General features: G+C 41.4%; 201 protein-coding genes, 1 tRNA gene, 3 pseudogenes, 3 riboswitches and 1 other annotated feature (2 of these 209 cut by a window edge). Of the genes and pseudogenes, 44 read left to right on the top strand and 161 right to left on the bottom strand.

Translation table 11 applies throughout. From position 1 onward, the window contains the following. The 22 genes from FZD51_RS04275 to FZD51_RS04170 form a co-directional block, all read right to left on the bottom strand. A protein-coding gene (locus tag FZD51_RS04275; protein ID WP_148973629.1) for an amino acid ABC transporter ATP-binding protein crosses the window boundary here: on the bottom strand, positions 1–732 show its 5' portion. It extends 6 nt beyond the left edge of the window; only the first 732 of its 738 coding nucleotides appear in the window; the start codon lies at positions 730–732; its stop codon lies off the left edge, out of view. Between the two features lie 18 nt (positions 733–750). Then, positions 751–1,398 (bottom strand): amino acid ABC transporter permease, encoded by a 648-nt coding sequence (locus FZD51_RS04270; protein ID WP_129612141.1) that lies wholly within the window; start codon positions 1,396–1,398, stop codon positions 751–753. An 86-nt stretch (positions 1,399–1,484) separates the two neighbouring features. Next, positions 1,485–2,267 carry a transporter substrate-binding domain-containing protein gene (locus FZD51_RS04265; RefSeq protein WP_148973628.1) on the bottom strand — a complete coding sequence of 261 codons (783 nt, stop codon included), beginning with the start codon at positions 2,265–2,267 and terminating at the stop codon, positions 1,485–1,487. A 266-nt stretch (positions 2,268–2,533) separates the two neighbouring features. Further along, complete coding sequence (gene yihA, locus FZD51_RS04260) at positions 2,534–3,121, bottom strand: ribosome biogenesis GTP-binding protein YihA/YsxC (RefSeq protein WP_148973627.1); 588 nt, start codon at positions 3,119–3,121, stop codon at positions 2,534–2,536. Then, positions 3,108–5,444 (bottom strand): endopeptidase La, encoded by a 2,337-nt coding sequence (gene lon / locus FZD51_RS04255; RefSeq protein WP_148973626.1) that lies wholly within the window; start codon positions 5,442–5,444, stop codon positions 3,108–3,110. Before lon ends, yihA begins: the two co-directional genes overlap by 14 nt. A 948-nt stretch (positions 5,445–6,392) precedes the next feature. After that, complete coding sequence (lonB, locus tag FZD51_RS04250) at positions 6,393–8,060, bottom strand: ATP-dependent protease LonB (RefSeq protein WP_148973625.1); 1,668 nt, start codon at positions 8,058–8,060, stop codon at positions 6,393–6,395. Between the two features lie 186 nt (positions 8,061–8,246). Next, positions 8,247–9,512 carry an ATP-dependent protease ATP-binding subunit ClpX gene (clpX, locus tag FZD51_RS04245; protein ID WP_022544244.1) on the bottom strand — a complete coding sequence of 422 codons (1,266 nt, stop codon included), beginning with the start codon at positions 9,510–9,512 and terminating at the stop codon, positions 8,247–8,249. A gap of 522 nt (positions 9,513–10,034) precedes the next feature. Then, positions 10,035–11,318, bottom strand: coding sequence for a trigger factor (gene tig / locus FZD51_RS04240; protein ID WP_148973624.1), 1,284 nt, complete (start codon positions 11,316–11,318; stop codon positions 10,035–10,037). A gap of 168 nt (positions 11,319–11,486) precedes the next feature. Beyond that, positions 11,487–12,512 (bottom strand): tetratricopeptide repeat protein, encoded by a 1,026-nt coding sequence (locus FZD51_RS04235; RefSeq protein WP_148973623.1) that lies wholly within the window; start codon positions 12,510–12,512, stop codon positions 11,487–11,489. A gap of 140 nt (positions 12,513–12,652) precedes the next feature. After that, complete coding sequence (leuD, locus tag FZD51_RS04230) at positions 12,653–13,231, bottom strand: 3-isopropylmalate dehydratase small subunit (RefSeq protein ID WP_148973622.1); 579 nt, start codon at positions 13,229–13,231, stop codon at positions 12,653–12,655. A gap of 11 nt (positions 13,232–13,242) precedes the next feature. Further along, positions 13,243–14,661 (bottom strand): 3-isopropylmalate dehydratase large subunit, encoded by a 1,419-nt coding sequence (leuC, locus tag FZD51_RS04225; RefSeq protein WP_148973621.1) that lies wholly within the window; start codon positions 14,659–14,661, stop codon positions 13,243–13,245. A gap of 95 nt (positions 14,662–14,756) precedes the next feature. Beyond that, positions 14,757–15,866 carry a 3-isopropylmalate dehydrogenase gene (gene leuB, locus FZD51_RS04220; RefSeq protein WP_148973620.1) on the bottom strand — a complete coding sequence of 370 codons (1,110 nt, stop codon included), beginning with the start codon at positions 15,864–15,866 and terminating at the stop codon, positions 14,757–14,759. A 23-nt stretch (positions 15,867–15,889) separates the two neighbouring features. Continuing rightward, positions 15,890–17,422, bottom strand: coding sequence for a 2-isopropylmalate synthase (locus FZD51_RS04215; protein ID WP_148973619.1), 1,533 nt, complete (start codon positions 17,420–17,422; stop codon positions 15,890–15,892). Then, positions 17,409–18,431, bottom strand: coding sequence for a ketol-acid reductoisomerase (ilvC, locus tag FZD51_RS04210; protein WP_148973618.1), 1,023 nt, complete (start codon positions 18,429–18,431; stop codon positions 17,409–17,411). The genes FZD51_RS04215 and ilvC overlap by 14 nt, the downstream gene beginning before the upstream one ends. Before the next feature lie 43 nt (positions 18,432–18,474). Then, a complete protein-coding gene (ilvN, locus tag FZD51_RS04205; protein WP_022544246.1) occupies positions 18,475–18,993 on the bottom strand; it encodes an acetolactate synthase small subunit in 519 nt (172 codons plus the stop codon). Beyond that, positions 18,990–20,705, bottom strand: coding sequence for an acetolactate synthase large subunit (ilvB, locus tag FZD51_RS04200; RefSeq protein WP_148973617.1), 1,716 nt, complete (start codon positions 20,703–20,705; stop codon positions 18,990–18,992). Before ilvB ends, ilvN begins: the two co-directional genes overlap by 4 nt. A gap of 80 nt (positions 20,706–20,785) precedes the next feature. Continuing rightward, positions 20,786–21,040, bottom strand: a binding site (T-box leader). A 17-nt stretch (positions 21,041–21,057) separates the two neighbouring features. Further along, complete coding sequence (gene ilvE, locus FZD51_RS04195; RefSeq protein ID WP_148973616.1) at positions 21,058–21,963, bottom strand: branched-chain-amino-acid transaminase; 906 nt, start codon at positions 21,961–21,963, stop codon at positions 21,058–21,060. Between the two features lie 890 nt (positions 21,964–22,853). Then, positions 22,854–22,930 (bottom strand) — tRNA-Arg (locus FZD51_RS04190). 188 nt (positions 22,931–23,118) lie between these two features. Next, a complete protein-coding gene (locus tag FZD51_RS04185) occupies positions 23,119–23,346 on the bottom strand; it encodes a hypothetical protein (protein WP_148973615.1) in 228 nt (75 codons plus the stop codon). Positions 23,347–23,577: 231 nt separating this feature from the next. Beyond that, positions 23,578–24,099, bottom strand: coding sequence for a helix-turn-helix domain-containing protein (locus FZD51_RS04180; RefSeq protein ID WP_148973614.1), 522 nt, complete (start codon positions 24,097–24,099; stop codon positions 23,578–23,580). Between the two features lie 1,069 nt (positions 24,100–25,168). Then, positions 25,169–26,242, bottom strand: a complete 1,074-nt coding sequence (locus tag FZD51_RS04175; protein WP_148973613.1) for a toll/interleukin-1 receptor domain-containing protein — start codon at positions 26,240–26,242, stop codon at positions 25,169–25,171. A 231-nt stretch (positions 26,243–26,473) separates the two neighbouring features. Then, positions 26,474–27,415 carry a DUF4231 domain-containing protein gene (locus tag FZD51_RS04170; RefSeq protein ID WP_148973612.1) on the bottom strand — a complete coding sequence of 314 codons (942 nt, stop codon included), beginning with the start codon at positions 27,413–27,415 and terminating at the stop codon, positions 26,474–26,476. 84 nt (positions 27,416–27,499) lie between these two features. On the opposite strand from FZD51_RS04170, the gene FZD51_RS04165 reads away from it, so the two are divergent. From FZD51_RS04165 to istB, 6 genes are all read left to right on the top strand, one after another. Next, positions 27,500–27,895, top strand: a complete 396-nt coding sequence (locus FZD51_RS04165; protein ID WP_222928607.1) for a TIR domain-containing protein — start codon at positions 27,500–27,502, stop codon at positions 27,893–27,895. Positions 27,896–27,909: 14 nt separating this feature from the next. Continuing rightward, a complete protein-coding gene (locus FZD51_RS04160; RefSeq protein WP_148973610.1) occupies positions 27,910–28,491 on the top strand; it encodes a toll/interleukin-1 receptor domain-containing protein in 582 nt (193 codons plus the stop codon). A gap of 414 nt (positions 28,492–28,905) precedes the next feature. Next, positions 28,906–29,766, top strand: a complete 861-nt coding sequence (locus FZD51_RS04150; protein ID WP_148973609.1) for an IS3 family transposase — start codon at positions 28,906–28,908, stop codon at positions 29,764–29,766. Between the two features lie 561 nt (positions 29,767–30,327). Further along, positions 30,328–30,612 carry a hypothetical protein gene (locus tag FZD51_RS26510; protein WP_262380689.1) on the top strand — a complete coding sequence of 95 codons (285 nt, stop codon included), beginning with the start codon at positions 30,328–30,330 and terminating at the stop codon, positions 30,610–30,612. 43 nt (positions 30,613–30,655) lie between these two features. Beyond that, on the top strand, positions 30,656–31,363 hold the full coding sequence (locus FZD51_RS26505; protein ID WP_262380688.1) for a hypothetical protein: 708 nt from the start codon (positions 30,656–30,658) through the stop codon (positions 31,361–31,363). Next, positions 31,341–32,066, top strand: coding sequence for an IS21-like element helper ATPase IstB (gene istB / locus FZD51_RS04140; protein WP_148973608.1), 726 nt, complete (start codon positions 31,341–31,343; stop codon positions 32,064–32,066). The genes FZD51_RS26505 and istB overlap by 23 nt, the downstream gene beginning before the upstream one ends. Positions 32,067–32,069: 3 nt before the next feature. On the opposite strand, the gene FZD51_RS04135 is transcribed toward istB, so the two are convergent. The 32 genes from FZD51_RS04135 to FZD51_RS03980 form a co-directional block, all read right to left on the bottom strand. Beyond that, positions 32,070–32,543 carry a P-loop nucleotide/nucleoside kinase family protein gene (locus FZD51_RS04135; RefSeq protein WP_148973607.1) on the bottom strand — a complete coding sequence of 158 codons (474 nt, stop codon included), beginning with the start codon at positions 32,541–32,543 and terminating at the stop codon, positions 32,070–32,072. A gap of 139 nt (positions 32,544–32,682) precedes the next feature. Continuing rightward, entirely contained in the window at positions 32,683–33,726 is a 1,044-nt protein-coding gene (locus FZD51_RS04130; protein ID WP_262380687.1) for a serine hydrolase domain-containing protein, read from the bottom strand. A 249-nt stretch (positions 33,727–33,975) separates the two neighbouring features. Then, the gene (locus FZD51_RS04125; protein ID WP_148973606.1) at positions 33,976–34,434 is read right to left on the bottom strand and encodes an NUDIX hydrolase; all 459 of its coding nucleotides are present in this window, start codon (positions 34,432–34,434) and stop codon (positions 33,976–33,978) included. Positions 34,435–34,617: 183 nt separating this feature from the next. Continuing rightward, positions 34,618–35,193 carry a histidine phosphatase family protein gene (locus FZD51_RS04120; RefSeq protein WP_148973605.1) on the bottom strand — a complete coding sequence of 192 codons (576 nt, stop codon included), beginning with the start codon at positions 35,191–35,193 and terminating at the stop codon, positions 34,618–34,620. 44 nt (positions 35,194–35,237) lie between these two features. Continuing rightward, on the bottom strand, positions 35,238–35,642 hold the full coding sequence (locus FZD51_RS04115) for an NUDIX hydrolase (protein ID WP_148973604.1): 405 nt from the start codon (positions 35,640–35,642) through the stop codon (positions 35,238–35,240). 262 nt (positions 35,643–35,904) lie between these two features. Continuing rightward, positions 35,905–36,870 (bottom strand): ornithine cyclodeaminase family protein, encoded by a 966-nt coding sequence (locus FZD51_RS04110; RefSeq protein WP_148973603.1) that lies wholly within the window; start codon positions 36,868–36,870, stop codon positions 35,905–35,907. A 461-nt stretch (positions 36,871–37,331) separates the two neighbouring features. Beyond that, a complete protein-coding gene (locus FZD51_RS04100; protein WP_148973602.1) occupies positions 37,332–37,706 on the bottom strand; it encodes a VOC family protein in 375 nt (124 codons plus the stop codon). Further along, positions 37,699–38,346, bottom strand: a complete 648-nt coding sequence (locus tag FZD51_RS04095; RefSeq protein ID WP_148973601.1) for a GyrI-like domain-containing protein — start codon at positions 38,344–38,346, stop codon at positions 37,699–37,701. The genes FZD51_RS04100 and FZD51_RS04095 overlap by 8 nt, the downstream gene beginning before the upstream one ends. Continuing rightward, on the bottom strand, positions 38,339–39,700 hold the full coding sequence (locus tag FZD51_RS04090) for a helix-turn-helix domain-containing protein (RefSeq protein WP_148973600.1): 1,362 nt from the start codon (positions 39,698–39,700) through the stop codon (positions 38,339–38,341). Before FZD51_RS04090 ends, FZD51_RS04095 begins: the two co-directional genes overlap by 8 nt. A gap of 496 nt (positions 39,701–40,196) precedes the next feature. Then, positions 40,197–40,376, bottom strand: coding sequence for a hypothetical protein (locus FZD51_RS04085; protein WP_148973599.1), 180 nt, complete (start codon positions 40,374–40,376; stop codon positions 40,197–40,199). Between the two features lie 212 nt (positions 40,377–40,588). After that, positions 40,589–41,200: a hypothetical protein gene (locus FZD51_RS04080; RefSeq protein ID WP_148973598.1), complete on the bottom strand. Its 612-nt coding sequence runs from the start codon at positions 41,198–41,200 to the stop codon at positions 40,589–40,591. 402 nt (positions 41,201–41,602) lie between these two features. Next, the gene (locus FZD51_RS04075) at positions 41,603–42,103 is read right to left on the bottom strand and encodes an NUDIX hydrolase (protein WP_148973597.1); all 501 of its coding nucleotides are present in this window, start codon (positions 42,101–42,103) and stop codon (positions 41,603–41,605) included. A 143-nt stretch (positions 42,104–42,246) separates the two neighbouring features. Beyond that, positions 42,247–42,720: a hypothetical protein gene (locus tag FZD51_RS04070; protein WP_148973596.1), complete on the bottom strand. Its 474-nt coding sequence runs from the start codon at positions 42,718–42,720 to the stop codon at positions 42,247–42,249. Between the two features lie 205 nt (positions 42,721–42,925). Next, complete coding sequence (locus FZD51_RS04065; protein WP_148973595.1) at positions 42,926–43,246, bottom strand: hypothetical protein; 321 nt, start codon at positions 43,244–43,246, stop codon at positions 42,926–42,928. A gap of 167 nt (positions 43,247–43,413) precedes the next feature. Then, positions 43,414–43,800, bottom strand: a complete 387-nt coding sequence (locus FZD51_RS04060; RefSeq protein ID WP_148973594.1) for a hypothetical protein — start codon at positions 43,798–43,800, stop codon at positions 43,414–43,416. Between the two features lie 110 nt (positions 43,801–43,910). Then, the gene (locus FZD51_RS04055; protein ID WP_148973593.1) at positions 43,911–44,303 is read right to left on the bottom strand and encodes a DUF2178 domain-containing protein; all 393 of its coding nucleotides are present in this window, start codon (positions 44,301–44,303) and stop codon (positions 43,911–43,913) included. Further along, complete coding sequence (locus FZD51_RS04050; RefSeq protein ID WP_148973702.1) at positions 44,296–44,508, bottom strand: helix-turn-helix transcriptional regulator; 213 nt, start codon at positions 44,506–44,508, stop codon at positions 44,296–44,298. Before FZD51_RS04050 ends, FZD51_RS04055 begins: the two co-directional genes overlap by 8 nt. A 162-nt stretch (positions 44,509–44,670) precedes the next feature. After that, a complete protein-coding gene (locus FZD51_RS04045; protein WP_148973592.1) occupies positions 44,671–44,949 on the bottom strand; it encodes a toxin-antitoxin system YwqK family antitoxin in 279 nt (92 codons plus the stop codon). A 246-nt stretch (positions 44,950–45,195) separates the two neighbouring features. Then, a complete protein-coding gene (locus FZD51_RS04040; protein ID WP_148973591.1) occupies positions 45,196–45,516 on the bottom strand; it encodes a hypothetical protein in 321 nt (106 codons plus the stop codon). Positions 45,517–45,573: 57 nt separating this feature from the next. Further along, positions 45,574–45,972 (bottom strand): GyrI-like domain-containing protein, encoded by a 399-nt coding sequence (locus FZD51_RS04035; RefSeq protein ID WP_148973590.1) that lies wholly within the window; start codon positions 45,970–45,972, stop codon positions 45,574–45,576. Between the two features lie 383 nt (positions 45,973–46,355). Further along, positions 46,356–47,369: a DUF3231 family protein gene (locus FZD51_RS04030; RefSeq protein ID WP_148973589.1), complete on the bottom strand. Its 1,014-nt coding sequence runs from the start codon at positions 47,367–47,369 to the stop codon at positions 46,356–46,358. A gap of 156 nt (positions 47,370–47,525) precedes the next feature. Further along, entirely contained in the window at positions 47,526–48,419 is an 894-nt protein-coding gene (locus tag FZD51_RS04025; protein ID WP_148973588.1) for a sensor histidine kinase, read from the bottom strand. A 21-nt stretch (positions 48,420–48,440) separates the two neighbouring features. Then, positions 48,441–49,190 (bottom strand): ABC transporter permease, encoded by a 750-nt coding sequence (locus FZD51_RS04020; RefSeq protein WP_148973587.1) that lies wholly within the window; start codon positions 49,188–49,190, stop codon positions 48,441–48,443. Next, a complete protein-coding gene (locus FZD51_RS04015; RefSeq protein WP_148973586.1) occupies positions 49,183–50,106 on the bottom strand; it encodes an ABC transporter ATP-binding protein in 924 nt (307 codons plus the stop codon). The genes FZD51_RS04020 and FZD51_RS04015 overlap by 8 nt, the downstream gene beginning before the upstream one ends. A 97-nt stretch (positions 50,107–50,203) precedes the next feature. Then, positions 50,204–50,896 carry a response regulator transcription factor gene (locus FZD51_RS04010; RefSeq protein ID WP_148973585.1) on the bottom strand — a complete coding sequence of 231 codons (693 nt, stop codon included), beginning with the start codon at positions 50,894–50,896 and terminating at the stop codon, positions 50,204–50,206. A 204-nt stretch (positions 50,897–51,100) separates the two neighbouring features. Then, positions 51,101–52,003 (bottom strand): LysR family transcriptional regulator, encoded by a 903-nt coding sequence (locus FZD51_RS04005; protein ID WP_262380686.1) that lies wholly within the window; start codon positions 52,001–52,003, stop codon positions 51,101–51,103. Between the two features lie 18 nt (positions 52,004–52,021). Then, positions 52,022–52,981 (bottom strand): formylglycine-generating enzyme family protein, encoded by a 960-nt coding sequence (locus FZD51_RS04000; protein ID WP_420886211.1) that lies wholly within the window; start codon positions 52,979–52,981, stop codon positions 52,022–52,024. Between the two features lie 78 nt (positions 52,982–53,059). Further along, positions 53,060–53,197 carry a hypothetical protein gene (locus tag FZD51_RS26035; protein ID WP_187445621.1) on the bottom strand — a complete coding sequence of 46 codons (138 nt, stop codon included), beginning with the start codon at positions 53,195–53,197 and terminating at the stop codon, positions 53,060–53,062. 56 nt (positions 53,198–53,253) lie between these two features. Beyond that, complete coding sequence (locus tag FZD51_RS03995) at positions 53,254–53,724, bottom strand: PTS sugar transporter subunit IIA (RefSeq protein WP_148973584.1); 471 nt, start codon at positions 53,722–53,724, stop codon at positions 53,254–53,256. Between the two features lie 3 nt (positions 53,725–53,727). Then, positions 53,728–55,107, bottom strand: coding sequence for a sulfatase family protein (locus FZD51_RS03990; RefSeq protein WP_148973583.1), 1,380 nt, complete (start codon positions 55,105–55,107; stop codon positions 53,728–53,730). An 83-nt stretch (positions 55,108–55,190) separates the two neighbouring features. Further along, positions 55,191–56,768 (bottom strand): PTS transporter subunit EIIC, encoded by a 1,578-nt coding sequence (locus FZD51_RS03985; RefSeq protein ID WP_148973582.1) that lies wholly within the window; start codon positions 56,766–56,768, stop codon positions 55,191–55,193. A 317-nt stretch (positions 56,769–57,085) separates the two neighbouring features. Then, entirely contained in the window at positions 57,086–57,808 is a 723-nt protein-coding gene (locus FZD51_RS03980; protein WP_187445620.1) for a GntR family transcriptional regulator, read from the bottom strand. Positions 57,809–58,002: 194 nt separating this feature from the next. Between FZD51_RS03980 and FZD51_RS03975 the strand changes: the two genes are divergently transcribed. Next, entirely contained in the window at positions 58,003–58,815 is an 813-nt protein-coding gene (locus FZD51_RS03975; RefSeq protein ID WP_148973580.1) for a sulfite exporter TauE/SafE family protein, read from the top strand. Positions 58,816–59,356: 541 nt separating this feature from the next. Here FZD51_RS03975 and FZD51_RS03970 read toward each other — a convergent pair. From FZD51_RS03970 to FZD51_RS03960, 3 genes are all read right to left on the bottom strand, one after another. Then, positions 59,357–59,629: a hypothetical protein gene (locus FZD51_RS03970; RefSeq protein ID WP_148973579.1), complete on the bottom strand. Its 273-nt coding sequence runs from the start codon at positions 59,627–59,629 to the stop codon at positions 59,357–59,359. 192 nt (positions 59,630–59,821) lie between these two features. After that, positions 59,822–60,658: an STAS domain-containing protein gene (locus FZD51_RS03965; RefSeq protein WP_148973578.1), complete on the bottom strand. Its 837-nt coding sequence runs from the start codon at positions 60,656–60,658 to the stop codon at positions 59,822–59,824. 144 nt (positions 60,659–60,802) lie between these two features. After that, positions 60,803–61,261, bottom strand: coding sequence for a GNAT family N-acetyltransferase (locus FZD51_RS03960; RefSeq protein WP_148973577.1), 459 nt, complete (start codon positions 61,259–61,261; stop codon positions 60,803–60,805). A 298-nt stretch (positions 61,262–61,559) separates the two neighbouring features. Between FZD51_RS03960 and FZD51_RS03955 the strand changes: the two genes are divergently transcribed. Then, on the top strand, positions 61,560–62,681 hold the full coding sequence (locus tag FZD51_RS03955) for a hypothetical protein (protein ID WP_262380685.1): 1,122 nt from the start codon (positions 61,560–61,562) through the stop codon (positions 62,679–62,681). A gap of 821 nt (positions 62,682–63,502) precedes the next feature. On the opposite strand, the gene FZD51_RS03950 is transcribed toward FZD51_RS03955, so the two are convergent. From FZD51_RS03950 to FZD51_RS03935, 4 genes are all read right to left on the bottom strand, one after another. After that, on the bottom strand, positions 63,503–64,345 hold the full coding sequence (locus FZD51_RS03950; RefSeq protein ID WP_148973576.1) for a replicative DNA helicase: 843 nt from the start codon (positions 64,343–64,345) through the stop codon (positions 63,503–63,505). Between the two features lie 84 nt (positions 64,346–64,429). Then, entirely contained in the window at positions 64,430–64,819 is a 390-nt protein-coding gene (locus tag FZD51_RS03945; protein ID WP_148973575.1) for a DnaB-like helicase N-terminal domain-containing protein, read from the bottom strand. Continuing rightward, positions 64,770–65,078, bottom strand: a complete 309-nt coding sequence (locus FZD51_RS03940; RefSeq protein WP_148973574.1) for a hypothetical protein — start codon at positions 65,076–65,078, stop codon at positions 64,770–64,772. Before FZD51_RS03940 ends, FZD51_RS03945 begins: the two co-directional genes overlap by 50 nt. Beyond that, positions 65,075–65,968 (bottom strand): hypothetical protein, encoded by an 894-nt coding sequence (locus tag FZD51_RS03935; RefSeq protein ID WP_148973573.1) that lies wholly within the window; start codon positions 65,966–65,968, stop codon positions 65,075–65,077. Before FZD51_RS03935 ends, FZD51_RS03940 begins: the two co-directional genes overlap by 4 nt. A 201-nt stretch (positions 65,969–66,169) precedes the next feature. Between FZD51_RS03935 and FZD51_RS03930 the strand changes: the two genes are divergently transcribed. After that, positions 66,170–66,469, top strand: coding sequence for a hypothetical protein (locus tag FZD51_RS03930; protein ID WP_262380684.1), 300 nt, complete (start codon positions 66,170–66,172; stop codon positions 66,467–66,469). Positions 66,470–66,549: 80 nt separating this feature from the next. Here the strand turns inward: FZD51_RS03930 and FZD51_RS03925 are convergent, their stop codons facing one another. The 3 genes from FZD51_RS03925 to FZD51_RS03915 all read right to left on the bottom strand — a co-directional run bounded on the left by FZD51_RS03925 (position 66,550) and on the right by FZD51_RS03915 (position 68,821). Beyond that, positions 66,550–67,215 carry a hypothetical protein gene (locus tag FZD51_RS03925; protein ID WP_148973572.1) on the bottom strand — a complete coding sequence of 222 codons (666 nt, stop codon included), beginning with the start codon at positions 67,213–67,215 and terminating at the stop codon, positions 66,550–66,552. A gap of 85 nt (positions 67,216–67,300) precedes the next feature. Further along, positions 67,301–68,284: a restriction endonuclease gene (locus tag FZD51_RS03920; protein WP_148973571.1), complete on the bottom strand. Its 984-nt coding sequence runs from the start codon at positions 68,282–68,284 to the stop codon at positions 67,301–67,303. Between the two features lie 24 nt (positions 68,285–68,308). Continuing rightward, on the bottom strand, positions 68,309–68,821 hold the full coding sequence (locus FZD51_RS03915) for a hypothetical protein (protein WP_148973570.1): 513 nt from the start codon (positions 68,819–68,821) through the stop codon (positions 68,309–68,311). Positions 68,822–68,996: 175 nt separating this feature from the next. Here FZD51_RS03915 and FZD51_RS03910 point away from each other — a divergent pair, with 175 nt between their 5' ends. Continuing rightward, entirely contained in the window at positions 68,997–70,115 is a 1,119-nt protein-coding gene (locus FZD51_RS03910) for a DUF3800 domain-containing protein (RefSeq protein ID WP_148973569.1), read from the top strand. A 132-nt stretch (positions 70,116–70,247) separates the two neighbouring features. On the opposite strand, the pseudogene FZD51_RS03905 reads toward FZD51_RS03910, so the two are convergent. The 8 genes and pseudogenes from FZD51_RS03905 to FZD51_RS03870 form a co-directional block, all read right to left on the bottom strand. Next, positions 70,248–72,718: pseudogene (locus FZD51_RS03905) on the bottom strand (DUF2357 domain-containing protein). Beyond that, positions 72,690–75,080: an AAA family ATPase gene (locus FZD51_RS03900; protein WP_420886210.1), complete on the bottom strand. Its 2,391-nt coding sequence runs from the start codon at positions 75,078–75,080 to the stop codon at positions 72,690–72,692. Before FZD51_RS03900 ends, FZD51_RS03905 begins: the two are co-directional and overlap by 29 nt. A 107-nt stretch (positions 75,081–75,187) precedes the next feature. Further along, positions 75,188–75,538 carry a hypothetical protein gene (locus tag FZD51_RS03895; protein ID WP_148973568.1) on the bottom strand — a complete coding sequence of 117 codons (351 nt, stop codon included), beginning with the start codon at positions 75,536–75,538 and terminating at the stop codon, positions 75,188–75,190. Positions 75,539–75,719: 181 nt separating this feature from the next. After that, complete coding sequence (gene drmB / locus FZD51_RS03890; RefSeq protein ID WP_148973567.1) at positions 75,720–77,630, bottom strand: DUF1998 domain-containing protein; 1,911 nt, start codon at positions 77,628–77,630, stop codon at positions 75,720–75,722. After that, positions 77,627–81,151: a helicase-related protein gene (locus FZD51_RS03885; RefSeq protein WP_148973566.1), complete on the bottom strand. Its 3,525-nt coding sequence runs from the start codon at positions 81,149–81,151 to the stop codon at positions 77,627–77,629. Before FZD51_RS03885 ends, drmB begins: the two co-directional genes overlap by 4 nt. Before the next feature lie 19 nt (positions 81,152–81,170). Then, positions 81,171–82,697 carry a hypothetical protein gene (locus FZD51_RS03880; protein WP_148973565.1) on the bottom strand — a complete coding sequence of 509 codons (1,527 nt, stop codon included), beginning with the start codon at positions 82,695–82,697 and terminating at the stop codon, positions 81,171–81,173. 7 nt (positions 82,698–82,704) lie between these two features. Further along, complete coding sequence (locus FZD51_RS03875; protein ID WP_148973564.1) at positions 82,705–83,685, bottom strand: hypothetical protein; 981 nt, start codon at positions 83,683–83,685, stop codon at positions 82,705–82,707. Positions 83,686–84,575: 890 nt separating this feature from the next. After that, positions 84,576–86,309: a DNA cytosine methyltransferase gene (locus FZD51_RS03870; protein WP_148973563.1), complete on the bottom strand. Its 1,734-nt coding sequence runs from the start codon at positions 86,307–86,309 to the stop codon at positions 84,576–84,578. A gap of 191 nt (positions 86,310–86,500) precedes the next feature. Between FZD51_RS03870 and FZD51_RS03865 the strand changes: the two genes are divergently transcribed. Continuing rightward, entirely contained in the window at positions 86,501–86,941 is a 441-nt protein-coding gene (locus FZD51_RS03865) for a very short patch repair endonuclease (RefSeq protein WP_148973562.1), read from the top strand. A gap of 18 nt (positions 86,942–86,959) precedes the next feature. On the opposite strand, the gene FZD51_RS03860 is transcribed toward FZD51_RS03865, so the two are convergent. From FZD51_RS03860 to FZD51_RS03845, 4 genes are read right to left on the bottom strand one after another with little or no spacing between them, the layout of a single operon-like run. Continuing rightward, positions 86,960–88,771, bottom strand: a complete 1,812-nt coding sequence (locus FZD51_RS03860) for an AIPR family protein (RefSeq protein ID WP_148973561.1) — start codon at positions 88,769–88,771, stop codon at positions 86,960–86,962. A gap of 3 nt (positions 88,772–88,774) precedes the next feature. Then, the gene (locus FZD51_RS03855; protein ID WP_148973560.1) at positions 88,775–89,797 is read right to left on the bottom strand and encodes a PD-(D/E)XK motif protein; all 1,023 of its coding nucleotides are present in this window, start codon (positions 89,795–89,797) and stop codon (positions 88,775–88,777) included. 25 nt (positions 89,798–89,822) lie between these two features. Then, positions 89,823–92,468, bottom strand: coding sequence for a Z1 domain-containing protein (locus tag FZD51_RS03850; RefSeq protein ID WP_148973559.1), 2,646 nt, complete (start codon positions 92,466–92,468; stop codon positions 89,823–89,825). Then, complete coding sequence (locus tag FZD51_RS03845; protein WP_148973558.1) at positions 92,455–93,933, bottom strand: ATP-binding protein; 1,479 nt, start codon at positions 93,931–93,933, stop codon at positions 92,455–92,457. Before FZD51_RS03845 ends, FZD51_RS03850 begins: the two co-directional genes overlap by 14 nt. A 454-nt stretch (positions 93,934–94,387) precedes the next feature. Here FZD51_RS03845 and FZD51_RS03840 point away from each other — a divergent pair, with 454 nt between their 5' ends. The 3 genes from FZD51_RS03840 to FZD51_RS03830 all read left to right on the top strand — a co-directional run bounded on the left by FZD51_RS03840 (position 94,388) and on the right by FZD51_RS03830 (position 96,240). Continuing rightward, positions 94,388–95,308 (top strand): DNA/RNA non-specific endonuclease, encoded by a 921-nt coding sequence (locus FZD51_RS03840; RefSeq protein WP_148973557.1) that lies wholly within the window; start codon positions 94,388–94,390, stop codon positions 95,306–95,308. Between the two features lie 350 nt (positions 95,309–95,658). Beyond that, the gene (locus FZD51_RS03835; RefSeq protein ID WP_187445619.1) at positions 95,659–95,904 is read left to right on the top strand and encodes a helix-turn-helix domain-containing protein; all 246 of its coding nucleotides are present in this window, start codon (positions 95,659–95,661) and stop codon (positions 95,902–95,904) included. Positions 95,905–95,940: 36 nt separating this feature from the next. Then, positions 95,941–96,240 (top strand): hypothetical protein, encoded by a 300-nt coding sequence (locus tag FZD51_RS03830; protein WP_148973555.1) that lies wholly within the window; start codon positions 95,941–95,943, stop codon positions 96,238–96,240. Positions 96,241–96,318: 78 nt separating this feature from the next. Here FZD51_RS03830 and FZD51_RS03825 read toward each other — a convergent pair whose 3' ends face one another. Genes FZD51_RS03825 through FZD51_RS03815 form a run of 3 tightly spaced genes read right to left on the bottom strand, consistent with a single transcriptional unit; the run spans position 96,319 to position 98,348 of the window. Beyond that, a complete protein-coding gene (locus tag FZD51_RS03825) occupies positions 96,319–97,185 on the bottom strand; it encodes a hypothetical protein (RefSeq protein ID WP_148973554.1) in 867 nt (288 codons plus the stop codon). Next, the gene (locus tag FZD51_RS03820; protein WP_148973553.1) at positions 97,172–97,954 is read right to left on the bottom strand and encodes a hypothetical protein; all 783 of its coding nucleotides are present in this window, start codon (positions 97,952–97,954) and stop codon (positions 97,172–97,174) included. Before FZD51_RS03820 ends, FZD51_RS03825 begins: the two co-directional genes overlap by 14 nt. A 25-nt stretch (positions 97,955–97,979) precedes the next feature. Then, positions 97,980–98,348, bottom strand: a complete 369-nt coding sequence (locus FZD51_RS03815; RefSeq protein ID WP_148973552.1) for a helix-turn-helix domain-containing protein — start codon at positions 98,346–98,348, stop codon at positions 97,980–97,982. A gap of 289 nt (positions 98,349–98,637) precedes the next feature. Between FZD51_RS03815 and FZD51_RS03810 the strand changes: the two genes are divergently transcribed. Together FZD51_RS03810 and FZD51_RS03805 are read left to right on the top strand one after the other, a co-directional pair. Beyond that, the gene (locus FZD51_RS03810; RefSeq protein ID WP_148973551.1) at positions 98,638–98,982 is read left to right on the top strand and encodes a PadR family transcriptional regulator; all 345 of its coding nucleotides are present in this window, start codon (positions 98,638–98,640) and stop codon (positions 98,980–98,982) included. Continuing rightward, positions 98,973–100,244, top strand: coding sequence for an FtsW/RodA/SpoVE family cell cycle protein (locus FZD51_RS03805; protein ID WP_148973550.1), 1,272 nt, complete (start codon positions 98,973–98,975; stop codon positions 100,242–100,244). Before FZD51_RS03810 ends, FZD51_RS03805 begins: the two co-directional genes overlap by 10 nt. 120 nt (positions 100,245–100,364) lie before the next feature. Here FZD51_RS03805 and FZD51_RS03800 read toward each other — a convergent pair whose 3' ends face one another. Continuing rightward, positions 100,365–100,661 carry a nucleotide pyrophosphohydrolase gene (locus tag FZD51_RS03800; protein WP_148973549.1) on the bottom strand — a complete coding sequence of 99 codons (297 nt, stop codon included), beginning with the start codon at positions 100,659–100,661 and terminating at the stop codon, positions 100,365–100,367. Between the two features lie 374 nt (positions 100,662–101,035). Between FZD51_RS03800 and FZD51_RS03795 the strand changes: the two genes are divergently transcribed. Continuing rightward, the gene (locus tag FZD51_RS03795; protein WP_148973548.1) at positions 101,036–101,887 is read left to right on the top strand and encodes an abortive infection system antitoxin AbiGi family protein; all 852 of its coding nucleotides are present in this window, start codon (positions 101,036–101,038) and stop codon (positions 101,885–101,887) included. 3 nt (positions 101,888–101,890) lie between these two features. Then, a complete protein-coding gene (locus tag FZD51_RS03790) occupies positions 101,891–103,102 on the top strand; it encodes an abortive infection system toxin AbiGii family protein (protein WP_148973547.1) in 1,212 nt (403 codons plus the stop codon). Positions 103,103–103,747: 645 nt separating this feature from the next. Here FZD51_RS03790 and FZD51_RS03785 read toward each other — a convergent pair. Genes FZD51_RS03785 through FZD51_RS03775 form a run of 3 tightly spaced genes read right to left on the bottom strand, consistent with a single transcriptional unit; the run spans position 103,748 to position 106,246 of the window. Continuing rightward, on the bottom strand, positions 103,748–104,533 hold the full coding sequence (locus FZD51_RS03785) for an ABC transporter permease (RefSeq protein ID WP_148973546.1): 786 nt from the start codon (positions 104,531–104,533) through the stop codon (positions 103,748–103,750). Then, positions 104,533–105,297, bottom strand: a complete 765-nt coding sequence (locus FZD51_RS03780) for an ABC transporter permease (RefSeq protein ID WP_187445618.1) — start codon at positions 105,295–105,297, stop codon at positions 104,533–104,535. Before FZD51_RS03780 ends, FZD51_RS03785 begins: the two co-directional genes overlap by 1 nt. A gap of 4 nt (positions 105,298–105,301) precedes the next feature. Beyond that, entirely contained in the window at positions 105,302–106,246 is a 945-nt protein-coding gene (locus FZD51_RS03775; protein WP_148973544.1) for an ABC transporter ATP-binding protein, read from the bottom strand. 267 nt (positions 106,247–106,513) lie between these two features. Between FZD51_RS03775 and FZD51_RS03770 the strand changes: the two genes are divergently transcribed. Beyond that, positions 106,514–108,067, top strand: coding sequence for an ABC-F family ATP-binding cassette domain-containing protein (locus tag FZD51_RS03770; protein WP_148973543.1), 1,554 nt, complete (start codon positions 106,514–106,516; stop codon positions 108,065–108,067). Positions 108,068–108,985: 918 nt separating this feature from the next. Here the strand turns inward: FZD51_RS03770 and FZD51_RS03765 are convergent. Further along, a complete protein-coding gene (locus FZD51_RS03765; protein WP_148973542.1) occupies positions 108,986–110,797 on the bottom strand; it encodes a hypothetical protein in 1,812 nt (603 codons plus the stop codon). Positions 110,798–111,007: 210 nt separating this feature from the next. On the opposite strand from FZD51_RS03765, the gene FZD51_RS03760 reads away from it, so the two are divergent. Next, positions 111,008–111,661 carry a hypothetical protein gene (locus FZD51_RS03760; RefSeq protein WP_262380683.1) on the top strand — a complete coding sequence of 218 codons (654 nt, stop codon included), beginning with the start codon at positions 111,008–111,010 and terminating at the stop codon, positions 111,659–111,661. Between the two features lie 174 nt (positions 111,662–111,835). On the opposite strand, the gene FZD51_RS03755 is transcribed toward FZD51_RS03760, so the two are convergent. The 16 genes and pseudogenes from FZD51_RS03755 to FZD51_RS03680 all read right to left on the bottom strand — a co-directional run bounded on the left by FZD51_RS03755 (position 111,836) and on the right by FZD51_RS03680 (position 126,782). Beyond that, positions 111,836–112,132: a hypothetical protein gene (locus FZD51_RS03755; protein WP_420886209.1), complete on the bottom strand. Its 297-nt coding sequence runs from the start codon at positions 112,130–112,132 to the stop codon at positions 111,836–111,838. A gap of 118 nt (positions 112,133–112,250) precedes the next feature. Further along, positions 112,251–113,063: a sugar phosphate isomerase/epimerase family protein gene (locus FZD51_RS03750; protein ID WP_148973541.1), complete on the bottom strand. Its 813-nt coding sequence runs from the start codon at positions 113,061–113,063 to the stop codon at positions 112,251–112,253. Further along, positions 113,050–114,240, bottom strand: a complete 1,191-nt coding sequence (locus FZD51_RS03745; RefSeq protein WP_148973540.1) for a dihydrodipicolinate synthase family protein — start codon at positions 114,238–114,240, stop codon at positions 113,050–113,052. The genes FZD51_RS03750 and FZD51_RS03745 overlap by 14 nt, the downstream gene beginning before the upstream one ends. Next, positions 114,212–115,402, bottom strand: coding sequence for a Gfo/Idh/MocA family protein (locus FZD51_RS03740; RefSeq protein WP_148973539.1), 1,191 nt, complete (start codon positions 115,400–115,402; stop codon positions 114,212–114,214). The genes FZD51_RS03745 and FZD51_RS03740 overlap by 29 nt, the downstream gene beginning before the upstream one ends. A 187-nt stretch (positions 115,403–115,589) precedes the next feature. Next, on the bottom strand, positions 115,590–116,858 hold the full coding sequence (locus FZD51_RS03735) for a TRAP transporter large permease (protein ID WP_148973538.1): 1,269 nt from the start codon (positions 116,856–116,858) through the stop codon (positions 115,590–115,592). Next, a complete protein-coding gene (locus tag FZD51_RS03730; protein WP_148973537.1) occupies positions 116,855–117,376 on the bottom strand; it encodes a TRAP transporter small permease in 522 nt (173 codons plus the stop codon). The genes FZD51_RS03735 and FZD51_RS03730 overlap by 4 nt, the downstream gene beginning before the upstream one ends. A gap of 63 nt (positions 117,377–117,439) precedes the next feature. Continuing rightward, entirely contained in the window at positions 117,440–118,468 is a 1,029-nt protein-coding gene (locus FZD51_RS03725) for a TRAP transporter substrate-binding protein (protein WP_148973536.1), read from the bottom strand. A gap of 111 nt (positions 118,469–118,579) precedes the next feature. Further along, positions 118,580–119,428 (bottom strand): helix-turn-helix domain-containing protein, encoded by an 849-nt coding sequence (locus tag FZD51_RS03720; RefSeq protein WP_148973535.1) that lies wholly within the window; start codon positions 119,426–119,428, stop codon positions 118,580–118,582. 178 nt (positions 119,429–119,606) lie between these two features. Further along, positions 119,607–119,804: a hypothetical protein gene (locus FZD51_RS03715; protein WP_148973534.1), complete on the bottom strand. Its 198-nt coding sequence runs from the start codon at positions 119,802–119,804 to the stop codon at positions 119,607–119,609. Positions 119,805–119,812: 8 nt separating this feature from the next. Then, entirely contained in the window at positions 119,813–120,832 is a 1,020-nt protein-coding gene (locus FZD51_RS03710; RefSeq protein WP_148973533.1) for an ABC transporter permease, read from the bottom strand. Further along, positions 120,801–122,339: a sugar ABC transporter ATP-binding protein gene (locus tag FZD51_RS03705; protein ID WP_148973532.1), complete on the bottom strand. Its 1,539-nt coding sequence runs from the start codon at positions 122,337–122,339 to the stop codon at positions 120,801–120,803. The genes FZD51_RS03710 and FZD51_RS03705 overlap by 32 nt, the downstream gene beginning before the upstream one ends. Positions 122,340–122,404: 65 nt before the next feature. Beyond that, complete coding sequence (locus tag FZD51_RS03700) at positions 122,405–123,487, bottom strand: sugar ABC transporter substrate-binding protein (protein WP_148973531.1); 1,083 nt, start codon at positions 123,485–123,487, stop codon at positions 122,405–122,407. A 140-nt stretch (positions 123,488–123,627) separates the two neighbouring features. After that, a riboswitch (SAM riboswitch) is annotated at positions 123,628–123,793 on the bottom strand. 102 nt (positions 123,794–123,895) lie between these two features. Continuing rightward, a pseudogene (locus FZD51_RS26825) lies at positions 123,896–123,985 on the bottom strand (hypothetical protein); the annotation flags it as partial. Between the two features lie 394 nt (positions 123,986–124,379). Then, complete coding sequence (locus tag FZD51_RS03690) at positions 124,380–124,658, bottom strand: hypothetical protein (RefSeq protein WP_148973530.1); 279 nt, start codon at positions 124,656–124,658, stop codon at positions 124,380–124,382. Between the two features lie 753 nt (positions 124,659–125,411). Next, complete coding sequence (locus tag FZD51_RS03685) at positions 125,412–126,380, bottom strand: caspase family protein (RefSeq protein ID WP_148973529.1); 969 nt, start codon at positions 126,378–126,380, stop codon at positions 125,412–125,414. A gap of 18 nt (positions 126,381–126,398) precedes the next feature. Beyond that, the gene (locus tag FZD51_RS03680) at positions 126,399–126,782 is read right to left on the bottom strand and encodes a TIR domain-containing protein (RefSeq protein WP_148973528.1); all 384 of its coding nucleotides are present in this window, start codon (positions 126,780–126,782) and stop codon (positions 126,399–126,401) included. A 137-nt stretch (positions 126,783–126,919) separates the two neighbouring features. Between FZD51_RS03680 and FZD51_RS03675 the strand changes: the two genes are divergently transcribed. Next, on the top strand, positions 126,920–127,567 hold the full coding sequence (locus tag FZD51_RS03675; protein WP_148973527.1) for a DUF6338 family protein: 648 nt from the start codon (positions 126,920–126,922) through the stop codon (positions 127,565–127,567). Between the two features lie 351 nt (positions 127,568–127,918). Here the strand turns inward: FZD51_RS03675 and FZD51_RS03670 are convergent. The 8 genes and pseudogenes from FZD51_RS03670 to FZD51_RS03635 form a co-directional block, all read right to left on the bottom strand. After that, positions 127,919–128,362 (bottom strand): annotated as a pseudogene (locus tag FZD51_RS03670) (hypothetical protein); the annotation flags it as partial. A gap of 160 nt (positions 128,363–128,522) precedes the next feature. After that, on the bottom strand, positions 128,523–129,056 hold the full coding sequence (locus FZD51_RS03665; protein WP_148973526.1) for an HNH endonuclease: 534 nt from the start codon (positions 129,054–129,056) through the stop codon (positions 128,523–128,525). Positions 129,057–129,058: 2 nt separating this feature from the next. Then, positions 129,059–130,201 carry a DGQHR domain-containing protein gene (locus FZD51_RS03660; protein ID WP_148973525.1) on the bottom strand — a complete coding sequence of 381 codons (1,143 nt, stop codon included), beginning with the start codon at positions 130,199–130,201 and terminating at the stop codon, positions 129,059–129,061. Between the two features lie 367 nt (positions 130,202–130,568). Next, positions 130,569–131,963: a 23S rRNA (uracil(1939)-C(5))-methyltransferase RlmD gene (gene rlmD / locus FZD51_RS03655; RefSeq protein ID WP_148973524.1), complete on the bottom strand. Its 1,395-nt coding sequence runs from the start codon at positions 131,961–131,963 to the stop codon at positions 130,569–130,571. 18 nt (positions 131,964–131,981) lie between these two features. Continuing rightward, entirely contained in the window at positions 131,982–132,827 is an 846-nt protein-coding gene (locus FZD51_RS03650) for a DNA-3-methyladenine glycosylase family protein (protein ID WP_187445628.1), read from the bottom strand. Positions 132,828–132,940: 113 nt separating this feature from the next. Further along, positions 132,941–133,738 carry a delta-lactam-biosynthetic de-N-acetylase gene (pdaA, locus tag FZD51_RS03645; RefSeq protein WP_148973522.1) on the bottom strand — a complete coding sequence of 266 codons (798 nt, stop codon included), beginning with the start codon at positions 133,736–133,738 and terminating at the stop codon, positions 132,941–132,943. Between the two features lie 112 nt (positions 133,739–133,850). After that, on the bottom strand, positions 133,851–135,374 hold the full coding sequence (locus FZD51_RS03640; protein ID WP_148950668.1) for a fumarate hydratase: 1,524 nt from the start codon (positions 135,372–135,374) through the stop codon (positions 133,851–133,853). Between the two features lie 373 nt (positions 135,375–135,747). Next, positions 135,748–135,933, bottom strand: a complete 186-nt coding sequence (locus FZD51_RS03635; protein ID WP_009792096.1) for an SE1561 family protein — start codon at positions 135,931–135,933, stop codon at positions 135,748–135,750. Between the two features lie 179 nt (positions 135,934–136,112). On the opposite strand from FZD51_RS03635, the gene FZD51_RS03630 reads away from it, so the two are divergent. Next, positions 136,113–136,622, top strand: a complete 510-nt coding sequence (locus tag FZD51_RS03630) for a DUF421 domain-containing protein (protein WP_420886212.1) — start codon at positions 136,113–136,115, stop codon at positions 136,620–136,622. Between the two features lie 39 nt (positions 136,623–136,661). Here the strand turns inward: FZD51_RS03630 and ggt are convergent, their stop codons facing one another. Continuing rightward, positions 136,662–138,350, bottom strand: a complete 1,689-nt coding sequence (ggt, locus tag FZD51_RS03625) for a gamma-glutamyltransferase (RefSeq protein ID WP_148973520.1) — start codon at positions 138,348–138,350, stop codon at positions 136,662–136,664. A gap of 169 nt (positions 138,351–138,519) precedes the next feature. Further along, positions 138,520–139,383, bottom strand: coding sequence for a hypothetical protein (locus FZD51_RS03620; protein ID WP_009792099.1), 864 nt, complete (start codon positions 139,381–139,383; stop codon positions 138,520–138,522). Between the two features lie 156 nt (positions 139,384–139,539). Between FZD51_RS03620 and yfkAB the strand changes: the two genes are divergently transcribed. Then, on the top strand, positions 139,540–140,655 hold the full coding sequence (gene yfkAB / locus FZD51_RS03615; RefSeq protein ID WP_148973519.1) for a radical SAM/CxCxxxxC motif protein YfkAB: 1,116 nt from the start codon (positions 139,540–139,542) through the stop codon (positions 140,653–140,655). Positions 140,656–140,715: 60 nt separating this feature from the next. Next, positions 140,716–141,030, top strand: a complete 315-nt coding sequence (locus FZD51_RS03610; RefSeq protein ID WP_187445617.1) for a hypothetical protein — start codon at positions 140,716–140,718, stop codon at positions 141,028–141,030. 44 nt (positions 141,031–141,074) lie between these two features. Here the strand turns inward: FZD51_RS03610 and FZD51_RS03605 are convergent, their stop codons facing one another. Further along, positions 141,075–141,434, bottom strand: coding sequence for a hypothetical protein (locus FZD51_RS03605; protein ID WP_148973518.1), 360 nt, complete (start codon positions 141,432–141,434; stop codon positions 141,075–141,077). A gap of 303 nt (positions 141,435–141,737) precedes the next feature. Between FZD51_RS03605 and FZD51_RS26030 the strand changes: the two genes are divergently transcribed. Beyond that, positions 141,738–141,902: a hypothetical protein gene (locus tag FZD51_RS26030; RefSeq protein ID WP_187445616.1), complete on the top strand. Its 165-nt coding sequence runs from the start codon at positions 141,738–141,740 to the stop codon at positions 141,900–141,902. Between the two features lie 110 nt (positions 141,903–142,012). Here FZD51_RS26030 and FZD51_RS03600 read toward each other — a convergent pair whose 3' ends face one another. The 3 genes from FZD51_RS03600 to FZD51_RS03590 all read right to left on the bottom strand — a co-directional run bounded on the left by FZD51_RS03600 (position 142,013) and on the right by FZD51_RS03590 (position 147,302). Further along, the gene (locus tag FZD51_RS03600) at positions 142,013–143,173 is read right to left on the bottom strand and encodes a hypothetical protein (protein ID WP_148973517.1); all 1,161 of its coding nucleotides are present in this window, start codon (positions 143,171–143,173) and stop codon (positions 142,013–142,015) included. 76 nt (positions 143,174–143,249) lie between these two features. Continuing rightward, positions 143,250–144,008, bottom strand: a complete 759-nt coding sequence (locus FZD51_RS03595) for a hypothetical protein (protein ID WP_148973516.1) — start codon at positions 144,006–144,008, stop codon at positions 143,250–143,252. A 252-nt stretch (positions 144,009–144,260) separates the two neighbouring features. Then, positions 144,261–147,302, bottom strand: a complete 3,042-nt coding sequence (locus FZD51_RS03590; RefSeq protein ID WP_148973515.1) for an efflux RND transporter permease subunit — start codon at positions 147,300–147,302, stop codon at positions 144,261–144,263. A gap of 129 nt (positions 147,303–147,431) precedes the next feature. Between FZD51_RS03590 and FZD51_RS03585 the strand changes: the two genes are divergently transcribed. Together FZD51_RS03585 and FZD51_RS03580 are read left to right on the top strand one after the other, a co-directional pair. After that, the gene (locus FZD51_RS03585; protein ID WP_148973514.1) at positions 147,432–147,776 is read left to right on the top strand and encodes a PadR family transcriptional regulator; all 345 of its coding nucleotides are present in this window, start codon (positions 147,432–147,434) and stop codon (positions 147,774–147,776) included. Between the two features lie 4 nt (positions 147,777–147,780). Next, the gene (locus FZD51_RS03580; RefSeq protein WP_148973513.1) at positions 147,781–148,284 is read left to right on the top strand and encodes a hypothetical protein; all 504 of its coding nucleotides are present in this window, start codon (positions 147,781–147,783) and stop codon (positions 148,282–148,284) included. A gap of 42 nt (positions 148,285–148,326) precedes the next feature. Here the strand turns inward: FZD51_RS03580 and FZD51_RS03575 are convergent, their stop codons facing one another. The 9 genes from FZD51_RS03575 to FZD51_RS03535 all read right to left on the bottom strand — a co-directional run bounded on the left by FZD51_RS03575 (position 148,327) and on the right by FZD51_RS03535 (position 175,221). After that, complete coding sequence (locus FZD51_RS03575; RefSeq protein ID WP_148973696.1) at positions 148,327–149,820, bottom strand: aldehyde dehydrogenase family protein; 1,494 nt, start codon at positions 149,818–149,820, stop codon at positions 148,327–148,329. Positions 149,821–149,825: 5 nt separating this feature from the next. Beyond that, positions 149,826–151,193, bottom strand: coding sequence for a 4-aminobutyrate--2-oxoglutarate transaminase (gene gabT, locus FZD51_RS03570; protein ID WP_148973512.1), 1,368 nt, complete (start codon positions 151,191–151,193; stop codon positions 149,826–149,828). Positions 151,194–151,329: 136 nt separating this feature from the next. Then, positions 151,330–151,533: an MbtH family protein gene (locus FZD51_RS03565; RefSeq protein ID WP_148973511.1), complete on the bottom strand. Its 204-nt coding sequence runs from the start codon at positions 151,531–151,533 to the stop codon at positions 151,330–151,332. A gap of 24 nt (positions 151,534–151,557) precedes the next feature. Further along, entirely contained in the window at positions 151,558–153,207 is a 1,650-nt protein-coding gene (locus tag FZD51_RS03560) for a cyclic peptide export ABC transporter (protein ID WP_148973510.1), read from the bottom strand. Between the two features lie 10 nt (positions 153,208–153,217). Beyond that, positions 153,218–160,501: a non-ribosomal peptide synthetase gene (locus FZD51_RS03555; protein WP_148973509.1), complete on the bottom strand. Its 7,284-nt coding sequence runs from the start codon at positions 160,499–160,501 to the stop codon at positions 153,218–153,220. Positions 160,502–160,516: 15 nt separating this feature from the next. Further along, positions 160,517–163,636 (bottom strand): amino acid adenylation domain-containing protein, encoded by a 3,120-nt coding sequence (locus tag FZD51_RS03550; RefSeq protein WP_148973508.1) that lies wholly within the window; start codon positions 163,634–163,636, stop codon positions 160,517–160,519. Then, on the bottom strand, positions 163,633–164,670 hold the full coding sequence (locus FZD51_RS03545) for a TauD/TfdA family dioxygenase (protein WP_148973507.1): 1,038 nt from the start codon (positions 164,668–164,670) through the stop codon (positions 163,633–163,635). Before FZD51_RS03545 ends, FZD51_RS03550 begins: the two co-directional genes overlap by 4 nt. Before the next feature lie 22 nt (positions 164,671–164,692). Further along, entirely contained in the window at positions 164,693–170,668 is a 5,976-nt protein-coding gene (locus FZD51_RS03540) for a non-ribosomal peptide synthetase (protein ID WP_148973506.1), read from the bottom strand. A gap of 14 nt (positions 170,669–170,682) precedes the next feature. Beyond that, positions 170,683–175,221 (bottom strand): non-ribosomal peptide synthetase, encoded by a 4,539-nt coding sequence (locus FZD51_RS03535; protein WP_187445615.1) that lies wholly within the window; start codon positions 175,219–175,221, stop codon positions 170,683–170,685. A 447-nt stretch (positions 175,222–175,668) separates the two neighbouring features. Between FZD51_RS03535 and FZD51_RS03530 the strand changes: the two genes are divergently transcribed. Together FZD51_RS03530 and FZD51_RS26500 are read left to right on the top strand one after the other, a co-directional pair. Further along, complete coding sequence (locus tag FZD51_RS03530; RefSeq protein ID WP_148973504.1) at positions 175,669–176,943, top strand: helix-turn-helix domain-containing protein; 1,275 nt, start codon at positions 175,669–175,671, stop codon at positions 176,941–176,943. 14 nt (positions 176,944–176,957) lie between these two features. Next, positions 176,958–177,092, top strand: a complete 135-nt coding sequence (locus FZD51_RS26500; protein WP_262380682.1) for a hypothetical protein — start codon at positions 176,958–176,960, stop codon at positions 177,090–177,092. A gap of 38 nt (positions 177,093–177,130) precedes the next feature. Here FZD51_RS26500 and FZD51_RS03525 read toward each other — a convergent pair whose 3' ends face one another. Beyond that, entirely contained in the window at positions 177,131–177,859 is a 729-nt protein-coding gene (locus tag FZD51_RS03525; protein WP_187445614.1) for a thioesterase II family protein, read from the bottom strand. Next, positions 177,847–178,611 carry a 4'-phosphopantetheinyl transferase family protein gene (locus FZD51_RS03520; protein ID WP_148973502.1) on the bottom strand — a complete coding sequence of 255 codons (765 nt, stop codon included), beginning with the start codon at positions 178,609–178,611 and terminating at the stop codon, positions 177,847–177,849. Before FZD51_RS03520 ends, FZD51_RS03525 begins: the two co-directional genes overlap by 13 nt. Before the next feature lie 239 nt (positions 178,612–178,850). Between FZD51_RS03520 and FZD51_RS03515 the strand changes: the two genes are divergently transcribed. Beyond that, a complete protein-coding gene (locus FZD51_RS03515) occupies positions 178,851–179,780 on the top strand; it encodes an arginine deiminase family protein (RefSeq protein ID WP_148973501.1) in 930 nt (309 codons plus the stop codon). Positions 179,781–180,397: 617 nt separating this feature from the next. Further along, positions 180,398–180,688: a hypothetical protein gene (locus FZD51_RS03510; protein ID WP_262380681.1), complete on the top strand. Its 291-nt coding sequence runs from the start codon at positions 180,398–180,400 to the stop codon at positions 180,686–180,688. A gap of 11 nt (positions 180,689–180,699) precedes the next feature. Here the strand turns inward: FZD51_RS03510 and FZD51_RS26495 are convergent, their stop codons facing one another. Together FZD51_RS26495 and FZD51_RS03500 are read right to left on the bottom strand one after the other, a co-directional pair. Further along, a complete protein-coding gene (locus tag FZD51_RS26495) occupies positions 180,700–180,834 on the bottom strand; it encodes a hypothetical protein (RefSeq protein WP_262380680.1) in 135 nt (44 codons plus the stop codon). A 46-nt stretch (positions 180,835–180,880) separates the two neighbouring features. Next, positions 180,881–181,891 (bottom strand): NAD(P)-dependent alcohol dehydrogenase, encoded by a 1,011-nt coding sequence (locus FZD51_RS03500; RefSeq protein WP_148973499.1) that lies wholly within the window; start codon positions 181,889–181,891, stop codon positions 180,881–180,883. 176 nt (positions 181,892–182,067) lie between these two features. Here FZD51_RS03500 and FZD51_RS03495 point away from each other — a divergent pair, with 176 nt between their 5' ends. Then, on the top strand, positions 182,068–182,523 hold the full coding sequence (locus tag FZD51_RS03495; RefSeq protein WP_148973498.1) for an AraC family transcriptional regulator: 456 nt from the start codon (positions 182,068–182,070) through the stop codon (positions 182,521–182,523). Between the two features lie 43 nt (positions 182,524–182,566). Here FZD51_RS03495 and FZD51_RS03490 read toward each other — a convergent pair whose 3' ends face one another. The 6 genes from FZD51_RS03490 to cax form a co-directional block, all read right to left on the bottom strand. Then, entirely contained in the window at positions 182,567–183,109 is a 543-nt protein-coding gene (locus tag FZD51_RS03490; RefSeq protein ID WP_148973497.1) for an HAD-IIIA family hydrolase, read from the bottom strand. Next, entirely contained in the window at positions 183,106–183,591 is a 486-nt protein-coding gene (locus FZD51_RS03485) for a GNAT family N-acetyltransferase (RefSeq protein ID WP_148973496.1), read from the bottom strand. The genes FZD51_RS03490 and FZD51_RS03485 overlap by 4 nt, the downstream gene beginning before the upstream one ends. 485 nt (positions 183,592–184,076) lie before the next feature. Further along, positions 184,077–185,054: a ring-cleaving dioxygenase gene (locus FZD51_RS03480; protein WP_148973695.1), complete on the bottom strand. Its 978-nt coding sequence runs from the start codon at positions 185,052–185,054 to the stop codon at positions 184,077–184,079. 158 nt (positions 185,055–185,212) lie between these two features. Further along, positions 185,213–186,034 carry a YfkD famly protein gene (locus FZD51_RS03475; RefSeq protein WP_129613724.1) on the bottom strand — a complete coding sequence of 274 codons (822 nt, stop codon included), beginning with the start codon at positions 186,032–186,034 and terminating at the stop codon, positions 185,213–185,215. A gap of 65 nt (positions 186,035–186,099) precedes the next feature. Further along, entirely contained in the window at positions 186,100–186,711 is a 612-nt protein-coding gene (locus FZD51_RS03470; RefSeq protein WP_148973495.1) for a YczE/YyaS/YitT family protein, read from the bottom strand. A 335-nt stretch (positions 186,712–187,046) separates the two neighbouring features. After that, positions 187,047–188,117 (bottom strand): calcium/proton exchanger, encoded by a 1,071-nt coding sequence (cax, locus tag FZD51_RS03465; protein WP_022543387.1) that lies wholly within the window; start codon positions 188,115–188,117, stop codon positions 187,047–187,049. 213 nt (positions 188,118–188,330) lie between these two features. On the opposite strand from cax, the gene FZD51_RS03460 reads away from it, so the two are divergent. After that, entirely contained in the window at positions 188,331–188,747 is a 417-nt protein-coding gene (locus FZD51_RS03460) for a pyridoxamine 5'-phosphate oxidase family protein (protein WP_338120371.1), read from the top strand. A 47-nt stretch (positions 188,748–188,794) separates the two neighbouring features. On the opposite strand, the gene FZD51_RS03455 is transcribed toward FZD51_RS03460, so the two are convergent. Further along, a complete protein-coding gene (locus tag FZD51_RS03455) occupies positions 188,795–189,181 on the bottom strand; it encodes an OsmC family protein (protein WP_148973494.1) in 387 nt (128 codons plus the stop codon). A gap of 151 nt (positions 189,182–189,332) precedes the next feature. Here FZD51_RS03455 and FZD51_RS03450 point away from each other — a divergent pair, with 151 nt between their 5' ends. Continuing rightward, positions 189,333–190,517: an MFS transporter gene (locus tag FZD51_RS03450; RefSeq protein WP_148973493.1), complete on the top strand. Its 1,185-nt coding sequence runs from the start codon at positions 189,333–189,335 to the stop codon at positions 190,515–190,517. A gap of 243 nt (positions 190,518–190,760) precedes the next feature. Next, positions 190,761–192,680, top strand: coding sequence for a heavy metal translocating P-type ATPase (locus FZD51_RS03445; RefSeq protein WP_148973492.1), 1,920 nt, complete (start codon positions 190,761–190,763; stop codon positions 192,678–192,680). Between the two features lie 35 nt (positions 192,681–192,715). Here FZD51_RS03445 and FZD51_RS03440 read toward each other — a convergent pair whose 3' ends face one another. From FZD51_RS03440 to FZD51_RS03425, 4 genes are all read right to left on the bottom strand, one after another. Continuing rightward, the gene (locus FZD51_RS03440; RefSeq protein WP_148973491.1) at positions 192,716–193,708 is read right to left on the bottom strand and encodes a DUF3231 family protein; all 993 of its coding nucleotides are present in this window, start codon (positions 193,706–193,708) and stop codon (positions 192,716–192,718) included. 632 nt (positions 193,709–194,340) lie between these two features. Next, complete coding sequence (locus FZD51_RS03435; protein WP_262380679.1) at positions 194,341–195,153, bottom strand: YihY/virulence factor BrkB family protein; 813 nt, start codon at positions 195,151–195,153, stop codon at positions 194,341–194,343. 17 nt (positions 195,154–195,170) lie between these two features. Then, positions 195,171–195,557 (bottom strand): YtxH domain-containing protein, encoded by a 387-nt coding sequence (locus FZD51_RS03430; protein ID WP_262380678.1) that lies wholly within the window; start codon positions 195,555–195,557, stop codon positions 195,171–195,173. Positions 195,558–195,582: 25 nt separating this feature from the next. Next, on the bottom strand, positions 195,583–196,050 hold the full coding sequence (locus tag FZD51_RS03425; RefSeq protein ID WP_148973488.1) for a low molecular weight protein-tyrosine-phosphatase: 468 nt from the start codon (positions 196,048–196,050) through the stop codon (positions 195,583–195,585). 168 nt (positions 196,051–196,218) lie between these two features. Between FZD51_RS03425 and FZD51_RS03420 the strand changes: the two genes are divergently transcribed. From FZD51_RS03420 to FZD51_RS03410, 3 genes are all read left to right on the top strand, one after another. Beyond that, positions 196,219–196,443: a DUF1128 domain-containing protein gene (locus FZD51_RS03420; protein ID WP_009792127.1), complete on the top strand. Its 225-nt coding sequence runs from the start codon at positions 196,219–196,221 to the stop codon at positions 196,441–196,443. Between the two features lie 75 nt (positions 196,444–196,518). Next, positions 196,519–197,340 carry an MBL fold metallo-hydrolase gene (locus FZD51_RS03415; protein WP_148973487.1) on the top strand — a complete coding sequence of 274 codons (822 nt, stop codon included), beginning with the start codon at positions 196,519–196,521 and terminating at the stop codon, positions 197,338–197,340. Between the two features lie 212 nt (positions 197,341–197,552). Further along, on the top strand, positions 197,553–198,275 hold the full coding sequence (locus FZD51_RS03410) for a class I SAM-dependent methyltransferase (protein ID WP_262380677.1): 723 nt from the start codon (positions 197,553–197,555) through the stop codon (positions 198,273–198,275). A 58-nt stretch (positions 198,276–198,333) separates the two neighbouring features. Here the strand turns inward: FZD51_RS03410 and map are convergent, their stop codons facing one another. From map to treR, 4 genes are all read right to left on the bottom strand, one after another. Next, complete coding sequence (map, locus tag FZD51_RS03405; RefSeq protein WP_148973486.1) at positions 198,334–199,083, bottom strand: type I methionyl aminopeptidase; 750 nt, start codon at positions 199,081–199,083, stop codon at positions 198,334–198,336. Positions 199,084–199,674: 591 nt separating this feature from the next. Further along, complete coding sequence (locus tag FZD51_RS03400) at positions 199,675–200,199, bottom strand: type 1 glutamine amidotransferase domain-containing protein (RefSeq protein WP_148973485.1); 525 nt, start codon at positions 200,197–200,199, stop codon at positions 199,675–199,677. Between the two features lie 61 nt (positions 200,200–200,260). Then, on the bottom strand, positions 200,261–201,580 hold the full coding sequence (locus FZD51_RS03395) for a lysine N(6)-hydroxylase/L-ornithine N(5)-oxygenase family protein (RefSeq protein ID WP_148973484.1): 1,320 nt from the start codon (positions 201,578–201,580) through the stop codon (positions 200,261–200,263). Between the two features lie 107 nt (positions 201,581–201,687). After that, positions 201,688–202,413 (bottom strand): trehalose operon repressor, encoded by a 726-nt coding sequence (gene treR, locus FZD51_RS03390; RefSeq protein ID WP_148973483.1) that lies wholly within the window; start codon positions 202,411–202,413, stop codon positions 201,688–201,690. Between the two features lie 116 nt (positions 202,414–202,529). Further along, positions 202,530–202,612, top strand: a riboswitch (cyclic di-GMP riboswitch). A gap of 51 nt (positions 202,613–202,663) precedes the next feature. On the opposite strand from treR, the gene FZD51_RS03385 reads away from it, so the two are divergent. Continuing rightward, positions 202,664–205,972 (top strand): EAL domain-containing protein, encoded by a 3,309-nt coding sequence (locus FZD51_RS03385; protein ID WP_187445613.1) that lies wholly within the window; start codon positions 202,664–202,666, stop codon positions 205,970–205,972. 162 nt (positions 205,973–206,134) lie between these two features. Here the strand turns inward: FZD51_RS03385 and FZD51_RS03380 are convergent, their stop codons facing one another. The 8 genes from FZD51_RS03380 to FZD51_RS03340 form a co-directional block, all read right to left on the bottom strand. Continuing rightward, entirely contained in the window at positions 206,135–208,414 is a 2,280-nt protein-coding gene (locus tag FZD51_RS03380; RefSeq protein ID WP_148973481.1) for a S8 family peptidase, read from the bottom strand. Further along, a complete protein-coding gene (locus tag FZD51_RS03375; protein ID WP_148973480.1) occupies positions 208,414–209,520 on the bottom strand; it encodes an AAA family ATPase in 1,107 nt (368 codons plus the stop codon). The genes FZD51_RS03380 and FZD51_RS03375 overlap by 1 nt, the downstream gene beginning before the upstream one ends. Before the next feature lie 421 nt (positions 209,521–209,941). Then, positions 209,942–210,103, bottom strand: a complete 162-nt coding sequence (locus FZD51_RS03370) for a helix-turn-helix domain-containing protein (RefSeq protein ID WP_148973479.1) — start codon at positions 210,101–210,103, stop codon at positions 209,942–209,944. 439 nt (positions 210,104–210,542) lie between these two features. Then, the gene (locus tag FZD51_RS03360; protein ID WP_148973478.1) at positions 210,543–211,532 is read right to left on the bottom strand and encodes a class I SAM-dependent methyltransferase; all 990 of its coding nucleotides are present in this window, start codon (positions 211,530–211,532) and stop codon (positions 210,543–210,545) included. Continuing rightward, positions 211,529–212,848, bottom strand: a complete 1,320-nt coding sequence (locus FZD51_RS03355) for an FAD-dependent oxidoreductase (RefSeq protein WP_148973477.1) — start codon at positions 212,846–212,848, stop codon at positions 211,529–211,531. The genes FZD51_RS03360 and FZD51_RS03355 overlap by 4 nt, the downstream gene beginning before the upstream one ends. A gap of 1,071 nt (positions 212,849–213,919) precedes the next feature. Next, positions 213,920–215,593, bottom strand: a complete 1,674-nt coding sequence (locus tag FZD51_RS03350; RefSeq protein ID WP_148973476.1) for an acyl-CoA dehydrogenase family protein — start codon at positions 215,591–215,593, stop codon at positions 213,920–213,922. A 12-nt stretch (positions 215,594–215,605) separates the two neighbouring features. Continuing rightward, the gene (locus tag FZD51_RS03345) at positions 215,606–217,123 is read right to left on the bottom strand and encodes a class I adenylate-forming enzyme family protein (protein WP_148973475.1); all 1,518 of its coding nucleotides are present in this window, start codon (positions 217,121–217,123) and stop codon (positions 215,606–215,608) included. Beyond that, the gene (locus FZD51_RS03340; RefSeq protein ID WP_148973474.1) at positions 217,120–217,503 is read right to left on the bottom strand and encodes a MerR family transcriptional regulator; all 384 of its coding nucleotides are present in this window, start codon (positions 217,501–217,503) and stop codon (positions 217,120–217,122) included. The genes FZD51_RS03345 and FZD51_RS03340 overlap by 4 nt, the downstream gene beginning before the upstream one ends. A 232-nt stretch (positions 217,504–217,735) precedes the next feature. Between FZD51_RS03340 and FZD51_RS03335 the strand changes: the two genes are divergently transcribed. Continuing rightward, a complete protein-coding gene (locus FZD51_RS03335) occupies positions 217,736–218,059 on the top strand; it encodes a helix-turn-helix domain-containing protein (RefSeq protein ID WP_148973473.1) in 324 nt (107 codons plus the stop codon). Between the two features lie 142 nt (positions 218,060–218,201). On the opposite strand, the gene FZD51_RS03330 is transcribed toward FZD51_RS03335, so the two are convergent. The 5 genes from FZD51_RS03330 to sipW form a co-directional block, all read right to left on the bottom strand. Further along, positions 218,202–218,342, bottom strand: a complete 141-nt coding sequence (locus FZD51_RS03330) for an anti-repressor SinI family protein (RefSeq protein WP_148973472.1) — start codon at positions 218,340–218,342, stop codon at positions 218,202–218,204. 34 nt (positions 218,343–218,376) lie between these two features. Continuing rightward, positions 218,377–218,483, bottom strand: a riboswitch (cyclic di-GMP riboswitch). Positions 218,484–218,726: 243 nt separating this feature from the next. Next, entirely contained in the window at positions 218,727–218,924 is a 198-nt protein-coding gene (locus FZD51_RS03325; RefSeq protein WP_094769819.1) for a hypothetical protein, read from the bottom strand. 49 nt (positions 218,925–218,973) lie between these two features. Continuing rightward, entirely contained in the window at positions 218,974–219,897 is a 924-nt protein-coding gene (locus FZD51_RS03320) for an LPXTG cell wall anchor domain-containing protein (protein WP_148973471.1), read from the bottom strand. A gap of 73 nt (positions 219,898–219,970) precedes the next feature. Beyond that, positions 219,971–220,564 (bottom strand): CalY family protein, encoded by a 594-nt coding sequence (locus tag FZD51_RS03315; RefSeq protein WP_148973470.1) that lies wholly within the window; start codon positions 220,562–220,564, stop codon positions 219,971–219,973. A gap of 82 nt (positions 220,565–220,646) precedes the next feature. Then, on the bottom strand, positions 220,647–221,240 hold the full coding sequence (gene sipW / locus FZD51_RS03310) for a signal peptidase I SipW (RefSeq protein ID WP_094769816.1): 594 nt from the start codon (positions 221,238–221,240) through the stop codon (positions 220,647–220,649). Between the two features lie 273 nt (positions 221,241–221,513). Between sipW and FZD51_RS03305 the strand changes: the two genes are divergently transcribed. Further along, positions 221,514–221,861: a helix-turn-helix domain-containing protein gene (locus FZD51_RS03305; protein ID WP_148973469.1), complete on the top strand. Its 348-nt coding sequence runs from the start codon at positions 221,514–221,516 to the stop codon at positions 221,859–221,861. Further along, on the top strand, positions 221,858–222,478 hold the full coding sequence (locus FZD51_RS03300) for a class D sortase (RefSeq protein WP_148973468.1): 621 nt from the start codon (positions 221,858–221,860) through the stop codon (positions 222,476–222,478). The genes FZD51_RS03305 and FZD51_RS03300 overlap by 4 nt, the downstream gene beginning before the upstream one ends. A 59-nt stretch (positions 222,479–222,537) precedes the next feature. Here the strand turns inward: FZD51_RS03300 and FZD51_RS03295 are convergent, their stop codons facing one another. The 3 genes from FZD51_RS03295 to FZD51_RS03285 all read right to left on the bottom strand — a co-directional run bounded on the left by FZD51_RS03295 (position 222,538) and on the right by FZD51_RS03285 (position 226,108). Further along, positions 222,538–223,449, bottom strand: a complete 912-nt coding sequence (locus FZD51_RS03295; RefSeq protein WP_148973467.1) for a pseudouridine-5'-phosphate glycosidase — start codon at positions 223,447–223,449, stop codon at positions 222,538–222,540. Positions 223,450–223,466: 17 nt separating this feature from the next. Then, entirely contained in the window at positions 223,467–224,564 is a 1,098-nt protein-coding gene (locus FZD51_RS03290) for a carbohydrate kinase (protein ID WP_148973466.1), read from the bottom strand. Positions 224,565–224,722: 158 nt separating this feature from the next. After that, on the bottom strand, positions 224,723–226,108 hold the full coding sequence (locus FZD51_RS03285; protein ID WP_148973465.1) for an alanine/glycine:cation symporter family protein: 1,386 nt from the start codon (positions 226,106–226,108) through the stop codon (positions 224,723–224,725). Between the two features lie 155 nt (positions 226,109–226,263). Between FZD51_RS03285 and FZD51_RS03280 the strand changes: the two genes are divergently transcribed. Together FZD51_RS03280 and FZD51_RS03275 are read left to right on the top strand one after the other, a co-directional pair. Next, positions 226,264–226,683 (top strand): MarR family winged helix-turn-helix transcriptional regulator, encoded by a 420-nt coding sequence (locus FZD51_RS03280; RefSeq protein WP_148973464.1) that lies wholly within the window; start codon positions 226,264–226,266, stop codon positions 226,681–226,683. 78 nt (positions 226,684–226,761) lie between these two features. Further along, positions 226,762–227,964, top strand: a complete 1,203-nt coding sequence (locus tag FZD51_RS03275) for an MFS transporter (protein ID WP_148973463.1) — start codon at positions 226,762–226,764, stop codon at positions 227,962–227,964. A 555-nt stretch (positions 227,965–228,519) separates the two neighbouring features. Here the strand turns inward: FZD51_RS03275 and motB are convergent. The 3 genes from motB to FZD51_RS03260 form a co-directional block, all read right to left on the bottom strand. Continuing rightward, the gene (gene motB / locus FZD51_RS03270) at positions 228,520–229,329 is read right to left on the bottom strand and encodes a flagellar motor protein MotB (protein WP_148973462.1); all 810 of its coding nucleotides are present in this window, start codon (positions 229,327–229,329) and stop codon (positions 228,520–228,522) included. Beyond that, a complete protein-coding gene (gene motA / locus FZD51_RS03265; RefSeq protein WP_148973461.1) occupies positions 229,322–230,116 on the bottom strand; it encodes a flagellar motor stator protein MotA in 795 nt (264 codons plus the stop codon). Before motA ends, motB begins: the two co-directional genes overlap by 8 nt. A 218-nt stretch (positions 230,117–230,334) precedes the next feature. Further along, positions 230,335–230,686, bottom strand: the 3' portion of a protein-coding gene (locus FZD51_RS03260) for a DnaJ family domain-containing protein (protein WP_148973460.1). It continues 26 nt past the right edge of the window; 352 of the gene's 378 nt are visible here — the last part of the coding sequence; its start codon lies off the right edge, out of view — the gene reads right to left on this strand; it ends in the stop codon at positions 230,335–230,337.

The following is a 230,686-nucleotide window of genomic DNA, read 5'->3' as shown; positions in this document are numbered from 1 at the left end:
CACAGAATCAAGGAAGCTTTTTGTCCGCTCTTCCTTCGGGTTCAAAAACAGCTGCTCCGGATGACCTACCTCGACAATTCTTCCTTCATGCATATATACCGCAAAATCGGCGACTTCTCTCGCAAAGCCCATTTCATGGGTCACGACAATCATGGTCATCCCTTCCTTCGCAAGGTCCTTCATGGTGGCAAGCACTTCACCGACCAGCTCGGGGTCAAGCGCAGATGTCGGTTCGTCAAACAGCATGATATCAGGCTTCATGGCCAATGCCCTTGCAATGGCCACCCTTTGCTTCTGCCCCCCTGACAGCTTGGCGGGATATACGTCCTCTTTATCTGATAATCCTACTTTTTTCAGGAGCTCTTTTGCCTCTTTCCTGGCCTGCTCCTTTGGCACTTTCTTTACAAAGACCGGGGCCTCCATCACATTCTCGAGGACAGTCCGGTGGGGGAAAAGATAGAAATGCTGGAACACCATCCCCACTTTTGAGCGTATCCTGTTCAGGTCATGCGTTTCTTTTTCAACCTTCTCCCCTTCAATGACAATGCTTCCGCTGTCCTTCATTTCAAGGAAATTGAGGCATCGCAGCAGCGTGCTTTTTCCTGACCCGCTTGCCCCGATCAAACAGACTACATCACTTTCTTTCACTGTCATATCTATATCCTTCAAGACATGAAGGTCTCCAAAGGATTTGTTCAGTTTCTCCACTTTTATCATGATTGCATCTTCCATCTGGCAAAAGCCTCCTTCTTAATCGCTGATCGCCATCCGTTTTTCAATTATGCTGACCACGAATGAGACTATGAGCACCAGAATGAGGTAGTAGACTGCCACGATCAGAAGATAGCTCATATAGTCATATTCATTTGATCCATAAGTCGTAGCTACATTAAAGAGCTCATACATTCCGATAAACGACGCAAGGGAAGAATCCTTCAGTGCAATGATGAATTGGTTTCCAAGCGGCGGCAGTGCCCTGCGCACTGCCTGCGGAAGTATGATCCTTCTCATAGCCAGCCCGGCTGACATGCCGAGCGACCTGCCCGCCTCCATCTGCCCTTTTTCAATGGACTGAATGGAACCCCGGAAGATCTCGGCAATATAGGCGCCATTATGAAAGGCGAGTCCGAGGACAACGGACAGGAATTGCGAAATATCCAGCGACGTCAGGCCAAAGTAAAAAATAAAGATTTGGACGACTAAAGGCGTTCCCCTGACAAGGAATATATATAGGTCGGCAATCCATTCAAGTATCTTGATTCGCGAGATTTTCAAAAAGGCAAAAAACAGCCCGATGAAGATGGCAATAAAAATAGAAACAATCGTCAGTTCAAAGGTAAGAATCATGCCCCTTAAAAAAACGGGATATGTTTCTATAAACTTTCCGGCAAGTTCCATAGGCTTTTCCTCTCTTTAACTGTAATATTAAGTGTTTTATGTACAGAAAGAGGCGAATGCAAGTGCGGTACATTCGCCTGCCCCCTTTATTCCTTTTCAGGGTCTACTGTGATATCCTCACCGATGTACTTCTTGCTGATTTCTGTCAATGTTCCGTCCTCATGGAGCTTTTCAAGCGCTTCATTGATTTTCTCGAGCAGCTCTTCATTATCCTTTGCTACTGCAATCGCCTGCTCACTGCGGCCAAGCAGCTCCCTGCCTTCGATTTCCATGCCGGAACCAATGGCTTCTTTACCTGTGATAAAATCTGTGATTACTGCGTCATGCTTCCCCCTGCTCAATGCTTCAAGCGCAGTAACATCACTGTCGTAAAAAATGATGTTATCAGTCACCTCTTCAGCAGAATCTGCATAGGTAGAGCCTTTGGATACGGCTACTTCCAAATCCTTCAGATCATCCAGGCTTTCTGCTGAACTGTCCGGGCGGACAAAGATCTGCGGCCCTGAGTAATAATAAGGAATAGAGAAATTAACCGCCTTCAGTCTGTCTTCATTGATGGTGTGGCTCGCTACAGCAGCATCGAATCGCCCTGATTTGACTCCTTCCACAATTCCGCCAAACTTGAATTTTTTCTGGACAGGTTCAAGGCCCAGCTCTTTGGCCACCGCTTCTCCGACTTCGATGTCAAAGCCGGTCATTGTCCCATCTGCCTCTGTCACGCTGAAAGGCTTGAATTCACCTGATGCAGCATATGTAAACTTACCTCCGTCTGCAAGCTCTGCCCCCCCGGAGGATGCCTCCTTTGTCCCGCACGCTCCGAGAACAGCGGCACAGCATAAAATTACAACAGCTATGATCCATTTTTTCAATTGTTTTCCCCCTCAATGTTTTCTGAATTTCATTTCAAACTTATTACCCTTATTACCATAACATTACACTTACTTTTGCCACAAAATTCAAATTTAGCTATATTTTCAGTCATTAACGCCCATACTGGCCTGACAGCCGCTCAGCTATGCAATGCTATTAAATGGAGGCATATACTGCCCTCTTCTCCCATTTCCTCCAGAAAGGCCGCCATACAGAAGCAAAAGAAACTGTTTTTGGCAAAAAAAAACGCCCGAATCGGCGTTTTTTAGCTCTGCATATATTTCTTGAGAATCCCCCAGGCCTCATCCTTGCCTTCACCGGTCTCGGATGAGAACAAAACAATTTCGTCTCCAGGTTCAAGCTCCAGAGTCTCTTTCGTAATTTTAAAATGCTTCTGCCTTTTTGTTTTAGGAATTTTATCAGCCTTTGTGGCAATGATGATGCATCGGATGCCGTGGTGCTTCAGGAAATCGTACATCATAATATCATCCTTGGTAGGAGGATGGCGCAAGTCGACGATCAGGACAGCTGCCTTCAGCTGCTCCCTAGAGGTAAAATAGGTTTCAATCATCCTGCCCCATGCTTCGCGCTCCTTTTTGGAAACTTTGGCATAGCCATATCCCGGGACATCGACAAAATGCATCATTTCATTGATCAGATAAAAATTCAATGTCTGGGTTTTCCCTGGCTTTGAGGATGTCCTCGCCAGGTTCTTGCGGTTAAGCATCTTGTTTATAAATGAGGATTTGCCGACATTGGATCTCCCTGCCAGGGCGAACTCGGGCAGGGACTCCTCAGGATATTGTGCCGGCTTGACCGCACTTATAACGATTTCAGCACTATTTACTTTCATTGCTGTGCACTCCATTCAGGGCGTGCTTGAGAACTTCGTCAACATGTGATACGAGAACAAAATCCAATTCGTCGCGGACACTCTCTGGAATATCATCAATATCTTTTTCATTATCTTTAGGAAGGATAATTTTAGTCAATCCCGCTCTATGGGCACTTAAAGTTTTTTCTTTCACTCCACCGATCGGCAAGACCCGTCCGCGGAGCGTTATTTCTCCTGTCATCCCCACTTCTTTGCGTATCGGATTCCCCGACAGCGCTGAAACAAGGGCTGTAGTGATGGTAATCCCTGCAGATGGGCCGTCTTTTGGAACGGCACCTTCAGGCACATGGATGTGGATATCATACTTTTCATAAAAATCTGCCTCGATGCCCAGCTCTTTCGCTTTTGAACGGACATAGCTGAATGCAGTCTGTGCAGATTCTTTCATGACATCCCCAAGCTTGCCTGTCAGGACCAATTTGCCTTTGCCTGGAGATAAGGATACTTCGATCTGCAGCGTGTCTCCGCCAACTGTTGTATAGGCAAGGCCGGTTGCAACACCGATCTGGTCCTCGACCTCTGCCTGGCCATATCTGAACTTCGGCTTGCCAAGGAAGTCTTCTACATTCTTTTCAGAAATGATGACTTTCTTTTTCTCGCCTGAAACAATAATCTTTGCCGTCTTGCGGCAGATGGAAGCCAGCTGGCGCTCGAGCCCGCGTACGCCTGCTTCTCTTGTATAGTAGCGGACGATTTTCTGGATTCCGTCCTCTCTGATCTGCAGCTGGGATTTAGAAAGCCCATGCTCACTGATCTGCTTAGGCAGGAGATGGTCCTTTGCTATATGGATCTTTTCAAGCTCCGTATAGCCCGCAATCGTGATGATTTCCATCCGGTCGCGGAGAGGGCCCGGTATGGTTGCCAGATTATTCGCTGTTGCAATGAACATAACCTTCGACAGGTCATATGTTTCTTCAATATAATGATCGCTGAAGTTATGGTTCTGCTCAGGATCCAGGACTTCCAGCATGGCTGATGAAGGGTCACCCCTGAAATCATTGGACATTTTATCAATTTCATCAAGCAGGAACACCGGGTTGATGGTCTCTGCCTTTTTCATGCCCTGGATGATCCTGCCCGGCATGGCGCCGACATAGGTCCTTCTATGTCCGCGGATTTCAGATTCGTCCCGCACCCCTCCAAGGGAAACACGGACAAAGTTGCGGTTCAGCGATGCAGCAATCGATTTGGCAAGGCTCGTCTTACCGACTCCCGGAGGCCCGGCCAGACAAAGGATGGGACCTTTAAGCGAATTGGTGAGCTTTTGCACGGCCAAATATTCAAGCACCCGCTCCTTGACTTTTTCAAGGCCATAATGATCCCTATTCAGGATGCGCTCGGCATTATGGATATTCAGGTCATCAACAGTTGCCTCAGTCCATGGCAGAGAAACAAGCCAGTCGATATAATTGCGGATAACGGCGCTTTCAGCAGAGCTGGAAGGCACCTTTTCATAACGGTCAAGCTCTTTTAATGCAGCAAGCTTTACATGGTCAGGCATCCCGGATTGTTCAATTCTGTCATTGAGCTCGGCGATTTCGCCTGTTTTGCCTTCCTTATCGCCCAATTCCTTCTGAATCGCCTTCATCTGCTCCCGGAGATAATACTCCTTCTGCGTTCTTTCCATGCTTTTCTTGACGCGCTGCCCAATCTTCTTTTCCAGATTGAGGACCTCTTTTTCATTATGGATGATCTCTATGACCTGGTTCAGCCTTTTTTTGACGTCGATCATTTCAAGAATATCCTGTTTTTCCTTCAGCTTCAGCGGCAGATGGGAAGCGACGATATCTGCCATGCGCCCCGGTTCCTCAATATCGGATACTGAGGAATAGGTTTCTGCAGAAATCTTTTTGGATACTTTTATGTACTGTTCAAAGTACTCAAGCATCGTCCTCATCAGTGCCTGGTCTTCGGCGTCCTTGTCTTCTCTATCATCATAAGTCTCAACACTGACTGTATAATGATCTCCCTCATCGGTGAGCTCAGCAATTTCCGCCCTCTTCAATCCTTCCACCAGCACACGGATTGTGCCGTTCGGAAGCTTAAGCATTTGTTTTACACGGGTAAGAGTACCCATTTTGTATAAGTCATCTTCCGCCGGCTCATCTATTGAAATATCCTTTTGAGTCGTCAAAAAAATAAGATGGTCATCTACCATTGCTTTTTCAAGCGCCTGCACGGATCTTTCCCGCCCAACGTCCAGATGAAGGACCATTGTAGGGTAGACGAGCAAGCCCCGAAGCGGCAGGAGGGGGACGATGATGTCTTTCTTATTCGCCATAGTTTGCACCTCCAAATGCAAATCAGTATATTATCTGCCTCATCCTTATTCTTTGCACTAAGCCCGCAAAAAATGAGAAACAGAAACCAAACAATCATTCCAAACCCGCATCATATCACAGGTCAAGCCTTTGTACAATTCTAACTTATTTATTTGTGGGTGTCTATTAATAGAAATGCGGAGGGCGCTTGCCCAGCCCCGACAAGCATAAGACAAGCAGGACGGAAGGTTGTTCTTTAACCTTCTGGCCTGATTGGCTTATGACTCGAGGGGCTAGCGCCCGCAGCTGGACAAATCGAAATGCGGAAGCGGCTTGCCCAGAGCCGACAAGCATAAGACGCTTTGGAATTGAAGGCGTTCTTTGCCTTCGGTTCCAAAGTGGCTTATGACTCGAGGCTCTAGCCGCTGCAGCTGGACAACATGAAATGCGGAGGGCGCTTGCCCAGCCCCGACAAGCATAAGACAAGCAGGACGGAAGGTTGTTCTTTAACCTTCTGGCCTGATTGGCTATGACTCGAGGGGCTAGCGCCCGCAGCTGGACAAATCGAAATGCGGAAGCGGCTTGCCCAGAGCCGACAAGCATAAGACGCTTTGGAATTGAAGGCGTTCTTTGCCTTCGGTTCCAAAGTGGCTTATGACTCGAGGCTCTAGCCGCTGCAGCTGGACAACATGAAATGCGGAGGGCGCTTGCTCAGCCCCGACAAGCATAAGACAAGCAGGACGGAAGGTTGTTCTTTAACCTTCTGGCCTGATTGGCTTATGTCTCGAGGGGCTAGCGCCCGCAGCTGGACAACACGAAATGCGGAGGGCGCTTGGTCAGCCCCCTTATCTTATTGCTTCATTGATTATATGACGAATGATTTCCTGTTAGACAGCTTATTTCTCTTTTATCCTGCCAGAACAAAATAAAACTCCGGTTTGAAGCATATGCTGCAAACCGGAGCTCCTTTACATACTTTCTTTCTTAGTAAGCTCAATTGACGCTGTGAGGGACTGGTCTCTTGCATAGTCCTTCAGCAGGGCTGCAGTGAACACCTGGCTGAGGTGGCTGACAGGAATGATATCGATTCCCTCTATCTCTTTCAAAATGCTTTGCATATTTTCTTCAGGGATGATTACAGTCCTGGCGCCGGCTTTCTGGGCAGCCTTTACTTTGGCATACACTCCGCCGATCGGCTTAACATGGCCGCGGATGCTGATTTCTCCTGTCATGGCCACTTCCCTGTTCACCGGCCTTTTATATATAGCCGAATAAATTCCGGTAGCCATAGCAATCCCGGCAGAAGGACCGTCAATCGGCACACCGCCTGGGAAATTCACATGGATATCATAATCTTCAGCAGGGACTCCCATTGTTTTTAAAACGGTCAAAACATTTTCAATCGAACCCTTTGCCATACTCTTCCTGCGGATTGATTTTCCTCGGTCCCCGATGCTTTCTTCTTCAACAATCCCGGTGATATTGATAGAACCTTTTTCTTTTGCAGGCATGACCGTCACTTCTATTTCCAGCAGCGCACCTGTGTTGGGCCCATATACAGCAAGTCCGTTTACAAGCCCGACTGCCGATTCTTCACTGATTTTTCTTTCCATCCTTGGAGAGAGCTGGCTTGAGTTAATGACCCATTCAATATCCTCATCCTTTATGTAATCCCTATCCTCGGTAATGGCAACCCCTGCAGATATCTGCACAAGATTTACCGCTTCGCGACCGTTTCGTGCGTATGAGGCAAGTGTCTTTAAGCTTTTGCCGCTGATTGGCATATTGACCTTATCCGCCGCCTTGCTGCTGATCGTTTCCACTTCATCTTCCGTGAGCTCTTTAAAAAATACTTCCATGCAGCGTGATCTGATTGCCGGCGGAATCTCACTCGGAGTCCTTGTCGTCGCTCCTACAAGCCTGAAATCTGCAGGAAGCCCGTTCTTAAAAATATCATGGATATGCTGAGGGATTTGTGTATTTTCTTCATTATAATAAGCACTTTCCAAAAAGACCTTGCGATCCTCTAAAACTTTAAGCAGTTTATTCATTTGGATCGGATGCAGTTCGCCAATTTCATCTATGAACAGCACTCCCCCGTGCGCATTGGTGACGGCTCCCTGCTTTGGCTGCGGAATGCCTGCCTGTCCCATAGCGCCTGCACCTTGATAGATGGGATCATGAACAGAACCGATCAGCGGATCTGCTATTCCCCTTTCATCAAAACGGGCTGTTGTCGCATCAAGCTCAACGAAAACAGAAGATTTTCGAAACGGCGACTTGTCCTGCTTCTTTGCTTCTTCCAGCACCAGCCTTGCCGCAGCGGTTTTACCGACTCCAGGCGGCCCATAAATGATAACATGCTGTGGATTGGGTCCGCAGAGTGCCGCTTTTAATGACTTAATTCCATCTGCCTGGCCGACGATATCTTCGAAGCTTGCCGGACGCACTCTTTCCGAAAGCGGTTCAGTCAGCCTGATGGAACGCATTTTTTTCAGCTGGTCCATTTCTTTTTTTGACTCCCGGTCGATCGACACCTTTTGAGTCCTCTGGCTCTTTAGCAGATTCCAGAAATAAAGCCCGATAATGATCCCGAAAAACAGCTGGATGAATAAAGCTATCCCGGTCCAACTCATAGTATCCCTCCTGCACTTTTGTTCAAGCTGATACTTGGTAGTATCTCCTTGTACAGGTTGGAATAAACAAGAATACACTGTAAAAAACTTCCTGAGCAAAGACTTGTACACAATCTTGACGTGCAGCAGAGAATACAAAAAAGCCAGGCAGAGAAAACCCCCGGCCTGGCTTTATTTATTCTTTTATCATGCAGAAGTTTTACGCTCTTCTTCCACAACCGTACCATCATTCAGCACTAGCTTTGGCACGCTGTTATCTGTAACTGTCTCTTTTGTGATGATGCATTTAGAGATATCATCACGGGACGGAAGATCGAACATGACGTCCAGCATAATGCCTTCAATGATTGAGCGGAGTCCGCGGGCGCCTGTTTTGCGCTCGATTGCTTTCTTCGCAATCTCATGCAGGGCACCTTCTTCAAATTCAAGCTCAACATCATCAAGCTCAAGCATTTTCTGATACTGCTTAACAAGAGCATTTTTCGGCTTTGTCAGAATTTCAATAAGAGCTTCCTCATCAAGCTGAGTAAGGCTGGCAATTACTGGAAGGCGGCCGATGAATTCAGGGATCAGACCGAATTTCAGCAGGTCTTCAGGAAGAACTTTTGAAAGCAATTCCTTCTGGTCAAGCTCCTGCTGCTTCTGTTCAGAACCGAATCCGATCACTTTCTGGCCAAGGCGGCGCTTAATGATCTGCTCGATGCCGTCAAATGCACCTCCGCAGATGAACAGGATATTTGTTGTATCAATTTGAATGAATTCCTGGTGCGGATGCTTTCTTCCGCCCTGTGGAGGAACACTTGCTACAGTCCCTTCCAAAATCTTAAGCAATGCCTGCTGCACACCCTCACCTGATACATCCCTTGTTATGGAGGGGTTCTCAGATTTACGAGCAACCTTATCGATTTCATCGATATAGATAATGCCTTTTTCCGCCTTTTCAACATCATAGTCTGCAGCCTGGATCAATTTCAGGAGAATATTTTCAACATCTTCCCCAACATAGCCAGCTTCCGTAAGAGATGTAGCATCAGCAATTGCAAATGGAACGTTGAGAATACGGGCAAGCGTCTGGGCAAGGAGCGTTTTACCGCTTCCTGTCGGCCCGATCATGCTGATATTACTTTTTGAAAGCTCAACATCATCGATCTTGCTGTTTGAATTGATTCTCTTATAGTGGTTATAAACAGCCACTGACAGAGATTTCTTTGCCTGTTCCTGGCCGATTACATACTCGTCAAGAATATCGCGGATTTCTGCCGGCTTTGGCACATCCTTGAATTCGACTTCTTCCTCAGTGCCAAGCTCCTCTTCCACGATTTCCGTGCAGAGCTCGATGCACTCGTCACATATATATACACCTGGTCCGGCAACTAATTTACGTACTTGATCCTGTGTTTTCCCACAGAAGGAACACTTTAATTGCCCTTTTTCATCATTAAATTTAAACAATGCCTTCACCCCTTGAATTACTTCTGTGCCTTATATAAAGCTTGCGGATCACTGCAAACAATTTTTACTATTCAGCTTTTTCAGCTTATGGAATAACGGCTGGGAAAATCCCAAAACAGCCCCTGTGCCTTTATGTCCTTTTGATTGCTATCTGTCAATCGATTGGTTGGGAACAGTTCACACAGGAGAATACTTTAACAGTTATGTATTGCATTGTAACACATTTAATATCTGGACAGGAAATGATAACTCTTAGAAAAGTATGTTTCAATTCTGTCTGCTGATCCGCATTTAAAAATATGTACCCAATAAGCTTATCCATAAAACAGAGAGTTAAATCCCGATTAAGGGATATTTAATTACGGCAGTTATGTATAGAGTTTTTTCTGTCTGTTTTTCAGCTCTTATAATACTATATGCTGCTTTTTATTGTATAAAACAAGGCACGATCAAATCGCGCCTTGTTTTTATTAAAAAAGTCTATGCAGCCGGAGCCGCTATTGCGAAAGTTAAATTTTTATATTAAGCAGTTTTGCTGTTTTCGATAAGGAAGTCAACAGCTTTTTTCACTTTAAGGTCTGCTTTCACGCTGTCGAGGCTTCCAAGCGCCTGCTTGATTGCATCGGCAGTCATGTTGTACATTTCAGCCATTTTATCAAGCTCGGCAGTAACCTCTTCGTCTGTTACTTCAATGTTCTCTGCTTTTGCGATCTCTTCAAGAGTCAGGTTGATGCGTACACGCTTTTCGCCTTCTTCTTTCATCTGCTCGCGCAGGGCGCTTTCGTCCTGGCCTGAGAACTGGAAGTAAAGCTCAAGGTTCATGCCCTGCATTTGAAGGCGCTGTTCGAATTCCTGCATCATTCTGTCGACTTCATTGTCGATCATTACTGCAGGCAGGTCGATTTCAGCATTATCAGCAGCTTTTTCGACTACAGTGTCGCGAAGGTTGTTTTCAGATTCCTGCTTCTTGCTTTCTTCAAGGCGGGTCCTGATTTTTTCCTTAAGGGCATCAAGAGTTTCAACCTCTTCGTCAACATCCTTTGCAAACTCGTCATCAAGCTCTGGAAGCTCTTTGCCTTTGATTTCGTGAACAGTCACCTTGAATACTGCCTTCTTGCCGGCAAGCTCAGCAGCATGGTATTCCTCAGGGAAAGTCACTTCGACATCCTTGGATTCGCCTGCAGCTGTTCCTTCAAGCTGTTCTTCGAAACCAGGGATGAACTGGCCTGAACCAAGCTCAAGTGAATAGTTCTCAGCTTTTCCGCCTTCGAATGCTTCGCCGTCAACAAAACCTTCGAAGTCCATGACAACTGTATCGCCGTTTTCAGCTTTGCCTTCTTCTTTAACGACCAATTCAGCCTGGCGCTCCTGAAGGGAAGTGATTTCATTGTTTACATCTTCTTCAGTTACTTCTGTTTCAAGCTTTTCTACTTCAAGGCCTTTGTATTCGCCAAGCTTAACTTCAGGCTTGACTGTAACAGTTGCCTTGAAAATAAGGCTCTTGCCTTTTTCAATTTGCTCTACATCGATTTCAGGACGGTCAACAGGCTCGATCCCTGTCTCATCAATTGCACTTGCATATGCTTCAGGAAGAAGGAAGTCAATTGCATCCTGGTATAGAGATTCAACGCCAAAGCGTTTTTCGAACATTCCGCGCGGCATTTTTCCTTTACGGAATCCTGGCACGTTTACAGTAGCAACCACTTTTTTGAATGCAGCGTCCAGACCTTCTTTGACTTTCTCTGCATCTACTTCAATTGTAAGAACCCCTTGGTTCCCTTCTAGCTTTTCAAACTTAGCAGACATACTATAATTCCCTCCAACAATCTATTGTCATTACCATTTTAGCGGACTTTGTATGAATATTGCCTTCATATCATAGCATATTCATCTTTTTGATATGTAAAATAACTATTTTTACACATAACAGCCACTATATTATAACATACGTTATCTTTGTTTCAACAGAGATACTCAAATATTGGGATAAGAAATTTCTTCTATCTTCCCTATAAAAATCCTGGATGCCTCAAGAGTATCTTCTTCCACCCCATATTGGCCGGCCATATCCCCCGGATCTCCATCCATGCCGTAAAATGAGCATCCGACAAGATGGTAAGCAGCTGCCCACAGGTCAGGCTGATCAGGCTGCAGCTTGAACGGGTACAACAGGAAGAACTGCCTCTGGAGCAAAGCAATGATATTTTCCAGCAGGACCGGATCTTCGTGTTCGAGTTTATCTTTTACCGCTGCTTCAATTGCCCTCAGCTGCTTATGATCATGGACATCATGAAGTGCCGATGGGATGAACTCTTCATTCATCCCGAGCTTTTTTACAGTCACAGGCTTATCATATTCCTGCTCTTTCAGTATATTGATAATCATTGTTTTCAGGAAGGGATGCCCTTCCTCTGAAATCAGGTAAGACTTCAGCTCTTCAAGATATGGCCTGATGTTGATGTTTGCGAGCTTTGCCAGCAGCAGGACCTGCTCTTTGGGATCTTGATAGGACAGGAGGTTCAGCTCCTTATCCCTGTAGTCTTCGCGGAGCTGTTCTTCTGCAGCAGGATCCGGGCTTCCCTCCGCCATACGCCTGCTGAAGTGCAGCATTTTTGCGAAATGCTCCAGTTTATCCTTCGGGATCTCCCTTTCCTGGAGAAGGGCTTCGATAGTGGCCGCTATTTCCCCATATTCATGGAGCTGGACCATGATCATCAGATAAAGGTCCACGATTTCAAAATAGTCTCCGATTCCCTCCTGAAGCATGGATTTGGCAAGATTTTTGGCCTTTTTGAGCGCCCCGGCCTCAAAATAGGCAAGGACAAGCCCTATATGTATATCACTGCTCTCCGGATCAAGCTCTTTGGCGTCCTCAAACAGCTGGATTGCATCTGAAAAATTCTTTCCCTGCAGGCTCTCGAGCCCTTTCTCAAGCAAACGTTTTTCCAGACCGGGAAAGGGGATGATATTGCTGCTGTCGTTCTGGTTCCGCTTAGTCATGAAAAAACCGCCTTCCCTGTTAATATTGAAGATAGTATAGCACGCACGGAAAGAAAAAAGAAATTCAAAGAAGAGAGCCTTGAAAGAGGGAATGGATTGACTTCCGCAGTAAAAAAAAGAAGATCCACATGAGAGCGGATCTAGCTTGTTTTTTCATACGCTTCTATTTCCTTCTCAAGCTGAAGCGTTATTTCAATTTCGTCCCACCCATTAAGAAGCATTGTCTTCCAATAAGGCTGGACCGGAAAGCTTGCTGAGAAACCATCCTCACTATAGACAGTTTGTGTTTCAAGATCAACTGTCAGAACCAGCTCGGCTTCTGCTGCTTTCAGCAGGAGCTGTTCTGTCTCCCCCTGGCTCAGCCGGATGGGCAGCAGACCATTTTTCAGGCAATTCTGATGGAAGATGTCAGCGAAGGAGGGGGCAATGACCGCTTTAAATCCGTAGTCCTGCAGAGCCCAAGGGGCATGTTCTCTTGAAGAGCCGCATCCGAAGTTTTCATTTGCAACCAGAATTTCCGCGCCGCTGTTTTCAGGCTTATTCAATTCAAATGCAGGATCAAGCTGTCCATGTTTATAGCGCCAGTCATAGAATAGGTATTTCCCGAATCCGGTTTTCTCGATTCTTTTCAAAAATTGCTTCGGTATGATCTGATCTGTATCTACATTCACCCTGTCCAGCGCAGCTGCTTTGCCTGACAGCTTTTTGAAACCGCCCATTCTATCTCCTCCTACATCATGATTGATTCTTCCATTAATTTTTTCCTGACATCAACAAATCTACCGTTCACAGCAGCCGCAGCTGCCATGAGCGGGCTGACAAGATGGGTCCTCGCACCAAATCCCTGCCGTCCCTCGAAATTGCGGTTTGAGGTTGATGCACAATGCTCGCCCGGAGGCACGATATCATTATTCATGCTGAGGCACATACTGCAGCCGGATTCCCGCCATTCAAAGCCGGATTCCATAAAAATCTGATGAAGCCCTTCCTTTTCCGCCTGCTCCTTCACGGCCTGTGACCCCGGTACTACAAGGGCCCTGACACCCGGATGGACTTTTTTTCCGGCCGCAAACTCTGCAGCCTGCCTAAGGTCCTCGATTCGCGAATTTGTGCACGATCCGATGAACACATGCTGAATGCTGATACCGCTGATCTCCTGCCCTTCAGAAAGCCCCATATACCGAAGAGCGCGCTCAAGTGACGTCCGTTCTGTTTCGGTCTTGCAATCAGTCTTAGAAGGTATCCTTTCATCAACCCCCGCTGCCATGGAAGGATTGGTCCCCCAGCTGACCATCGGCGGGATCTCCCCGGCATCGAGCGTGATTTCTTTGTCATAATTCGCATCAGGATCCGAGGCGAGTGCCTGCCAATGAGCAAGGGAAGTATCCCATTCCGTGCCTTTCGGTGCATATTTCCGCCCCTTTATATAAGAGAAGGTGGTCTCATCAGGACTGACCAGGCCTGCCCTTGCTCCTCCCTCTATCGACATATTGCATATGGTCATCCGCTCTTCCATGGACATACCCCTTACAGCCTCTCCGCAGTATTCAATGACATGTCCTGTCCCGAACCCGATGCCAAACCTGCTGATGATATACAGGATGACATCCTTGGCTGTAACCCCGCTCTCAAGCCGGCCATCGATTTGGAGCTTCAGCGTTTTCGGCCTGGACTGCCATAATGTCTGGGTTGCAAGCACATGCTCCACTTCACTAGTGCCGATGCCAAAAGCAAGCGAACCAAAAGCACCATGGGTGGAAGTATGGCTGTCCCCGCAGACAATGGTCATCCCGGGGCGGGTCAGGCCCAGCTCCGGGCCGATGACATGGACAATGCCCTGATCCGGGCTGTCCATTCCTGCAAGCGGCACACCAAATTCCCGACAATTTTTTTCAAGGGTGGTCATCTGTTTTTTGGCGACTGGATCATCTATCTGGCCGCGGTTGATTGTCGGCACATTATGATCCATTGTAGCGAAGGTTTTGTCCGGGCGCCTGACTTTCCTGTTTTTCATCCGCAGGCCGGAAAATGCCTGAGGGGATGTGACTTCATGCACTAAATGCAAATCGATATAAAGCAGATCAGGCTTATCTGTTTCTGTATGGACGATATGCCGGTCCCAAATTTTCTCTACAATTGATTTGCCCATCTATTTTTCTCCCTCCATCTTTTCCGGGTCCTTCTCCCGGAATCTTTTATAAATAAGTACACGGCTGGAAAACCAGCCGTGATATCCTGAATCTGTCAGGCATATGCCCCCATTATCTGCAGAATGGCTTCATTATCCAGCAGAGCAGCTTTAATTTCCTCCGTCATCACCTTGGTAGAAGCTGCCTTCCCTCCTGAAGCCAGATCAGCTGTGCGAATGCCCGATTCAAGTACATCACTGACTGCCTTCTCGATTGCAGCAGCTTCTTCTTCCATCCCGAAGGAGAGGCGGAGCATCATGGCCGCGGAAAGAATCATTCCAACCGGGTTGGCGATGCCTTTGCCTTCGATGTCCGGGGCAGATCCATGGATCGGCTCATAAAGATATGGCCCGCCTTCTGACAGGCTGGCAGATGGAAGCATGCCGAGCGATCCAGTCAGAACAGAAGCTTCATCACTTAAAATATCTCCAAACATATTCTCGGTAACAATCACATCAAATTGTTTTGGATTTTTAATGATCTGCATGGCTGCATTATCGACCAGCATATGCTCGAGCTGTATTTCGGGATAATGGGCTGCAATTTCTTCCGCCGTTTCCCTCCACATCCTGCTTGATTCAAGGACATTCGCCTTATCCACGCTCGTTACCTTTCCGTTCCTTCCGCGGGCAAGTTCAAAGGCCAGCCTTACCACCCTCTGCACTTCTTCCTTTTTATAAAATAAAGTGTCCACGGCAGATTCTTCACTGCCATTCCCTGCCCTTTCGCTCGGCTTTCCGAAGTAGAGTCCGCCCGTCAGCTCCCTTACCATTAAAAAGTCGGTACCTTCAATAACTTCCTTCTTTAAAGGAGAGGAATCTGCCACACTCGCAAAATAGCTGGTGGGCCGGAGGTTGGCATATAGATTCAGATCTTTGCGGATTTTCAGGAGGCCGCGTTCCGGCCGGAGGCTTGGATGGAGCTTTTCCCAGCGCGGCCCGCCAACAGCTCCAAGCAAAATGGCATCGCTGCTTTTACAGAGTTCGACTGTTTCATCCGGCAGCGGCACCCCGGTGGAATCAATTGCTGTTCCGCCAATTTCCCCATAGCTGAATTCAAATGTATGCCCAAATCGTTCTCCTGCAGCCTGCAGCACTTCAACTGCCCCTGCTGCCACTTCTTTTCCGATGCCGTCACCCGGCAGCACTGCGATCCGCTTCTTCATGCCTAACCCCTCCGTTGCAAGTTTTATAAAGCCACTTTCGTCTTTTCTTCCAGGTAGATGACCCTGTTAACAGCGTTCAGATAGGCTTTTGCGGATGCTTCAAGTACATCCTGCGCAAGTCCCCTCCCGCTCGTTTCCCTGCCATTGTATTTCATTTTGACGAACACCTGCGCCAGGGCATCCCTTCCGGCCCCTACCGACTGGATCCGGTAATCCAGGAGGTTCACCGTGCCATTCACTGATTTCTCCAGCGTATTGTACAATGCTTCAATGCTCCCCGCCCCGGTTGCTGCCTCCTGGACGACTTCATTCTCCCTGCCTGAAAGTGTCACCGTAGCAGTTGGCACTTGATTGGTCCCATACTGGACCTGGATCTGGAGCAGTTCATAGAATTGCTGATCCTTTGACAGCCTTTCCTCCAGTACGATGGCGGCAAGGTCATCATCTGTCATCTCTTTCTTTCTGTCTGCCAAGTCTTTAAAAATAGCAAACAGCGGTTTGATTTCCTCTTCCGGAACAGCGAGCCCGAGTTCTTCAAGGCGGGATTTAAACGCATGCCTGCCAGAATGCTTTCCGAGAACCATGGAATTGGAGTGGAAGCCGACAAGTTCAGGTGAGATGATTTCATAAGTGGTCTTCTCTTTCAGCACGCCATCCTGGTGGATGCCTGATTCATGTGCAAAAGCATTTCTGCCGACAATAGCCTTGTTCGCCGGCACTGCCATACCGGTCAGTTTGCTGACCAGGCTGCTTGTTCTGCTGATTTCCTCAAGCTTGAGGCGTGTCCCTGCCTGATAATGGTCCTGCCGTATGTGCAGAGCGACGGCAAGCTCTTCCAGCGCAGCATTCCCGGCCCGTTCCCCGATGCCGTTGATCGTCCCTTCAATTTGTCCAGCTCCATTTTCGATGGCTGCAAGAGAGTTGGCAATCGCCATGCCAAGATCATCATGACAGTGAGCCGATAATATGACTTTATCAATGGAAGGAACATTCTCTCTTAAATATTGAAAGACTTTCCCATACTCACCTGGCGAAATATATCCGACCGTATCCGGTATATTGATGACACGCGCCCCGGCCTGGATGACTTCCTCAACGATGCGGGCCAGAAAAGGAAGCTCCGTCCGGCAGGCATCCTCTGCCGACCATTGAATGAGCGGGAATTTCCCGGCTGCATATTTCACAGCAGAAACCGCCGTCTCAATGACTTCTTCCTTTGACTGCTTCAGCTTATACTGCCGGTGGATGGGAGAGGTTGCGAGGAAGACGTGGAGCCTCGGATCCTCCCCCTCTCTCAATGCTTCCCAGGCTGCATCAATATCTGATATCACCGATCTTGCAAGCCCTGTAACCGAGCAGTTCCTGATGAGGGTGGCGATTTCACGGACTGAAGTAAAATCACCTTTTGAAGCTGCCGGAAACCCGGCTTCTATAATATCGACATTAAGCCTTTCGAGCTGTTTGGCAATTTCCAGCTTTTCAGATAGATTCAAGTTGACTCCTGCAGACTGTTCCCCGTCACGCAAAGTCGTGTCAAAGATGTTAATGGTTCGCACTGACAGCCACTTCTTTCTTTTTCTCTTTATTCACAAATGGCATCATTTTTCTCAGCTCCCTGCCGACCTGTTCAATCGGATGCTCATTTTCACTTGCAAGGATACTGTTGAAGACCGGACGGTTTGCCTGGTTTTCCAGGATCCAGCCTTTCGCGAACTTGCCTTCCTGGATATCCTTCAGGACAGCTTTCATCTCCTGCTTCACTCTCTCATCGACTACTCTCGGCCCGCTGACAAAATCACCCCATTGCGCTGTATCGGAAATGCTGTAGCGCATGCCTTCAAGGCCGCCTTCATACATCAGGTCAACAATCAGCTTCAGTTCGTGGAGACACTCAAAGTATGCCAGCTCAGGCTGATAGCCTGCCTCAGTCAATGTTTCAAAACCTGCTTTCACAAGTGATGTAAGGCCTCCGCACAGTACAGCCTGTTCGCCGAATAAATCAGTTTCTGTTTCTTCCTTGAAAGTGGTTTCCAGCGCCCCTGCCCTCAGTGCCCCAATCGCTCTGGCATAAGCGAGCGCAAGCTCCTGGGCTTCTCCCGTTACATCCTGATGGACTGCAAATAATGCCGGCACCCCTGCTCCTTCCTGATATGTCCTTCTTACCAGGTGGCCAGGGCCCTTAGGAGCCACAAGCAGGACATCACATGTTTTTGGGGCCACAATCTGATGGAAATGGATATTGAATCCATGCGCGAAAAGCAAGGCTTGATTTGTCAGGTTCGGCTCAATTTCATCCTTATAGACTTTAGGCTGAAGCTCATCCGGCAGGAGGATCATGACAATATCGCTTTGAGCAACAGACTCTCCAACAGAAAATACCGGGAACCCATCCTCTGACGCTTTATCCCATGAATTTCCTTTTCTCAGGCCGATTACTACATCAGCACCGCTGTCCCTCAGGTTTTGCGCATGGGCATGGCCCTGTGACCCATAGCCGATTACCGCAACTTTCTTTCCATTCAGATATGCTGGATTTGCGTCTCCGTTATAATACATTTTCGCCATGATTCATTCTCCCTCTCGTTTTTGAATTTTATTTGAATTATTTTTACACGATTGAATAATTCTTCGGCTGCCCCTGGCTCCTCTGGCTTCCTCTTGTAAAGGCTGTTGTCCCTGTCCGGGCAATCTCCTTGATTCCATACGGCTTTACAAGTTCAATGAAGGCTTCTATTTTTTCCGACTCGCCTGTAATTTGGATGACCAGGCTGTCTTTGCCGACATCTATCACCGATGCCCGGAAAGGCTCAATCAGCGAGTATAACTCACTCCTCGCCTGCGGAAGCGAGAGCACCTTTATGAGCGCAAGCTCCCTGGCGACAATCTGCTGGCCGCTTATATCATTTACTTTCAAAATATCAATCTGTTTATTGAGCTGTTTCGCAATCTGCTCTGCTGCCTCTTCATTGTCAACATGGACCGTGCAGGTGATCCGGGAAATCCCCTCCTGTTCGGAATGCCCGACCGAGATGCTTTCAATATTGAAGTTGCGCTTTGAGAACAGATTGGTGATTCTATTGAGGACCCCCGGCCTGTTCATCACGGTTAAACAGATGATTCGTTTCATGGTTTTACACCTTCCATCTCATGGTGCCCTTTGCCCGGGGCGATCATCGGGAATACATTTTCATCAGGAGCTATCCTGAAATCGAATAATACCGGCTCATCGCTTTTGAGCGCTTCATCCAGCACCTTTTCGGCCTCTTCCTCCGTACGGATTTCATAGGCTTTGATATCATAGGCTTCCGCCAGCTTGACAAAGGAAGGCTGATACTGGGCTTTACTGTGCGAAAAACGGGAATCATAAAAGATTTCCTGCCACTGCCTTACCATCCCAAGCGCCCTGTTATTGAAGATGGCTATCTTTACCGGGAGATTAAGCTCACGGATCAGGCCGAGCTCCTGTGCGGACATCTGGAAGCCGCCGTCGCCAACAATCGAAATGACCAGGGAATCCGGTGCAGCAAGCTGAGCTCCGATGGCCGCAGGCATTCCGAATCCCATCGTGCCGAGACCCCCTGAAGTGACCCATCTCCCCGCTTCCTTAAAGCGGTAATATTGGGCTGCCCACATTTGATGCTGGCCGACATCTGTTGTGACAATTGCATCTCCGCCCGTCTTTTCAAACAAAAGCTCCATGACCCGCTGCGGCTTCAAGTCAGCCGATTTGTGAAAATAGTAAGGGAATTCTTCCTTCCAGCTTTTAAGCTTTGCCATCCATTCATCATGTTCAGGAGGCTCCCCCTTCTGGCTCACAAGCTGGTTCAAAGCTTCTTTTGCATCAGCCACAACCGGAATCAGTGTTGGGACATTTTTGCCGATCTCTGCAGGGTCGATATCAACATGGGCCACATCTGCCTTAGGTGCAAAATAGGCAAGATTGCCGGTGAGCCTGTCATCAAATCTCGCCCCGATATTGATGAGCAGATCGCATTCATGCAAAGCCATATTGGCTGCATAGCATCCATGCATACCGGCCATCCCGACAAACAGGCTGTGATCTGCAGGAAAGCCCCCGAGTCCGAGAAGGGTATGCACGACCGGAAGCTGCTGCTGTTCGGCATATTGCTTAAGCAATCCGGAAGCCTTTGCATGCAGGACACCCGCCCCTGCCAGGATGACCGGCCTTTTCGCGCGGCTCACAGCTTCTGTCAGCTTGCGGATCTGAAGATAGTTTGGCTTTAGAGTCGGCTGGTAGCCCGGGAGGAAGATCTCTGTCTCCTCAGAGGGCTGTTCGGCGCCTGCCGCAATATCCTTCGGAATATCAATCAATACCGGACCAGGCCTCCCTGTAGAAGCAATATGAAAGGCCTCCTTCACAATCCTCGGAATGTCCGCTATGCTCCTTGCCTGATAGTTGTACTTGGTTATCGGGGTGGTGATCCCGAGGATGTCAGCCTCCTGGAAGGCATCCGTTCCAATGACGCCTGTTGCCACCTGCCCGGTAATGACGACAAGAGGCAAGGAATCCATCATGGCGTCGGCAAGGCCTGTTACAATATTGGTCGCCCCCGGTCCTGAAGTGGCGATGACAACTCCAGGCTTGCCGGAAATCCTCGCATATCCTTCCGCAGCATGGATGCCTCCCTGTTCATGCCTGGGAAGCACATGAAGTATGCCAGAATCATAGATTTTGTCATAAATCGGAAGAACAGCTCCTCCCGGATAGCCAAAAATCACTTCCACCTGTTCCTTCTCCAGCGCCTGCAACAGCAGTTCTGCACCGGTTGCCGGCTTCGAGCCAGTCTTGTTTTCTGCAAAGGCAGCTTCCTGCAGCATTTTGAAATAACCTCCTTTTGATTCAAGAAAAAAACAATATAAAAAGCCTTCCCATCCCCAAGAACGCCTGCATCAGCAGACGAAGGGATGAAAAGGCTTTGTCAGCCTGTTCCACGGTACCACCCTGATTCACGCAATTTGCGTGCACTTATGGACGGCAGCTGCCATCCTTTTTGATAACGGGTGCTCTCACACCCGGCCGGCCCTACTCGTCAAGCTTTCAGGCCGGCGCTCTGAGGGGAGTTCATGATGCGGCAGGAATGCCGGCTCTCAGCCTGCCCGGCTCTCTGTAAATCCTGATCCGCAAAACTACTTATCCTCATCCGCGCTTTTAACATATAGTGATCAGCTGTCAGCTTACATGGGGTTCAAAACGCTTCGATGCTACTTTAACACCTTCTGAAACTACTCTTTCCCTAAATTTCACCAGAAGCTCTTTTGTATGTGCCCCTGGACAGCCTTCACCGATTGTCCGGCCGTCCACCTTTACGACTGCAATGACTTCCGCTGCCGTCCCTGTAAGGAATACTTCATCTGCCGTATAAACATCGTGCCTCGTGAAAGGCTCCTCCTTCACTTCATAGCCAAGCCCCCTGGCAATTTCCATGACCGCATTGCGGGTGATCCCTTCAAGCGCCCCGACGTATCCCGGAGGCGTGTAAAAGCATTTATCCTTGATGATGAACACATTGTCAGCTGAACCCTCCGCGACATAGCCCTGATCATTCAGCATGAGTGCTTCACTGACATTTGCCAGGCGGGCCTCAATCCTCACCAGCACATTGTTCAAATAGTTCAATGACTTAACTTTAGGGCTCAATACATCAGGTCTGTTCCTTCTTGTCGCTACCGTGACAATCTCAAGCCCTGTTTCATACAATTCTTTCGGAAAGATGCTCAGCGGCTCGACAATCACGACAACATTTGCTTTTTTGCAATTGTAAGGGTCCAGCCCAAGATCTCCCACTCCCCTGGAAACAACGACCCTGATGTAGGCATCTTCATACGAATTCTTTTCGACAGTGGCAACAATGATATCTGTCAGCTCTTCCTCCGTATATGGCATTGTCAGCAATATGGATTTGGCTGAACGGTAAAGCCGGTCCATATGCTCTTTCATCCTGAAGATATTTCCGCTGTATACCCGGATCCCTTCAAAAATGCCGTCGCCATACAGGAAGCCATGGTCATAAACGGATATTTTTGCATTCTCTTTCGTCACAAACTCCCCGTTTAAAAATATCAATTGCTCAGACACGAATAACACCTCTTCGATTTAATGTATACACGCTTTAAACGGTTGAAATGACAAGTTAAAAAAATATGGGTTCCACACTTTCAATTCCGGTGTGGCGCGGTTTGTTTTATTATTTGAGGACTATCTTACGCTCATTTTTTTAGGGAGTCAACACCATTTTCAAGAATTATTTGATAATTTAGATTAATCTGATTTATTGAATGCGCTTACATTGCTTGTATATATGAATTTATTCAGCCAAGAAATATTTTATTTTATTTTTCAATCCCTTGATCCGATTATTCCGCTCTTTTATAGCAGCATAAAGTGATCCTTGCTAGGGATATTCTTAAGAATGCTTTTTCAATATAAAGATGGAGCATGCAGGATTTAATGGCGGATTTTCAACGAGTATATAATATAGAAGAAATCAGTTAATCATGTCAGGTTTACTGACATACAAAGAAGCGCTTTCATTTGACGGGAGGTATAATATTCAGCTGCAGCACTGAGTACCTTTATAAATTCTGTAACCTTAATCGGAGAAAATTAAGTTTTTTCCAGGAAGAACCAAAGCGTAAGTGCCTTGAACACCAAAAAAGACCACGTCCAGGGGCAATTTCAGCAGGAACAGCTCCCCTGTGGCATCGAACCCTCACCGGCATGAAAAGGAGTGAGTCATGTATAGCAAGAGGCTTTATCTATGCATGATTAGCATGAAAAGAAGTGAATCATGCATAGTAAGAGGCTTAAACAATGCATGATCGGTATGAAAAAGAGGCTTGTAATCCTGAGAACCCAAGCGCAGCGGCTGGACGCGGATCAAGAATTTATTGTTATTGTTTCCTTAACCACAAAAAAACCGCCATTTGATTAAAATCAAACAGCGGTAATATAGGTGTATGTAGTAATGGCGTCCCAGGAGAGATTCGAACTCCCGACCGACGGCTTAGAAGGCCGTTGCTCTATCCTGCTGAGCTAGTGGGACAATACAGTTCCTTATCAGCCAAAACACAGGCATATTAAGAGACTACCACAGATTTAATTTTCAAGTTAATGAAAAGTGGGGATTAGAACAAATCCCAAACAAAGTTCTATTACCCAGATAACAGAATAACTCAGTCACTATTCAGTTATCAAACAATTTATCTTCTTATCCCCACTCTTTATACTTAGCTATTCTAACAGTTTGGATTCCCTTATACTCCTCAGAAATTTCTTGTAATCCTCACAGCCAAAATACTCTTCAAATAACAGTGCAATATGATTATCAGAAACAGCATCTAAATTTTTAATGTTTAGATTAAGAGATAAATACCTTTCAAATAAAGTTATCTCCTCTTTAAGTTCAGCTTGAAAATCCTCTCTAATTTCCTTACCTTTTTTAGTAATAACTTTGTACATATCATCCATCTCCTTATTGCTGTTTATTGTAAATACCCTTCATTTTGCAAACTATGACATGCTGAGGAGTTACAGACAAAAAGAGAGTCAATACATCTAATTAATTGATGCCAGTGCCTCATTTTAATTATAAATGGTTTTCAATTTTCTCTTTCACCTGCGTTATCCAATATTGGTGTCAAACTGTAGTAAATTCAATTGTAATTTATTCATTTAAAAATACTCCATAAATTAATTAATCTCAACAGCCTCTAAATCCTCATATTCCTCAGATTGAATATCATCCCCTGAGTAAACCTCATAATCTAAATAGCAGTTTATTGGATGATAAAGATAAAACTCCTGTCCATCCTTTTTTCTAATTTTAATTGCCTCTAGAAGCTTTCTGTGCTTATTAATGATTACTCCTACCTGTTGTCTAGTAAGCCCTACTAGCTTTCCAATGCTCTCCTGTGAAATCCAAGCAAATCCATCCTTATCTGTATGAGCAGCAATAACATGCAAAACTTTCAATGCCGATGGATGGAGTTTTACTAATCCTCCTTGAGCAACAAAATCTTTGTCTAATGATAGATAAACTTTTTTCTCAATTTCATCAGTGACAATATTATAGGACTCCTTGGAAGACAGATGTATAAAAGTCTCTTGCACCATATCAGAGTTAGCTAGTCTTTCCCTGAGCAGGGTTTTCCCCTGTTCAATGGACTCTTGTGGAATATGCTTGGTTTTTTCTTTCTCAATAATTTCATTCATGTTCTTCCATTACCTCCTAATAATTATGTTGTTTGTTACTCATTTTGTTACAAAGGTTTAGGATAGTTGCGCTATACATTCTTTATAAACTATCAAGTCTTTGTAACCTATATTGTCTTTCAGTTCTTTCTAATCTTTAGTGTTAAGTACAGTTGCCCCCCTTGATGGATAGATAAAACTATCTCACATGAACATATATAGATAAGATTAGGTGCTGTTGACCTACCATCATTCCTATTGTTAGATGGAAACTTAGTAATTGTGATAGGCTATTTAGAGATTAAAGATGTGCTGATCCAACTTGCTCGCCCTGACCACATACCTATCATTAGATGTTCATCTCTTACTGTGACAAAGCAGGGAGGGGAGTAATGTGGAGTTATACAGATAATTGGAAGAAAAAGTTTGTTCTTGGATTATTTAGCGCGATTAAGTATTGGTGTATTGAGGTTTCAGAAGTCCAAAAACCAAAGTTGTTCCAAGACATAAAAAAATTTATGTTTGCCTTATGCAAACAAAAGAGCAGTCCTGAAAGGTTGCCCTACAGAATGCCCTTTTCCTTAGATATATTGTACAGACAGTTGAGACAAAAATAATTGTAAACTGAGCCAATCCCCTGAGGAATCCCTGTTTGCTTACAGAGCAAGCCCTAAGCGTAAAGTCGATCATAAGCCTTAGCTGCATAACAAATTACCTAATACATCATAAGCATTAAAAATTAGGAACAGCAGAGAAAAATTCAGGAAGAGATTGGGACAATAGCGCTTAAGGGGAGTTTCAGGGGGGATTAGGCGGTGTGAATCAGGGCGAGAATTATATCGAAAATCCCTATAATATAAAATATCTAATAACACTGGGCCTCACAGTGATTTGAAAAAAATCTGGTTATTCTCAAATTCAGTAGGAAACCCTTCAGATAATGAGACAGAACTAATAAGAGCATATTTATTAATTTGTCCCTATTTAACTATGTTGATTCTAATAAAAAGAAAAGACCGGAAATCGGTCTTTATTTGTAAGGCTATCTAAACTAAAGAGTTAATTCCACATTGTTTAATTTTATAGCTGTTTAAGAACCAGAATGATAAATTGATACTCCTAGAACTTTCTCCCAGAAAGGTGAGTATATCAAATCAAACATTATATCTTCATACTCTTCTTCAAATCGAGTTGTTGTTTTATCATCCTCAATGTCATCCATGAAATATTGTAATTCTTTAATAGCCTGCTGAATTTTAATTATTCTAGGATGATCATCATTTGGCACCCAGCCATCGTCCCATATAATGTATCCTTCATTCTCTAATCTTTTTAAGTCTGCCTGTTCAGTTGGGGAGTAAAAACCTCCACTACCTGACCTTTCTCTAGATTCTTTATAAGTTTGAAATATAACACTAGGAACAAGTCTTGGAAGTTTTCTTAGCAGCATTTGCAATTCATTTGTCTTTTCTTCAAAGTTCTCCCATTCATCCATACTCTTATAATCAAACTCTTTTATTTCCTCAGCATCTTTCATGCTTCTTAATGCCTGATTTTCTTTTCTATACTCTTCTACTTCTTTTTCGCTTGACTCAAGTGCCTGCTTATACTCCTCTAGTTCTTTCATTAAACTTTTAACTGTTGCAGCTGTAACTATAGGTCTGTCCTTCATTTCATTCATGTAAGGAATTAATAGTTCATTGAAAAAGGTTTTTGCTCGAGTATTAAATCTAGGTATGTTAACTTCTCCAATTTCTCTATCAATCATTGCTTGAGCTAATCTTGATAAATCATCTATTGAATTAAGTGTTATTGTTTGCAACCAAGTACTATATGGAGTATTTTCAAGAGCATTATGATTAAGTGGAGGTATGATTACTGGCACTAATCCTGTTTTATTTACCCAACTAGCTCCTAGTTCACATAAGCAGAATTGACTTTCTAAAAAATTTGGAGTTATTAAAGGTAAGACTATACTTGCTTCTTCCAACCCACTGCGAATTGTCTCAATCCAATCTTCCCCTATTTTCAGTTCATCATCTGAGGTTAAGAAAAAGTTACTCCTGTGTAGATTGAACTGTGTTTGTAACATGTCCATTAAACTTCTTGCCAAATGGGCATCCCTACTGGAATGACTTATAAAAATTTTGGTCAATTTTGACACGCCCCTACTATTGTCGTTTTATAAATATGCATACAAATTATACCATTCAAAAGATAGCAGTGAATATAAGCAATTTTACAAGTATTTTTAACTACCTGTTACTGTACAGTGACAATCAGCATTGCTTACTATTGATCCTTTACTGGTTTTATAGTGTTATTCTCATTTGTATAAAGGAATTAAGCGAAAACTTTTAAGCCCCACAAAAAAAGACCTCTTTTTGCTCAGAGGTCAATCTTTCAGTAGTTCTCTCAATTTTGTATGGTCTCTTCTAGCAATCCATAATGTATGTTCGCGTGAGATGGCTTTTTCTGCATCTTCCACAAAACTTAAAAAGTCTCTAGCATTGTCTATTTGATTACCTTGATTGTAAATAATATCAAGTTCAAATGCTGTTGTACTATACGCTTGCTGTAACTCCTGATATCTCTTTACTTGAATCCAAGATACAATGGCAGTACTAGCAGAAGAAAGGAAGCCAACCAGATCAGAAGTTATATTTGAATTTTTAACAATAAAAAAAATCGCAAGCAAAGCCAAAATTTGCAATAACACACTTATAGAGAACCACTTATTTTTCTCGTCAGAATTTGTTTTAGCTTTATCTGCATACCAGCCACGCTGATCTTTTATCCTTTGATCAAGGTATATATCTTTCTTCTCTTGCCAACTTAAATTTCTAAAGTTTTTCATTGCCTGAGTAATTATTGTTGGTGCATTCTCATCTAATAGTTTTATTCGCTCAAGAATATCCTCATTATTTTCCATGATAGACTTTAAATCTGCTACAAATCTCTCATCTACTGGGATCGGATCCTCTGAGTTTTCATAAGGAGCAGTACAATTAACATACTTCCATCCCATGGTTTTCAATGACTCAGCAACCGCTCGACCTTCATACCAAAATTTCTGGAGTTTTGATTGGTGAACCATGATTGAACAAATAATACTTATTAAAATACAGACTATTATAAAACTGTTTAATACAAGCAAAGTGTTATAGAACCTTTCGCTTATCAAGCCTGTAATACAACTTACACCTGATGCTACTATCAATGGAATAACTGTTCCCTTAAACGCATGTATATATTTTTTTTGCGCCTTATTTGATATATCATCTGCATGTTTGTAATATGAGGAAAACTCCTTCTCAATTTCTACATTATTTGACATTTTATACCTCCATCATTGCTAGTGGATAATTTTTCTATTACAATTAATATACTATATTTTAACCTATAATTAGGAGGATTTATAATGAATAAGACTGTTTTCGTAAGTTTTGATTATGACATGGACTCTCATTATAAAAGACTATTAAATGCATGGAATGCAAATTCTAGCTTTTCATTTGGATTTACTGATCATTCTATAACTGTTCCTATCAATAGTACCAATGCGAGTGTAATAAAAGCAGGTATAACTAAAAAATTAAGTCAAGCCAGATATTGTCTTGTAATAATAGGTAAAGATACACATAGAAGTGAGTGGGTCTCATGGGAGATCAATAAAGCAAAAGAGCTGGGCTTACAATTGTTAGGAGTTAAAACTCATTATAACAATACAACTCCCACACCTTTACTCAGATCCAATACAGCATGGGCAAATAGCTTTACCCTGGATGGAATAATTACTGCCTTAAACAAAGCTTAAGTAGAGGTGTCTAAATGAGACCAACAGGAAAAAACCTAGCAGACCCTCAAATTTATAAATCTGCTTACTTTGAAGCGTCTTATGCTAAAAGGGCTTGTATTTTTTTATCCCATACCCGCCTAGATAAAGATCATGTTATTAAGGTAGGGGATTATATCATGCAGTCAGGTTTTGATATATATTTAGATATTTATGATAAAGAACTGCAAAGAGCTGCAGACTTGGGGGATCATCAAGCAATCACGCAATGTTTAGAAAAAGGTATTGTAAATAGTACCCATATGCTATGTTGTTTATCCGAAAAGACTAAACACTCTTGGTGGGTCCCATATGAAATGGGATATGGAAAAAGTAAGGAACATGGAATAGCAACTCTGCTCTTAAAAGATGTTAATCTTGAAGACATACCTTCTTATCTGTATATCTCAGATGTCATAAAAGGTATAAAAAGTCTAAATGCGTATTTACACAAGCTTAGCCAGGAAACAGAATCACTCCTTGAGAAATATGCCCAAAATGACATAGCCTCTCCTAATACAATAAAAGAATTTGCATCACCTCACCCTTTAGATAATTACCTAAAATGGAGAGAATAAAAAAGCCACTGTATATGATATTGTCCCCTTTAAGTAGACATTCAAAAAAACCTTCATGTTACCATGGAGGAAAGAATGCTACTTGGAGGGGATTTTTTCATGGCAAAGAAAGGACAAACTTTTAATAGCTATTCGGAGGAGTTTAACTTAATGCCGTCATGAGATTCGTGAATGGGTCTAAAAGTTATAAAGTGTTGGCAGAAGAATTGGGAATTCGTCACTGTAGCCAGCTAAAAGTGTGGGTTAAGAAATGGAAAGAAGGAGTACCGTTTGATGAGCGTAATGGAGTCTCTAACCCTTTAAAAGGCAGGCCTAGGACTAAATTCAAATCGGTTAAGAGGAAAGGGATTATCTAAAGGCACAGGTTGACTTTCTAAAAAAGCAGTATCCAAATCTGGTAAAGGAGGAGGAACCATACCCAGAGGATTAAAGTATGAGCTGATCGATGAGTTAAGGGATACCTATCCGGTATCCTGGCTGCTGGAAATAGCCTATATCAAACCGGCTAGTTATTACAAATGGAGAAAAACAAATGCTATACGGGAAGAAAAGGCAAGGGGTGACCATGACATTCGAGAACACATATTAGGGATTCATTTCATACATCCTGAATATGGTCGGCCGCGTATTACTGACGAATTACATGAAAACGGGTATGTAGTTAACCACAAGAAGATTAACAGGCTGATGAAGGAAATGGATATACAATCAGTCATCCGGAAGAAAAGAAAACGGCACGGTCATAGTCCTACTATCATCTTCCCTAATCGCCTTAAAAGGAATTTTAAGGCTGCAGGACCTAATCAAAAAATGATAACTGATATCACATTTGTGTCTGTTGGAGAAGAATTTTATTATTTATCGGTCATACAGGACCTCTTTAATAACGAAATAGTAAGTTGGGAGCTATCTAAGAGAAATGACTTGGAACTTGTGTTAAATACAGTAGAAAAATGGACAAAGAAAAAAGACGTAGCTGAAGCCGTTCTCCATTCAGATCAAGGCTTTCAATACACGTCAAAGCTATACAGCAGCCGATTAGAGAAGAATGGCATCAAGGGCAGCCACTCTCGAAAAGGAAACTACCTGGACAACGCGTGTGTTGAATCATTCTTCTTACACCTTAAAGCCGAGAAGCTGTATTTAAAATGTAAGTCAGAAAAAGAACTAGAGCAAGCTCTTGAGGATTACGTCTACTATTACAACTACAAAAGAAGACAAAAGAAACTAAAGAAACGCGCGCCGATTGAATATCGAAACGCGCTCACTGCATAGCTTTTTATATTGTCTACTTGACAGGTGTTTATTGCAAAATAAAAGTGCAGAACTTTGCAAAGTAAAAATGCAGAGTGATGCACTATTTTTATAGGGCATAAAAAAAAACTTGCCAGTCACCCCAAGTCCCTCTACTGTAATTGGTGTCGAATCAATTTAGAGTGGAGGAAAGAAAGGATGCTAGCAATGTCTGATATCAATTGTATCAAACTTCTACGAAACAACAAAGGCTTATCAATTACCAAAATACAAGAATTACTGAAGATTAATTGGAGGACGGCGAAGAAGTACGCTGATGGAGAACAGCTTCCGAAAGAAATGACACCTAAGAAAAAGGGCTTAATGTATTGAAGGAAAATGGGGAGAGATCGTGTCTGACTGGCTATTTGAGAATTCCAAGATGAAGCGGAAGGACAGAAGGACAAACAAGCAGTTATTTAACGAACTCATAGACTTGGGTTTTACGGGGTCCTATCGGACCGTCTGTTACTTTATACAAGAGTGGAAGAATACACATAGTGAAGTTTCGAACGATTGGATCACCCTCCTGGCGAGGCACAAGTGGACTTTGGAGTAATGGAGGCGGTTCAGGAAGGTGAACTAGTAGATATCCGGGCATTAATCATGTCTTATCCTTATAGTAATGCTGGCTTTGCAGTTCCTCTACCAGCTGAAAATCAGGAATGTTTTCTATTTGGGTTAAAGGAGCTTTTCAAACAATCCGGTGGAGTCCCTATGAGAATAAGAATTGATAATTTATCTCCAGCAGTTAAGAAAGTGCGCTCAAAAATGGAAGAAGCACAGCTGACAGACGAGTTTGTCTCTTTCCAGAATCTATGGGTTTGAGGTTCAAGCATGTAATCCAAGAAGCGGTCATGAAAAAGGGAACGTGGAAAATAAAGTAGGTTACATTCGGTATAATTTCTTTAATAAGGCACCGGTAATGAATAATATTGAGGACCTAACACAACAATTGGAGAAACAATTGATAGAGGACAGAAATCGGTTGCATTATGAGAAAGACGTATTCATCCACGAATTGTGGGACCAGGAGAGGAAGCATCTCCTCCAGCTGCCAGAAACCGATTATCCTGTATTCAAGGAGGAACTTGGCACTGTAAATAAACTCAATGAAATGAAGATTGATCAGAAACTGATTCATGTGCCGAAAGCTTCCAACTACAGCCAACTTCATATCCATTTAACCTGGGATACAGTAAAAGTGATTTCCCCAGACGGGGAAATTTTGTTGGACGATTATCGGCCATATATGAAAAAGAGAAAGAGCTTACCTTGGTTATCTATTTTTAAAACCTGGATATCTAAACCCAGAGCAGTTGCTTATTCAAGATATAAAGAGTACCTGCCTGGCAGGGTTAGTGACTTTGTGCTGGTAGAGAATTTAATCATACGAAAAGACCGTTTAAATGCAATAGCAAGCTTATTGATTACACATGATATGAAGCAAATAAACGAAGAATTTTATGATCTCATTGCCCAGCAGAAATTAGGGGCCGAAGAWGATCCCTACGGGATTAATATGGTGAAATATGATGCCCTAGCGGAGGTACCTTATGAGCACTCAGTTACGAAGTAAATGCAAGTCGTTGAGGCTAGCTTATGTTCCAGATGTCTACGAGAATATCCCCTTCGAAAGTAGGGAGCAATTTCTAAACGATATTTTTGATGAGGAATTTAGATTAAGAGAAGCAGCAAAGGCTCAGCGGCTAATGAAGAAAGCAAAATTCTTAGATAAGAAAAATCTCGAGACCTATGAATGGAACGACAAAATACACTTTCCTTCACATCTTACCAAAGGAGAATTGGTGGACCTTCACTTTATAAATCAGAAGCAAAATGTTGTCCTTGTGGGAACTCCAGGCACTGGTAAAACCCACTTGGCCACTGGATTAGGAAGGAAGGCTTGTGAGGCAGGATACGAAGTGGGATTCTATCGTGTATCCCATCTAGTTGAGGAATTGGAAAAGGCCCTTCGGCTCAACCGCCTGGCCCAGTTTAGAAATAGGATCCAAAAGTTGGATCTCATTATTCTGGATGAGATGGGTTACCTGCCTTTCAGCAAAGAAGGAGCAGAGCTGCTTTTCCAATTGATTTCCGAGTGCTATGAGCAAAAAAGCCTCATCCTAACATCTAATTTGGAATTTAGCCAGTGGAACAGAATATTCTCAGATTCGAGACTGACAGCAGCTTTAGTGGATCGCTTGATCCATCATGCGCATATCATAAGTTTTCATGGAGAGAGTTACCGTCTTTCTAATGCGCTTTCCAAAAGAAGGTAAATATCAAGGGTGGCAAACCTCTGCAGTTTTTATTGCATTACTCTGCACTTTTTTCTTGCAAAATACAAACGCCTCTTCAGAACTTACTTCTCTTATTTGACTTATCATTCTCTCTCGATTTTTTAATCTATAATTAACCTCATTAATATCATTAAGATAGCACTCAACGTATTTGTATTTTGCCTTATACTTTTTAGCTAAATCTATGCCTCTATCTACCATTTCTTCATAAAGACAGGGACTATCAAATATCACATGATGTCCTTGTGATAAGTTAAAGTCAATTAAAGACCAGTCAATATTATACGAAATGTTACCAGCGATTTTTCCATCAATCGGCGTACCCTTTATGGAATGTAATAAAGCAGATTTTACAATGTCATGGTCTATGACAACTGCTCCTGTCCTCTTAGCAATTTGTCGAGAAAGCGTGGACTTTCCAGAACCAGGGAAGCCGGACATTTGAACAAAAAACATCTATTTGTCCTCCATTATTTATCCTATACCTATTGGGCTATCCTGTCCCGCTAGTAAAAGAATCCCACAAAAGGGATCCTATACAGGTACTAATATTTCTTACCATCTTAGGGCTGTTGTCTTACATAAGCCCCTTTCATTAGTGCGTTGTCCTTGTCTTTATGGAACAGTTATAAACGGTGTCTCCAAAAGAGCGTATGTCGCTGAGATAATCGTACCCCTCAGATGAACCATACCTGTTAAACATCCTTACTGCTACTACGTTTTCATCTGGTATAACTAGCAGAGCTACATTAGTGTATCCGAGTAATTGATAGGATCCTTTTGGGACTGAATCGCCTATTTGGCTAAAGGTATGATTCGTGTCTTTAACAAACCATAAAAAGCCATTCTTTTGAATAGGAATCATTGGGTTAGGAGTCTGGATGGAGGTAGCCATTTGTATGATCTCTTTTGGGATAAGTTGTTTTTCACCCCACCTCCCTTCTTTTAAGTGAAGGTAGCCCCATAAGGCAAGTTCTTTTGCAGATACATACATGTTCATTCCTGAACCATCTACTATATCCGTCTCAGTCCAAAAGGGGTTATCTGCATCTCGAATAGTGTCTGCAATCTTTGAATGAGGCTGACTCATCTTAATCCATTCTGTTGATTGAAGACCGACAGGCAAAATAACTTCCTCTTTTACGATATCTGCAACAGATTTTCCCGTTGTTTTTTTAATGATTCTTGTTAACAACTCCACACTGAAATCTCTATAGGCCCACGATTCACCAGGTCTAAATTCACTTACTGGTTTACCGCCAATTATTTTAAGTCCATGCGTATGGGTTAATAAATGACGAATCTTTATACCTTCATATGCGGATAAATGAGGCTCTTCAGCAAACCGTCGAATCGGATCATCAATGGAAAAGTGGCCATTGTATATAGAGTAAGCAGCAGCAAAACCGATATAAGCCTTTCTAACAGATGCAATATGGAATTGAGTATCTTCTTTAACATCGCTAGCATCCTTAGCACTCGACTGTTTACCAAAATAAGACTCTGTTACAACCTTGTCATTGTGAATAATAAATAGAGCAGCACCTGTAGAACCTAACTTTTCAGCACTTCTTTTTACATGATTGTGTACATCTTCAAACAAGTTTGTGTAATCGCTTGTTAGTATCAGTCTTTCCACTCTCCTTTAAAAATCAAAAAATGCCCCCAATATAAATGGAGGCACTATGCAACATGACTGTTTTTAACCATTAAGGACACCAACACAAGTTCTAACTTATGTCACCTGTATAAGTATTATGAATGTAGCATAACTTAATAGTTTATTCGGTAGTCTAACTATTGCGCGTTTTACTATTAGAAAAACCGCCCCTTTTATGGAATAAGAACAGCCGCCCAAATTGGCAGCTATCTTATACATAAACCCCCGTTACTTCAACAATGAGGCATTAATAAATTCCCTTATCACTGGCCGGTCAGGAGGACTTATATTCGAAGGGAGTTGATCAACATCAAAGAAGGCTAAATTCACCACTTCTTCATGATCAATCCTCAGTTCTCCATCAAAATCATTGCAAATATAGGTGGCGGTCACATTGTATACCTCATCACCGTGTGGTAATTTGTAATAAAATTCTTCTCCAGAAAAAACATTAAACAATTTTAAATTTTTCGCTGCCAACCCTGTTTCTTCGTACATCTCCCTCTTTGCTGCTTCTTCTAACGACTCTCCTGGTTCCAGAGATCCCCCAGTCAAGCCCCAACAGTGATTATCTGTTCTTAATTGCAATAACAGCTTATTGTTCTGGTCCAGAATAATAACACTCGCCCCTGCCATGATAAGAGGGCGGCTGCCGACAATCTTCCTTAAATCCATAATGTAACCCATTGAAATAGCTCCTTAACAATCGATTTCTAATTTATATTTCGAGATGAGGGAGGTTAAATCCTTCTTTCATAAATCGCCCCTTAGTCATATAAGAAAAGCTGCCTGGTTTGGCAGCAGACTTGGAACATACACTCCCTTAAGATGAATAAGAGCTCAATCTCGCCTTATTTTCTACTTCTATAATTAGAACTTGATATTGAACCATCCAGTTTCTTTCGGAAAATCTTCTCTTGTTAGTTTATCTCCTGTAATAAACTGTCTATAAGACGTAATTGTTCCATCGTGTGATATAATATAGAGATTTTGAGATTCTTGCTGTCTGCACCAATCAAGAAATTCTTTCGCCAAGTGATTAAATTCTGGTTGAGGCAAAAGGTTTATTCCCTTAGCCCATAGTTCTTCATGCAAATCTTCCTCAATTTGTATATTTGGAAACTCATCGGATATTTTTTGTCTATCTAATAATTCATCACAAGGTAAGGTTCTTGCTTCAGGAAATTGAGGGAATATTCTAGGAGATACTAATGGATTTACAAGTTTTCTGCACATTATTCCCTCAGTCCAATAATGAGCTGTTTGCAAGGTCCTTCTCAAAGGACTAATAACCAAAATATCATCTTTTGACAAAGGTAACTGTGTTCTAAGCAATTTAGCTTGATTAATTCCTTCATCTGTAAGTGCAGGGTCAGATATATGTAAACTTTTTGGTATATTTAGGGTGTGCTCCCCTTCTCCGTGTCTGATAAAAATTAACTCCACTAAAATTCCTACTTTCAGCTAATACTGTTCATGCTTCGGAGGTACTAACAAAATGTTATAAAGAATGGATAATTTTCAACATCCATTACTTTTATTAACTCTTCTTTAAAATCTTTATTTGTTATCATTTTTAATGCCTCTTCCAAACTAAAGAACCCAACCTCCAAACTTTCAGCACTGGTTTTCAATTTTCCTTCAAGCGGTTTACCTAACCACCAAAAGTTACAAACGTTTTTAGAGATTTCTTGTGATACACCACAAAAATTAATAATATCAATGTCCAGTCCGGTTTCTTCCTTAACTTCTCTAATAACTGCTTCTTTAATCGTCTCCCCTTCTTCTACAATACCACCAGGTAATTCCCAACCTCTAGTTGGCTCCTTTTTCAACAAAATTTTATTCTGCTCATTAATAATGACTCCACCTGATGTAATCATAAAATTATTCATAATTACCTCCTCTTCTAACTGCATATAAAACAATTTACCCATTTTATGGAATAAGAAGATATGGTGCTGAGTGGTTCACTCTTTAATACATATTTGATTTCCAAAGTAACTTTTTATAATACCTCCATTATTGGACTATATTTTTGTTGTCTCCTTCTTCAGCAAACGTGTACCTTTTGCATAATAAGAAAAAGCGTTAGTTTGCAACTGCTACATAGATATAAGCACCCATTTAATTGAATACCTAGAAAGAAAAAGTTCTCTACCCTAAAAAATCTATATACTTACCTACGTTTTGTTCTCTTGCTTTTTGGTACACGTGCCATGCGGCTACTAAATCCTGAAAAGCTAACCCTACGGAACCATAAATCGTTATTTGTTCATCATTTAATCTCCCTAAATCTTTATTTATGATAATCTCCCCAATTTCGGCATGTATGTTGCTTATTGTTAATCCTGCACCGCCAATAGCCCCCATTTGAACCGCAAGATTCCGATCATCACATACAAATAAAGATTTCTCAATTAACTCTGCACTGACTTCGCATTTTCCTGGTTCATCAGGTCCGAGCGTCGTAATATGAACACCTTTTTTTACATTATTCAAGAAGATGAAGGGGTCTTTGGCCCAGGTAGCAGAAACAACAATATCTGCATCATATAAAGCTTCATCCAGACTCTTACATACCGTTATGGGAATTTTCAGTTCCTCCGTCATTAGACTGGCAAATGATTTTCCTCTTTCTTTTGAGGTATCATAGACAAATACTCTAGAAATTGTCCTCAAATAGGTAAGAGACCGCAGTTGAAGCTTACCCTGCACACCTGCACCTATAATCGCTACACTTTTGGCATCTTTTCTCGCTAACAAATGTGTACCCAGGGCACCGGACAAACCTGTTCGAACAGCAGTTATATAGGTAGAATCCATAATTGCCAATAGTTGTCCGGTATCAAGATCATGAAGGTTTATTACTCCTTTAATAGAAGGAGATTGAGTTGGAAATTTAGCATGGTCTTTTACGGTATAAGCTGGAATATGGAACATCAGTCCAGGGAACAAGACCATAACGCTAGCATCTGAATGGGGAAGCACTGAATGTGCTCTTTGAGCAGGGATTTGTCTAGACAAAGAATATGAAGCAAAAGCTGCTTTCACTTCTGGATAAAGCTCAAGTGGATCCAGTAAGGTATGAACTTCCGTGCGAGTTAACAATAAAGTTTCCATAAAACTCCTTGCATTCATTGTAAAATTTTACTGTATATATTCTCTCAATTTCTTGAATATCCTTTAATAAAGATGGGACCTTTCTTTGATTCGTACTTTCTACATTTTCACTAAAACTGCACCTATAGGAGCACAAGGAAAAGGATTTACTTTTATGAAAGCCGCTAACACTGATTTTACATTGTTAGCGGCTTATTGTACGTGTCCAACTTTTCTTGCACGTTTCATTTAAAGACGAATAGAGCCATAATGATGTCGACCCTCAAAAAGAAACGCAATGATACTCTCATAATAGGGTGTTGTCCCCCCGAATTAGATACTGCCCCTTAAAAAGCTGCTTGGTTTGGCAGCTGGCTTGGCTTCTTCAATAAACCCGTTTCCATAAGTACAACTTGACTAGAGGGACCGGTCCCATGTCCCATTCATCAAAAAAGAGCCAAGGGACCCGTCCCCCTGGCTCTTTACCAATGTGTCTGCAGCTTATTGCCATTTATATCATAAAAGGTGAAAAAAGCATGTCCATTATCTTCTTGTATTTCATCCACCTTAACACCATGATCCTTTAAGTGCTGGTGAAAGTGAGTCAGTTCTGGACTTGTAAAGGCAACGCTAAAGGCAGCTTCTTTATTGAGTGTAAAATGGGCAAAGGTTTCTTCTTCAGCAGGAACTAGAATAATTAAAAAAGGTCCTTCGTTAATTTTAAAAATGGCAAATGGATCATATGTAATGGTTAATAATTGAAGCCCTAATACATCCCTATACCATTGTGCAGACTGCTCTAAATCTCTAACTGGGATTCTAATATAATGTACTTGTTCAATGAAAGATTTACTCATCTTTACCCCTCCCTTTTTTAATAGGGTATAAAATATCAAAATCAAATGCCTGAATTTCATGAGCTGGTACGTCAAACGGATTAAATGCATCAAGGCGATTGGGTTCAAGAGAAAAAGCATCGGCATCATGATCAATCTGATATCCTTCTTCTTTAATCCATCCACTTAAATAATGATATCTGCGATCCATCTCTGCTCTGCTAAAACAACAGCAATCAATTTTCGCATACTTTCTTTTTGGTATGGTGAAGCATCTAAAGTCTTGAGGTATATGAGTAATATTACGCACTTTAACTCCTACCCAGAGGTCAATTGTTCCGTCTGATTTCACCATATTTCCTTGATCATAAAAGACAATTCCTGCATTTTTCTCCACTATCATAGAATCATTGGAAGATATCATATGGTTGAGTTTTTTCCATGCCTTACGGACTTCCTTCCCTGCTTCAAAGTTTCCCATATGACCGTTTACTTTTATAGCCAGCATTTTAAACTCTTCAATGATAACTGTATTAACTTGCAGTGTTCTGCTTTTCTGATGCTTCTCTCGCTGGCCTAAGAGAACTTGCAACGATTGAGGAGTTCGTTGAGGATGAAAATCTTCTATAGGAAAATGGTTTTTTACCGCTCTGTCACCCATACAATTTGCTCCTTTCCATAATAGGAATATAGATTTGCACACTCATGCGAGCGTTAGATGGACTTGCTTCAGAGGACTGATACTGAGCAAACCACTGCCTGGAATCATCGAGTATAAACGTTTCTCCACATACGATCCACCGGTGAATAATTTCTAAAATACCCGCAAGTGTTCCATATGCCCTGGTTTCCATAACAGCAAATAACCCGCCGCCCAATATCTTTTGAGCAATACGCTGAGTGTTAGTATCTTCATGACTTGAAAAATTGGTAATACCATATTCACTCCAATGCTCCAAGTCATTTTCAGAATCATAGTTGTACGACAAATAAAGCTTAGCGCTTGAATAGTCTATTGGCGGATTTGATTTTAACCATTCAGATAAAGTCTTATCCGCCTTCTCCTGACAGCCTTGTCCATAAATCCTGCAATACCCCACGCAAAAAGATTCTGTTTCCTCTACTGTAATCATCTCAGGCTTTAACTGGCGTTCTATTGGCAAGTATAGTTTCATTCGAACAAGTTTTTCATTAAAAGTCATGTACTCTTCCAAATACGCATGTGAACCTTCACTAAACGAACTTTTAGGCAGCCACTCTGAATACATTTGATTCCATAACGAAAGAATACTGGAGTCATTAGTTGATGCTGTTACCCCTACTGCATACATTCCACCCTGTATCGTTTTAAAAGACATTCCGGCTATGGAATAAATAAGCGGATCTTCAATAGATATCATGATCTCATATGCATATGGTTGGGATATCTTATCCAAAGCTTCATCGTAGTCTATATTTCGTCCAAAAACCCTCATTTTTTTCTGTTTTATATCAGATGCTTGAGCCATCTTTTGAACGGCCGCAAGTGCATCCTTTTCTATTCCTTCTAAACGGCCTGATCTATGTATATAACTTAATACCGCCATGTCTTTCAGCTGAATAACCTTTATGTCTGGATACCTATCAAATAGTTCACGGCTCTCCAGGTAATTAATCTTTTCGTATAAATCAATCCGCTCAAAGCAAAAGAACATCTCTGATTCTTTATATACTTTCGGAGTAATGCCTACTATTTTCTTAAATGTCTTTGTAAAAGAGGCCTGTGATTCAAAACCAACCTGGATTGCAATATCAATGATCGTACGATGAGAGTATTTTAGGTGATCTGACGCGATGCTGATTCTTCTTTTACGCATATAGTCTTTTACTGGATAGCCAGTAAGAGAGTAAAACATACGGTAAAGATGCGGGAGTGACATGGAGGCTATTTTCGCAACTTCTTCTAACTCTATTTTCTCTTCGATATTTCCTTCTATAAAATCTATTGCTGCTTGAACACTCACTAAGTAATTCATTATTCACCACCTTTCAATCCAGGAAGATTATGTAAGAATGACTCCTTGACTGTAACTATAACAAAGAAACAGAATTTATTTTTGTCCTTTTTTATCAAAAATCGATTATTTCATCAAACTGCTATCCTCTGCTAAATGATCTAGTTACGGCTTATTGTTTATTGCGCAGTAATCGTCTACTCCGTAAACAAGATTGCCGAATCATTGTTCCAAAAATCTGTCCCATTTGTTAAATAAGATCCAGCCGCCTGAAATGGCAGCTGGATCTTAAAGTAAAGCACCCGTTAGTTTAAGTGCATTTTTTCACAATTGTTTATCTTAACATAAATACCTATTGCATTTTAATAAAACAATATCTGCAATTTTTGTTCCAAATTCTCATTAAATAAAGACTCAATCCTAAATTTGTAACGAGTCTTTATTGAACGTTTGTTTACACAGTGGTTGATTGACAAATTCAAGTCGGTTCCCGACTTTGTTGTCATTCAACAATTTCTTAATAATTTTCTCCACTTTTCTCTTTTTCCTTATTCTTTAGAATCTTTATAGCTGTTCTAATGTTTCGGAACATCCCCATATTTTCCCCTGTATATACCCATATTAAAGTGTAAATAATTTGTTGTACCCCTATAACTAAAAAGGCACCTAGTATTAATCCTAACGAAAATGGTGACATATAATATCCCCTTATTTCTCAATTTCCTTCGATAATGCCAATGACAAAACCTAATGTGTTCCTCTTACACACTAATACGCTTATATAAAACAAAAGTTTCATTGTTTCTATATCGGCTTATCCTCTAACACTAACCTGCCCCTTTTATGAAATAAGAGAAGCTACCTGTTTTGGCAGCAGAGCTGGAACATAAGCACCTGTTACTTTCAGTTTTAAAAGCCTTGGTCGCTTGTAATTTCAACGCCATTAGGGTCGACAATAGGTGATGAAACGAGACTTTTTACTACTGCTTGTTTGATTGTAACTACTTCTTCAACTTCTGAGCTAATATTATATGAGGTATTTCCGAACAAAGTAAAAAGGTCACTTTCTATGCCAGCCTTTTTTGTTGCCAATTTTAATTCTTGGATTTTTATCTGGTCATTCAAGGAGTCTACTGCGTCTTCATTAGATTGAAGCTCAATTCTAAAATTATATGGTGTTGCAATAAAGGTTCTTCGTTCCCCTTTATCAACTTTCCAATTGAGTTTAGTAGCATTTTCACATATATTCACTTGTTCTTTTTCAGAAACAAAGAAACCAATATGGTCAAACATTATCTTTATTCCGTATCCAAAAGTAATATTTATGGTTCCTCTCCTTGCCTCGATAATACGAAAAAGGATATTTTTCTCCCGAAAGTCATCCCATTTTAAGGGAGGGTTAAACTCTTGAAATTCTCCCTGGTATCTACCTATACGTTGAGATATACGAAAACCATTATCTACATAAAAATTTTCCGTTTCTTCTACATTTGGAGTCCAAAAATGATAATGAAATAGCATAAATACACCTCTTATTAAAACTCAATTGACTTTTTTAAATTACTTACTGGCAAATGTGCTTCATATAATTCTCTGATCACTTATATAACCTCCTTAAATTAAATTTTACTTTCCTATGAAATTGTTACCTCCAGCCTTAGCTTGAATTCCCCTACAACTTTAGATGTAGGATAGGATCCCCTATTCGTTGTTAAACTAACCTGCCCCGTTTGTTATATAAGAAAAGCTGCCTGGTTTGGCAGCTGATCTATAACATAAGCACCTGTTTGTTTAAGTACTTTCTTTCACAATCCATTTGAAAAACAATCTTTTCAATATAAATACTCCAATATTATACAAAGGTCTCGTAAAGTTATTATCGAAAATTTAATGAACGCTTTTCCAGAATAAAATAGCATCATACTAATCAATTTGTTGTTTTTCTGCGTAATACCATTTTAAATAATATATTATTCCAGACTTATCGACCCAGCTAAAATCTATTAGTTCCTTCTCTAGTGAATGGTGTAGCTCATCTACTGGAATCCACTTTATATCCATAGTACCGTCGCCTTCTTTAACTAAATTACCAGAGGCTTGACATCGAAAATAAGCGCCTAATGAATCTACTGGACCATTTGTCGTTTGATAAACAGCAAAAGGCTTCATAGCTTCAACATTTGAGTCCACATCATTAGTTTCAATTCTAGTATCTTCCCCAAAGATCTTTGTTATATGAAGTCCTGTTTCTTCGTGCACTTCTCTTTTAAGTCCTTCCAAAAATGACTCGAATTCCTCTAATCTTCCTCCAGGTAGCTCATAAGGTGTTTTATTCTCATTAGATTTAACCCTTTTTTGTATAACGATTTCAGTTCCATTTGGTCCATTTCTTTCAATTATTGCTCTAACATTTACATAGATCATACAAGTTCTCCCTCACTTTTCCTCTTCAACTAGATGGCCCGATTGTTGAATACAAGTTAAAACCTCTCTTCAACTATCCTGCCCCTTTTACGGTATAAGAAAAGCTGCCTGGTATGGCAGCTGATTCGAAACATAAGCACCCGTTAGTACAAATATGGTTTTATTCTTATAGTGGATAGGATACCAATGATGACAGCTAAAAGGTGACTTAGGAGAAAGGTATAAACATTAAAATAGATACCATTTGTGTACTGATTAAACCAGCAAAAGCGATATATTTTAGATTCAGGATCAGCAGGTGTTCCATCCAAGGCAATTACTAATTCATCTATATAATTGATGATTGGCAAAATCAATAACGCACACGATATAACGGTGAAAATTAATATAACTATTTTTTTCTTTACTATGGTGTTAGCTAATATTTCTCTTGTCAATTTACATATAAAAAAATAACTTAATACAAAAACAGGTGAGAATAGCATTATAATTAAAATACCAGGATTTCCATTACCTGACCAAACATCAGGGCTAATTGTAAACACATTTTCTATGAGATAGAAACCAAGAAATGAAAGAAGAATACTTATGAAACAAAAAATATATATTTTTTTCAATAAATCACCTCTTTTAATGTTAACTATTCTGCCCCTTTTTTGGAATAAGAAAGTCTATCTTATTTGGCAACTGCTTTGAAACATAGTCATCCGCCGGATTAAAAAAATTCAAGTGAAAATTGGTTTTGTTTATAACTTAGTTGTAAATCTTTTAAGTTTTCCATTAATCCTCCAATCACTATTGAGCTTGCGGTTAATCATCTTATCAGAACCATTCAGATTCCATCCCAAAAAGAAAACCACAAACAAACAGGCCCATTACCACTCCGATCATTGTTACTATGCCAAGCATCAATTTTTCCCGGGAGGCTGCTGCATTAAAATCACTGAATGCCATAATGTAGGTATAGAAACAGGGTAAAATAAGAAATAGAACGATGAAGGTGTTTATTGAGAAGGTCAAATGAGCCACTATGCCGGATTCGTTCAATAAAAAGCTTATAAATGCAACCAGCATTCCGGCACTATAAAATTTTGCTAATCTGGGAAGTGATATTGAACGGTTTGTTACATTTTTTTCTTGCAAGCTATTTCCACCTTTTCTTCCATAAATGATCAGGGTAAAGAACACTGACTCTTCTTCTAATTATAATCTATTTGCATGCTTTTTCGTGGTGGACTCACACGGCTATTTATAAGAAAAGCCGCCTTGCAACGGCAGCTAATCGAACAGTATTAAACGTTATAAGGCGGTCATTCCTTCTTTAATTCAATACTTTCGGTTTCTTCATCCCATTCAACAGTCATTGTAATCACTGTATCTTCTTGGATAAACGCACACCCACTGCACATATCTCCAAAATCATGACTTTGCAGAACCCCGCCATTAGACAAAGTTCCCTGTCCCTCGGTAAAGCCGGAATCTGCTTCAATCCGATATTTAATTTCTTTACCTGCAATACTCTTAAGATTATTCCCTTCGTACTTTAATGTGAAGTTTTGTTCTTGTGTATCTTCTGTCTGAATCACTCTGATTTTTCCATACCAGTTTTGGCTTACGCCGTCAAAATACAATGTTTTAGATTGGCAAGCAGTAAGAAGGATTATGGTTATAAAAAGGAACGCAAAGAGCCTCTTCAAATACAATTCCCCCCTAAACACATTTGGGATATTTTAACATAAAATTCCTTGATTGGCTTTATATAAAACATTATCCAGGCCAAAGAAGCCAGGGGGACAGACCCCTTGGCTTATTTAAACTTCTTAGAATATATAAATTCTGTAATGGGGATTGTAACAAAAGTAAGTCCTACTACTATAACTAGCGGATAATTGTCAATTTCATTAAAACTGCCTGTTCCTTCAGAAATAAATAATATTAAACCAGATAAAATCATCAGAACATAATAACCTATTTTGGCACTTTGAGTTTTAATATGTCTATCTAATTCATCCTTCTCTCCACCACCTTCATGATCACCCCAGTTCAGCCAATTAAAAAAATAGCTTAAAGCTAGGAAACTGAAGAATATTCCAGCAGCGTCTATAGTGTTGAATCTAACCCCACGGTATACAGTAAATCCTGCAATTGTCAGAAAAACAATAAAGCTTAGAATAGCAATCATGCTTTTGGTTTTATTCATGACCTTTCCCTCCATACTCTGCGATAAATAATTCTTCCAAAGCAACTTTCAACGTCCTGGCGATATCAAAGGCTAACTGCAAACTTGGGTCATATTTGTTGTTTTCGATGGCGTTAATAGTTTGCCTGCTTACATTACATAAATCTGCTAACTTCCCTTGTGAAAGACTGTTTTTTTCTCTGTATTCCTTGATTCTATTTTCCATTGCATCTGCCTCCACATTTCCGGGGTGTAAAAAACCTTTTACACCTTTATCATAAAATAAGGCAATGGATGTGTCAAACATATTTGACACATCCATTGCCTTGAAGAAGCCAGGGGGACAGACCCCTTGGCTCAATTTCAAAAAAAGCCAAGGGACCTGTCCCTATTTATTTCGATTGGTGGTTTTGTATTTTTCTCCTTTGCTATCATAGGTCACCCATTCTCCAACAGGTTCACCCATTTCAAAATATCCTGAACGTTTTATTGTGCCATCGGAACGATACCATTCCCAATAGCCCTCTGGCTTATCTTCAATTATTTTACCCTTTGACCATATAGTTTTTCCGTTTGCATGGTACTTTATCGTGTATCCATTAATTACTTCAAGTTTCTTTTCCTTAACACTGTTCGTGTTTATCAAGTCGCATTTTTCATTTGTCATGATTTACCTCCGATAACCACTGTTTTTTTTCAAATCATTTTGATGATATTGTTTTACTTTTGCACATTTAGTGTTCATTTTTTATATAAAATTTAATCAACACCTTTGAACAGGAGAGGCTATCTCACTATTAAAAAGGAAGCCAGGGGGACAGACCCCTCGGCCCCGCAGCAAAATGAGCCAAGGGGTCTGTCCCCTTGGCCTGGTTTGGCAGCTGATTTGGAACATAAGGACCCGGCCAGAAAATTATTTTCTTAATATATATTTTCCTGAGTATTTCTTATTCAAATAAATTATCAAGAAAAAACAGGATAATCCCAAAACAATATACGTCATAATAAAAACCAACAGGTCAGGATTATATCTATGTTCTATTTGTCCCATTGTAACAAAAAGTAGGCCAAGAACTATATGTATCTTTCCAATTTTACGCAGGTAGATCGGTAAGTCATCCTTAGCAATACATTGTACAGTATCTTTTGAAAGAAAAAAGCCGGGCTTAGTTGAGTAATGTTCTCCAATACCTATAGCGATAAAATAAATACCTAAAATTAGTTGTATAGACATACTCTTCTCCCATTTATCTTTCTTCTTTTCCATATTGTTATGCTGAACTGATCCAGCCTATTTAACAGCTATATGAATTTCAATTTCCCCATTCGGATCATATCTTTCAAAGTCAAATGAATAAGCTCTTTCCAACTCGCCCTTCTCTTCACGCTCCCATATCTCCCTCCAGGCATTAAGTATCCCAAGCTCGTCTAATGTATCCACTTCAAAAATCTCATATTTAGCTGTGTTCGGGATCTTAACCGTCGAATCATTATTACCACTTTCTATGGCGACACTTAAGGTATAATCTCCTTTATAATCACTCTCGTAATCATAATACAATCCATATTTAACCTCATCCTGGTTACCCAAAATACCAGATGCCTCTTTCCACATTTCTGAAATCTTTTGCATAATAGCCTCATCTTTAAAATTATTGGTTCTGACACTTTTGATTATTGTTAGGTTCATTAGACTACCTCCACTCGTTTTATTTACTCATTTCGACAAAAATACAATATTTACCTTCTTATTAAGCGATCCTGTTCCGTGAGCCATGGGGACAGACCCCTTGGCCCAATTTCAAAAGAGCCAGGGGGCCTATCCCCCAGGCTCAGGAGAGACCCCCTGGCTCTTCTTTTTATTGGCACAGCTCCCCCACACTGAGTGAACATGTCCCCAACCCAATCGCAAAAAGAGCCAAGGGGTCTGTTCCCTTGGCTTCTTGGATATAAGCACCTTTTACTTTTCATTGCAAAAACCAGCAAAACCAGATATCAGCTGGCTGCACAGTATATCTATACGGTGCAGCCATTTGTTTTATGTTAAACACAAGCATGCGATTACTTGAAGTACTAGTCTTCATATATTTTTTTTTGAAGTTTTTTTCTATCTACTGTTTGCGGCGGTTTTTCCATCCATTTGTTATGAACTGCAATGGTTCCTGTTGCAACCCCAAACTTTCCAACTCGTGTAATTAATTGAGCGTATTCTGCTACCAGATCACTTCTCATACTAGCTCCAAGCCCCAGTCCCAAACTGCCAATTGAAATGACAGATAAAGTTGAGTTAAGACCTATCAGCAATTTTTCTGTAAAAGGGGATTCCGTGCTATTCGTCATGGTTGAGTCAGGGGATGTTGGTGTACTGAGATGCTCGTCTTTAAGTGTCTTTTCCAGAGTATTTATTATTTCGGTTGCAAGATCATACCCTGCTTGCATATGTTTTCTAACTTCTTTAGACTTTGTAATTTGTGCAAGACCATCAACCATTGTTCTTCCTACATAATTCATCTCAATATTATTAGCAAGATGGGTAATTTCAATTGCGAGCAAAGGTCTTTTATTTAACGTCAAATGTCCGGCGAAGAAACTGGTATCATCTACAAATTCAATTTTCTTTGGATAGGCAATATAAGGCGAGCGAATAAGTATGCCTTTTGATTCCATAAGCTTGACAACCCTATTATACAACTCACTGCTTTCTTCCGTAGCAGCAGTATAATAGGCCCTTATATCCTCTCTATATGTGGTTCCTAAAACATTTCCGTTTAAGAAACACCCATACCTGGCCATCATTTGTATAAATCTTAAATAAAAAGTATCCGAATATAATTTTGGTGCTTTATCGTTAACATCAGCATCAGTGTAACCCTGCGGAGTAAGCAGATTTTCTTTTTGAAAAATCATCTTTAAAGTATTTAGATGTCCTTCAGAAAGGTCTTTAGAGAATTCGACGATTTCTTTCACTTCCGGGTCCACAACTGTTGCTGCAAAATGTTTCATTACACATATGTTGAGGCTATCCCCCATATAAGAACTCCAGACAGCAGCTAATTCACTTGATGTCAAATCTGGATTATGTACCATAAATGTGACCTCCTTATCCTTAGAATAGTATTTGTAACAGGAGGCAACTTATGTAAATCATTTAGGGAATAGTTTTAACCATACCAAGTTATAGAGATAACAGAAACAGATCCCCATCCCAACCACAAAAAGAGCCAAGGGACCTGTCCCCTTGGCTTATTTCCATTCACAAACCATGGTCAATTGGTTCCCTTTTAGCTCAGCTGAGATGTTGCCGTTCATTTTTTCCATCAGGCTTTTGGCAATGGGCAGACCGAGCCCGGTTCCTTTGCCTGTCCGGGTCTGGTCGACTTTATAGAAGCGGTCGAACATGTGGTGTACATCCTGTTCACTTAGTTTGTCGACGGTGTTGGAAATCTTCAATATGACCGCTGCATCACTTTCTTCAAGCCTGATGGACACATTCCCTGTTGAGTACCGAATCGCGTTGACTACTAAGTTTTCCACGACTCTTTTAACAGCAGATGCATCGGCATCAATCATGATTTCATGATCTGGAATATGGATATCCGGCTCTATATTTCTCTTTTTGAATTCCTCATAAAATCCTAATAGAGCGTCTGCGATCAAGTCATTGCCTCTGACCCTCTCCAGCTTCATCGGGTAATCGGTTTGTTCGATGATAGACAGCTCGAAAAAATCTTCAAGGAGGATTTTTAATCTTCCTGCACTGTTTTTTATCGTTGCGATGTATTCTTTTTTCAACTCGGGGCTTAGTTCATCGGATTCCAAAAACTGAATATATCCCAGAATCGAGGTCATCGGCGTGCGGATATCATGTGAGATATGAGAGATGGCCTGCTTCAGCTCATTTTCCGTTGAGCGCTTGACTGCCTCTGCTTGTTTCGTCAGGTCAATCTGGTTATTGATTTCCTTTGCAAGCTCCTCAAAATGGCGGTCATGATAGCTGATATCAACCTTCTTGTTTGTTTGATTCTGATTGACTTGATAAAGCTGCCGGGCTGTCCGTTTGATTTCTTTTTTCAGCAGATAGAAACGGGTGAGGACAATGGCGAATGCGATCAGGACGATGATGAATAGATAGAGCATTGGACCTCACCCGCTTTCTGGTTACTTGATTTCTTTTCTGTTAAAAATAAAGACGCCTATCCCCCAAAACAGCAGGAACGTCAGAATCGGAATCACCACCATGAAAACCATGTCACTGCTGTTCAAGCTGTTTACGATGCTGATGTCATAGATCAGCTTAAAAACAGAATGATTGAGTATCGGTTCAAAAAACGGCACTTTGGCTGCCAGCATTTGCAGCGGCCAGTCAGCAAATATAAAGAACATCAATAGAAATCCTATCGTTTTTCCACTGTCCGTGAACAGGATTGAAAAAATCGCCATGATGGAGGCAAAAGCAGCTCCATATAAAACAATCAGCCCGATGGTTTGAAGGTAATAGGAGATGTCAGGCATACCGTCAAATCCGAAATAGACTGCACTCGTCCCGGTCATCACGATAGGTAAAATCAAAGATATGATGACCGCTCCAATAGAAAACACGATTAACTTCGCAGAGTAGATACTCAGCCTGCTTTTTCCTGAAGATACGATGCTTTTCATCGTCCCTATGGAGTATTCACTCGTAATAAAGAAACCGGCGAGAATACTGGGGATCAGCTTCACAATATTCGCATGGGGTCTAAGAATGCTCTCCTTGTAATAATCACTTACTGCCGGCAAACCTGATGCACCATTGTCGAGTTCTATAAGAGGAAACAGCACTGCTGCAGCAAGCAGCATCCAGCTCAGGAATCGGAATGAGCGATCTTTCTTTAATTTATACCACTCTGTTCTCACTAAGTTACCCATGCTTGACACCCCCGATGCGATTGGTGAAATACGTTTCCAAATCTTCTCCCATCGGCATGAATTCTTCGATGATCAAGCCTTCATCGGTTAACATTTTGGAAACTTTTCCTGGCAGATCAACAGAGGCGAACAGTTTAATTGTTCCTTCAGGCATCACTTCAAAATCAGGCGCAGATAACCGGCTTTCTATGATCGTTGCCGCCTTGCCTGGATCATCTACTTTGATATGCAAGTACTGCTGGCATTTTTCTTGAAGCTCCTTCGCAGATAACTGTTCCAGCAGCTCTCCTTTATGGATGATGCCATAATGGGTGGCCAATAGATGCAGCTCGCTTAAAATATGGCTTGAGATCAAAATCGTGATTCCATATTCCCTGTTCAGCTTTTTCAGCAGTTCGCGGATTTCCACAACCCCCATAGGATCCAGCCCATTAATAGGTTCATCCAAAATCAAGAACTCAGGATCTCCCAGTAAGGCAATCGCCAGTCCGAGGCGCTGCTTCATTCCTAAAGAAAAATTCTTCGCTTTCTTTTTTCCTGTATCCTGCAAGCCAACGAGCTTAAGCGTTTTGCCGATGCACTCTTTGCCTGGTATGCCTTTCAAAAGACGGTGTGCTTCCAGGTTTTCCTTCGCCGTCATCTGAGGATATAAGGCCGGCCCTTCAATAATGGTTCCGATTCTCTTTCTGGCCTCGATGATATCCCGTTCATTGCTTTTTCCAAATAACTCAAATGTTCCCGAGGTTGGATACGCAAGTCCTGTTATCACCCGGATCAGCGTGGATTTCCCGGCACCATTTTGTCCGATGAAACCATAAATGGAGCCTTTCTTTATCTTCACGCTCACTTTATCGAGCGCCATATTCTTTTGATATTTCTTCGACAACTGGCTGGTCGTCAATACATCGTCATTCATGAAGAGTTTCCTCCTTACGTCATTATTCAACTTTGAACACTCTTATACTATAAGAAGGAAAACATAAGAAACCCTTAAGTGAATCCTTAAGAAAACCTTAAGGTTTGAGCTTATAGCCCATTCCCCAGACCGTTTCAATATACTCTTCGTCACTATTTGCTTTCGCCAGCTTGCTCCTGATATTGCTCAAATGGACATTGATCGTATTTTCATCTCCGTGGTATTTTTCATTCCATACGCTCTCGAACAAGTTCGCCTTGGAAAAAACCTTATGAGGGGACGCCACCATCAGAAGCAATATTTCATATTCCCTGGCCGTCAATCTAAGTTGAACCCCATTCACGCTCACAGTCTTAGCGTCCACATCCACAATAATATCCTTATGGGTCAATTGATTTGTTACCGGCGTACCCGACAGGTCCCGATATCTTCTCAGACATGAATCAATCCTGGCAGATACCTCTTCAATATCAAAAGGCTTGGTTATGTAGTCATCAGCCCCGGCTCTTAACGCCTTAATCTTTGACTGAGTCTCAAGCTTCGCCGAAATGATGATCACAGGGATCTTGCTCTCATTCGTCACCTTTTTCAAGAGCTCTTCACCGGATAAACCGGGGAGCATCAGATCAATCAGAATCATATCCCACTTCCCGGAATCCAGGTATATCAATGCTTCCGTCCCCGAATAAGCCGGCTTCGGCGAATAGCCGCTTTTACTCACAATATTGCACAGCAGGCGATTAATGTCCTCATCGTCTTCGATAATTAAAATATGTACCATATCATTCATTGTAATCATCCTCATATTTATTAACCTTATCATTTATTGAATGGCGGGGAATGTCAAGCTGGTCGAAGGCTGAAAGGATGAAGATGCTTTGTCGCTTTTTGCCCTCAGGCTAAGAAGTTAAGCCACAGGTAAGCCACAGGGACAGACCCCTCGGCCCAGCATCAAAAAGAGCCAAGGGGTCTGTCCCCTTGGCTTATTGCTCAATTATCTAAGTAAAAATTCCTGAAAACCTATTTGGGCACTTTTTTTAAATCGTTTATCTTTTTGTACAATCCATAGATCTCTCATAATACTGAGGTTCTTTATTGGAATTTCTCTCAGAACTTTAAATTGCAGTTCTTTTGTAACCGTTAATTTCGGCATGATACCGATTCCCAGATTTGCTTCCACTGCGCTTTTTATTGATTGCATACTTCCAAGCTCCATTGCATTCTCTATATATTCCAGAATACCAAGCTCACTTAATGCATTCTCAACAATCAGCCTTGTTCCCGAATCCTTTTCTCTCCATATCATCTTTTCCTCTGATAATTCATGTACTTCTATAGATCCTTTGTCTTTCCAACGATGATTATAAGAGGTAATTAGTATCAACTCATCATCAGCAAATTTTTGAACTGTATATTTGGTTTGATCTGCTTCTCCCTCTACAAGTGCAATATCAATTTCATTATTATCTAATTTTGATAATATATAGGGGGTATTTCCAATTAACAGGCTGAACTTAATACCCTCATGTCTCTTCTGGTAATTCCCAAGTAAACCTGGCAGTAAGTATTCTCCAATGGTCTGGCTGGCTCCCACTTTCAGCGTTTGGTCAGTATAGCCTGAAACTTCTTGAATCGCTTGAAAGGAGTTATTATCTAATTCCACCATTTCCTTTGCATAAGGATATAGGACCTTCCCAGCTTCAGATAACGTTAACTTGCCATCCATCCGGTCAAATAAACTGGTTCCATACCTGTTTTCCAATTGGCGGATTTGTTTTGTCACTGCTGGCTGAGAAATAAAACCGAGACGGGCTGCCTGACTTACACTTCCTTCTTCCGCGACACGGCAGAACATACGCAAGCTGTCTATATTCATGGCATCGTCTCCTTTTTCCATTTTGCCCGCTTAAATCCTCTACTCAATATCAGTTACATCTAACGCACAGCGGAAACCAATGTTTCCGGAAGAGCTATCCGGTGTGTTTGAACTTCTAGCTGCGACTCTGTACCGGTTACAGTATGACTTATGGCATAAGTAAGAACCGCCTCGCATTGCCTTTGGGCGTTCGGGCATGAATCCAGGAACGGAACTATTGCCTGCTTTCTGATTATCAAACCAGTTCGAGCACCACTCCCATACATTTCCGGACATATTGTGCAAACCATAACCATTTGGTGGAAAAGCATGGACAGGCGCTGTGCCTAAATATCCATCCTCTTCTGTATTGGTAACAGGGAACTCTCCTTGCCATATATTGCAATAATACTCTCCATTAGGATAAAGCTCATTCCCCCACGGGTAATTCTGCTGAGACAGCCCTCCTCTAGCGGCAAACTCCCACTCCTCTTCTGTTAAAAGCCGCTTCCCTGACCAGGTGCAATAGGCCAAGGCATCATTGTGCGAGACATGGACAACGGGATGATCCATTCTCTCTTCAATAGAAGAGTCAGGTCCTTCAGGATATTCCCAGCTTGCTCCCTGCACCACTCGCCACCATGGCGTTGCTGCTGGTGCCTGAGTTACTTTTGCAGCCGTTTCTTCCGATAATAGTAAATGGAAGACAAAGGACCACCCGTACTTTTCAGCATCTGTCTGATAGTTCGTATCCTCAATGAATTCTTTAAATTGCTTATTTGACACTGCATATTTATCTATATAAAAACTATTCACTTCCACTTCCCGGACTGGTCTTTCTTGATCAAAAGGATTGGCCTCGGGATCGTCTGTACCCATTAAAAAGCTTCCTCCCCCAAGCAAAACCATTTCTTCACGGTGTTTTTCCTTAACAGGGACATGAACCAGGTCAATGTGAGTTTTATTTTTGCCTGCAGGTATAGCTCTCGATGCTGAGCAGCAGCTCTTATTCTGTTTCACAAGATCACCTCTAAGTTGATGAGTTTAAATTTGGCCGCGTTTACGAAACTCCATGCTACATGATTATTTATTCTTTTCCTAAAGGCTGCAAGATGCGTGCTCATAAATGCACTGCTGCTTCAATGAATGTCCATCTAAAATAGCCTTATCCAGAACAATGATCTTTACTTCCATTAATATTAGTCCTTTACTTTCCAGATCTATCTTCAATGCCAAAAAATCCCGCCCCCTATCATCATAAAATTGGAAAGGGAGCGAGATACACAAATGCATTACTTGGAAATCTCAATGATATTTGTATCTTTTTTTTGAATGCTGCTATTAGGATTAATAACTGTACATGCCTCGCCACTTGTAAAGATTACAATGATATCTGTTGAAGGCACTAATTCTTTAATTGACTCAAAATCCACCGTTAGCAAGAGATCGCCTTGCTTGACCTTTTGTCCCTCTTTGATATGAGAACTAAACCCTTTGCCCTCCAAATTCACTGTGTCCACACCAACATGAATCAGAATTTCTTTTCCATCATCTGTCTTCAAGCCTACTGCGTGATTTGTCTGAAAAACAAAATCCACTTTAGCATCGGCTGGAGCATATACTTCGGGCCCCTTTGGTTCAATCGCAAACCCATCCCCCATTAACTTTGAAGAAAATGTTTCATCATTTACTTGGTCAATGGGTTTTATGATGCCTGTTGCCGGGCTGACGAAATCCTTTTTTTTAAATAATTTACCTAGCACTTTTTATTCACCAACCTTTAAATAATCGTCAGGGTCTTTTGAGCTCGGATTATAAGTCTCCGCCCTATTAACCTTCCAGCCTGGCTCTACTTTAAAATGACCAGTTAAAATAGGGTCATTAGTCTTTGTCTGAAAGTCGTGTAATTTTTGTCTCATTTCAATTAGGATATCCTCGTAGCGTTCATCGCCTGCAAGATTGCTTCTTTCACCTGGATCATAAAACAGATCATACAATCCTTCTCCCGGCTTTATTACCTCCTCCAGACCATTTTCCTGATACAGTGTTTTGGTTGGGGAGTTGTCAATATTGGTTCGATTTATTTTCAAGTAATTCTCATCATAGAATTTGATATATTTATACCTTTTCGTCCTGATGCTTCTTGCCGGTTCATATGCAGTATGATAATTGATTTCTGCAAATACTTCTTCCCTTACTTCCATGTCCTTCACTTTAAACATCTCAGCAAAAGATACACCCTGTAAATAGGAAGGAGCTTCAACTTCCAGCAAGTCACAGAGAGTAGGGAAAATATCTACTTGGGAAACCAGCCCATCCACTACTTCACCAATCATAGTACTCCCAGGGACACGCATGATCAAGGAAACACCGATTCCCGAATCGTAAAGAGTGCATTTTCCAAATGGAAAGGCCAGACCATGATCTGTTGTAAAAATGATAATGGAGTTTTCGTAGAAGCCCTCATCTTTAAGAGCCTGAATGACAAGCTCAAAAGAAGCGTTTGCCCAAGTAGCTGAATTCAAATACCCAGCATAATCCTCTCTTACTTCCTTACTATCCGCCATTGGATATGGAGGCATCACATACTTGGAATCAGCTGCAGCTTCATTTTCATAAGACTCTTCTGGAAACTTCCGATGTGTGGCAAACATTCCAAAGGATAAGAAAAAAGGCTTGTCTTTGTCTGCGTGCTGCAGCCAGCTGCGTACATTTTGTGCATTCTTATAATCCCAATTTACAAGTTCTTGTTCAGATAAGCCGGAATTATCTGCACTGATATCTTGATCATACCCAATGACCTTAGCACCCATATCATGATCAATATAGCTTCCTGCCTCATGCTGAATACCGCACAATACCGCATGATAGTCCTGTTTCTTCAAGAAATTCACTAAGTGCTGATTATAATCATGGAGTTTAAAGCCCCTTTGGGACAAACCCAGCATACCATTACTATGCGGATACATCCCCGTTAACAAGCCTGCCCGGCTTGGGGAACATGTCGGCCCTACACAGTAAGCCTGCCTGAATATTGTTGCATCCTCTGCAAACTTTTGAAGAGATGGTGTTGGGACATCATATCCATATGGACTTAAAACTCTCCCGCTATCATGTGTGTGTATATAAATGACATTCTTTTTCATTTCGAAGCTCCTTTAAAAAAACTGCAAATGCTTTATTAGGAAAGGGCTCTGCCGGGATATGATAGAGCTCCTTCTATAAGACCTTACAAGTGTTTAATATTATTGTTTTCAGCATACTCATCTACTTCTGTCCGAATAATATTAACCTTTGGACCATAGATGACTTGAACTGACTTTCCTCTTACCACCGTATTTAATGCACCGGTCTGCTTTAGGAGGTCAGCATTAATTTTATCCGGCTTTACAATGCTTACCCTTAATCTTGTTGCACAATTGTCAATTTCGGTGATGTTATCAAATCCTCCTAAACCTTCAATGATATTTTTAGCCTGTCCATCTTTAATAGAGGCTTCATGATTTTGTTCATTTTCCGTAACCGCTTCTTCATCCCGGCCCGGGGTTTTTGCATCCAATTTAAGAATTAAAGTTTTGAATACAAAGTAGTAAACAAAGATGATTGGAATCGCAAGAACCAGTGCCCATAAGTAATTCGTTTTATCATTCCCCTGGAATACTCCAAAAAGGAAGAACTCAATGGCTCCGGCTGAGAATGTTGAACCAATGGTAATATCAGCTAAACTTGCTACTACAAAGCTCAATGCGAATAAAATGGCTTCTGCGGCAAAAAGGATTGGTGATGCGAATAACAACGCAAATGAAATAGGTTCAGTTACCCCTGTAATGAATGCCGTAAGTCCGATGGAAAAAAGGAAACCTGCTGTTGCTTTACGTCTTGGTCCGGCGGGAATTGTTTTATACATAGCAAGAACAATTCCTATCATGCCAAACATCATATGCAAATAACGTCCGCTATTGAATAATGCTAAGTTGCCAAAGAACTTTGTTGTATTCGGATCAGATAATTGCGCCAGGAAGATGGTTTGAAACCCTTCATATACTTGGCCATTCACCTCCATCGTTCCACCTGCTGCGGTTGTCCAGAAAGGCAAATAGAAAACATGGTGCAACCCAAACAAATAGAGTGTACGCAGCATTAAACCATATAAGAAAGCACCTAATGTTCCAAGCCCTGTTGCAAATTCTCCAAAAGCCGCAATTCCATTACCGATCAGCGGCCATACTAAGTACATAATGGCGCCAACAACCAGGAAAACAAAAGTATTCACAATCGGTACAAACCTTGAACCACCGAAGAAAGCCAAGATTTCAGGCAATTTTATATTATAATAACGGTTGTGAACGACTCCGGTTACTATACCTGTTAAGATACCGCCAAACACACCCATCTGAAGAGTCAATACCCCAAATTGAAGGCCCTGCCCAAGTGATCGTGGATCCACCTCTGGCGGAGCTAAATCACCTGTAACTTTTAAAAGGGCATTAATTGTAATAATTAATACAAAATAACCTACTACGGCCGCTAAACCTGCCGGCCCCTTCTCTCTCTTTGCCAGCCCTGTTGCTATCCCTACTGCAAAGATAAGAGGCAAGGCATTAAACACTCCACTGCCAGCCGCATTCATAATTGTTAAAATGGCTTGCAAAATTTCATTCCCTAAAATTGGATATGCCTCAATAACCGCTTGACCGGATAGTGCTGCTGATACTCCAAGTAACAATCCGGCTACCGGCAGTATTGCTACTGGCAGTAAAATGGCTTTACCGAGTTTTTGCCCAAAATCCATTATTGCATCTTTCATGTTTGTACCCCTTCCCCTTTATCAAATTTTCACTAGTTAGCAACCCAAAAAACGAAACCGCTTCCAAACCAATATAAAAAAATATGCTTGATAATGACATTTGCTAACTTGTTTACATAAACAATATAGACAAATTATTTAAATACGTCAATACAAATAATTAAAATGTATTATCATTTTAAACTATTTGATATCACTAAAAAAAGTGTTAGCATACGCCTTCAAAGGCATAGTCCAACACTTCTTAAAACTCTATTTAGCATAAATAAAATTAATTACGCTTTTAAAAAAAACCAATAATATTTGTTAATACAAATTTATTTTTCACGTATAGACTGATATTGATAATGATTAGAGTTCAAAATCATATCTGAATAATCCAGGACTTTACCAGACGTCAGATACGTGGTATTTAGAATTTTCAAAAGGGGCTGATCAGGATCACAATTGAAACACTTCATCACTTCTTCGGTCGGCATGACCGGAACAACTACATGATGCGAGTGAGCAATCGTTTGATTTTTTACTTCCTCAATATATTTATATTTTGAGTTAGAGATGTCTTCATATGATAAGTCCGGGTAAGCTGTTACACTCATATAACTTGTCTCAAACATCATGGGAACATTATCTGCTTTACGGAGTCTTTTTATAAAGTAAATTGGGCTCTCGTTCTCGATTTGAAGTTTAGCGGCTATTTCATTGTGGGCAGGAATAATTTTAAACTCAATAATATCAGTGCTTGCTTCCTTTCCCATTTCCTTCATTTCTTCCGTGAAACTTTTTGCAGCAGTAGATCTGCCTACTATTTTCTGGCTGGAAACGTATGTCCCGCTGCCCTGGCTTCGGGATAAGTAACCTTTGGCTACGAGGTTATTAGTCGCTTGTCTGACGGTTACACGACTGACACTGAACTTCTCTGCAAGCTCTTGCTCAGTTTCAATTGATTGTCCCTTTGTATATTCTCCGCTTTTTATTTTTTCTAATATATATTCTTCAATTTTTTTATATTTAGCCATTCTTTTGGGATTTTGCGGCAAAAGAATACCCCCTCTAACTTCTATAGACATACATACAATATACCGCTTCTGCTATCTTTTATAAAGCAGCGGCAGGGTTGTTCCGCTATCAAGTTGGCAGGATCGATAACTTTTCGTTATACCCTATTCAATATTAGCATTATTTCATTGCCCGCATATTTGATACCATACTTTAGGAGAAAAATAATCAGAAAATGAAACACATCGGGGATGATTTTATTTATATTTTATATTTATCTATCGGCCTTATTGCTTCCACTCTTGGTGCCATTGCCGGTCTGGGCGGAGGAGTGATTATCAAACCTGTCTTAGACCTGTTTGGCCACTTTGACTTGCCTACGATAGGCGTATTATCTGCTGCAACAGTGCTGGCTATGGCTGCCGCATCCCTGATCAAGATGAGAAAAAAAGAATTGGAAATTGATAAAACTGCAAGTTCATTCATAGCGGGAGGATCAATCTTAGGGGGAATAACAGGCAAATCCATTTTTAACCTGATTGCAATCTCATTAGAAATTCCTGCAATAACCGCCATCATTCAATCCTCTATTCTGGCAGTTTTATTATCTTTAATCTTTATCTATTTTAAAAGGAAGCATCAAATAAGATCTTATATACTTAAAAACAAGCTAGGCATTATTAGCGTTGGCTTTTTACTGGGTTTTTTATCTGCTTTCCTGGGAATTGGCGGCGGACCTTTGAATGTAGCAGTATTGTGCCTGCTATTCTCTATGTCAGCTAAAAATGCCGGAATCAATTCAATCTTTATTATATTCTTTTCGCAATTATCTGCACTTCTACTGATTGCATTTTCTTCGGGTTTTGAGGGGTATAACCTGAATATGCTCTACTTAATGATACCCGGAGGCATAGCAGGAGGGATCATTGGGTCCGAAATTGTGATAAAATTATCCGATTCACAAGTTGAAAGAATATTCAGCATATCTATTATTTTAATTATCATAATAAACGTATTTAACATTGTGAAAGTTGCTTTAATCCATTGATACTAAGTAATTATTGGTATTTGGATCGATTTATTACTTAAGAAGCCCATTTCAATTAATTACCGTTATGCAAAGAGCACCTATAGTTTAATTACACCTTTCGCATATTTAGATTTAATACAGGAATGCTTCCCCGCTTGCCATATAAGAAAAGCTGCCTGGTTTGGCAGCTGATCCTTATTAATCCTGTTTGCTTTCTTCCAGTTCCCTTTCAATTTCTTCATTAGAAACTCTAGGGAGTTCACCATTAATATTAAGGTGTCTAACAATCATTCTTAACTGATATTTAATTGTTGAAAGACTAAATATTACGTATACCGCAAATATAAAGCCCAGTATAAACCAAAACAAAAAATCCCACCTTTTATTTAAAGATCTCCTTATCTAACTGTATTTCGGGTAACAGTTTTGTGATTATAAACCCTCCCGGAACTCACTCTGTTCTCTTAATGGTAACAATATGTACAAAGAAAACCAATAACCTCTATAAGTAAATTTAATGCCCAAACAAAAAGAGCCAAGGGATCTGTCCCCTTGGCTTTTAATCCTTTGGTTGATTCCTGACTGAAGATTCTTCCTTAGTTACTCTATACTTAGATTGTTCTAATTCGAAATTCTGCTCAATTCTTACTAGCGTATCAATTAATTCCTCATCTGCGTCTTGTGCAATGCGTTTTAACCTTTTAATAATTCTCTCTGCTGCCTGCATGTCGATTCCATCATTACGTATTGTTATCGTTTGTATTAGATATGATTTAACCCGTTCAACGTCTCTCAGTATATTTGTCAATAACTCAAATAGCTCTTTATTCACAACCCTCCACCCTTTTTTAATCTGAACTTTGATTTTGTTATTTCTTTACCCACGTTGCCAATGACTTATGCAAAGCCGACTTTAGTATCCAACTATTTCCTTATTTTCTCTGGCTTATCCCTAAAAGAGCCACGGGGTCAGGTCCCCTGGCCCACTATCAGAAAAGAGCCAAGGGGTCTGTCCCCTTGGCTCTTAAATGTTATTAAGCAGTGCTTGCTTTACGGTAGCGAATGTTTTCAAAGAAGGGAAGTTAATTTTAGCATTTACAACTGTGGTCGCTAAGTCAGGTCGAATCCCTGTGAATATGGTGTTTATTCCCAGCAATGCAAGAACATGATAAATATTAAAAATCCGATCGGCAATTTCAGTATCAATTTTAACTAATGCTGAAAAATCAATAATAAGGCACTCAATGTTCAGTTGACTGATTTTAGGTATAACATTGTTTAAGATATAATCACTTCTATCCAAACCAATTTCTCCGACTAATGGGAGAACAGCTATACCATCTTGCAAAGGCACAACCGGTGAAGAGAGCTCCATTATGACTCTCTGATTTTTTTTATTCGTTTCAATTGCTAATTGTTCCCGTTCAATAAAAGTATGAGTCATGCTTAAGTCGAGCAAATAATTGATACGTTCAGTTACAAAAATGATTTCCTCTACGGTAAGACCTTGTTCCATTGAGATATTACCTAGCATTCTTATCAATCGGCGGCGATTTTCCGCATAAGGCTCTATAATACTGGATAATTTCTCGAAAACAGAAGGATGAGACTGCATTTGAACTTGCGATTCTTCCTGCTTTTGTTTAAACCATTGAATAAAATCCTGTTTCACTATCTCGTCCGTTAAATTCAATGTTTTCCCTGCAAATTCCAGGAAATCTCTATTGGTGCTTATGGAGCTCTCGATCAGTTCTGCTGGCAGCTCAATTTTTACATTTTTCAAACTGTAATTTACGATTTCTCTGCTTATTGACTCGGCATTTTGGATTAAATATTCAGCAAATTTTTCCAGTGAATTCATTCATTTATCCTCACTCATTACTTTCTTTTTATAGGGATTATAACATAACTTCTATTACCTAAACTGCCTCTTTTGCTCAGGAAGACAAAGCCACCTGGTTTGGCAACTGGACCATATAATGCACCAGTTTAGCTTAATAACACTTCAAATATTAAGTAAGCTTAAATAATGAGTTGAATTCGGATAAATATTTTCCTTTGAAAATCCAAGGGAAGTATAAAACTTATCTCCTTGTTCTGTATCTGTATGAAGTACTAAAATCTTATAAAAAGGTTTTGCATCTTTAATAATTTGAGTCAACAAAAGTCTACCAAGGCCAATCCTTCTATAATCCCTAGAAACATAAAACCTTCTCACCCGTCCAACTTCTTCATTATTTGAAAATGGATCTATATTAAGCCCTCCAATGGCTATTAGTGCACCTTCTTTGTTAAACAAACCATATAAAAATTCCCCAGTTTTATTAAAGTTATTAGTAGCATTCTCATAATCCTTAACTAACCTTTCAAGAAACCGAAAACCCTCTTCTTTGCTTTCCTTAACTAAAGGGGTTAAATCCTTGTAAGACAAACTTATTAATTGCTTCACTTTAAACTCTTTCATATCTTCCTCCGGAAAAAGCTTTATTTTTGATTTTTAGACCTTTCTCGAAAGTATAGAAAAAATCCTTCTCCCCCCTATACTTTGAGTACATTCCTTCACAAATTCGCTAAACATAAAAGAAGTCTTTACTGCTCAGTAAAGTGGGAAATATCATGTCAAAGGCAATCCATCTCAATGAATGTTACCATAGAGTAATAGATTCCCCTCCCAGAGGGTAAAGAGATTAACAGAGACAGGTCCCCAGCCCTGCCACAAGGAGCCAAGGGGCCTCTTATAAATTTTTATTAGGTGGGATAATGTGAATAAGAGATTGAGAACAGGGGCTTGTCTGGCAGCCATCCCCTATTTGATGTTAGCAGGCTGCTCGCAATCGGTATCGTCGTCAGAAGAAGGATCAAAGATGCTTGAAGAGTCGAAGCTGCCTCTTAGTGAGATGCAATATACGCTTGAGGAGGCTGCAAAGTCACCCAGATTTGCACGTGAAGCGTCATATCAGGCAATCGAGCCTTCTGAAGGGGCACAGCCGCTGAAAACCAATTACACAAGCCAGCAGCTTGAGGAAATGCCGAAGACGCAGGCACATGGAGGCAGCTCGAAAAGAAGTGTTCCTTTAGGACAGACCCTGGCAGCTGGTGCCGAAGATCAAACAGACGGACCGCTGAAGGAACATCGAATTGTTTCCTATTATGGGCATCCTAATTCGAAAAACATGGGCATCCTGGGAGAATACAGTCCTGAAGTCTTTATGGAAAAATTACTGGCCCAAACGAAGGAGTATTCCGAATTGGATCCCGAACGGCCAGCCATCCCGGCGATTGAATTGATTTCGACCGTCGCCCAGCGGAGCCCGGGAGATGATGGTGATTACATACACCCGACAGCCAGCGAAGATATTGAAACATATGCGAAATTGGCCGAAGAAAACAACGCCCTGCTGATCCTGGATATCCAGCTTGCCCGTGATACCGTCATGAACCAGGTGAAATCGGTGGAAAAATACCTGAAACTGCCTTTCGTCCACCTAGCCATCGATACCGAATTCCATGTCAAAGAAGGACAAATTCCCGGAGTCGATCTAGGCACAGTCGATGGGAAGGAAGTTCAAGAAGCAATTGAATATGTATCAAACCTAACAGCCGAAAATGGACTGCCTGACAAAATGGTCATCGTCCATCAATTCGCAGGAAATGTCCTCATCAACAAGGACTCCATCCATCCCACAGACAACACAGAAGTCGTCATCAACTTCGACGGCCATGGGTTAGATGCAATCAAAAGAGCCGGATACAATGAATTTGTGCAAAAGGAGCCCATTCAGTACGGCGGTTTTAAAGTGTTTTATAAGAAGGATAAGCCGTTGATGACCCCTAAGGATGTTTTGGAGTTGGACCCTGCTCCGGCTTTTGTTAACTATCAATAGTTAAGAGACAGGGCTGAGCCAAGGGGACAGGTCCCTTGGCCCAGTTTCAATAAGAGCCAAGGGACAGGTCCCCTTGGCTCTCAAAGAATAAAGGAGAACTTATTCTATTTATGTGGACCTTATTGCTAGTTTGTATAATTACCTTAACTTTATTATTAACAGGTTTTTTAAGTAACATCAGTCTTATTTTGATTTCTCTTCTATTTCTATTTTTTGGAACACAGTTAGAAAAAAAGTTATTAAAAAAGTGGAACAAGCCCAATAAATTTATCTCTTTTTTGATTAGTATTCTCTTTATTGGTTTGCTTGGGTATTTATTATATGATTATTTAATTTACTAAACGTATATAAGTTAAAGGTGCAGTAAATTTCTGTGTAAAAGGAACAAAAAATAAGCCAAGGAACTAGCCCCTTGGCTCCCCCCAACATTTCAATCAAACTCCTAAAAACACCTGCCGGATTCCTCTGCAATCCATCACTGCTAAATCAAACACCATATCACCATGACCCATATTTATTCTCTAATATCCTGGTATCGCTTCAACTCTCTACTTACACTGTTGAATACTTGGGATTAATCCTTACTCTTTCTTCTAAATAATGCTTCCTCCAATAATAATTATCTCTTATTCTATTTTGGCATTGGGATTTAAACTCGTCTCTTACCCTTGGATTTTCAAATATGAAATAGTCCCGGTTCTTTTGGGTGTTCAGCATACTCATAAAAGAAAAACAATATGTAGCATAATTTTTTATAGGAGCCGGGTGGACAGGTCCCTTGGCCCACCATCAGAATGAGCCAAGGGGTCTGTCCCCCCGGCTCACCCCCAAAACCGCCCAACCTCCTTCTCAAACCCCAACCTCACCATCCCAACCGGCCCATTCCGATTCTTCGCAATATTCACCTCCACTTCATTCCCCACCTCACTCTTACTGTCATAATAAGCCTCCCTATACAAAAACAGCACCAAATCCGCATCCTGCTCAATATTCCCTGAGTCGCGCAAATCCGAAAGCCGGGGACGTTTATCCGCCCTTGACTCCACCCCCCTGGACAGCTGCGACAGGAGGATGATCGGAATCTTGAATTCCTTTGCCATACTCTTCAGCTGCTTGGTGATGTACCCGATGGTAAGGTCGTGTCGGTCGAAGCGCTCTTTGACGGTGATGAGCTGCAGGTAGTCAATGACGACAAGGAATGGCTCGGTGGGATGCTCACGCTTCAGGTTCATGATATGCTGGCGGATTTCCATGAGGGTGACGAGACCGTTTTCCTCCACGGTCAGTTTGGCTTTATACACGTTGTTCATGGCTTCCTGCATCTTCCCCATCTCTTCCATCGACAGGTATTTATGAGGGTTATGCCATTTCATCATGTTGATTCCGGACAGGCTGCAGAGCAGCCGCTGGAAGATTTGCTTGGCGCTCATTTCCAGTGAGAAGACAAGCGATATCCCGTTCCTGCTTGCACACTCCCAGGCGAGCTGGATGGCGAGAGCCGTCTTTCCCATCGAGGGCCTTGCGGCGAGGATGATGAGTTCTCCTTCCTTCCAGCCTCCTGTCAGCCCATTTAGTGTTTCAAATCCAGTGTTCACGCCCGGGAGTCCTGTCTTCTGTTCATATAGCGATTCATACAGCTGCAGTAAAAGATCATCTTTCGTCATTTTGTCTTTGTTATGAGTGGTGTGATATTGGATGAGCGTCTTATAAAGCTCTGCCGCAGATTCAGGGGTAAAATCGCCAAGGAACTAGTGGGCGGATTTGCGAATCAGGCCCAGCTGGTAGTACTTAAGGACAATCTGTTCATACTGATCAAGATTGGCCGCCGTCGGACAGCTATTGGCGACTTCCACCAAATAACTCACGCCACCGGCATTCTCAATCAGGTCGCCCAGCTCTTCCACCAGCATGACCATGTCAATCTTCAGTTTCTTACTCTCCAAAGCCCTCATCGCGGAAAAAATCTGCCTGTTCTCCGCCTGTGTGAAATGCTCCGGTCCCAAAGTCAGCTGCTCAATCACTTGAGGCTCAAGCAGGACTGCCCCAAGAATCATGCTTTCTGCCTCCAGCAGCTTCTCCCTCGGATGGTCACTCCTCCCAAGGCGGTCGTAGTTTATCCCTATACCTTCCGTCCCCAATCTTCTTCTCCCCTTCCCGTTCCCATTCTTTCATCATGTCCAGCACCGTTGTCTCCGTCTCATCCCTCACATAAAGATGAGCCAGTGCCGGCCGGTATGAATTTTGCCTGATATAAGCATCCAGCCGCTGCTTCACGGCCGGATACCTGCATTCCGATAAATGGCGATGCCAGATCTCCAGGGTATCAAGGTCCATCCGCTTTCCGGGAAAAGCAAGATGGATTTCCTTGATCACCCTGTTGAACTCCTCCAGTGTCATGCATTCTCCACTCTCTCACCCAAGGCAGCAAGCGCCTCTTCCAGCCTCAGCTCCAGCACCTCAGGCGGCTCATACGATTCCAGGATCTTCTCCAAATATTTCGGGCTGTTGATCGTATCATGCACACTGCCCTGCTCCACCTTGTCAAACTGCTCGTCCATAAACGCCGTCAGCTGCTCAGTCGATAGCGGAGACTCACAGATTCTTTCAATCGCTGTCAAATCCATTGCTGTCAGGAAAAATCCTTTGCCTCTCCTCACCATGAAATGTTCAGCAACAGCAGCGATTTTTGCTCTCCGGACATCTTCGGAGATGCTGTTGTTGTTGTTGTTTTTATTCTTTCTTTTCTCTCTTTTATTTCTTTTCTCTATTGTGTCTTCAGGTTCGATTCGCGAGTCCTCCACGTCCGATTCACGTGCAGGCGGCAAAAAAGGATCCTGTCCGTTTTCAGCCTGTACTTCTGCCGTATTTTTCGCTTCCACTTCAGCCAGTTCACGGCCATCTGCTGGTTCCTCCACATCCATTTCAGCCAGTTCTCGGCCATCCGCAGGTTCCTCCACTCCAAGCACCGTAAACAAAAACCCATGCGGAAACCGCTCCGCCGTAATCAGACCGAGCTTCTCCAGCCGCTTAATCGAACGCTGAATCCGCGAATGACTGTAAAAATCCTTCTTCTTCACATTATAAAACCACAGATCCTCCCGCAGCAGAGTGATCGAACGAACATACTGCCCCGCATTCAGCACTAACTCACCGCACGGCACCTCATCCTTCACCATCGCATCACTCTTCAGCAGCAAATACAACCGCAGATCCTCCACATGATGAAATACCTCACTCCACCGAACCTGCCTCTCAAACTGCGTCCATCCATTCATCTGCATCTGCATTCCCCAATCACTCCTTTTTGTTTGTTCACCTCTTATATATAGATGTGAACGGGAAATGGACATGGTGTGCGGAACTTTTTTTTGAGGTTGTTTCATGGGGCCTGGTCCCTTGGCTAATTTTTTGGGCCATGGGGTCAGGTCCCCTGGCTCCACTTAGCCATCGATACCGAATTCCATGTCAAAGAAGGACAAATTCCCGGAGTGGACTTAGGCACAGACAATGGGAAAGAAGTTCAAGAGGCAATTGAATATGTATCAAACCTAACAGCCGAGAATAGACTGCCTGACAAAATGGTCATCGTCCATCAATTCGCAGAAAATGTCCTCTTCAATAATGACTCCACCCATCCCACAGACAACACAGAAGTCGTCATCAACTTCGACGGCTATAGATTGGATGCAATCAAAAGTGTCGGATACAATGAATTTGTGCAGGAGCAGCCTATCCAGTACGGCGGGTTCAAAGTGTTTTATAAAAAGGATGTGCCGTTTATGACCTAAGGATGTTTTGGAATTGGATCCTGCTCTGGGATTTGTTAATTATCAATAGTAAAGAGCCAAGGGGGTCTGTCCCCTTGGCTTTATAATTGTTGATTAGATTCCTGCGGTGTTTCTTCAATACACTCATTAACAAGCCGCAATAATACTTTCATTTTATCTATCTGATTTGACATAAAGACAATCCCATTTAATAAGATCAACCATAATACTAGAAACAACAAAGCATTTAAAGATACTCCGGTGGTAGTAAAATTTTTTAAGTTAAAAATGGTTAGAACAGTAGGAACAATTATACCTAATAAAATTGTCTGTGTTGTATTAAGTATTGAAGTATATTTTTGACTGGTGGTTTGTGTTTCCAGATAATATTTGAAACCTTTTAGTTCTATATCTGATGTATAATACTGTTTTATTTTCTGCTTTGTTAATTCATAATTATCGTGAAAATTAGTGGGATTAAATGTTTTAACATCCTGCAGTTCGCTATACAAATCAAGTACGATATTTGTATCCCCTAACCATGTAAGCAATGAATAACTTCTTTGTTTTCGCTTTTCATACCAATTCAAACCTTTCTCAACAACAATATGGATAAGCCATGTGAAAAAATTGGCGATTAAAAGAGCTAATACTAATGTGAATAGATATTGTGTAACTGATGCTATGCTTATTTTTGTGAAATTGACTTCTAAGAGCGATGCTATTAATACCAAAAGACTCATTACTGTATGATTTATTTTTTGCATATTCAATTCCTCATTAACTACATGAATTAAGCACGTATTATTTATTTTTTAAGAGATTATATATTCCCATCTAAGTTAACATCAATTACTCTGGAACATAAAACTTTCGCAAAGGTAACAAAGCTCTTTTATCATTCGGTATATTCTCGTACCACTTCACAACGAGACTAACAAGTTCCTCTAGATCGACTAATCGGACAGAATTATGTTTAGCCACAGCTTCAGCATGCGAAGTAAATCCACCTGTAGAAACAAACAAACAGTTTGCATCGATTGGATTTGCACCTAATAACTGCTGCACCTCAGGAGCTGATGCTGAACTTTTACGGTGTTTAACCTGGACTTTAATAATAGGTTTCTCGAAACCAAATGCATCTTTGAAGGCAAGTACATCTACTCCGCCGTCAGGTCCTTTGGGACTTATCTGCACATTATATTCCATAGCCTGTAGTAGACCGCCAACTAAGTCTTGCATTTGCCAGGGATCGAGCTTATCCACTTTATCTTCAATCATAACTAAAGCTTTACTAACCAAATCCTCAATAATCTCATCTTCTTCTTCGTCGGAATCCCCTTCTGTAGGATCTATAAATGGATTTTCTAATAGTCGCTCGATTTCATCTCCCCATTGATCAACTCGGAAGACTGTTAATACAGAGCCTAAGCTATTCTTTGCAGCCTGAGTAAGTAAGTCTCTTTCAACAGTAGGTAGCTCCCAATTAACTCTTATAGTATTAGGATAATCTGGATTTCCAATGCTCAGGTCATAAAAGTGCGGCTCAGTAACTGTCCCGATTATGTACTCTCTTTTTTCCTTAGAGTAGGTAATAACCCGATCTCCTTTGCGTATTTCTCTACTGAATCTCCAAACTTGATTTACCCAGCTGTTTCTGGACTTGGGCTTTTCATCAATAAAGACTATATCTGCTTTGGCATTCATTTGATCTTTGGTATGAAATTCCTTTGGATTGCCTATTTGTGGCCAGCCAATTGAAGCTATCCCATTCTCTTTCCATACCGGTATAAGTTCATTGTCATCTCCTGCACGAATCATCCACCATTGTGTCATTTAACTCAACCCCTATCTACAAAATTATTTATAATTTCCTATCCACCGAACCAACCTCGTTTTACTCGAATCATACCACTGCGAACACAACAGATACTTCTTCCCGAAAACGCTAATAGGCTTAGCATAATACCGGCTCCGCCCAGTATGATCCATCTTAAGTTCATCAATCTTACCCATGTCCGTTACTTCCCTAAGCAAAGGAAAATTCAGGTCAAAAGTATTTTTAGAATACCTTTTGTCCTTCAAATTCTCTATCACAGATAGTGGAACACGGCCACTTTCCAAAAGGTTTTTCAAGTCTGTTTGGGCGATAACCCCTATCTTTCTTTCGAAAGCAGGCGCGGTTTCTACTGCTTCCGCTACTGCCACCTCTTTTTCAGCAGCATTGTTTTCTTCATGCTTTCGGACTTTCCGACTTAACTGCTTAAGCAGCGTTTTCTTTTCCTCTATCTTTTGTTCCAACTCCAACAGTTCTTTCTGCCTTCGGGTGATTGTTGTTTCAATTTTTGAGAGTTCTAGGGATTTCTTAAGCATAGGATCCTCCTCTATACGCAAGCACGATTCCCGGCTATATCTATGTTATTATAATTATACCAAATAAACCCATAAACAAGGATATAATTCCCACGCATCCACAGAGGGACCCGTCCCCTTGGCTTCGTGATTCTTAGAACTACAAACTTAATTTATTTGAAGGTGAGGAATTTTAATGGAATATGGAGTAATTAGAGAACAAGCAGTAAACCTATATAAGAATATTGATACTACTTTAAATTTTGATGTAAAGTATTCTTTTTATTATGATGAAACAAATAACTACAGGGTATTTCGAATTAAAGACGGAAAACTAAACTTTGATAAAAACAAAGATTTCGTTTTAGGGGGAATAGCCATTGAAGAGAACTTTCCAAACATTTATGAAGACTTTATTGAATTAAAAAGGATATTAATACAACCAACCTTGGATGAAGTAAAGTTTATATATGTTTGTGGTAGAGGAAGTGACTTTTTAAAGTGCATTTCAAGTAAGAAAATTAGATATTTCTTATCTTGGTTGTTAGAAAAGGATATCTATATACATTTTCAAATGCTAGACAATCTGTATTATTCTTTAGTAGATATTATTGACTCATTAGTTACGTTTAATATTTTGGAAGAAACCAATTACTATAAAACATTGTTATACCGATTCGTTTACTCTAATACTAATTCCTTTATAAAGATATTTGAAAAGCACAAGTACCCAAATATCAGTAAAAGCTCTAGTGTATCTTTTTATGAGGATATAATTCAATGCATCAAAGATACTAATTATAATTCTCCAGAATCACTAATAGAAAAAAATGCCCTTATTTACCTAATTAATAAAAATAAAATGAAAGAGCCAACCTTATTATTAAATAATACGGACCTTTTATTTATTAATGAATACAAACTATTATATGAGAGAAATATATATATGTTTAATCAATCAAAACATTACTTTGATGAAGAAACTGAAGTTCAAAAACAAATGAACCCAATTTATTTAAATAAAAAGTTATTGAACAATTATAAGTTTAAAAAGTCTCATGAGGACATTTACATTCAATTGTCTGATGTAATTGTTGGATTACTCGGAAAGCTATTTGAATTTATAAAACCAATAAATAATTCAGAGATAAAGTACGTCTTTGACTCTCTACATAGTTACCAAAAAGAAGGATTAGAGTTATTAATAAAATTATTACATAAGTCCTATCAGAAAAATGGAGCATTAAGGAATAGTTCAATGAACTTGGATTTAAATTATAAATTTGACGTTCTCATGCGTTATGACAGGATATAGAAAAGGAGAAGAGAAATCATCAAACGATTTCTCTTCTTCAAATATTAAAGTATAAAATTATTTTATTAATCATAGTTGTCTAGTTATAGCCATTCACCTAACCACAAAATGCCAAGGAACCGCCCCCCTGACTCAACCCAACATCTCAACCAAACTCCTAAAAACCCCAGCCGGATTCCTCTGCAACACCTCAAAGTAAACCGTCTTATGACCACTTGCACCAATCAAATAAACTTCCCTCTTATCCCTATCAATCCTCACCAAAACATCCCTAATCCCATACTCCTCAACCCTAGTAGCAGCATCAAGATCAACAGCGTCAAGCCCAATAGATATCCTGTCCGAAACCCTCCTGAGCATTCTCCATAAAGTCTTTTCCTCCGCAGACTTCATGAACAGTTCAGGCAGCTCTGCAGCATCCTTCAGATTGCTCAATGTGGTAAACATATACTCAGCAATCCCATATCCTACAGGCTTAATGATCGGATTACAATTAATCCAATGCTCCACTTCGAATTGCATATATTCCTCTAATCCTGATCTCAATGGCTTAATATCCTTAACCCTGCCATAGCAAATAACTCCATTATGCTCTAGTACACCGCTCTTCACATAAAGAGCGATATACTTAGTCTCCTGCCATCCCGCCCTCAATTTATCTACAGGAATACGGTAGCAGCCAGTCTGTCTATAGCTCACATACTCTTCACGGTCTCTAACCAGCCCGATGAGAACCTTCTCTTCCAGGCTGGAGTTCCACTCTTCTAATGTACCTCTTGGCAGGATTCCTTCTTCCTGGATTTCTTCAGGGCTTTTTTCAATCAGCCTTTCCACAAATCTCTCGACCAGGTCAGTTGCATTCGGGAGAAATGGCAGCCCGCCAATGTTTACTTTGTCGATGCTTTTATAGAAGTGATGTTCCTGGTAAAGTTCTTCGTTAAACCATGGAAAAAGGACATACGCTCCAAAAGCGGTTCTTTCGTATGGCCCATCATTATGGGCAACAATAGAATCCCGGTAACGGTGCATGGTGTTAATGTCGTCCTCAAGTGGTCCTGGCTGCTTGTATCGGTTTTGATAATAGCTTCCTTCTTGGGCGTAATCAATACGATACTTGGTATCAAATACATAATTGTAAGTAAAGCCTTTCCCCTTTTTCGCTATGCTGAGCATCGTATCGGGCTTTTGAGGAATGGTTGGCAGACCACTTTCATACTTCTGGTATGTCAGTATAATTTCTTCTTTGGTATAAGGATGTTTATATTTTCTTGTCGCTGAACGGTTGGTTTGAAGATTTACAAACAAGCCTTCACGGTTTACCTGAATAATGTCCTGGCTCATCAGCTGATATTTTTTATCAAGAATTTGCCCGAGCTTCAAGAATGTCCAGTATTCATACAGAGTGGCTACATCTTTTACAGACATCTGATAAAGCTTTCCCTGAAGCATTAACCCTTTGGAAACCGTCAGATAGATTTGAAAAGCATCGCGGTAGCCTGGTGCCATTTGAAGCACCAAACTGTGAACAGAACGATCAAGCTTCCTTATTCCCTTCCAAAATGGGCTTTTCTGCTTCCCCTCCAGCTGCTTAATCATCTCGATCAGTTTATCTAAAAGATCAGTGTCTGGTTCTGTTTCCCATCTTGAGTTTCTATTCCTCAAAGTATCCAGCAAATCATAAAGCTTGTGAGTGACCCGCTGCATCATCCATTTTACATACCGGTTTTCTAATGTATCATAGGTAAGCTCCTTCTTTACGCGGAGACCTTGTGCTGGCATGAGTGTTTTGTGATTGATATGGATGCCATTTGGAACCTCTGTGAATAGGTGAGGCCTTTTTTGCAGATAGCTCCTGCTTCTGGAGTCTAGCTTATTTAACTGGTCTCCCCTCACCTTTTCATACGTTTTCTGGAGAAGATGATGAGGCTGCCGCTCAATGCGGTTTACAGCCTGAAGCAGCTGATCAAAATGCTTACTGATCAAACGGTAAAATTCACTTCGTGATGGCTTGCCATCTAACTTCACTTTAGCCCCTAAATAGGTTTTCCGGATAAAATGAAAGGCAAGATTATATATTTCATCGTTCACTTCTTCCAGCAGCTTTTTATAATCATTTTTGTAATCAAGCTTTGCCGGGAAAATCTCTAATGTTACTTCTAACAGCTTTTTATTGCCATCTCTAATTTCAAAGGTCGTCAATCCCACTTCATTCTGGAACTGTAAATTCCCCATCAACATATAAGTATGGGCGATCTCCACTCTGGCAACGGATTGCCTCAAACCTGGATGTTCATGATAAAAAGATAAGTCTCTGCTTGTTTTAGGTATGACAATAACCTGATAGACTCCATTCTCGAAAAAAATGGGCCTTAATTGAGTAGATTCCTGAAGTACCTGCGCTTCAATATCATAGACTAATACCTGATTTACCATATCCCCATGAACAGAAAACTGCATCACATCATGCCTATCCATGGCACGATACTGTTTTAACCCTTCATACCTCTCATGATAAGGCTTTCCTTTCACCCAAGAGAAAAATCTTCGGTTTCAATCTTAACCAATTCAACATCATCACGAGGTCCAGAAGGATGTAAAACCATCGTCCTTTAACCTCCTAATCATCTCAATCACTTTCCGAGCGCTCTTAGGATAAATAGCACTTTCTTCATAAAACTGGGTTACCTCATCCTCCTGATACTCCGTGTTAGTGAAAATGAGATATAACTCCCTTAGCAGCCTATCAATTCTTTGGTCACTCCCAGACAGACGCGGCAGGATCTTCTGGAGGATGCAATGATCAAAGGCTTCCTCAAAAGTCATCAGATCACCGTCCTTGTTATAGGCCAGATAGAAGCAGATCTCATCCCTAACCCGGTACCCAATATGGGCATTAATCAGCTGAAGACTCTTATTTATCCTAACCAGCTCACTTGTAGCCTTCTCAATAATCTCTGTATCTTCCTTGTACAGGTCCTTTAAGTGCAAGTACTTTGATGCCAGCTGAGTTTGTCCAATTAATAATGGATCAACTTCATTAAGGTCATGGAGAAAAGATAAATTGTCTAATTCAACCCTATTAAACTCGATGGTATTGGCACGGTCCAAAACCTTTTTACTAAAAGGGTGCGTCGTTTCATCCATATTAACGGTCCCAATCACATAAAGATTATTAGGGAGTGTGACTTCTACTTTTGCGGTCTCCTCCGATAATAAAACAGACGAAACAACCTTCCCATTCTCCCACCTTCTGCTCTCCATCACACTAAGAATATCACTGAAATAGTACTCCACCCGTGCCAAATTCATCTCATCCAATAGAACAAAGTAAGGCAAATCAGGCTGCTTTTGCGCTGCTTTAATCGCTTTGGTTAATGGCCCTTCTTTAAAATCGCCTTTGATATCCACATATCCTAATAAGTCAGAACCGTCACTCCAATCAGGACGAACAGGAATCAACGTAAACTGCCCATTTTTCTCATTCGCACCTAAGCTTTCGGCAAACCATTGAACCATTTTGGTTTTACCTGTTCCGGAGATGCCTGATAGGATCACAAAAGGTTTGGTTTTTAGGGATAGGAATAAGTTAATGACTTCTTCCTTTGGGTAATAAAAACCCTTACTGGCTATGTATAGATTGATATGGTCAATTACTTCTTGTAAAGATAATACAGGAAAATCGTTTTCTCGCACCATGGAATGAGCTGAAGCTGAGGTGTATTCTGAATTTAACCTATCATCTAATACATCCCACTCCTCATTTACCAAACCTGCTTCTCTCAGCCAATTAAGAATATTTCTTGTCCTATATTGGGAAACAGATGGTTCCATTAAATTATTGCCCTTAGAGTTTCTAACAATAGTCATTCCAATTTCCGAGAGCAATGAAAGCTTATCAGATTTATCTATGCCTTTTATAAGGGAAAGAATCTGATAAACCACTAAAAAATATGGATGCTGCAAGATTCGCTTTGATAGAAATTCGGCTTTATTTAATGCAGATTTATATTCTTCCAATATACTTTGCTGAATTTGATAATCTCCATTTAAGAAGCCTAATAACCTTAGCCCTTGACGAGCACGAAGCTTTAGCCGTTTTATTGAGTCTTCTTTGTATGTCTGAGATATCTCTTTAGGGTCTATTTCCTGGTTTACAATGTCGTTTAAAAGCTGTAATGTCTGCTCCAAGCTAGCTTCAGGCAACTGGTCTGTAGTAAATTCTTTTAAATTGATTTTAGGTATACCGTTACTTATAAGATTTTCAACAAAAGGTAATTCATGAAAAAATGCCATGATGAAACGCGATCTGCCCTTTGTCTCAATAAAATCATCTGCTGTGGCTATTCTAACTTTTAATAACTCTTCCCATGCCCTTACAAGAAAATCAAACTTAATGAAAGAATATGGTTTTGGCTTCTTTCCTTCTGCGTACTTTTGTCTCGAACTTTCAGTCTCAACAAAAATTCCATCATCATTTATATTAGTTATCCGATTCGGCTTATTTGTACTTAAGGTTCTGACTTGCGGTTTATTTTTGGCTAAACCCCAAAATAGAAGTTTTATCAGGTTACCTGGTGCATCTGCATTTTCATCAGAATTTTCGTTTGCAGCTTTTGATAATAATTCTTCCATTTTGACATATTTTATTGGATTGCCTGAACCTCTATGTATATCATGCACATTAACATTTAGAAGTTTTGAACGCATAGGCTCCTCAGCAATTTTCCCAACCAGAATAAAACGCCCTTTGTTATCTGGATGTTTGTCCATCTCATAGCTATCAAGGCTATACACTTCTTTTATTTCATTATTATAAACCGCACAATAAAATTTCAAATCGCCAGTACGAAGTCTACTCTCACTAATTACCCAGCTAACGCTGGTTGCATGGTACAACTCTTCAGGTGTCATACCATCTTTATATGACATTCCAATTTTGATTAAAATTGTATCTTCCCTGCCCATACTTCTGCTCCTTTCCAACACAACAAACTTAAGAGATATTAATATTCAATAGCAGAAGGCGCTTGCCCCCAAAACTTTAAAGCTATATCAAATTTGGGATCAGCCACTTAAATTACATCCTGTAATTCAGCAGTCAGTAAGTTAAACTCTCTCAAAAAAGAAGAAAGTTCTTCAACTGATTGGAATTTAAAAGAATACCCATATGTTATAGGAGTTTCGCCCGTATTGATTCTCTTAGGAAATCTCTTCAACGCTGTGCTATGGGTTAATCCCTTGGCTGCGTTTTTCAGCAAAAAATAATTTTCTACAGTGACGGGGTTTAAAGCTACTGTAATTTCCTTATAGGGCAATAAATAAGCTACTTCTTCTGTATGTACATTTTCAAATTCAATTGCTTTGATTGTCTCTTGCTTCAATGAAAAACTTTTATCTTTAAATGCTTGAATTAACTCTTCCATAAGAAATCTTCTCCTATTATTTAAAATCACAGTATATATTCTATCTTGAGTAATGCTTCCTTATCAAAACCCATAAACTAAAAACCTAGCTGAGCCAGTGGAATATGCCCTTTGCACCGACTCAAAAGGAGCCAAGGGACCTGTCCCCTTGGCTCCTTTAGTACTGGACTCAAGAAATAGATTAATCAATATTAAAAAAACCTATCTTTGGATCAATCAATAAAGTTCTGTCTAAAAATAAATTTCCTAATTCACATGATGTTTCTGGGAGATAGGAACAACTATGACACGCTGCACCATTAAAGTTATTGACACCTTGACCAGAAGTTTTACCAATTTCAGAACACACTGGGTCGGAACTACACCATCTAGCCTTATCGATAGCCTTTTCCACGACAGGAAAAAATCTTTCTTTCTTACCCATTCTAACTAGTCCCCCAAAGGTGCCGTCAACATCACCTGAAGAAGTATAAATTAATACACCGCATTGATTGTCATTAAAATACATGCGCTCACGAAGTGAAGCTGAGTTATAACCACAAGTTAAAGCAAGTTCATCAATGATAATATGCGACAAAGTGTGTAAAAGTATATTCCTAGGTTTTAGTAAAGTATCATCAACATTTGCTCCTTTTTTTTCTATTCGAGTTATTAATTTGTTAAAGTAGCGGGAAACATCACTTCTCTCTTCCCAAGAGATTAATTTTTCTAAGCTTAAAGTAAAAAATATTCCTTCGCCATATACTTTGTATGCAGGTAGCCAATTATTTTCTAGTAGATCCGGATCTTTAAATAATAACCTTTTACCCTTTACTATTTGATTTTTGCCCTCATCTTCGTGAGTACTTAATCGGTCAAAACCAATTAAAGCAATAGTTTCTTTTAACTTTGTTACCCTATTGATTAAGTTAAAATTTATAGATACTTCATAATCTGATCCATCTGAAGGGTTCCATTCTTTTCTAACCTTTAAATTTTTTGTATCAACATCCTTTATTAGTGTTTCAAATTCTTTTTTTCTTAATTCGATTTCTGCTTTTCTAGTATTAACTTGTTCTGGTAATACTTCATCCTCTTCTATTGCACCTTCAATATAAAGTATTGCAAGTTCAATATCAGAATCACTATATTCACTTATCTCAGGTGGACATAATTTTTTGGCGATTTTCATCTTTTCTTCGAGTTTTTCAAAGTCATTCAGCCACAAAGAAGTTATTCCATACTTTTCAAACATATCTATTAAATTTTCAACTTCTATATTATGTTCCCCCGGCAGATGAATTGCACTTATCGTATTTGGAAAGTAAACATTTATAGAATTTTTTAATGCAGCAATAGGAAAGCCAGAGCAATCTTCAATATCTTTTTCAGATCCATACCATGGCTTTTTACCCGGACACCTATACAATTCATTTGTTTTTCTGTTCAATATTTTACTTAATTCACTGATACCACTATCATCCATATCTTCTGTAGTTTTTCGTGACATAATCCCTTTTAAAGATCTTTCGGTATCTTTACCGCAACTACATTTAACCTTTAAAGAATCTAATGTTGCACCACCAGTTGAAACAAGTTTCATTAACCCTTCACAATTTGTTTTTTCATCACCATGAACCCACTCTCTCCAAGGAAAGTCTGAAATATGACCATGTTCACAGACAATCACAAAAGGTACCTGTATCATTTTCCTTTGTTTTTTGCATTCCTTACAATCCAGCCAACTAGTTCTAGAGGCCATAGAAGTTTGATGTAACGTTTTACATACTGGACAATAGTGCCATGTAGGAAACCGCAATAATGGAATATATAAATCCGTATTGGTCTGGGTTATAGCATTACCTCCACCTTTATACTGATAACCCGGTCTAAAATCAGGAGGTAATAATAGTTTCTTTACCCTTAGTAAAGATCTTAGTCTAGGTTCTTGGATTTCAAATTCCTCAAAAGATTTAATTCGGTTTTCGTTTTTATCATAAAACCATTTATCAAGAGAACCAATCATTGCTGATTCTCCTTCTGGACTAATGACTAAGGCACCAGGTCCAAATGTAGTAACAAGTTGCCCTCTTCTTAATGGTAAGTCTCTCATGAGAACAAAGCCTCCCAACCACTCTCACTCTCGTTGCTATTACTATCAAAATCTTGATATATTGATGCAATTAGACCTCTGCATTCTGAATCTACATTTCTCATCGTATTTATCATTGGTTCTGCTTTACTTTTTAAGGTTTGCGGAATAGTAGTTCCTGCTGAATACATATAACCATTAACTTTTGAATCAACCTTCCAAGCAGTATAACCGCCACGCTCTAACCGTTTCAAAATTGTAAGAAACCTGCTCTTAAGTTCATCTACTTGTTCGGGATCAACAAGTGTCGCTCTTTCAATTAATCTATTATAAAAAGGCAAGATTTTATTATTCAAATGCTTTTTGATTTCATTCCAGTCAGGAGTTCTTGCTACATCGTCATTTAATGCTTGTCTTAAAAAACCAATAACTACTGCATGCAGCCCTCTATCTAAACAAGAATCAGAGAATGGAGTTACACTCGTAGATTCAACTTGGGCATACAACTTTTGATGATATTCTCTAAAATGTTCAAAGTGAGATTTATCTCTGGACTTAGTATTTGAGTATAAAGTGAATATTAATCCTGGTCTTTCCCACCAGCGCCTGCCAACACGCCCACTTACCTGAATATACTGGGCAGTCATCTTTGGTTGACCCACAATTGCCATAACAGACAATCGATCAATATCAACTCCAACTTCAATAATATTTGATGCTAAACATAGATCAATTGTTGAATCTCTTCCTTTTTCTTTGTTTGGATTATAACTTATTTTTAAATCATCTATAGTCTTAGTAATTTCATGACTTTGTTTTCCAGATGACAATTGCAATACACTATTTGTATATCTTATATCTTTCATCAACCCTTTTCTCATTGACATAGCACCAGAATATTGTGGTATGTCAGTTTGTGACAAAGTCAGACCTCCACCCAATTCACGAAGAGTATTATAAAAAGAAAGAAGTGTCCAATATGGGTCCCGCTCATCTTCAATTATTTCAGCAGAAGATTGTAAGATTGATGAGAATGTCATTACTTGTGACATCATGATACGAACTGTGGTAGTATAAACACCAACATATTTTCTACCGGGCTTTGGTTTTCCGTTTTCCTTATCCATTGCTGGAGTTGCAAAAAATGAATCGGTGCTTTCTAACCCCGGACTTGGAAATAGACGGGCATCTTCTCTGCCGAACAAAGCAAGTGCTTGCTCCTCAAATTGTTTTATAGTAGCGGTTGCTGCGATTATCTTAGGTTTAATAATAGTACCATTTACTTTTTTTATGCATAGTTCTTCTATCAAAGTTTCAAACAATCCAGTAAGTGTTCCCAATGGACCCGAAATCAGATGTAATTCATCTTGCACAATTAATGAAGGTGGGCTAATAACCCTTTCTCCTTCTTTATCTAAGCCAAACAATGCTCTTGCTCTTGGCTGCCAAACTAATTGAACAAACTTATCAACTGTTCCTATTAAGAAAGTTGGTCTCTTTTGGTAGATGGTTTCATCAACGATATGAATTGGCAGTTCATCGTAAAAATGACAGTTCTTATCTGGACAATGTACTACGAGTCTCTCATTGTCTGAAATTTTGTAGCCAAGGTAGTGTTTCTTCTTATTACCTTTCTCCTCATAATATCCTAGATTAGCACCACACCATGGACAGTTGTTTACAATAAATTGAGGTACATTCTTTTCATTTTTTTGAAGTTTATTGAGAGCCGTTTTGGCTGCTTTATTATTATTTGGTGTAGTCTTGGAACCTACCCAAATACCAATTGAGAATGGAACATCACCAAGTTTATTGCGGTTTTTTTCCCGAAGATATTCTAAAGAACAAATTAACCGGGAAGATCTTTGAAACTGGTCAGCAGTTAAAAGACGTAAAGTATATCTCATCATGATATCTACACCAGCGTCCACCGGATCATTAAGACGCCTTAGTATCATTTGAAAGGCAGCAACACCTAAATAAGCCTCTGTTTTACCCCCACCAGTAGGGAACCATATTAAATCAACTATATCCCTTGATTGACTTGTTTCATCCACTAACGATTCGATAGACATTAATATAAAAGCAATCTGGAAGGCTCTCCATGTATTATTTGCATTTTTAAGTTTATTTTCATCGAAAACACTATCTTTAAAAGTTTTATTAAAAATAAGTTGTTTGTTTTGGATATTTCCATAACGTTTTACTTTCCCATTTTCTTGTTGTAAAAGAATAGCAGTGTTGGCTAAACGGAAGGCATCTAATATTTGGTTATCTTTAAGCAACTCTAGACCCCTTATCATTCTATCTAAACTTTCTTGACATAGGTCCATGTGCTTTTCGGCAGCTTTTTGTAATGTTTTGGGAAGATCTCCAATCTCTTGACGTTTTGTTAAAATCCAATTTTTATACCCATTTATTAATGGCTGTAAAATATCTTTTGGATGGGCGTCAGAAGATAGTCCTGCTAAATCACTCATTCTAATTTCAAGTTCTACTTCCTTGCCATCTTTTTTCACAAAAACGTTTGGAGTCATACTAAGTGTTTCATACTCCGGCATAAACGTTGTAGATATCTGTTGAATTTTAGGACTGTTTTGTTCCCAATGAGCGGCACATCCGTGACCAAACGCATACACTCCCTCATTGCGGTAAAGAAGTTCAGTCGAAGCCTCTTCGTCACTCATTATCCTTTTCATTTGATATTGTTTTGGATAAACAGAAAACGAGAAGTTATCAGCTGTACTTATTTTCATAACAGATTGAAACAGTATTAATTGCTGACTATTAATTTTAGATAATGCAGAACGATTAGTAGTACTTATTGTAATAACATACTTCCCGTTCACTTCACGAAGGCGTGCCTGAAAATGAATGTTGTACTGACTTATCTTTTCCCCCTTTTTATTCTTCATTTCAACCGTTTCTTCTATCTGTCTTTGACTTATTAGTTTTTTTATTTCTAGATTCCATAAACCTTCAATAGACTCTCGTAACCACCATTTAATACTATTGCTCTCACCTTTAACTTTTACATTATGTGGAGTATAAGTTCCCCCCTCGATAGAAACTTTTAATTCTGGTAGGTCTTTATTTATACAAAACGTTAACCCCATAGTTGAGGGCATAAAATCATTCTTTTGTGGAAATAACTCTACCTCTCCTTCATCTTCAGTTGTCTCTATACCTTCCTCACGCTCAAATAACTTATCTACATCATCATTATCTTGGTTATCATTTAATTCTTTATCAATGGGAGTTTCAAGAGAAGTTTCCTCACTTTCAATTGTACCTAGGGGAAATAAATGCCCACTAACATATCGCTGAGTTGGGGTTTCTCTTTGAAGTATCTCTTCTTTTATTCCTCCTACTTCCCAATAATATGGTTTGTACAATTCTTCTCTTGTTTCAAATAGTGTAGTACCAACAGGGTTAAATTTTAAATAATGTTCTCTAATCTGACCTGGTCCGATTATCTCCTCTTTAACATTGTCTAAAACTTTTTGGCGGTTTCTTAATGATTTATCTATAGTTATTCCCATAATTTATTCCTCTCTCCGATTAATCTACATTCATTGGTTTCATTAGGTTGTGAGGGGCTACTAGACATTTTTTTCTGTTTATAGAAATAATTCTTTCAATATTAAATGAAGCACCTTGGAACTCGCTTGACATAAATGTATAATATCCCTTCTCTTGCAATTCTTTGAATATATTCATATCATTCGAGAGTTCATTCATTAATTTTTTTGAAATAATTCTTCCTGCCTTTCTATGAGCCAGTTGTATTTCTCTCATACAACTGTATATTTCTTTTATTTTAGTTTCCTCATACTTTAATGCTTTTAATATTTTGGGTAGTTCATTAGGACATATAGATTCTTCATTACACCAAGACCTCACTGAAGCAATGGAAGATGTTATTAAGTGATACTTCTCCGTTAATATTCTACTTACACGTTTTAATCCTTTTTCCTCAACTTTAATTCGTAATTTATTCTTCCACTCATTTTGAATTATTCTATAGATACTTGCTTTTGATTTTAAGATGTCTTGATCGGCTACCTCTGCTATTAACTTGGTGTCTCTATCATTTCTAATTACTATAAAGTCATCCTCTTCCACATCATTAAAATTTATTTGTTTAATATAATTGCTTTTGTCATGAAGAGAGAAGGTACGGATTTTTGAATCTCTTGGCGCAAATAAAAACCGATCATTTTCAAGATATACAATTGATGCCTCAATCATATCTTGAGGATTTTCTTCGCCATTTTTTTGTTCCTCAAGGTATCTGCTTACTGTCCTATCTAAAGAATCTTTTTCTTCCAAATTAAGCTTACTTTTCTTTCCCATCGTCTTGCCAAAGGTAACTTTTTCATAAACAGTGCTATATATATCCTTATTACTTATATCTTCAAATAAGTGTTTTGGAGATATATAATTTGGAAAAAGATCATAGGAAATGAACGTATTAGTTTTTCCTTTAAAAGTATTTTTAACATATTCACCAAAATAACTAGGGGTTCCTATGTAAATGACCTCATCAAAGAATTCTAAGTCTTTTCTAAAACTATTTTCTGTATAGTAACTTATCTTTAAAAAAGGTTTTAATTCACTTTGGAATAAGTATCTCTCATCAATTGAAATTGCCCTTTTTGTAACTATTGCTATTCTTAATCCTGCTTCTGCTCTATTATTAATATATTCATGTAAAAAGTCTCTTAAATTATTCGAAGTTATTTCTGTCACTTCTCTAAATGCTTTTGCAATATCAATTACAATATTAGAAAATAGTTCAGGATAACTGTTTTTAATCTGATAAAAATTGCTGAGAATTTCTTTTTCAGAGTCTGGATTTATGGTTTTATTATAGGGAAATAGACTGCTTACTAACCTAAAAAACATTTTTTTAAATACATTTAAAGCCTCAAGTAAATGGCCATCATTTTCATATCTATTTTGAATCTCTAACCTAAACTTTTCAATACTATCTGCAAGGGTCAGTAACTTTTCATTTTCAACCTGTTTAAATAAAACGTTTTTTTCCTCTTGATCATAAAAACTCAATAAATTACTAAAACTCATATAACATTTACCTCCAAGCAAGGATCTCAATGCCCATAGGTATTTGAGCATCCCTTGATTCAAGAAATTTTACAATTTCATCAGTTACCATTCTATAATCACCTTGCAATAATTCTCTTTTTAACTCTTCTTTAATTTCATGTATTCGGTTTTCGTGGTCTGTTCTGCTTAATATAGTAATTTTAGGGTTATTATTGAAATACTTTACTTGTTTCATATAACTGTTTATATCTGAAAAAATAACAGGAACCTCTTCACTAATTTTCACTTCATTTTTTTTCATTTGCGATGAAAATAGTTTCCCGTTCGTATAACTATTTAAGTTATCCAAATAAAGAAAATCCCCTATAGAACCTTTTACACCTCTACAAACAAACATTTCTTCGCTCATAGAATTTGTAATTTGTGTAGTATTACCAACTAAATAATATGAATCACCGGGATAAAATGCTACTTTATTTAGTTGACTAGGTGAATATAATTCACTGAGCAAGGGACTTCTCTCTAGTCCTATCTGCTGTTTATTACTCACCTTTCTTGATCTTTTTATTTCATCAAACTCTTCATCTAGTAAAATTACTTTTTCAATCCACTGTCTTTCAGGTATCCCTCTATCAAATTTTCCATCTTTTATTTTTAACATCATTTCATTTTCAAAAACAGGACTCGGTTCTACAGAAATAACGGATGCCTTTCTCGATGATTGGTCATCCTTATAGATTATTCGGCTGCCTTTTTCTAAATTTAATATAGTTTTTCTAATAGACCGCATCTGTTTATTAACAGAAAACGTTTTATCTGCTATTCCCATTGCAATAAATAAGGAAAAATATTGTTCACTTGGAAGTGAAAGAACAATATTTATTGGTTTCTTATATTTAAGCCCATGATCATTTATATAATTTCCTAATTCAAAAGCAAAATTAATCCAGGTAGGTAAACTTTTTGAGCCGATCTTATTAAGAACTTTCAAATTCTTAATGGACATTTTTTTCACTTCTTTCAAAATATTTAACTAATATAGTAATTTTAGCATATACCTAACTATAATCTATTAAATATTTTCCATGTTTTATCCATTTTTATCATAATTATTAGTTCAATTATCTTACTATCAATTACCTGATTATCGATTATCCATTTATCCAAAGAAGTGTATCCCACAAAGGTATAGATTAACGATTTGAAATAGTAATTACACTGAAGAAACAACTCATAAAGGCAAGATATTAAAAACAAATGAGGAGTAACTTTCCCTTTTAAATTTAAGATATGTTCATTATTAATCAGCCATCCACTTTGGCCTGTTGTTAGTCTGGAACCCAAGGAAATAAGTTCATTGGCTAGATTCCAAACTAAAAATTGGGGTAATGCTCCTTCGTCATAACACTCGGAAACCGTTTATAAAATAAAAAAAAATCCAACTTATGGATACTCTCAGGGAACCAGGACAGGTAATTGAGTCCGTTGATCCTTTTTCAATACTTTGGATGCCCATTAAAAAATTAACTTCGCATCCTGCCTAGACAAATTAAGGGCCTGAACCCACACACTTTAAGTTTTAACAATGTGGAATCAGGCCATTATTTTTCAAGATAACTTCTAGAATATTAGTTTGTGGAAAAATTATTATTAGAGGACAATCGGAGGATTTAGGCGGCATACGATTAAGGGATTATAGAATAATTTATCTTTATATATTTAATTATAATACTGGCTGGTAGGAACATTATAATTCTAACCCTGAAGAGATTAAAGGTCTCAAAAAAATATACTCAACTCTTTTTATCATTTTGCACAAGCCAGAAAAAAGGTGCCTGATCACACACATTGTAAAGCTCTAGCTAATGTGGGATCAGGCACCTAATTCAAAATTATTTAACTTCCGCTCGTTACTTTAATGTTGTTTACTGCTCTTTCTCCAAACAATAAAACGTCCTTCAATTTGTCCTCAAATTCAATGCCTAAGGATTCTAGCAACCCCTCTGCAATGGCTCTTGCCAGAATAGGAGGTACAGCATTTCCTATTTGCTGATATTGTGAGTCCTTTGGTCCACAGAACTTATAAGAATCCTGAAACGACTGCAGCCTGGCAGCCTCCCTTATGCTTATAGCACGGTTTTTAATCGGATGCACCCACATTGATTTCCGAGCATTTAGAACAGTATCTGAAGGTTCATTATAAGCCAGCCTTCTGTATACAGTATTCTGTGTTCTAGTGTGATCTGTGTAGGTTGTTTTTAGTGATTCATCAAGATCGTGAAAGTTTTGTCCTTCTTTTAAAGACTTAAATCTTTTTAAAGCTACTTCACGAGTTTCAGTTCTAACATGATTATAAATCTTATCGCAATTGTTAAGATAAGCATTTAATGGACTGCCAGCCAAAGGACAATGCGAAATCTTGTCCATTTCATCCTTTTTTACATCTACTTCTGGAGATATGGATTCTAAATCACCAATAGCGTCATAAATTTTATTAAAATTCTCTCGTTCGGGTAATATTTCCTCCGGGATTACGACAGCTTCGGTTTCTAAGCAGTCTTTTCTGATGCCCATTAGAATTAGTCTTCTTCTTTCCTGTGCAACACCATATTGAGCAGCATTGAAAATATATTTATCTTCATTAAAAGCATAGCCTAAGTTGGACAATTTTCTTTTTATATAATTAAACACATTAAATGATTTAATAGTAATCTCAAAGTCATTTTGTTTAATTTGAATATCAAACAGCCTAATGTCATTATCAATAACTTCTGAAATTTTATAAATGACTTTTTGAGCTTCAATGATATTCTCTAGTGTATTTACACATGAGTTGTTATCTTTAGCACTGCCGTCCATTAAACGTTTAAGCATCTCCCCGAGATCTGACCAATCCAATTGATAGTGGTTATCCCAGTACTCCTTATGCTGATTCAGCCATTGATCACTTAACAGCTTATTAAAGAACTTTTGATTTGTGTCTTTCTGTATGAATTTCTGCAAATCATTGCTGGATTGTTTCTTGGCATGCCTTAGGAGTGAATTTAACTTGGACATTATGTCCTTACTTACCATAAATGGTGTTAAGTCAGTGCGATGTTCGGAAGCATTTTTAAGGAAGTCTCTTAATTTCTCCGAGTAGGAAGTGATGCTTCCGATTTTTATATGTTCTTCTGCAGGCTCTATTTCCAGTTTAATAAGCTCAGATTCGTCACTCTCAGTCAAAAAGAACTTATGCTTTGCTGATTCCATAGTCCTGACATTTTCCATCACAAAAGCTTTCGGCTTAATTTCTTCAATAGCACGCAAATACTCTTTTACAAGCTGATTATTAGAAGATATAAGCGTATTCTGCTGACGGTTAGCATTGGAAAATCCTTGACAAGGCGGACCTCCAATTATTACATCGATATCACGAAATTCATCAATCTTTTCTCCCTGTTCGTTCACATACTTAAGCTCTGTAATATCTTTGTACAATATTACGTCTTCATGGTTTTTTTCGTAGGTTTTTCTTGCGTTCTCATTGATTTCGACAGCGACTTTTGCTTTGAATTTTCCGGTCTGTTCAAAGCCGCTGCTGAGGCCGCCTGCCCCTGCAAAAAGGTCCATTACTTTTAATTTCTCCATCCTAAAACCTCACTTCTGGAAGAAGTAGTCTTTCTCTCTATATTTTATAATAAACGAACGCACGTTCGCAAATTCTTTTTAATCAACTTTTCAATTATATCATAAATATTTTTGCACGAATGATGGCAATTGGTGTAATGTTCAGCTGCCCTGGGTAAGATTTCAATATACCCTTAATCGGAAGTGATTCCATGCCAGAAAGAATAACAAAAGAACAGCGCTCCAATAACATGAGGGCGATCAAGTCCCAGTCAAAGCTTGAAAATGACATTTCAAAAGCCCTTTGGAAGCAAGGCTTTCGGTTTAGAAAAAATGCAAAATTGTTCGGCAAACCGGATATTTCAATAAAGAAATATAAAATCGCCATCTTTATAGACTCTTGCTTCTGGCATTGCTGTCCCATTCATGGCAATATGCCAAAATCAAATCAAGAATATTGGACAAAAAAATTAACTCGGAATGTCAGCCGGGATCAGGAAGTAAATCAGTATTACTTAGACCGCGGCTGGAAAGTTTTGCGCATATGGGAGCATGAATTCAAACAGGATTTTGATGCTGCAGTTGATTCAATTGCTGTATTTATAAAGGACAATACAACCTTAAAGGAAAAACACCCTGAATCTTTATCATAAGATTAGGGTGCTTTTCTGTTAAATTAAGTTTTTCAGTTCCTGGGAACAGGTTTCTTTAAACTGAATCCAGCACGCTTCTTGTTTCGCCCACTGGGTAACGTTCCGCTCCCCGGCAGATTCTTTCAGATAGAACAAAGTCTTATCTGCAATCGTACGTACAATATCATCCCATCTATCAGATAGTGACTGTTCTTCCCATACTCCAACCAAATCAATTTGGCCGCCATATAAATGGTGAATCATCGCCACTGTATAGTAGATCACATTTGCCTTGTAGCCTCTCAGCTTCATTTCATCAACGATTTCTTTGACGCGCTGATAAATGATGGCCCTGCCAATCAATTTCTGATAAACGGATAAAGTAATCTTATCCTGTGTGCTGCCGCTCCAGAAAGTCTTGTTCAGATCCATGAACTTCTTGAATGCTTCCTCTCCGCCCTTACTGGAAACGTGAGGATAGCCCTCCCACGACATAAAGTATTTAGCCAAGTCGACTTTTGTAAGGACCTTATCTTTCGGATACTGCTTTTTAAAATCAGTTTGCTCCTTGCCCCGCTTCCGGCGGTTGATGTCCACCATATACTGGCCTCTGGCACGTTCGAAATACCATTTGCTTTCCGGTTTTCTTCCATCTCTTGCCGGAATCCAGATATTGCGCGAGAATTTCTCCAAATCGGACATAAAGCGAGTATTGGCTAATAGATCAGATTTATTGATCTTATTTTGTGTATTGGCATATTGTGAAATTCGGGAGATCATTTCATCTTCGAGAAGATGCTGATCTTTAGAAACAAATTCATTAACCTGAAGAATGGTCAGTTTTGCCTGGACATAAACATCCTTTAAACTAATTCCATCCTTGTAAGCTTTGTGGATTGAAGCCGTTGTCTGACCGCCATTGACAATCTGCCAGCCGCTAAGACCTTTAATTTTATATTGATTTACGCCATCTTTCACAGGCTCAAATTCACCGGTACGCGCCACAGTTGAGATGCCGTTGTTATAGGCCACAAACATCTTGCGCTGGAATGGATCTTTTAGCGTATCGCGAATGCCCTTGTTGGTTCCTCCCCTTGCCTGAAGGAATGAACGCACGTTTCGTTCAACAAGCTTTTGGCCCCATTCATCATATGCTTTAGCAAGGAGCTCTGCTGAGATATATCCTACGTAACAGTCAAATTCCTTCACTCCGCTTGAGGGATCTGGAACGAACATCATTTCGAAAGTTTCCCCATAGTCCCTTTCGAAATCGATGTAATCGGTCTCTATAGCCTGTTCAGAAGTAATCAGCTGCTGAACGCGGTCGATATCCCAAACTTGGACATTCACAGTTTCAATGCCTGGAATAGTTATCTCAACCTGCTTATTTGAAGCATAGTACAGGTTAGTCACTACAAATATATTCACTTCGCTTATATTATCTATATTTTCATCAATAGCTTTAGCAAGATCATAGACTTCCAATGAATGATCAATTGTCTGAAGAAGAGACTTAGCATTGCTGACAAAACGCTTTGCCTGATTCGCTATTTCAGTTACAGCCGTCATGTTGACCGTGAGCAGATCTTCTTCATTTTGTTCAAAGCTGTAATCAGCCACATACAGGTCTAACACTTGGTTTTCATCATCAAAAGAATATGCATTCACTGCAATTTTTTTTGCCGTATCTTTATAAGGAGGAATCAGGATTTCCGGATCGTCAGGCCTGTCCATGAATGAAATCATCTTTTCAAGGAATGGAATCTGATAGCTCCCCGTTTTAATTGCTTTTTCTTCCAGCTCCTCCATGAAGTCAAGGAGAAATTCTTTTCTTTGTCTAGTTTCTATCATCTCTTATCCTTCCACTCTAAACATTTGATATATGTCATCAGGATCTTTCTCATATTCAGAACAATGAGTCAGATCAATATTATAGCTCACATGGGATATCCCCTTCGGCAGATGCTCTTTTAATAGCCGCGGAAAATCTTCTCCAGCTTGATATACTTCTGTTTTCTCAACGAAAAACAGCGTATCCCCATATTCTTCTTCTCTAAAACCCAGATCAGTCATTAAATCACTGTAAATAAGGGCAATTCTTTCGGATCTTTTTGCCAGCTTAGCACGCACATCCCGGGCCAGATCCTGAAGGCTGATGCCATGTGTGCGGCTCTGTTCAAGAAAACAGACATATAAATAGATTGAAGAAACTGCATCGTTAAGTTTAAGCTGATTCTCATTTGATATTTTAATGGTTTTTGATAATTTATCAATAACCGTTTTAATTTCAAGCCCGCATCTGGATCCTTTGAAGTCAATACGGCCCTTGGTAGGACCTTCCCATTGTTCAATTATTAAAGGTGGCTGGCCTGGGTGCTTGTCCAGCCATTCATTGATAAACCATAATTCCCCAAACAGACCGCGCTGCTGTTCATCAGAAAGCCGCTTAAAACCGCCCCGCAGAAAGAAAGTCCTCCATCGGTCAAGCACCTTATATACAGTAGAAAATAAAGATTCTTCCTTTTCGGCAATTAAATGTTCAGCGAGATTCTGGAGGACAACATCGAAAATTTCCGGGCTTTGCTCATCTTCTTGGCGAATTACAAGGAAGTAATGCTCTTTTAAGAGGAAAAGCTTTTCAAAGTATTCCACTTTGACTGACATTCCCCGCCATTTTGGCAGGGCTCTTTCCTGGCTGTCGTCCCATGCTTCCGTCCCGAGATCAATGTACAGCTGGCGATGATGATTCGCAGGATCTATTCCTGCGAACATAACAGGGCTCTCGTATGTCAGGACATTCAGCTTATATACCTCACTATCGTCCTGGTTTTTAAGTTCTTGAATCATTTGTTCAAACTCTATTTTTAGGTTCAACACAGCTACTCTCCTTAAATAAAGTTATTCAAACCGTTTTATTAGTCTGATAGACACTAGTGTCGTCAATTTCGGTACCCGGAAAAGAGAATGCTATTCCAACTGGCACTAGTTTTGACGAGAACTCAACACCCAGACTGCTGAAGATTGGAACTTCTGGATGAAGGGGATAAATCAGCATTAAACCTTTTTCTTTGTCACGCATCCTTCGTTTCTCTGTACGGTCTTTGATTTCTTTAATTTCTTCATAGTCAAGGTCCATATATTCATGGTTTGGGGAAACGATTGCCCCAATGTCCCTAATCTGATTTTTGCTTTCAGGCGCTTTCACTTTCTTACCAAGAGCGGCTGCCGATTTCAAATGGATCTTTCCTAAATCAACAGGATAATCAGATAGACCAGAGGAAGCTGAAGGATCCCCTTCTACTACTGCCACTGTCCAATCGATAAGCTCACCCTCATGATTAGCGCGATCAATATAATCAGCAATCAATGCTGAATTTACAATATTGCTGTCGGCAGTGTGATATTCAGACAAAAATTCTTTAATTATGCCGGAATCCACACCAGAAGCAGCATAAAAGTTTGTTTTTCTGTATGCAGTCTTTTCCAGCGGAAGCTTATTTGCCAGATTTACTGCTGCATTCATATTCCCTTTTAATACTTCTTCACTTGGATCAAATAACCTCGTCTGCTGAAGTGTGCCTGCATAAATCACATTAGAAGTTACTGCATTCCTCATTTTCAGCGGACTGGTCAGCATCATCGTTGGATGGCTCAGCATCTTCACAGCATATTCAGAAGGAGTTTTTTTCAAGGCAGCAAGCCTGTCAAATTCCTGGCGCAGCTGAATCATGGCGATAGCCAGATGTTCAAAATTCGAAGCAATTTCATCTGAAGTATAGATGCGGCACAGATCCATATATCCCTTTCTGTAGCCAAACCAGCGCCCCATCTGCATAAGTGTGTCATACATAAGGGTGTTCCGGAAGTAATACGTAATGCTAAGCCCTTCAAGTGTAAGTCCGCGGGATAATTTGTCTCCGCCCACGGCGATAACATTCAAACCATCTTCTTTATATTGATGGTAATCCAGAGCATCCCGGCTGTTTCCGTTTATTTCAAATACCTGAATCGTCTCACAGCATTTTCTCAGCTCTTCGTATACTTCATTCCAGCCGTATTCCTTGTGCTTTTCGTTAGGCCAATCCCTGCTTACCGGAAGGATATCATTTTCATAAAGCTCCCTTAGTTCTGCTATCACACTGCTGTCAGGATTATATTGCAGTTGCTTTGAGATGGCATCGAAAGTGCGTGCAACTTCATCTTTCACACTCGACTGGACATCCTTAAAGCGTGATGTATGAATGAGCATCGAATTATGCTTCTTACTTTGGCCCCTCAAATTGCGGATCGCAATAACAAGAAGGAATTCAAGCATGGCTTCACGCATTTGCGGAGGCACTTCATCAAATTTATCTGCATCGGATTTCTTTTTAATAGTAGTAAATACTTCAAGATCTTCCTGCCGCAGATGGCGGATCAGACTAGGGCGAGAATCTTCTGCATCTTCTTGCACATTGAAATATTCTTCTGGCCCGCAATATTCCTTAGGCTTTGGCAGGCCGACAAGGAAATCCTTCGGGTATAAATCCTCCCCCTCCTCGTCTGTCCTTCCTTCTTTACTGATAAGCAGGTTCGCAAATGGTGTTGCTGTATACCCAACAAAAGCCTTTCGCTTAAAAACCTCAAGTATTTGCCTGATCAGACGATTGATTGTTTTCGGATCTTCGTTTTTATCTGGATTGGAAGTATCAACTGATGCCTGATCTGCCTCGTCATCGACAATTAAGACGGGGATATCCAGATTATATAAATTACGGTGTGTAATTAACTGATCCCGGAGTGATTCCAATACGGTTTTGTTTTTCTTTACAACCATTAAAGTTGGCGAGTTTAGGTTGCTTGTTCCTCTTCGACTGGACTTGATATCATTTTCTTCTGTTGTCCAGGATGATATGATGTGCTCGGCTGTATTCGCGTATATTTGAGCAACTCCGATAGGGTTTCCATCCTTGTCCGTCCGGTTGCCAATGACCTCTTCATTCAAGCGAATCTGAGTCTGCGCTCTTAAGTCATTATGAATTCCTGACAGAACAATAACCAGCTTATAGCCGACATCATAAGCTTTATTGATTAAGCCTGTGAAGTTGGCTGTTTTACCTGATTGAACATATCCTAATACAAGGCCGCGCTTATCAAATGGCTCCATAGACTTAGGATTACCGATAGAGGCTAAAATCTGATTAGTTGTGTCATCAATAGCAGTCACAGCTTCGAGCGGCCAATTTTTCATCTCAGTCAAATAACGGCGGTATCTCGTCCAGAAAAAACCACTCGCAGCCAATTTAGGCTCAAACCAGCTTTTTTCTTTCGAGTTTATCATTACATGAACCTTACGAACTTCTTGGCCGATTTTATATTTCCTAAACATTTCAAGTGACCACTTCTGAAAATGAGCATCATCAATCTTCCCATATCCAGATGCGAGAACTCTCGCTAGTTCGAGTGCCTTTTCTGCAGCCTCCTCTTGGTTTTCAGATATCGTTTTTAACATATAGTAATTATTCGTAAAGGCCTGCTCAAAAACGTTCTTATTATCAATTGCCGACAATCAAATTCGCCTCCGTTGTGATTGCTTTTAAGGTTGTCCGGTTCAAGCCGTCAAAGGCAGGCTGCGTTAAGAGAATGTTAAACAGCTGCTCTTCATTTTCAGCCACATTCAGCTTCAGCATGGAAGAGGCAAATTGGATAACCAGCTCTTTCTGGCTTTCCGGCACATCCTGCACTTCTTCTTCCGGGACCTTTGGAGAATCTATAATATTGCTTGGGGACCCAAGCTGAACAAACTTTAGATACAAGTTTAATAGCTTTGCATTTTCATCATCCAGATTTTTCAGAAGTTCGGATAGAATAGGATGATTTCGGTTTAAAATAAATTGCGGGCCATCCTCGCTTCCGGACTGTTCCCATGTATTCAGGCTCCCTTTTACGGAAGGATTCCTCGGACCTGGCTGGGTGCGGAAATAGAATATATCTCTGGATACTTTGCGCGCAATGGAGGAAATGGCCTCCAATCTTCTTTTTGCATCTTCCGGCAGGTTAATCCCAGACTTTTTAATATCAACCTGCCAGTCTGAGTCAGCTGCATTTGGAAGATCTATGCGCACCCTAGCAAGCTGTGATGCTGCATCTTTCGGAAAGAGACCCATCCAATCACCGAAGTATAGAAGGCGATTTTCACGGTAAATATATAATCCCTGGTGATCACGCCAGCCTTTATAGCCGCCAGCCTTTTTATATTCCGGCTCTGTTAAATGAGAAGCATGCGGCAAAATAAAGTACTGTACTTTTATGCGGTTCTCATTAATCCTCAGCATCTGCATTTCGCCTTCCATGGTATTTGGGTGATAACGCATGAAAGGATCCCATGGTACAACTTCCTTGTCATTAATGAACATCTGTACTCCGCTCTTTTCAAGAATTGAATGAAATACGAATTCGAGATGCCTATTAATCCTGGCGACTTTATTGTAGAAGCTAGTTTCTTTCAGCTTACGCTTCCCTCCATACCCCATAAAGCGGTCAAGCTTGTCTATGCAGACAATTGTTCCGCTTTCCGAATCTATGTCTCCCATTTTTTCTTTTACCTCATCAGGTATTTTAGTGAAAAGCTGCCACTCGTTGCATTCTGACACATGGTCAAGGTCCCAGCATCTTTCGTTATATACTCCATCTTTCTTAGAAAGAACACTTAATCTTTTACCGAGTGAAAAGGATGCAGTCTTTAACCCCATACCAAATCGGCCCAATTCATTAGCGCCTCTTTTTACTCTCGGATCCTTAGATCCTATATTCATGGCCTTCTGAAGCATTTCATCATTCATGCCAAACCCATTATCACAAATTGTAATCCTGCCATCACTCTCGCCATAAGCAAAATTAATATGTATTGTATCTGCTTTGGCATCCAAGCTATTGTCAACTAAATCAGCAATTGCAGTACTTGCATTATATCCAATCGAACGAAGCGCTTGAATAACAGGCGCTGCGGAAGGTCTCGTTAAAACTGTCTCCATATGATAAACTCCGTTTCATTACTGGATTTGTAACAATTATAACAAAAATTTAATATATAAATAGGTAGAGATCAGCATTTACTTAATTTTACAGTGGGATAAAAACTGGGTACTAATTGCCTCAGAATAGACGAGTGACACTAATAGTATCAATGAATTTAGAGGAGAAATAGTCAATCCAAGTCCCATTCATAAAAGAAGGTGCCTGCCCCACCACTAAAGCTTTAGCTAGTGTTGGGACAGACACCTTTTTATTCTTAGGAATGTATTAAAGCATTGGGCAGTATATTCTAAAAACCCTCATAAAGTTTCTTGCATAAAATAGCAGGAAATATACACCACTCAAAAAAGAATGGAACTTAGTGGTAATATGAATAGGTTAACAATACTAATCTACGTTAAAATTCATAAACTTTAAGGATTAATACTTAAACTTCTATAGGAGAGTACACAAATGAAAAAGAAAATGAACTACCTAATCTCACTTTTAACAATCACCCTTATAGCCGGCTGTACCAACGCTGAAGATGCATCCAATACAAATGCAGATAAGGTTCCACAAGAAGAAACTACAGTTACTGTTAAACCAGAAGCAGAGAAAACGGCAAGTGTTCCAGCTGCCGAGGAAACTTCAACCCAATCAAATAATGAACTTTTCTCAGGATACAAACTTATTGAGGTTGATGGCGGTGATGTATCTGGTTATCGTGAATCCAAAGTCGTAGTTGACATTGGTTATGGGGATCGGGAATATTGGGCATTTACGAATGAATACGGCCAGCTAGTACGTGTCATTGCTGAGGAAATCATTCTGCAAGATGACAGTACCGAACCTGTATTGTCGACTGGAAGGTATTATTCTGATGAGGCAAAGGTTCCTGGTGTGGAAAGTGACGTTTTAGATGAAGGGCATATCATTGCTGATTCTCTTGGCGGGGTATCTAATGCTTATAATATTACTCCACAAGATAGTACGCTCAACCGGCATGGCGATCAAGCTTATATGGAAGATGCGATTCGTAAGGCAGGTGGAGCTGCTAATTTTGAAGCAATTATCACATATCCGAATACGGAAACGCAGATTCCTTCAAGTTATCAGTATACCTATACTTTAATGGGTAATGAGATCGTTGATAAATTTGACAATGTGAACCCTGATGAAGTAAACGAATCACTCGGTTTAACAAGCAGCGAGCCAACTGAAACAACCAGTACAAACACAAGCGGTGATATTTCTAGTGTCGATACAAACGGTAATGGACAGGTGACCATAAAAGAAGCAAAAGCAGCAGGTTTTAGCATGCCGATAACGAGTGATCATTGGTTGTACCCATATATGGACGATCGTGATGGTGACGGTATGGTTGGTGAGTAATCCCCTGGGACTTTGAAGCAAATAAAAGAAAGTAAGTATAATATTTTTCACTAACAGGTGCGGTTCTTCAATAAGGAGATCGCACCCTTTTTATTGTGCAATAATGAAGTTTAAACTATTTGCCTTTCCTGAACTCCTGGTAAAAGACCGACCTCTACTCTTAACCTAATAACCAAAATTGATTCAAAACTAGCATCCCAATCCTAGGTTACGACTTCGATATCCGGTTAAGACAGACCTTCTCGTGCTAAAACCTCCACTTTATAAAATTTCACATCTTTTGTGAACTATAGTTCATAGTGTTTCCGCCTGCTCAGTTATGTAATTACTGTAAAAAGGAGAAATTTCCTTTGGACAAAGAGCAGATCCTTTACATCGGGAGCACAATCAAACGACTAAGAGCCGAGCAGAAAATCAGCCAGGAGGACCTAGCAGGATTAACCGGCTATTCACGCGAGTACATAAGTAAGGTGGAACAAAACCATATTGACCCCAGCCTTGGCGCTGGCACCGCATCAATCGCCAAGGCACTTGGGATAAAGACATGGGAATTAGTAAAGATAGCTGAGGAAAATAGTGACCTGGAAGAGAAATAACAAATGCGGCAAAGTAGAGTGATCGAGGAGTTAATCTTGAAAGGGGACAAACCATTGATAACTGAATATCGAAATTCTCGAGTTATAAGAATAAAGAACGAGCACGGGGATGAGGTAGAAGTTGAGCTTCTGCAATTCCCTTCTTATTACAAAGTAACAGCAACCATTTGCCAGGATTCTTCGCCATACAAGGACTGTATAGGGATTGGAGTGGACGATGACAATGAGAGTGGTGCTTTGAGGAAGGCACTTCGGGAGCTGTACCTGGACGCTTATGAAAGCTCCTCTTCGCTATTGTTCTCCAGACGGGTATTGAATAAGCTCTTCCTAAGCTAACTTCTATTACCCCTCCCTTCCCTTTTTCAAGAGAATACAATTTATTGTCGCACTGGCGTGAAACACTGTAAGGTACTTTTAAAATTCAAAATGGTAATTCTCTATATCTCCCAATATTCTAATAAACTCATCGGTATCCAAAACATGTTCATGCCTGGAACTGCTGGAGTCATACAACTGATAAGTATAAATTACACTCTTTTTATTCGTACGAATCCTTTTTACATCTTCTAATGTAATTCTTCCATCTTTATAGGCTTCTATTAGCAGAATATCTGTACTTTTAAAACTGATAGAAGTTAAAGGATTATGTATCAATTCAATTTTGTGGAGATGCTGCATAATGTTTTGTATAATAGTAAGAGTTCCTTTGTCACTGGAGAAAATGGTGATCTGCTTAATCTTTGTATGATAGTGGTGAAGTAGTAAGTAGGTTAAAACGAGGATTGAAGTTTCACCAGCATTTTTTCTTAGCTCTGTTGTTTCAGCTTCTCCCTCTAACTTCGCTTTTGTAGTTTTAATTTCAAATCCTAAATCATAGAATTGAGATATCCAACCTTCAGGTAAATCATCATTCTGGCTGTAGTATTTCTTTAAACCCGAAAAATATTTCCTGGCTTTAGAAATAGAAGAGGAAGCATGTTCAAATAGCTTCATAAGCCTTAATTCTTGGTATTCCACTAATTCTGTATAGTCTTCCTCTTCACTCATAACAAAATATGGAACATTGATGCCGGCTAAATAATTTAATCTTTTTTCACTATGGGATATTTCGGCATGTACCCAATCAGGAACCAGGATTACCTCATAGTTTTTAAATATTTTATCTCCAGGAAATTGATCCTCATGTTGACTGCAGAATTCCAAATTATTATTGTCTATAATAAGAATCCTGATATTACTTGAGTTATTTATTACTTCATCTAAATCTCTATAATTCCCCACTTTCCAGTTTCCCTTTCACGTCCAGGTATTTTCTTTCTAACTCAAAAATAAAATTCCTAGTCTCATGGAATACCCGGTCCTCTGGATTTTTAATTTGTTCTTTTTCTGCAAGATGTTTTAAAAGGCCAAAATCTACTGTGTGTGAAGGTTTCACTAAATTTTCATCTAATGATAAGGTTTTAAACAGTTCTATCCATTCTTCTCTACTTAATGCAATATCAAAGTTTTCTCTTATTTCCTCTTGTAACGTTTCATTTTGGTATTCAATGGCAGATTCATACAACTGTATGAGGATTGCTTTGTAAGGAGCTTTGAATGTATCCATACATTTAGCTGCACGTTCAATGAACTTCTCTTCTATTGAATCCAGAAAGTAAAAGTATAGATCTTTACCTATTAACATTTGACTAGCAAAGTAATCAGCCTTACGTTCTGTTAAGTCAAATTCGGTTAAGATATCATGGGGAACAGAGGAAAAAGGTTCTTCGATTAAATGAAATATTTCATGCCAATAAATAAAATATTGATACAAACGTGGCTGCGACGTATTAATGACTGGAACTTTTTGTCCGTTCGGCAGTTCTCTAATGGCCCCGCCCCAATCAGAATCCGGAATAGGTATTTGAATTAAATAATGATCCTTCAAAATTTGCAATGCTTGTTTTTCCGGAGATTGTATATCATATTTAGCAAAGTGCCGATGCATAAATTTGATATGACGTTGAATTTCACTCTCTATTTGTTGATTTAACTTTATCGTTTCATCCAAATTCGTACTAGTGATCCTCAAGTTTTCACCCCTTTATATAAAAAGCAGCAACAGTTAATAACTCGTCTAAATCATCTAATAGATCCTGTGCTATATAACTTCTCTTGGCTGTAGTTGATCTATCAGAATATTGGGTTGAAGGTAATTGCCATTTCTCCGGCTTATTAGAAGGGGGATTTATGAGATAATCTAAAGGTAATTTTAGTGCTCCAGTGATTTTTTTTAATTGCTCTTCATATATCCTAGGATTAGGGCTTTGTCCTTCTAAAATTTGATTAATTGTTGGCCGGGAAATTCCAGTTAATTTTGATAACGAAGACTTGGTATAACCATTTAGCCTAAGAAAAGTAAGTAAATTCTCTCCAATATTTCGCTGCAGAGCATATAATTTCATTATTTTCACCTCCATGTTTTCTAATTTAATTATACACTAGCGCTAAAGAAAGGTGTAAAATTAATCTTTACACTTTGTAAAAATAATCTTACCCACCAATTATCTCTTTTATACATTTTAAAAAAAAAGGTGCCTGACCCCACAAGCTTTAGAGAATTAGCTAATGTGGGGTCAGGCACCTATTTCTGTTTTTCTTTTCAGACATATTGACACAAATTAATTTATATTATAAATTATGCATATAATCTCTATGCATAGATTTACTATGCATTAGGAAGGTGGACTGTTTATGAAGATTAGCAAAGAATTGCTAAAGGGTAGTACCACTACTCTTATTTTGAGTCTGCTTCATTCTAAACCAATGTACGGCTATGAAATTATCAAAGAGCTGGAATCGAAGTCTAATGGAATTTTTAGTTTTAAGGAAGGCACAATCTATCCCATCCTTCACAGCCTTGAGGAAAAAGAATTAATTGTATCTTACTGGGGCGAAGGGAACGGAAAGAGAAAGAGGAAATATTACAAGATTAATGACCAGGGCAAAGAGTTTATTCAAGAAAAAAAAGAAGAATGGTCCGTTTTCAAGAATGCTGTTGACGAAGTTTTAAGCGGGGAGAAAATCGTATGGGAATAGATAATAAGTTTGAAATATATATTAGAGATTTGTGTAAAAAGATAAAAAATAAGGATGTACATGCCCATATAAAACTGGAGATTAACGATCATCTTCATACGCTCAAAGAGGAGGCCATGAGTACAGGACTTTCTGAAGAAGAGGCTATAGATCAAGCATTGGCACGTATGGGAGATGCAGGGGTTCTGGGAAAGCAGCTTAACAAAACACATAAAGCCCCTATGGATGTGAAAACCTTGCTTCCAGTGCTGACAGCTTCTCTATTTGGACTGCTGGTTATGTATTATTTGCAATTCCATTCGGCTTTTACAGAGCTTCAGGAACTGAAAGTTTTCAATAAAAGTCTCAGCTTCTACTCGTTGGGTGCCGTGCTTATGCTAAGCCTATTTATATTTGATTACAGAAGATTGATGAAATACTCCAGGCACCTTTATGCGGCAACAATCCTCATACTTTTATTGACCGTTCTCATTGGCGTCAGAGTCGATGATGTGCCATTTTTAAATGTAGGTTTTGCCACTATTAATTTCACCGAAATCACTCCATTCCTTTTAGTCATTGCGTTTGCTGGAATGTTTCATTCCTGGGACTGGAATGATAATCGAAAATCTTGGTTAGCTATAGGTATGATGTTACTGCCCATTTTATTAATGGCCACTACAGGAGCCTTCACAGCTACTATTATTAGCATCATTGTATGCGCTGCAATCATGCATACGTCAAGGTCCAGCCTTAAGCAAACTATCACATTCGCCTTTGCTGCTTCTATATTGCCCATCTGGAATATGCTGTCCCTTTCTCAGAGTTACTCCATGGCAAGCTCCTATACAGATCTTAAAATAGGTGAGGCATATTTTATAGGAAGTGCCCTTCAAGTCACCCCAAGTTTCATTGCTGAGGTCCATACAGATTATATCTTGGCGTACATCATCTATTCGTTTGGGTGGCTAGCCGCTATCATGGCTTTAGCTCTGGTTTTATTTTTTATTTACAGAATATCGAATACAGCCAAAAGTGTGAATCCCCCTTATGGAAAATTGCTCATTACAGGATTGGCAGCAGTCTTTTCAGCTCAGTTTATACTAAGCCTGCTGACGAATCTCGGTTTATCTCCACTGACTGGTGTCCCCGTACCATTCATGAGTTTTGGAGGTTCACATTTATTGCTGGAGATGATATCCGCAGGACTGATTCTAAGCATATTGAGAAGGCGAAAAACCAAGGAGACTGTTTCCTTGGATCACAGTCCGCAAAGTAATTAAAAGCTGTTACAAAAAGCCATGACTAAAAATCTCAGACTATTTGCCGGTCTGAGATTTTTTTATGGATAAAAAAAGTGCCTGAACATGCCACTAAAGGCAAAATATCAGGCACTAATCACATCATCTTTTTACAGGATACTTAACCCCATTCTTCTCAAGCTTCTTATAAACCTCTTCCTCCAAATCCACATCCATCCGATCTGCCAGCTGCACTAAGTAAATCAGCACATCTGCCATCTCTTCCTTGATGTTTTGCCTGGTATCAGCCGCTGCCTCTTCACTTGTTTTCCACTGAAAATTCTCCAGTAGTTCACTAGCTTCAAGGACAATAGATATCGCAAGGTCCTTTTCTTTGTGGTAATGCTTCCAGCCTCGTTCGTCTCTGAACTTTAATACTTCTTTGATTAGATTATCCATTTGTTCTCCTTACTTATATTCTTCTTTATCTTCTGATACTCTCAGCTCAGGTTTAAAGAACTCGTTTTCTTCATATACAGTATTGCTATGTTCATATCTTTCCCTCAAATAAGTGGCGAGAGCAGAAAGAAGGTGCCTGACCCCACGCTCTAAAGGATTAGCTAATGTGAGGTCAGGCACCTATTTCTCTTCTCTATCTTAGCCATTTATCTGTTTAATTTACCAAAAGTATCAATTTTAACAGTACTTCTTTATAGACTCTAAATATGATATTTTATTCTTTTTATTGTAAATAGACCAAATTTAAAAAGTAATTTATTGGGTATTTTGATAGAATAATTATAATAAATTTCTAAAACTGTGAGGGTAAAGCAATGGTTGAACAATCTCAGGATGTTGAAGTAATTAATCTTGAAGAAAACCCTATTATTAACGAACGATATAGCTATATTCCATCAAAACAAAGTGCAAATGTATTGTTTAAATTTATGGGTAAACTAAAATATTTAAAAGAAACTCTATTAAATATGGCAATAATACCTAGATATTATGAAGAAAAGATAGATTATTTAGAAATTGACGGAATAGATAAAATTGCATTCCCAATGAGTTGTTTTTGCGACATACATTTAAACAAACTAAAACCCCATATGAAGAATTATGGTGACTATGGCATTGGATTAAGTAAAGGATGGGGAATTCAAGAGGGAATTCAGCCAATACATTATATTAACTTTAATTCCAAATTAAAAAGTGATTTTAGTTTTGCATTATCCACTTCCCTACAATCTCTATCAAAAAAAGATAGAGAAGAATTCGAGATTTATAACAATTTGATCCTCCATAATTTATTTTATATGAAACCCATTCAAGGAAAGATGATTTTTTCAAGGAACAAATATGATTCGCGTAATTTCCATGATGAAAAAGAGTGGAGATTTATTCCCGATTTTAGTGGAGTAGACACAGAGTTACCAATGGTTATAGAACAAGAACAAATGAATCCTAAAAGTTACGATACTTATTCACTTGGTATTAAATCGAAACCAGATTTATGGTTAAAATTTGATATTAACGCAATAAAACATATAATTGTTAACAATCAAAGTGATAGAAAAGAGCTAATTGATTTCATCATAGAAAATAAGATTGGAGAAAATGACTACGAACGGTATTTACTTTTCTCAAAAATATTAGTTTTTAATGAAATTGGAGAGGATTGGTAATATATGTTTGCTAATTTTGAAAAAGCATTTTTTCCTAAGAAAGAAAGTGGTAAGAAAATTCCCGAAGAAGTTTTAAAATCCTTAAGTGAAAAATTGCCAGAAGGATATGTTTATACAAGTATCAGTGACAATGCAGTTGGTATTACTCCCTTAAATTCACCAATAAGTATTCAAGGTTTTTCAGTTCAACTTCCGGAAGGCTTACCAGAACAATTTAAACCCTCTTCATGGAATGAGCTTTCAGAATTCATATACAGAACTCAAAGAAAAGTAAAACTTATTTTAGATGAAGATAATTGTATAAAAATAAACGGTAATCGGTTCGAGGTGGATGAAGTAATTGATTTTCCATTTTCAGATAGTAAATATAAGGGCGCTGATTTATTTATGGTCCCACAACCTTTTCAACCACCCTTCACTATTCTCATAAAGGGAAATGATGTAATTAAAACCCTTACTATTCAACGGCAGCCCTACCCAGACATGCATAAAAGTTTATTTAAAAGTATAGATAATTCATCATTTGAACTTTCCTATATAGTTTATGAAGAAGAAGAAAAGATAAATTTTAATTTTAAGACAAATATAGAAAAAGCGAAAACTATTCAAGAAGTAATTGATTCATTAAACCTTTATAACTCGTTTATTAAAGGAACTATTATTATTAATAATATAGAATTGCCTCGACCTAATGAAGTAGAGTTAGAAGATGAATCTATAATAGAAACAATTAATTTCTGGGAAAAAGTTCAGGTTCTGAATAATTTATTAGACGTTGAATTTTTGCCTGAGCCACAAACTGAATTTGAAGATGTAAAATTAATTGAAGAATTATATAGATCTCTTTATGGGAAGTTACCTTTTAAAGAGGATGTTAACATTAATAACTTAACTTTAAATGGGTACCAAGGCGACACTATTAATGATTTAATAAATAAGTATGACCTTAGTTTTCAATTTATCCGAACCTCAAATGTAAAATTATTAGGTGCTGAATTTGAACTTTACAGTGTAGTTGCCTTTTTTGATTTTATTGTAAAAGATGTTGAAATAATAAGTGATAATGACGCAAATTTAATAATACAACCTTTAGAAGGTAAGAATATTTTCCAGTCAACTAAACATTTCTATTCTTTAGAAGAAGCAAAAAAATATATAGAACAAAATAATATCAGTGAATTACATGACGCACAAACGCTTCATAAGAATATATAAAGTTTGACAGTCTAAGTATTAATGAATTTTTATAGATAATATTCTTTGATTCACCTAATAGCTCCTAAAAAAGACCAAAAAATAAGAGGCACTTAACTATATATTAAATGACTAATCAGGGGCTAAATATTATCTTTATTTGCAATTCGATTATCTCAAGTCAGCAAATATTTCTTATGCAACTTTTTCCGTATCTTCAAATGATTTTTCGTATACTTCAAATAAAATTTCTTCGTATATAAAGTTGTATACAGTTATAGAGATTTATATTGTATTTATCATCCTATAGTTTTTAAGAATTTTACCAATTTAGATTCACGCTCAAAATTCGTTTAGGGATGTTCCATGTGAACAAATCTCCCCTCATTATTTCCAGCATATAAGCTTTTTTTCTAGAAGGAGGGGGGAAAGTTAAACTTAGCCCCATTTGACTCAGTTTGTGTTCTCACTACTTGGTAGCTTACTTTCTCCATACCTTTATTCACTAAGTGTTTATTAATGGTATTTAGGATTTATCAAAAAAAGGTGCCTGCCCCTACATACTTTAAGCAAATGTGGGGTCAGGCACCTTAAGCAACTTTCTTTCAGGCTCTCCAGTCCGCGGGACCGAATGAAAAAGGCTGGTAAGCTTCCCAGCCTTTTTTCCTAGATATTCCTAAACAAAGCACCATTCCGCCTTGCAATCTTCTCCATCGCAAAAACCATCAATATCCCAATGAATAAATAGCCTATCCCGATAAACACCTCTCTTGCAAGAAGATGATAAACAGGTTGGGCTTCCAATCCGTATATGGCCCGCAGTGCTTCAATTCCATGGGTAAGCGGCAGCAGGCGGGCAAAGGCTTCAAGCGGAGCCGGCAGCAATGCTGCCGAAAAGTTGACCCCACAGAATATCTGAAAGAAAGCGAGCGATAAATTCAGGAAAAGGTTCACATTCGAAAATAAAAGGCTTATCGACGCGAAAAGCAGCGAAAAAGACAGTACCGAGAATAGAATGGCTATAAATATAAGAAGAAGGTTCGCTGTTTGGTCCAGCGGAAGATCGATCCCAAATATCAGGCTGCCAATCAGGAGTCCTGCTGCAAAAACAAATAGACCATCCAAAAGCGGTACGATGGCTTTGCGGAAGATGATTAGGATGGTTGGCTCCGGGGAAGCTATGTTCAGCTCCAGGGTTCCATACCTTCTTTCAAGCCGGAACATATTCATGAAATTAATCATGATTGTCTGGCTGGTATAATAGGCGATGTTGCCGACAACCACATACTTTAAATAGTCTGTACCTACAACCGAGCTGGCTAAAGCTGCAAAAAAGAGATAATGCATCAAAGGATCAACAAGCCGGAAAAGGATAAATAGCTTCAAAGTCTGAAAGGAATAAAGTGATTTATAAGACAAATAGGTGAATCCGAACTTATTAAAGAAGATCATCAGATTGCCCCCAGACTGCCGCTCCGGCGGAGGATGCTTTCTATTTTTTTTACAATAAAATAAGCGAGAGCCAGATATACCAGGCTGATCAGGATGGATACCATCATGGTTTCAAGCAAAGACGGCGAGAGATCCAGAGCTTCGTGGACGGTTTTGATCCCCCATGTCATCGGAACAAGATAGGCCACCCACTTTAGAATGAAAGGAAAGCTTTCGACCGGAATGAACACCCCGCAAAGGAGGATCATAGGCGTCAAAATGAGGTTCTGAAAGTCATATACATTTTGGGAAGCGACGAATACGACTGCCAGAATCAGTCCTGCCACACTCAGTGAAAGGATCAGGACAAGCACAGACATAAAAAACAAACCGTAGTCGCGGATATCCAAATTGAACCCGAAAATGAATTTGGCATAGACAAAGCTAAGGAGCATACTGATCAGCGCAATGAAGGAATTGCTTAAAGCCTTTGTAAGAATCACCGAAAACAGAGACGTTGGTGCTGCCATCAAAAGCTTCAAAGTATCATTCCATTTTTGGGACATGAGTGCTGAACCAGATGAATATAGCACATAACTCCACATACTGATCAGCGCCGCAGCCACAACTGTTTTTCCAGAAGCAGCATCCCCTCTCACCTGATTCAGGAAATGGATGATGGTCAAAAACATTAGCGGCTGAAAGAAAAGCAGAAATTGATACATTTTATTATTAAAATTGGTGAAATAGCGGATTTCCCTTCCAAGCAGAAAAATAATATTCATTTCGTCACCCTGCATCTTTCATATGATAGATATAGGCATCTTCAAGAGAAATATCTTTTTTCCTGATTTTCAAAATCTCCCCATAACGGCCTAAGTATGCTTTGGCTTCCTCAAGCTCCATCTCATTTGCCTCAAAATTCAATTGATAAAAAGGCTCTCTTATGACTTCAATTTCAAGATTTGCAAGCAGGCTGTCTTCCTTCAATTTTCCTATATCATGGACACTCATTGCTGCTTCATATAAATTGAGATGATTGCAGCTCTTTTTAATGAACTCCGGTTCGCCGATCAGGCTTAATCTGCCTTCCTTTATAAAAGCAATCCGGTCACAAAGTTCATCCGCCTCCTGCATATAATGGGTCGTAAGGATAATGGTGATTCCGCGGGCGGACAGATCTTTCACCAGCTCCCGAAGCAGCTTGGCTCCGACCGGATCAAGCCCGATCGTCGGCTCATCGAGAAATAGGATTTCGGGTTCATTGATCAGACAGCGTGCAATATGAAGACGCTGCACCATCCCTTTCGAATAGGTATGTATCTTTTGGTTTTCAGCCTGCTCCAGCTGGACCAGTTGAAGCAGCTCTTTAATCAGTCCTGGCTGCAGCTTATTCTTGATTTTATAAAGCGTACAGAAATAATGGAGATACTCTTTGGCAGTCAGCCTACCGTATACCCCTCTTTCCCCGCCATAGACAAAATTGATTCTGTCCCGGATTTTCTGGCTTTCAGAAACCACATCAAAGCCGAATACCTTTGCACTGCCGGCAGATGGCAGCAGCAGTGTCGTCAAAATCTTAATCGTCGTAGTCTTGCCTGCTCCATTCGGGCCAAGAAGACCAAAAACCTCTCCCTTGTAGACCTCAAAAGAAATATCATCAACTGCCTTTTTATTACCTTCTTTCATTTTATACAGCCTTGATAGACTCTCAACTTCAATCACTTTCTCCATATTCATCCCCCAATCTTTTCACCTGATAAATTTTACCATATCACTACCGGAAATCTATATATAATTTTAAATTTTCTAATTATTAAACCAGGAGATCGGTTGGGAAAATAAAAAGGCCTTTTGAAATTCTTCGTATACAGTATTGCCCTGTTCTTACCTTTACTTATTTGGAAGAAGCATTTTGCACATGAAATAACTTCAACTATAAAATTCAGTCTAAATCAAGTAAAATATCCACTAGAGGCATTTATACATGGGGGTAAAAAAATGAGCGTATTATATGTAAAAGATTTAAGCCACGGCTTTGGTGATCGTGCGATTTTTAATGATGTGTCTTTTCGTCTTTTAAAAGGTGAACATGTTGGACTTGTTGGGGCAAATGGTGAGGGTAAGTCTACTTTCATGAATATTGTAACTGGCAAGCTGCAGCCTGACGAGGGCAAAGTGGAGTGGTCACGAAAAGTTCGCGTTGGTTATTTAGATCAGAACTCTGTACTTCAAAAAGGGACGACGATGCGAGAGGCTTTGAGTACTGCCTTTCAATATCTGTTTGATGCTGAAGCAGAGATTAATGAACTATATGGAAAAATGGGTGATGAAGGTGCTGATATCGAAGCACTGCTTGCTGAAGTTGGAGAGCTGCAGGAAACATTAGATAGTAATGACTTTTATCAAATCAACTCAAAGGTTGAGGAAGTTGCGCGTGGTCTGGGATTAGACGACGTCGGGCTGGATCGGGATGTAGATGATCTCAGCGGCGGGCAGCGTACGAAAGTTCTGCTGGCAAAGCTTTTGCTGGAAAAGCCTGAAATCCTCTTGCTGGACGAGCCTACGAACTATTTGGATGAACAGCATATCGAATGGCTGAAGCGTTATTTACAGGAATATGAAAATGCATTTATCCTGATTTCACATGATATTCCATTCCTGAACAGTGTTGTTAACTTGATCTATCATATGGAAAACCAGGAACTGAATCGCTATGTTGGTGACTATGATAACTTCTTAAATATACATGAAATGAAGAAGCAGCAGCTGGAGTCTGCTTACAAGCGCCAGCAGCAGGAAATTGCCGGCTTAAAGGACTTTGTTGCCCGTAACAAAGCAAATGTCGCGACTCGTAATATGGCGATGTCCCGCCAGAAGAAGCTCGACAAAATGGAAGTAATTGAGTTGGGGAGAGAAAAGCCGAAGCCGGAATTTCATTTCAAAGAAGCCCGTGCAGCCAGCCGCTGGATTTTCACAGCTGAAGATCTTGTTATTGGATACGATGAACCCCTGTCCCGCCCACTGAATTTAAAAATGGAACGCGGACAAAAAATTGCCTTCGTGGGTGCTAACGGTATTGGTAAGTCTACACTTTTAAAAAGTATTCTCGGGCTGGTTAATCCGATTTCAGGTAAAGTCGAACGCGGTGAATATCAACACCTCGGTTATTTCGAGCAAGAGGTTAAAGAGGCCAACTATAACACTTGCATTGAAGAAATCTGGAGCGAATTCCCAAGCCTGAACCAGGCCGAAGTCCGCGCTGCGCTTGCAAAATGCGGATTAACAACCAAGCATATCGAAAGTAAAGTCGAAGTCCTGTCCGGCGGCGAAAAAGCCAAAGTCCGCCTGTGTAAAATTTTAAACACAGAAACGAACTTACTCATCCTAGATGAGCCTACCAACCACCTGGATGTCGACGCAAAAGAAGAACTAAAGCGTGCTCTAAAAGCCTATCGCGGAAGTATATTGATGGTATCCCACGAACCTGACTTCTATCGTGAAATTGCGACCGATATATGGAATTGTGAGGATTGGACTACGAAGGTGTTTTGATTATTTTTGGGTATCTAATGAATTAATATTAACTTAGGTACCCTCTTTTTTGCTTAACAGCATTTTTAATCTCTTTTATTTTTTTGATAAAAAGCCCATCCAAACTAATTGTTTGAATGGGCTTTATTTACTTCAATATTAATTTTGAAACAACCTCCACATGTGTGGACTGTAATTGTAAACATCAATCAACTATACATAAAGAAAAATGAGTGAAAAACTACACTCTTTTTTTATGTATTCTAATGTATTCAGGCCGAAGCCCCTGGATGTACACCAGACCCACCTATACTTATACCTGCAAATACACTAATTCCAAAAGCCCAGAGTGACTCAGTCATGATAGAAATGAGCATTTTCGCTGATAAATGCATTTGCATCGCCTCCATAAATGGTACATTTTCAGGTAATAAACTGATATAACGTAAGACAGAGATTGTAATAAATGCAAATATGAAGGTGCCGAAGGATCGAGCTTTCGACCCAGGCCTCAATACACTATGGTAACACTGTATAATAATACCATATATTATCACTCAATTCTATTATAAAAGGTAACATAAAATATCATCAGCACATACACCATTGAGATAAATCTCTTTTTTATGTAAAAACAGGAAAGAAAGTACCTGACCCCGCACGCTTTAAAGTTTTACCTATTGTGGGGATAGGCACCTATTTAAATAACTAAAAATTTGAATGACTTGCGATTAAAAAGATATTTGCCAAGAAACTTCCTAAAAAAGGTTTTTTAAAATATAAAAAGCCACCCTTGCCTGGTAGCAATTTAGGGTGGCTTCTGTTCATCGGTGACAAACCAATGGACTTTTCAGTCATCAAATATTATTGTTCTTTTTGTTAGTCTATATTCAATTTAAATCATTATTCTCAACAAATATAAAATACGAAACCTACAAGCTATTTCCTCATAAAATTAACATAGGCTCCAAAGTTATCTATTTCTTTAACCTCGGTATCTTCAACCATACTATCAGCAACTATAGTTAGAAATTTTTCTCTTAATTGTTTCATCGCAACAGTTTTCCTTTGACTTTTAGTACTGAGATTTTTAGCTTCAATTACCTCTAAATACTTCTTTTTGTTTTTTGGAGTTAAAATTAATCCATCTAATTCACAGACAGCCTTCTTATTGCTATCTATAAATCTTAATGATCCTGCATAAACGATCGTTAGCCCTTTATAGTTAATGTTACTCACTCTATTCCTTAGAGCAGACAACTCATGTAAGCCATCCTTATCATCAGCATAGACTTTTTTGAAATCTCCAATATATAAATCTAATTTACTTAAAGCCTTCTTGCTTCCTATTTCCAAGATAAATGGACATAATTTATTTGAGTAATTATACTCGCAGAAATAATCATTCCTTAATATATTTCTAAATAAATATGTAATTATCTTTTTAGTAACTACATCTATCAATGGTCCATTATTAACTTCTTTTAAAGAAAAATGTTTATACTCTAAATAATCATCTACCCCTTGAGATAGTATGCTGAGGCATTTATTTAATAGTTTTTTTCCACTCAATTTTTTGCTTAATGAATAAACAGTTCTGTATTTCTCGAAGCTTGGAGAAAAGTTAAAACCTATATAGATATCGGTTCCCAACTTTTTTAGTATCTCCATTTCCCTTTTAAAGACATCTACCGGGAAACCTCTTCGTTCTTTAATTCTAAATGTTAGGCTTAGATTTTTTTCTTTATTCCAAGGTATTTCATCTTCAATAATATGTGATTCCTCATATAAAGGCGATTCTTTAATATCTAATATTAATTTGTTAATTTTAGCTACTTCTTTTAAATCCTCATTACTATTTAGGAAGTCATTCAACTTTTTATGAATATCTATACTTCTATATGTTCCTACTAGTAAAGCGTTATTTTCTAGATATAAAGTATCTTCTAATAATTCGTTTATACGCTCTAAAGTGCCAAATAGATTTGAATTATTTTTTAGGATTTCGTCTATGAACAAACTATGATTAAATAAAACATTTTGCAAACTAATGTCAATTGGTATATATGAGAAATGACTATCAAGAACTATATATGAAACTTTTCTAATTTTGTTGTAAAGATCCATCCATTTATCATTTTCGTTGTACAAAATGTTTTTAACAATCTTTTCGCATATAACTCTATAGTCTTGTAACTCACTTGTCCTGCTTAACATATACAAAGCATTTAACCATTGTATTTTTTGATAATCAGTATCTTCCATTAGCTTATCTAACAGCTTTTTCCCCTCACTACTTAATCCTTTTTTTAACCCATTTTTTAATCCATAATGATTTTCTAAAATATAATGGAACCATACTTTATTACTCGAAAATGTATCCTTAAAATGGCCCATATTAGCAAATAAAACGATTAGTTCGATAACTTCAGCAGCTGTTATTTTCTCTTCATATTTTAATTCTTTATTTAAACCCCAAGATTTAAAATTAAATTTTGAACCTAATCCTATCTCACTGTTTTTCTGAACAAAATTTATTAGCATATATTGTAATAATACATATTCATATCTTGTATAATGTGCTCCATTATGAATATATCTTATTGCTCCTAATTGGTTAGTATCTCTTAATTTCCTTTCTAGATTAAGGCTTTTATTTTGATAAAGGCCCGTTGGAAACTTATATATAATAGGAGTAATTATTCCTATACCGTTGATATTATATTCTAATTTCACCGAGCTATATCCCATAATAATTCCCTCCGTCTTAATAAAACCACTATCAGGTTTTATTCTTAAAACCCACTTTTATAAGAAGGTACTTTTAATACTATATTACACTACCGAAAGTAAAAATTTTAAAATTACTACTGGAATTCATAATCAAAACATTATTCCAATTTCCAAATTTAGAGATTTATAGCATAATTATTAATAATATTTACTGGAGGAGGTTTCTAATTGAAAAGTGCAGATACCTTTTTTAAGGATTTAGAAAAATATAGAACTCCTTATGAAATGAAACAATACTTCGAGATGAAAAAACATATTATAAATTCTGATGAGGAATTTATTCATTTGGCCAGACTAAAAAAAGGGAGATTTAAAGAATTTCTAGAAGAATTTTATCCTCTTTATTGTTTCAGTCAATCTAGATTTTGTGACGGTAACTCTCAATTATCCATCATAATTGGTAATCAAGAATTCGATGGCTCATTAATACAACCCGATGGGAAAGAAAAAAGAATTGAAATTTCCTCCTATATAGACGGTGCCTGGCAATTTAAAGATGCACAACGAATAAATCAAAGGGGATATGGAGAAATCCGTTTTGGGGATACTAATGATTTAGAAAGTAGAGCTCTTGAATATTTAGAAAAAATAATAGTTAATATTAAAAAGAAAAGTAAAAAGAATTACACAGGGACTACCATGCTTTTTGTGGTTGATACAACTGATTATTTCGAAGCATTTTATAATAGTTCAACTTCTTTTATTGAGAGATTAAAACAGGAAGTAAGAAAGATAGATTTTTTAGCGGACGAAATTTACTTACTAGTTTTAAATGACCAAGACATTAGTCAAATTAACCAAAATATATTTTTCATAAAATAGAGTCAAATTTTATTTCTTGATTAAAACTTAAAGGGGGGTAATAGTTTTTGGGGATAAATTTATCTGACGAAAATATTTCTCTTATTGGAGGCTAGAGTGCCTGATCCCACACACTTTATTTCCTCAGAACTGAAATCTCCATTATTTCGGCCGTCTTGAGAATAATAATGACTCTTATAATCCAAAGACTACAGAGATATAAATATAGCAACATGGCCTTGCCTGTTTCGTATTTGGCGTGTTTGATCTTGTTGCGGGCGACTTTTTTCTTGGCGTCCTGAATGGATTCTGGGATGATGTTTCCATGCCGCGGACTTCTCCTGCCTGGTCTGCGAGCCAGAGGCCGATGGTGCCTACGCCGCAATGTTTTTTGCCTTTGATGTTTTGCAGGATTGATTTAACCTGCGGCCGCCTTTTGGTGATTTCCTCGATAAGCTGCTCTTTTTTCGACAGGTCTTTGGTTGATGTCATGATGACGAATTAGAAAAAAGAGGTACCTTCCCCCACAAGCTTGGGAGCAGTTACCTCTTTCATTAATTTTGTTTTTTATAACATGCTTGCCAGCATATACATGTCTTTACTCACTTTCCTACACATGCTCCAAATACCTTTCTTTCATCTGAACCAATGTATCATCCCCAGCCTGGCTCCAAATCTGATCATTAAATATCTCTACTTCAATTGGTCCACTGTACCCTGTCTTCTCAACAGCCTTGCGAATCCGTCTGATTTGAATGACACCATCGCCCATCATGCCTCGTCCCTTTAGCATATCAGGGGTAGGAACCAGCCAATCGGAAACATGGAATCCTAAGATTCGTTCTTTGGCACGGTCGATCTGATTATATAAATCGGGGTCCCACCATACATGAAAGACATCAACCACAACTCCTACCTGTTCTGGCCGATATTCTTCCGCCAAAGTGTTGGCCAAGTCCATTGAAACGACTACCGACCTTTCCGCCGCATACATAGGATGCAGCGGCTCGATTCCTAATTTCACCCCATACGATTCAGCAAAGGGAACCAGCTGGGCGATTCCTTCTTGAACCATTTGCCGGGCAGATACGATATCCCGGTCAGGGGAAGGCCCGCAAACCAGAACGAGTACATCTGTACCAAGCTCAGCTGCTTCTTCAACCGCTCTTTTATTATCATCAATTCTTTTTTCTCGTTCGGAAGCAGTTCCGGCCGGGAACATGCCGCCTCGGCACAAACTGGAAACCTTTAAGCCAGCATCCTTAATCAGTTTCTTGCTTCTACTTAAGCCCAATTCCTCTACCTTATGCCTCCATGGGGCAATCCAGGGAACTTCTGCCCGGGCGCATCCCTCGATGGCTTCTTTTAGATTCCATTGTTCTGTTGTAATTTGATTTAGGCTAAGCCGCTCATAATTTTCCACTAGAATATTCCTCCTGACGGATCCCGGCTATGTTTAAAACCAGCTTCATTCTTTCCGCAGCAAGCTCCGGATCTGATAGCAGGCCGGCCTGATCTGCTAATACGAACAGTTCCGAAAGATGCACGATGGACCTTGCACTCTCAGCTCCGTTGATCATCCGAAAATGAGATTGGTGCCCATTCAAGTAGGCCATAAAGACGATACCGGTTTTATATGAATAAGTAGGGGCTTGAAAGATATGGCGTGACAGTGGAACTGTCTTATCCAATATCGCATGATAAGAATCTTCATCACCTTCGTCCAACGCATGCAGAGCCGCTGCTGCAGCTGGTGCGATTGCGTCAAAAATCCCAAGCAATGCGTGGCTGTAGCCTTGTTCATCCCCTTTAATTAATTCAGGATAATTAAAGTCATCGCCGGTATACATTTTCACCTCTGGAGGAAGAAGTCTGCGCATCTCGACTTCCCGTGAAGCATCAAGGAGAGAAATTTTAATTCCGTCCACTTTGTCTTTGTTATCCCAAATAACATTCAGGCAGACTTCCATGGCATCATCAAGATTTTTATAGCCCCAGTAGCCTTTCAAGGAAGGATAGAACATGTCGCCAAGCCAGTGGAGAATAACCGGCCTGGAAACCTGCCGCAGAATATTGGCATAGGTTCTCTCATAATCCTCAGGTCCCTGAGCACAATCTGCCAGTGCCCTGCTTGCCATCAGGATGATTTGCGAGTTATGCTGCTCCACCCATTCGCACTGCTCTTCATAGGCAGCTTGAACATCCGCCAATGTGACTGAAGGTGCAGGAAGCAGCTGATCTGTTCCGGCACCGCAGGCGATTCTGCCGCCCACTGCTTTTGCTTCTGCTGCAGATCTGCGAATAAGCTCCTTTGCCATATTCCAATTAAGTCCCATACCGCGCTGTGCCGTATCCATCGCCTCTGCCACCGAGAGGCCAAGAGACCATAGATGCCTCCTATAGGCTAGTGTATTTTCCCAGTCAATCTGCGGGTGTAAAATGGGATCAGAATCTGCAAGAGGATCAGCAACCACATGCGCTGCTGAAAAGGCGACCCTGCTTTTGAAATTGCCTTCGGGTTTGATGAAAGCTTTATGATTTTCTATCTGATATTGATATGTGTTTCCGTTTTTATCTGGCAGAGTTAACCGCTTCGTCATTCTTTCTCACCTCCAGGCTTAATTCCGGTACATCAACCCAGCGCCGCTCTTCCCATGATTTAAGCCCTAATTCTGCAAGCTGTGTTCCCTTGGCACCCTCCAGCAAATCCCAAGGAAATGGTTCATCGGCTGCAATATGCTTTAAAAACAGCTCCCACTGAACCTTGAATCCATTATCAAAACTCTGGTTATCGGGTACTTCCTGCCATTGTTCTGTAAAGTTGAACGGATTTTCTATGTCGGGATTCCAAACAGGCTTCGGTGTATTGATGCGATGCTGAATCTTGCAATCTCTTAAACCGGCTACTGCGCTTCCGTGTGTGCCATCTACCTGAATCGTTAATAGATCCTCACGATTTACTCGGACCGTCCACGAAGAATTCACCTGTGCAACAATGCCGCCTTCGAGCTCAAATGTCGCATAGGCTGCATCATCAGCTGTGCACACATACGCATTTCCCTTTTCATCGACCCTTTTGGGAATATGAGTTTTGCCCAGGCAGGAAACAGATTCTACATTGCCAAATAAGTTATCAAGGACATATCGCCAATGAGCAAACATATCAACAATGATTCCGCCGCCGTCTTCCTTCCGGTAATTCCACGAAGGACGCTGTCCAGCCTGCCAGTCGCCTTCAAATACCCAGTAGCCGAATTCCATTTGCACGGAAAGAATTTTGCCGAAAAAGCCTGAGTCTATCAGTCTTTTTAATTTTAATAATCCAGGCAGGAATAATTTATCCTGTACAACTCCATTTTTCACGCCCGCTTCATTGGCCAGCTTTGCAAGTTCAACCGACTCCTCCAGGCTTGTGGCAGTAGGTTTTTCACAATAGATGTGTTTGCCCGCATTGATTGCTTTTCGAATCGCAGCTGCTCTTCTGACGGTCGTTTGGGAATCAAAGTAAATAATGTTATGTGGGTCTGCCAGGCACTCATCAAGGTCCGTGCTCCACCGGCGAATATTGTGCTTTTCAGCAAGCGCTTGCAATTTATCTTTGTTTCTACCAACAAGGATCGGGTCCGGCATGATGATATCACCATTCGCCAGCTCCACTCCTCCTTGCTCGCGGATGGCCACAATCGATCTGACTAAATGCTGATTGGTTCCCATCCTTCCTGTCACACCGTTCATAATAATCCCGATATTTTTAACTGCCATAATTATTTCCTCCTTTTTGACCTTATAGCCAAGTAATTATTGTTGAGCTTAATCTTATTCTAAAAATTTCTGACAGGATTTTCTCATTCAAATCGGAAGGCTTTTTGCAATATCGGAGATTAGAGGGAAAATATTATTTTACGAAAAAAAAGACGCCCCTTCCTTGCAGAAGAGGCGGAATGAAAGATTATTGGTAAACAAAGTTTGATAAATAAAGAGAAAGCTGCGGCACATAAGTGATAACCATTAATGCAGCAATCAGCACGAAAATAAAAGGCATTGTTCCCCGGGTTACACCAGCGAGCGACATTTTGCTGACACCTGATGCTACAAAAAGATTCAATCCAAATGGCGGTGTCAGCATTCCGATCGCCAGGTTGATTATCATGATGACACCGAAATGGATAGGATCAATTCCCATTTCCAGAACCACTGGCAAAAACAGCGGAACGAGAATCAGCACTGCTGCACTTGAATCCATAAACATACCCACGATCAGCAAAATAATGTTCACCAAAATTAAGAAAACAAAAGGATTGGATGCATATTCAATTAGCGTTCCTGCAACGGTTGACGGAATTTGTTCGTATGTCAAATACCAGCTGAATACCTTTGAAGCAGAGATGACAAGCATAATCATGGCAGAAGTCACAATGGATCTTTTTGTCACTGCAAATAATTCCTTGAAAGTCAGTTCCCTGTAGATGAAAAAGCCGACGATCATACTGTAAACAATCGCGACCGCTGCAGCCTCTGTCGGAGTGAATACACCAAAGTAAATGCCGCCAAGAACAATAACCGGCATCAAAATTCCCCAGATGGCAGAAACCGTGGATTTCCATAATTCCTTGCCGGTTGGCCGCGGATCTGGTTTATGCCCTTGTTTCTTTGCAATAATATAACCGACAGTCATAAGGATCAGGCCTATAAAGATTCCCGGAACGATTCCGGCTATAAACAATTTGCCAATCGAAACCTCCGCTACAGAGCCATAGACTAAAAACGTAATACTGGGAGGGATGATGATTCCGAGAGACCCGGATGCACACATTAGTCCAACTGAGAACTTCTCAGAAAAACGGGCCTCCTTTAACGATGGAATCATGATGCCCCCAATCGCTGCCACTGTTGCCGGACTTGAACCTGAAAGGGCAGCAAAGAACATAGAGGATAGCACCCCTGCAATCGGCAGTCCACCGGTTGTCCAGCCGACCCATTTCTTTGTAAAGTCAATTAGCCTCTTGGATGTCCCTCCTGCCAGCATCAGGTCTCCTGCAAATACAAAGAAAGGAATGGCCATAAGCGAAAACGAGTCGACCCCTGAAAACATCGTCCTCGCCAAGGTGTCCATAGGAACATCACTTTGAAAGATGACTATAATGGTGCTTAACGCGATGGATATGGCAATTGGAACACCCAATAATAGAAGAACTGCAAAGATTAATAAGAGCATCATAGTTTGGGAGCCTCCTCTTTAGAAGGGGGAATCATTGTGTATTCTGAACGAAAGCTTTTGATATCCTGAACTAAAAGCTGCAAAAAGCGGATTGCCATCAGGCTTGCACCTACAGGAATAGCCAGATATGGGATAAACATCGGCAATCCGGTGGACGGTGTCACGCTGCCGAATTCAATCACACTTGTCACGATTCCACTGCCTGACCAAATTAAAAATACACATAAAACAATAGAAATCAGATTGGCAATAATGGAGAAAATCTTTTTCCCTTTTATCGGCAAGTACGTGACAAGAGCATCCATTGTGGCATGTGCTTTTTCCCTGACAGCAATACTGCTCCCTATAAATACAAACCAGACAATTAAGTACCTGGCTATCTCCTCTGACCAGGATAAGGAATAATTAAATACATACCTGAGCACCACTTGGACAAAAACAAGCAAAGATGTAAAGATTAGTGAAGCCACTCCCACATATTCTTCTAAGTAGTTTAGAAAGTGGTTGATTTTCTGCAATGTAACTCCCTCCCTTAGAAAAAGGGACGGCTATCAGCCGCCCTTAATTGTAATTTCAAGAAATTATTCTGCCTCTTTTATGGCGTCGAGGAGCTCCTGACCGCCTTCTACTTTCTTAAAGTCTTCATAAACTCCGCTTGTCGCTTCAATAAATGCTTCTTTATCAGATTCTGTCAGTTCAGTAATTTCAATTCCTGATTCTTTTAATGTTTTCATATAGGCTTCTTCATCAGCAGCTGATTGCTCCCATTGCCAATCCGTAACCTCAGCAGCCACCTCATCAACAGCCTTCTGAAGGTCAGCAGGAAGCTTCTGATAGTACTGCTCACTGATCAATAATGGGTAGGCCATATATCCATGACCGCTTAAAGTCAAATAATCCTGGACTTCATAAAATTTCTTGCTGACAATATTGCTTAAAGGATTTTCCTGTCCATCAACTGTTTTCGTCTGGAGGGCTGTATATAACTCCGCAAAGTCAATGGAAACCCCTCCCGCGCCCATTGCCTGGAACTGGGAGATCAGCAGCGGACTCTGTGAGACACGCATTTTCAGGCCATCAAGATCATCCGGCTTTTGAATTTTTTGTTTAGAGTTTGTCAGGTGTTTGAATCCGCCGTCCCAATATCCCAATGCACGAAGCCCCTGCTTCTCCAGATACTGGTTGAACACTTCGCCCACTTTTCCATTTACAGCGCTTTTTACATGGTCACGGTCTTTAAATAAATACGGGAGATCGAATACTTCAAATTGCTTAACAAAGGCTGGCAGGACACCAGTAAAGGGAGCATTCATCTGAATCGTTCCAGACTGCATTTGTTCAGTGATTTCCCTGTCTGCTCCTAATTGGGAATCAGGGAATACTTCCACTTTGATTTTTCCGTCCGTACGTTTCTCCAATAGCTCTTTGAACTTTTCTGCAGCTTTCCCTTTTGCCGTTGAAGCGCTTACAACATGTGCAAACTTAATAACATATTCTTCTTTTTCCGCAGCGTTCCCGCTCTGCTCTGTTGCTCCATTTTTTCCACAGCCGGCAGCAAATACAGCAAACATTAGAATGCAAATTGAAAATAATCCCCATCTTCTTTTCATGTCCCTTTGACCTCCTAAGATTTATTTTCTCTTTGATTACTATTTTGAATTTTCTTTAAATTAAAGTCTTATGAGATTGGGAGAAAAATTCTTAATTTTGGAGATAGGGAATCAGGATACTGTATCTGAAACATCTGAAGCCGACTGAGAAGATAATCGAAATTTGTTTGGTGATATTCCCACTAAATTTCTGAAAGTACGGTAAAAAGTCGAAAGTGTTTCATATCCCACTTCAAAACAAATGGACACGATATCCAGATCAGATTCCAGAAGCAATTCCTTCGCATGGTTAATTCTTACTTTTTGAAGATATTGCAGAGGAGTATCATTAAATTTTCTTTTAAAGATATCATTCATATATCTGGTTGAAATTCCATAGACTGCCGAGAGGCTTTCAGCGGTAATATTAGTAAAGTAATGCCTTTCTATGTATTCCTTCATTTGTATCGAGCGAATATCATTGGCATCCTGGACAGATGTATAATTCTGCTGACGCAGCAAATGAATCATGATTTCTATAAGATACACGGGCATGGACAGCTTTCCAAAAAGATCACCATTTTTCTGTTCATATAGCATTTTTCTAATTAATGGCCTGATTTCACTTGCTGTATATAAATCAAGTTCAAAATGCCGCGATTCTTTTTGCATTAAAGAAAGCAGTTCTTTCTGCAGGGTGATTTCCATAGAAGGCAATGAAAATGCCAGAACCAATACAGTCATTTTGGTAGCAGCCTTTATGGAGTGAACACAATTGGGCGTAATCAGCACCACTTTGTCTTTTGAAAAGTTATAGGCCCTGCTGTCCAGTGTGATCTCACCTTCACCTTCAAGAGCATATAGAATTTGAAAATAGTCATGATAATGCTCAGAGACAAACTTGCCTTTTAGGTGCTTGCTTTCATATAAACTAATTCCTGTATCCGGAAAGTCGAACCTTTTGTACAGCTTTTTATCCATCGGGAACCTCCTAATCGAAATTTTCAAATATTTATTGTTATAAGTTATTCTATATATAAAATAGTTCCCCTTTAACAAATTTTCGCGTTAATAGGTAAAGCTTATATTTCTCCTCTAATTCAAGCCCTTTAAGCTTATGTCAATCATTCTCATATAAACAAAAAAACAGGCTCCCTCCTCAGGAACCTGCTCCACTCCTCAATACCAATTCACTTACCACCTCAACATGCGCCGTCTGCGGAAACATATCCACCGGCTGCATATACTCCACCTTATACTCCGGATCCAGCACAGCAATATCCTTCGCCAATGTCGACGTAAAGAAAGTGCCTGACCCCACACGCTTTAAAGCATTAGCTAGTGTGGGGTCAGGCACCTATTTCTCTAACTGGCACTCTTCATTTGTATTTTTGAACGCGCTGATTTTTTAGCACTGAGTCGGAAATAGGTGACCGTGAGTGCAAGGACGAGGACTGTGCCTTTTACAATTTCAAATGCGTAATATGGTAAATTCAGCATCGTCAGCCCGTTGAGGAGCACTCCTATTAAAGCTGCTCCAAAAAACGTGCCCAACGCATTTGGTTTTCCTGCTCCAAGAACAGAGAATCCGACGAAGACAGCGGCTACAGCCTCCATCAGCAAGGAAGCCCCGGAATCTATTTGTCCAGATCCAACCCTGGACGCAAAGAGAATCCCTGCCAGCGATGCAAAGATCCCGGATACTACGTAAGCAAGTGTTTTCACCTTGTTCACATTGGTTCCTGACAACCGGGCAGCCTCTGCATTCCCCCCGGTCATATACAGGATTCTTCCCCACCGGGTTTTATTCAATACCACGTAAACAGCAGCCACCAGTATCAGCATTAAGATCACTGGAACAGGAATTCCCCATAGTCTACCCTGCCCAATCCAAAGGAAATTTGGATAGAACTCTCCAGGTGCCTTTCCTCCAGTTGTCAATTCCATGTGGCTGTAGATAGAATATCCCTCAGTATATGTGCGGTGCATACCTGAAATGATATACATGACCCCTAAGGTTGCCAGCAGATCGGGTATTTTAATTTTTACAATAAGAAGGGAGTTAAACAGCCCCACCGCGGCGCCTGCCAAAATCGGAAGGATCAGGACTGCCCAAAGCGGGAGCTCAAACCATACCATCAAAGAAGCTGTTAAGACCGTCGCAAGGGACATCGTGGATCCTACCGACAAATCAAATCCATCCACAATCAGGGTAAATGTCACTCCTAAAGCCAGCAGGGTGACAATGGAGATGGAACGCAGAATATCGGATATATTACCGTAAGAAAAAAATGCCGGGTTTACGATGGTGAAATAAACCAAAATCAGAGCCATCAATAGGATGGCACCATATTTATATACAAACTGAAACACTTTGCTGCTCATCACTTTCCTCCTTTCCCCCGCTCGCATATAGCAGAATTTTTTCCTGTGAGGCCTCTTCCCTTGATAATTCTTTTACAATCATCCCGTCATACATCACTAAGATTCGGTCCGAGACAGTCAGGATTTCTGAAATTTCACTAGTAAGATAGAGAATACCCTTCCCCTGGTCGGCAAGGCCTTGGATAAGGTCGAAGATTTCCTTCTTTGCACCAATGTCCACGCCTTTGGTCGGTTCATCGAAGATATAGAGGTCACTGTCTGCTCCTGTCCATTTTCCGATCGCCACCTTCTGCTGGTTTCCTCCGCTTAAATGGAGAACCGGATCTGTTGTCCCGCCTGATTTAACACCCAGGTTTTTAATAATTTCTTCCGCGTGGCTTTTTTCCGATTTTTTATTCATGAAAAGAAAAGAGGAAAACGATTTTAGATGAGGGAAAGAAAGATTATGTTCAATCGACTCATTGATAAACAATCCCTCTTTCCTTCTTTCTTCCGGGATTAAAACCACACCGGCACGTATCGCATCTGCCGGACTTTTAAAGGGACCTATTTCCCCATTCATCGTTATTTCACCTGATTCTGTTTTTGTAAGGCCGAACAAAATTCGTGCCAGCTCTGTTTTTCCTGCTCCAACCAGCCCTGCGACTCCTACTATCTCTCCTCTTGAAACCGAAAGACTGGCATTTTTCACTAACCCGCCATCACTTATCCCATCGACTTCTAACAGTTTCTTCCCAGGTACCGTTTTTTGTTTTTCTGTAATTTGAATGTCTTTGCCAAGCATCGCCTCGACAATTTCCTGATGGGTAGCTTGAGTTGTTTTAACGGTCTGAATGGTTTCACCGTCTCTCATGACGGTAATCCGGTCACTTATTTCAAATACTTCCGGCAGCCGGTGGGAAATGAAGATGATGCCCATCCCCTGCGCCTTCAGCTTTCTCACAATGTTAAAAAGATACTTTGTTTCCTCGATAGACAGCGGGGCAGTCGGTTCATCCAAAATGATGATGCCCGCCTCTTTGACCAGGCCTCTGGCGATCAGTACCATTTGCTTTTGAGCGAGGGTCAACTCAGAGACATATTGGTCTACAGCTATTTGCTCTTCATTCAGGAGAGCAAGAATTTCTTCTGCTTTTCGCTTCAGCTCCTTTTTTGAGACGAAAAAACGGTTTCCTCCGGCAAAGGAATCAAGCAGAATATTCTCCGCCACTGTCAGCTGCGGCACCAATGCCGTATCCACCTCCTGGTAAACACAGTGGATGCCCAGATCCTTCGCCTCTTTTGGTGAATGGATCGTGACTGGCTTCCCGTTAAGATAAATATCGCCTTCATCATGGCTGTAAGCACCCGCCAAAATTTTGATAAGCGTACTTTTACCCGCACCATTGGCCCCCAATAAAGCATGTACTTCTCCAGAAGCCAAATGCAGTCCAGCTCCCTTCAAAGCCTTTGCTGCACCAAAGCTCTTGGTTATATTTCTCATTTCAAGTAGTGATGCACCCACCATGCTGCCTCCTTTAAAAAGGAAAACATCAGGCGGCCTTTAACCTAAGGCTGCCTAATGTCCCTCTGTTATTTCCCTTCTTCCAATTCCTTCAGGGTTTCGGTATATCCCTGGTCGCTGTTGCCCCATCCTTCCACGTATTCATTCAGCTCCGTGGTTGTGATTTGCTCTTCCGGGAGGTCATCTTTTGATACGAACACCGGTGTTAATTTAACATTGTCAGGAGTCTCTTCTCCGGATAATTTTTGATAGGCATAGCGGACCTGTATTCTGCCAATATCTTTTGGATCAACAGCTGCAGATGCCACCCAAGGAGAATTCTTGTCCTGAATCATTTGCAGGTCTTCATCACTCATATCGATTCCGTACACTTTGATATCTGTCCGGCCGGCCTGCTGGATAGCACGGACGGCTCCTTTGGCAAATTCATCCCATGCTGCCCAAACCGCTGTAATCTGCCCTTTCTCCGGATACTGCTTTAAAATGGCTTCCATTTGTGACTGAGTATCCAATGCTGTATTCTGCGTCGCTGCTCCAAATGCGGCGACCTCTTTAATCCCCGTATTCTGTTCAAGGAATTCCTTATAGGCGACTTGTCTTCGCTCCATCGGCGCAAAGCCGGCTACCCATATTTTAACGATATTTGCGTTTCCATCTGAGTCCTCAGCCAGTCTCTCAAGAGTGCTTTTTGCCATCTGCTGATCACCCTGCTCAAGCACGGTCACACCCGGTTCACTAACCTCGGCGTCAAAGGCAACGACCGGGATTTCTTTCTCGATTGCCTTTTGGACTCCCGCCGCCAATGCTTCTTTCGTGCCATGGTCTATTAAAATAGCATCAAATCCCTGGTTGATCGCTGCGTCCAGGTTTGAAGACATTTTCGCCAGGTCACCATCAGAAGTAAAAACTGTGGTAGTTCCGCCGAATTTCGTAACCTGCTCCTTCACACCGTCAATATATTGAGCAGAAAACGTACCAAGATTTTGCTGCATAATTAATGCGATCTTTTTATCGGCAAGCTGGTTATCACCATTGGTTTTATCGGCCGCCGCCTCTCCCTCGGTGCTGACGCCTGTCTTTGGCTGGCACCCTGCTGTAAGCAGGATAACGACAAAAATACTTAATAAAAAGCTCCATTTTTTATTCTTCATTTTCTCTCTCCATTATTGTTTTTTTATGCTTTTGCTTTGAACCCTTTGATGATGACCTGTTTATCACTCCTTTTATGATATAAAAAGGCCTCTTTCTCCGTAGAGAAAGAGGCTGAAGATTATGTATCGAATCTCCACACCTCTTATCTCCCAGAAAAGAAAAATCTCCTCTGTTGGAATTAGCACCGTGCCTTAAAGGTATTTACATACCGGCGCAAATCTTGCTAGCGCCCCGTTTCACAACGGAATTACGGTCGGTTGCTGGGCTTCATCGGGCCAAATCCCTCCGCCTGCTCTCGATAAGAGTTGAAAGCTTGCTATTAATTTTAATTACCTGTGCTGAATATTATCATCAAAATTAAATGTACGCAATATGTTTTTTCAATTTTGTAAATTATTATGAAAGAAGGTGCCTACGCCGCAGTATGCGTGTGCGAATTTTTCTTTGCCTGTAAGGGCTGCCGCTCTTTTGACTTCGTTATAGAGCTTGACGGTCTGCTAGAAGGTGAGCTGGAAGACGGTCCGGGCGAAAAAGAAAGTGCCTGACCCCATACACTTTAAAGCATTAGCTAATGTGGGGTCTGGCACTTATTTTCAGCGAGAAGGAAATATTATAGGCGACCTCTTACCAGCACTTTAATCCAGCACAGAATGTGGGGGCAGGCCCCCGATTTTCTGGAGTTTTTTTCTCCGTTGATGTTTTGCATGATTGAAGACCTGCGGCAGCCTTTTGGTGATTCTGTGATGAGCTGCTCTTTTTCCGGCAGGTCTTTTGTTGATATGATGACGATATCAAGCTCGCCGGCCTGGATGCCGGTCCGAAAAAAAGTGCCTGGCCCCATACACTTTAAAGCATTAGCTAATGTGGGGTCAGGCACCTATTCCTCAATAATTAGCCCAATTGACTTCTCCTTACGTCAAGTTCACGTTTACGTTCCTCTAGAATTTTTTCAACGGTTAAGTCTTTCTCTCCTAAAGAAAAGCCTTTTTGCTGCTTACGTTTCCTCGTATTGTTAATATCAAATAATTTATATTCACGCTTTTGTTCAGGATATGATACATAAGCAACGTGTTCTGAAGTAGTTGTTAAACCCATTCTATTTAACTTGTTTTGAGTGAATAGATGGTCTGGTACTTTTTCTGGTAGATACCGTTTCATCTCTTGGTTCATTATGAATGTCTCCCTACAAAAAAATTTAAAATTACTTAAACAGTAATTAATTCCAGACTCTAAATCGAATTTCTTTTCATTGCCCCTTATTTATATATATTTCTCCCAAATATAGAATCTCTACTTCCAAAGAAGGTACCTGATCCCACATGTTTTAAATCATTACTAATGTGGGGTCTGGCACCTATAACTTACATTTCAATATCCACTGAGTCTGTTTTACTCCACATCTCCTAAAATAGTTCTCCATTTATCCGATGTAGAAGTAGCATTTGCAGCATTAATCCTCTTTTGTAACATTTTTAAGTTTTGACTAATTTGTCTCCTCTCCAAACTATTACTATTACCCAGGTAACTATCTACATGTACTGACTGGCCTGTGCTATCTTTAATTGGATTAAGTACGGCATGACTTGAATGCCTAACAAAATGCTCGACCATCCCTTTAAATGTTCTTGGCGTGTTTGCAGGGTTTTTAAATGCATCAATGGCAAGTGACTCGACATGATAACCAGATAATTGTTTAGAAGTTGGCAGTGTAGAATTAATATTCTTAAACAGTTTAATAAGTGGTACTACCCTATTGCCATTTTAACTATTAACCTTAGTAAGCTTTTCGGCAAATTTGTGTGGTTTTATGACAGAACTCCATTTTTCTTTGTTAAAGGAAGCTATTCTATATCCAGTCTGAAAAAAAGTGCCTGACCCCACACGCTTTATAGCATTAATTAATGTGGGGTCAGGCACCTATTTCTAAATTCTTCTATCCTTAACTAATCTCCAATAGTGATATCCTAAAGCTGTTAATTTACATGATTTTGAATTCATAGCTGCAAAGTACATATGTTCTTCGTCGATAGGTACAACTAAACCAATACTCTCTAATTTTTGAAGTACCTTAAATTTCGCAACGTTCTCAGGGTCTGCATAAGGCTCAGTAACTTTATGTTCTACATCTAACTTATTTGTATCTTCAAAGGAAGGATTTAATTTGAATTGATGCTCAGGTTCAGGAAAATATTCTGTTAGTTTTCTGATAACATCAGTTGGTACTTGTGTAATCGCAGTTCTTAAAGAAGTAAACCGAGAGATGTTCGTCTTAAAAACTGGGCGCTGATCCCAAGGCCCAAGTGCCTGATCTATGTATGCATAAACACTACCAGGGGTAATATGCCCTCTTAAATCAGCGGCTCCTCCTTTTAAAGCTTCTAGTAAAAGGTTTGTAAATACCCCGTGTCCATTTACTTCTAAGGAAGATTGTGAATCTTTACTTGCAGTTAAAATGGAAACCCCTTCTACTATTTGTGTTGATGATCCGCCATTTAATCTTGGAGATCCAAATGCACCTGAATGACAGCAGTCTAATATGATTATTCGATTTTTTGCCTTCGAGTTGTTTGCAATACCTAAAATTTCATCCATCGATACCCCAACGTCATTAGCTTTATAATCAGGTGTAACGATATATCCGCCTGTATCATCTAAAAATCCGTGTCCAGAAAAATAAAACAAAGAAGTATCACAATCTCCATCAAACAGGTCTATTATTAGTCCTTTAAGTTCAGCCTTACTGTTTATATTCGACTCTACTTTTACATCAAAATTAGGAGAGCCATCCCCATTCGATTCTATAACACTAGCAAAAGCAACTGCATCATTAATACAACCTTGAAGAGGGGACGATGGATAGTCATTTATACCAACTATTAAAGCTTTTCTCATACTATACTCCCCTTGTTATTATAATGAATTTATCCAATTTTTTATATTCTCCCAAGACCAGTTTACAACACGAACTCCCTCTAACTCTTTAGGTAATGTTGCGGGACGATTATCTTGACTCCCCCAGACTCCTCTTAGGGGAATTTCCTCTTCTTTGGCGCACTTAACTTCCCAGAGTTGACCATCAGCATTTTTTGTGTTTTTTGTTACAATTACTAATACCCCGTCGCAGCCTTTTATTCTAGTTCGACAATTTGTTTTCCATGATGAATCCCATGGTTTTTTTACAGACATATCAACAAACTCAAATGGAGAATTTGCATTCTTAGCTTGCCCCACCAAAAAGTCTCTTAATGTTTTATCTTCAATTGCAAAGCTAATAAAAATTCTTTTCTTCGCCAAATTAATCAACACCCCTTAATTTCATTGTGGGAATTTGTCTAAGTATGTATAATTATAGCAAATAAAGGTTAAATTACCAAATGCTTACTGGGAATTTTTTTGAGACTAGATAACATTTCAAATATTGGAGGTATGGAATGCAATTTTCGGAGCTTACTGTTAGGTTACTTTTAATCTTTTTTCCTGGTATAATCTCTAGCCTTATTATTGATAATTTAACCATTCATAGAGGCCGTGAGTTTAAGGTATTCTTATTACACTCTTTCATGCTTGGATTATCTTCATATTTCATGTTGTTTATTGTAGTTGCTATAAATAATTGGATTGTTTCTTTAAGAGATTTGACTCCTACATGGAGGGTCAACTTCCTTGATTCATTAATTAAAGAGGATGCCTCTATAAATATTACAGAAGTTTTAATCGCAACTGTAATCTCAATTTTTTTATCAATACTATTCTCAGCGTTTATAAACCATAAATTACTTCACCGCCTAGCAAAAATGGCTAAAGTAACAAAGAAATTCGGTCAATTGGATGTATGGTCATATACATTTGATTCACCGGACATTGGATGGGTAATTATAAGAGATTTGGAGAAAGATTTAATGTATCAAGGTTGGGTTGAAGCTTTTTCAGATACGCATGAGGGAAATGAATTATTATTGCGAGATGTAAATGTCTATACAAATTCTACAGCACAAGAGTTATACTTTATGGAAGGAGTATATATATCTTGTAATTTGAACAATATTATTATAGAGTTTCCTGTGATAGCGAATAGGTAAAATAAAGGGGGGAACTAAATTGACAAATGGTAAAAAACTTAGTGAGGGATCAACAAAAAAAGGGGGATTAAATCCAAAGCCATCTTCTCCACGCCCACCGGCTCCACCAGCCCAAAAGCCTCCTTCTCCTAGCAATAGCTGACAAACCAAAATTAATTTAAGGACTAAGTTTCACTGCACAAATGAGACGCAGGATTTTTCCCCTTAGAATCCTCGTTTCTTTTTTAGTTGAATCATTAGCAAATGTAAATAAAACTCCTTAAAAATCTCCTCTTACCCTCAATGGCTGGGTGTAACCCCACAATTAAATAGTTCGTATCCTTGAATTGGAAAATCAATAACTAACTAGCACTAACTTAAATATTTTTTTTGGCTTGACCAAAAATAGGCCCCTCCTCTGGAACCTGCTCTACTCCTCAATACCAATTCACTTACCACTTCTACATGGCTGGTCTGCGGAAACATATCCACCGGCTGCATATACTCCACTTTATACTTCGGATCCAGCACCGCAATATCCTTTGCCAATGTCGACAGATTACAGGACACATAAGCAACCTTCTTAGGCTTCACCTTCAAAATCGTTTTCAACAGCGCTTGGTCAAGATCTGTCCTAGGCGGATCAACCACGATGACGCCAGGTCTCCACCCTTCTTTCACCCATTTCTGCGACAAGACTTCGGCTTTACCTGTTTCGTATTTAGCGTGTTTGATGTTTTTGCTTTTCCTGCCGTCCTGGATGGATTCTGGGATGTCCATGCCGCGGACTTCGCCTGCATAGTCTGCGATCCATATGGCACCTTCTCTTCCAATAAAAGAAGGTGCCTGACCCCATACGCCTTAAAACTTTAGCTAACATGGGGTCAGACACCTATTTTTTAGGCACAAGATTTTTAAAAGAATGACTAACATTTCTTTTAGCAACCTGATCTAGCAATTTATATATACATATAGATTACTGAGCCTCTTTAAGATTGATAAGATGCATATTCAACTGGAAATAAATGCTTCTCCCTTTCCTTTCATTACATTTACAACATAAGAGTTGAAGGTTATTGTCTAACTCATCTCCAACATAATCCCATGGAATGATATGGTCAATTTCAGAATTAGAAGCGTTAATGTCTTTGTAACAAATGTTGCAAAGATATTGTTGCTCATTGAGTAATTCGTTTCTGAGGCTAACTGGGAACTTTTTTCGAGTATTAATTTTTCTAAAATATGCCACTAGCCAATTATACAGTTCATTACATTCCTCAATAGATAAATCACAACCACTCATTTTAAGGGCAAGGCGCCGAATATACAATTCAGGGTGGATAGATTTTCGGAGGTTCGCAAGCACATCTTTTCGAACTTTTATATCTTTCATTTCCAGGCAAATTGTTTCAAAAACGCTTAATAGCATATTTTGGTATATTTTCCCTAGTAAGTCATCCATGCATATGTCATTACGAAATAATAACTCATTAAGTTTTTTAGCCACCATGATTAAATCCCATCCGTGGGATCAAAGTTTGTATTCTCACTATTAATATGAGTAAGTAAGTCCTTACCATGATCCTTGGATAACTTGACAGTAGCTCCTTCGCCTCGAAAAGCTAAGGAAGTATTTGGATTTTCAAAAACGTTATCTATACCAGTAGCTTGAGGCAATTTAAGGATAATCTCTTTAAAATTGTCTTTAGTTGCAGGTTTCTGATTCTTCATCAGGATTTCAAAAATGCTAGGGAATAGATAAAGGACATAACGTACCCCACTTATCTTTGTAAGTGTGTCTTTTCCTGGATCTTGATAGCTAACATCAAAGATTTCTTCCCAGGCCTTTAAGTAATTTGAAATTACCTTTACCTTCTTTTCTGTATTATCAATACCATAGGTTTCAAAACTGTCAATAGTCCCTGACCTTGAAAGAATTTTGGACAATTGGGTATCTTTATACCCCTTTAGCACTTTATCAGAGCCAAACATAATTCGACCTTTTAAAACTGAAAACGGCTCCACATTTATGCCTTCAGTTATGTCAAAAACTTTTTCTTCTTCTTCATTCAACAAACCAAGTGCTTTTTTAAGAAGACGGATAAGGTTAGTTGATACCTTATCTTGCTTCTCATTTGTAATCATAAATATTTCTTTTCTTTCATTCTTACTAAGGTCATCAAACACCGAAAAAATCATTTGATAGGGGGTATGATCTGAAAACTTAGGATCTCGAAACTCTGGATCAAAGGACCTTAACCGATGTTGACCGTCCAGGGCATCAATGGAACCCTCATAGATACTCCCATCCTCCAACTCTGTAGGGATCATAATATAGTACATATCCTTTTCTTCTGTTATATCGCCATTTTTCACTTCTACAGTTTCCTTTTTAATTTCCAAAGGATGGTTAATTACTAATATAGGGTTATTCGGGATTAACCCCAATGCACGATAATTTGCATCAATTTTCAACTTACCAGCTACGTAAGAACTAATTTCAATTACTTTCTTTTTTAACCACGGTCTTTGTGTTTCTTGAGAGGAACCCGCTTCCACTTTTGGTAAAAGTCCAACTATTGTCCTTGGATCTGCTACCATAACATAAAAGGTTTTACCTTTTTGAACAACTTTCTGCAAAGGGATCTTAATCACAACGCTCACTCTTTTCTAATAAAATTAGATCTATGTTAATCTAATAAAATATTAACTTTTAAATTGGATCTTGTCAAATAAAATTAAAAAATAGATCTAAAATAAATATTTAAGAAATCATCTTTTTAATTTTAGGGTGATTAGTAAAGCCATTTTTACTTATATAAAAAATGGTTTGGAGTAAAGACTATGAATATTTCTAGAAACCCTTATTCCCCAGCAGCATCTAAATAATGCAACTTTCTGTCAAAAAGACTGGGCAAGACACTACACAAATTATGCTTCAATGCATTACCATTTTTTCTTATCTCCAATTGAACGGCTCAAAAATGGAGATGTATACTTATAAAAAAAACAGGCCCCCTCCTCAGGAACCTGCTCCACTCCTCAATACTAATTCACTTACCACTTCAACGTGCGCCGTCTGCGGAAACATATCCACCGGCTGCATATACTCCACTTTATACTCCGGATCCAGCACCGCAATATCCTTCGCCAATGTCGACGGATTACAGGACACATACACAACCTTCTTAGGCTTCACCTTCAAAATCGTTTTCAGCAGCGCCTGGTCAAGGCCAGTCCTTGGCGGATCAACCACGATGACGTCCGGCCTCCAGCCTTCTTTCATCCATTTCGGCAGAAGAACTTCAGCTTTCCCGGTTTCGTATTTAGCGTGCTTGATGTTATTTCTGGCGGCGTTTTTCTTGGCGTCCTGGATGGATTCCGGGATGATGTCCATGCCGCGGATTTCGCCTGCCTGGTCTGCGAGCCAGAGGCCGATGGTGCCTACGCCGCAGTAGGCGTCTGCGACCTTTTCTTTGCCTGTGAGGCTGGCGGCTTTTTTGACTTCGTTATAGAGCTTGACGGTCTGCTCTGGGTTGAGCTGGAAAAAGGTGCGGGCGGAGAGCTCGAAGGAGAGGTCCCCGAGTGTTTCCTGGATGTATTCTTCCCCGTGCATATGGCGCGTTTCTTTTCCGAAGATCAGGGATGTTTTTTCGCCGTTGATGTTTTGCATGATTGATTTGACCTGCGGCAGCCTTTTGGTGATTTCTGTGATGAGCTGCTCTTTTTTCGGCAGGTCCTTGGTTGATGTGATGATGACGATTTGGAGCTCGCCGCTCTGGATGCCGGTCCGGGCCATGATGGTGCGGACGGTTCCTTTTTTCGTCTTTTCGTTGTAGACAGAGATGCCAATTTTGTTCATGACCTTCTTGACAACACCGATCGCTTTGTTGGTGTGCGGATGCTGCACGACGCATTGCGGGATGTTGATCAGGTTATGGGAGTTGAGCCCATAGAGGCCGGCGATGATTTTTCCATCCTCCTGGCCGACCTGGAAGGCCGCTTTGTTGCGATAGTTCCACGGATCCTCCATGCCGATCGTGTCGCGGATGTCGAGCCCTGTAACCGGAAGCTTTGTATGGCGTTCGAGCGCCTGGATGACGATGTCGCGCTTTTCCTGCAGCTGCCGGTCATAGCGGAGATGCTGCAGCTGGCAGCCGCCGCACAGTTCATAGACCGGGCATGGCGCCTGGACGCGGTACTCGGACTCTTTGCGGATCGTTTTGATTTTGGCTTCGGCGAACTTCGGGCTCACCTTTGTGGCTTCGACGACGACCTCTTCTCCAGGCAGTGCACCTGGTACAAAGACGACCTGTCTTTTAAAATAGCCGACGCCCTCACCATTGATGCCGAGCCGCTTGATTGTGAGCGGGAAGGTCTGCTTTTCTTGTATTTTTACGGTTTGTTCGTTTTTCATCGTGCTGCTTCACTCCATTTATTCAATGCTTCGCCATAGATACAGGGAAGCATAGGTTAGATAAGGATCCCACCCTAGCATATATTCGTCCATCTGCTCGTGGGTCGGTTTTGCTTCAAGCTTATATAATTTCTTCAGGGCATTTTGCAGCCCGATATCTGCCTTCGGGAAAAGGTTCTGGCGGCCGAGTCCGAACATCAGGAAGTTCTGGACCGTCCATGGGCCGATGCCGCGGATTTTGATGAGCTTTTTCATGATGTTTTCATCCGGCTCTTCTGCCAGCTCCTCAAGATTCAATCTTCCCTCGGTGATTTCCTGTGAGAGGCCGATGGCGTACTCGGCTTTCCTGCCGCTGAACTGGAGCTCGCGGAGCTGTTCCACTGTCAGGGCGGCCACTGTTTCCGGACGCGGATAGAACCAGACGCCGTCTTTTTGAAAACCGAATGTCTCGACAAACCGCTTCGTCAGTGTGAAGGCAAATGACAGGTTGAGCTGCTGGTGGATGATGCATTTCAGCAGGCAGCCGTACGGATCGAAATCCAGCACAACCGGTGTGCCGTAATGCTCGTCAAAAATCGCCTTCAGCTCTGTCCCCTGGAAATGGGTATGGATATCCTCAAGCGGGATATGCCATTGAAAGATCTGCGCCAGGCGCTCTTCCGCTTTTTCTTTATGCTTTCCCTCTGTGCCGTTTATAATGAATTCAGGATGCTCAGTGGTTCCCGTCGCTGTCACCTCGGCAGCGATCGGTTCATTTTCAATCATCAAAGGAACCTTCACACTCCGCTTTTCCTTGTCAACAGCATGAAGCGGATCAAGCGAAAGCCTGTCCAATACAAGATCAAAGTTATAAGGTCCTTTCATTTGAAAAATAGCCAACTAGCATCCATCCCTTGTGTTTTTTACCTTATTATAACACTTGGGATTATGCTGCTCCCAAGAAACAAGCCCAAATCCTTGATGATTTGGGCAGGTGTCTAGTACAGCATATCATGTTCGAACGCTTTATTCATCTCCAATTGATCAAGGCTTTTAAACGTATAGCCCCTTTTCTTCAGATCCTGGATCGCTTTTTCCAGTGCATCGGCATTGTCCTTTGAGACGGTATGCAACAGGAGGATGCAGCCGGGGTGGATCTGCTTCATGATATTGTTATAGGAATATTCCCAGCCCTTCTGTGCGTCCCTGTGCCAGTCAACGAAGGCAAGTGACCAGAATACATGGGTATAGCCCTGCTTTTTCGCAAGGTCAAGTGTGCGCTCGCTGAAAATCCCGCGCGGCGGCCTCAGGTAGGCCATCTGCTTGACGCCTGTCAGCTCCTCCGTCTTGGCACGGACCATCTCCAGCTCCTTCGCCAGCTTCTCATCGCTGATCCGCGTCATATCCGGGTGGTGCCAGGAGTGGTTGCCGACAATATGGCCTTCCTTCGCCATCCGCTTGACAAGGTCCGGGGCGCTGTTCAAATAATGGCCTGTCACGAAAAAGGCGGCCGGCACCTGTTCTTTTTTCAAAACATCAAGGACCTTCTCCGTATAGCCATTTTCATAGCCGTTATCGAATGTCAGATAAATATCCTTCTTGCTTGTATCGCCTTTATAATAAGACCCGTACCTTTCCAGCAGATCATCGAGTGGCTTACCTGCCTCTGCCGGCACTTCATCCTTTGCCTTCTTGAAGCCCCAATGGATCGGCGAATTGGCGGTCCCTGCGTGGGCAGAAGCACTCCCGGCAAAAAACAGCACAAGGGCCAGCATCAGCTGCTTCCAGTATCTCATCCCATTTCCTCCTTCAAACCTTTTAGGTTTAGTGTTTGTGAAAATGGGCGGGAGCATTCTGTCAAACATTAGAAAAAGCGGGAAGCACCTGGCTCCCCGCTTTTGTATCTTATTAGTAAACCCGTTCTTTGAATTGGGACAGTTTCTCTAGTGAAGACTTATCCACATCCTGGTGGAGGCTGTTGCCGTGTGAATCCATCGTTACGACAGCTGTGAAGCCTTCAACCTTTAGATGCCACATCGCTTCCGGAATGCCGAATTCCATCAGGTCGACGCCTTCGACTTTTTTGATGCAGTCTGCATAATACTGGGCTGCGCCGCCGATGGCATTCAGGTAAACGCCGCCATGCTCCTGGAGAGCTGCCAGTGTTTTCGGCCCCATTCCGCCTTTACCGATCACGGCGCGGATGCCAAATTTTTTCATGATATCGCCCTGGTAAGGCTCCTCACGGATGCTGGTCGTCGGCCCTGCCGCTTTGACATGCCATTCGCCTGCCTCGTCCTTCATCATGACCGGACCGCAGTGGTAGATGACCTGGCCATTGAGGTCGATCGGTGCATCATGGTCCATCAGATGGTGATGGATTGCGTCACGGCCAGTGTACATCATGCCGTTGATCTGTACGACATCGCCGACATTCAGAGCGCGGATCTGCTCCTCCGTGATCGGCGCCTGCAGCGTGACCACATTCTGGGCTGTTTCTTCTACAGCAGCCGCTGTTTCAAGCTCGGCTTCTGTTGGTGCGAAATCGATCTTCTCGCCTTCCTGGTACATCCACTCATTGATCTCGCCTGTTGCAGGAGAAATGCTGATGCCGAGACGGCGGAATGCCCAGCAGTTGTAGGCTACCGAGACGAAGAAGCTGGCCGGGATGCGGTTCATGACGCCAATTTTGCAGCCGAGCAGCGTCGTTTCGCCGCCGAAGCCCATGGTGCCGATGCCAAGCTTGTTGGCATTTTCGAGGACATATTCCTCAACCTTCTGCAGGTCTGGATGCGGGTTCACATCATCCACTGAACGGAACAGCTGCTCTTTGGCCAGGTCATAGCCGGAAGAGCGGTCGCCGCCGATGCCGACGCCGATGAAGCCGGCGCTGCAGCCCTGTCCCTGTGCCTGGTACACAGAATGCAGGATGCACTTGCGGATCCCGTCCAAATCGCGGCCCGCACGGCCCAGTCCGTCCAGCTCGCATGGAAGGCTGTACTGGATATTTTTATTTTCACAGCCGCCGCCCTTTAGAATCAGGCGCGCGTCGATATAATCTTTTTCCCATTGCTCAAACTTGATGACCGGCGTGCCGGCGCCAAGATTGTCGCCGCTGTTGTCCCCTGTCAGCGAATCCACAGAGTTCGGGCGCAGCTTCCCGTTTTTCGTTGCAAGGGCGATCGCGTTCTTGATTGCTTCCTTGATTTCGAGCTGGTTCACACCGACCGGCGTCTTGATTTTAAAAGTCGGCAATCCTGTATCCTGGCAGATCGGCGATACATTATCGTCCGCCATCTTAATATTATTCGTAATCGTCCCAAGGCTCATCGCCGAACGCGTGCCGGCACTCTCGCGCTCCTTCGCACTCTTGATCGCGCGGCGCACATCCTTCGGCAGGTTCGTAGAAGTCTCCACAATCAACTGGTACATGCTTTCCTGTAATGTCTCGAAATTCACAGCAAGATCCCCTTCCCTTTCGTTCCCCTCAAAAATCTTCTGTTTTTTGTACGAATTTTCACGATTTTATTATACTCCTATCCTTTGGTGATTTAAAGGGGGAGGTGAAATCGGTTACAGGTGGGATTTCGGTGGGCGGCGGGGTGTGGTTGCTGGGGATATTTGCGAGTTTTTTGGGATATTTGCGGGATTTTCGTTTTATTTGCGAGTTTCCGGATATATTTGCGAGTTTCGGTTTTTATTTGCGACTTCAAGTATATCGCGGCCTTCAACCTTTTTTTTGCGACCAGCCACCTGACAGCCGCACAGCCTAAAATAAAAAGAGCCCTCAAACCAGGGCTCCCTCCTACTCTTCGCGGTTATTAAATTCTTTACACTTAGATTCCAGTTCGTCGATCATCTCGATCAGACGGTCTATGTCTTCAAGCTCCGTGTCCTCTGGATCTATCGCATCCAGGACATCCATGAACATATTTAAGCGGTGCTTCAGGAATGTAACCTGCTGATTTTTATCTTGTATTGGACTGCCCAAAGCAATCTCTCCTTTCATACCGGTGCCTGTCGCAGGCACCCGAAATGCTCTTTTTACTTTACCGGAAAAGTCGATTTTTCGCAAATGCTGACGGTTTTTAGTATATCCCAAACCTTTCGGATGTTTCAGCGGCAATCTGGGAGGAAAAAGGCTAAGTAAAGACTCCTGGGAGGTATATGATGTTTTTTAACAGCTGGGATAATATATACAGAACGGTGATCGTCGGGATATGCAGCTATCTTCTTCTTATTCTGGTGCTCCGTATTTCAGGAAAGCGGACCCTGTCCAAGATGAATGCCTTTGATCTGATTGTGACGGTGGCACTCGGTTCGACGCTCGCCACGATTCTATTGAATAAAAAAGTGGCATTGGTCGAAGGATTCACCGCTTTTTGCGTCCTCATCGGGCTTCAATACCTGGTGGCCTGGACCTCTGTCCATAGCAAGACCGTAAGCAAGCTGATCAAATCGAATCCGACGCTTTTATACTATAAAGGCAGCTATCTTCACGATGAAATGAAGAAAGAGCGTGTGCTTGAAGTGGAAATCCTCCAGGCGGCAAGAAGCCAGGGCCTCTCCTCGCTTGAACAAGCAGAAGCGGTTGTGCTCGAGTCCGACGGATCTTTTTCGGTCCTTAAGAAGTCGGATAAAGAGGAATCCTCCACCCTGCAGAATATCAGCAAAAAATAACAGAAAAACAGGCTGCCGGGAAAGGCAGCCTGTTTTTTATTATTCCAGCCCGACTGCTTTTCCTTCTCGGCTTGAATCAGCCGCACCGTAAAGCTTGCCTGCTTCTTTATCAATTTTAATAGCCTGGACGTTTCCGATCCGGCTCGGGTTGTCCCCGAATTCATATCCGCGGGACTCCAATTCACCCTTTGCTTCCATACTGATTCCCGGCTCCCATTCAACGAGCGGGCCGGTGGCTGCGAAAATGCGCGGCTCTTCAACAGCATCCTTCAGATCCATCCCAAAGTCGATGACATTGACGATCGTCTGGAAGACAGATGCGATGATCGTCGGTCCGCCCGGTGATCCGAGGGTAAGGACCGGTTCACCGTCCTTGAAAAGAATTGTAGGACTTTTACAGCTGACCGGACGCTTTTCAGGCTCTACCTCGTTGATGCCGCCAGGATTGGCATCAAAGTCTGTCAGCTCATTATTCAGCATAAAGCCATGGTCCGGCACGAAGATCCCTGAACCAAATGGATGTTCAACCGTCGAAGTGACAGCGGCAATATTGCCCCACTGGTCGCGGACGGTAAAGTGCGTCGTTTCGCTCTTTTCCAGATCATCCGGCTGGCGGATTACCTTTTTCGGCTCGCCGTCTTCATATTTCCACGGATTGCCGAAATCAACTGCGTCATTTCTTCTTTCAAAATTGATCAGCTTCTGGCGCTCTTTTATATAGTCATCGTGAAGAAGGCCCTTGATCGGCATATCCTCGAACTCCGGATCCGTGTTGAAGGCGATTTTATCGGAAAACGCAATCCTCATGGCCTCTGTGAACAGATAGTACTTTTCCCATGATTTCGGACCATATTGCTTGAGGTCAAATTTTTCAAGAAGCTTGAGAATCTGGATCACTGTCAGTCCGCCGGCGCTTGGAGGCGCAGAAGAAGCAATCTTATAGCCGCGGTATTCGCCCCAAATCGGCTCATCAACCGTTACGCGGTAGTTTTTCAGATCATCCAGTGTCATAAAGCCGTCGAGATCATTCAATGCCCCTATGATAGCTTCGGCAATTTCTCCTTCATAAAAAGCCTCAACCCCTTTTTCCTGCAGGGTCCTGAATGTGTTGGCCAGCTTCTTTTTTACCAGAATGTCGCCTTCCTTCAGGGCTTTTCCTTCGGGCATAAAGAAATCCTTCGCATGCTGGCCGAGGCGGTAGTGGAAATTCTCGAGCGCTTCAGCGAGCACCCAGTTAACTTCAATTCCTTCTTCCGCAATATCGATGGCCGGCTGGATGAGGTCGGCCAGCTTCATGGTTCCGTGCGCTTTAAGGGCCTCGTCCATCGCCTTCAGGATGCCGGGAACCCCGACTGCTGTGGCATGTGTGCTCCGTTCACGGAACGGGATGACCTCGTCATTTTCATCGAGGAACATTTTCGGATGTGCCGCTTTAGGCGCTCTTGTGTGGCCGTCGTAGATTTTGGTATCCTTCTTCTCGTTGTCATAGACCATCATGAAGCCGCTGCCGCCGATGCCTGTCATCATCGGCTCAACGACATTAAGGGCAAATTGAATGGCGATGACCGCGTCGACCGCGTTTCCGCCTTGTTTTAAAATCTTCTCGCCGATATCGGCTGCGACATGGTGCGGCGCCGCCACCATCGCTTTCGTTCCTTCTGCACTCTCCCTTTCGTGTGAAGTTTTTTCATCCTCCGCTGTCATGTTCTTGCCTTTGCGAAACATCATCTATATTCCTCCAGTACAATTGGCTTTACTCTTGTATCAATCAATACCCCTTCTCTTCAAAAGAGAAACGAAGAGCGGCAGTTAAGAAGTTTCCAGCATGGCCAGATAATGTAATTCACGCACAAAAAGGCGGCATCTGATTGATGCCGCCCCTGGATGATATGATCTATTAAAGGTTTTTGCTGTTCTTTTGAGTAGATGGAGTTGCAGTCGCTGTGCTCTTGCTGGAATCACTTGAGAACGCAGTTGTTCCATTTGAGCCAGTTGAGCTTGAAGTGTTTGACTTGCTGCTGTTTGAAGTTGAGGATGAGCTGTCAGAGCTGTTTGACGAGCTTGTGCTGTCAGATGAGCCTGAACCGCCCACTGGGCTTTCAACCAGTTCAGAGCCGGCATCTTTTACCTTGCTGCCGATATCCATCAAATCGTCCTTTGCGTCCATGAGACCGCTTTTCGCGTCTTGGAAGTTAGACTTCGCATCACCTGACATGCCCTTAAACTCATTCACTTTTCCGAATACGTCATTATTAACGCGCTCGTACAGCTTCTGGGCATCGCTGATCGCTTCTTTCAAAGTCGAAGATGCAGACTTGAATTGGCTGATCATATTATCCTTGGCTTCGCCAGGATTTTCCTTTACTTCATTGAACATTTTCATAGAAGAATCCTTCAGGTCAGTCGCAGTGCCCATTACCTTGTTGCGTGTTGAAGTATCGAGCAGGGCAAGGGCTCCGCCGACAATCCCGCCAAGCACAATCCCTTTCAGGAGCTTGCTGTTGTCATTCGTTGAGCCGTAGTGGTTGCTTGAATTTGAGCCTGAGCTGAAGCTTGAACTTGAGCTTGTACCTGTACTAAAGTTTGAGCCTGTACCTGAATTGGTGCTCGAAGTGTCAGGGTTCACGCTTGTTGACATGCCTGTGTTTGAGCTTGTACCTGTTCTTGATTCCGCGCTTGTTCCAGTTCCTGGTACAGATACACCCGCGCTCGTTCCAGTATTTTCAGAATTCGTATTCGTACTGCCAAATTGCTGTGCCATCTTGCATTCCTCCTCTTGATTTATGCTATCATTACTAGGTTATTTCCCATTTTGAGAGATTCATAAACTATGATTTTTCAGAGGGACGCAAAAAATCATTGACATAGGCTTCACGGCATAGTAATGATTAAGGACATTTTTAGAAGGAGATACCGCATGATTATTGAAAAAACAAGCATTACACCGAGCCATGATCCATGGGAAGCTTATATGGATATGGAACAATATAACAAGCTGACATTAACCAATATTGAATTTACAACTACAGTTCTCTGCAACATGAGATGCGAGCATTGCGCCGTCGGCTATACACTGCAGCCAAAGGACCCGAATGCCCTGCCCCTCCCCCTGCTGCTGAAGCGCCTTGAGGAAATCCCTGCCCTCCGCTCAATCAGCATCACAGGCGGAGAACCGATGCTTTCAAAAAAATCGGTGGAGAATTATGTGCTGCCACTTCTCAAATATGCATCCGAGCGCGGTGTCCGCACCCAGATGAACAGCAATCTGACACTGGATATGGACAGATACGAGCTGATCGCCCCTTACCTGGATGTGCTGCATATTTCCCATAACTGGGGAACAGAAGAGGACTTCATTGAAGGCGGCTTCGCGATGATGGAGCGGAAGCCGACAAGAGAGCAGCGCGTCAGGCTGTTCCACCGGATGATCGAAAACAGCCGCGCCCTGGTCGATGCCGGTGTCATGGTGTCTGCGGAAACCATGCTCAACAAGCGTACCCTCCCCTATCTGGAAAGCATACATAAACAGATTACTGAGGAAATGAAATGCCAGAGGCATGAGATTCACCCTATGTACCCATCAGATTTTGCTTCATCACTGGAAACTTTGAATCTTGATGAAATCAGGAAGGCAATTCACCACCTCCTTGATGTGAGGGACGAAAACACCTGGATGCTGTTCGGCACCCTGCCGTTTTATCCGTGCAGCACGAGCGACGAGGACCTGGAGCTCCTGAAGCGCTTGTACAGCAGCAAAAATATCACCGTCCGCAATGACCCGGACGGCCGATCCCGGCTCAACGTCAATATCTTCACAGGCGATGTCATCGTAACCGACTTCGGCGACACCCCTGCGCTTGGCAATATCCAGAGGGATGCCCTGCCTGACATCTTTAACAGCTGGCAGGAAACAAAGCTCGCAGCTGAACTCAACTGCCACTGTCCGGCCGTCAAATGCCTTGGCCCGAATGTATTGGTGAAGAACAGTTATTATCAGGATGTTGATTTTCAGAAGAACAGTTCGCGGATATAATGTGGAACTTTTCCAGGAGGCACCCCGTATGAATAGTAAGACAAACTTGGGAGGCCGCTTATGGTTGATCATATAGTTGAAGCATATCTGCTTATTGTCTTCATGATCCCTGTCTATGCCTTACTGCTGTGGACTTATTTTAACGCTGAGGAAAGTATGCTCTGGGGGAAGCGATGGATGTATAGTGAAGAACCTGAAGTTTCCGAAGCTGCAATCCGCTATACTAAATTTGCTTCAGTGTTTATGATGATTGCACTGCCCGTTTTTATATTGCTCATGACACTGGACATCGGCCCTTTCCGATTGGGTGTGGTGATTCTTCCGGTTGTGTTTGTCATTGGGGCATTACGTATTTATACAGATGAGAAGGATTGAAAAAAGCTCAGAGCGCTGTGTTCTGGGCTTTTTTTGTGGAGATATTAAACCTTCGTATCGGTAAACTCAACCCTACAGCTGCCTCTAGTATCAGCACCTATCAGGTTAACGCCATGAAGCCGGCTTGAGGCCGCCGCTGTAAAAGTTTCCTTCCCGCTTTCTTTAAAAGTCTTCCTCCATATCATCTCTCTTCCATCATTCCATTCAATCGTCAGTTCTCCCTCTTCAACCACTGCCTCGCAGGAAATCGTAACCTCGGCTCCCTTTTTGAATGTGAAATTATAAAAATCTGTACCGGTAAAGGTTTTGTAGGACACACTCACACCATTGCCGGACTTTTTGTAGGTGTAGCCCCATTTTTTTGTTGTTTCGAATTTGATGTATTTACTCAGCCATTTTAGCACCGGGTTGCCTGCCTTTCTTTTTTGCAGCAGCCGCTGCAGCTCTTTGGGTTTATTTTACTTGATGCAGCCTCTTTCGTCAGGTCTCTTTGCGGGTTCTAATATGAGTTCTTACACTATTATGTCCTGGTGATTCTTTCTGCTGTAATCCCCGGGCGATCCAAAGATGTGTAATGCTCCTAAATGAAATGTTGATATTATTTCTTTATGAACATTCCCATAGACTGGTAATGATCATGTTGATATTGTAAGAATTTTCTATTATCATTTAGGGTAGATTACTAAACTGAAAGTGGTGTATATAATTTGGAAGAATGGAGAAAATTAATAGAGGATATTAAGGATCAATATTCCCCTGAGGAAGTAAGAAGAATTTTATATGTATATTCTGCTTATCAAATAATTGATAAAGAGTCTCAAGGTGTATTTGCAAACTTATATAATGAAAGTAAAGTAGAGTTAAAAAATTGACTAACTTTGCTCGTTATCCCGAAACGTCCTTAACCAGAGAGTATTTCGAGTAACTGCTTCTATGCCTTTTTCATGTTATGTATTTCCAGGAACCATAGAAGACCTGAATATTACTCCAGGTCTTCAAGCATTACAAAATCATACAAATACATTTTAGTATTAATATTATTCATATTTGGAAAATCATTTATCTTTAGCTCCCCACTTTTTTTCCCATTCGAGAGTGTGTATTGTTCAATTTTTGCAGAATTGTTTTTATGATTTAAAGTAAAGAGATAAAGGTGGCCATTTTGTTGAAACACTTCTAAACTGCCTTCCAGGCTCTTTGCCGGTAAAGAAAATACTTTTGTACCTTCACCTCCCTCTTTTGGTATACGATATACATCACCAAAGCCATCTGCAAAATATAAATGCTCATTATATAGAAAAAAACATCGTTTAAAACTAAATGGAGTTTGCTGATAGAGAGTTTCATCATCATTGGAATATGTTGCAACTTCAGCAGAAAAATGCTCGCCTGACTTTTTGTCTACGGTGACCATTTCTGTTATATTCCTTGTTTGCCTAATAAAGTATATACTCTTCTCATCCGCCTGCAGTTGCCCAAACGTTGTGCTGTTCTCCTTCTTTCCAATCTCCACAATCGTTTTCATCGGCGTGTCCTTCTTAAGCTTAACTTCGCTGAGCACATAACTTTCATCATTTTCACTAGAGGATAGGGTGTATAGACTATCTCTATATATAACAGATGCTTCTATAAAAAATGGAATTGTCCCTTTTTCGAATTCACCGTTTTCCTCCCAATAATAATCAGAACGATAACCTCCAGCCTCTTTGTCATAACCCGAATTAAAAAGTGCGTAAAAGCTATTTCTATTTTCCAGAATGCCAATATGATCGCCAGTGTGCTGGTAGTCCTCTCTCTGTATCTTTTCAAATCCTTCTGCAATTTTATAAAAGTTCTTCTTATCTTCTAAAAGAACTTCATTTTCTTTTATGCCGATGCTGCCCAGCTCCAGCCCCTCCATTTCAAATGAAACAGGAGCACCCTTTTTATTGATGAAAACCGCTATGCTTTTTCCGCCGCCATATGTATCTTGATCCGCTGTGGTTGATAAATACACTGCAGCCTTTTTGTCCTTCAAAAAGTCAACCTTGTCCAGGTCATTTTCACTTGCCTTGCCAGAGTCATTTATAAATAGAAAATACAAACCTGTAAGTAGAAGTAATCCAGCGAATATACCAACCATCAAAGTCAATTTTTTCTTCATACGGAACCCCTTTCTTATTTGGTGTTAACAAGAAAATACACTTATGAGCAATAAGCCATAAGTGTATTCCTTTCTATTAATTGATAGTAGCAATTGTACTAGTGTAAGATGATGCTGTAATATCACGTGGATAGACACCCATTCCACCATTATTATCAATATCAATATTGGCTTTCAGGGTAAATGCAGACCATAACAGCTTCGAGCAATTTTTGTCTCCATCATGCCCTGTCAGTCTATTGGTCGCAAAATTAAATGAATAAGACGAACCTACTTGACTCACTGCCCAGTCGGCAGCATTACTTTTTTGAGTAGAGGTAACATTCACTTTTTGTATGATGCTGTTTTTCTCAACATTCCGCCCATTATATTTAATCTGGCGGACTCCATCACCTGGAACAGCTTCAATTAATTTATCAGAAGCTGAGTACATCCCTACATGTCCATGGTTATAGTAGGCTGTGTAAGAGTCAGTATAATAAATGTTTCCTTTACTGCTCATTGGAAGAGTATAGGAACCAGCGGAACCTCCGAAAACAACAATATCTTTCTTTTCGTTATCATTTTCCTTCGCTATTTTGTCGCCTTCTTCTTTATCACGAATCAATTCAGAGTGTACCATCTTAATAACCTCGTCCTTGGATAGACCTTGAGATTTTGCATAGTCTTGGATGGAGCTTAGAATTTCTTCTTTTGTGGTTCCAGGCTGGAGTTCGACAATTTCATTGAGGTATGTGTTTGTCTCTGAGGGTTTTGCAAAGCTGGAAGGTGAGAATGAGAGTGAAAGTCCTAAAGCGATTGCAATACTTAAACCTGCTTTTCTACTTTTTTTCATACAGTTCATTCCTCCAAATAATATAATTGATAAAAACGATACTTTTATCAATTATAATTTTAGTCTAGATTTATGGACGCCGGTATTGAAAAATAGATGTAATAAAGCAGATGATATTAGTACTTTTCAAGCTGTACTTTTTCAATAAGTTGTTTAAAAGTTATTGGTTGAACTTGTGTACGGCCGAATAAATTTGAAAGTAATTCCTCAAAAATAGAACCCCATACTTCTATACGGGGTTCCTGGCTTTTATCATATCGAATGGTTACTTTTATCTTTAGGAATCGGTTCTTTTTTCTTAATAAAAATCCTCTTAATCTTACTTATGCTATCCTCAAACAGTACATAGACGACTGGCACAAACAACAGAGTCACTAATACTGAGAACGATAATCCAAAGATCAGAGCAATCGCCATTGGCTTTTGATACTGTCCTGCATGCCCGGTTGTGATAGCAAGTGGGATTGCCCCAAAAACCGTTGTTATGAAGGTAATAAAGATTGGCCTGATCCTTTCTTTACAAGCAGCCTTAATGCTTTCGTAACGAGGCATTTTTTCTAGTCTAAGCTGTTTAATTCGATCTATCAACAAGATTCCGTTATTTACTACAATGCCAATCAAAATTAGCATGCCCATGGCAGACAGAAGATTTAACTCCGTCTGGGTAATGAATAGGCCAATTAAGACGCCTGTCAAAGTAAGTGGAATGACAAACATAACAACAATTGGGTGAATGAGACTGTTAAACTGAATGGACATGATGGCGAAGACCAGCAGGAGTGCAAGTACAAGAACGAGATACATTTCTTTTGAATTTTCCTGCTGCTGCTGTATCCCGCCGCCAATGTCAATCGAGTATCCAGGATCTAGTTTATACTGGTTTACTGTTTTTTCTATATCGCTGCTGACTGCCCCCATATCTCTTCCTGCGATGTCTCCAACCACCTGGATCGTTCGTTCTCCATTTTGGTGTTTAATTTCGTATGGAGAAGAAACATCTTCATAAGTAATATATTTACTTAAGGGTTCATCCCCATTAATAGTACTGATCGTAATATCCTCAAGTGTACCTTGTTCATGCAGGTTTGCATCAAATGACAAGTTTACAGGTACCTTTGTGCCTTCATAGGGAACACTGCCTAACGACTCACTGCTGGATAGAAGATCAAGTTCTTCTTTTATGTCTGACGGCGATAGCCGGTCCTCCAATAGATTGGTTCTGTTTATTCGAACCATTTTTTCTGCTTGGCTATTCTCCAATGTACTTGTTAATCCCTGGACACCATCAATTTTAGATAGTTCGGCAATCAGGCCTTCTGTAACAGCCTGAATTTGATCATACTCTGTGCCTTTCACACTGATCTGAATGGGATAGGTAACAGATCCGGAGGCAGTTACAGGATAGTCTTGGGACATTTTTCTTAAGTTTTCATGTATGCTTTTGTTGATTTCGTCTTGCGTCTTGGTGGCTTTATCTTCGGGGGTCATTTTCACATAAATGTACATGCGGTTCCGATCCAGTTTTCGCACATTATAGCCTGCTATATCTGGTGTCTCTGAAAGAAATTCAGATATCCCCTGTGCAACTCTTTCACGGTCTTCTGGGGTAGTATTTTGTTCAAGGCCGACATAAAATTCTGCCTGGCGGTTATAGAAATCCGGAACAAGCGTAACTGGGACAGCAAGAGTTAGCAATAGCGAGCTCGCTGTTACAAGAAGAAATAAGAACATTACACCAAGTTTTCTTTTTGTATTTTTACTCATCCAGTCAATATATCGATTGTATCTGGAAAGAAGCTGATTTTCTTTTTTCACCCCTTCTTTTTTCTTTACCTTTAAGAATTTTTCAGACAGCACTGGTATCAAGGTAAAGGAAATAATAGCAGAAGTGATCTGACTCAGAACAATGACAATGGAAAGGATTTTTGCGAACTCTCCGATTTCTCCACTTATTAGTCCGATTGGAAGAAATACAGTCATTGTAGTCAAAGTAGAAGCTAAGACGGGTGTAAATACTTCCTTTGTTCCTAGGAGTGTGGCTGTCCTGTCATCCAATCCCTGCTCTTTCTTCTTATAGATAGATTCCATAATAACAATGGACGAGTCCACAATCATTCCAAGGGCAATCCCTAGACCCAGAATACTGATCAAGTTAACACTGAGGTCAAATAAGGCCATTAGAAGGAATGTTAAAAGAACAGTGACAGGTATGCTCATGCCGATAATGGCTGTTGCCCCAAAGTTACGGAGAACCAGCAGCAGGACAATAACCACTAGAATGCCACCGTAAATCACGTTCATCTGGAGGCTGCCGATAGAGTCTTTGACAAAGTCGGATTGTACAATGGTTTCTTCCAATGAAAAGCCCTCGACATGTCCTTCTTGCTTGATCTTCTTCAGTTCACTGCGAACAGCGTCCGTCATCTCTGCCTGAGTCACACCATTTGTACGGCCAATTGAAACCCAAACGTAATCAGCACTTCCGTCTCTCCACAATTCTTGATTATTCCGTGTTTCTTCAACCGTTATCTCTGCAATATTATTCAAAAAAACAACACCTTGGCCAGCAGGTATGATGATATCTTTAATTTGCTCCACCGTCTGCAGGCTTGTATCCCATCTTAATGCAGTTTGATCCACATCCTCTATATTTTTCCCAAAAGAAACATTGGAATTATGTTGCTTTAGGATAGTTTCTATATCGTTATATTCTAAATTGTAGCGTTTCATTTGTTCCTGATTTAGCTTTATTTCAACGCTTTTTTCATTTTGTCCGACAACGCGCACCTTCAGAACTTCAGGCAGTGCTTCCAGTCTCGGTTTGAGAGTACTTTCTGCAAATGCTGTCATTGTACTGATATCACCATCATGCAGATCCATGAACATCTCATAAAATTGGGATGTAGTACTTCTGAGTGTTTCCAATTCATTTACCATGGGCAGTTCGCTTTGAATTTCACTCATCGCTTCCTTTAAATGATTGAATGCCTCATCCCCATGATCTTCTTGAAAAGTTACTTTTATTGTACTTAGCCCTTCTGAAGAAGTGGACTCAAAGGAATTGATTCCTTCGATCCCGCCAATCTTCTCTTCAATTGGAAACGTAATCTTCTCTTCTACATCAAGCGCCGGAATATTTTCTGCATAGGCAGATATGGTAGCCGTATCATAGTTGATTTCCGGATAAAATTGATTCTCCAGCTTCTCAATAAAAACAACACTTATAACAATAAGGAGCAGGAGAGAAAAACCAACAATCAGTTTCCTTTCTAACAATAACTTTAACCAGCCCATAGTGTCCCTTCCTTCTAGAAAAAATTTTAAGTTATGTAAATAGTTTACAACAAAACATACTCAAAACAAATATATTTTTCAAATAAATATATATTTGACTGAAGTATATGCATTGAGTATAATGAAATCATGGATAGAATAACGATTGTTAAAGGCAGCCTGGAAATTTGTGTCTTAAGTATTCTGTATAAAAAAAGGAGCTATGGTTATGAAATTATGAAAGAATTAGAGCGTTTTAACATTAAACTGAAAGGAGTAGGAAGTATTTATCCTATACTAACCAGGATCAAAGAGAAAAAGCTTGTAAATGTATCAAAAGAATATGGAGATGATGAAAGGCCAAGGATTTACTATGAACTCAACGAAACAGGAGTTCAGTTTTTAAAGCAAGAACTTAACGAATGGTTTACCATCCAACATGACATACAATCCTTACTTGCCAAAAATGCAGGTAACTTAAAGGAGGAATTCTAGTACCATGAAATCTGGCTTAACCGACCAGGAGCAGCAATATGTCGATCAAATCCTGGATATTCTTAAAAATAACGGAGTCAGTCCATCTTATCGTAACGACGCTAAAATTCAGTTAATCGAACATTTGCATGAAGCACGGTTGCATAATGAAGATTTTTGGCAGGATTTAGGCTCTCCTGAGGAATTTGCTGCTCATTTTATTGATAATGCAGTAACCGAAGAACAGCCCAAATATCAAAAAAATGAACAAACCAGAAGGCCTGTTTCCTTTAAGCAGCCGGTTGCTTTCATTCTTCTGGCAGGTATGTATTATTTGGTGCTTCAATTTCTAACAGTCCTAATATTTACTCCTGTGCTGGCACCCGGAATTGGTATTGAATTTCACTTGTTTAAGGTATCTGGATTTCTGTGGTGGAACCTCTTAGTTAATGGAATCAATGTATTAATCGCTTTGCTGTTAAGCGGGTTAACCCTGAAGCTTCTGAGTAAACGTTATAGATTATCATGAAGTTAGGGGAAAAGGGTGCGTTTTGCACCCTCTTTCACCCTTCTAATTTTTTATCATGCTGCTTAACAAACTCTCTGTATCGATTTGGGCCCGCTGCAGGGTATTACTGTAATCCACATAGATGCTTTTCCACTCACTGAAGGCATCTAATGCTGCCTGCCCGGCTTCTCTTAACCCGTTCCCGGTATTCTTTGTACCACCAAAAGGCAACTGTATCTCTGCTCCAGTAGTGCCATGATTAATGTAAACAATGCCAGTATCAATTCCGCGGATTCCTTTAAAGGACTTGTTTACATTTCCGGTAAATAGTGCCGTAGAAAGACCAAAGGAGCTGCTATTGTTTATATGTAGGGCATGATCAAAGTTGTCCGCTTTGATCAGACAGAGAATGGGCCCAAATATTTCTTCTCTTGCGAGCTGATGATCAGCATTGACTGGTCCTATGATTGTAGGTTTAAAAAAGTGTCCTATTTTTTCTTTAAACCTCTCACCACCACATAGAACAGGAATCCCTTCTTCGTTTGCTAACTTAACATAGGACTCCATTTTTTCAACTGTTTCTTCATTGATTAGAGGGCCTACATTGACACCCGCTTGTCTTCCATCCCCTACATTTAGCTGTTTGGTTCTAAGGAGAAGTTTCTCTAAAAAAACACCGTAAACTTCTCGCTCGACTATAACTCGACTAGCTGATGTACAACGCTGCCCGCTTGTGCCAAAAGCAGCCCAAACTACTCCGTCTGCAGCCAAATCCAAGTTGGCATCATTCAAAACTATAACAGCATTTTTTCCTCCCAGTTCCAGAGATACTCTTTTTAAATGTCTGGCGGCCCGCTCGTAGACTTTTCTTCCTGTTTCAGTTGAGCCTGTAAAAGAAATGTGAGCTACTCTTGAATCTTCCACAAGGACTTCTCCAACCTCTTTTCCTCCAAGAAGAAGATTCACTACTCCTGGTGGAAGACCTGCATCTTCAAAGCACCGGATAAATTCAGTGGCAATCCCACTTGTTTCTGGAGACGGTTTCCACACAACTGTATTTCCAAGAATTAAAGAAGGGAATATTTTCCATGACGGAACAGCAATAGGAAAATTGAATGCACTAATTGCACCAATTACTCCCACAGGTTCGCGGACAGACATGGCCCATTTATGCGGGAGTTCAGATGGTATAGTCTGCCCAAACATTCTGCGCCCTTCCCCGGCCATGTAATATGCCATATCAATAGCTTCTTGCACTTCTCCTTCAGCTTCGATTCTTGTTTTGCCAATCTCCTCTGTTATGATTTTAGCCAGTTCTTTTTTTCTAGCATTTATTAAATCCCCAATTTTATAGAGCAATTCTCCCCTTTTGGGAGCAGGAACCTCTTTCCACCTGTAAAAAGCACTTTGTGCATGCTCAATTGCCTCTAATATATTCTCTTGCGAAGACATCTCCCCATAGGAGATTTGCTCTAATGTTGCAGGATTGTAGTTAACTATGGTGCGGCCACTTGTTCCTTGTTTCCATTGTCCGTTGATATAATTCTTACAATTCATCATCCCTATACACCTGACATGGCCATTTTTTTCGAATAGAAATTCTCAGTTACTTCTAACACTGACTCTTCAATGATATCTAAAGCCTCAGCCAGCTCCTCTTTTGAAATGACCAAAGGCACTAGAAAACGGATGACGTTATTATAAAGGCCCGCTTTAAAAAGAATGACTCCTTTATGCAGGCATTTCTGAATAATCTCCATGGTTTCAGAGTCTGCCGGCTCCAGTGTTTCGTGATCTCTTACTAGCTCAAACGCCAGCATTGCTCCTGCACCGCGAATATCTCCAATGAGGATCGATTGCTCTTTCAATCTAGTAACCTTTTCGAGTAACTGTCTCCCGATTATCTGAGCTTTCTCTCCAAGCCTTTCTTCTTCGTAAATATCCAGGACTGCCAATCCAGCAGCACAAGAAATTGGATTCCCAACAAATGTTCCTCCAACAGCTCCATCTCCGGCTGAGTCCATAACGCTTTTTTTACCAATAACAGCTGATAAAGGAAGTCCCCCAGCAATGGATTTGCCAAGAGTGATAATATCGGGTTCAATGCCAAAATAATCCGATCCTAAGAACTCTCCAGTACGGCCATAGCCTGTCTGTACTTCATCAGCAATAAAAATGATTCCCGTTTCATTACAGATTTTTTGAACAGCTTTCAAATAGCCTGCTGGTGGAGTAATAAATCCTGCCTCCCCTTGGATAGGTTCAATGATGAGGGCAGCCACCTCACTTGGAGGAATTTGAGTAATAAACAAGTTCATCAGTGATTCAATGGCCTGTTTTGAAACCTCTTCCTCATCGTTTGCTCCATTCCAGCGATAGGGATTAGGAAAAGGGATTCTATAAATATCGTTAAAAAATGGGCCCATGTTCTCCTTATAAGGCTTAACCTTACTTGTCAGTGAAAGGGATAACATTGTCCTCCCATGAAATGCCCCGTCAAAGCATATAATTCCCCTTTTCCCAGTTGATTTTCTGGCAATCTTTATCGCATTTTCCACAGCTTCAGTCCCCGAGTTGAAAAAGGCAGCTCTCTTACGCTCTTTTCCAGGCATCATCTTGCATAGACGATCTGCAAGCTCTATATATGATTCATAAGGTATAACCGTAAAGTCGGTATGGGTAAATCGCTCTACCTCTTTCTGAATAGTCTGAATAACTTTCGGATGACTGTGCCCAACATTTAGGCAGCCCACCCCTCCTGCCATATCCAAAAAGACATTTCCGTCCATATCCCATACACGTGCTCCTTTTGCATAATCTACAATCGAGGGAACAAAGGTCCCAAATGCACGGGCCACCGATCCTTGTTTTTCCAAAATTTTTAGCGATTTAGGTCCCGGAAGATCTGTTTTGATTTTTGCAAAAGCCATTATATCGCTCCTTATATACTGTTTTTCAGCCAATCCAATATTCACTATGCTGGAGTCGCTGTTTTCAACTCAAATTTTAGAAGCTATAAAAATCTTAGGAATAAGCTTCGCACTCTTTAATCTGAACTCAAGGTTGTTATTTTTGGGATGACATTGCTTTACGCAGACTAAGAGGCCTCATATCTGTCCACACTTTTTCAATTTGCTGAAGACATGCCTCTTTTTCTCCTACCGTACCTTCTTCTGTCCAGCCAGCTGGCGTTTTTTTGTGTGCCGGCCAGATAGAGTACTGTTCTTCATGGTTAAAAACAACTTTGTATAAAATCGATTCTTGTTTCATCTTTTTCACCTCCTTCAAAGAAATTTAGTATTCAGCCACCAGATGTTTAGAGTGGTTAGACTCTTGACGTTCATCACTCACAATCTGTCCGTAGTCTACAATAATCATTCTTTCAGCCAGATGGAAATACTGGTCATCATGAGAAATGACTAGGATGGTCTTTCCGCGTTCCTTGAGATCCTGAAGAAGTTGTGTATAGAACACTTGCTTAAAGATAGGGTCTTGATCGGCGGCCCACTCATCAAATACATAAAAGGGTCTATCTTCTAGATAAGCGGTCAACAGGGCAAGCCTTTTCCTTTGTCCTTGTGAAAGTTTTGTTGTGGATAACTTGCCATCCTCAATTTTCACTTTATGATCCAGCTGCAAGAGCTTTAAGTAATATTGTGCTGTCTCTTCTTGTTTTTCTAAGTCTACCCCCAATAAATTATCAAAAAGGTAAAAATCGCTGAAGACGACGGAGAAGAGCTGCCTGTAATAATCTAAGTCCTGATTTCTTATTTCTTTATTATCAAGGAAGATTGAACCGGATTCCGGTTGATACAAACCGGTAATCATTTTGGCAAGTGTTGTTTTACCGCTCCCATTTCCGCCAACTAGAAAGACCAATTCTCCTGGTGTAAAGGTTAGACTCTCTATCTTAAGTGTAAAATTCAGATCTTCTTTTTCCCTGTAATATTGGTGGGTGAGCCCGATAAGCGCCAGCTTCTCATAGCTTGTTCTTTCCAGGTTTTCTTCAGTTAGTACAGAATCTTCAGAAGCCAGGCTGAGGCTGTCTATTTTCTTTAGTGAAATATTTGCTCTTCCGAAGTTTGGCATTATGTTAAGGATAGTAATGAGCGGCGTCATCATATACAGAATCGCCAATGTATAACCCACCAGGACATCAGAACTGGCTGGGCTGAAGGCTGGACCCAGAAAAAGAACAAACCCTATAAAGAAGAGAAATAGCAGCTGTCCCCAATTACCTGCAAATGTATAGAGCGTCATCCCTCTAACCGTACTTTGATAAACCCCATGTACTGTAGGTGTCAATTCATTTTGAAAAAAACTGATTCTTCTTTTCTTATTAGTCTTAAGCTCTTTTGTACCTTGTGTCAGAGCATTAAAGTGATTGAAAAGCTCGTCTTGCTTCTCTCTAGCTTGGATCAAATATTTATTAGCGAACTTCATCATTAGCTGGTAACTTAAGAAAGCTGCCAGCATAAATCCAAAACCTATTCCCAAAACCGGTAAAGAAAGATAGCCCATATAACCAAGACATCCTATGACGATTACCAAGTTGGTTATAAGCATAGGGCTGACACTAACCGCATTCATGATGGCAGCAACGTCATCTGTAAGAGTGGCCAGTAATCTATGGGAGCCTTTCTCTTCAAGCCCTCTCAAAGGAGTTGAAAGAATCCTTTTACTTAGATCAAGTCTTAATTCAATGATAGAACCCTGTGCCAGGCGTATTAATAGATAGCCTGACACTAGACTGCTCAGCAGCATCGTTATACACAGACCTGAAAACCCTAAAACGACTTGGAGTGTTCCTGGATTATCCATCATAAGGATATTATTAACCAAAGCAATTACCAGAGTTCCACTAACACCAGAGATAATCCCGGCAGCAATGGCAAGTATCACATTTGTTTTTGAGACACTGAACAAAAATTTAAATATTTTCATTTTCTTCAACTCACCTCATCAGTTCTATATTGGATGTTTTCAATCTGCTTAGAAAAGCCTTTATATGAGGAGTTGATAGATCAGTATCATTTTCTGCTGCGGTGTTAATTACAACCTCGCCCTCTGTCATCCTTGTCCATAAGCTAGGTTCCACGGTAACAGGAGATATCACGTGCAAATTCGCTTTGACCTTATAATCAAAACATCTCTTCCAGAATTGCTGTTTAAGATTGATATTAGCCTTCTCGAGCAGGAACATATTATATAGATCTTCAGGGCTAACCTCTGTACTTATAACCTTTTCCAGTAAGAGAATCTCCCATAATATTTCCCAAATATCCCCTTCTGGCAGTTCGTACAAATTTCGTGTATTTTTAGAGAAAGACAATAAACTTTCAATGAATTTCTCTTTTTCATTGTTAGGACAATCTGTATCTGAAACGGTATCCATATTAGGGAATACTAGGATATCGAGTTCTTCTCCACTTTCCTCAAGATGTTTTGCAATCTCCAGGGCAAGCAGTAGACCTGTTGAATGAGCGCATATTCTGTAAGGTCCTCTTGGCTGATGCTTTTTAAGCTCTTCAGTGAAAAGTTTGCCCGTTATTTTCAAGTTTTCCAGATCAAACTGTTGTAACCAATGCTCATTCGAAAGCTCGTTCATTCTGTCTATATTTTCTTCTGCACCACTTACTATTGATGGTGGTTGAATAGCTATAAATCGATATTCTGATGCAACTTCCTCTATAATATCTAAAGCTTGAGGAATTGGATAAGTAGCATATACTGCTTCCATTTCTGGAATAATGAAAATCGTATCCCCTCTTTCTGTTAATTCTGTGAGCCATTCACCTTGCATGCTATGGAGCTCCCCTTTTGCCAATGCATGAACCTTACCTATAATGGTGGATTGCATTACTATCTCTTCCAGAATCTCATGAATAGTTGGTTTTTCATAAATGAGATCAATTGGAATTTTTTGCCCCAGAACCTTTTCCGCTTGGCCCATTAGGTGTACAACATTTAAAGAATTTCCGCCAAGCTCAAAGAAATCCTCATTGATGCCGACTTGATCCAGTCCGAGAACCTGTTGATAGATGGCAGCCAACTTTCTTTCCAGGATAGTTGAGGGTGGTTTAATGTCTCGTTCTTCTCTTTCCAAGAGCGGAATAGGAAGCTTTTTACGATCAAGCTTTCCATTTGGATTAACCGGCAGCTCTTCCATTAATACAATTCTTTCAGGCACCATATACCGCGGCAGTGCTTTTCTCATAATCTTTTTTGCATTATTTTCAGTAATTTGATCTTTATTCTTAGGAATTATATAGGCTATCAAGACTCCATCAGGAGAATGATCGTCTTTCTGATAGGTTACGATCCCATCCTCAAATTCATTCTGCTCTCTTATGATCGACTCGATTTCACTTAGCTCTATTCTTAAACCTCTCATTTTTACTTGGTTATCTTTCCGGCTTATATATTCAATTTCTCCATCAGGAGTATACCGGGCTATGTCACCAGTTTTGTATAAACGCTCTCCTTTAATTGAATATGGATCAGGAATAAAACTATCAGCTGTCAATGCACGTTTTCCATGGTAAGCAGCTGCTAAACCAATTCCTCCGATATAGATTTCAGCTGCTGCGCCAATTCCAACCGGTTGCATGTTTTGATCTAAGATGTATATTTTTGTATTGGCCATAGGCTTGCCAATTCGAATTATGTCTTGTTCTTTAGTACAGGAAAAAGAAGTAACCTCCACTGAAGCTTCTGTTGGTCCGTATTGGTTGAAAAGCTTAGCATCAAACATTTGATAAAATGCATTTTTTACTTGTGGAGTTAAAGGTTCCCCGCTGCACATTACTCTGTTAATTGAAGTTATTGCGGACACTTCAGGTGTCTTTAGAAATTCTTGCAGCATAGTTGGCACAAAGAACAGAGTAGTAACTTTGTGTGTTTGAATTAGTTCAGCAAGATACCGGCTATCTTTATGGCCCTCTGGCCCGGCAAGTACTAAGGCTCCGCCAGTGCAAAGTGTGCTGAATATTTCAAATACAGAATAGTCAAAGCTAAGTGGAGTTTTGTGCAGCCCTACTTCATCCTTGGTAATCCCATAATGTTTTTGCATCCATAGTATCCGATTTACAACTCCGCGATGTTCCACTATCGTTCCTTTTGGTCTTCCGGTCGATCCTGATGTATATATCATGTATGCGATGGCCGGGACAGACCTTTCCGGATTAACAGGTGATATAGAGTCATTCAGGACGTCTTCAACATTGATACAATTGTCAGTCATCTCTTCCAGATCCTTCAAACGTTTTCGTGTGGTAAGAGTAGCTGCCACTGTTGAGTCTGTAAGCATATACCTGATTCTTTCTTCAGGATAAGACGTATCTAATGGAACATAAGCACAACCTGACTTTAATATACCAACCAGCGCAGCTATCATTTCTGCTGAACGGTCCATATAGATTCCCACTAAATTATTTCTAATGTCTTTACTCTGAAGGAAAGCAGCGACTTTATCACTAGCTTGGTTTAACCATTCATAACTATATTCTTCTGTACCTTCTATTAAAGCCAATCTGCTGCCATCCTGATTTTGGATCAGTTCATGAAGGCCCAGTTCTTCATCCTCGTACTTCTCATGGTTGGAGTTCCAATCAGATATAACTTTTTCATATATCTGTTCTGGCAGGTAAGAGTGTTCAGTATGCTGTACAATTGGATTTTCCGCTATTGCCTCCAGAATATTGCGATAAATCCTTTCAATCATATCCATTTGCATCTCAGTAAAAGTACTTTCATCATATGCAAGCGTCAAACGAATTTCATAATCTGGCGGGTGATTCGAAAAAGTGACCATCAGCTTGAAGTGGGTATCATTTGCTGAATGACTGTTATAATCTAAGACTTGTATCTTATCTGAAGTCATTAACGGCTCCATCGAATGGAAGTACACATAGTTAAAGGCTGTATCAAAAAGGGCAGTTTGATTGATATGTCGCTGGATTTCCGGTAATGGCAACCTTCTATAGGGCATAATCCTCTGTTCTATCCCGAAAGTTGCCGATATATGATCCAACCAGCTCCCTGGTGATACTTGTTGTCTAAATGGCAGTGTATTAATAAAAAGGCCTTTCACTTTTTCTCCGTCTTTTTTCTCCATTCTCCCATTAGAGACCATCCCTGTTAGCACATCACTTTGTCCTGTTATGGATTGAAGTGCTTTTATGTGTGATGCCAGTAAAATGCTTTTGACAGGCATCTTGTATTCCTCAGAAATCTTTTTTAGGTTTCTTGAGGTAGAGTGTGAAAGTTCTATAATTCTTCTACGAACCTTAAAAGGGGTTTTTTGTCTCCTTTTTTCTTCAAAGATAGGAAGGTTTAGTACTTGGCACTCTTCCAGGAAACCCTTCCAGAATTGAATATGCTCTTCACTCTCCATGGCTTTCCGTTCAAGAAAAATAAAATCTTTATAATCAATTTCTAACTTACTCGCATTTTGTAAATGCGTTCCTTCAAGTAATTGAAAATATGTCTCGAAGATATCAGCCAATGTTGAAGTAAGACTCCACCCGTCAAAGATAAGGTGACACTCCGTTAAGCTAAACTGAAATGTATCGTCCGTTCGCTGATGGACAAAGAAGCGGAGCAAGCCAGGTTTACTCAAATCGAATCTATTCATTTTTTCCTGCTGCACATACTGGTCAATAATTGCTTCTTGTTCCTGATAACTAAGATTCCTTATATCCATGTACTTGACAGGAAGCTCGGCTTCAGAGTGGACCAGTTGTACAGGGACAAGAAAGTTCCTTAAGTCGAAGGATGTGCGAAGCATAATGTTATTTTTGGTTATTATGCTCACAGCTTCCATAAACAAGGCGTAATTAAACTTTCCTTTAAGCAGGATGCTGTCAATATTATGATAAAGAGGCTGGTCTGGATACTGCTCCATGTGAAAGAACATACCCTCTTGAACTTTTGCTAATGGATAAGCATCTTCTATTCCCTTAGGTATGTGAGTTCGTTGATTTATGGGAATAAGGGCAAAAGGTTCTAAAGCAGAATGGCTGTTTATATTTCGCCCTGGCTCTGACAATAAACTAACAAGGTCTTCAATGGTTTGGTTCTGAAATAGGTCTTCCAATGTAAGCAGGTATCCTAACTCCTCTGCCTTTGATATCACTTTTAAACAGCGAATACTATCGCCGCCAAGTGAAAAAAAGTTATCTTGGAGGTATACCTGGTCTTTGTTCAATACTTGCTGCCAAATTTCAGCGAGTGTCTTTTCTGTTTTTGTTACTGGCTGTTTACCTCTTTCTGCTTCATTCTCTTCACAAATCTTCAGCAGCGAAGTTTTATCTGCTTTTCCGTTCGCAGTTACCGGAATTGACTCCACTGAATGTAAATGTGCAGGAAACATGTATCTTGGAAGGCCTTGCAGCAAGCTCTTTCTTAATTCTTTAAGATCCTTTTGGTCATTGCCCTCATTAAAGACAATAAAAGCTGCAAGCTCCTTTTCATTATTTTTATTTATTTTGACTGCTAACTCGCAATCCCTTACAGAAGGAACACTTGATATAAAGCTTTTAATTTCTCCGAGTTCAATGCGGTGCCCTTTTATCTTTACCTGATCGTCTATCCTGCCACTATATTCAATATCTCCACCTGGGAGAAATCTGCCAACATCACCGGTACGGTATAGACGGCCACCATCTGCAGTAAAAGGATTCGGGACAAAGCGTTCAGCAGTTAAGGCATACCTTTCGTGATATCCGTGCGCGAGGCCATCACCGCTAACATATATTTCCCCTTTTACTCCAATAGGAACGGGCTCAAATTCTTCATTTAAAATGTTGATATTAAGATCATTTAAAGGTGTGCCTATTAAACTCTTAGAAACATTTCGTGTATCATTTGCACTAACCTCTCTCCAGGTAACATGTACAGTAGTCTCTGTAATACCATACATATTAATAATCTGTGTCTTATCGCCAAACATCTCAAACCAGCTCGTTAAATCATCAAAGCTTAATGCCTCACCACCAAATATGATGTATTTTAAGTTGGTTTTAATTGGGGTATTTTTAAATTCATTTAATAACTCCTTAAAAGCCGAAGGAGTTTGATTCAAAACTGTTACGTCTTGTTGAATCAACAACTCTTTGAATTCACTAGGGTTTCTTCTCACATTGGAAGGGACTATTATTAGTTTTCCTCCATAGAATAATGCTCCCCAGATTTCCCAAACTGTAAAATCAAATGCGAGCGAATGAAAGAGTGTCCATACATCACTCTCCAAAAACGTAAAATGCTCTTCAGCACTATGGAAAAGTCTCCTGACATTATGATGGGTATTTAAAACACCTTTAGGTTTTCCCGTTGATCCTGACGTGTATATAATATAAGCTACCTGGTCTGGATGGACTTCTAGGAGTGATCCTGCACTCCCTTCCATATTCCAAGGATCTTCTTCCCAAATAATCGATCTACATTTTTCTCCAATATCCAAATTGCCTTTGTATTTAGTTTGGGTGAGAAGAATGTCACACTTTGAATCATTTATGATATATCGTAGTCTGCTTTCGGGTTGTTCCGGATCTAATGGTATGTAGATACCCCCGGCTTTTAAAACAGCCAGTATACTGACTATGTAAGGAATGGACCGATCCAAATGCAAAGCAACCTTTGCTTCATTTTGAACTCCATTTTTTATAAGGTAATTAGCTAATTTATTGCTTTGTTGTTCGAGTTGAGCATAAGTGATTCTCTCATCTCCGCAAATCACAGCTGTCTGGTGGGGGTACTTCATTGCTTGTTCAATAAATTTCCCTTGAATATTCCCTGTCTTAGAAAAGAAGGTTTGTTTCTCAACCAATGAACTCTTATTCAAATCAGCAGCAGCACTTATTTCAGCCAAGTGCCTGTTGGGGCTCTGAACCATTTCCGACAGTATCAGAATATAACTAGTAATCATTCGATCAATAGTTGAATCATCAAAAGCTGTACTGTATTCGAAGAAAGCATCTATTCTATCAGGTGTATCGAGTATTGAGAGGGAAAGATCAAACTTGCTTGTATGTGTTTCGACTTCATAAGGAAGAAAATCACAACCATCCAAATGAAACGATACTTTTTCTTTTTGCTGGTAAACAAACATTGTCTGAAAAATCGGATTGCTATTCAGGTCCCTAGCGGCACTTAACAGGTCTACTAGCTTATCAAACGGAAATTCTTCATGATTCTGTCCTAATCGAATTGTTTCTGAGATTTCCTGGATAAATTCTATAGACTCCTGCTGAGTATCTATAAGAGCTTTCAGCGGAATTGTATTTGTTATACACCCGATTAGTTTTTCAATATCCATATGCTGGCGATTAGCTACGGGAACTCCCAGAATTAGCTCCTTCTGGTTCGTGTATTTATATAGAAACACATAGTAGGCAGCTATAAAAATCGTAAAGGAAGAAACCTTGTACTTTTTTGATATCTCCTTAATAGCGGTAATTATTGATTTTTCTATTTCAAACCTTTTTATATTTCCCTGTGCTCTTTTAAATTTATCGACAATATTATCTGTCGGGAGCATTAGTGTAGTAACAGTATCTCCCAGCTGCTCTCTCCAATATGCTGACTGAGTTTCTAGTTCCCCGTTATCAAATCTATCACGTTGCCACTGTGCGTAGTCTGCATATTGTATATCTAACTTCTCAGACCATTCCGCTTCAGTATAAAAGGTTACAAATTCCTCCATAAGGATTCCTGTAGACCATCCATCAAATACAATGTGATGAAAAACTAAAAGAAGAATATGATTTTCTTCAGAAATCTTGTAAAGCTTTATTCTAAATAACGGTCCTTCAGCAAGGTTAAAGGGAGTTGCTGCTTCTTTGTTAATCACTTTCTTCGCTCTTCTTTCCTTTTCTTGCCCTGTTGCCCCTTCTATGTTATTCACAGGAATTTTCACTTCCCTATAAGGGGTGATAGATTGAAGAGGCATTCCATGTTCGTTTTTATAATGTGCCCTTAGGACTTCATGCTTTTGAACGATACTGTTTAACGCTTCTTCTAATTTCAATATATTTATAGGTCCTAATATTCTCATGGCTAGTGGAACATTATAAGTCGCGCTTGAAGCATTCATCTCTTCAGCAAACCACATTCTTTCCTGGGCATAAGATAAAGGGTATTCACTTGTATTCTCACGTTTCGGGATATTGTTTTCAGCTTTTAACCCCATCTCCCTCTTCAATCTTTTTAATATTTCAAGTTCTTTTCCCAGATTCAAGATTTAGCCCTCCTTTCAATTCTTTTCTTCCTCTTCTATAGCCATTAGTTTAGCTTTAAGATAAGCTGCAGAAACAGCTCTTATATATGCGGCTTCATTAGGGTACATATTATTAATGCCTATAGATAGCTTTTCAACAGTCTCTGTTTCAAAAAGTATACTAACAGGTATTTCGAGTTCGTATATTTTGCGAAGACGGGAAATGATTTGAGTAGCGTTCAGTGAATGTCCGCCTAGTTCAAAGAAATTATCATTTATTCCTACCTGATTTCTTTTTAAAACGCTTTCCCATATTCCAGATATAACCTTCTCTATTTCAGTTCGGGGTGCAGCATATCTTGCGTTTTCAGCTTTTTCATAAAAAGCCTGCAGTAATTTTCTGTCGGTTTTTCCGTTACTATTCAGTGGCATTTCACTTAATAGAATTATCTTTGAAGGCACCATATAGATTGGAAGCCACTTACGTAAAAATTCTCGTATCTCTCCTTCCCCTACACCCCCAGTATAGAAAGCAAGAAGGGTTTTATCTTCGATAATATGAGGTATAACAACAGCCTCCTTTACGCCAGGATGACTAAGTAAAACTTCTTCCACTTCGTTCAGTTCGATACGTTTACCATTGATCTTTATCTGTTCGTCGTTTCTTCTGATGTATTCAAGTTCTCCATTCGCCATCAGGCGGACTGTATCCCCAGTTTTATAAAGTCTTTGTCCTGATTCGAATGGATCTGGCACAAATTGTTCTGCTGTTAGCCTTTTATTTTTAAAATACTCACGGGCAAGTCCCGCGCCTCCAACATATAATTCACCTGATTCACCAATTGCCGTTCTTTCCATATTTTGATTAAGGACAAGAACTTTTGTATTTTTTACAGGCTTACCGATTGGCACGAACAGTTCATTTTTAATATAAGAATATGTCGCATTAGAAGTTGTTTCTGTAGGTCCGTACAGATTAATAACTTTTAAATTCGGGAATGATTCCCAGGTGGCTTTCAGCAGCGCATTGCTTATTTTTTCTCCCCCAACCATCAGGTGCGTTAGCCGCTTTCTTAGTGTGTCTGCAATTTGATCGTTCTTTTGTAATTCCTCAATTAGTGTATTCCAAAGAGACGGCACTATATTTAAAGTATTTAAATCATAATCTATAAACTTAGAAAGAAAACTTGTTGGTTCTAATACCTCTTCTTCTGAATAAAGGGTCACACATTTACCTCTCATCAGCGGATAAAACATTTGTTTTAAAAATGCATCAAATCCTAACTCTGATATAAAAGGCATTTTTAAATCTTCACCAAAAAATTCCTCGTCAATCCACAACAGATAATTCAGCAAGCTATCGTGCTGCACAGCAACGCCTTTCGGCACACCAGTTGAACCAGACGTGAAAAGAATATAGGCAAGTTGCCCTGGCAGAACGGGAGACATCAAAGGAGTATCATCATCCTGCTGAATATTAAAATTTTCTTCCTCTGTATTAAGCACTTTGACATCCTCGTCTGAAAATCCAGCTTGATTGGTAATTACTAATTTTGCGCCGCTATTTTTAATAGCATATTTTATACGATTGATAGGCCACTTTACATCAATTGGAACAAAGCATCCCCCAGCTTTTAGAATAGCTAAGATACTAATAACTGCATCGGCAGATCTTGGCAGACATACAGCAACTCTATCTTCCAAATCTATAAATTGCTTAATATTCTGAGCTAGGCGGTTTGATTTACTAAATAGTTCCTTATAAGTCAGTGTCTTCGAGTTATCTATTAAGGCTGGCTCATTAGAGTAATGTCTGGCACTTTCCTCAAGAATTTGAAGGATCGTGCCTTTATTCTTTTTAGAGTTTTCAAAGTAAGATGAATTTAAGCAATCCTGAATCTGCCTTTCATCGTCTCGGGTAAAGATTGGCAGATGTTCAAGTTTTTCCTCTGGAGCACTAACACAAACATCGAGGAATTGGACAAATTGTTTGATTAATTTGTTGACATCTTCCTGGCTATAGCAGAACCCGTTATACTGAAGGATCAAATTAAAACTTGTATCATCAGGCATTAATGTCAGAAGGAGTTTGTGATTTTCGGAATGAGACTGCCAATCAATGAGGGATACATTAAATATATCTGACCAGCTTTCCATTTCTGCATATCGGACTTGATATGGAACCATCTGCTTGGGGGTATCCAGAAACTTTAATGGATTCACATATTCAGCTTTATCAATGTAATTATCTACCTGTTTTTTCCATTCTTCTGCATACTCAATATAAGTAAATCCTGAATAATCAATTTGTAAAGGTAGAACCTTTTCAAACTGTCCTATACTTTGCTTAAGCTCCTCGTACTCTCTTCCATCAGATATAATTCCAATCGGCAAGTTGGAACAAGATAATCTTGATAGAAGTACCTTCCAACTTGAAAGGATTAAGGAAGAAGGCTTCAAATTGTATCTTTTACCAAGATATTTGATACGGGATGCTAGAGTCTCTTCTAATCTTTGTCTGATTTGTTCCGAGTACACCCTATTAGATTGCTCATTTCGCTTTTCGTATGGAAGGACAGATTGGATGGGCGGCATTTCAATTTTAAATTCTTCGTCTTGGAATAGTTCATTTTGCCATTCACTATAGTCTATGTACTGGATGCTCTCATGACTTGCAGTATACTTGTCATCCTCATAGAGCCTGAAAGCCTGCTGTATAATCGAAGCTAGAGAACGAATGTCTATAAAGATACTCAATCCATAGGCAGCCAGTTCATAAACTTCTTGCTGGATATTTTTAATTTCGAAGTGGACGGTTGGTCCATTTTTAGACTTTAATTTGTCTATTGCGGTGTGCTCAGATAAATCATCTGAGAGTGAACCGCCATTCAACGAAGAAGGACTAGAGAAACTAAATAAGCCTTGTTCTTTTATTACTTGAAGAGGATACTCTCTTGCCTCCATCTCTTGTAAACAAGTTCTGAGAGCTTCATGTTCCTCTATACATTTTGTCAAGCTTTCAGCAAATTTTGGAATAGATATACTTCCTTCTATCCGTATAGATAAATGATTTATTAAAGTATCTTCATTAAATTCTTGTAATTTCCAGATTCTTTTTTGATGATTCGACAATGAATAGCCTTCAATTGTTTTCACGAATATTCACCTCCTGTTTTCCAATTGGCAGATTCAGTCATGCCGACCAGAATTCTTCGCTCTCCTGTATACGGAGAGCGCCCATGTGCTGTGAGCATGTTATCAAGCATCAATATATCGCCTTCCCTCCAAGGGAACATTCTTGTCTCCTCTTCGTAAACCTGACGAATGTGATCCAGCACTTCAGGCTCAATCTCAGTTCCGTCACCATAAAATGAATTTTTCGGCACATCCTGCATTGTGAATTGTCTCAGTAATTCTTCCCTGACCTCACTATTAAGAGTGGAAATATTGAAAGCAGTGACTTGATTAAACCAGAGTGGTTCTCCAGTAACTGGGTGATCCGCTATAGCAGGGCGAATTTGTTCTAATCTTAGATGATCTTCTGATTTCCAGATGCATTTAATTTCATTCTGACTGCAGACTTTTTCAACTACCTCTTTATCATTCGTCTGAAAAACGTCTTGCCATTTCATGCCTAATGAAAGGCCTAAATTTCTGACATACATGACCTGTTTCTCAATAAAATTATTTTTAATTTCCTTATCAATTCTTTGGTAAATCTTTCGGCTATCAGCAATTGGCGTCTCTCCACCTTTAGAAGAGGCAATGTTACAATAGAAAAATATTTTCATAGGCCATTCGTGACTATATGCCATTTCATTGTGAAGTTCTATCCACTGGTCTGCAGCAAAATCTGTTGATGTATAAATTTGATTTTTCACAGGGCTTCTGGGAGTCGCATGGTCTTTATATTCAAGCAGTTCTCCTGCTACCTCTCGAACAAAAGCATGAAAATCTTTTGTGTCTTCTACCTTAAATCCTCTAAAAAGTATCCCTCCATGCTTAAGCAGTAAATTATTCAGTTCCTCCCTATTATTTTTTGCCCATTTAAGAAGCTCTACTTCTACTGAAGCAGGTGTGATTTTCAATGGCAGAAGATTACCCTCTTGCAAAAGGCTGTTTATAACCAGCGGTTGATCTACCTGTACGGATTGTCTCGGTTTTCGCTCCATCTTAAGCGTTTTAGCCATATTCATGTACCTCCTGATTAATTTAGAGTGTTACCGGCTTTCTTCTCCTATTGTTTAAATTGCTTCTGTTTGTTTCTTTTTTTTGGTGGGAGGCAGTCTCTGTCAAATCATCTGCAAACCTGCTGAATGAAGCCATCAGTTTATCCAATTTACAGTCTGGATTAGCAGCTATATCTACCAGGATTTTTTCAAGTAATTTTAAATATAAATTAATATCCTCTTCGTTATATTGTGAACAGCTGTAATTAATATCAAGAGAGATTCTTTCTCCTGGAACAATGGACAATGTTAAAGGGAAATTTGTTTGTTCAGTAATCTCCACATTTTGTATAGAAACTCCCTCGAGCAGTTGTGCCTCTCCTTCCGAGGAAAGCACATTAGGAAAATTTGCAAAGATTAGACAAGTATCAAACAGAGGTTCTTTCTGTTTGTATCCTATTGCCTCTTTTACATTGATAAACGGAGTATGTTCAAATTGATTTATTGTCCTTTGGGTATTATGCATTTCTATTAGAAAGTCACTTACAGACTTTTCCCTTTCAATCCTGATCCCAACAGGTAAAGTATTGATGAACATCCCAACCATTCCCTCAATCCCCTCTATCGGAGCTGAGCGACCGGACAATACGGATCCAAATATTACTTGGTCTTTTCTCCCGAGCGTACCCAGCAACAAAGCCCAGCCAGACTGAATCACTGAATTAAGGGTGGTTTTTTTATTGGCAGCTAAAGCTTTCAGGTTTTTGGAGATTATATTAGAGACCTGAAATTTCATTTCTTTATTCATATTTTCCTCTGATGTTCTGCTGCCATTCAGCATAGCCCTATTCTCGTAATCATTTAATTTCTCAAGCCAGAATTCCCTGCCGCTTGAAAAGTCTTGTTTACTTTGCCAGTAAGAAAAATCACCAAAAGATAGAGTAGAAATCTTGTTCAGTTCTTTTCCGGTATTAAAGGCATTATAAGAATCTGATAGCTGATTTATCACCATTGGCATTGACCACCCATCAAGAAGTAAGTGATGGTAGGTCCATATAAAATAATGCAGGTTATTGTCAAGAAGGATTAGTTTCAGTTTTATCATAGGGTCCTTTCCAGGACTAAACCCTTCTAATCTTTCCTTGTCTCTTAACAGCCTTAATTCTTCCTCTATATTTACAGCAGCCCTTCCAGTCCAATCCATGAACTCAACTTTGACTTTGCTAATCGGGTTAATTACATGGATTGGCCTTTGAAACCCTTCCCAAAGAAAGTCTGCTCTAAGAATACTGTTGGATTCCAAAACGTGATTCCACGCTTTCGAAAACCCCTCTGCTGATAAATCACCGTATATTCGGAACGCCATTTGTTCCACATAGACCCCTGAACCAGGGTGCAAAAGCGTGTGGAAAAGCATGCCCTCTTGTACTGGCGATAAGGGATAAATATCTTCCAGATCAGTAGAATAATCTGTAACAAGATCCCACTCTTCTTCGCTCAGGTTAACTTTAGGAAAAGCTTTTGGCTTTACTAATGAATTTTCAAACTGCTTGGCTAAGGATATTATTCTCTTCACATTTGAAACGAAATCTGAGATGAGCAAATCAATCGTTTGATCTGTATGAATACGGTTACTGTATAACCAGTCCAAATACAGTTTCCCTTCAATCACCGCTCCTTCAATATCAATTAAGTACGCTCTTTTAGACTCTGGATCCCTAATGGTATCAACATTGTTAGCTGTTATTTCAAAAATTCCGTTTCCATGTGAATTCATGAATTGGCCTAAATAATTAAAACTAACCTCAGCGGTTTCTTCTTGCAGTGTTCTGCCCGAAAAGTACTTTAATAGTCCATATCCAATTCCGTTATTCGGGATATCACGAATTTGAATAAGGGTATCAGTTAAAAGCTGCAGCAAAGATTTGCTTTTATCTGTTTGAAAATAGAAAGGATATAATGAAGTAAACCAGCCCACAGTACGGTTTAGGTGTATACCTTTGATTAGTTCCTCCCGTCCATGCCCCTCCAGGTCAATTTTGACATTTTCATTTCCTGTCCAATTTCTTAAAGTAACGATTAAACTTGTTATAAGGGTTTCTTGTATCTTGGCACCTAAGTGATTATTTACTCCAGTTAAGAGATATTCTGTTTCCTGTTCGGTAAAAATAAATGTCTTTTTACTCTTGGTTTGCTCAGTATTTTGTTCATCACTTACTGTTTCAAAATCTCTAGGTATACACATACTTGCCTCTGCTGCTTTTTTCCAATAAGGATATTCACCTAGGAGCTTTTCGCTTTTTGCAAAACGCTTAAGAAAATGTCCCCAATCCTTGAAAGAAAAGTTCTCCGTTTGTAATTTTACTTGTTCGTTATTTAAGATTTGCAAGTAGGCAGTTTGTAAATCTTCTAATATTATTCTCCAGGAGACCCCATCCATAATAAGATGATGAATCGTTAGGAATACCTCGAATTTGTTTTCTCCCTTATTTCTGAAGTAAAGAATCCTCATGAGAGGCCCCTTGCTGATATCTAGTGTAGATTGGGCTTCTATTATTTTTGTACCTTTTATATCGCTTTTATCATTTCCCTGTAAGTCAATTACTTCAAAATTATAGGACGGGCCATCATCCGAAAATTGCATCCAGTTCTCACTGTTAAAAATATATCTTGCCTGAAAGACAGGGTGTGTTCTCACTACGTGCTCTAACGCTTGTTTAAATTCAATAACTGAGAGGTCTTCTTTGGAACTGATAAGAATCGACTGATTCCAATGATGCGGATTAGAAAGGTTCTTTTCAAAAAACCAATTCATTACAGGTGTGAATGGCTGATTATCTGATTCGTCTATATTAGACAGAAATAAATCGAGATCTTCATTTCTTTCTTTTTCAAGAAGATTATAGGATATTTCTTCTATTGTTTGATGCTCAAAAATATCCTTTGTAGTGAGATGAATGTTATCTTCCTGACTTTGTGAAGTTATTTGGAGGGCTAAAATTGAATCCCCTCCAAGTTCAAAAAAGTTATCCTGAATACCTAAATAATCAATCCCTAAAACTCTCTTCCAGATTAAAACCATCTTTTCCTGAAGAGTATTTTTAGGAATAGTACTAGTGGCAGTACTTTTATCTTCAGGCTGTTTTGGTAATGGAAGAGCCTGAAGATCAACTTTTCCATTGGTGAGTATAGGCAATTTATCGAGGATAACGATTGATTTAGGAATCATATACTCAGGTAGTGACTTTGAAAGTATGCTTTTAACTTGCTGCTGCTTCATAGAATTCTCTGAACTTATATATGCAATAAGAGTTTTTCTTTCCAAAATATTTTCGGCTTTAACTACTGCCTGACTTACTCCCGCTATGGAGAGCAGTGCTCTTTCGATTTCTTCAAGTTCGACTCTATAACCTCGTATTTTTAGTTGATCATCATTCCTGCCATGAAAGAGAATATCCCCAGATAGAGATGAAGCGACTATATCCCCTGTACGATACATCCTTGAACCCGGAATAGGGCTGAAAGGGTCTGGTATAAATCGTTCAGCTGTTTGCGCAGGTTTAAGGTGATATCCATTTGCTAATATTGGTCCGCCAATGTACAACTCGCCCGGTTTTCCGATTGGCACTTCACGATCCATACTATCCAAGATATAAGCCCTTCTAGTTGTAAACGGCTTACCTATACTAATAGTTGCTGTATCTGCCAAGTCCTCTGTCACTTTATAGAACGTACAAGTTGTCACGATTTCTGTTGGACCATAGAAGTTATAAAGCTCTGTTTTACCTCTATGGACTATATTCCACTTTTCAACATGGATCTTAGAAAGTTTGTCTCCTCCGACAGCAAGCATTCTCATAGACGGCATAAAGATGGTTTTAGCAGTAAGTTCAAAGTACTGTACTACTTCATTCCAATAAGGTGTTGGGAGGTTCCCGATGGTAATGCCGTACTCATTGACTTTGTCTACCAATTCTTGAGCATCCCATAAATGCTCACCTCGAATAAAGACTTCTCCTCCGCTAAAAAGCGTAGGAAAGATTTGCTCCAGGGACGGATCAAAAGTAATTGTTCCAAATTGAAGAACCTTATCTGCTTCATTAATTTCAAATGTACTTTTGAAAGCCTGATAATGAAGAGATGCCGCTTTATGTGTTACTGTCACACCTTTGGGCTCCCCTGTGGATCCTGAGGTATACATTAAATAAGCAGCTTGATTATCTCTAACTTTCGGATTTTCTATCCCTTCAGTTCCTTCTGCATGGCTTGAGACAGAAATACAGGGGACCCCATCATAGAAAGGGATCGTATTTCTTCTGCCAGTAATTATAAAGGCTGCATCACTATCTCTTAAAATATAGTTGATTCGTTCTTTCGGCATTTGTTCATCAACGGGAACATAAACTCCTCCCGCCTTTAAGATACCTAGAACTGCAATGATAAGATCAGAAGATTTTTCCATCATTACCGCAATATGCTGTCCAACGGAAAATCCTTTGGATTGTATATACGCTGCTAATCGATTCGAATGATAACTCAATTCTTTATATGTATAGTTATCAAGTTCACTATTCACTGCAATTCTATCTCCGTATTTTATTGCCTGTTCTTCAAATTGTTCGTGTAATGTCATTGCTTGTATGAGTTCATAGGATTCAAAGCTATCAGATAAGTCCCATTTAGATATTTCTATATCTGTATCAGCTCTTAATTGCAAGCTATCAATCGGACGATTAATATTATCAATCATCTGCTTTGTCAATAGAGCAACACTGCTTAGTATTTCATCTGCTTCTTCTTCCCCTATAGCATCAGTAGAAAAATGCAGACGCAGAAGCAACTTTCCTTCGAGAGGGATGATTGCCAGGCTTACTGGAAAGTTAGATTTCTCCTCCACTTGGAATGCTGTGATCGATAAGTTACCGTCTTGAAATAATTTAGGATCAAAGGGATAGTTTTCGAAAACAATTATATTGTCAAATAGTGGCTTATCAGCATTAAGACCACTCGCCTTTTGTACCTCAAACAAAGGAGTATATTCATATTGGAGCAGTTCAGTCTGCTCCTTTTGAACCTGTTGGATAATATCCAGCAGGCTGCTATTTCTTTTCAGTTTAATTCTTAATGGCAATGTGTTAATGAAAGGTCCCACAATTTCATTTGAGTTTGGGACCTCTGGTCTGCGTCCTGACATGACTGTTCCCATTACCACATCTGATTGATTGGTCCTGCTATTGATTAACAAAGCCCATATGCTTTGTAACACAGAAAATAAAGTTACATTATGGGTACGGGCAATTGACTCTAGTTGTTTTCTTTCCTGCTCATCTATAAAGAAATCTTTATAATGATTCTGTATGATGTGTATATTGCTTACTGCCTTTGTTGTTAAATAACTAGGTTCGGTAAACCCTTCATATTTTTGTTTGAAAAAATTCAGAGCTTCTTTTAGATCTTGATTTTTCAACCAGGATATATACTCCCCATATTGTGGGGGGGTTTTGCCACTAACAGGTTTCTTATCCACGAGAGATTGATAATTGTAAAGGACATCTCTGAGAACAATAGGCATAGACCACCCATCCATTAAAAGGTGGTGAAAAGTCCAGATAAATTCTAGACCATCACTCATTTCTATTAATGTAAACTTCATGAGTGGCCCTTTCTCAATATCAATAGGCTGTTTGCGAATATTCCCGGCTGTCAGATCCAGTTGTTCTTTAGCTTCTGCTTTTTGAAGTTTCCAGGATTCTTCGACCCAGGGAACTGAAATCTTTTTGAGAACCACTTGTAGTGGTATGTCTGTCCCTTTCCAATGAAAAGTTGTTCTAAGAGCATCGTGACGTTCAATTGTGCTTTCCCAAGCCTCTTGAAATAATTGTTTATCGAGAGCAGCGGTGAATGTTAATCTAATCTGTTCAATATACAAATCAGATTCAGGTTGATGAACGGTATGAAATAACATTCCTTTTTGTAAAGGAGAACATTCATAGATATTTACAATATTTTTTAAATCCATACAGGTGCTCCTTATTAGTTACTTTGTTTTAAAGAAAGCAAGAATCTATCTAAAGCTCCCTGATCCAAGTTTGCATTTGGAAAATCGCTTGCCACCATGCCGATTTCCTCAGTTTCAGTACAGAATATTATTAATTTTCTAATATTTTCTAATATATCTTCACACATACTAGTCATTCCATTCTCAGAAAAACTCGGGCCATAAATTATCTTCATATATAATTGTTCATTAAGAATATAAGGCTCGAATTCTAACAGATAACTTCTTTTTTCCTCAGGATTCCTAACTGAGTCGCTTAAATAACTGTGGAAGGAAAAATGTTTTGCTCGAAAAAATGCTTGATCAATTTTTCCAAGATAGTTATAGCTAAAGGGACTATTATGCCTATGCGTCTCTTCGTTTTGGTTTAACCATCGAGCGATTGCATGGGTTATTCCTCCATTCGGAACACCCCTGAGTCTATTTTTAATATGTTTCAATAAGTGATTATCAGGATTTACTATATATTCGCTCTCTAGCAAAATAGGACAAACATTGGTAAACCATCCAACAGTCCTAGATAAATCAATATCTGAACTAAATGGTTCTCTTCCATGCCCCTCCAGGTCGATCTTAATGTCTCTAATTCCTTTAATACCTTTTAAGGATAAACAAATGGCTGCAAGAATAACTTCATTAGGCTTTGTTTCAAAGTACTTTGGAACATCCTTCAAAAGGGTGCTGGTACTTTCTTTCTCAAGCTTTGCTACCGCCGATTTTTTGCTCCCTTCACTCCCTTTATTCATGCTATCTAACGCCGTTACATAATGTTCCTTTTCTTGATCGTAAGGTTCTACGTTCTGTTCTATAAGATGATGAAACCAATCTGAGTAGTTAAACTCTTCATCTTGTAAAAAAAATTTTTCTCCAGATATTTTTTGTCCTATAAGATGGTCTAAATCTTGTAATATTATCTGCCAAGAAACCATATCAACTATCAAATGGTGTGCAATAATAATAAGTTCATTTTCTGATTCAGCTTCACAGTCAAAATAGGCAGCAGTAAAAAGCAGGCCATCTTGAATATTTAATGATGCTTGAAGTTCATTAGAAAATCTGCTTATTTCCTTCTCTGAATTAGAAGGATAGTTTACTTCTCTTCGTATTAGCTTGAAGGAGAATCCATTTGATTCCTCAATTTTTTGCATCCAGCTTCCGTTTTTTTGAAAGAATCTCAATCTAAGCGATGGATGAACCTTCAAAAGATATGTAATAGCTTCTTCTAGCCAAACATATGGAATATCTTTTCTAATTCTTAATCGGACTGCTTGATTCCAGTGGTTCTGATATAAAAAATTCTGAGAAAAGAACCATTTTTGTATGGGTGTTAGCTGAAATTCATTGCCATCTGCGACTTTTATAATTTTTCCCTTTTCCTTGACCTTCATTGCCTTGGCAATATTCAGGATTGTTTTCTTATCAAATATGTCTTTTGGCTTTAATACCCAACCTTTTTCCATGAGTTTTGATGATAGTTGTATAGCAAGGATAGAATCTCCACCTATTTCGAAAAAGCTATCATTTAAACTCACTTCTTCCTGCAGTATCTCAGCAAGTACTTTACAGAGCATTTTCTCTTCAGCAGTGACTGGGTGGATAATGTGATGCTTTTTCTTATTTGAATCTAACTTCAATTCTAATAAGTGTTTTGTATTAATCTTTCCATTTGGTGTTAATGGAAGCTCAGGCAATACGATATAACTTGAAGGAACCATATAGTGAGGAAGGCGAGAGATTAATTTCCGCTTAAGTTCATTTACTGAGAAATCATTAGGAGCTGCTATGAAAGCGAATAATCTCGCTGGAAGATTCTTTTCTTTCTTCAGGAGTACGACCGCCTTCTTTACATCTTGTTCTTCTTCAATCGTTGCTTCTATTTCTCCAACTTCAATGCGGAAACCATTTATTTTAACCTGTCCATCCACTCTGCCGTGAAAATGGATACTTCCATCCTCGTTATAGCTTGCAAGGTCACCAGTTTTATATAGTCTTTCCCCATTTCCATATGGACTTGGTATGAACTTTTCTGCTGTTTGTATAGGATGATTGTTATAACCTCTAGTAACTCCCTGCCCACTTATATATATTTCGCCTTCAGTTCCCTGCGGAATTAAATTAAGATGCTTATCAAGTATAAATATATTTGCATGAGGAGAAGGATAGCCGATTGGGACTGATGAATGGTTGAAATTTTCATCAACTTGATAATAACTTGACCACACAGTTCCTTCAGTAGGACCGTATTCATTAAAAAGAAAAAGGTTGGGAAACTTTTCTTTTTGATAGGCATGTAAGCTTTTGGGAAAAGGTTCACCTGCTACAATTGCACATTCAAGGCTGCTTAGTTGCTCTTGTGTAGCTTGACTAAGCAGCATCTGTATAAATGAAGGCACACTTAGCAAATGGGTCACTTTTTCCTTCTCTATTAATCCCAATAAGTGCTGTACATCCAGCTGATTTTTCATGTCAGTAAGAACCACAGATCCACCTATGCTTAAAGTCCAAAAAATTCCTACCATCGAGCTGTCAAAAGAAATAGATGACAGCAGAAGAAACCGGCAGCTCTCTTTCAACGAATAAACATTATTCCTGGATAAAGTAGAATAATATATATTTTCATGCGTCACCATAACTCCCTTGGGTCTGCCTGTAGAACCTGAAGTATATATAATATAAGCGAGCTGTTTAGGATTTATATCACTGATTTGTGTTTGGCCATTAACTAAATCCTTAAAGAAAATATAGTTTGTTTCTGGCAAACTTAAACCCAGAGATCCATCTGTAATGATACTTGTGATACATGCATCATCTAACATATATTCAATTCTTTCTTTAGGATAATTAGGATCAAGAGGTACATAGACAGCACCTGCCTTTAGTATCCCTAATATGCCAGATACAGCCTCTATACTATTTTTAATGGCGAGTCCAATTTTTTCTTCTGGATGGATTCCTCGGTCAATTAAGCTACCTGAAATTCTGCTTGATGTTTCTGACAATTCTCTGAATGTAAGGTTCCTTTCCCCATCAGTTACTGCAACAGCATTCGGGTTTAATCGCGCTTGCTCTTCTATAACACTTATTAAGTTTGGCTTGTCTGTACTATTGAAAAGGAGCTTGGGATTCAGATTATTAATTTGATACTCCATTTCGCTTTCTTTTAACAATGGGAGCTCATCTACACTAGAGTCTGCGCTGCTCGTAATTCCTTTAAGGATTTGAACAAAGTGTGCAGAAAATCGTTTCATTAAATCCAGGTCATATTTAGTCGGATCAAATTGAAGGCGGAAAGAAATGCCCTCCTTGGATTCAATGCCATCAAATTCAATTTCAAATTGGGTGAACATTCTTTTTAAGGGATACACTTCAAATTCAAGTGTTCCAAATTTCCCTTTCTCACCAGGAACTCCAAGGAAAGCGGAACCCAGGTTATTCTTTGTTAAGCTGCTCAAGTTAGGGAAATTAAACATTATATTGGGACCGCCATGAGTTTCAGCCGCTCTATTTTCCTGCATTATTTTTAAAAGGCTGGAGTAGGATATATTCAGGTGTTTTTTACTACTTTCGAATTTTTCGGATAGCTGTTTTACTAAGTCTCTTATGGATAACTCATTGGTGAACATTCCGTCTATAAAGATGGTGTTAGCGTAAAACCCCACTGATTTAATTGTTTTTCTAGTTCTATTAAAGAACGGAGTACCCACCCAAATATGCTTTTGCTGGGAGTATTTATGTAATAAAATTTGGAAGGCTGCTAGAAGGATGTTGTATAAATTGGTGTCGAGTTGCTTTGATGTTTGCTTTAGTGTATGTGTAAGCTCTTTATCAACAGAAAAATATATAGTTTCCCCTTCAAAAGAATGAGGTTTGATATCCTTGGAAGATAGATTTACAGGATGAATCCCGTTCCCTTCCTTGAGTCTCTTCTTCCAATAATGCCGGCTCTCTTTGTTTTCCAGGGATAGCTCCCTTTCCTTAGCTGCGAATTCAAAATACTTATCGTCCAGAACGGGGAAATCAGGGAATTCACCTTTTGAGTATAGGTCATACAAACTCCCTAATTCTTTCATAATTACCATCATGGAGATTCCGTCTATAGCGATATGGTGTATGTTAATTAAAAGAATTCTTTGATTTAGGCAATTTTCAAAGACTCTAACTTTAAGTATACTTTCCTCTAAATTAAAAGGTGTATGAGCTTCTTTACATAGATAGCTGTTGAATTCTTCAAGACCTAAGTGAGAAAGGTTTATTTCCTGAAAATCAAGTGGTTGATTTTCATGGAATAACATCATTGGCTTACCATCTTCTATATGGTACGTAGTTTTAAGTAATGAATATTTATTATGAATCTGCTGGAAGGATAGCTTTATAGAATTAATATTGGCTGTTGCTGGAAGAAGCCATGAAGTAAACATGTTCAAATGATTTTGTTTGGAAGATAAAAAGTGCGAACGCCAAAGATTTTCCTGATGCGGTGCTAAAGAATACTTTTTTACAATAGTTAGTGTCATAGTAACCTCCTCTAACATATAAACCACTCAGCAAGGCTATAAAATTGTATATAATACTCGAAGACATCGAAAAATCACTCGCAAAAAAAATACTTTTTTTACTTTGCAGATACACACTTTCCCTCAAAAATAAATCAAATCTCCCATACATACATGAAATACTTTTACTGCTCTTAAAAAAAGCACCTTGAAGTGCTTTCCAAGATTCACAGTTAAGCAAAATAGCCTATTAAATCTCCCCGAGCTTCTTTATTTGCCTCTATCCTAAGACCTGTACCTTTTACTATATTTATCATAAGTGAGATATAAGTGGTTGACTATTGAGAAAATTCAAGGTTAAAATGACAGAGAATTGGAATATTTTATTCAAATTTTCTCAATATGGAAATTAAGTAGGACCTCTTTCAAAAGGTATAAAATCCTATAAAATATACGTTGGGAGGCAAAATGCAAATCAAGAAATCCGAAATTGACTTTGGAAAGCTGGTGTTCTATTCAAGAATTAAGAAAGAGCTCACGCAACAACAATTATCATTAGGGATTTGTTCCGTCCCATACTTGAGCAAAATTGAAAATTCTAAGATTGAGCCAAATGAGGAAACTCTCGCCATGCTGCTTAGTAGATTAAATATCAATATACAAGATATTTATCATACCCAGCATTCTATTATCCATAACCTTGAACATTGGTACATGTCTATAATAAAAAGAGATGCACTTGAATTAATTCAACACCAGAAAGAGATTAACGATGAAATTATTAAAGATGTGTATTCAACCGATCTCATTTTTTACTATCATTTAGTGAAGCTGCGGCACTATTTACACAGGCAAATGAAAAATGAGGCAAAGAGTGTATTGGAAATACTGAATAAAAGCAAAGAGAAGTTAACCCCACATCAAAGTGCTTATCTTAAATATTTTCACGGGCTATATTTATGTACAGTGCTTCTGGACTTTCCAAAAGGCCTTGAAAAACTGGAAAGTACAACTGATTTCTTTAACGACCCTCAACATGAAGACCCAGAATTTTTCTATCACCTTTCTTTAACCTACACAAAAACCTACAACACTAGAATGGCAGTTGTTTATGTGGAAAAAGCACTTTCCATTTTCAACAGTAAATTATTTTTCAAGCGGAGTCTGGAGTGCCAGCTGCTATTGGGGGTAAACTATGGCAGGCTTAATGAATACCAAAGTGCTATTGGAATCCTCACCCAGATACTTAATGTTGCCCCTGGCTTAGGCGAGGAGCTGATCTATGCTAAGGCTCTTCATAACCTCGGCTATATGTACAGTAAAGTTAAAGAATACAATAAGGCAATCGATTGCTATTTTAGGACGCTTGAGCACATAGATTCACAATCAGATTTTTACCTGAATGTTATAATCGAACTTTCAATTGTCTTAGAAAGATATGATAGACTTCAGGAAGCCCAGGATTGGATTAGAAAAGCCCTTAGTGAGAACACATTACTTAATGTTCGTTCTAGTAAGGTAGTCCAATTAAAGGTACTGGAATATAAAATTTTAAATAATGATAATGAGCTCATACCTTATTTAGAAAACACAGCTATTCCTGTTTTTAAGGAGACTAACGAATTGGATTTGCTTTCTGAGTATTATGCCTTATTAGGCAGAATGTATAAAAAGCTCAATCAATATAAAAAGAGCAGCTTTTATTTTGAATCGTGTTTGCAACTTCTAAAAAAAAGGATATAGGAGGAACAAGGACAATGAAAAAAATATTTGCTACAGTAATGTTATTTTCCGTCTTGCTTATTAATGCTCACGTTTCGGGAGATTCTATCTACGTTGCAGCAGAGGCTAAACCTCTATTGGGAGAAGAACTCCCTGAGTATACTACTTGACTCTGTACCTAAAACAAAAACCCCTCTAAGAGGGGTTTTTATATTTTATTTAAAATAAGCTTATCCGTTAATAAAATTGATTCTAGTTGATTCAGGACAGCCTTTTCACTTTCCCGAATGAAGAAGTGGCCTCCATTGAATATGTAATCCTTAAAGAGCCCCTTTGTTTGACGTGCCCAATCCTTCCTTAGCTGGTAAACCCTAAAATCGGTTGTACCCGTAAAGAGATGAAGATCAACTTTCATTCTATCCTTTATTGGTTTATAAACATATTCAAACACCATTTTATAGTCTGCATACAATATTGGCATGAACACCTTATACAAATCCTTATCAATAAATATACTCTCTGGTATATTACCAGCCAATCTCATTTTTTCAGCAAACGCCTCCATTGGCAAGAGATGGATGTCTCCCTCCAGCTTAACATCGGGTGGTTGGAAAGCAGAGATTAATAGGTTTTCAGGAAGTGGCAGTCCCCTTTCGTTAATTTTTCGGCATAATTCAAAAGCAAGAAGCCCTCCCATACTATGTCCAAAAATATTATAAGGGATTCCTTCTTCTAACATCCCTAACTGTTTTTCCAATAGATCACTAACTGTATCCTCGACTGAATATAATAAAGATTCACGAATTCTCTTTCCTCGTCCAGCTAACTCTAGAGGGATTACTTCGATATTTCGGTCTAGCTTTTTTTTCCATGGCAAATAAATTGAAGCAGCGGAACCTCCAGCATAGGGTAAGCAAAGTAACCTTACTTTTTCCACAATTCTTGACCATCCTTCCAATTAATATTGTTCTTACTTCTAATGTTGAAAACATGGGATGAATGAGTATTTAATGAAGTTATAAATAAGGTGTATAATTCCTGGGGAGTTAGTATTCTAAGGTTAGAGAAGCGACAGGATAAAGAACTGACAGCCATCTTGTATGAAGAATCTAATGGGTATAGCTTTAAATAAATTTCCTTATCCTCGAGATATGATTTATAAATGTCTTTTTCTAATTTTTGTAAAACAAAAGAGTTTAATGCCATTGAAAGTCCTTTACCAGCTGTTTTTATATAACACTCTTTTAAAGTCCAATACTCATAAAATAAGTCAGCTCGGTGTTGTTCATTAACATCTAAGATTTTCATGTATTCGCTTTTCCTATAAAATTGCTGAGCAATTTCTAGATTGCATTCACCGATTTCTTGAACATCAACTCCGTTTTCGTTATCATCTACGGCGGCTACTACCCAAGAGCCAGAATGTGAAAGGTTGAAATAAACCGGGGATCCCTCAATAAAAGGTTTGCCATATTCATTATGAGTAAATTTCACTTCACATGGACTGATCCTTAAAGCTGCTCCAATCATGTATCGCACCAGGATGTCACCAATAAGGCATCTATCCTTATCCTCCTTATGGATAAATGATTTTATGCGGGCATGTTTATTTTGATCCACAAAGCGCAATAGGGTATACACCTTCTCAACTGGTAAAGATGTATCTAACCTGACCGCCACCACATCCATATACTTGACTCCTTTCACTAGAATGTTGCAAAACGAATTGACTAAATTATATAAAAGTCCTAGAATCAAAATATACACTACTTTCCCGTTTAAATCGACACCCGCAAAGATTTTTTTGAAAATTCCAACACAAAAAATCCTAACATGAAATTCTTGCACATGGTGCTCCTTAACCCACGTAAGTTATTTTTGCCTAGTCCCGCCTTTTACACTTTAGTTTGTAAAGGAGAGGATTATTAATGTTAAAGCAAAAACTAAAACCGTATTCTTACTCTGAGAATGGGACACTAAAAGAGATTTTTGTATGCTCCCCCACAAAATATAACGTTTCAGGTCCGGAAGTTTCATCTGTTGGTTTTAAAGATGAATTTGTAGCTGAAGAAGCTTATGAACAACATCTTATGATGAAATCCAAATTAGAAAACTTCGGTTGTATTGTCCGAGATGTTAATGAAGAAGTAAATTCCCCTCTATGGAATCGTTTAGTCAACCGAATGTTCATTAGAGATGTTGGAGCAGTATTGGGTCATAATGTACTCCTCGGCAACTCAGGTAACGGGATAAGAGAGCCTGATTTCCACTTTTCTCAAAACTATCTAAGAGATATAATAGATGAAAACTTTATAAAATTTATTCCTCCTTCTAGTTCACTTGAATTTGGAGACTTTTTGATACTTACGCCTGAGTGTGTGTTGATAAATACTGGTCATCGATCCAATAATAGGAACGGAATTGCTAACTTTCTATTCTCTATTGGTGTTGAAGAAATAGGATTCGTTTCTTTACCACAAACAATTGAGTCACTGCATCTAGATGTTGTTTGCAATGTCTTTGGTGATAAGAATCTCGTGGCAGCTCCTTTGTTAAAATTCTCGGCTGTTGAAATTTATAAATCTTCCACAACATTCTACACTAATGAATATTGCACAATTGAAGGTTTTATAGAAAGACATGGATTTTCAGTTTATTGGCTACCAAATAAAAATTGCTTGCTGGATTATACTAATTTTATTAATCTTGATAAACAAACCGTGCTGATTAGTAATAAAGCGGTCCCCTATTACCAGGATATTTTTCCTCATATAAAATATATAGGCATAGATGTAACTCAACTACAGCACGGTGCGGGCAGTATTCGATGCTTAACCATGCCTTTTATTAGAGAGTAAATTAATATTTGTTTTTTCAAAGAAAATGTGCATTCTTATTCACTTGCCTATACTTAATTCTTTTATATGAGCTTCCCCTATCCGGGAAGTTCAATTTTTTAGTAATATATATAAATTCTCCGATGGCTAAGTCAATACAGTGAGAGATTTCAACCTGAAAACAGTAATCGCCGTTACAGAATCAGAAAAGACACTATGGTGTTCCCAAACGGGACAGTATCCATGCAATTCAGCCTGCAGCAGTGTCCCACATCCTACACATACCCGTGTGCTCGCAGATCTCTGCTGCTGCATTTCCAAAGACATTCTGTGCCAGTTTTAGCTGCACATTCCGAAAGGCACCTTCATGGACCGCTGCTCAGATGATTTTTAGCCTTACAAGTGAGAGAGGATAGATTTATTTTCATTGGATTCTATTTGCTTAATTTCAAACATGGTAATAAATAATATACAGACTGACAATTGGAAAATTTTATTATCAGGATTGGGTTTTGCTTATAAAACCCCTCTTCTGTTTTCGAGAGGGGTGTCGGTAAGAGCTGTTATCTTAGAGGCTGTCAGGAGTGGATTAAATTTTTATTTCAGTGACAAGGCTCCATCTAAGAGGCAAAAGAAAATTGCCAGGTTTTTCCCTGCATACACTCAGATCAACACTACAATTAAAAAAAGCTCCAGGGTTAAAGTTCTCTTCTTTTAACAAAGAAGGCTGGACTACCTTCTGTACCCTGACGGTTTGGGAAAATAAAGATATGATGAGGAACTACCGCAGTACCGGCCATCATTTAGAAGCTATGAAAGCATCCCGAAAATTAGCAGATGAGCTGGAATATATCCATTGGGAATCAGAAAATATCCCTGCTTGGGATGAGTGTAAAAGAAAACTGCATACTGAGTATGGGAGAGTCTAATGCTGCATTCTCTAAAACTTATGTTCATTAAATTCTATACTTTTGGCAAGATAATTCTTCGCCAGCAAATAAGCATGCGCCGTAAACAGCTGCGCAGGAAGCTCCTGCCTCATCAGCATTTCCCCAAACTCCTCGAAATCCGCCAAATGAACCTTGATCTCCTCTGTATCATCAAGCTTTGGCTCTAATTGCTTAAACGCATCCACTGTGGCCGGATGGTTCTATTAGATTCCGGCTCACTACCACCGCCACATTCCCCTTCTTATGCCCGCCATCAACATACCGATGGGCATCAACTATTTCATCTAACCTATAGCTTCGGTCAATTTTCACCTTAAGCTTTCCCGCCGCCGCCATTTCTCCTAAATAGTCTAAGGCTTCAGGCGTTTCCGGCGCATTGCGGCTCAGCAGTATTTTCGTGCTTCCCTTCCATTTAGCCCACAGCATTTGCGCGCTGGGGAGCGGCTCTGTGACATTTATATAGGTGCCGCCCTTTTTCAGCCACTTCATGCAATCTTTAAAGGAACATTTGTTCACTGCTTCGAATATCAGATCATAGGCACCGTCCGCCACTGGGAGGTTCCCTGAACGATAATCCAGGACCCTGCCGGCCCCAAGAGATTTTACCCATTCAAGGTTCGAACCGCTGCAGACACCATCAACCTCAGCTCCCAAATGTTTGGCAATCTGTACGGCATAGCTGCCGACACTGCCGGAAGCCCCGTACACTAACACTTTCTGGCCTTTCCGGACATTGGCTCTTCGCAGAAAATATAAAGCTGTCCGTGCGCCGATTGGAATGGCGGCGGCTTCTTCAAACGTGATGCTGGCAGGTTTGATTGACACAGGCCCGTCCTCCCGGAGGCAAATATATTCAGCATAAGTGCCGAAATTCTCCAGTGAAGCAGCAAAAACCAAATCTCCTGCCTTGAATTTCTTTACATTCCTCCCGACTGCCTCCACTTCCCCGGCAAGCTCCGCACCCAATATCGCTTTCTTCGGCTTCCGGATTCCAAGGGCAATGCGCGCGGGCAGCACCACAGAGCGGGGCACTGTAAAGCTCCGCGCCCGGATATCCGCTGCGGTGACCGTTGTGGCCATGATCTTGACCAGGATCTCATGTTCTTTTGGGACCGGCTTTTCCATTTCTTTCAGCTGAAGGACCTCTGGAGGGCCGTACTTGTTATATACAATTGCTTTCATATCTCCACCTCGTATTCATTAGTCCATAATGTATACGGACTTTCCGGCAGAAATAGTCCTTCCGCCCGGGGCTCCATCCCACTATCAATGATCTATTTTTTTAAAAAATAGCTGTGAATATTTTTTTATATCATGCTAGCATCAAAGACAGTACAGGAAAGAGAGGAGAATGTAAGATGGAGTTCAAAACTGAAATGGTGCCTGAATACCGAATCGCCTATGTACGTCAGATCGGCCCTTATGGACCTGCCAACCAGCATGTGATGGAGGAATTGAAACTGTGGGCAAAAGAAAGAAGCCTGCTGGACGAAGCCGCCATCATACTCGGAATTTCCCATGATAATCCGCAGACAGCGCCTGCTGAAAGCTGCCGGTATGACGCCTGCATTGTCATACCAGAAGAATTTGAAATGGACGCATCCCTGAAAGAAGGTAAGTTCCCTGGAGGAGAATATGCTGTATTCCAGGTGCAGCATACAGAAGAAGAGATTCAGAAACTCTGGGCAGAAGTCCTTCCACGCCTCCATAACCTCGGATTCCAGCTCGATAACAGGCCGGCTTTTGAAAGGTATACCGGTGCCATGCTATTGAATCATCAGTGCGAGGTATGCCTTCCAGTCAAAGAGCTGTAGCTTGATGCACGAAAGGACGGGAATATCTCCCGTCCCGGTTCTTCTATGTAGAAATAGCAGTCCCCTGCTGTTGATACAGCCACTCAACCGCATCCCGCAGATCTTCAGCAATATACTCAATTTCAATTTCTTTCAGTTTGTCGCTATGCTTGTTCAGTGTGATCATCCCGGCTCCCGTTTTCACAAGGATCTTCATGCTTTTTGTCTTGGATGCCGCCGCCATATCGCTCCATCTGTCGCCGATGACCACGCAATTCTCCAGACTCACCTGATGGTTCTCTGCCGCGCTAAGGAGCATGCCTGCCGCTGGCTTCCGGCAGCTGCAGCCGTCATGATGGGCATGGGGGCAAATATAAACATCATCAAAGCCGAAATCCTGCAGCTCGTCAAAAAAATCCTCAGCTGCCGCTTCCCCCCTGGCAATCCCCGGCTGGTTCGTGAAGGAAAATACTTTGATCCCGCTGCCCTTCAATTTCTCAATCAGCTCCCGCGAATAAGGAAATAATTCAAACTTTCCTGGATAATGAACGGTATCATCACCGCCGATTGTTCCATCCCGGTCGAGGAATACTGCTTCTATCTTCACTTTCCAGCCCCTGCCTTCTCATAGCGCGAATGGCTGTCTGTCACGCCTTTCAGCACAAACCCGATTTTCTGATAATATTGGTTCAGCTTCTCATTATCACCCACACAGTCGAGCCTGAGCGGTGTGCCGCTGTACTTCCTGCAGATCCAATCGACTGCTTTTTTCCCAAGTCCATTCCCCATGCAGTCAGGATGAACGGCAAGCCTGTGCAGATAAATGGCTCCGTCAGCTTCTCCGTCCCAAATATGCCGGTCCCAGCCTGATGGCCCCTCATAAAGGGTGAAGGTCGCCTTCACCTTGCCTTTATCGCACAGCACATAGGTTTCACGGTCAAGGATTGCCTGCTTGATTTCTCCATCCTCGCCGCCGCTGAGCAGGAAGCTCCATTGACTAAGTTTTTGATCATTCAGCCATTGGGCCGCCCCTTTCAAAACCAAGAACACTTCCTCAGTATCTGCACTTTCCGCTAACCTGATTTCCATTTTCACCAGCTCCTTTGATTTGCTTACTTACTTCTATAAAAATCTCTCATTTTCCTTTTTTAGGAAAGTGTTTTTTCGACAGAAAAGGTTGGGAAAAAAATTGCGGAAAGTGTGCCTGACAACAAAACAGCTTCTTCACTGCCCAGCTATAAAAGAGCACAGCTTCCAGCAACTGAATGAGGGAATCCTTGACAGGCTGAAAAATAAGCGAAAGAATTCCCCCTAAATTGAAAAAACCCTCGAAAGTGGCTCAAATAGAGGGAAAAATTCCGCCTATCAACTCAAAAAACAGGAAAATAGGCAGTTTCGCTCCTCTTAACCGGAAATTCTCCGCTTATTTACACCCATCCGGGCCATGTTCAGCAGCGTAACGGGAATATCTCCGCTTATTTTAAGGCTTGCCGGCCATTCATATGAGGATGCGATACCATAAAAATATTTACGAAAAGAGAAAAGAGCCTCCCCGCCAAGGAAGGCTCCAAGTATCATTCTTTTGTAAAATCAATTGTGCTCCTGACCGTGTCGATCGGACGGACAAGCTTTTCGATCTGCTCGCGCTTGTTTTCAAGGAATGGCGGCAATGACAGCTTTTCGCCCAGTGTTTCATATGGCTCGTCGCCCATGAAGCCTGGTCCGTCTGTGGCAAATTCGAACAGAATCTGCGGTGCCACCCGTGCATAAAGGGACTGGAAGAAGAAGCGGTCCACAAAGCCGGACGTCTGGAAGCCGAACTGCGGCAGGCGCTCAGTCCATTCATCCAGTACAGCCCGGTCCTCGACGCGGAATGCGGCGTGGTGGACGGTGCCGAAGCCCTGGACAGCCTGCGGCAGGACAGCATTATGCTCAACAACGACCTGGGCGCCGTTTCCGCCTTCCCCGACCTCAAACAGATGGAACGCGCCCTCCTGTCCGATTTCCTTGAACAGCAATACTTTTTCCATCATCTCTTTAAAATAATCAAAGTTCGCGATGCGGACAAAAATCGGCCCGAGACCTGTGATCGCATGCTCCAATGGGATCGGCCCCTTCTGCCAAGGCGTGCCGGAAGCGACACCGGTATTATTTTCGTCAGAAATCAGCTGATATTGCTGGTCATCAAAGTCTGCGAATGACAGTGTTTTTTTCCCAAACTGCTCTTGAATGCCTGTGTGCTTCACATCAAGGCGGTCAAAGCGCTCAGCCCAGTAGCTCAGTGCCGCATCGTTCGGCACCCGGAAGGATGTTTTGGAAATTTCATTTGTGCCGTGCCTTCCTTTAGGAATGCCCGGGAAATCAAAAAATGTCATATCTGTTCCCGGGCTGCCTTTGTCGTCGGCGAAAAACAGATGGTACGTTTGGATGTCATCCTGGTTGACGGTTTTCTTGACCAGGCGCATCCCCAGTACAAAAGTAAAAAACTCATAGTTTTTTTCCGCGCTGCTTGTGATCGCAGTGACATGGTGTATGCCTTTTAAATGGTTCATCATGGACCTCCGTAATTAAGACTTTTTTATCTATACCCGTTAGAGGGTTCAATTTATCTCGAATTCAAGATAATTTGATTATAAAGCACTGCCCGCTCTGTATGCAAGGAATGTCTCTTCCTATAGAAAAAGCACCGGCTGCATGAGCCGGCGCAAGATTAACGCGGTCGTTCTGATGCCATGAACCCGAAGGAGATATGGTCCTGGACAGGGATCCAGGCGCCGATTCCCTGGGAGGTGACATTCTTGATGACGAGGAATCTTTTGCTTCCCTTCAGCATCAGGTATACCTCACCGTAAGTGACTTTTCCCTTTTCATTGACGGCAGGTGCATATCCGTATAAATAGCCGAGCCGTTTTGGCGGGATATTGTAGACCTGATCTTTTTTCGTCCCCGCGCCGATCACGGTTTCAAAAGCGAGCGGCAGCTTCGATTTTTCCATTGCCTTCAGGAGCATCATATTCTGGACATCCTGGGCTTTCGGAATTTTTGCTGTCAGTGCGCCCCTCACGACCTTCTGGGCTTCCTGGACATAGTGGATCTGATAAGGCGCTTTGCCGCCCCTGTTATCAAAATAATTCGTGTTGATTTTCTGGTATTCCCAGTTTGGCGCCGTTTCTGTGCTTTCGTAATTGAGCGGCCACTGTCCAAGATAGACGATGGCCCTGTAGCCGAATGCAAACGGCGTGCTATTGACAGAAGACTCATTCAGCATCCTGATCAGGTCCGGGTTTTCAATCTTGATTTTGGACGTATCAAGCAGCGACTGTGTCAGCTCGCTCGGCTGCAGGGTCGGCTGATCCTGCACCGGGTTGGGATACGTATTTTCCTTTGTGATATTCAGGACTGAACTGGGAATCGGAATGCTCAGCTGCTGCTTTTGCTCGGTCTTGTCCTGCTTTTTCTCTGCTCCGGCATCGGGCAAAAAAGAAAGCATGGCAAGAAGAGTTATAATTAGAACAGATACATACTTTCTCATGATGTGGAACTCCTTTCAAATCCTTGTATCTGCTCTTAGTTTTTTCGGAGTTCACCTGATTTATCCTAAGTGCCGGAAAATCTTTTTAGCAGCTGCCGGCAAAATGGGAAAAATAATTGGATGAACGGGCCGATCAGGACAGCGATGACGATGGTTCCTGCACCGACTGGTCCGTGAAAAAGCATGGCCAAAAGCAGCGCCCCCGCTTCCCCGATCGTTTTCGCCATCATCAGGCTCACCCCGAACCGCTCTTTGATGGCCATCATAAAATGATCGATTGGATTGAGGGGAAACTCTGCCTGCAGGTAAAGAGCTGCACCCAATCCGATAAGTGCAAGCCCCATGATCAGCGCGGCGATTTGAAAATAGACATTCAGTATGTACATACCGGAAAAGATCCGCAATATCCAAAAGTCGACCATAAAGCCGATCAGGCATACGGTCAATAAGGCCAGATAATCCGGCTTGGCTTTTAAAAGCCAGGCATTGACCATCATCAGGATGATGCCGATAATGATGACCCAGCTCCCGATCGTGAGTCCGGCGGTCCTGGCAAGGCCAGCATTCAGCGCATCCCACGGGCCCGCCCCGAGATTAGACAGGATGGCAATGCAGATGCCCAATGTCAGAATGACCAGGCCCGCCACATAAAAAATAACTCTCACAAGCAGTTTCATATTCACTCCCCCAACTGTTACACAATTGTAAAAATCTGAATATTTACATTTTTATAAAAATAATCTATAATTACCTTAACAACAGCAAAGGAGGGCTGAAGGAATCGCTTCTATCACAGCAAAGGAGGCTAAACACTCATTATTATCCATTTGTTCATGAAGAGCTTGTCCAACAAGACATGAAAGCGGGTGATAGATGCAGGTAGAGTTAAGCGATGATTTAGTCTTTTACAACATATTCGTCCAAAAGGATACTTATGATAGAAAAAGCAAGTCCAATAGAAGCATAAAAAAGGCTCTGCACAGGTGCAGAGCCTTCTCTTGTTCTTGTTCCGCTATAAAAGATAAAAACCGATGCCCACAATGATATAGGCTGCGAGGAGCGTCGCCCCTTCAAACCAGTTCGTTTCCCCGTCATTGGAGATGACGACCATGAGCAGCACGGCGGTGACCATCGTGATCAGCTCCGGCAATGTAAAGACGAGCGGCATCGATGTCGGGAAAAACAGTGACGCAATCACCAGCACCGGTGCGACGAACATCGCTACCTGCAGGGTTGAGCCGATCGCAATTTCAACAGCAATGTCCATTTTGTTCTTGAACGCCATGATGATGGCGGAAGCATGCTCGGCCGCATTCCCGACAATCGCGACGATCACAACCCCGATGAAGAGCTCTGACCAGCCAAATGTCTCGCCGACCGCTTCAAAGGTGTGGACAAGGTTCTCCGATACATACGCAACCGCTACAGTCGCAATGGCCAGTATCGCAATCGCCTTGCCTTTGCTCCATTCCGGCTCTTCTTCATGATGAGCTTGAGCTGCTGCCCCTTCTTCGCCAGCCGGCTGGTAGACCCCGCGGTGTGTGACAAGCTTGAACAGCAGCGCAGCCAGGTATAAAGCAATCAGAATTACAGAAATCCCGATGCTGAACGTCATCCGCTCTCCTTCTCCCATTGTCATGGAGAATACCTCAGGAATGACGAACGCAACGACAACGGCAAACATCAGCAAGCCTGAATTATGCCTGGCATCATACACATTGAATTTCTGCCGCTTATATTTGACCCCGCCGATAAAAAAGCTGAGTCCCGCGACCAGCAGCAGATTCCCAAGCACTGACCCCGTGAGTGACGCCAGAACGACCTCGACAAGCCCTTCCCTCAGCGCAAAAATCGAAATGATCAGCTCGACCGCATTCCCGAAGGTTGCGTTCAATAGTCCGCCGATCCTTGGCCCTGCCACAATCGCCAGGCTTTCTGTCGCCCTGCCCATATAGCTTGCAAGGGCAATGATGGTTAAGCAATAAATAATAAAAAGTGCAACACTCGGCCAGCCCAGGAGCGTCCCGATAACAGACAAGGGAACACCTGCAAAGGTGAGCACCATAAAAATTTTATTGACCATTCTCCCGATCCCCACCTTTCAATTCTATTGAAGCCGCGTAAAAAAACTCCTTATGTACAGCTTTTCCTGCCCCGGCATAAATATCCCGGCGCGGCCCTTCAACATATATACCCGCTTATACGAATTGCATGCCTGATGTTTTTTCGCCCGGATAATACAACAGGAAAAATGACAGATTATAAAGGGAAGAAAATTGTAAGGAGTGAAATGACAATGGCAGACACAAAGCAGAAGGTGCTTGATATGTTTGAAAATTACAGCATCGGCACACTGGCATCCATCCGTAATGACAGGCCGTACAGCCGTTTTATGCTGTTTTTCCATGATGATCTGATTCTATTTGCCGCTACCGACAAAGATGCCCATAAAGTAGAAGACATCGAGAAAAATCCCAATGTCCATATTCTGCTGGGGGTGGAACAGGGCGGATATGACGGGCCTTATTGTGAAATTGAAGCGAAAGCCTCATTCGAGGATTCCGGGGAGCTGAAGGAGAAGTTCTGGAGCGAAAAGCTGAAAGACTGGATTTCCGGTCCAGATGACCCAGACTATCTGCTCCTGAAAATGGAGCCTTCGCTGATCCGCTATTTCGAGAAAGCAGGCGCGGAGCCTGAAGAGATTTCTCTATAAAAATAACAGGGGGCGGACCATTATACATGATCCGCCCCCTGCTTTTATTATGCTTCCACCAATGTGAATGTTTCTTCAATTTCTATGCTATCTTTCACAGACTGGACCATGCTGCAGTTTTTGCGCGTAAGCTCCATTGCCTTTTGGATTTTCTCCTCTTTCAGCCCTTTTCCAGTAATCGTAAAATGGACTGTGATCTTCGATACCCGATTGGCTTCCTCTTCCACTCTCTCTGCCTCTGCACTGATTTTGATATCCTCCACATCGATCCTCTGCTTCTCCAGAATCTTGCGGAGCACGCCGCCGCTGCAGACTGCCACTGAGGAAACCAGCAGCTGATAAGGCCTGAAGCCGTACTCTTCATCACCGGCTACATCTAGCTTCCCATAGTTCGTTTCCGTGAAAAATCCGACATCCTTCATTGTAAATTCCATCGTTTCCACTCCCTCTTTTTCTGTTGTATGCAGTGATTATACTACTATTTCTGCCATAGCTAAGAACAATACGCTCTTTATTCCTTGCAAAGCCGCTGGGGAGCCGTTACCATCAATTTGGAAAGAATTTTTAGAAATTGAGGCCAACATCATGAATAAAGAAAATATGCGTTTCTGGATTTTAATCAGCATTGTAGCAATCTCAGGATTCAGCCAGGGCATGCTGCTTCCGCTGATTGCGATTATATTTGAAAATGACGGGCTGTCTTCAAGCTTGAACGGCCTGAATGCGACCGGCCTTTATGTCGGCATCCTGCTCGTTTCCCCTTTTATGGAGCAGCCGCTCCGAAAGTATGGCTACAAGCCGGTCATCATTTTTGGCGGACTGCTTGTCATCGTGTCGCTTGTACTGTTTCCATTATGGAAATCATTCTGGTTCTGGTTCATGCTCAGGCTCCTGATCGGGATCGGCGACCATGCGCTCCACTTCGGGACACAGACATGGATCACCAGCTTCTCGCCTGAACATAAGCGCGGCCGGAACATCTCCCTGTACGGACTGTTCTTCGGTGTCGGCTTTGCCGTCGGCCCGCTGATGACGCCGCTCGTCGATGTGCATGAAACCCTGCCGTTCATCCTGTCATCGGTACTCTGCCTCGTGGCATGGGTATTCCTGTTTCTTTTGAAAAATGACTACCCGGAACAGACAATCGAAGTCAATTCGATGAAAAATACACTGAAGCGCTTTTCGTCTGCCTTCAAGTACGCATGGGTCGCCTTCCTGCCGCCGCTCGGCTATGGATTCCTGGAATCGTCCCTGAACGGCAGCTTCCCGGTTTACGGCCTGCGCATCGGGCTTGAAGTGAAAAGCGTCTCGGTCCTATTGACTGCCTTTGCCATCGGCGGCATTGTCTTCCAGCTTCCGCTTGGGATATTGAGCGATAAATTGGGCAGGCAGCGGATATTGACCATCATCCTTCTTTCCGGCTCCGTCTTCTTTTTCCTGGCGAGCTTTCTGGAAGGAGCTGTCTGGGCATTGACTATCACGCTATTCCTTGCCGGAATGGCGGTCGGCTCCACTTTTTCACTCGGAATCAGCTATATGACCGATCTGATGCCAAAGGATCTGCTGCCGACCGGCAATCTGCTCTGCGGTATTGCCTTCAGCCTGGGAAGCCTGGCTGGCCCTTATCTGGGCGGCATCTTCATTCAATTTTTCAAAAATATCTCCTTCTTTAATATTATCAGCATCATGCTGCTCGTGATTTTCCTGGCTGTCCTGACAAACCGCAGAGCAGGGCAAACTGCTGACCAGCAGCATTCGCTGAGCCAATGAGGTTTGCCTTTCGGCGGGCGGGGTAAAAAAGAAATATAGCCCATTTTTATTTTTTCCCCCTAAACCCCTTTAGAAATAAAAATGACTATGATATGATAACGATACTAATCTAGAAACCTATGCGAAAATGCTGTCCCCAAAAGAGGATCATCCTCCGGCGGGGGCAGCTTTCGTCGTTTTATAGGGGTATTGATGTTGATTATTCTTCTCAATGAGAAACCGATAACCCAGGAGGGAAGCCACATGACGACAGAAGCCAAAGCACTATTAGAATTGAAGCAAGAACAGGAAAGCATGCTCCAAAAAATACTCCCTCACGCCGAGCTGATCGCCGCCATCCTGAGCGGGGTCCTCATCCTTGCCGGCTGGCTGCTTGCGCGGAATGATATGGATGCCGCCTCCATCACCGCCTATCTGCTCGCCTTTGTGATCGGCGGCTTTGCCAAAGCAAAGGAAGGCATCGAGGAAACGATTGAAAACAAAGAACTGAATGTGGAAATGCTGATGATCTTCGCCGCCATCGGCTCGGCCATCATCGGCTACTGGACGGAAGGCGCCATCCTGATCTTCATTTTCGCCGTCAGCGGCGCCCTGGAAACCTACACGATGAACAAAAGCAACAAAGAGATTTCGTCCTTGATGGAGCTGCAGCCTGAGGAGGCACTGCTTTTAACAGATGGCGGAGAACAGCGCGTGCATGTTTCCGAGCTGAGTATCGGGGACCAGATCCTCGTGAAGCCGGGTGAGCGTGTCCCGTCTGATGGAAAGATCCTGAAGGGCACGACAACTTTGGATGAGGCCGCCATCACCGGTGAATCCATCCCAGTCAGCAAGTCGAATGCCGATGAAGTTTTCGCAGGAACGGTGAATCTGAACGGCTCGATTACAGTCGAGATCACAAAGCCTGCCAGCGACACCCTGTTCCAAAAGATCATCCAGCTTGTCCAGACTGCACAGAGCGAAAAGTCGCCATCACAGCTTTTTATTGAAAAATTTGAAGGTACTTATGTAAAAGTCGTCCTCGCTGCAGTAGCGGCGATGATGGTCCTGCCCCATTATCTGCTGGGCTGGAGCTGGACGGAAACCTTTTACCGGGCGATGATCCTGCTCGTGGTCGCCAGTCCATGCGCCCTTGTCGCAAGCATCATGCCGGCCACATTATCCGCCATCTCCAACGGCGCGCGCCGAGGGATTCTGTTCAAAGGCGGTGTCCATCTGGAGAACCTCGGCCACCTGAAGGCGATTGCTTTTGATAAAACCGGCACCCTGACAAAGGGCCGTCCCGAGGTCACTGATTATCTGGTCTGCGAGGATATGGAGCAAGAAGATATTCTTTTGGCGGCAGCGTCCATTGAAAGCCACTCCAATCACCCGCTCGCAGGCGCCATTGTCAAATACGCGAAGAATGAGCTGAAGCAGCCGCTGGTGAGCCCGGAAAGCATTGAAGATATCTCCGGTTTCGGCGTAAAGGCAATGCTGCAGGATGAAGAATGGAAGATCGGCAAAGCTGATTTCATCGGCCGTGAAGATGCGGAAAGATTTGCTGATGGAGCCGCACAGTCGTTGGCCGGAGAAGGCAAGACGATCGTTTTTATTAAAAAAGGCCACCGGATCGCCGGACTGCTTGCGCTTAAGGATGTTGTCCGCGAGGAAACGAAGGCAGCGATCAGCACCCTGAACGCTCAGGGCATCTACACGGTGATGCTGACCGGCGACAGCGAAAAGACCGCCCAGGCGATTGCCGCTGAAAGCACAGTTGATGAGTATATCGCCGAGTGCCTCCCGGCCAATAAAGTTGAGCACCTGAAGGACTTGAAGAAGCGCTATGAAAATGTCGCCATGGTCGGCGACGGCATCAATGACGCCCCTGCGCTCGCTGCAGCCAATGTCGGCATTGCCATGGGCGAAGGGACAGACGTGGCGCTGGAAACAGCAGATGTAGTTCTGATGAAAAATGAGCTTCCGAAGATTGCCGAAGCCATTAACCTCTCTCAGCGGATGAACAGAATCATCAAGCAGAATGTCATTTTTTCCATCACGGTCATCATGCTTCTGATCGCTTCGAACTTCCTGCAGATCCTTGATTTGCCGTTCGGCGTCATCGGGCATGAAGGCAGCACCATTCTGGTGATTCTGAACAGCTTGAGATTGTTGAAATCATAGGAAAAAACGCTCGGGTATGGTGCCCGGGCGTTTTTCTACTGCTCCAGCACTTTCCGGTCGTCTGCGTCAGGGGGCTGCTCGATCCAGTTCTTCTCGATCATCAGCTTGCCGAAGCTTCCATACACAAGCAGATCATCCAATATCGCTTTCTCGGCAAGCACGGCGATATCGGCCCTCATACAGGCAACCGCAGCTGCGCCGTAATACGAAATCGCCGCCGCAAAGAAAAAGCCGGAATGAAACAGCATCAGCTTTTCCGAAAAAGGAGCAGTCGTCGAATTCGTAATCTCCGACTCGAATGGCCTTGGCGAATGAAGCCCTTCTTTTAAAAGCATAGAAGCAAAGCTTGAGATATGCTTGTTTTTATTATTGATGCATTTATCCAGGAACCTTTGCACATCACTGTCACGTGAAACCTGCTTGAACGCAATAAAGCTGCTTTTCGCGATATAGCTTTTCTGCAGGTTGAAAAAAATATTGCCCGCCTCGATGGTATTGATTTTCCGCTTTTTCCCGAACACATCGGTGACATATTTAAAATCCGGGACAAACACCGGCTTTTCGGGCGTTGCGTAAAGCGGCGGTTTTTCGAGCAGATTTTTTTCGGACAGAAGGTCGATCGCTTTGTTGTAGAGATTGTGCGTATCCTGATTGCACCGGCCGTAAAAATCGCGGACGTCCTTCCGGATAGACACGCTTGAAGCCAGGCCATACGCCTGCATCCCATGCATCGTCATTGTGTGCATGTATAAGAGGCAGTACGCATCCGTGAACAGCGGCGGTGCATCCATATTCACATCTTCCTTTGAAAACCCCTTTGGTATCGGAAACTTCTCCTTTTTGAAAAGCTCAGTGAGCGTGTTGATATGCTGAAATGACAGATCGAGCGCATATTGAAGGAATTCATGGATTTCCTTATCTCTTACGTGCTTCATCATATATTTCGTAATGCAGACCGCCATCGTTTCGCGGATATAATGAGTCCATATATTTGATATTTCAGATGAATTCAGTCTTTCCTGCTGCATGTAGAACACCTCCGGGACTTAGTTTTGGCTATTTTGGGGGGAATTAACCGGGGGATGGGGGTTGGSGGGGGATTTTTGGGGTGTGGATGGTAGGTTATTTGCGGGTTTTTGGATATATTTGCGAGATTTGAGATATATTTGCGACTTCTGATTTTTATTTGCGACTTTTCATTTATATTTGCGACTTCCCCATTTTATTTGCGACTACCACTCGACCGCCGTCTCAGACCACACGAATTGTAAAAAATGTTAAATATGTAGAATCACTCAAATTTTATGTAGAAAACCCGTATTTTATGTAGAATCCACTCAATATTATGTAGAATCATTCATTTTTTATTAGAATCCCCTCAGACTTCTGCAGAATCACTCCATTTCCCAGCAGAATCACTAAATCCCCCCTCCAAAAAACCCAAAAAAAAGAACGCCCCCCAACAGGGCGCCCTCCACTCTAATGATATCCATTCGATTTATTAGCTGATCCCGATGTTTTATGCTTCGGGCTGTCTTTGCCTTTTTGCTTGGTTTTGCCTTTTCCCATGTGTTTCCCCTCCTGAAAAAATGGTGTGTTCCCCTTTAATAGTGTGAACATCACCATAGCTTTCTAAGAAGGCAATATCAGGTGCGGCTCCCTAGCAATCCCCATTCTTCCGCTTGCTGACATAGGCGTTGACCTCGCCGCCGAGGATGATGATGACACCGGTCAGGTAGAACCAGACCATGAGGACGATGATGGCGCCGATGCTTCCGTAGGCAGCGGTGTAATTGGCAAAATTGCTGACATAATAGGAGAAGGCGAGTGACGCCAGGATCCACCCCGCTGTGGCAAAAATGGCGCCAGGCATCGCGCTGATGCATTTCATTTTTATATTGGGGGCAATCCAGTACAGCACAAGAAAGACAATGAACAGGATGACGATACTGACAAGCCAGCGCAGGGCATTCCAGGCTGAGAGAAATTGTGATGACAAATCAAAAGCGGAAAACAGGAAAACGCCGATCTGCTTCCCGAATACCGGCAGCAGAAGGGCTACGACAAATACAAAAATCATGGCGAACGTCAGCAGGATCGCCATACCGCGCGCCACGATCAGCGGACGGCTTTCTTTGACCTCATAAGCCAGATTGAAGGCTTTAACTATCGCATGAATCCCATTGGAAGCCGACCAGATGGTCCCGATGATCCCGACAGAAAGAAGCGTCCCGCTCCGGTCTGCGATCTGGTTGAGGTTCGACTCAATCAGCGCCATCGTATCGCCGGGCGCATAATCCCTGATGAAGCCAAGGATATCCACCTGGCTGACGGGCAAATAGGTGATGAGGGTGACGAGGAAGATGAGGAGCGGAAACAGGGAGAGCAGAAAAAAATAGGCCAGCTGGGCTGCGAGGCCAAAGATATCGTCTTCGTGGATTTTTTTCCATAAATACGGGATTCCCGGCCTCATTCCAGCCCCTCCTCTGCTCATTCTTCTTCTGTACTGATCCCTGAAGTCTTCTTTAATGGCTCATCCTCGGCCAAAGCAGCTTTCTTGCTTTCTTTTGAAAAAGCGGAGCGTGTCTCCTGGACAATATCCACCACCTGGGGAGTCACTTCCCTCAGCTCCTCGACTTTTTCCGTGATAAAAGCAACATCTTCCGTTACCTGTTCAATGGTCGTGCGGATCGAGCTGGCCGTCTGTTTGACCGACTCGGCCGCTTTTGAAGGATTTTTTATGTAATAGGCTGCACTTCCCGCTGTTTTGCGGCTTGTTTCCAGTACGGCCCGGCGTGTTTCCCTATCAAAAAGTGACAATGCGCCGCCTGCAATCGCACCAAGCAGCATTCCCTGCAATAATTTCGTTTTCCCCATGCTTATCCCTCTTTCCATTTTTACTTTATAAATGATGATTTATTCTTACTTCTTTCAGGAGCATTTCGCAGCTCTCCTTCACTAGGCTGTAGACTTCCTCGAAGTTGCCGGTATAATACGGGTCCGGCACGTCTTTATCCCTGCGGTCGCTGTAGTCGAGGAGCCTGACTACCTTGGCATCAGGATTGCCTTTTTTAAGGCTCAGAATATCTGCCTGGTTTTGGCTGTCCATCGCCACGATCCACTGGAATTCATCCAGGTCAGCTGCTTTAATCTGACGTGCGGCCAATCCCGCAGCATCCACCTTGTATTTCTCAAGGATTTTCCTGGTGCCTTCATGGGGCGGCTTGCCGATATGCCAGTCGCCGGTCCCCGCAGAATCAGCCTCAATAGCATGCTCAAGCCCTTCCTTTTTGACCTGGTCCCTGAACAGGGCTTCTGCCATCGGCGAGCGGCAGATATTGCCGAGGCACACAAACAAAACGCGAATCACAATTACATTCCCCCTTAGTTACATTTTCTTCTATTTCACTGCTTTCATGCAACTATAAGCAGGAAGGCCGCTCCATAATTTCATTGACATTCCGCTCTTATCATGGAAAGATGAAGAGTAAAGGACAGGCACTCCCTGTCGATATCGTGATGAGAGGATGACACCCCCATGAACTTATCGGAAAAATCAACTGCAAATGTTGAATATATGATTGAACAGATCAAAGAAAAGCTGAAGGTCCTGAACCTCGGTGCCATTAAGCCGTCCCATTTTGACGAGGAAATGTACACAGAGCTGAAGGAAATCTACGATCTTGTCATGAAAAAAGATTCTTTCAGCCCCAATGAAATGCAGGCGCTCGTAGAAGAGCTCGGCAACTTGAGGAAAATGTAAGAAAAGCAGCAGGCCTATGGGGTCTGCTTTTGTTTTTATAAAAGTGGTGCCTGACACCACTAAAGGAGGATTCCCATGCTCATCCATAAAGACCAAAACACAGCCATCTTTCAAAGCAGCCTGTTTAAGACCAACTCTGCTGTGATTCAAACAGAGGATCTGGTTCTCGTCATCGACCCATGCTGGCTTCCCCATGAGATTGACGAAATCCGCTCCTATGCTTACCGTGCAGCCGGAAGCCGGCCGATTTTTGTCCTGTACACCCATTCAGACTATGACCATATTATCGGCCACGGTGCTTTCCCTGATGCAACCATCATCGGCAGCAAAGCACTCAATGAAAAAGATGGCCAGGAGAAGGCAAAAATAATCGAGCAGATCCTCTCATTTGATGATTCTTATTATATCGACCGGGACTATACACCTTCTTATCCGGCCGCTGACATCGTCATTTCACAGGACGGGCAGACCCTGGCTGTCGGAGGGACAGAGCTGACATTTTTCCTGACGCCCGGCCATACTGACTGCGGGATTGCCTGCATCATCCCGCCGCTGGACCTGCTGATTGCAGGAGACTATCTATGTGATACAGAATTTCCTTATGTTTATTTTTCCAGCACCGATTATCTGCTCACTTTGGAAAAATTCGCGGACAGCCTCGCAGACCACAGCTTCCGGGTCATGATGACCGGGCACGGACTGCCCGCCTACAGCAATGAGGAAATTTCGTCCCGCATCCACTCCTCTGCCGGTTATCTTGCAAAGCTGAAGGCATTTGTAGCTGAAGGTAAAGCAGCTGAAAGCTATATACTGTTTGAGGATTATAAGTATCATCGCATCATGAAGGACTTCCATGAAGGCAATATTGAACTGATGAAAAAAGAATTCGGAAACTGACTGCCCGGCATATGCCGGGCTTTTTCTGTGGATAAGCCATTTTCCGATAAAAATCACCCTGTGGATAAGCGTGATTTTTCAGAAAGATATACACTTTTGTGGATAGTTTGACTCTTTTATGGGGATAAGCCTCATAATAGTAACCTTCCATTCGCTTTTCCATATTTATATACAGAACTAATCTGGATAAAAAAGTATGGAAAGGATGCATAATGACATACACTCAAACATCCTATCATTGTCCTTTTTGCAATCAAAGCTTTGACTCATTTTTCCCGTGGCCGGATATATACGACTTTCCCAGCCATATCTATCAAATGTGGAACAAAGAAACCGCCATTTGCCCTTTTTGCGAATCTCTTGACCGGGAAAGGCTCTATAGGCTTTACATCGAAAGGGAAACAGATCTCCTGAAAAGAAAGCAGAAGTTACTTCATATCGCCCCTGAAATGAATCTGCGGCAATGGATCAGCAATGAATCTACAGTCGACTATCTGGCGGGGGACCTTATGCCTGCGGATGCGGAAACCATACAGATGGACATCCGGGCCATCCCTTATCCTGAGGGCAGCTTCGATGTGATTATGTGCAGCCATGTGCTGGAGCATATACTGGAAGACCAGGCAGCCATGAACGAGCTTTACCGGGTGCTGAAGCCCGGCGGCTGGAGCATTCTGCAGGTACCGATCAGCCTGAATCTGAAGAAGAGCCTCCAGAATCCTGCCATCACTTCTCCCGAAGACAGGCTGATATATTTTGGCCAGGATGACCATGTCAGGCTCTACAGCCAGGAAGATTTTACGGGCAGGCTTGAAGCTGCAGGCTTTATAGTGGAGCTGTATGATTTTTCGGAGCATCACGGCCTTGAGGAAGCAAAGAGATATGGATTGTCGGCAGGCGATACCCTGTATATCGGAAGGAAAAAGGCCCTGTGAGCATTCACGGGGCCTTCCTTTTCAGAAAAAAAGACAGATCCGAAGACCTGCCTTCCTCCTATTCCTGATCTGTCAAAATCAATGTGCCTTCCTTCGTAACGGCAATCGTATGCTCATACTGCGCCGAGAATTTGCCGTCTGCCGTCCTCGCGGTCCAGCCGTTATTGTCCATCTTTGTGTCATACACGCCGACATTGACCATCGGCTCGATGGTGAAGACCATGCCTTCCTTGATGCGCGGCCCTTTGCCGGCAAGGCCGAAATGCGGCACATCCGGTTTTTCATGGATCACATTGCCAATTCCGTGGCCGATGAAGTTGCGGACAACAGAGAAGCCCTCACCCTCGACATACGTCTGGATGGCGTGGCCGATATCCCCGATCCGCTTGCCTGGCACAGCCTGTTCGATCCCTTTATAGAGGGCTTCCTTTGTGACCTCCAGCAGCTTGCGGTGCTTCTCGGAAAGATTGCCGACCGCATACGTCCAGGCAGAATCCGCCAGCGCCCCGTTATACCTCACAACCATATCAATCGTGACAATATCGCCGTCCTTCAATTCTTCCCTGCGCGGAAAACCGTGGCAGATTTCATCATTGATGCTGGCGCAGGTCGCATATTTATAGCCTTTATAGCCTTTCTGCTCCGGAGTTGCACCATGCTCCTTGAGGAATCCCTCCACAAACTCATCGATTTCCCAGGTCGTCACGCCCGGCTTGATCCTTTTGGCAATCTCTTTATGGCATTGGGCGAGAATTTCGCCCGCTTTTTTCATCGCTTCTATCTCACGCGCTGATTTCAATACAATCATCACTTTACCTGCCTTCCCCGCTCATTTATGTAAAACTGTATATGGTTCAGATAGCTTTCTCTATCTTATCGCGACAAAGGAAGAATTTCAAAGGAATGGCGCCTGATGCCTTTTACCACTATATGTTTGGAGGGTTGGGTGTGCCACAAAACAGGAAATGGCCATTCTCCCTGGATTTAGGATTATTCTGCCTAGAATTTGATTTTTTCTCCCCGGATTGCGGTTTTTTCACCCCACTTTAAGCAGGATTCACCCCAAAAACAGCAATAATTTTTCCACTTTACAAAAATACCCATTTACCATCAAAAAAAGAACGGTCACCACTAATGTAACCGCCCCGCCCCCTTCTATTTTGAGTGTGTTTTATCGGTATTTCCAACTGGGAAAAAAGCCATTCTCTCTACATTTTAAATTATTCCTTACTCCCAAAATCTAATTTTTTCACCCCGGATTGTGGTTTTTTCACCCCACTTTAAGCAGGATTCAACCCAAAAACACCGATAATTTTTCCTTCTTAAAAAAACCCAAAACCACACACCACAAAAAAAGAGCGGGCCACGCTCAACCAAGCGCCCCCGCTCCTGCTCTTATTTATTTTGAAAGTACATTCAATGACTCTTTAATGAACGCCGGGATATCATCCGGGTTGCGGCTTGTGACCAGCTGGTTCTGGCATACGACAACTTCCTGATCCGTGAAGTTGACGCCGGCGTTTTCCATGTCGACGCGGATGGATTTGAACCCTGTCGCATCTCTTCCATCAAGCGTTTTTGCCGTGATGAGCAACTGCGGTCCGTGGCAGATTGCCAATACAGGCTTCATGTCGTCCATGAAGGATTTTGCAAACTGGACAAAACGGTCATCTGCACGAAGCTGGTCAGGAGAAAATCCGCCCGGCAGGAATAGTGCATCAAAGTCGGAAGGATTTACATTGTCGATACTTTTATCGATCTCAACCGTAGCATTTCCCTGCTTGCCTTTGACAGATTTGCCTGCTTCCTTCTCGATTGTTGTAATCTCATGTCCCGCTTCCTTGAAAGCTTTCGCAGGATCCGTGTACTCTACGTCTTCAAACATTTCGGTAATTAAGCATGCAATTTTAGTCAATTGTGTCATCTCCTTTAAATTTGATCACATTTATGAGATTTCCCTCCCAGGGCAGTGATAAAACCTTGTTTTACAGTACAACTTCTTCTTCCCTCGGGACAAAGCGGTGAAAGACGTTTTTCTTGTTGCTTTTATAGATCTCTTTTTCAGCAAGCGTATTGATGATCCGCCTGTTGCGGTCGACTGACAAGCCGAGATGGGTGGCAGCGGCCCCGTGGGAATGCTCAATATTTGTCAGGGTGAAGATCCTGTTTGTGCGCTTCTTTTTAAAAAGGATTTCATATGAGAGAGACACCTTGAATTCGCGCTCTCCTTCCCAACTGATTTCGTCTCCATAACGGCTGAGCAGCCATTCCGGCAGGTGCGGCCGGTAACCTGTGGCGAGGACAACCTTGTCCGTATGCAGCTTGAAACCTGTTTCCGACTGCTTCTGCTGGAGCTGCAGACCGAAACCGGATGATGTGCGCTCCATCCCTTGAAGCTCGGCATGCGGCTGGATCCTCGCCTTGCTCGACTCGCCGCCGATTGTCTGGTGATAAAGCTCTTTGTAGATAAGGTCCAGCAGCCCTGGCTCAATGCCATTGCGGAGGCCGTTCAATGTATCCAGTGACTGGATCCGTTCCTCGTATGGAAGGCTGTGAAAATAATTCACATATTCCGGCGAAAAAAACTCCTGGCCGAGCTTTGTGCTTTCCAGCTGCAGGAACCCGGCAGAGCGGGCCAGCCAGTTAAGCTGAAAATCATGATTTTTCTGGCATTGCAGAAGATCATAAAAGATTTCCGCGGCACTCTGCCCTGAACCGATCACACTGATGGATCCGCCCTCAACAAGCTTGTCCTTGTAATGCAGATAGCGGCTGGAGTGGATGCAATCTTCTCCCAGGAAATCCTTCATCTTGTCCGGCACCAATGGTTCATTCCCTGTACCCAGAATCAGATTATAGGCAAAATAGGTCTCTTCCTGCCCATTTTCCATATTCAGCACTGTCACCTCAAAAAAGCGCTCTCCATTCTCCTCTCTGTCCCGCACATCGGCCACTTCCATGCCGAATCTGCAATTGTCCAGGTTTGAAGCTGCCCATTGGCAGTAATGGTTATATTCCTTCCTCGGAATCTCCAGCCGGTGAAAATAGGAAAACTGGGTCAGCCGGTCATGCTCGTGCAGATAATTTAAATACGTGTATGGGCTTGTCGGATCAGCCAGGGTGACCAGATCATCCAGAAACGGCACCTGCATCTCCGAGCCTTCGATCAGCATGCCTGGGTGCCAGGAAAATTCCGGCGTCTTGTCAAAAAAGAGCCCCTTCAGTTCCGGGACCTTCTGCAGCATAACCGCCAGGCTTAGATTATAGGGACCGATGCCAATGCCAATCAGATTATATATGTTCATGCTAATACCCCTTTTCAAGGATTTTTCACAACAAAAAAACTAACAGACTTTATCTGTTAGTTTTTACCCAGCTTTTTCTATTTTCAAGCCATGCCCCGCACATCCTGTCAGCCTGAAGGCATGTCCATCCGCCTCGCAAAATCGACAAAGCGGAACTTGTCCGGCCGGTGGCGCGACTCGGTATACTGGAAAAGTGATGCATCATCAAAATAGATATAATTTTTCACGACAACGACCGAATGGTACCCCTCAAGGTCCAGCATCCTCCGGTCTTCCTCTGTCGGCTCCTCGACAGTGAATTCCTTTTTCGCAAAACTGATTTTCTGGTTCAATGTGTTCTCGATATATTCAAATATCGAATTGCGGCAGATTTCCTCTGTCAGGCCGGGAACCAATTTTTCCACCAGGAAATCTTTATCAAGGATGATCCGCTCGCCCTCGATTTTCCGCACACGGCATACCTTCCATATCTTTTCTTCTTCCTTGATATGCAGCTGCCTCATCAAATCATCATCCGGGAACGCAAGCGCAAACTCCGCCACATCGGTTTCCGCCTTCTGGCCCATCTTTCCTGCCAGCTCCTTAAAGCTGACCAGGCCGGAAATCGGGAACTGCAGCTTTTTCAAATCAAGCACAATCGAGCCTTTCCCGCGGATCTTCTGGATGAACCCGTTCTGCGCCAGCAGATTCAGCGCCTTCCGGATTGTTTCCCGGGATGTCTCAAACATCTCCGTCAATTCATTTTCAGACGGCAGAATGCTTCTTGCAGGATAATATCCATCCTGGATCTTGGATGCCAGGTCTTCGTATATGAGCAAATATTTATTCTTCATTATTAATCACCTAAGGTTATTTTACCGTTATAAAAGCGGTTTGAAAATGCCCAATCCCGCATGTAGTTATATTTTACCAAAATAATTACCAGGATTTCCACATTAGGGATATGTTACTATATAAGTGGCAAATTTTATGAAAGTAAAAGACGCAAAGCTGCGGGCCTAAGGCTATTGCTATGGCAGCCGGGCTGCTTGCTATTTTTTTAGCATGACACCTTGCCAGATTACTAGAAAGGTGAAGACATCAGTGAAAAAAATAGAAGATCACAAATTGAGAACAACTATTCAAGAACCAGGTGTCCCCCTGGTTGAAAATATACATATCTATGAAAGCTTATTCCTGAACACATCAGACCTGGCTTACATACTGGATAAAGAAGGACAAATCCTTAAAGTAAATGAGGCGGCCGTTAAGGCCACAGGATTTAGTGCAGAAGAAATTCAAAAGAGGGGATTTTTTCCCTTTGTCTGCAAGGAAGACCTCCCCAAGGCAGAGACAAGCTTCCAGGCAGTATTGCAGGGCTCTACCCAAACACATATTTTCCGGATCAACCGCAGAGACGGCGGGCTGATCCTGTTAAACAGTGTCGCCATCCCGATTATACAGGAAAACCAAACCATCGGGATCATTGGGATATCAAAGGATATTACAGCCGAGGAAAGCTTAAAGCAAAAGCTCAGCATAAGTGAACAGATGTACAGATCTCTTTTTGACAACCATCCGGATGCCGTATATTCACTGGATTTAAACGGAGATGTGACTGCCTTTAACGAATCCCTCGTCCGTTTGTTCCATTATGATCCCGACATGCATGGAATATCTTTCAGGCAATTTGTTGCCCCTGAATCTATGGTCCTTGTGCTGCGCATGTTTAAACTGGCCGCTAAAGGAAAACCGCAAAACTATAATATGACAGGCATCAGCAGATCCGGGAAAAAATTTGAAGTGAATATCACAAATATTCCTATCATTACAGATAATCAGATAACCGGCGTATTCGGGATTGCCAAGGACATCACAGAACTGGCTGATAAGGAGCGCAAGCTGCAAAAGGCGGAGGAAAGGCTGAACCTTGCGCAAAAAACAGCTAACTTCGGGTATTGGGACTATTATTTTAAGGAAGACTTCGCCTACTGGTCTGAGCATATGTATGAAATGTTTGGCGTATCAAAAGAAGATTTTGTCCCTTCTTTTGACTATTATAAGACCTTTATCCATCCGGAAGACCTTTCTTCGTTCCTGAAAAAATATTACATATCCCTGGAGGAAAAGACCGCGGCAGATCTGGAATACCGGATCATCCGGAAGGACGGAGATGTACGCCGGCTGCACCATCAGTCCACCTTAATCCTGGATGGTGAAGGAAACCCTGAACGGGCGGTCGGCATTTCCCGCGATGTTACGGAACAGCGCGAAATAGAGTACAGGCTGGCCGAAAATACAGAGCAGTTCAAAAACTTTTATAACAATGCAGATGTGGGTGTTTGGTCACTCGACCCTGCTGCCAAAAAGGTTCTGATCTGTTCCGATGCGATCCTTGCTATCTATGGGTATACCAAAAAAGAACTGTACAGAGATCCGCGCATATGGAATAGATCCATTCATCCGGATGATGTGCGGAAAGTGATGAACAATCAGAATAAAATATCAGAGGGGAATATTGTAAGGCAGCAATACAGAATCATCACGAAGAGCGGCGATCTTAAATGGATCAGCGACCACCTCATCCCCATCTTTAATAAAAAAGGGAAACTTATACGCCTGGACGGCATCGTGGCGGACATTACAGCCCAAAAGCAGGCTGAGGCACAGATGGAATTCCTCGCCTACCATGATTATATGACAGGCCTGCCGAACAGGCGCCTGTTCGACCAGACCCTGAATGGCCTCTTCAAGGAGAAGGATCCTGAAAAGTTCGCCATCATGTACCTGGATCTTGACCGCTTCAAGCATATCAACGACACCCTGGGCCACCCGATCGGCGACCAGGTGCTGAAAGAGGTAGCGGAGCGGATAAAAGAATCGATGCCTGAAGACCATTTTGCCTCCCGGATGGGCGGGGATGAATTTGCCATTATTGCCCCAAACACTGACAGCATTGAGGATGCAAGCAGACTGGCAGCGGAAATTACGGGCACCATCCAGAAGCCATACGATATTGAAGGCTACGAATTATTCATTACGGCAAGCATCGGGATCAGCCTGTATCCCCATAATGGCAGCACGCCGGAGGAACTGGCGCGCAATGCAGATGCCGCCCTGTACCATGCCAAGCAGATGGGCAAAAGCAGCCATCAGGTCTACAACGCATCCATGAATATTGAATCGTTCAAAAAGTACTGCCTGGAAAGGGATATGCGGAATGCTTTGAAGGAAGATCAATTTTACGTGGAATTCCAGCCAAAGGTTCAGCCTAGGGACGGCAGGCTTGCAGGAGCAGAAGCCCTGCTGCGCTGGAACCACCCTGACTGGGGCATCGTCTCCCCGATGGAGTTCATCCCTGTTGCAGAAGAGTCAGGGCTGATCGTCGAAATCGGAGACTGGGTGATCGAAAATGTGATAGCAAAGATGGAGGAATGGCAGAAAGGCGGCCTCTCCCTTGTGCCCATCTCCATCAATGTGTCAGGACAGCGCTTTTATAAAAATAATCTGGCCGAAATGATCGGGGACCTTTGCCAAAAGCATGGCATTTCCCCCAAACTGCTTGAGCTGGAGCTGACTGAATCCAGCCTGATCCATTACTCAGACCAGGTTCTCCAGGAGCTTGAAAAGCTTGGGCAGCTAAAAATAAAATTATCGCTCGATGACTTTGGAACAGGCTTCTCATCACTTACGCACCTTAGGAAATTCAAGTTCAATACATTAAAAATAGACAAATCTTTTACCAAAAATATCATCTCAAACCTGGAGGACGCCACCATCACCTCCAGCCTGATCGACATGGCCCATGGCCTGAATATGAAGGTAGTCGCTGAAGGCGTCGAGGAGTTTGAGCAGCTGGATTTTCTCAAAAAGAAGGGCTGTGATGAAATCCAGGGCTTCCTTTTTTCCCGGCCTGTTTCCGGCAGTGTGTTCAGGGACTTTCTAAAAGAAGGGTATATTCTGCCGGACGGCGGTAAAGGCTTGGACAAGCTGAAAAAACAGAGGAAATACTTCCGGATCGACCTTCCCCTCCCACTCAGTGCTGACCTGACCATCCTCAAGCTGAAAGATAAAAAGGTCGAGATGGGCAAAACAGAAGTGCTGATTGAAAATATCGGCCCCGGCGGTGCCAGATTATATACCAACATCAAACTGCCGATCAGGCAGGATATTCTCTTCCAGATCCAAACAAAGATTCTTGGAGAAGCACTCAGCCTTGATGGGCATATTGTCTGGAAAGAAGAAAAATCGGATCTTGTGACGCAATACGGGCTGGAGTTCAGCATAGATGACAAGCGCCGGGAAGAGCTTTCCCAGCTTCTGAACGACATACAGGGTGAAGCAGGGAAAACTGCCAGGCTCCCTGATACACGGCAGGTAGAGGCTGAGTGCCCTGTTGATTATTTTGGCTAGAGTGCCTTATTGCCAGCGGTACAGAAAAAGACGGAGCGAAAATTATCAAGACCAACTTTAAAAATCCTTTTAAAAATATAAAGCGGCACATATTATCCATGGACAATATGTGCCGCTTTATTGAGTGGAATATAAGCTTGTTCAATCAGACTAATAAAATGATTACCTAACAAGAACTTCGTTTCGTGCTTTAACAGAAATCGCATTTAGTTTGTTAAAATTATCCAATGTTCTTGTATACGCATCCCCCTGGTAATCTACATAATCTATTGTAGCTACAATTGCGTAGTTGAAGAAATCACCTGGGATGGCTACATTTCTATCCATTGCATGCAAAACAAGGTAAGGGGAATCGAGTTCTTCATATTTTAATGAAACATCTCTCTTTACTACTGAGTCCCATTTAAAATTAGCTTTTCTTTGCTCTTCATTCTCATATTTATTACCGGATTTTGAAGATGGGTATCTTCCAGGTTTCCAGCCAAGGTTCATTAGTTCTTCAATTTGCTCCTTATCTTTCAAATAATTCAATTTTTTTGTTTTCTTTTCTGGAGACTTAAATATATAGGTATTAATATTGGGATAGAAAATATCCTCTATGCAATTGGTAGTATAATCCTCGGTGTGAATCCCATTTGGCTTTGTGGCAATAACAATAGTCCACCTTATATTAACCTTTCCATCATAGTCAAGGCCTTTTACAATTGGAATTTCTAGTTTAGAGTATTGCTTTGGAAGCATTTTTTGTTTGTAGAGGACAGTTATCTTATTTTTTTCGCACCCTATTATTTCTTCGACAGTCTCGGGAATAACTCCATACCCAAGATACTTATCATACTTTTTGTTTGGGTGATTTGCGCTATTAATAATTAAAGCTCTGGCAACTAATGGGCTAGCTACACTACATCTTCCTACAATTTCAGCTGCCTTTGCAGCAACAAGGGGAGCAGCGAAACTTGTCCCTCTTTCAAAAAACTTATTAATACCGTCATAACCCACCAGATGGAAAAGGTTATCATCACAGCCACCAAATGCTACAACATCGGGTTTTACTTTGCATCCTTCTCTTCCAATACCAATTGAACTATATGGTGCTCGTATTATTTTCGAAGCTGGGTCATAAGTGAACGAACCGACAGATAAATTATTAATAGTATCGGCGGGTGCTTGGATTCGACGTTCTTCGTCCAAAGGATGGTCACCATCATTTCCTACAGCAACTACAAATAATCGCTCTCCATTTTCAGATAGTTTGTCGATCGCATATGTAAATCTTGATATATTGTCATCTTCAATGGCCCCTTCCGGGCCAATCGATAAATTAAATACTTTTATATCGTCTCTTTTGGGAACAAATGCCTCAATTGCATCTATAACTTCATATAAATCTGGGTCAGTAGGATCCGTTAATGGAAATACCCGAAAACTTTCTACTTTTACAGCCGGAGTTGGCAAAGCTGGCGTACTAATGTTTCTCAAGTCTCCATATAATAGTGCTCCAGCAACTGCATTACCATGTTTCATAAATTCTGTGTCTTCGTAACTTGCAGTAGCATCGTGTGCAATTACAAAATCTTTAAAATATGGATTTCTATCGTCTACACCTCCATCAAACATCCCTACAGTAATGGCCGAGTTATAACCACCTTGAGGATACTTAGGCATAGGAATATTCGTTAGCCCTCGGGTGGGTATGGGCATCGTCTTAGCTCTTAATGGATGTGCAGTTCGTATAGGGTTAAAATTCAAAACGTTATTAAGTATACCCCTGTTAACGTATAAGCTTGCAAAAAGTGGGCCAGGGTAGTAACTTCTCCATTTTATTTTCTCAGGATTCCCACCATTCTTTGCATACAGAGTTTCAAACTTATAAATTACCTCGTCCTCTAAATCTTCAAATGGATGTAATACTAGCTCGATTCTTCCTGAATCCCACTTATCCCCAAAAATACTAAATAAATTTGTATTATTAGGGAAAAAGAATTCCTCAGTAAGCCTTATATCTTCAATAAATCCTTTTGGTAAAATACTTTCCTTTTGCTGTAGCTGACTTTCAAAGTAACTTAAAGATTCGTCGGACATTCTAAGAAAAATCTCTTTCCCAATTAATTCTTTAACTTGATTTTTTTTATCAACAGTCTTTTTAGTCCATTTTTTCGACCCGACTTCGATAGCTCCCGCATGTCGAATTAGTGAACTTGGATGATAGGATTTCGCTGTGAATCCGGTAGCCATTTTGAGATTTAAAATTACCTCTTTTACTCGGTATTGATTATCAATTGATTCTATATTTCCTTTAATTTCACCAATGTTAGCAAGGAGCTTGCTTCTCGCCTCTTCATATGTTGGTATATTTTTTTTGTTTACTGGAGGACCTTGTCTAGGGTTGTCAGGATTAATATAATTTTCGCCATTACCTAGTATTGGTAAAAATTCATCCATTACTTTTTACTCTCCTTTTCTTGTTTCAAATAATATTGAACTGCAGAAGGAGACTTACCTATCCAATCAGCGATCTCCCGAATAGACATCTTAAGTTCATCTTTTGCAATTTTAGATAATTTTTTATAAGAGGTTATTTCTCTTTTGTCTGAAAATGAAATCAACTCTTGAATCAATGTTTTAGATATAGATTCATTAAAAATAATCGACTTCCTTTTTGAACGTTCAACGAGTTTACAAATATCTGCATATGATAACCCCTCTGTTAAATTCGCTATTACTGGCAACAAATCCTTTAAGCGGTTGTCCTTTTCATTTGATAATTGCAGTGTAATTATTTTTTTCCTTTCAATTTCTTCTGGCAGCTTCAACTCAATAGCCCTATCAAATCTTCTCCATATTGCTAAGTCAAGTAATTCTGGATGATTTGTTGCTGCTATAAGTATGGAATTTGTAGGCCAATCCTCTAACTCCTTCAATAAAACATTAACAATTCGTTTTAATTCGCCTAAGTCGGAAACATCATCCCTCTTTTTGGCGATAGCATCAAATTCATCAAGAAATAACAGGGATGGTTCTTGTCTGGCATAATCAAAAACACTCTTTATGTTTTCGCCAGTCTTTCCTAAATAACTAGATATCGAGGTCGCTAAATCTAAAGTTACAAATTTCAAACCGAAAACACCTGATAAATAATTTGCTAAATGTGTTTTTCCAACACCAGGAGGGCCATATAATAAAATTGAAGAGGAAGGGTTTAAGCCGGCTGCAATTAGTTTTATTGCGCTCTCCCTTTCCAAGATAAATTCATTAATAATACTTTCAACTTCGTTAGATAGTATAGGTTTAATTATCTCAACAGGTTCTTCTACTTTGGCCAAAGATTTTCTTGATTCATTATTAAGGGGAGCATCTTCTATTCCAACAGCTCTTAAAGTATTAGCTCCAATTCCATGATAGGATAGAGCTGTGGCAATTTCTTCTGCTATTTCAGGGTTTGTATCTTTTAATTTTCTAATAATTTTGGTACAAACTGTTCTAAGGGTTCTATAATCATTATCTAGGCTTGCCCGTATTAGTTTTGGTAATAATGTCTCAATACTCATTGTATTAATCTCCTTAAATGATTAATTAGATAATACACTTATCTTGTATATGAATAATAATCCAAATCATACTTATTTTCAATAAGTGTATTAACACAAAATAAAAAACATAAAATTAATACACCTAAAAGAGTGGTAAACCACAAGCTATTTTGGCATAAAAAATGCCCTTCCAGGCTTGTGTAGGGCTTTATATCCGAAGAGTCGATAAGTTAATGTCAATTTTTACTTTGGGATATATCAGCTAAATTTAAAATATCTTTAATAATCTTTTTAAGTTAATTATTCCATCTACGCTTCTATACATAAGAATCATTTTAAGGACCTCATAGTGTATACTCTTTTCATCTATAGTATTTAGAATAGCGATTCCATCAATTTTAAACAATTCGTCAGGAGATATTTCCAATCCATCCGCTAACTATTTAAATGTTAGTAATGATATATTCCTTTCACCTCGTTCTAATTCTCCAATATATGTATATTGTAAACCACATTTTTCAGCCAAATCTTCTTGAATTAATCCTTTACCTTTTCGTACTATTCGAATTCTGTTACCAACTAATTTTAATAAATCAGCCATTACTTTTCACCAATATAAGGGCTTCGAAGCCATCCAACAAACTCGGCTAGATGCAACATCTGGATTTCGCTATAATCTTTATTAATTTCATCTAAATACAAAAAGAAATTTTCAAATGCATAACAATACGTTTTTTTTGAATATTTATACTTTTTCCAGTTGAATCTAAAACCTTTAAATACTTTATTACAGGAATAATTGGTAATCCGTTGTTATCTAATTGCACTTCTTGAAACTGCGTTAACATTCCTCCACAGATAACATAGCTTACAGTATTATATATCTTCATTAATTATATAAGTACTTAAACATTTTAAACTCTTTTTTAAAAGTCTATATAATAATTTTAATATGTATGAAAAAAGAGGACCCCCTGTCTCATACTAGACAAAGTATCCTCTAATAATTATAGTCTGTTTAACCTCCGCCCCGTCTTTTTCTATGCCCGTCCCAGCTCAACGAAATACCATCCGCCTTCTGTGATGATCGGCTTGAAGGTTTTTATTTCCATTCCGAGCTTTCCGGCTATTTTCATCATATCTTCTTCCGTCGGGGTGGCATACAGATTTTCAAATGCCGAGAAAAAGCTGTTGAAGACGCTTGAAAATTCCTCGCCCTTCTTTGAATGAAGAATCGGGGTGATGACAGTGATCGTCCCCTTATCCGACAGCCAGCCGCTCATCCGCTCAAACAAGCCTTCCCGTTCCTCAGGCTCAATATAATGAAGGAGATTATTGATCATGATCAAATCTGCCTTTTTCTCCGGTTCATAATCCTGCATATCCGCATGGACGATGCTGATATTCGGATTGTCAGCACAATTGCCGGCAGCAGATTCTGCAACATCTTCATTGATCTCGATGCCGGTCATGGTAATGTCCGGATGCTTCTGGCTGATCCGTTTAAGATACCCTCCTTCGCCGCATCCTACATCCAGAATCGACCCTATTTCATTATTCTTGATCACCTTGGACATCTTCGGCAGTGCGAGCTGCTCCAAGAGAGAGGAAGTCCGCGCCACGGTCGGTCCATGCTCGTCATTGTCAAATGTGTTCCGCTCATTTTTCCGCAGCATATCAGGATACGTCAGCAGTGTCGGAATATGCAGCTCCATCATTTCCTTCAGGATCACGCCGGTTGAGCGCGGATTCTTAGGCGATGAGGGGAGGCTGAATTTTGAGGCGGTTTTGATTTTTCCATCGCGCTTCTTTTTCAGATGCTTGACCGCCAGGCCGACTTCGACCCATCTGGTAAGGAGCTCCTCCTGATAATCATGGGCCGCCGCAACCTCGCGGACCGTCTTCGGATCCTTGAACTGGGAGAACAAATCCAGCTCAAACCCCACATAAGCATGCCAGCTGTACAGGAAAGGCTGGTTTTTCTTCATCCAGTTCCTTGCTTTTAATAGTCTTATATATTCTGAGATCATAGCACGCCTCCTGCCAATTTCGTTTTCCAAGGATAGTCATCCTTTTCTTTGTAAAAATAACTTTCCTTTTCTGCAGGCGAGAGCTTCTTCTCGCGGGCAGGCAGCATCCCGATCTGAATGGCGCGGTCCAGCAGGCTTTCCTGCCAGAATCCGAGTCCTGAAATATTCAGCATCTGTTTGAACTGCAGCTTCTTGTCCCTTTCAATCTGCTTCAGCCCCTTCTGCCTGATCCCCGTCACAAGCTGATAAGGATAAGAATAGGCAAGTGCTGATAAATGGCTGAACTTAATCATTTTTTCCGCCCGATGCTTGCGGACCTTTTCATAGCAGCTCAGCCATTTCGGGCTGAGATTCCCCGTCTCATACATCGTCACGAACAGCTCGCCGAGCACATCCGCATCCTGGATTGCCATATTCATGCCTTCTCCCGCCATTGGATGGACCGTATGAGCCGCATCGCCAAGAATGACATGGTTGCCGTCCACATACTTGTCTGCATAAAAGGCCGTCGGAATCATCAGCTGGATATCCTTCCAGCTCTTCAGCTTCGTCACATAGCCATCAAGCTCAGGATACAGCTCGATATATTTCTGATGAAAATGCTCGATACCCTTCTCCTGAAACTCCTTATACGTCCCCTCCGGTATGAGGTACACCGAACGGACCTTATTATCCGGAAGCGGGAACAATCCGAGGAACTTATCCTTCGCCGTAATGATCTGCCCCTCTGTCAAACTGTCCGGCCGCGGGAAGGTCACCGTCAGGAAATGATGATTATAATCAATCTTCTTCGTCTCGCTCTCAATCTTCTTTCTCGTCAGCGAGTTGCGTCCCTCCGCCCCGACATAGAAATCCGCCTTCAGCGAAAACTGCTCCTTCCGCTTCCGCACCTCCACAATCAGCCGGTCTTCGCAATACCCTTTGCCAAGCCCGCCTTTTATATATTCGAAATTAGAATAGCTCATCGCATGCTTCAGGAGAATGCCCTTCAGCGTCTCATGCTCAATCATCAGCGCATAATCAAAGTCCCCGGGAAGCACCTGGTAATCCATCGCCAGCTCTTCTTCCTCTTCATCAATCTCGGAAAAATTGATCCTCGAAAACTTATGGCCGTTATACTCAATCTCGCTCAGGATTTCCAGCTGCTCAAAAATCTGCAGACTCTTCGGCTGCAGCAGCTCTCCCTTATACACCGGCGACGGACCATCAAGCTTTTCAATCACCGTCACATGCACATCCGCCTGCGCCAGCTTCAGCCCAAGCGTCAGCCCGCCGATTCCGCCGCCCAATATCGCCACCTCTGTCTTCAGAACCATCCAGTCCACCACCTTTTTCTCATCTTATAGCCTGGAATGGGGATTTTGAAACCAGGGGGTGTGCTGGGGTTTTTGGAGTGGTGCCTGGTACCGGAGCTGCGGGGATGCAGAAACGGCGCTGTTTTGTGCGGGGTGGTGCCTGGCACCGGGATGCGGTGGAGCAGCCTAGCGGCGGAGTTGCTAATAAAACCCGAAAGTTGCTAATATACTGGCAAACTTGCTAATAAAATGAAAAAGTTGCTAATATCCGCTCTGCATCAGCTCCCTTCCAGCCAGCCGCACGCTCAACCGAGCACCCCCGCCGCCCCAAGTCGCAAATATAATCGAAAACTCGCAAATAAACCCAACAAAGTCGCAAATATATCCCAAAAACTCGCAAATAAATTCCGAAACTCGCAAATATCCTCCCAAACTCGCAAATAACCGCCATCCGAACCCCCAGCCAACCACCCCCACAACACAAAAAAGCGCCAAATCCCCAGATTCAGCGCCCCACTCCACTCCACTCAAACCTCCACTTCCGCCGCTTCCCCCACATGCATCAGCACATCAAAATGCTTCACCGGCAGCATTTCTTCATCCAAAATGGTGGTGCCAGGCACCTTGGCAGCCTGAAAGCAGAATTGGCTCTGTTTTGCGGGGCGGGGTGCCTGGCACGGGGGGCCGTGAAGCGGCCTGACGGCGGAGTTGCTAATAAAGCCTGAAAGTTGCTAATATAATTGAAAAGTTGCTAATAAACGGGAAAAGTTGCTAATATATTTCGAAAGTTGCTAATAAGTGGAAGAAGTTGCTAATATATCGGAAAAGTTGCTAATATCCGTCCTGCAGCAGCTCCCTTCCAGCCAGCCGCCCTCTCAACCGTGTCACCCCTCCGCCCCAAGTCGCAAATATAATCAAAAACCCGCAAATAAACCCAGCAAAGTCGCAAATATATCCCAAAAATCGCAAATAAATTCCGAAACTCGCAAATATCCTCCCAAACTCGCAAATAACCGCCCGCCGAACCCCCAGCCAACCACCCCCACAACACAAAAAAAGCGCCAAATCCCCAGATTCAGCGCCCCACTCCACTCAAACCTCCACTTCCGCCGCTTCCCCCACATGCATCAGCACATCAAAATGCTTCACCGGCAGCATTTCTTCATCCAAAACCTCAGTCAGCCCCCAAGTATCATCCAAAAACACCCGCGCTACAATCTCTTTCCGCTCACCGCCGACAGCTGCATCCTTCAAAGCGATCACACTTTCATAGATTTTCCCCATCAGCACAGCTGCCCGCTTGCAGTGGTACGTCTGCATATCGCGATTTCCGCGTCCAACAGCCGCAAACAGCTCCTTCAACCTCAAAACCCCCGTATAAACCGGCGCCGCAAACTCCTGCAGCCGCTCATCCAGCCCTTCAAGCTCCGCCTCCATTTTCCCAACAAACAGCTCATCTGCCCGGAACTTCTCTATCAATCTTAAAACCTCAAGCCCAAGAATATTTGCCGTTCCTTCCCAGACCGTCAGCACCTGCGCATCCCGCAATAGCCGTGGTGTGACAAAGTCTTCAATATAGCCGTTCCCGCCATGCATCTCAATCGATTCATGCGCAAAATGAATGGCCTGCTCAGCAGTTTCTTTTTTCAGCACTGCAATCAGAAGTCGGTTCATCGCTTCCTCTTCGCGCGAAGCCTTTCCAGCCGCCACCCTGTCATACAGCGCAATCAGACTGAACACGGCGCTCGTCTCAACCTCCTGTTTACAGGCAAGCTTGGCAAGTGTCTCTTTTACCATCGGAAAATCAGCAAGTTTGCTGCCAAAGGCATTCCGCATAAAGGCATATTGTTTCGCCTCCAAAAAAGCCCGCTGCATGATGCCGATGCTCGCGACACTATTGCAGATCCGCGACAGATTAAGCGCCTCCATCATATAGTGGATCCCTTTATCCGCATCGCCTACCAGATGGGCCTCCGCCCCGTGGAACACCACTTCTCCTGACGGCACAGCGCGGACGCCAAGCTTATCCTTCAGCCGCCTGATCTCAAGTCCGTTCAGCTCGCCGGTCTCCTTCCGCCATGGGACAAGGAACAAGCTCAACCCCTTCGATCCCGAAGGCGCCCCCTCTCTCCTGGCCAAAACCATCGCCACACCGCAGGCACCCGCATTGGAGGCAAAATATTTTTCCCCATAAATCCGGTACTGCCCGTCCTCCAGCACAGCTTTCACCTCATTGGCGCCCACATCCGAACCGCCCTGCCTCTCAGTCAGGAAGGTCGCCCCTTCAAACAGCTCGGTCTCGCCCGTGCTGATCACATGAGGCAAATACTTCTCCCTCAGCTCTTCATCCGCATAATGGTCGATCAGATAAGCGGTCGCCATCGTCAAAGTGACCGGACAGTAAAAGCCAGGCTCTGTCTGTGACAGCAGATACCCCTGCGCATACGAATACACATAATTCCCTTTGCGGCCAAGCTCCGGTATTTCCTTGTGCACATAGCCGACAATGCCGGCATTATAAGTCTGCTCCACCGTTTTCCTGTATCCCTCATTCAGCCACACATAGGAAATGTCATTGCCCATTTTGTCAAACTTGATCAGCCGCGGCTGGCCTTCCCGGTCGGTATGGACCGCACGCTCGTCGACCTCGCCTGCGCATAACCCTCCAAAAGCTTCAAGTTCCTTTTCAGCCCATGCAAAAAATTCCTCATCCATATACTGCTTCAGCACAAATGCCAGATTCGGATCACTTTGGTAAAAGTTCATTCCTGCCCCTCCTTAAACAGCTTGCTCCTGCTGCCTCAATGACTGCTTCAAAATCTTGCCTGTTGCATTGCGCGGCAGCGCCTCTATTTCTTCATATAATTTCGGTATCTTATAATCAGCTATTTTTCCAGACAAAAATGCCTTTAAATCATCCTCTTCCAGACTGCCCGGCTGCTTCAGCACAACATACGCCTTCACTGTCTCTCCCCACTCCGGATGCGGCACGCCCACAACGGCCGTCTCGGCAATGGCAGGATGCGAGGCCAGCAGCTCTTCAATCTCTTTCGGAAAAATATTGACGCCGCCCGAAATGATCATATCCTTCTTCCGGTCAACAACCCAAATATAGCCGTCCTCATCGAATCTGGCTATATCACCGGAATAGAGCCAGCCGTCCTTGATCGTTTCCGCTGTTTTTTCGGGATCCTTATAATACCCCTTCATAACACCTTCGCCCTTCAGGAGGATTTCGCCAACTTCTCCTGGCTCGACTGGATTGCCTTTTTCATCGGCAATCATGATCTCCGTTCCAAGCGCCGCTCTCTTCCCGATGCTGCCGGCCTTCTGATCATGCTCGCCAGCCAGCAAGAGCGTCCCGCTCGGCCCGGCCTCTGTCAGTCCATACACACAATACAGGCTGTCCGTTTTCAGCCGCTCCTTCACAAGCCGGACTTCTTTTTCTCCAAGCGGAGCCCCGCCGTACACCCAATATTCCATCGAAGACAAATCGTATTTTTCAATATCAGGCTGCTTGGCTGTGAAAAGATAGGCAACCGGCGCACCGAAGAAATGGGTCGCTTTTTCCGAAGAGACTAGCTTTAACAGTACCTCTGGTGTAAAAACTGGCGCAAGAATATGGGCGGCCCCCACATAGGTGCCTGCGATCAGGAACAGATGGAGCGGTGCCGAGTGGCTCAGCGGCATCAAGTGGAGCATGCGGCTTTCCGGCTTCATGGCCATTTCCACTGCCATCATGATTGCTGATGAAAGAATATTGCGGTGGGTGAACAGCACCCCCTTCGGACTTCCGGTCGTCCCTGACGTGTAAAGGATTGCCGCCTCGTCATCCTCCAACAAAGGAATTCCCGCATCTATATCCCGGCCGCCTGCCACCAGCTCTTCAAAGCTAGCCCATCCAGCCGCAGCCATACCTGTCTTCACACACTCGAGACCAGGCCTTTCATTCAGGGTCCCCGTCTGTTCAACCAGCATTTCATGCGCAAATAAAGCTTTCGCTCCGCTATGATCCAGGATATAGCCCAGCTCAGATGCCGTCAGCCGGCTGTTCACAGGCACAATCAGCGCACCAATCCTCACCGCCGCGAAATAAGTAACCACAAATTCCGGGACATTCGGCATGAAAAGCAGAATTCTATCTCCTTTTGCATAGCCCCTCCTCCTCAATGCGTCTGCCAACATATTGACCCTGCTGTTCAGCTCTTTATAAGAAAGCCTCTCCTCCCCGGAAATGACAGCCTCCCTGTTTGGATATTTCCTTCCGTTTCTCGCCAGCAGTTCAGATACGTTCATATATGATCCCCCTTTTCGTTCAGCCTTTTTTCAAATTGATCCAGCATCTTTTCCATTTCTTCTTTTAAAAAAAGCAGCTCCTCGATGCGGGCGTTCACCTCCTTTACTCTCTCCCTGCCATACTCGACCGTCCGCTCCAGCTGCTTCCGCCCTGAACGGTCCTGGTCAAACAGCACAATCATTTCTTTGATTTCATCCAGCTTAAATCCGAAGCGCTTGCCCCGGAATATCAGCTTCAGGCGGATATAATCCTTTTTGGCAAAAATTCTTCTGCCATTTTCATTTCTATTAGGGCATAATAAGCCAAGCTCCTCGTAATATCTGATGGTCCTGGTGCTGACATCGAAAATCTTTGCCAGCTCCGAAATGGTGTATTCCACACGATCACCCAAATTCTTTCACTATTCTGACACCAATATAACATTTACGTTAACGTAAAGTTCAAGTCTCCGGCAAATCCTGTTTCTATTAAGAAAAATTTGATTTTTTCGTCTGCACCCTTAGGAAAAGATATTACAATTGTGTTAAAATGAAATATAGTGATTGAACAAATCGTTCTTAATAAATAACCCTTCGGTCATATAACTTCTGGATAAAAGGTGTGTGGAATCAATGATTGGCGAACGTGTAAAAAGACTGCGTCAGGAGAGAAAGATGTCATTATCAGAGCTCGCTGAACAGGCAGGGGTGGCAAAGTCCTACTTAAGCTCCCTGGAAAGAAATCTACAGACGAATCCTTCCATTCAATTTTTAGAAAAAATTTCTGCTGTTCTTCATGTTCCGGTTGATACACTGATACTGGACCAGCCCAATAAAGAAGAACTGGATTCCGAATGGATGAACATCGTGAAAGAAGCAATGGACTCCGGCATCTCCAAGGACCAGTTCCGCGAATTTCTTGAATTTAATAAATGGAGAATCAACAAAAAAAAATAACTATTTCCGAGGCTGTTGCAATACAGCGGAAAACAGTCTGCGCCAAGTGACAGCCTCTAAAACCTCTCTGTTTCTGCGCAAAATAAAAAAGCATTTCTCCTGCAGAGAAACACTTAGCTTTCTATATTCTGTTATTATGTTTTCAGCGGTTTTCCGCTATAAGATCCACTGCCGGCTGGCCGGCGAGAAAGTTAAGTATATCTTCTTGTTTCAGGCCTATTTCCTTTGCTTCAGCAATTAGTGCCACCCATTCCAAGTCCAATTCCTGCATATTATTTTTCATAACTCTCTCTTCCCCCTAAAATACTTTTCGTATTCCAGGCAATCCAGCCGTCCTGGCGCCTCATCCGACTTTACTCTCAATAGGCGCGGTAGACCTGTGACTTTGCGTCCCTATCTTTCAACAGGTTTGCCTTTTTCTGCTCTGTCATGCTTTTTTCATATCCTCTTAAGACTACTATAAAAGTTTTCCCAACATTTACGTGTTGTTTTTTGTCAAATTCTTCAAATTATTTTAAGATATTATTCGACAAAATGAAGGATAATTGGATAGATTTAGAAATCTGCCGGAAACCCATAAGACTTCTGGCCCGGTAAATCTGGGGGTATAGTGTAAGATTTTTGCTCATTCCGTCGACAGCTTTTAGGTAGGCCTTATTTCCTCTATCTATTTAACGGCCCTTCCCTTATAGCTCTCCATCTTCCTCTTAAAAGGCACCACCTTCACCGGCAGCTGTTCAAACGTAAACGCATCAAAAAAGGGAAACAGCGTCAGATCATTGCCGCACACCGGACAGAGCCATTCGCCTATTTCACTGCTGCTGTAGGATGGGCGGTGGCATTTAGGGCAGTTTTTTCGGTACATGGGATTTCCTCCTTAAAGAACAGGCCTTGAATAGCATTCCAAGGCCCTGTTAATGGTCTTTCCTGATTCTGTGGTATCTTACTGCCAATAATATGCCGCCTGCCCCCAGCAAAATGCCCCCGAGAAGCATGAAATTATATGTGTTTGTTGCCGTGTCAGGGAGAATATTTTCTCTGATTTCTGGTGTAACAGTTATACCATCACCTGGATTGCTGCCTGGATTTCCGCTTGCCGGTTCATCGGGATTATCGCTTGGGTCTCCACTGTCATCATTCGGATCTTCGGATGGATTGTCTTCACCTGGGTCCTCAGTCTCCCCATCACCTGGATCCTCGCCATTATCACCGTCGTCTGGATTATCTTCGCCTGGAGGGTCTTCATCACCCGGATTCTCTCCTGGATCTTCATCGCCCGGATCCTCACCATCACCAGGGTCGTCCTCTCCTGGCGGGTCTCCATCATCAGGTGGATCTCCTCCTCCTGGCGGATCTCCACCGCCATCAAGTGCTTCTGCTACAAACAAAATCTCCACCTCTGCAGAAGAGTTTTGAAAAGCATTCCCAAGTTCATACGGCATCATTACTTGGAAAAATAAAGTTTCTGTTTGGCCTTTTTTTAGCGGCCTTGGTGTGAAGCCTTTGAAATCTTTTAATTTTCCTTCGTAAAGAATGGTGCTATCTTTCTTTACCAGCAGATCCAATTCTTCAAATAAGCCTTTGACAGATTTCTTTTCGCCGATGATGGAACTGTATTTGAAATCCTGTTTTCCATTATTAATGATGGTAATATCGCGCGGCATCCAGTCACCAGGCTTCAAATCCCCTACATGAAAAAAATAGCCGTTCAGGTTTGTATTGATGTCAATTTCCTTATCTTCTGCAAAAGCTTTATAAGTGGTAAATAGCGTAAGAATAAGGAGAGTTAGTATCATAAAAATTGCTTTTGGTTTTGCCAGCTTGAGCAGGTTTGTCATGGCATTACCTCACTGATTGGTTATTTAGGAAAAGGCGGGATAGAGAGCCATCCCGCCTTTTTTCTTGTTAAAATTATTTTGCTTCGCCAGCGCCTTGCTCAGCATTGAATGTCCACTTAAGTTCCAGAGAATCTCCTTGGAATTCGTTTTGATCCAGGCCATTGTCTACAAATTCGAATTGAACATACAGTTTATCTTCAGTTCCGGCAGCAAGCTTTCCGCCTCTCTCAGCAAGCCAGCCGCTGAAGATATTTCCTTCAATTACATCAGGGGACATGCCCTTCAAGTCTGCAAGTGTTGTAGAGTAAATTGGTACATCCAGTTTGTCTGCATTAAGCAGGAAGTTCACTTGGATGTGATCGCCAAAGTCTTCAACATTACCACCCTTAGCGTCACCTACCGTGTAATCTGTATCCAGCGTAATAGATGCAATGTCCAGTGACCCGCCATTGACCAGGTCAAAAGAACGCAGCATAGTATCGCCTGGCTTGATGTTATCAACATCAATGATTGTTGTTGGATCAGCGCTCAGATCCAAAGTTCCTGCAGCAAAACTTCCTGTGGCTTCAGCAGTATCACTGAAGTATGCAAATGTTCCTCCGCCGACTAAAGATACGCCAAGTGCTGCAGATGCAATTCCCAAACCTAATTTCTTTTTAAAGCTCATGTTCCATTTCCTCCTCTTACCCTTTGGGTATGTATAAGTTTTTATATTGAATCCTGTGTTGCCACAGGAATTTCAACCTGATTTAAGCCGTTTTTTCTGTTGTGTCGCCTTTGCCCTTTGCTCTTGCTTCAAGCTCTCTCATTGCCTGGTAGATTGTGAAGGCTGCATATCCCAGCATCAGGATGCCAGGGCCAATCAGTAAGATGGCGGCGCCTTTTTGCGATTTGGCAAAGTCTATGAAATAACCTGCATATGGCAGGGTGTACCCTGTGTAGATGGCGGTGACATTGTCGGAAAGGACCGGGTCCAAATCCTTGGATTGGTTGTTATCCCCTTTAGTTTCGTACATGACGTGTTCGCCGCTGGTGGTTATACCTGTGATCCTATGGGTGATCAGTTTTTTATCTTCATCTATGAAGGTAATGATGTCACCTTTTTTCAGCTCTTTCTTTGCATCGCCTTCAAGAGGCTTGACTGCAATGACTGATCCAGTCATGAAGGTCGGCTCCATCGAACCGGAGAGAACAGTTTTTATTTGATAGCCAAATGCCTGGGGCTCACCACCGGAGGCTTTTGACGAAATCACGAGAAATGCCATTAAGATGAGATTGATAAATAATAGCCATGTGATAATGCTGCTGATGATTTTTCTGACGGTTTTCCAGCTGAATTTCAAGCTTCCTTCACCTTCCTCTATTTTCTCTATTAATCTGGCTGTTTCTTAGTAGCTGTTCACTTTTGTTCTTTTTATCGAACCGATAAGTTGAGTATAGTACAGAGTCCTCAACTTTGAAAATTACCAAAATTAGCCGTTTTTTCTTTTTAACGAACAGTTTTCACGAGTTTCCTTCAATTATCTCGATTATTCTTACTTTTTTGTATTTTTTAATGAACTTTATGTTCGTTATAATGAAGTTGTGTCTATACTATAAATAGAGGGGATATTCTAATGGTAGGTGGGAGGATAAAACGCTTGCGGCTCCTTAGAGGCTTTTCCATAAATGAGCTTGCTGAAAAATCAGGGGTTTCCAAGTCCTATTTGAGCTATATCGAAAGAGATATCCAGAAAAATCCCTCCCTGCAGGTTCTGTCCAAGCTGGCAAGAACACTCGGGACCTCTGTCGAGGAGCTTCTTGATTATAGGATAAAGTCCGATTTCGAGACGACAGAGCTTGATCCCGAATGGCAGGAACTTGTCCAGGAAGCGATTGACCAAGGGATTACAAAAGAAGATTTTAGTTACTATCTTGATTTTATCCGCTTTAAAAACACACATGGAGGTAATGAAGGCAAGTGAAGGCTAACGGTATATTACTATTATGCTCAGCCATTATCTTAATCATAGGGGGCAGCGGCCTGCTGTTATTCTCGATTAAGGAGGCAGCCGATCAAAGCCGGCAAACTGAGGAATCTCTTGAAACAGCAAAAAAAGTACTTTCACTAGAAGATACAGCTGTTACGACGAAAGAACACCCAGCTAAGGAGCCGAATATTCCTGCCTTTAAGACTGGTGATATTATCGGCGTTCTAGAAATCCCGGCACTAAAAGCAGAGCTCCCTATAATAGAAGGAACCGATGAAGAGGAACTGGAGAAAGGAGTCGGCCATTATGCAGGCACTGTATTCCCTGGGCAAAATGACCAGATTCTACTCTCCGGCCATAGGGATACCGTTTTCCGCAAAATAGGTGAACTAAAAATGGGGGATGAACTGGTTGTGAAGATGCCCTATGGCGACTTCACCTATGAAATTATCGACTCTTTTATTGTGGATGCAGATGATACTACTGTCATTAAGTCCACTGCTCCGGAGGAAATACTGACCCTTTCAACATGCTATCCCTTTTACTTTGTCGGCAGTGCGCCGGACCGGTATATTTTGACGGCAAAGAGGATTCACGATTCTGGCACTTGAACGAGTGGGCGGATTAATGTAAAAAACCGGCCCCCCACCCAGGGACCGGCTCTCCACCATTATTTCTGCAATCCAACCGCAATCTTCGCTCCAACTTCGGCATTATGCTTAACTAGCGCGATGTTGGCTGTGAGGCTTGTTCCTTCTGTCAGTTCTTTTACTTTGCTTAGGAGGAAAGGTGTGACCAGCTTTCCGGCAATCTGGTTGTCTTTTGCTTCTTGAAGCGCTGTTTCGATCACGCTTGTGATGAAGCTTTCTTCCAGGGCATCTTCTTCCGGGATCGGGTTGGCGATGACGACTCCGCCGTTCAGGCCAAGCTCCCATTTTGTTCGGATCAGGCTGGCTGCATCTTCAGGCGCATCCACGCGATGGTTGACGTCAAACGGGCTTGTCCGGGTATAGAATGCCGGCAGCTTGTCTGTTTCATAGCCGACGACCGGTACGCCGTGTGTTTCCAGGTATTCAAGGGTCAGGCCGATATCCAGGATGGATTTGGCGCCTGCGCAGACGACTGCTACATTGGTCTGGGCGAGCTCCTGCAGGTCAGCAGAGATATCCATTGTTGTTTCGGCTTCGCGGTGGACGCCGCCGATGCCGCCTGTGACGAATACTTCGATTCCGGCAAGCTCTGCACAGATCATGGTGGCTGCCACAGTGGTCGCGCCGTTTTTGCCCTGGGCGATCAGATAAGGAAGGTCGCGGCGGCTGGCTTTTTCAATGTCCTTGCTTTGGGCGAGGAATTCCAGCTCGTCCTCAGAAATGCCGATCTTTATTTTTCCATTGATGATGGCGATGGTCGCAGGCACCGCACCATTTTGGCGGATGATGTCTTCCACTTCTTTGGCCGTCACGATATTCTGCGGGTATGGCATGCCGTGTGAGATGATCGTTGATTCTAATGCCACAACCGGTTTGTTTGCTTTTCGTGCTTCCAATACTTCTTCTGAGAATTCAAGATAGTTTTCTAACATAGTATGAGTCTCCTTTTTTAGCTGAAATTTTGCTGAAATGTTTCCTGCAGTCTGACATTATTTAAAATTGGACTGACGGTTTCTTCTGACTGCAGTGTGAGCATGCTGCAGGCGATGCCGATTTTGCAGGCGTTTTCTGTATTTAGCCCCTTCAGATGTGCGTATAGGATACCGGCCACAAGCGAGTCGCCTGCCCCAGTCACATCCTGCACCTTGATCTTCGGCGGAAGCAGCACCCCTGCCTCACCTTCCTTCGTGTAGAAAATCAGTCCTTTGTCCCCTCTTGTGATGACGACCTTCTCCACGCCTTTTTTCATGATCTTCTCGGCTGCTTTAAAGAAATCTCCATCAGTATCTATCTTCATTCCTGACAGCGCCTCGGCTTCGTCATGGTTGGCAATCAGCCATGTGACACCCATCAGATTTTCGGGCAGCTTCTTCACCTTTGGGGACGAGACCGGCGTGATGCAAAGCGGAACAGATTCTTCGTAGCAGCGGGCAATCGTCTTTTTCAAAACTTCTGCCGGGAAATTGGTATCCAGCAGGACGATCTCTGCCGAGGCAATATAGCCCCACCTTTTTTCAATAAATTCTGAATTTATGCGATCGTATAAGGCCATATCCGCAAAAGCAACAGTCATTTCGCCGTCATGGTCCAGAACGGCTGTATATGTTCCGGTTGCTGTATTAGGCAATGTCTGGGATGGGGTAATGTCGACAAAATCCTTTGTATAGCCCAGCAGCCAGCTGCCTTCAGTATCATCGCCCACGGCTGTCAACAGACTTGCATCACAGCCAAGCCGCCCAAGGTTTTCAGCAATATTCCTGGCAACCCCGCCGCATGACTGGGAGCTGGCGGAAGGATTCGAGGTACCGCTTTCAATTTTGCCAATCGACTGAATTTTCCGGTCGACATTAGCCCCGCCGATGCAAAGGACTTCTTTCTTGTTCGGCAGCATATAAGCCCTTCCCAGGATTTTACCCTGCTTGGCAAGCGAGGATATATAGCCGGCTGCGGCCGAGCGTGATAACCCGGTCTTTTCTGCAATTTCATTCTGGGAAATGAATGGGTCCTCTTTTATCAAAGTGAAAATGGATTGTTCTTTTTCATTCACAGCGTGTCACCGCCTTCGTAAACTTTTGTCTAAATTATAAACATTTGTTTACAATAAGAGCAATGGTTTTGGGGTAAAAACATAGGTCTGACTTATAGGTATGAAGTCAGACCACACAAGGGATTGCACAAAAAAAGACGGGGAAATCCCCCGCCTCTTTAAGCAGCATCATCTTTCTTTTTAATATCCTTCAAATAATATTTCTCTGAGGTAAAGAACTCATTTTTGAGCTCTTTCACCTCCTTGCTCAATAGAAGTACAGCAATAATATTCGGAATCAGGATAGCAGCCAGAGCAAGGTCAAGGAACTGCCAGATTGTTTGCGCTGCTCCGATAGAGCCAAATACGATCGCCAGGATATAGACAACCTTGATGGCCTGGCCCGCGAAATTGCCAAACAGGAATTCTGCCTGCTTCGACCCGTAAAAAATGACAACAATGATGGTGGAAACCACAAAGAATATGAGTGAAATGGTAACAATAAGGCTGCCTGTCTGTCCGAAATACTGGGAGAAAGCTGCTGTTGTCAGGGATGATGGATCATCCATCGCCCCTTCCCTCTGCCAGACACCTGAAGACAGCACGACAAAAGCAGTCGCAGAGCAGACAATCAGCGTATCGACGACAATCCCGACAATCGCCCAGAAGCCCTGCCTGACAGGATGGTCCGTCTGTGCAGCCGCATGGGCGATCGGAGCCGTCCCAAGTCCTGCTTCATTGGAATATAATCCTCGTGCAAAGCCCCAGCGGATGACCTCGCCGATGGCTGCACCTGCAAAACCGCCCATTGCCGCTGCCGGCTGGAATGCGTAAGTGAAGATTAATTCCAATACCTCAGGAACCTTGCTGAAGTTCATGAATAGGATCACAAGCGCTGTTCCCACATAAATCAATGCCATAAACGGAACCAGGATTTCGGTTACCTGCCCGATCCTCTTAATGCCGCCGAACACAATCAATAATACAACGGCTGCAACAGCTATCCCCGTCCACAATCCATCGATTTCAAAAGTTTCTGAAACAGCTGATGAGACTGCATTTCCCTGCACCATGATGCTTGGGATCAGCTCGATCATCAGGGCAAAGGCAAACCAGACGCCCAGCCATTTCATATTGAGCCCTTTTGTCATATAGTACATCGGCCCGCCGACATATTCGCCGTCCTCATTTTTCTCACGGTATTTGACCGCCAGGACGCTTTCTGAAAATTTAATGGCCATTCCGATTAAAGCGATTACCCACATCCAAAAGACTGCTCCCGGCCCGCCGAACATGATGGCTGCCGGTACGCCGACGATATTCGCCGCTCCGATTGTCGAAGAAAGAGCAGATGTCAGAGCCTGAAGCGGAGTGACCGTCCCTTCTCCTTTCGGCTTTTTAAACACGCTGCCGAAGGTCTGCTTGAAAATATAAACCGGGTATCTGAATTGAAAGAATCCCAGTAAAAAGGTTAAATATATGCCTGTTCCAGCCAGAATAATAATGATCGGCGGCCCCCACAGCCATGCCGATATACTTCCCACAAGATCAAGAAATGAGTCCAATTGAATTTCCCCCTAGTAGATAAATTGCACATTGCTGCTGTTTAACCCATTCCCTTCAAGCCGCTGTTCAAACCTGTTCTTTAAGATGGACTGGACAAAAATGCCGTTTTGACTTATAGTTAGCTAGGCAACTAATTGAAACGGGTGATAATTTTATGAACAAAATGGATCCTTTTTTTCACAGCTTCAACCAATGCACCCGGCAGTTCTCCAAGGGCCTGAACGATGTGCTGACCCCCATGGGGCTTTATGCCGCACAATGGCCGATCATCTACAGGCTGAAGACAGCAGGCTCCAGCACACAGGTTGAGCTATCCACCTATCTCAGCGTTGAAGCCCCGACCATGACAAGAGCCCTTCTCCGTCTTGAAAAATCAGGCTGGATCAGCAGGGTGCCGGGGAAAGACAAACGGGAAAAAAAGATTCTGCTGACGGATGAAGCCCTCACACAATATCCGGACTGGCTGGCCGCTGTACAACAATACGAACAAAAAATGCTGGAGGATATATCTGAAGAAGAATTAATGGCTGCCATATCAGTCATGCAAAAAATGAAGCAAAATTCCGGACGCTGATCAGCCCCGCAAGATCTTCCGTTTTTCTTCTCACTACTTCACAGACTCTCAGTAAACAAGACATCAAGGAGGACAATCATGAAAAAACAGCCCCTTTGGACAAAGGACTTTTTAGGCGTTTCCATTACCAGCTTTTTCTTATTTATCGGCTTTTATATATTGCTGACGACCCTTCCCATTTATATTCTTGATGATTTAAAAGGAAGCGAATCACAGGTCGGCCTCATCATCTCGGTATTCCTGATCGCCGCCGTCATCTCCCGTCCTTTTACAGGAAAATGGATCGACGAAATCGGCCGCAAGAAAATCCTGTTGATTTCTATGGTTATTTTTACAATTGCTTCTGCCCTCTATTTTACGGCAGACAGCCTGCCAATGCTTTTGGCAGTCCGCTTCCTGCATGGCGCGGGCTTCGGAATGGCCACCACGGCCACTGGTGCCATTGTCGCTGATATCGTCCCGGCTGAAAGGCGCGGCGAAGGGCTCGGCTATTATGCCATGTTCATGAACCTTGCCATGGTAATCGGACCTTTCACCGGACTGACCATCATTCAGTATGCCGCATACAGCTGGATTTTTGTTTTATGTACAGTGCTTGCCGTCCTGGCTCTGGTGCTGTCATCGATCATCAGCATCCCGGAAAACAGCGGCGAAAAAACAAAGCAGCCATCATTTGCTTTTTCAAGCCTTTTTGAAAAAAATGCCGTTCCGGTTTCCATTGCAGCCGGCACGCTTGCGTTTGCCTATTCAGGCGTTTTATCCTTCATTTCGGTGTATGCCAAGGAGCTCGGACTGATGCAGGCAGCATCCTTTTTCTTTGTCGTCTATGCAGCCTTTATCCTGATTTCACGCCCGTTCACAGGCCGCTGGTTTGACATGTACGGAGAAAACCGGGTCATCTATCCGGCAATCGTTTTATTTGCCGCCGGCCTGTTCCTGCTCAGCCTTGCAGACAACAGCTTCCTGTTCCTGCTTGCCGGCGCCGTGATCGGCCTCGGCTATGGCACCATCGTTCCGAGCATGCAGACCGTTGCGATTAAAAATGCCGACCCTTCGAAAAGAGGGCTGGCCACATCCACCTTCTTTACGATGTTTGACTCCGGCCTCGGCCTTGGCTCCTATGTACTCGGCATCGTCGCCGTCTACACAGGATTTGCCAAGCTATACATGGTGCTCGTTTTGGTCTCACTGATCGGCCTTGGGCTCTACTATATCCTTCACGGGAAAAAAACAGCAGCAGCCAAAGAAGAAATGCAATCAGAAGTGAATATTTCTATGTAATATGGAACAGGACCCTTGGCTGGAGGGTCCTGTTTTTGTGTGGGAGGCTGGGTTTTGGGTGTTGATTCGCGGCCTTTTTGAGATGATTGGCAGCTTTTTGCGTTTGGTGGCAGCCTTTTGTGGTGGTTGACTGCTTAATTTTCCGTTTATTAGCAAGTTTTTCATTTTATTAGCAACTTTCCACTTTTATTAGCAACTTTTTCATTTTATTAGCAACTTTTCCATTATATTAGCAACTTTTCCATTATATTAGCAACTTCCAGCTTTTATTAGCAACTCTGCTAAAACCTGCCCGCAGCTCTTATTTGCGAGTTTTCGGGTTTATTTGCGACTTTCAGAATTTATTTGCGAGTTTTAAAATATTTTTGCGACTTTCCCAGTTTATTTGCGACTTCCAGCTTTTATTTGCGACTCTGCTAAAACCGGCCTGATCCCCGAATAAAAGCTTTATTTGCCGCTTTCCCATTATATCTGCGACTAACCCCAAACGCCCCGTCCGCTTGACCGCAGCACTCCGCCGAAACAAACAAAAAAACCGAACCCATCCGGCCCGGTCTATGTTCTCGGCAATATTAAAATTTCAACCCGCCTGTTTTTGTCCCGGCCTTCTTTTGTATCATTGGAGGCGGCAGGCTGGAATTCGCCAAACCCTTTCGCACTGAAGGCTCTGGCATCCAGGTCTTTGTTATGCAGCAGGATTTTCATGAAGTTTACGGCTCTCATGACGCTTAATTCCCAGTTGGATTCAAACTCGGAGGTTTTGATCGGCATATTGTCTGTATGGCCGCTGATGATGATATTGCGCGGCGGGTCCATGACGAGCAATTCCCCGATTTCGTCGGCGATCGTCAATTCTCCTGACCTTACTTCAGCGCTCCCGGAAGCGAAAAAGACGTTGTCCCGGATCGTTACAAGCAGTCCTTCATCTGTCAGCGAGGTCTCAAGTTTGTCTGTGAGGCCATTGTTTTGAATATAGGTTTTCACCTTTTCTTCGACTTCCTTGAGTTCCTGCTTGTCTGTGAGTTTCTGGATTTTTCCTTCTGCTTCCATATCGCTCTGGCCTTCTTCTAAAGTGCCGGCAGCAGAAGCCTTTTCTACTTCATCTTTGTTTTCAGTCTCTGCCTTATCCGCGGACTGCATGGCGCCGTCCGGCATTGGGCTCGGGTAATCAAAGAAGCCGGTCCCGCCATTGAATGCATCATTGAATGCCTTTGAAAGGGCCTCGAATTTCCGGGCATCCACTGAGCTCATGGCAAACAGGACGATGAAAAGGGCAAGCAGGAGCGTCAGGATATCAGCATAGGGTATCAGCCAGGACTCGTCAACATGCTCCTCATGATGCTCCTTTTTCTTCCGCTTACTCATCTGCCTTCACTTCGCTTTCCTCGAGGAATTGCTTCCTTTCCCCAGAAGGCAGATAAGATGCCAGCTTTTGCTCGATGACGCGCGGTGCTTCTCCTTCAAGGATGGAGAGGACCCCCTCGATCATCATATATTTGAGCTTTGATTCCTGCTTTGATTTGCGCTTCAGCTTGTTGGCAAAAGGATGCCATAACACGTATCCGGTGAAAATTCCAAGCAGGGTTGCCACAAAGGCTGCACTGATGGCATGGCCGAGTGCGTCGGTGTTCGTCATATCCCCCAGGGCGGCAATCAGGCCGACAACCGCTCCAAGAACTCCAAGGGTCGGGGCATATGTCCCGGCCTGTGTGAAAATGGCGGCCCCTGAAAGATGCCTTTCCTCCATTGACTCAATTTCTTCAGAAAGTACATCCCTGATATAATCGGCACTTTGCCCATCCACTGCGAGCGAGAGGCCGTTTTTCAGGAATGGATCATCGATTTCATTCGTTTTGGCTTCAAGTGCAAGGAGGCCTTCCTTCCGCGCCAGCTGGGCCCACTCTGAAAACATCCTGATCAGGTCTGTCGGAACCAGCTGTTTTTTTTCCTTAAATAAGATGCCAAAAAGCTTTGGCACTTTTTTCAGCTCGTTCATAGGAAAAGCGATGGTAACCGCCGCTATAGTCCCAACGATGATGATCAGGATGGCAGCCGGGTTTACCAGGGCTGAAGGCGGCACCCCTTTCAGTACCATACCGGCCCCTACGCCAATGATTGCGAGAATAAGCCCAATTAATGATGATTTATCCATATACGTCACCTGTCTTAATAAAATGTCTATTTCTATTTATTTCGACAGGGACCCTCATTTATTTAGGCCAATTCTAATATTAATCTGCAATTCTTTTACTTTCAGACAAATAAAAGCCTGTAAAATAGGTATATATACCTACATTGATATATCCGCCGCTATTTTTAAAAAATGGGGGTTTCCGCTCCCAAAAGAAAAAGCCCCCCAACCAGGAGCTTTCAATCAACCAATTTATGATGAATCTTTTCTTCATAGTTTTTAAAAATTGAGGAGTTTGTGCTGGTGCGCCGTTTTGACATCATGCTGTTGAATTTCAGCAGCTTCTGGTTCAGCTGCTTCTGAAGCTCCTTCTTTTCTGCAGGATCCTCGCATTTTTTTATAAGATCCTCGATGGTGGACATCTCCTGTTTCAAGCTGCTGTCTTCTTCTGTATAGCCTGCATTTTTCATCATTCTGTAGGCCATTCGCAGGTCGTCGGGAACATGGGAAAGCTCATCATGCGCAAGCGGTTTTCCAAAGCCGGGAAGTTTATCAAATTCGCCTTCTTTATAGCCTTTCTTGATCCGTTCT

Source organism: Bacillus infantis (assembly GCF_008180445.1).
In the GTDB taxonomy this organism is placed as follows: Bacteria; Bacillota; Bacilli; order Bacillales; family Cytobacillaceae; genus Bacillus_AB; species Bacillus_AB infantis_B.
Note: the sequence above shows the minus strand (reverse complement) of the source record. Positions and strands in the feature narration are given on the sequence as shown.

Excerpts from the sequence above, each read along its gene's own strand:
- FZD51_RS04270 (WP_129612141.1), bottom strand. The coding sequence starts at position 1,398 with ATGGAACTTGCCGGAAAGTTTATAGAAACATATCCCGTTTTTTTAAGG.
- yihA (WP_148973627.1), bottom strand. The coding sequence starts at position 3,121 with ATGAAAGTAAATAGTGCTGAAATCGTTATAAGTGCGGTCAAGCCGGCA.
- lon (WP_148973626.1), bottom strand. The coding sequence starts at position 5,444 with ATGGCGAATAAGAAAGACATCATCGTCCCCCTCCTGCCGCTTCGGGGC.
- lonB (WP_148973625.1), bottom strand. The coding sequence starts at position 8,060 with ATGAGTTGGACCGGGATAGCTTTATTCATCCAGCTGTTTTTCGGGATC.
- tig (WP_148973624.1), bottom strand. The coding sequence starts at position 11,318 with ATGTCTGCTAAGTTTGAAAAGCTAGAAGGGAACCAAGGGGTTCTTACA.
- FZD51_RS04235 (WP_148973623.1), bottom strand. The coding sequence starts at position 12,512 with ATGACTAAGCGGAACCAGAACGACAGCAGCAATATCATCCCCTTTCCC.
- leuD (WP_148973622.1), bottom strand. The coding sequence starts at position 13,231 with ATGGGCGGTTTCAAAAAGCTGTCAGGCAAAGCAGCTGCGCTGGACAGG.
- leuC (WP_148973621.1), bottom strand. The coding sequence starts at position 14,661 with ATGGGCAAATCAATTGTAGAGAAAATTTGGGACCGGCATATCGTCCAT.
- leuB (WP_148973620.1), bottom strand. The coding sequence starts at position 15,866 with ATGAAGAAGCGGATCGCAGTGCTGCCGGGTGACGGCATCGGAAAAGAA.
- ilvC (WP_148973618.1), bottom strand. The coding sequence starts at position 18,431 with ATGGCGAAAATGTATTATAACGGAGACGCAAATCCAGCATATCTGAAT.
- ilvN (WP_022544246.1), bottom strand. The coding sequence starts at position 18,993 with ATGAAACGAATCATCTGTTTAACCGTGATGAACAGGCCGGGGGTCCTC.
- ilvB (WP_148973617.1), bottom strand. The coding sequence starts at position 20,705 with ATGCTGCAGGAAGCTGCCTTTGCAGAAAACAAGACTGGCTCGAAGCCG.
- FZD51_RS04185 (WP_148973615.1), bottom strand. The coding sequence starts at position 23,346 with ATGTACAAAGTTATTACTAAAAAAGGTAAGGAAATTAGAGAGGATTTT.
- FZD51_RS04180 (WP_148973614.1), bottom strand. The coding sequence starts at position 24,099 with ATGAATGAAATTATTGAGAAAGAAAAAACCAAGCATATTCCACAAGAG.
- FZD51_RS04170 (WP_148973612.1), bottom strand. The coding sequence starts at position 27,415 with ATGTCAAATAATGTAGAAATTGAGAAGGAGTTTTCCTCATATTACAAA.
- FZD51_RS04165 (WP_222928607.1), top strand. The coding sequence starts at position 27,500 with ATGAATAAGACTGTTTTCGTAAGTTTTGATTATGACATGGACTCTCAT.
- FZD51_RS04160 (WP_148973610.1), top strand. The coding sequence starts at position 27,910 with ATGAGACCAACAGGAAAAAACCTAGCAGACCCTCAAATTTATAAATCT.
- istB (WP_148973608.1), top strand. The coding sequence starts at position 31,341 with ATGAGCACTCAGTTACGAAGTAAATGCAAGTCGTTGAGGCTAGCTTAT.
- FZD51_RS04135 (WP_148973607.1), bottom strand. The coding sequence starts at position 32,543 with ATGTTTTTTGTTCAAATGTCCGGCTTCCCTGGTTCTGGAAAGTCCACG.
- FZD51_RS04125 (WP_148973606.1), bottom strand. The coding sequence starts at position 34,434 with ATGGGTTACATTATGGATTTAAGGAAGATTGTCGGCAGCCGCCCTCTT.
- FZD51_RS04115 (WP_148973604.1), bottom strand. The coding sequence starts at position 35,642 with ATGAATAATTTTATGATTACATCAGGTGGAGTCATTATTAATGAGCAG.
- FZD51_RS04110 (WP_148973603.1), bottom strand. The coding sequence starts at position 36,870 with ATGGAAACTTTATTGTTAACTCGCACGGAAGTTCATACCTTACTGGAT.
- FZD51_RS04100 (WP_148973602.1), bottom strand. The coding sequence starts at position 37,706 with ATGAGTAAATCTTTCATTGAACAAGTACATTATATTAGAATCCCAGTT.
- FZD51_RS04095 (WP_148973601.1), bottom strand. The coding sequence starts at position 38,346 with ATGGGTGACAGAGCGGTAAAAAACCATTTTCCTATAGAAGATTTTCAT.
- FZD51_RS04090 (WP_148973600.1), bottom strand. The coding sequence starts at position 39,700 with ATGAATTACTTAGTGAGTGTTCAAGCAGCAATAGATTTTATAGAAGGA.
- FZD51_RS04085 (WP_148973599.1), bottom strand. The coding sequence starts at position 40,376 with ATGTCACCATTTTCGTTAGGATTAATACTAGGTGCCTTTTTAGTTATA.
- FZD51_RS04080 (WP_148973598.1), bottom strand. The coding sequence starts at position 41,200 with ATGCTATTTCATTATCATTTTTGGACTCCAAATGTAGAAGAAACGGAA.
- FZD51_RS04075 (WP_148973597.1), bottom strand. The coding sequence starts at position 42,103 with ATGATCTATGTAAATGTTAGAGCAATAATTGAAAGAAATGGACCAAAT.
- FZD51_RS04055 (WP_148973593.1), bottom strand. The coding sequence starts at position 44,303 with ATGAATAAAACCAAAAGCATGATTGCTATTCTAAGCTTTATTGTTTTT.
- FZD51_RS04050 (WP_148973702.1), bottom strand. The coding sequence starts at position 44,508 with ATGGAAAATAGAATCAAGGAATACAGAGAAAAAAACAGTCTTTCACAA.
- FZD51_RS04045 (WP_148973592.1), bottom strand. The coding sequence starts at position 44,949 with ATGACAAATGAAAAATGCGACTTGATAAACACGAACAGTGTTAAGGAA.
- FZD51_RS04040 (WP_148973591.1), bottom strand. The coding sequence starts at position 45,516 with ATGTCTATACAACTAATTTTAGGTATTTATTTTATCGCTATAGGTATT.
- FZD51_RS04035 (WP_148973590.1), bottom strand. The coding sequence starts at position 45,972 with ATGAACCTAACAATAATCAAAAGTGTCAGAACCAATAATTTTAAAGAT.
- FZD51_RS04030 (WP_148973589.1), bottom strand. The coding sequence starts at position 47,369 with ATGGTACATAATCCAGATTTGACATCAAGTGAATTAGCTGCTGTCTGG.
- FZD51_RS04025 (WP_148973588.1), bottom strand. The coding sequence starts at position 48,419 with ATGCTCTATCTATTCATCATCGTCCTGATCGCATTCGCCATTGTCCTC.
- FZD51_RS04020 (WP_148973587.1), bottom strand. The coding sequence starts at position 49,190 with ATGGGTAACTTAGTGAGAACAGAGTGGTATAAATTAAAGAAAGATCGC.
- FZD51_RS04015 (WP_148973586.1), bottom strand. The coding sequence starts at position 50,106 with ATGAATGACGATGTATTGACGACCAGCCAGTTGTCGAAGAAATATCAA.
- FZD51_RS04010 (WP_148973585.1), bottom strand. The coding sequence starts at position 50,896 with ATGAATGATATGGTACATATTTTAATTATCGAAGACGATGAGGACATT.
- FZD51_RS04005 (WP_262380686.1), bottom strand. The coding sequence starts at position 52,003 with ATGGAAAAAGGAGACGATGCCATGAATATAGACAGCTTGCGTATGTTC.
- FZD51_RS03990 (WP_148973583.1), bottom strand. The coding sequence starts at position 55,107 with ATGAAAAAGAATGTCATTTATATACACACACATGATAGCGGGAGAGTT.
- FZD51_RS03985 (WP_148973582.1), bottom strand. The coding sequence starts at position 56,768 with ATGAAAGATGCAATAATGGATTTTGGGCAAAAACTCGGTAAAGCCATT.
- FZD51_RS03975 (WP_148973580.1), top strand. The coding sequence starts at position 58,003 with ATGAAACACATCGGGGATGATTTTATTTATATTTTATATTTATCTATC.
- FZD51_RS03965 (WP_148973578.1), bottom strand. The coding sequence starts at position 60,658 with ATGAATTCACTGGAAAAATTTGCTGAATATTTAATCCAAAATGCCGAG.
- FZD51_RS03960 (WP_148973577.1), bottom strand. The coding sequence starts at position 61,261 with ATGAAAGAGTTTAAAGTGAAGCAATTAATAAGTTTGTCTTACAAGGAT.
- FZD51_RS03950 (WP_148973576.1), bottom strand. The coding sequence starts at position 64,345 with ATGACGAAAGATGATCTTTTACTGCAGCTGTATGAATCGCTATATGAA.
- FZD51_RS03940 (WP_148973574.1), bottom strand. The coding sequence starts at position 65,078 with ATGACACTGGAGGAGTTCAACAGGGTGATCAAGGAAATCCATCTTGCT.
- FZD51_RS03935 (WP_148973573.1), bottom strand. The coding sequence starts at position 65,968 with ATGCAGATGCAGATGAATGGATGGACGCAGTTTGAGAGGCAGGTTCGG.
- FZD51_RS03925 (WP_148973572.1), bottom strand. The coding sequence starts at position 67,215 with ATGCAAAAAATAAATCATACAGTAATGAGTCTTTTGGTATTAATAGCA.
- FZD51_RS03920 (WP_148973571.1), bottom strand. The coding sequence starts at position 68,284 with ATGACACAATGGTGGATGATTCGTGCAGGAGATGACAATGAACTTATA.
- FZD51_RS03915 (WP_148973570.1), bottom strand. The coding sequence starts at position 68,821 with ATGCTTAAGAAATCCCTAGAACTCTCAAAAATTGAAACAACAATCACC.
- FZD51_RS03910 (WP_148973569.1), top strand. The coding sequence starts at position 68,997 with ATGGAATATGGAGTAATTAGAGAACAAGCAGTAAACCTATATAAGAAT.
- FZD51_RS03900 (WP_420886210.1), bottom strand. The coding sequence starts at position 75,080 with ATGGGCAGGGAAGATACAATTTTAATCAAAATTGGAATGTCATATAAA.
- FZD51_RS03895 (WP_148973568.1), bottom strand. The coding sequence starts at position 75,538 with ATGGAAGAGTTAATTCAAGCATTTAAAGATAAAAGTTTTTCATTGAAG.
- drmB (WP_148973567.1), bottom strand. The coding sequence starts at position 77,630 with ATGAGAGACTTACCATTAAGAAGAGGGCAACTTGTTACTACATTTGGA.
- FZD51_RS03885 (WP_148973566.1), bottom strand. The coding sequence starts at position 81,151 with ATGGGAATAACTATAGATAAATCATTAAGAAACCGCCAAAAAGTTTTA.
- FZD51_RS03880 (WP_148973565.1), bottom strand. The coding sequence starts at position 82,697 with ATGAGTTTTAGTAATTTATTGAGTTTTTATGATCAAGAGGAAAAAAAC.
- FZD51_RS03875 (WP_148973564.1), bottom strand. The coding sequence starts at position 83,685 with ATGTCCATTAAGAATTTGAAAGTTCTTAATAAGATCGGCTCAAAAAGT.
- FZD51_RS03870 (WP_148973563.1), bottom strand. The coding sequence starts at position 86,309 with ATGGAGAAATTAAAAGTAATGGACCTTTTTGCAGGGGCAGGCGGCCTC.
- FZD51_RS03865 (WP_148973562.1), top strand. The coding sequence starts at position 86,501 with ATGCCAGAAAGAATAACAAAAGAACAGCGCTCCAATAACATGAGGGCG.
- FZD51_RS03860 (WP_148973561.1), bottom strand. The coding sequence starts at position 88,771 with ATGATAGAAACTAGACAAAGAAAAGAATTTCTCCTTGACTTCATGGAG.
- FZD51_RS03845 (WP_148973558.1), bottom strand. The coding sequence starts at position 93,933 with ATGGAGACAGTTTTAACGAGACCTTCCGCAGCGCCTGTTATTCAAGCG.
- FZD51_RS03840 (WP_148973557.1), top strand. The coding sequence starts at position 94,388 with ATGAAAAAGAAAATGAACTACCTAATCTCACTTTTAACAATCACCCTT.
- FZD51_RS03815 (WP_148973552.1), bottom strand. The coding sequence starts at position 98,348 with ATGAAATTATATGCTCTGCAGCGAAATATTGGAGAGAATTTACTTACT.
- FZD51_RS03810 (WP_148973551.1), top strand. The coding sequence starts at position 98,638 with ATGAAGATTAGCAAAGAATTGCTAAAGGGTAGTACCACTACTCTTATT.
- FZD51_RS03805 (WP_148973550.1), top strand. The coding sequence starts at position 98,973 with ATGGGAATAGATAATAAGTTTGAAATATATATTAGAGATTTGTGTAAA.
- FZD51_RS03800 (WP_148973549.1), bottom strand. The coding sequence starts at position 100,661 with ATGGATAATCTAATCAAAGAAGTATTAAAGTTCAGAGACGAACGAGGC.
- FZD51_RS03795 (WP_148973548.1), top strand. The coding sequence starts at position 101,036 with ATGGTTGAACAATCTCAGGATGTTGAAGTAATTAATCTTGAAGAAAAC.
- FZD51_RS03790 (WP_148973547.1), top strand. The coding sequence starts at position 101,891 with ATGTTTGCTAATTTTGAAAAAGCATTTTTTCCTAAGAAAGAAAGTGGT.
- FZD51_RS03785 (WP_148973546.1), bottom strand. The coding sequence starts at position 104,533 with ATGATCTTCTTTAATAAGTTCGGATTCACCTATTTGTCTTATAAATCA.
- FZD51_RS03780 (WP_187445618.1), bottom strand. The coding sequence starts at position 105,297 with ATGAATATTATTTTTCTGCTTGGAAGGGAAATCCGCTATTTCACCAAT.
- FZD51_RS03775 (WP_148973544.1), bottom strand. The coding sequence starts at position 106,246 with ATGGAGAAAGTGATTGAAGTTGAGAGTCTATCAAGGCTGTATAAAATG.
- FZD51_RS03770 (WP_148973543.1), top strand. The coding sequence starts at position 106,514 with ATGAGCGTATTATATGTAAAAGATTTAAGCCACGGCTTTGGTGATCGT.
- FZD51_RS03765 (WP_148973542.1), bottom strand. The coding sequence starts at position 110,797 with ATGGGATATAGCTCGGTGAAATTAGAATATAATATCAACGGTATAGGA.
- FZD51_RS03755 (WP_420886209.1), bottom strand. The coding sequence starts at position 112,132 with ATGACATCAACCAAAGACCTGTCGAAAAAAGAGCAGCTTATCGAGGAA.
- FZD51_RS03745 (WP_148973540.1), bottom strand. The coding sequence starts at position 114,240 with ATGACGAAGCGGTTAACTCTGCCAGATAAAAACGGAAACACATATCAA.
- FZD51_RS03740 (WP_148973539.1), bottom strand. The coding sequence starts at position 115,402 with ATGGCAGTTAAAAATATCGGGATTATTATGAACGGTGTGACAGGAAGG.
- FZD51_RS03735 (WP_148973538.1), bottom strand. The coding sequence starts at position 116,858 with ATGATGCTCTTATTAATCTTTGCAGTTCTTCTATTATTGGGTGTTCCA.
- FZD51_RS03725 (WP_148973536.1), bottom strand. The coding sequence starts at position 118,468 with ATGAAAAGAAGATGGGGATTATTTTCAATTTGCATTCTAATGTTTGCT.
- FZD51_RS03720 (WP_148973535.1), bottom strand. The coding sequence starts at position 119,428 with ATGGATAAAAAGCTGTACAAAAGGTTCGACTTTCCGGATACAGGAATT.
- FZD51_RS03710 (WP_148973533.1), bottom strand. The coding sequence starts at position 120,832 with ATGAGCAGCAAAGTGTTTCAGTTTGTATATAAATATGGTGCCATCCTA.
- FZD51_RS03705 (WP_148973532.1), bottom strand. The coding sequence starts at position 122,339 with ATGGTGGGTGCATCACTACTTGAAATGAGAAATATAACCAAGAGCTTT.
- FZD51_RS03700 (WP_148973531.1), bottom strand. The coding sequence starts at position 123,487 with ATGAAGAATAAAAAATGGAGCTTTTTATTAAGTATTTTTGTCGTTATC.
- FZD51_RS03690 (WP_148973530.1), bottom strand. The coding sequence starts at position 124,658 with ATGAACCAAGAGATGAAACGGTATCTACCAGAAAAAGTACCAGACCAT.
- FZD51_RS03685 (WP_148973529.1), bottom strand. The coding sequence starts at position 126,380 with ATGAGAAAAGCTTTAATAGTTGGTATAAATGACTATCCATCGTCCCCT.
- FZD51_RS03675 (WP_148973527.1), top strand. The coding sequence starts at position 126,920 with ATGCAATTTTCGGAGCTTACTGTTAGGTTACTTTTAATCTTTTTTCCT.
- FZD51_RS03665 (WP_148973526.1), bottom strand. The coding sequence starts at position 129,056 with ATGGTGGCTAAAAAACTTAATGAGTTATTATTTCGTAATGACATATGC.
- rlmD (WP_148973524.1), bottom strand. The coding sequence starts at position 131,963 with ATGAAAAACGAACAAACCGTAAAAATACAAGAAAAGCAGACCTTCCCG.
- FZD51_RS03650 (WP_187445628.1), bottom strand. The coding sequence starts at position 132,827 with ATGAAAGGACCTTATAACTTTGATCTTGTATTGGACAGGCTTTCGCTT.
- pdaA (WP_148973522.1), bottom strand. The coding sequence starts at position 133,738 with ATGAGATACTGGAAGCAGCTGATGCTGGCCCTTGTGCTGTTTTTTGCC.
- FZD51_RS03640 (WP_148950668.1), bottom strand. The coding sequence starts at position 135,374 with ATGTACCAGTTGATTGTGGAGACTTCTACGAACCTGCCGAAGGATGTG.
- FZD51_RS03630 (WP_420886212.1), top strand. The coding sequence starts at position 136,113 with ATGTTTTTTAACAGCTGGGATAATATATACAGAACGGTGATCGTCGGG.
- ggt (WP_148973520.1), bottom strand. The coding sequence starts at position 138,350 with ATGATGTTTCGCAAAGGCAAGAACATGACAGCGGAGGATGAAAAAACT.
- FZD51_RS03620 (WP_009792099.1), bottom strand. The coding sequence starts at position 139,383 with ATGGCACAGCAATTTGGCAGTACGAATACGAATTCTGAAAATACTGGA.
- yfkAB (WP_148973519.1), top strand. The coding sequence starts at position 139,540 with ATGATTATTGAAAAAACAAGCATTACACCGAGCCATGATCCATGGGAA.
- FZD51_RS03610 (WP_187445617.1), top strand. The coding sequence starts at position 140,716 with ATGGTTGATCATATAGTTGAAGCATATCTGCTTATTGTCTTCATGATC.
- FZD51_RS03600 (WP_148973517.1), bottom strand. The coding sequence starts at position 143,173 with ATGAAGAAAAAATTGACTTTGATGGTTGGTATATTCGCTGGATTACTT.
- FZD51_RS03595 (WP_148973516.1), bottom strand. The coding sequence starts at position 144,008 with ATGAAAAAAAGTAGAAAAGCAGGTTTAAGTATTGCAATCGCTTTAGGA.
- FZD51_RS03590 (WP_148973515.1), bottom strand. The coding sequence starts at position 147,302 with ATGGGCTGGTTAAAGTTATTGTTAGAAAGGAAACTGATTGTTGGTTTT.
- FZD51_RS03585 (WP_148973514.1), top strand. The coding sequence starts at position 147,432 with ATGGATAGAATAACGATTGTTAAAGGCAGCCTGGAAATTTGTGTCTTA.
- FZD51_RS03580 (WP_148973513.1), top strand. The coding sequence starts at position 147,781 with ATGAAATCTGGCTTAACCGACCAGGAGCAGCAATATGTCGATCAAATC.
- FZD51_RS03575 (WP_148973696.1), bottom strand. The coding sequence starts at position 149,820 with ATGAATTGTAAGAATTATATCAACGGACAATGGAAACAAGGAACAAGT.
- gabT (WP_148973512.1), bottom strand. The coding sequence starts at position 151,193 with ATGGCTTTTGCAAAAATCAAAACAGATCTTCCGGGACCTAAATCGCTA.
- FZD51_RS03565 (WP_148973511.1), bottom strand. The coding sequence starts at position 151,533 with ATGAAACAAGAATCGATTTTATACAAAGTTGTTTTTAACCATGAAGAA.
- FZD51_RS03560 (WP_148973510.1), bottom strand. The coding sequence starts at position 153,207 with ATGAAAATATTTAAATTTTTGTTCAGTGTCTCAAAAACAAATGTGATA.
- FZD51_RS03545 (WP_148973507.1), bottom strand. The coding sequence starts at position 164,670 with ATGGCTAAAACGCTTAAGATGGAGCGAAAACCGAGACAATCCGTACAG.
- FZD51_RS03540 (WP_148973506.1), bottom strand. The coding sequence starts at position 170,668 with ATGGATTTAAAAAATATTGTAAATATCTATGAATGTTCTCCTTTACAA.
- FZD51_RS03535 (WP_187445615.1), bottom strand. The coding sequence starts at position 175,221 with ATGACACTAACTATTGTAAAAAAGTATTCTTTAGCACCGCATCAGGAA.
- FZD51_RS03530 (WP_148973504.1), top strand. The coding sequence starts at position 175,669 with ATGCAAATCAAGAAATCCGAAATTGACTTTGGAAAGCTGGTGTTCTAT.
- FZD51_RS26500 (WP_262380682.1), top strand. The coding sequence starts at position 176,958 with ATGAAAAAAATATTTGCTACAGTAATGTTATTTTCCGTCTTGCTTATT.
- FZD51_RS03520 (WP_148973502.1), bottom strand. The coding sequence starts at position 178,611 with ATGGATGTGGTGGCGGTCAGGTTAGATACATCTTTACCAGTTGAGAAG.
- FZD51_RS03515 (WP_148973501.1), top strand. The coding sequence starts at position 178,851 with ATGTTAAAGCAAAAACTAAAACCGTATTCTTACTCTGAGAATGGGACA.
- FZD51_RS03500 (WP_148973499.1), bottom strand. The coding sequence starts at position 181,891 with ATGAAAGCAATTGTATATAACAAGTACGGCCCTCCAGAGGTCCTTCAG.
- FZD51_RS03495 (WP_148973498.1), top strand. The coding sequence starts at position 182,068 with ATGGAGTTCAAAACTGAAATGGTGCCTGAATACCGAATCGCCTATGTA.
- FZD51_RS03485 (WP_148973496.1), bottom strand. The coding sequence starts at position 183,591 with ATGGAAATCAGGTTAGCGGAAAGTGCAGATACTGAGGAAGTGTTCTTG.
- FZD51_RS03480 (WP_148973695.1), bottom strand. The coding sequence starts at position 185,054 with ATGAACCATTTAAAAGGCATACACCATGTCACTGCGATCACAAGCAGC.
- FZD51_RS03475 (WP_129613724.1), bottom strand. The coding sequence starts at position 186,034 with ATGAGAAAGTATGTATCTGTTCTAATTATAACTCTTCTTGCCATGCTT.
- FZD51_RS03470 (WP_148973495.1), bottom strand. The coding sequence starts at position 186,711 with ATGAAACTGCTTGTGAGAGTTATTTTTTATGTGGCGGGCCTGGTCATT.
- cax (WP_022543387.1), bottom strand. The coding sequence starts at position 188,117 with ATGGTCAATAAAATTTTTATGGTGCTCACCTTTGCAGGTGTTCCCTTG.
- FZD51_RS03460 (WP_338120371.1), top strand. The coding sequence starts at position 188,331 with ATGGCAGACACAAAGCAGAAGGTGCTTGATATGTTTGAAAATTACAGC.
- FZD51_RS03455 (WP_148973494.1), bottom strand. The coding sequence starts at position 189,181 with ATGGAATTTACAATGAAGGATGTCGGATTTTTCACGGAAACGAACTAT.
- FZD51_RS03450 (WP_148973493.1), top strand. The coding sequence starts at position 189,333 with ATGAATAAAGAAAATATGCGTTTCTGGATTTTAATCAGCATTGTAGCA.
- FZD51_RS03445 (WP_148973492.1), top strand. The coding sequence starts at position 190,761 with ATGACGACAGAAGCCAAAGCACTATTAGAATTGAAGCAAGAACAGGAA.
- FZD51_RS03440 (WP_148973491.1), bottom strand. The coding sequence starts at position 193,708 with ATGCAGCAGGAAAGACTGAATTCATCTGAAATATCAAATATATGGACT.
- FZD51_RS03435 (WP_262380679.1), bottom strand. The coding sequence starts at position 195,153 with ATGAGGCCGGGAATCCCGTATTTATGGAAAAAAATCCACGAAGACGAT.
- FZD51_RS03430 (WP_262380678.1), bottom strand. The coding sequence starts at position 195,557 with ATGGGGAAAACGAAATTATTGCAGGGAATGCTGCTTGGTGCGATTGCA.
- FZD51_RS03420 (WP_009792127.1), top strand. The coding sequence starts at position 196,219 with ATGAACTTATCGGAAAAATCAACTGCAAATGTTGAATATATGATTGAA.
- FZD51_RS03415 (WP_148973487.1), top strand. The coding sequence starts at position 196,519 with ATGCTCATCCATAAAGACCAAAACACAGCCATCTTTCAAAGCAGCCTG.
- FZD51_RS03410 (WP_262380677.1), top strand. The coding sequence starts at position 197,553 with ATGACATACACTCAAACATCCTATCATTGTCCTTTTTGCAATCAAAGC.
- map (WP_148973486.1), bottom strand. The coding sequence starts at position 199,083 with ATGATTGTATTGAAATCAGCGCGTGAGATAGAAGCGATGAAAAAAGCG.
- FZD51_RS03400 (WP_148973485.1), bottom strand. The coding sequence starts at position 200,199 with ATGACACAATTGACTAAAATTGCATGCTTAATTACCGAAATGTTTGAA.
- FZD51_RS03395 (WP_148973484.1), bottom strand. The coding sequence starts at position 201,580 with ATGAACATATATAATCTGATTGGCATTGGCATCGGTCCCTATAATCTA.
- treR (WP_148973483.1), bottom strand. The coding sequence starts at position 202,413 with ATGAAGAATAAATATTTGCTCATATACGAAGACCTGGCATCCAAGATC.
- FZD51_RS03380 (WP_148973481.1), bottom strand. The coding sequence starts at position 208,414 with ATGGATGAATTTTTACCAATACTAGGTAATGGCGAAAATTATATTAAT.
- FZD51_RS03375 (WP_148973480.1), bottom strand. The coding sequence starts at position 209,520 with ATGAGTATTGAGACATTATTACCAAAACTAATACGGGCAAGCCTAGAT.
- FZD51_RS03370 (WP_148973479.1), bottom strand. The coding sequence starts at position 210,103 with ATGGCTGATTTATTAAAATTAGTTGGTAACAGAATTCGAATAGTACGA.
- FZD51_RS03360 (WP_148973478.1), bottom strand. The coding sequence starts at position 211,532 with ATGATCTCAGAATATATAAGACTATTAAAAGCAAGGAACTGGATGAAG.
- FZD51_RS03355 (WP_148973477.1), bottom strand. The coding sequence starts at position 212,848 with ATGGTTCTGAAGACAGAGGTGGCGATATTGGGCGGCGGAATCGGCGGG.
- FZD51_RS03350 (WP_148973476.1), bottom strand. The coding sequence starts at position 215,593 with ATGAACTTTTACCAAAGTGATCCGAATCTGGCATTTGTGCTGAAGCAG.
- FZD51_RS03345 (WP_148973475.1), bottom strand. The coding sequence starts at position 217,123 with ATGAACGTATCTGAACTGCTGGCGAGAAACGGAAGGAAATATCCAAAC.
- FZD51_RS03335 (WP_148973473.1), top strand. The coding sequence starts at position 217,736 with ATGATTGGCGAACGTGTAAAAAGACTGCGTCAGGAGAGAAAGATGTCA.
- FZD51_RS03330 (WP_148973472.1), bottom strand. The coding sequence starts at position 218,342 with ATGAAAAATAATATGCAGGAATTGGACTTGGAATGGGTGGCACTAATT.
- FZD51_RS03325 (WP_094769819.1), bottom strand. The coding sequence starts at position 218,924 with ATGTACCGAAAAAACTGCCCTAAATGCCACCGCCCATCCTACAGCAGC.
- FZD51_RS03320 (WP_148973471.1), bottom strand. The coding sequence starts at position 219,897 with ATGACAAACCTGCTCAAGCTGGCAAAACCAAAAGCAATTTTTATGATA.
- FZD51_RS03315 (WP_148973470.1), bottom strand. The coding sequence starts at position 220,564 with ATGAGCTTTAAAAAGAAATTAGGTTTGGGAATTGCATCTGCAGCACTT.
- FZD51_RS03305 (WP_148973469.1), top strand. The coding sequence starts at position 221,514 with ATGGTAGGTGGGAGGATAAAACGCTTGCGGCTCCTTAGAGGCTTTTCC.
- FZD51_RS03295 (WP_148973467.1), bottom strand. The coding sequence starts at position 223,449 with ATGTTAGAAAACTATCTTGAATTCTCAGAAGAAGTATTGGAAGCACGA.
- FZD51_RS03280 (WP_148973464.1), top strand. The coding sequence starts at position 226,264 with ATGAACAAAATGGATCCTTTTTTTCACAGCTTCAACCAATGCACCCGG.
- FZD51_RS03275 (WP_148973463.1), top strand. The coding sequence starts at position 226,762 with ATGAAAAAACAGCCCCTTTGGACAAAGGACTTTTTAGGCGTTTCCATT.
- motB (WP_148973462.1), bottom strand. The coding sequence starts at position 229,329 with ATGAGTAAGCGGAAGAAAAAGGAGCATCATGAGGAGCATGTTGACGAG.
- motA (WP_148973461.1), bottom strand. The coding sequence starts at position 230,116 with ATGGATAAATCATCATTAATTGGGCTTATTCTCGCAATCATTGGCGTA.